The organism is Prevotella sp. HUN102, assembly GCF_000688375.1.
In the GTDB taxonomy this organism is placed as follows: domain Bacteria; phylum Bacteroidota; class Bacteroidia; order Bacteroidales; family Bacteroidaceae; genus Prevotella.
On sequence record NZ_JIAF01000004.1, the window covers coordinates 171,836 to 402,521 of the forward strand.

Consider the following 230,686-nt stretch of genomic DNA (forward strand, 5'->3'; position numbering starts at 1 on the left):
ACATACATATACTGAACACTCTTCGATTTCGTTTCCGTGCGGCTCGCATTAAGGTCGATCTTCAAGTCGCGAATCGGCTCGAGCGTGATGCGCAGCTGCAAATCTTCCGTCTTATTGGTGGTGGCAGGCGTAGCTACGCTGTCGTTCATCAGGAGCCAGTTGTTTTCCCTTGCCTTATCAATATAGCTGTCGCCAACCATTCCAAACGCAAAATCCAACCCCGGCGACATCGCTCCCTGACCACGCGTCTGCCCGAAAGCATCGCCAATAGTAGGCATAAAGCCCGGCAACGACATAGAATACTGGTTGCGATAGGATATGCTTGCATTGCGCACCATCATCAATCCCCGCGCTATTACCTGTGCAGTCTTGTACCATCCCTTGTCGTCGAGTGGCTCTTTCGGCGTAACGGTAACTTTCAGGCGCAGAATGGAGTCAGTCTTGTTGTAGAGTTTCACACGGTTTTCATCCAGTTTCTTCCACTTCAGTTTCACGGAATGGCCGTCTGCATCCTTCAGCGACAGATTCAGACGCTTCGTCTTCTTGGAATGGGAAACTATGATTGCCGTATCGGCAGGTATCGTAATCTCCTTTTCAAAGCTCTTTGCATTCTTGGGCAGTTCCTTTTTCTTATCCTCATCTTCCTTCTGCCCGGCGAGTGTCTGTTTGCCGAGTCTGATCTTTTCCCGTTTTTTCGCTGTCGGTCTCGTCATTGGCTTGTTGAACCGTTCGTTTGTTTTCTTCAGGAACGGAATATGATTGTAGAGACGCTCGAAGTTCAAGGTCGTGTTGATGTTGAGCATACGGTTGGTTGTAATCGTATTGCCCAACGAAGTTCCGTTCTCGAGGTTGGTTCCTCTCACCCAAGTATAGGCTGCCGTATAGTTGGCATCGGCATTCAGCCAGTCGAATATCGGAATCATATTCAGCGGCAACTGGTAGGAAAGCGTGAAGTTCTGCTGATAATCGAGTGGCGTTCCGAGGTTCTTGATGCTCGTCCACACGGAATCTTTCCACGCTTCATAGCGGTCGGCATACAAGTCCTTGTTGATTGGCGTGTAGGGTTCCTCTATTTCGGCGTGCGTGGCACTCTGGAAGTTTACATGGAGGTTGCGCGTGAAATCCCAACGGAGCGAGAAATCACGGTTCCAAAGGAACTGTTCGTTGAAAGTGAGCGGCAGCATTGAGTTCTCGGTAGACTCCATATCGCGTTCCTGCAACTCGTAGTAGTTACGGGTAAGCTCTGTATGGAATGCGATATTCTGCGGCAACCAGTTCAATTCAAAGCGTTTGAGAATGTCGAAATACTTCGACTTGCTCTTGATAAGTTTCTTGAACGGTCCCCACGACTTGTAAACGGGTGTCCAACTGTAATTCATTGCTCCGCGCCAGTTGTCCTCTGTCTCGTAAACGGTGGTCTCACCGGTTGTGCGTGTGTGGGAATGACTGTACGAGAATGAGAAGTTGGCAGGATCGTAAGGCATCGGATGCCTCTTGGTCTGAATGCCTACACGCACATTCGACAGCGAGAAGTTGGTCGTTGTGCGCTTCGTTACGGCAATAGACTCAATGGAATCGCGCTCGTGCTGACTGACAGCCGCATCGAGAGCAGCATCCAATTCCATATCGGTGTCGAGAGGATTGTATTTCGGACGACTCTCACTCTTGGTTACACTATAATATAAAGGTGCGGAAACCTTCGCCTTGTCGGGGAAGAACTTGCCCAGTTCAAGACTGGCGGTAACGGACACATCCGTGTTGCTTTCCTGTTTGCGCTCGCTCACTCCCTGCTCCAGTCCACCGAATCCGTCGGTGCTGTGGCTTGCATTCACGTCTACCGTACCGAAGTCTGACAGTTGGATGTTCAACTGTCCTCGTGCAGCCCATCCTCCTTCATTGTTGAACTCCAGCAGACGAAGCTCGTTCAGCCACACTTCGCCGCTCTTTTCTGCTCCGGAGAGGTTGCGCACACCTACAATCATCGTCTTGATTTCGCCCAGTGTCGGATTACCCATCACGCTGACACGGTTGGCAGGATTCTTTTCATCGTAAATAGAGTATTCACGATTGTAGCTTGCCGTTCCGTTTCCTCGGCCGGCATTTCGCTGTCGCTTCGCTTCCGTGAAGAGAGAAATGGGAATATCGAGCATATTCTCCACAGGCCAAACGGCTTCGCAGTCCTGTCTTGAATACGTATCATATTTACCTTCAGGTGTAAGTTTCAAAGGAATTTCATATTCGTAATAGTTGTTCTTGTAGTCAGAACCCAAACGAATGAACACCGCCAACTGATTGTCCGTGAGATTTGTCGTATTCTGCGCCAAGGCGTTCGCGTGAACGAACATCTGCAATCGTTTATACTGACGGATATCGAGCGTCGTGTTCTTGTAAACGGCCTTTGATTCCTTGTTCCCGAGGTTGGTAACGGTCATTGCCAACGCCTGTTCGTTGTTTTGAACGAGCTGTGGCTGCGTTGGATCCTGCTCACGACTGATACCGGGAGGCAATACATAGTTCACAGGTGTCTTGTCATTGTTTTCCTCTATGCTGACTGCGCTTACTGCCATTGAGCCGGATGTGGATGCGGCATTGGTAAGATTCTGCTGATAGAGACGCCATTCGCCACGTACAAGATCGAAAGTAGCAAATCGAAGAACGATAGGTTTCTCGAAATCAGTGAGGAACATACGCATAAAACGAATGCTCGTGAAGTCGTTGATAGATCCTACACGCTTCTGATATTCGGTCAATGGAATACGGAATTGGTACCAAGTGGCATTTTGTGTCTTTCCATTGCGCAGCTTCACCGAAGCAACGCGTTTGTCCACCACATAGTTTTGTCCCACTTCAAGGTCGTTCGGACGAATACTGATTTTATACTGGTAGTATTTCTCGTATTCGTTCAGCGTATAATCCTGATTGATGTCCTCCACATCAGGCGTGGTCTTGTAGGAAGTATCGTAACGCTCGTTACGATTGTCAGAATCGGGCGAGTTGCCCTGTGGATTGTTGATTCTCTTATAACGCTGAAGGATTGGTGCTTGAATGCGGTCCCAGTCCGTTCCACGGTAATAATGATAGTCGTCGTTGGCAGGGTCGGCCCATATTGAGTCGAACACGGCCTGATTGGTATGGGTTCTTGCGTAGGTAAGGAAGTCCTGATAAGACTCAAACTGCTGTTCTTCTGCGTCTGTCAAGCCGTTGAATCCCACATCCTGCAAGGCTCGGCTGCCGCTGGTTGTCGCAAATGCGTAGGTAACGGTGGTCTGAGTAGGGATGCGTCCCCACTGCGTTGTGGCCCAAGCTTGGCTTCCATCCACGGGCATACCACTCTCATAGAATTTCTTACCGTCGTGCAGCACGTCTTCCGACACTTCACCGAGATTTATATAAAAGTCGCCTCCATACGCATTTGCGTCTGCCTGATTGTTGGTATAGATGAATGGGTCGAGCATCCAGAACTCTATGTACTCTATATTGGCAGTCTCGAAGTCGTTGGTGTCCAACTTCCGCATCATACCTCCCCATCTCTGGCGTGGATTGGCAAGACGGCCGTTTATATCCAAACTTGTACTGAAGTTGTACGGGCCACGTTCGTCAGGATAATAAGCGAGATTAAGGATGGGAAGTGTCGAAGTTGAACCGTTGTAACTGCTCTGGTCGCGATTAGGGAACAGTTCGTGGACATACACTTCACGCACATAATGGTTGGAAAGTTGCTCCAAATCGCTCTTGATATGCCCCGGCGTGAGCGTACTGCTTTGACGAGTAAAGAGCGGATCAATGTTATACCACGCCAAAAGACTGCGATTGAATCCACTTGCAAGCGTTGTCTTGTCGGACGATTCGGGGAAGTCGGACGGCACACTTGAGATAATCCAGCTCGTAGGATGGCTCACGTCGATTGTGCTCTTCGTATTTTCAAAGTCATCCAGATACGAAGCATTGTCCTGAGTGCCGCTGCTCTGCCCTGCCAGCAACTGTGCAAACTCTGCCGTAAAGGATATATGTGAAGGCTGAGTGAGGTGTAGGAAAGGAAGTTTATCGAGCATATTGGTGAGCCACTGACTTTCCTTTTTCCAACTCATATTCAATCCCCACAAAGTATTGCTGATAGGTTCGGTTCCCATATTCACCTTCGTTGTCAGAGCCTGTTCCGACAGATGCATAAAAGTACCGCCAACCATAAAGTTCTTTGAGAAGTCGTATTGCCAGTTCAAACCGAACATCGTTTTCCGTTCCTGCCCGTAGTCGCTCTGACTTTCCAAAGAAACATTCACGGAAGTACCGGCATCGATGATGCTCTGATTGAGAATCGTAACCTCGCCTGCGCTGTAATCCACGCTGTAATCCGAACCTTCCGACAGAGTAACGCCACCTGCCGTAACCACCACCGACCCCTGAGGCACGTTGTATGCGCCCAAGGAAATCACATTGGCACTCGTTCCACGGAACTGTCCTGTCAAGAGATACTTATCCTTCTCTGCAATCTGCTTCGCTATCGTCTTTGTGGAATCATACAATTCGACAAACGCATACTTCTGCGCCGTAGTGGCAGGCACTCCTTTGGAAACAAGATAGTTATACATATACTCACCGAACGGTTCGGCAGCCGGAAAGAACACACGACCATTGGACACCGTGTAGCCATCCACATAGTCGAAATATCCATTGGAGTGAGCATTGTTGTTATTATCCAGACGGTCAGCCCCCAATGCCTTTATCAACGTTTGGTCCTTGACCTGCGCCTCGGGTATATAAGAAAGGTAAACACCTGCCGTATCGCTTTGGAACTTCACATCCAATCGGAACTTTTCCCTCTCAACGGTCGATGCAAGATAATAAACATTCTTCATCATCAAGTCCCAGTTGGCCTGACGAGGATTGTTGCTCGTGTTCTTCAAAGCCTTGACGAAGAGTGCTTCATTCACGTCGGTACGGTCGCTTGCAAACTCTCCCACCTGATACGTAACCCCACCATAGGTATATTCATACGCAATAGCCAGTACCTGATCGGTCTGCAAACCAGTACGCAGAGACACATAGCCCAATGCCGTGTTCACAGAATACTCAGAACTGCTGAGCAATCGGGCACTTGAGAGTTTCTCATAATCGTTTCCTCCTACCATTCCCAGCCCGTCAAGAACAGTCGCCGACTGGTCGATGTTGCGCGCCTGTGGATAGTTCTGCGCAATGGTGCTGTATTCCGTATTGGCATTGTTGCTTGGAACAGCTCCCCCACCTGCGCCCCAGAGGTCTGTACGACTCACGTTCATATTCTCGCCGAGGTCGCTCAATGCGATGATATTACGGGTATTATTCGTATTCCCACTCTTGTTCGTAACCCAGATTTCCACACGATTGATGGTAACGCCCGTAGTAAGGTTGGGCAATGTCTTCATTGCGCCATCGTATTTTGAACGGAAATAGTGGGAAAGGAAGAAGTGTCGGTTCTCCTCATAGTCGGCAGCCGACATCTCAAATGGCGTCAATTGCTTGCCGCCTTTTGAACTTACACTTTTGTTGGACGACTTTTTCTGCGAAAGAACGGTCTGCAACTTCAGCTTACCGAACTGGAAATCAGTACGGATACCAAACAGGGAAGACGCCCCCTGCACCAAGGAATTATTGGACGGGAACGACACATTGCCGCCTTCAACCAACTTTATGATTTCGTCCTCCTTACCCTCATAGCGCAGTTTTATGTTCTGGGCATCGAAATCGAAAGTAGCATCGGTGTTGTAATTGAGGTTCATATTCACCTTATCGCCCACCTTACCATTCACGTTGAGGTTGATTTTCTCGTCGAAATTCATCGTCGTCGTCTTACGGTTGCGGATAGGCAGCGAAGGATTGTCGATATTCTTCAGCGTGGCACCGAATTTTATTTCGGCAGTACCCTGCGTCTTGATGCGCACACCGCCCGGACCGAAGATTTTCTCTGCCGGACCGAGCGAGAAGTGCATATCCGTAAAGTCGAATTTCTCCTTTCCCTGACGCTCCAGTATTTCCTTGTTCTTCGACCGGTAATACTCTGCAAAGCTGCGTTTCTCGCTCCACTTACGATATTCTTCGGGAGTCATCATAATAGGTGCAGTAACGTAGGTGTCGCCTATCTTGTTACCGATGATGTATCTGTCGAGCGTATCGTTATATTCCACCGTCTGCTTCATATTCTCCGGACGGGAAAGGTCCAGCGTTCCCCGCTCCAAATCACCATAAGTAATGGGAGTAGTGCGCTGCACCTTCCAACGGGGATGCAGCAGCGAGTCGGGAATTACTTCCTCGTCAATCTCTATCTGCGGAATAACGGGCGCGGCTTTCTTTGCCGTGTCGGGAGGAGCTACCACAGACAGAAGCGTATTTCCAAGTGGAAAGACACTGGCTATACTGTTTCCCCACGCCAACAGGCTGATACCTGCAAGCAGAAGCAGAGTGGATAATATGTATTTTCGTTGTCTCAAAGTGATTCTATAAGTGATATTCAGATGAATTCGAGGGATTGCGACACAGCCGCAACATACGAAAACAAAGGAGAACCAACTATTTTATTTGTTTCAAAGCTAACTTTATAAGCTGCTCCACAGGAAGGTCGGGCTGCTCTTTCAATATCTCAACCACAACTTTCGAGGACGGTGCCGGCGAAAAACCGAGCATCGTAAGTGCGCTGATGGCCTCATCCTTGACTGCTGAATTAACGGCAGACGCTCCCGGCTGTGCGCTTACGTGCAATTCGTCGGCAATGCCGCTCTGCATTATCTTGTCCTTGAGGTCTACAATGATGCGCTGCGCCGTGCGCAAGCCGATTCCCTTTACCGTCTTGAGCATCTTCTCGTCGCCGTTTGCAATCACATTGCAGAGTTCCGCGGGAGTCAATGACGAGAGAATCATACGCGCAGTATTTGCTCCTACGCCCGAAACGGTAATGAGCAGCCGGTAGAGCGAGCGTTCCTGCTTAGTGGCAAAGCCGTAAAGCGTGTAGCTGTCGTCGCGTCCACCAGTCATAATAGCCTCGTGAACATAGAGTTTTGCAGTCTGTCTGCCCTGCACGGCAGTATATGTATTGAGCGAAATATTCAGCGCATACCCCACTCCATTGGCATCGACAACTGCCAATGTCGGCGTCAGGTCGGCCACTTCGCCCCTGATATATTCTATCATAACCTTCTTTTCTTAAAAACCCCGCACAGCACAGGGATTGTGTATATACAATTCTTTAACGCATTTCCCTCTCCTTTTATTGCATTCCAACTGAACTTAAATTCAACAAACAGGCGTTTGAAAAAGAAACACAGCACATTATCGCAATAGCGAAAGACAACAATTAATGCTGAAAAACGCATCATAATTCTTTGATATATCATAAATAACCCCTATATTTGCGCCAACGACAATCATTAAAACAGCGATTACAGTCTGAAAAATCAGACCGGAAACGTTAAATCCTAATATAAACGCCATAAAAAAGAAAGCAGATGAAACTACCGATTCTTATTATATTATGCGCCTGTACTTTTCCAATTTCGGTAAAGTCGCAGAATGATACGGTTATCGCTGCAAAGGAATTGAAAGAAGTAACGGTATCAGGGAAATTGATACGGCAAGAGGCCGACCACTATAATTGTATTCCCACGAACAAGCAGCGCAGGCATTCGCACTCGGGCTTCGACTTGGTAAGGAATATGATGATTGCCGGCGTAAACGCAGACACGGAAACTGGCAGCATACTGACACCGGGAGGTGCTGCAACGCTGTATATAAACGGTCGGGAAGCCTCTTACAGAGAGATTCAAAGTCTGAGGCCAAAGGATGTTCTACGAATAGAATACTACGATATGCCCACGGGGAAGTACGCCAAAGACAAGGCTGTGCTGAACTATGTGGTAAGGATTTACACCGAAGGAGGATACACACAGGTGGATGCTTTACAAACGCTCGGATTCCAGAAAGGGGACTACAATCTGACATCAAAGTACAGTTTCGGACATTACAACGCCAACATCTGGGCCGGTTATGGCATAGAGAATCTGAAATCGGACGCATATTCAACGGAACGCTACGGGCTGCCAACCGAAACAACAAAGCAGACAAGATACCTTAATCAGGAAGATAAAAGTGCAGCAAAACACTTTACGGCCAGCCTGAGCCGTATAACCGACAAGCAGACTTGGATGTTGCGCGCAAGCATTGAGCCCGAAAAACAAAGAAAAAACTCTCCCGAAGGCAGCACACAATACATAAAAAACGGTACTGCCGACAGTCAGCACAGTTTGTTCTTTAACCGTAACACCACCCTTAAACCTACTTTCTACGCTTATTACAACCGGTCGATTGGCAAGAATCAGAATCTGAATGCAGACTTTGATGCCTACTATGCGAGGAATAACTACCACAGAACGCTTACGGAAAACAACACTTATCAGAGTGATGTTGCTGAAGACTATTTCTACTCAAAGCTGAATGCAAACTACACCCTCTCGCTGCCGAAGCACAACAGCTTTACCGTCAGTCTGCACGAATACTTCCGCAGCTCGCAAGACAACTACGCAGGCGTTTCGCCAACTTGTCAGCACCTGCGCTCGTCAGAAACAATTCTTTTTGCAGATTACAGCAAACGATGGTCAAAGTTTATGCTTGATGCGAACCCAGGTGTCTCTTATCTCGTGTATAAGCTGCGTGGAGATGATGCCGTCAAGCATCTTGCACCACGCTTGCAGTTGTCGGCCTCGTGGATGCCCGACAAGGTGCAGCGTTTCAGAGCGTTCTTCTCGCTTGGAAACACATTCCCCACACTCAGCTCTACGAATCCGGTTGAACAGCAGATTGATCCGATTATGATCAGGAGGGGAAATCCGAATATGGACAATTCTACATTGCTTGGCCCCGGCTTTACCTATTCCGTGAATTACAAGCAGTGGGCGGCTCTCCTGTCCACTTATTATATGTATATAAGCAATGCCATCGTCAATACCTATACCATTGACGGTTCGCATATTATCAATTCCTTCAGCAGCAATGCCCGAAGCCATCAGACCTCAGCAGCACTCTCGCTCACGTGGAAGCCAAGTGAAAACTTCAACATAAAGGCAGACGGAGGCTACACTCACTATGCCGTCAGTCGTGCAGTACGTGAACGGCAGAGCAGTTGGAGACTGAATATGCAAGCCTATTACTATATCGGCGATTTCTCTTTCTCTGCCTTTTACAAGTCTCCCGTCAAATCGCTTGCGAACTTTCAGACCCACGTCAGGACTCCGTGGCAATACGGCATAACCGGGGAATGGAACCACGATAACTTTGCCATCGTCTTAGACGCTAAGAATCTCTTTATAGAGAAGAACAAGATGCGACAATCACTATCCGCAGACAACTATGATTTCACGCAAATTGCCCAATCCGACATTGAAAACTCCTATGCTTCTGTCAAATTCCTCTACACCGTGGAATACGGGAAGAAAGTGCGCCGGTCGCCACAATACACAATGAAAAAGTCAGAGAGCACTATCTTGAGGTAGCCTTCATTATTGAGTAAAGGCATCTTTTCCGTATTTTTCATTTTTCAATGCCTTCAGGGGCACACAGATAATCGACAATAACGATTGGAGATACACTCTGCTGCACGCATCCGTAAAAGCATCGCCTGTGAAATTCCTGAAGGCTTTGCCCTTTCTGTGGCAAAAACAACTTCCACGATTCCGTGATTTACAGACGAATCATAACTGTCTGAAAATCAAGCATTGCGAAATCCATTTCCAAACGTGCGAAGAATGCGTTGCAATCTTCGCAAAAACGCATTGCAATCTTGCGAAGAATGGAACGCAATCTTCGCAAGATTGGAAACCGTGTTCCTATCAGGTTGAAATGGTTATCGTCCCGACGCACCGAAACGAAGCGCGAACGCGGGATAAAAAGCAAGTCGGAACTGTCCTCTTTGCAATCGGCAGGCGCAAATACTATTTTATCAGCAAACAATCACAAACAAAACCTCTTTGAAAGCAGATTTCGTTTTAACCTTAAAAAATGTATAAATAGTATCGTCTTTCGTGCTTTTGGAGTAATTTTGCATCAGAGAAAACTGTTCAAAAACAAAACATAAAGATGATTATGAAGAAAATCAGAGCAGCCGTAGTGGGTTACGGCAACATAGGCCGATATGCAGTAGAGGCTCTTGAAACAGCAAACGACTTTGAGATAGCAGGCATCGTGCGCCGGCAGGGCGATAAGGACAAACCTCTGGAACTTACGCCATACGAGGTTGTCGATGATATAGAGAAACTGAAAGACGTGGACGTGGCTATTTTGGCTGCCCCCACACGCAGTTGTCCCGAATATGCAGAGAAGATAGTGGCTCTGGGAATCAACACCGTAGACTCTTTCGACATCCATACAGGCATTCTCGACTATCGCACCAAGCAGATGGAGCATTGCAAGAAAGCCGGAAAGGTAAGCGTTATTGCAGCAGGCTGGGACCCGGGGTCCGACTCTGTTGTGCGAATACTTCTCGAAGGACTTGCTCCGAAAGGACTTTCCTACACCAACTTCGGTCCCGGAATGTCTATGGGACACTCGGTGTGCGTCCGTGGCAAGAAAGGCGTAAAGAATGCGCTTTCCGTTACCATTCCATTGGGCGAGAGCATCCACCGCCGTATGGTCTACGTTGAACTGGAAGACGGTGCGAAACTGGAAGACGTTACGGCTGAAATCAAGGCCGACCCTTACTTCTCGCACGACGAGACTCACGTGTTTGCAGTTGCAAGCGTGGACGATGTCCGCGATATGGGGCACGGTGTGAACCTCATTCGCAAGGGACAGAGCGGCAAGACGCCTAATCAGCGTTTTGAATTCAATATGAGCATCAACAATCCGGCACTCACCTCGCAGGTACTCGTAAACTGCGCGCGTGCTACAATGCGTTTGGCTCCGGGCTGCTATACGATGCCCGAGATTCCTGTGATTGACTATCTCCCTGCTTCAAGAGAGGAAATCATCAACTCTTTGGTGTAGAACGCAGTCCGAAAGGAAATACGCCGACAAAGAAAAAACGAATATCAGGCACAAATACAAAAAAGGATTCTCGCAATGAGAATCCTTTTTCTGTTATATAACTTGCAGACTTGCTCTGAAGTCGGCAATCTGCTTAGTTTTCCTTCCAAAAAGCCGGTGTGAAAAGCACGAGAACCGTGAACAGTTCCAGACGCCCTACGAGCATCAGGAACGAACCAATCCACTTCGCAAAGTCGGGCAATTCAGCCCAAGACATCGTCGGTCCTATCTCCAAACCAAGCGTAGGCCCTACATTTCCCAAGCAGCTCAACGTGATTGTTATAGCGTTCGTATGATCGATTCCACACGCTATCATCGTGAAGGCACAGAGAAGCGTAAGGAACAGATACAGACCTATGAAGGCAAGCAGCGTAACCCGATGGCCTTGTGGAATATTCACACCATCAACTTTCATCGGAAGAACAGCATTCGGATGAAGAATCTGGCGAAATTCGTTTCTCACCACCTTTATCAGCATCACACCACGGATGCTCTTGATGCCTCCACTGGTTGAACCCGACATACCACCGAAGAACATACAGGCTGCCAGTACCACCCAAGTAACATGCGGCCACTTGGCTGCGTCGTCGCTGAACAAGCCCGTCGTGGTAATGAACGAAACCACCTGAAAGACCGAACTGCGGAAGGCGTGCTCCAAATCGTAGCTGCGCTTGAAGAACAATTCGAGCATAATGAAGATTGTGAATCCTGCTACCATTATTGAATAGAAACGGAACTCGGAATTACGGAAAAGCTGCTTAATCTTAAAGCCTGCAACTGTACCATATAATAATGTGAAATTTACGCCCGAAAGAAAGCAGAAAATGGTACATACGTATTCTTCGGCAGGCGAATGAAACGTCATAATAGAGCCGCTTTCCGTTGCAAAACCTCCTGTTGCCGTACTGGTCATAGCATAGTTGAAGGCATCGAACCAACACATTCCACAAATTTTGTAGCTCGCTATACAGGCAACGGTCAGTACAAGATAAACCATCCATATCCACTTTGCACCGGTGCTGAGGCGCGGATGCAGCTTACTTCTTATCGGTCCGGTGGCTTCCGCCGCAAACACTTTCAGCGATCCTCCTACCAGTGAGGGCAGAATGGCTATTGTGAAGAATACGATTCCCAGTCCGCCAATCCACTGTGTGAGCGAACGCCAGAACAAAATACCGTGCGGCATGTGCTCGGGAAAGTCCACAATCGTTGCACCGGTCGTGGTAAAACCCGACATTGTTTCAAAGAAAGCATCCGTGAAATTGGTTATCTCGGTACTAAGCAAGAAAGGCAAAGTGCCGAAAAGAGAGAACAGTATCCACGAAACGGCTACGACGAAGTAGGCATCGCGTCGTCCCATAGAACTTTCGGCATTCCATCCCATCAGCCGAAAGACCACTCCTCCAGCCACAGTGATAAGAATACTCCAGACGAACGGCCATATATCGGCTCCATTATACCAAATGGCAACTATCAGACAAAGGAAAAGCAGCGTCGCTTCAATCCAAAGCAGCGATCCAAGAATCTTTGAAATGATTTTCAGATTAAGCATAACAATGTATCTTGAACAAATTAATTGAAAAGCTGTTCCAACTTGTGCTTGGGAACATTATGCGAGAACACCACTACGATATCCCCTGCCTCAATCTGCGTATTACCCGAAACGAGCATACCTTCTTCGCCCCGTACAAGTCCACCAATGGTCATTCCACTCGGCAGTTTGATATCCTTGATGGGCTTTCTGGTTATCTTTGAGCCTTGAACCGGGATGAACTCGGCCACATCTGCATTGACCGACATCAGGAATTTAACGTTGTCTACGTTTGCATCCAACAGCATCTGATAGATATAACTTGCGGCAATCGCCTTCTTATTGATGATTGTACCGATGTCCAGACTCGCAGCCATACCCACATAATCGAAGTTTTCGACCGATGCAATGGTCTTTCTCACGCCCATTCGCTTGGCTGCCAGACAGGCAAGGATATTGGTTTCGGCATTCGGTGTCAGAGCAACGAAAGCCTGTGTGTTCCTGATTCCCTCTTCAATGAGCAGACTGGAGTCGCGTCCGTCGCCGTTGATGACGAGCTGATCTTCCTTAAACATACTGTTGAGATACTCACAACGGTCGGCATCGCGCTCAATAACCTTCACGTTCATATATTCAGGCATTACCTTTACAGAGCGAACGGCAGTACGACCACCACCCATTATCATTACATTCTTCACGTCCACATACTGCTCCTTGCCTACAATCTTGCGAATATATGGAATGTAATTCTTCGTAGTCATAAAGTAAGCGAGATCGTCTAACTTTAAAGTGTCGTTACCACCGGGGATAATCGTCTCGTGATGCCGCTTGATTCCGAGCACGTGGTACGGATCATCTGGACCGCTGATTTCGCGCAATGGCTTGTTGAGAATCTCACATCCTTCGCGCAATTTAATGCCAAGCATCACCAGTGCACCACCGTGAACGTCCCAACGCTGGCGCACCCACGACATCTTCAAGCCGCTGATGATATCCTTTGCCGCAAGAACTTCCGGATAAATAAGGCTGTTCACACCCAGACGCTTGAAAAACTCCTGATTTTCAGGTTCCATATATTCAGGATTGTCAATCTTGGCAACGGTTTTCTTCGTACCGAGATGATGCGCCATCGTACAAGCCGTGATGTTGTCCGTTTCCTTCGGGGTTACGGCAATGAACAAATCGGCTGTCTTTGCACCTGCATCTTTCAATGCCTTGATGCTGGTAACCTTGGCTTCCATTGTCAGGATGTCGCAATCCGTTCCAATCTTTTCCAAATTCTCTGGAATTTCATCTATCAAGATGATGTCATACTTATTGCGAGAAAGCATCTGCGCAAGATAAGTTCCGATGGCATAGGCACCGGCAATGATGATTTTCATATCCCTAATCACTTATTTGGCAGTTTTTGCCAAACTGTCTTTTATTACCTTCTCAATGCTCTTTACATCAATTCCACAGATTTCGCGCAACTGCTGAACGGTTCCCTGCTCGATAAACTTGTCGGGCAAGCCCAGACGTTTCACAGCAGGCTTATAGCCATTGTCGGACATCCATTCCATAACGGCCGAACCCAATCCACCATTGCGCACACCGTCCTCGACGGTGATAATTTCCTTGAAGTTCTCTCCCACCTCTCTCAGAATATGCTCGTCGAGCGGTTTGAGGAAACGCATATCATAATGGGCAACGCGTCCGTTGCATTTCGTATCTTCTTCCTCCAGATTTCTGATTGCCTTTTCAACATCATTGCCCACCGGACCGATGGAAAGCACAGCCACATTGCTCAAACTTGTATCGACGGCATCGCCCAGATGCTTGTCGCAGAGCTTTCTGCCCGTACCCACCTGTACTTCTTCCAGACTGCATTTCCAGTCTACAAGCACGCCGTTTCCACGTGGATAACGGATAACGAAGAAGCCCTTGCCGGGCAACTGTGCCGTGTACATCAGCCTGCGCAGCTCGTGTTCGTCCATAGGCGACGAGATTGTCGCATTCGGTATCGGTCGGAGAAAAGCCATATCAAAAGCACCGTGGTGCGTTGCTCCGTCTTCGCCTACCAATCCGGCACGGTCCAGACAAAGCACCACAGGCAGATTGAGAATCGCCGTATCGTGGATGATGTTGTCGTAGGCACGCTGCGAGAAAGCACTGTAAATGTTGCAGAAAGGCTGCAATCCGTCTTTCGCCATTCCGGCAGAGAAGGTCATAGCGTGTCCTTCGGCAATACCCACGTCGAATGTCCTGTCTGCCATTTCCTTCATCATAATGTTCATAGAACAACCTGACGGCATAGCCGGCGTAACACCTACGATACGCTCGTTCATATTGGCGAGTTCCAGCAGCGTGTGTCCGAACACATCCTGATATTTAGGTGGCTTGTTGCTGTTGTCCTGCACGAGTCGCTCGCCCGTTTCAGGGTCGAATTTTCCCGGAGCGTGCCAAACCGTGGCACTCTTTTCGGCAGGTTCGTAGCCCTTTCCCTTCACCGTATGAAGATGAAGCAGCTTCGGTCCCTTCATATCCTTCAACTGACGGAGAATGCGTACCACTTCCTTCACATCGTTTCCATCGAACGGACCGAAATAACGGATGTTCATTCCCTCGAAAAGATTCTGCTGCTGCGAGAGAGCCGACTTCAAAGCATTGTTCAATCGAAGAATGCCCTTCTTTCGTTTTTCGTTCAGGATTCCCTTGGAATCAAGCCAGTTGGAAGCCTTGAATCGGATTCTATTGTAAGTTTCGTTGGTATCGAGATTCAGCAAATACTGCTGCATACCACCCACGGCGCGATCAATGGACATATCATTGTCGTTCAGGATGATAAGGAGATCGTTGGGTTTGCCCGAAACATTGTTGAGTCCCTCGAAAGCCAACCCACCACTCATAGCTCCGTCGCCGATGATGGCAACCACGTGTCGGTCTGGATGCTTCGTCAGCTTGGCTGCAACAGCCATTCCGAGTGCTGCCGAAATGGAGTTGGAAGCGTGCCCACAAGTGAAAGTATCGTACTCGCTTTCCTCGGGCGATGGAAAAGGCATCAGTCCGTTCAGCTTTCTGTTCTCGCAGAAACGCTCCCTGCGCCCCGTCAATATCTTATGACCGTAGGCCTGATGCCCAACATCCCATACTATTCGGTCTTCAGGGGTATTGAATACATAATGGCAAGCCACGGTAATCTCCGCAGCTCCAAGACTGGAAGCAAGGTGTCCGGGATTCACGGCCACCTCTTCTATAATATCCTCTCTAAGCTCCTTGCACAATTCCGGCAGTTCGTCGATGCTCAGTTTACGAAGATCCGAAGGATATTCAATCTTGCTCAAAAGTTTGTATTTACGCTCGTTCGACATAATAATAATGTGGATAATGGTGCAAAGGTACGCTAAATAGGTTGAACCACAAAATAAAACCCTTCTAATTTAGGTGCGACAGCCCACTCTATCGGCATAAGGAAGCAATGGAAGACTGCGGCGAACATATCGCAAAACAGACCTTTATGAACTACGCTTTGTAAAGTTTGATTACTCAAAACAGGCACATATTTTTTCAGCAATCCAGAGATTGCAGGCACGTTTTCAGACGGTTGGAATGCGTTTTTCGCAGCATTGAATTGTAAACATCGGTTGATTGCGTTGCGTTCTTGCGAAGAATGCACATCATTCTTCGCAGGAATGGAAGTTAAAAATACAAGGAAAGGGGATGAAAATAAGTTCGTTTAGTCCGAATGATTGTCCTATTCGGGAAGAAATGAAAGCGATTTTAATGCACAAATCAGAAGAAACAAACACAACTCTCTGATAACCAGACGGTTTAAATAACACACGCATAATTCGCATATTTGAAAAATAAAAATATCCGACGCAAAATAATCGAATTATGGAGAGCCTTTTGTAAGGATTATTCATAAAGCACGAAACACGGATGAGGCTTAAAATGCTTCACGGTATTTGTTCTCGTCCTTGTCTTCGAGCATAGACAGATAGCTGTTGTATCTGCTTTCCGATATGTAATGCTCCTCAACTGCCTTCCGAACGGCGCATCCCGGCTCGTGGGTATGCGTACAGTTGGAGAATCTGCACTTGTCAGAGAACTTGAAGATTTCGCGAAAATAGCTCGTCAGTTCCTCCTTGTCAATGTCGAAAGTACCGAATCCCTTAATTCCCGGCGTGTCTATCAGGTAGCCTCCACTGGGCAGTTCGAGCATTTCGCTGAAGGTAGTGGTGTGCATTCCGGTTTTATGCGCATCAGAAATCTCGGCAGTCCGCAGGTTGGTTCCCAGCAATCCGTTGATAATGGTAGACTTACCCACCCCACTGTTGCCGCTCATCAGCGTAATCTTTCCAGCCAATAAAGGTTTCAGTTGTTGCAGGCTTTTTTCCTCATCGCAGCCTTCAGTAGCCTGAACTTCAACGCACTTGTAGCCTACTGTCTCGTAGAGGTGCATCACTGCCTGCTGATAATTCCGTTCTTCTTCAGACAGCAGGTCGTATTTGTTGAACACCAGCACCACGGGCACACGATAGGCCTCGGCACTTGCAAGGAATCTGTCGATGAACGTAAGCGAAGTTTCGGGATAGTTTATCGTAACAATCAGGAACGCCTGATCGAGGTTGGCGGCTATGATGTGGCTCTGTTTGGAAAGATTGGAGGCTTTTCGGATGATGTAGTTCCGACGGTCTTCTATCTCCGAGATAAAAGCAGTTCCTTCCTGATTGACAATCAACTGCACATAGTCGCCCACTGCCACCGGATTGGTGGAGCGAATTCCCTTCAATCTGAAGTTTCCCTTTATCTTGCTTTCGATGGTCCGTCCGTCATCGGTCTTTACCGTGTACCAACTACCAGTATTCTTTATTACTAAGCCGCGCATATAACCTTCTCTCCCTGTATCTTGTTCAAGACTCAGGGAAACTGAATGTAGGGTTCATATTGAGGAAAAGCTCGTCTTCCCGCTTGCACATACGAGTTTGGCATTCACAAAAACACATTACCAAACCTGTAAATGCTCCCCTCCGTTCTGCGAGGAGGGGAAGCAGGGAGAGACCGTTTTTCCTTTTATACTGTCATAATTTCCTTCTCTTTCTCTTCGAGAAGGGCATCAATTTTCTTGATATACTTGTCGTGAATCTTCTGCAAATCTTCCTCAGCATCCTTTTCCAAGTCTTCAGAAAGACCGTCCTTGATGGCTTTCTTCAGCTTGTCCTTGATGTCGGCACGGGCATTGCGAACCTCAACTTTCGTGCGCTCGCCTATCTTGTTGCTCTGTTTCACGAGATCGCGACGACGCTCTTCAGTCGGCTGTGGCAAGCTCAGACGGATGATTTCGCCGTTGTTGTCGGGAGTGATGCCTACATCAGAGTCCATAATAGCCTTTTCAATGTCGCGGATAGCCTTCTTGTCCCAAGGCTTGATGGCGATTGTGCGTGGATCCGGCACCGTTACGGAAGCCACCTGATTCAAAGGCACCATCGAACCGTAGGAACTCACGCGCACTCCATCGAGAATTGCCACGTTCGCACGGCCTGCACGAATGCGCGCCAACTGCTCATCGAGATACATCGCAGCCATTTCCATACGCTCTTCGGCTTCGCCTAATGTTGCTTTTACGTCTATCATAATTTCTTGTTATTTAAATTTAATGGTACAAAAATAGGAATTTATTTACATCCTCGCAAAAAATATATACGTTTTCTCTATATATTTGCTTTTTACCGTTGCAGTTCAAGACGCTTATCGTCAGGAAAAACACCTCACACCCATTCCTTTTCAGAGAATCTCAAAGCCCGATTATCCTGTTTTCTGCCGTGCCTTGAATAGATTTTTACCGATTAAGGAGGAATTTAACCTATTCCTATCCATTATTAAGAAATAATATATATCTTTGCATCTAACTAAGAAATTACTTATGCACTTCTTTATAACACAATAAACATAAACTATTAAAAATGAGAATGAAAATCAAACTAATCCCCACATTGGCATTCGTATTGGCAATGTCATTGTTTACAAGTTGCAGCAAAGATGACAGTACATCCCATCAGTTGGAAAGTATGAAACCTGTGGCCTTTGCAAAAGTTCAAGATGAAGTCATTTCTTCCGAGCCAACAGGAAAAGTAATTGGAAACAAGAAAGAATACAGGCAGGTAATTAAGAAGCAAATAACGCTCGATCCCATAGAATTGGTAGACGAAAGCCTTTCAGACATAATCTATCCCGGTTGTATTCTTCGTGGAGACGCCTTTATGGAAGGCGAGTATTCGCCAATTTCAATCAAGAATCCTCAAACTATCACTTTGTCAGCAACTGTCCGTGGCAAGACCTTGCCTGAAAAAAAAGAAGTGCTTCCAACTTTGCACAATGTACGTCAAGGCATTGATGAGTTGATGGAGCCGAATGCACGTGATATTAGAAAATACAATACGGCTTCGTACATTACCTATATTACCAATGACGTAACGACAAAAGAAAGTTTTAACAAGACATTCAACACCCATATAAAAACAAATAGGCTTAATGATATTATTAATGCAAATTTCATTTATGAGGCACAGAAAATATCTTCATCGGGCAAACATTATGTCTTGATAAAGATAAAACAAAAACTCTTCAACATTTCAATGGATGCAAAACATCCTGATGAATGGGGAGAGTTGGGCAAACTGGGAGAATACGAACCTTTATATGTAAGCAGCGTAGACTATGGTCGTGTTGTGCATTTGCTCATTGAGACAACGGAAAGCACCGAGGCTGTTTCAAAAATGATTAAAGAAGGTATAAAAACTGCATTTACCAACTATGGAAGTAGCCTTGAAGCAGAATACGAGAAACAGTGGAGCCGCTATTTTAAAGAGGGAAAAATACAAGTTATGGTTTCAGGTGGACCAATGGAATATGCAAGAAAGATACGTGATTACGATAGTTTTATGATGTTTATAGATATACCTAGTTCTAAATCATTGATTAAGTCTTCCGTACCTATCAGCTACCGTGTCCGTTCCGTTCGCACAAACAGGGAAATTGAAGTGCGCAATTTCTATACGGAAGAAGTGTTAGTAACTGAGAAATGAAAATAAAATTCAGATATTGACAATATCAGTAATCAGCAAAACATAAAAAATGGCGAAACAGGGATTCCTGTTTCGCCATTCATTTTTATATATCCAAATGTCAAACAACACTTCTTCTCTTTCCCCGAATCGCATATAAAAAAACTGAAAGCTCATCTATCATTTCAGACTGATAAACATACGACTTACAAGTAACCGAAAAACGCATTCCATTCTTGCGAAGAATGAAATGCGTTTTTGCGAAGATTGCCTTGCATTCTTCGCACGTTTGAAAACAGATATTTCAATCACTGATTTTCAAACACTTACAAACGAATCAAAAATTAGTGGACAGGGATACTTGAAGTTTATAATCAGATGAAATGCGAATAGGAAAATTTAATAGATTTCCTTGCTGAGAATCTGCATAGCTTCCTCCAAATACTTCGCATCGGTATCGTCAAATGCATTCAAATCCTTGCTGTCAATATCCAATACACCTATCGCCTCGCCCTTACCATTATATATAGGTACTACGATTTCGGAACGGGAAAGCGAACTGCAAGCGATGTGTCCGGGAAATTCTTCCACATCAGGAACTACCAGCGTCCTGCGCTCGGCAAAGGAAGTGCCGCATACACCTCGCCCCACAGGGATGGTAAAACAGGCAGTAGTGCCCTGAAACGGTCCGAGTTTCAATGTTCCGTCATCGGCCAACATATAAAAGCCCGTCCAAAAAAACTGCTCAAATGTATGATGCAGAGCCGAAGAAACGTTTGCCAACACGCCAACCTCGTTTGTTTCGCCCTCGATGAGCGCGGCAATTTGTTTCAACAGTAATTCGTATTTCTCTTTCTTTTCCATTCTGCAATAGTTAAAAATTCAAAGTTCAATGTGCAAAAATCTCATTGGGCAGCCTTCAGTTCAGCCTCAACCATATTCGTTAATTCCACAAATTGAGCTATACTCAACTGCTCCGGTCGCTTTGTCATTATTTCCTGTTCGTAGAATCCTTCCCTCGGCTTTGCCGAAAACATCTGTTTCAAGCTCACACGCAACATCTTGCGCCGTTGATTGAAAACCGTCTTTACCAAACGCTTGAACAGTTTTTCATCGCATCCGAGATCCGTAACCTTATTCCGGGTCATACGGATAACGGCACTCTTAACCTTCGGAGGTGGATTGAACACGTTTTCGTCTACCGTAAACAGATACTCCACATCGTACCACGCCTGAATGAGCACGGAAAGGATTCCAAAGCTCTTGTTCCCGGGTACGGCTGCCATCCGCTGAGCCACCTCACGCTGTATCATTCCCGTGCAACAAGGTATCAGCTCCTTGTAATCGAGCATCTTGAAGAATATCTGCGACGAGATATCGTATGGATAATTGCCCGTAAGCACGAACTGATTTCCCCCGAACAACTGGTTCAAATCCATTCTCAGGAAGTCTTCGCCGAGAATATTGTCCTTCAATGTCGAGAAACGCTCGTACAGATAAGCCACACTCTCGGAGTCAATCTCAACAGCCTTTACCATTCTTGGCTTTTCAACGAGATACTGTGTAAGCACACCCATACCCGGTCCTATTTCCAATACGGGAATTTCGGGGCAGGCATCCACCGTGTCGGCGATTCGTTTGGCAATATTCAAGTCGGTAAGGAAGTGCTGACCGAGATTCTTTTTGGGCCTGACTGATTTCATAATTTTTCTTTATTTGGCCACAAAGATAGCTATTTTATTTTGTTTTTAAAAGCATTTTTGTATCTTTGCTCATCAAATGGGAACGAAGAAGCTGTTCTATAATATCATAAAAATAGCACTGCCACTCTTATTGGGTGGTGGCATTCTGTATTGGATGTACCGCGACTTCGATTTCACTACGATAGAGAACATCCTTCTCCACGAGATGAACTGGACGTGGATGCTGCTTTCCCTTCCTTTCGGCATCTTGGCACAGGCCTTTCGCGGATGGCGATGGAAACAGGCTTTGGAACCTATCGGCGAGAAACCGCGCAACGCTGTCTGCGTAAACTCCATCTTTCTTTCCTATGCCGTCAGCTTGGTTATCCCACGTGTGGGCGAGTTTGCACGATGCGGCGTTCTCAGCAAATACGAGAAAATAACATTTCCCAAAGCACTTGGCACCGTTGTTACGGAAAGAGCAGTAGATACGCTCATAGTTCTCTTTATCTCTGCCCTTGCTTTCATTTCGCAAATCGGTGTATTCAGCAACTTCTTTTTGAAAACCGGAACGCGAATCGACCATATTTTCGGGATGTTTTCCACTACCGGTTGGATTGTAACAGGTATCTGCGCAATAGCGGCATTTATATTGCTCTACTTGATTCGCAAGAAACTGTCGTTCCACGACAAGGTCAAGGAAACACTATCGGGAATCTGGCAGGGAATAAGCTCTCTGAAAGGCGTGAAGAACATACCCTTGTTCATCTTTTACAGCTTTGCTATATGGATTAGCTATTTTCTTCATTTCTACCTGACCTTCTTCTGCTTCGAAGCCACAAGTCCGCTTGGCATAACCTGTGCGTTGGTTTGCTTCGTGGTAGGCTCTGTTGCCGTCATCGTTCCCACGCCAAACGGCGCAGGTCCTTGGCATTTCGCCGTGAAGACAATGCTCATATTATATGGTGTAGTGGATGTTCAGGCACTCTACTTCGTGCTGATAGTCCACACTATTCAGACCCTGCTGGTGGTTCTCTTGGGCATCTATGCGTGGATAGCACTTACATTTACCCGAACTGCAAAAGCAAGGCTCGACGAATAAACAACATCAATCAAAATACTAACCCTTAAAAATACAAGACTATGAGTGAAATTAGAAATCTCAGTCCAGAACTTCTCTGGCGCAACTTCGACGATTTAACACAAATTCCACGTCCGTCAGGACACATGGAAAAGGTACAGGCATTCCTGCTCGACTTTGCAAAGAAGGTAAACGTGGAGGCCTTTGTCGATGAAGCCGGCAACGTTGTGATGCGCAAGCCTGCCACTCCCGGCTATGAGAACCGTAAGGGCGTTATCCTTCAGGCTCACATGGATATGGTTCCACAGAAGAGTCCAGACAGTCCTCATAATTTTGAAACTGATCCTATCGTTACTCACATCAAGGACGGATGGGTATATGCAAACAATACCACCCTCGGTGCCGACGACGGTATCGGCGTTGCTGCCATTATGGCCGTTATGGAAGACAAGACTTTGAAGCACGGACCTATTGAGGGACTCATCACACGCGACGAGGAAAACGGTATGTTCGGTGCCAACGACCTTCCAAAGGGCGAACTCTTCGGCGACATTCTCCTCAATCTCGACTCTGAATCGTGGGGCAAATTTGCCATTGGCTCTGCCGGTGGTATCGACGTTACAACGGTTAAGGAGTACAAGGGCGTAGCCAATGATCAGGAAGTGGCTGTCCGCCTCACGCTGAAGGGATTCCGCGGTGGTCATTCCGGACTGGAAATCCACGAAGGCCGTGCCAACGCGAACAAGGAAATGGTTCGCTTCGTTCGCAAGGCTACAGAAGAACTCGGCGTTCGTCTGGCATCTTGGAATGGCGGTAATATGCGCAATGCCATCCCGTTCAAGGCTGAAACCGTGCTTGCCCTGCCTGCTGCAAAGGTTGATGCACTCAAGGCTATGGTGGAAGAACAGCGTCAGCTCCTCGAAAGCGAGTTCAGAACCATCGAAAGCAACATCGAGTTCTACGTTGAAGAGTCTGAGAAACCTGTTGAACTCGTTCCTGCCGACGTTCAGGATACGCTCATCAAGGCTATCTACGCCTGCCACAACGGCATCGTTCGTATGATTCCTGTATATCCAACGGTTGTTGAAACATCTTCAAACCTCGCCATCATCAACATTGATGCAAACAAGTGCAGCATCAAGATTCTTGCACGTTCTTCACGCGAGGATATGAAAGACTACGTTGCCAATCAGCTCAAGAGCTGTTTCGACCTTGCAGGCTTCACAACAACGTTCAGCGCAAGCTATGTTGGCTGGGATCCAAACCCAGACAGTGAAATCCTCAATCTCTTGAAGAGAGTGTATAAGGAACTCAATGGCGAGGAAGTTGTCGTACAGGTAGACCACGCCGGCCTTGAATGCTCAATCATCCTCGGCAAGTATCCCCACCTCGATGTGGTAAGTCTCGGCCCGACTATCCGTAGTCCGCACACAGCTACCGAACGTTTCGAGATTGCCACCGCGCAGCCATTCTGGGATTTGCTCGTAAAGGCATTGGAGGAAATCCCTGCTAAGTAAGCACAAGTAATTCAAATTACTGAAAAATCATTATCCGTTGCTTTGGGTTTACCCATCAGCAACGGATTCTTTTTGCTCCCAATAAAACATCCATAAGTAGAGAAAGTATATCAAACTCTCTGAATAATCTTTACAAAAGCCTCTCCATAATTCCATTATTTTGAGCCGAATGTTTTTAATTTTCAAATAAGCGAATTATGAGTGTGCAATTTTAAGATACTAAACATCAGCCAGATACAAACCCCAGCAGCCCTTTGTGCATTTAAACATCGCCTAAACCCTCCTAAACAGAACAATAATTCAAACCAAACGAACATATTTTACGCTTATTTCCCTACCTTTTCAGCTTTTGTTCTTGCAACAAATAGAATACATTCTTCGCAAAAACGCAACGCAACCGACCGATGTTTGCAATTCAATGCTGCGAAAAACGCATTCCAACCGTCTGAAAACGTGCCTGCAATCTCTGGATTGCTGAAAAAAAATGTACGCTTTTTTATGAACTATTTTTACAAAAGGAAATCACTATGCGACTGCACATTCCTATTTTCTTCCACATCTTGTATTTAGCAATATAATAGCGTTTTAAGGTAATTTGCAAAATAAAATGAATTTATTTTGCGCTTCAAGCGTTTTGCACTATCTTTGCATTCTTAGTTAAAAGAGAGGAGGTAGATAGCCTAAAAACACCGTGTACAAACTGCAAACGGCGTATGGAAACGGCTTCAAAGACAATCTCTCTGCTCATTAAAAAAAGAATAAATTTAATTTCAAATAATGGACGAAACAAAAAAATTAGTAGAAACTATCATTCAAGGTATTCAGGATAAAAAGGGACATGGCATAGTTATTGCTAACCTTTCAGGGATCGACGGCACTATCTGTCGCTATTTCGTTATATGTCACGGCAATTCCCCACAACAGGTGGAGGCTATTGCAGAATCGGTGAGCGACTATGTTCGCGAACATCGTGGCGAAAAGCCCGTAAACTGTGCAGGGCTTGGCAACAACCAATGGGTGGCAATAGACTTTGTAGACGTGCTTGTTCACATCTTCGTCCCCGAAACGCGCGAGTTCTACGACTTGGAGCACCTCTGGGAAGATGCAGAACTGACGGAGATAGCCGATTTGGATTAGCAATCCACGCTGCCGGTCAGCAGTTCCAACTATCAATTTAAACGTATTTATATGGACAATCAGAATCCGAACAACAAACCAAAGATGCCAAAATTCAATATGAATTGGCTATATGTGCTGGCGATAGCCTTTGCGCTCATCTTCTTTACGACGGGCGGCGCAGAGAGTGTATTTGCCGGTGGTGGTCAGAAGCCGAAGGACTACACTACCTTCCAGACATATATTGAAAAAGGCTATGCCACACGTGTTGTTATCAATAAGACCGAGAGCACGCTGAAGATGTTCGTTAAACCCGAGCATATCCGTGAAATCTTCAAGCAAGGCCCTGAACAGGTTGGCAAAGAACCCTACATCACTGTGGAATTTGGCTCGGTAGACAATCTCGAAAGCTACCTTACAACGGCTCAGACCAACAAGAAAATCACGGGTTACAGCTATGAGAATAAAAACGAAAGTGGATTCTTAGACATTATCAGCTACATACTTCCGTGGGTACTCATCATCGGTTTCTGGGTATTCATCACGCGCCGGATGGGCGGTGGAGGCGGTGCCGGTGGCGGAGTGTTCAGCGTTGGCAAGTCAAAGGCGAAGCTCTATGAGAAGGCCGGAGAGCTCGGCATTACTTTCAAAGACGTTGCAGGTCAGGAAGGTGCGAAACAAGAGGTTCAGGAGATTGTAGAGTTCCTGAAGAATCCGAAGAAATATACCGAGCTCGGTGGCAAGATTCCAAAGGGAGCATTGCTCGTTGGACCTCCGGGAACTGGCAAGACGCTGCTTGCGAAGGCCGTAGCAGGCGAAGCTGGCGCACCATTCTTCTCAATGAGTGGTTCGGACTTCGTTGAAATGTTCGTCGGAGTAGGTGCGAGCCGTGTCCGCGACGTCTTCCGACAGGCAAAAGAGAAGTCGCCCTGTATTATTTTCATCGACGAAATAGATGCCGTCGGACGTGCCCGTTCCAAGAACCCTTCGATGGGCGGCAACGACGAGCGTGAGAACACGCTGAACGCATTGCTTACCGAAATGGATGGTTTCGGTACCAACAGCGGCGTTATCGTATTGGCAGCCACCAACCGTGTGGATATGCTCGACAAGGCTCTGCTCCGTGCAGGCCGTTTCGACCGTCAGATTCACGTGGATTTGCCTGATTTGCCTGAGCGAAAGGCTATCTTCCAAGTGCATCTCCGTCCGTTGAAACTCGATGAGAATCTCGATATAGACCTTTTGGCACGTCAGACGCCCGGTTTCTCCGGTGCCGACATCGCTAATGTATGCAACGAGGCTGCCCTCATTGCAGCCCGACACAATAAAGATGTGGTAGGAAAGCAGGATTTCCTTGATGCCGTTGATCGTATAATCGGTGGTTTGGAGAAGAAAACAAAAATTATGACGGCTGACGAAAAGCGCACAATAGCCCTTCACGAAGCAGGCCACGCCACGATAAGTTGGTTCTGCGAACACGCAAACCCACTGATAAAGGTAAGCATCGTGCCACGTGGTCAGGCTCTCGGTGCAGCGTGGTATTTGCCGGAGGAACGTCCGATTACGACCAAGGAGCAGATGCTCGACGAAATGTGCTCGCTACTCGGTGGACGCGCTGCCGAAGAATTGTTCACAGGTCACATCTCAACAGGGGCGATGAACGACCTTGAGCGTGCCACAAAGAGTGCTTTCGGTATGATAGCCTACGCAGGTATGAGCGAAAGACTGCCCAATATCTGCTACTACAACAACAACGATGCAGGATTCCAAAAACCTTATTCTGAAACGACGGCACAGGCTATCGACGAGGAGGTGCTGAAAATGGTAAACGGACAGTATGCCCGTGCAAAGCAGATTCTTACCGAACATAAGGAAGGACACAACCGTTTGGCACAGCTCCTCATCGACCGTGAAGTCATTATGGTGGAAGATGTAGAGGAAATTTTCGGCAAGCGTCCTTGGGTCAGCCGTACACAGGAGCTGATGGAGGCTCAGGAAAATGCTCAACTGAAGCTGGAAGATATGCCGGAAAGCGTGAAACAGGCACAAGCCGAGCACGAAGCATTGCTGAAAGCTGCCGAAGAGGGAGAAAAGGCAACAGAAACTGTAATTGAAAAAGATAATTCTTCAGAAGAAAATGACAGATAAACAGAAGAATCTAATTACCCGTTCCATCACAGGAGTGCTGTTCGTAGCCTTGATGGTAGCAGGATTTTTAGCACCACACTATATGGTGGTGCTTTTTGCAATTATTACCGGTATGACCATTTGGGAATACAGTGGATTGGTTTCCGGGATAAAGGGCGTAAGCGTAAACAGTTTTATCTCCACGGTAGCAGGTGTTTACTTCTTCGTGGCAGTAGCAGGGCTGCGTCTTAATATGGTGGAAGGATTCAGCGTATTCGTGCCTTACATCCTGACAATCATCTATCTGATTATATCGGAACTCTATTTGCAGAATGAAAATCCCATCAACAACTGGGCTTACACAATGTTTGGGCAGATGTATATTGCGCTTCCATTCTCTATGATCAACGTTCTGGCATTTGAGACGGCAGGCAGTGGTCAGCCCACATTCAATTGGATTCTTCCCCTCAGTGTGTTCATTTTCCTTTGGACCAACGACACCGGTGCCTATTGCACAGGTTCTCTGTTCGGAAAACATAAACTCTTCCCACGCATCAGCCCCGCAAAGAGTTGGGAAGGTAGCATAGGGGGCGGCATTCTCGTGATTATCGTGGCCGGAATTATCGGACATTTGATCGGCACCGAAGGTACTCCTAACGCTATGGGCATCGTGGAATGGATAGGGCTGGGCGTTGTCGTGGCTGTTTTCGGCACTTGGGGCGACCTCGTGGAAAGTCTTTTCAAGCGCACGCTCGGTATCAAGGACAGTGGAAACATCCTTCCCGGACACGGAGGTATGCTTGATCGCTTTGATTCGGCATTGATGGCGATTCCGGCAGCCGTGGTTTATCTTTACATTTTGGCACTTGTAAACCACTAATCCTCCTCCATATTAAATAAGGATAGCCAAAGAACGATACACGTTCTTGGATAAAATGAAATGAATTTAGGTCAGAATTGCCTGCAAATGTGTAACAGATGCGAGCTTTTTCTGACCTAAATTCATTTATATCATCTATGTTTTGATTTCCAATTAACCTCAAACAGAATGAAAATCAAATCAGACTTACGAATTAAGAATATAGGCGTTCATTCTATATATTCCTACTGATATTCAGTTTCATCAGCCACATTGCTAACTCCTAACGACGTTTCAAGAGGAGTTTCATCAGCAACAGGCTCTGAATTACGGTTTGAAAGCAAATCAACCATAATGGCAGCGGCATTGTCAGGTGCAATCAAATGTCCCAATCTTGCTCTTACCATCTCATAATTGCGCAACATCGTTTCTCGTCCTTCCTTTCCCGGCAGAATTTTGAAGAGTTCGTTGGCAATATTGTAAACCTTGAATCGGTCGGCAAGAAGCTCCTGCACAATTTCCTTGTCGGCTATGAGGTTTACAAGCGAAATATACTTAACCTTTATAATATGGTTGAATGCGAAACGAATCAAGCGTGGTAATGGGGTCTCATAACACACTACTTGAGGAACATTGAACAATGCCGTCTCCAACGTAGCCGTTCCACTCGTTACTAAAGCGACAGTTGCGTGCGAAAGAAGTTTGTATGTTTCATTTTTTACTATCTTCGCACCTTTACTATCGAGATATTCCGAATAATAAGAATCTGGAATAGAAGGTGCTCCTGCGACCACCATCTGATAGTCTTCAAAGTGCTTTGCAGCTTCAAGCATTGCCGGCAGATTGTCTTTAATCTCTTGTTTTCTGCTGCCTGCAAGAATGGCAATGATCGGCTTGTCGGAAAGTCCGTTTCTCTCACAAAATTCAGCCTTTGATTCCGTATATTGCTGTCTGAACGTGTCTACTTCCTCAGCCGTTGGATTGCCTACGTAGTGAATTTTGTAGTTATGCTTCTTCTCATAGAAAGGTATTTCAAAGGGGAGAATGGAGAACATTTCGTTCACATCACGCTTGATGGAACGGATGCGCCACTCTTTCCACGCCCATATCTTAGGAGAGATATAATAGTAAACAGGTATTTTCGTGTTCTTATGCACGAACTTTGCGATACTGAGATTGAATCCCGGATAATCAACAAGGATAACAACGTCAGGTTTCCACTTCACAATATCCTCCTTGCACATCCTCATATTCCTGAAGATGGTAGGAAGATGGAGCAATACTGGCACAAAGCCCATATACGCAAGTTCCTTATAATGACGAACCCTTTCGCCACCAACTTCACGCATCAGGTCTCCTCCGAAGAATCTGAATTGTGCATTTGCATCGTATTTCTTCAGCGACATCATCAAACGTGATGCGTGAAGGTCGCCAGATGCTTCGCCAACTATAAGATAATATTTCATTGTATAAATCTCCCTATTCCCTCTTTCGGAGAGGATTTTTCAGCATAATATCAGCTATTCCAATCTGTCATTTTATTTAACAAATCATAATCTGTAACATCTATTCGCGTAGGAGTTATAGAAACATAGCCATTTGCCAGTGCAAACTGGTCTGTATCAGGCGCAGAAGGCTCATTATTCACATATTCTCCTACCATCCAATAATATTCAAAACCTCTTGGATGCTCGCAGTGAACAACCTCATTTACCCAGCTTCCATACCCCATTCGGCACATCTTGATGCCTTTAATCTGTTCCGTCTTTGGGAAATTCACGTTCAGGCATACCCCTTTCGGCAGTCCTTCGTTCAAAACCCGCTTGACAATTTTTCTTACATAATCTCGTAAATAAGACAAATCTGCGTGCGTATCATAGTCGCAGCTTGAAAATGCTATCGAAGGAATGTTCTTCAGACAGCCTTCACGAGCTATTCCCATCGTGCCACTATAATGATTATTGACCGATGAATTATCTCCGTGATTGATACCTCCGAGCACCAAGTCGGGCATTCTGCCGTCCAAAAGTTGGCTTATGGCAATCTTCACGCAATCAACCGGTGTGCCTGTACACGACCAAACCGTGCAATCAGGGATATTATGGCGTTGCTTCAACAGCAGATGGTCGGTTGCAGAAAAGGCACAAGAGAAGCCTGAACGGGCTGACTCAGGAGCACAAACTACGATTTCTGCAAAATCAGAAAGGAAAGACACAAGCGTTTTGATGCCATTTGCGTGGTAGCCGTCGTCGTTTGAAATAAGTATTAAGGGTCGTTTTGAATCCATAAATATTGTTTTCTTTTGATTGCAAATGTACGAAAAAAGGTTCAGATATAATTCAATGTCTTTTAAAAAAGGTTCAGTAATAGCTTTTATCTCATATAAAATGTGTAACTTTGCCGTCTAAACAAGTTAGGATAAACAGAAAAATGGGAAAAATTATCGCATTGGCAAATCAGAAAGGTGGTGTAGGCAAAACCACTTCCACCATCAATCTGGCTGCATCTTTGGCTACATTGGAAAAGAGTGTGCTCGTTATTGATGCCGACCCACAGGCAAACGCATCCAGCGGGTTGGGCGTTGATATCAAGGAGGTGGACTGTTCGCTCTACGAGTGCATCATCAATCACGCCGATATTCGCGATGCCATCTATACAACAGACATAGACGGACTGGACATTGTTCCCAGCCACATCGACCTTGTTGGTGCGGAAATCGAGATGTTGCAGGTAAAAGACCGTGAGAATGTAGTAACAAATCTCCTCGCTCCCATCAAGAACGATTACGATTATATCCTCATCGACTGCAGTCCTTCGCTCGGACTGATCACGGTCAATGCCCTCACCGCAGCCGACTCTGTGATTATCCCGGTTCAGTGCGAATACTTTGCACTCGAAGGAATCAGCAAATTGCTCAACACAATCAAGATTATCAAGAGCAAACTGAACACGAAGCTCGAGATTGAAGGCTTCCTTCTCACGATGTATGACAGCCGTCTCCGCCTTGCTCGTCAGATTTACGACGAAGTAAAGCGACACTTTCAGGAGTTGGTTTTCAAGACAGTTATCCAACGCAACGTGAAACTTTCCGAAAGTCCCAGCCACGGTCTGCCGGTAATTCTCTATGATGCAGACTCGACCGGTGCAAAAAATCACTTGTCACTGGCAAAGGAAATCATCGAGAAAAACAAGAAAGGCTAAACAGCCATAGATACAAACCTTATCAAATAACTTAAAAAGTCAAAATGGCAGTACAAAAGAAATACAACCGGAATGCAAAGACCAATGCCCTCGGCCGTGGTCTCGACGCATTGATTTCAACTGATTCAGTTAGCACGCAGGGAAGTTCGACCATCAATGAAGTGGCTATCGAACAGATTGAGGCGACCCCTAATCAGCCACGCCGCGAATTTGACCAAGTGGCATTGGAGGAATTGGCTAACAGCATCAAGCAGTTGGGACTCGTACAGCCTATTACGCTGCGCCAGATTGACGAACACAAATTCCAAATCATCGCCGGTGAGCGTCGTTGGAGGGCTTCGCAGTTAGCTGGTCTTACGGCCATTCCCGCCTATATCCGTACCATCAAGGATGAAAACGTGATGGAATTGGCACTCGTTGAGAACATTCAGCGCGAAGACCTCAACGCCATTGAAATAGCATTGGCCTACGAACATTTGCAGGAAAAGAGCGGAATGACACAGGAAAAGGTGGCAGAGCGCGTCGGAAAAAGCCGTGCTGCCGTTGCCAACTACCTCCGTCTGCTGAAACTCCCTGCAATGGTGCAGATGGCATTGCAGAAAAAAGAAATAGATATGGGGCACGCCCGTGCGCTCCTCTCGCTCGACAGCCCTTCCTTGCAACTGAAACTCTTCCGCGAAATTCAGAAGAACGGATACAGCGTAAGAAAGGTTGAGGAGCTTTGTCAGCAACTGAAGAACGGCGAGGACATACAAACAGCCAAGAAGAAACTTGCAAGCAAGTCAAAATTGCCCGAAGAATTTAACATTCTCAAGAAAAGATTGTCCGACTTCTTCGACACAAAGGTTCAGATGAGCTTCAATGCCAACGGCAAAGGTAAGATAAGCATTCCGTTTGCATCCGAAGAACAACTGGAACACATTATTGCAATGATGGATAAAATGAAATAAAAAGTGTTGAAAACAAAGCCCCTATTCGTGAACAAAATCAACGCAATGCTCCATAAATGGTCGTTGGCAGCCATACTTGCAACAGCAAGTTTCGCCAACGTTCAGGCTCAGGTAAACAACGATGAGCCTATGAAGGTTATATATCCGGAAGACAGTATGGAAGTTACCGTACAGGAATTGCCTCTGAACAAAAAGAAGGATGGAAAACGGGTGTGGCTCGACAAAGAAGCAAAGTTGAACAAGAAACTTGCCAAAGACAGTGCCAAGATAGCACGCGACTGGACGAAATGGAAGCCAAACCCGAAAAAAGCATTGTGGCTTGCCATCGTTCTGCCCGGCGCAGGACAAATATACAACCGCAAATATTGGAAACTTCCCATCTTCTATGGCGGCATTACCGGCTGCATCTACGCAATGACGTGGAACAATCAGATGTACCGCGACTATTCACAGGCCTATATTGACATTCTGGACAACGATCCAAACACACAAAGTTATAACGATTTCCTGCATCTGGGAACCACCATTACAGATTCAAACAAAGAATACTATCAGAACCTTTTCAAGAAACGCAAGGACCGTTATCGCCGTTGGCGCGACCTCAGCATCTTTGCAACAATCGGCATTTACGCATTGTCCGTAATAGATGCCTACGTAGATGCGTCGCTCTCCGACTTCGATATATCAGACGAACTTTCGCTGCATATTGCACCGAAGGTCATTAACGACAATTCAATCACAGGTGCCCGCAATCCACTCAAGAGTGCGGCACTGGGCATAGGGTGCAGTCTTAATTTCTAAAACTGCTCCCACGATTGCCAACGCATACTAAGGATGATTCACATACGACAAACAATCACAGCCATTCTGCTGGCAGCAGCAACCTGCGCGACACAGGCTCAATACCAGACCATAACGGACAGCAATGGCAAGAAAATGGAGATTTATATCCCCATTGCTGAAGAAGAGGACACAAAGGACGAGGTTATATTCACCGACGATAAGTTCTATCAGCAGCAAGGCAACTACGGTTATTTCAAAGACTATGCAGCTTCGGAAACCGAGACCGATGCCATCAGCAGGCAGATAAAGCGACTTCCCGGCTCAATGCCAATGACCTACAATGAGGAAGTAAAGAAATATATAGACAGATACGTGAAGGCCGGACGCAAATCAACAAGCTGCCTCTTGGCACGTGCAAAATATTACAATCACTTCTTTGAAGAAGCATTGCGCACTTACGGTCTGCCTTTAGAACTGAAACACCTCCCCGTCATCGAATCGGGACTTGACCCAAACGCCACTTCACGAGTAGGCGCAGCCGGACTCTGGCAGTTTATGACCGTTACCGGACGGGAATACGACCTCTGCATCAACAGCTATATCGACGAACGTCGCGATCCGGTAAAATCTTCCGATGCCGCTGCCCGGCTTCTGAGCGACCTTTACCGCCGGTTCGGCGACTGGAACCTTGCACTGGCAGCTTACAACTGCGGATCAGGACGAGTACAGAACGCCATTGAACGAGCAGGCGGCAACAATGACTTTTGGGAAATCTACCAATATCTGCCCAAAGAAACCCGCGGATACGTTCCCGCCTTCATCGCTGCCAACTACGTGATGACCTATTCAGGCGATTACGACATCTATCCCGAGCCCACCGGGCTGCCACAGAAGCCGGGAAAGGTACAGATAACAAAGGATGTATCCTTCGCAAAGGTGGCAAATCTGCTGAATATGGAAGTAGATGAGCTGAAAAAGCTCAATCCACAGTTCCGTCAAGGCATTATCAAGGTAACCAACGGAAACGCAACCCTGCTGCTTCCGTCCGAACAGGTGGCACGCTTCAACAGTTGTTCGCCATTACTTTACGAAGACCCACAGCCGACCGACAATACACAGCCAAGTATGGCTGCCAACACTAACAACCTTCCACAACAGGAACTTACGCAGATAAACACTGCCTACTAACATAGATTATTGACCTTTTATTATAGTGAGGAAGAACAAAATGGACAAGGAAATGGATAAACACGAGATGAGCGAGGCCGAGAGAGAAACAATGGTCGATGAAGCCTTCCAGCATCTTGTAGACACTTATCTGGCGTCGCGCCACAGAAAGAAAGTCGATATCATCACAAAGGCTTTCAACTTTGCGAGGCAGGCTCACAAGGGCGTGCGCCGTCTTTCCGGCGAACCTTATATAATGCACCCTATTGCCGTTGCACAGATTGCCTGCGAGGAGATAGGATTAGGCTCTACAAGCATCTGTTCGGCACTTCTGCACGACGTTGTCGAGGATACCGACTACACCGTCGAGGACATTTCCAACATCTTCGGACCCAAGATAGCTCAGATTGTGGACGGACTGACCAAGATTTCAGACGCCATCTTCGGTGGACAAGCCTCTGCACAGGCAGAGAATTTCAAGAAACTTCTGCTTACAATGAGCGACGACATCCGTGTTATCCTCATCAAGATATGCGACCGTCTGCACAATATGCGAACGCTCCAGTCGCAACCGGCCAACAAGCAGTACAAGATAGCCGGAGAAACACTCTACATCTACGCTCCTCTTGCCAACCGTCTGGGACTGAACAAAATCAAGACCGAACTGGAAAACCTAAGTTTCCGATACGAACATCCCGACACTTTCAAGGCCATCGAGGAGAAACTGGCATCCACACAGGAACAGCGCGATACGCTTTTCGACGCATTTACTGCGCCAATCCGTGCCGAGCTCGACCGAATGGGCATAGACTACGAGCTGAAAGCGCGCGTGAAAAGCCCCTACTCCATCTGGAACAAGATGCAGAACAAGCACGTTCCCTTTGAAGAAATCTACGATATTCTCGCCGTCCGCATCATTTTCAAGCCCAAAACACGCAAGGGTGAAGTTAATGAGTGCTTCAATATCTATGTAGCCATCAGCAAACTCTACAAAGCGCACCCCGACCGACTGCGCGACTGGCTCAACCATCCGAAAGCCAACGGCTATCAGGCACTCCACGTAACGCTGATGTCCAAGCAAGGCAGATGGATAGAGGTGCAGATACGTTCCGACCGTATGGACGAAATAGCCGAACAAGGCTTTGCCGCTCACTGGAAATACAAGGAAGGAGAAGGAGAAATCGCCGAAGACGAAAACGACTTGAACGACTGGCTCCACACCATCAAGGAAATACTCGACGACCCACAACCCGACGCTATGGATTTCCTCGATGCCATCAAGCTCAACCTCTTCGCATCGGAAATATTCGTCTTCACGCCGAAAGGCGAAATCAAGACCTTGCCGGCAAACTGCACGGCACTCGACTTCGCATTCCAACTCCACACCTTCCTCGGAAGCCACTGCATCGGTGCAAAGGTAAACCATAAGCTCGTGCCATTGAGCCATAAGCTGCAAAGCGGCGATCAGGTGGAAATCCTCACGTCGAAGTCGCAACGCGTAGACGCATCGTGGGTAAACTTCGTTTCAACTGCCAAGGCAAAGAGCAAGATTCAGGCTATTCTCAGACGGGAGAGCCGTGAAATCCAGAAACGAGGCGAAGAGCAACTCGAAAAATGGCTGAAGAGCAACGACTTTGAAATGACAACTTCCGTTCTCGACAAGCTGTGCGAACTCCACGAAACCAAGCGGCACGCCAACCTTTTCGAAGCAATCGGCGACAAGACCATCATCCTAGGCGATACCGACCTTGCCGAATTGCACGGAAAGCGCAAGAAACAGAAAAACAGTTACACCTCTTCGTGGCGCAAATACGTCCCATTCCTGAAACGAAATTCGCAAAAGGACGACAATGCCACGGCACAGACTCAGGACGACAACGGATTGATTGTCGTGGACGACAGCCTCAACAAGAAGAAACCTATCTTCGTGAGCGAGAACAACATCAACCGATACATCTTCCCTCCGTGCTGCCATCCTATTCCGGGCGACGATGCGCTGGGCTTCATCGACAACAAGAACCACATCGAAATCCACAAGCGTGCCTGTCCGGTTGCCGCAAAGCTGAAGGCAAGTTTCGGCGGACGCATTCTCGATGCCAAGTGGGATATGCACCGACACCTCTTCTTCGATGCCACAATCGAGATACAGGGTATCGACCGTCAGGGGATGCTTCTCGACGTTTCCAAGGTAATTTCCGACAAACTCGGCGTAAGTATGCAGAAGATTACCATTGCCACCGATAAAGGAATCTTTGAAGGCCGCATAGAACTGCGCGTCCACGACCGTGAAGATGTAAGCATCATCATCAGAAATCTCAAGGAAATAGAAGATATGCAAAGCGTACAGGAAATAATGTAACCCTATGCTTTGATCCCCCAACAACATTCAACTACGAGGATATACTCGCCTACGGGCCTGTATATCCTCGTAGTTTTCTCTTATTCCCTCCATTACTTCTCATTTCAAAATAAAATTTGTGTTTGCAGCAAAAGACTATCTTTTTCTCTGTTATTCCTTCATTGCCAAAACAAACGTAAACATCTGAAAATCAATGAATATCATTCCCTATTTCATTCTTGCGAAGATTGCATTCCATTCTTGCGAAGATTGCAACGCATTTGTGCGAAGATCGCACGCCATTCTTCGGTCGTTTGGAAATCGTGTTTATTATCTCCCCATAATAAGAGATGTTTTGTTGAATCCAGACAATGCTGTTTGGAAGGGAAATGAGCAAAAAACATAGGGATTTTGACAATGTGCAGGAAGATGATTCGCTCAATGGAGCATTACGTATAATAATAAGGTGGAATGACAACTTTTAAAGGTTTTCTGAATTTTTCTTACAGATAAATATATTTTTAGACGACTTTTCACAAATAATGTCGTAAAAAATTGTTAGTTTAGTAAAAATTTTATATCTTTGCTCCATTAGATGTAATATTAAAAGCAAACCTAAAAACACAAATTATGATGCAGATTAAAACATTTTCGCGGAAAGTTATGTGGATTTGTTTGCTCTTCGCTTTGTTCGGAGCAGGGAATGTGCAAGCCCAAGGGATTGACTTCACTGTGCTGAACGATGACGATCCAAAGCAATCATTATCACAGACGGAAGGGTATAAAAACGCCCTGAGAGTAGAGAAGACTTGGAATGCTGTTTCTTCCGACAAGAAACTTGCTTATTGGGATGGAACTTATGCAGACGAGTCGTTCAAGTTGAACATAATGACGCTGAATCTATCGAAAACAACTGACACTTTTAAAGCCTATCTTGTTTCTCCTGCGCTAAGTCTGAAAGCAATCGGAGGCAAGAAACTCAATTATGGATGGAAGTTGGGTTCGCCAAAAGGCACTTGCAAGATGTCTGTCATTCTGATAGACAAGCAGGGTAATGAGCTTGGCAAGATTGATGAAATTTCGACTACCGAGCACAGTTCTGAATTTACAAAGCGCACGGCTTCCATCCCAACAGTAGATGCAGAAAAAGGCTTTATAGCTTTTGTTTGTGAAGGCGAAAAAGCCAATCGTGGATATTTTGAGGTTCAGAATATTGAAACCGGCGAAGCAACGGCTTCTCCAACACTTGAAGTAGACCAAACTGCACTTGATTTTGGCTCTTTGAAAGTTGGTCAAGAGTCAGAAAAACAGGTTATCAATGTAACCATCGAAAACTATAACGGTGGCAGCATCAAGCCAATACTTGAGGGCGACGCTTATGATTTTTCAGTAGAAACAGAGACACCTGAAGGCTTGACACAAAAAGGTGGTAAAATAACCGTTGCATTCAAACCTACTGCCAAAGGTAAAAAGAATGCTGCTATTAAGATTATTGTAGGTGATCAGACACAGACTGTTACGCTCTCTGGCGAAGCTATTGAAGAGGTTGAGGAAGAAAAGCCACAAGTGGAACTGTTGGAAGACGGCTTCTTCTGGGAATTTAAGAAAAATATGCCTACATATTGGGAAGCCGTTGGGGCAAGAGTGAAAAAACTTACCGAGTCTGACACTTACCGAAATGACGGTGGTTTTGCCGTTGGAATCATTACCGAAGGACAAAAGGGCTATCTGCGCCAGATTATTGACCTGAAGAAAGCAGGCAAGGAAGTTACGGCAGGCGATGAAGTGGAATGTACGATGAAGTATAAGACAGTTGCAAGCCCTGACGGAAAAGCAACTTTGCGCCTCGCAATGCGTTGGACCGATGATGCCGGCACGCTCATCGAATGTGCTGAAAAGAATTTCGTAGACAATCCTAATATTTTCTTCGGTAAGATGTTGGCGTGGGGCGACCTGAAATTCCGTACAACTTGTCCGGATGGCGCAACAAAGCTCGAATTTAAAGTTGAGGTTTTGGAAAATTGTGAAGTCGCTTTCGACGAATTTACAGCTGAACGCATCCCTCAAAGCTATGCACAGGCACACCCACTCGTAGCCATTCTCCCGCAAGTTACCACAATTTACGGTAGAGTTGGCGTGCCGGCAGTATATGACATCGCCATTCAGTCAAGAAATATGGCAGCGGCAAAGCCTAACTTTAGTGGCGGCGGCGCAACAGTTCTCGCAGACAAGGTATTGAAACTTGATATAGAAGAACTTCCGACCAATAGTTCTATCGCAAGCAAACTTACCGTAACACCTACAAAGAAAGGTGCCTACACGGCAAGCAACGCTTTCAGCGTATCGTTTGCAGGCGGCGATCCGGCATTGTCAAGTGGTTTGACCCTGATCAGCTACTTTATGGATAAGGACAACAAGCCTACCTTGAAGTTGGGCGAAGGCGTTCAGGTGCGCGAAATGCGTGCTGACAAGGGCAAGACCGACAGTCAGTCGTTCACGTTTACTGTTGAACACGAAATCACCGACGTGTACGTGAAGATTGAGCAAGACCCTCTCCACGCTTATTTCAAGAACACAAAGTCTGGTTACTATTATTACAGTTCCAAGAGCGAAAAGATTATCGGCACTCCGGAAATCAATATTACGTTCACTCCATTGGAAGCCGGTACGTTCAAAGCCAAGGTTTTGGTAACTACTATCTGCGGCGAGACATTGGAAATCCCACTTGTTGGTGTCTGCGAAGAAGCTAATACAGCTATCAGAACAGAGAAATTCTCCGAAGCTCCTAAGGGCGATGCCCGCTTCGATGGCCGTAAGGAGTGGGAAGGATTTGGCAGTTACGACCTCGGTTGGTGGCACATCGACGGCAAATGGAATGCTGCAAGCGATGTTACTTTAAGCAAATCGGGCGAGCTGTACTTTGACGAACTGCTCGAGAACGGTTTGATTACGATGAAGATGAGTCCGAAGGAATCGGCTGCAAAATGTATCGCTGAATACTCACTTGACGGTGGAGGACACTGGAAATCACTGGAAGCTGCCGACAGCGAAGGCGAGTTTAAGGTAAACACTATCCGTCCGACGCTGATTCGTTTCGTGAACAAGAGCGACAACGATATTAAGGTAAATATGGTAGCGTTCAATCCGAACCCGGTAGAGAAGCGTCAGAATCTGGATAAAATAGAAGATGCTATCTTCATCAATGCCGATGCCGAGCCTTTGGCAAAACTGGATGAGAACTTTGACAACCGTCGCCATACCCGCATTCTCAGCATTCCGGGTTGGCAGAACTTTGCTACAATGGGGGACATTCCTTTCAGAATCTGGCATCAAAAGGCCGACCTTGAAGTAAGCTCTCCTGTTGAGAGCGAAGGTGCATACATTACATTCTTCAAGTGGGGACAGGAAGATGAGCGTTTCCACGAAGCATGGTTGATTTCTCCAACACTCTCCTATCAAAAGGCAGCAAGCAAGATTCTCACTTTCCGTACACGCTTCTCGGGCTTGAGTATGGAACAGCGCAAGCAGAGTTTTGATGCTTATATCATTACAGAAAACGGAGGTCAGGCACAGGTTTACTATTTAGACCTGCGCAAGTACGCTCCATTCGGCGTTGTGATAGAAGAGAATGAAAAAGAATGGCTGGACTATCGCATAGACCTTGAGGCATTGCGCAGCGAGTTCCCTATTGAAGACAAGTTCCACATTGCTTTCACACAGTGGGCTGAACACGGCGGTAACTTCTCCAATCTCGTTTGGATGGTAGACAATGTAACATTCGGCCGTACCGACCTGCCAAAGATTACTGTTGATAAGGAGTTCTTCAGTTTCCCATTCCGTAAAGATGTAGAGACGGAAGAAATGTCGTTCAACATTACAACGGAGAATGCGAATTATCCTGTCAGCGTAACGTTGGTTCCGGGAAGAATGAAGAGCTATTTCAAACTGAAGACACCCGGCAAGTTGCTTTCCACCGGTGGTACTGCAACATTCACGTACAAGGCAAGTGACGATAGCCAGCGCGCGGCAGCATACTTGATTCAAACTCCCGGAGCTGAGCCTGTAATGGTCAAGTTGCTTGCTACATTCATTACCGGCATCGACGGTGTGAATGCGGGAAATGGCAGTTTGCAGCCCGTTGTTACCGAAAATGGAATTGCTATGGGTGGCCAATACAAGAGCTACCATCTCTATAATGCAGCCGGACAGTTGCTGAAACAAGGTGGCTATGAGCCTACTATCAGCATTACTGGCTTGCAGCGGGGTATTGTTGTTTTGAAGGTTATTACCGATGAAGGTGTGAAAACTTTCAAACTTTCCAACAAGTAAACGCCAACAAAGCATTTGTGTTTCTTCAGGCAAAACCAATAAACCTAAGAAACCAAATGCTCCAATAGATTACATACTAAGAACTCTGCCAACGTCTTCGTTGGCAGAGTTTTTTATATCCTTACATTCCTCCTACAAGAAGAAAGGGACAGCCACTTGATTTTGCATAAAAGATATAGGAGGAATTATGAATTTACTTGACAAATGCCTCGAAAAACAGCCCCATTTTCTGAACGGGAATAAAATTATTTTCAAATATGCGATTTTTGACCAATGTTTATAAACATTTGACCAGCAAATGATTATCAGCAACTGGTCAAGTATGAAGGCATATTCTCACAGGTATTCTTCGCAGAAACGCACGCAAAAACGATGCAAACGCCTTGTTTTTCGCTATCATTCTTCGCAAGATGAGTTTGCAAACGTGCGAAGATTGCATTCCGTTCTTCGCAGACCTGCATTCCATTCTTCGCACGTTTAGAGAATGGACTTCGCAAATCTGCTTTTTAATTATCGAAATACTGACTTGCAAACGCTGGATTGAGAATTTTCAGAGAGCGTTTTTCGGTAATGAATATTTACAGATTTGCTACTCCGGATATTCAAAACTAATGTTGAGGACTTGCTTTCCTGTTATCCGTTTCCACGTCTGAATCCATACAAAAAAGCAAGGGCTGAATCGCAATGATTCAGCCCTTGCCTCATTATACCGTCAATATCCGTTCACACCAATCCGTCAATCTTCGCCTTCAGTTCCTTCAACTGGTCTCTGACCGAAATGAGACTTTCAAGCACCTTTTGACTTTTTTCCACACCGCTACGGTTTTCCTGCAACATTTTTCTTGCTGCCGCAATCTTGAATCCGCGCACCTTCACGAGGTTGTAGATTACCTTTATCTGCTCAATATCCTTTTCGGTGTACTGGCGCACTCGGTTGCCTGTCGTCTTCGGACGGAGATGTGGAAACTCGGTTTCCCAGTATCTGAGCAAACTCTCCGACACATTGATTTCCTGTGCCACTTCCTTGATGGAATAATACAGTTTACGTGAATTTTCTGCCATAGCGTAATATGTGTTCAGCTGACAAGGAAAAACGGTGGGTTAATGGGCAAACAGATTATCATTGAGAAACCAATCTCTGCACTTGCACCCTGATGATTCGTCAATTTTAATCCTCCTGAACCTGCATCCTTGTCTGCTATCTGTCAATCATTTATCAATTCATTTGCAAAAATAGTGAAAAGTCAGTATCTTTGCAATACTTTTGAATGAATTTTTAAAAATAAGAACAAATAAGATGATGACAGCTAACGAAATCCGCGACTCATACAAGAAATTCTTTGAGTCGAAAGGACACGTCATCGTACCGTCCGCTCCAATGGTTATCAAGGACGACCCTACGCTGATGTTTACAAATGCTGGTATGAACCAGTGGAAAGATATTATTCTCGGAACGAAAGAACCTGCCCCGCGCCGCCGTGCCGATTCGCAGAAGTGTCTGCGTGTAAGCGGCAAGCACAACGATTTGGAAGAGGTGGGGCACGACACGTATCACCACACGATGTTTGAAATGCTCGGCAACTGGAGCTTTGGCGATTACTTCAAGGAAGAAGCTATCGACTATGCTTGGGAGTATCTCGTCGATGTGCTGAAATTAGACCCTGCCGACCTCTACGTTACCGTTTTTGAAGGAAGTCCCGAGGAAAACATTTCACGCGATGATGAGGCTGCGAGCTGTTGGCTGAAGCACTTGCCTGAAGACCATATTATCAACGGAAACAAGCACGACAACTTCTGGGAAATGGGCGATACGGGTCCTTGCGGGCCTTGCTCGGAGATACACGTAGACTCCCGCAGCGCAGAAGACAAGGCTAAAAAGCCCGGCCGTGAGCTTGTGAATATGGGCGACCCGCAGGTTATCGAGATTTGGAATATCGTCTTTATGCAGTTCAATCGCAAGTCCGACGGTTCGCTCGAGCCTTTGGCTATGAACGTAATTGACACCGGTATGGGCTTTGAACGCTTGGTGCGTATGCTTCAGAAGAAGAACTCCAACTACGACACAGACATTTTCCAGCCTGTCATCAAGGAAATGGAACGCTTGTGTGGAAAGAAGTATGGCTTTACCACCCCGTCCGGAAAGAATGGCGAGGCTGCGAACGAACAGGAAAAGATTGACATAGCGATGCGCGTGGTTGCCGACCACATGCGTGCCGTGGCTTTCTCTATTGCCGACGGACAACTGCCGGGCAATGCGAAGGCAGGCTATGTAATCCGCCGCATTCTCCGCCGTGCCGTTCGCTACGCATATACCTTCCTCGGTCAGAAGGAAGCGTTTATCTTCAAGCTCCTTACCGTGTTCATCCACGAAATGGGCGGCGCATATCCCGAACTTCCGGCACAGCGCGAACTCATTGCCCGTGTTATCAAGGAAGAGGAAGACTCTTTCCTCCGCACATTGGAAAAGGGAATCAATCTCCTTACCAACGCTATGGACGAAATGAAAAAGCAGGGTAAGACCGAACTCGACGGCAAGGAGGCTTTCCGTTTGTTCGACACCTACGGTTTCCCTCTCGACCTGACGGAACTCATCTGCCGTGAGAATGGGTTCACGGTAGACGAAAAGCAGTTCGATGAGGAAATGGAACAGCAGAAAGCCCGTGCGCGCAATGCTGCCGCTGTTGAGAATGGCGACTGGGTGGTCTTGAAGGAAGGGGAACAGGAATTCGTTGGCTACGACTATACGGAATACGAATGCAGCATTCTCCGCTATCGAAAGGTTACGCAGAAGAAGAGCAGTTTCTACGAACTGGTGCTCAACCACACTCCGTTCTATGGAGAAATGGGTGGACAGGTCGGCGATCAGGGCGTGCTCGTCAGCGAGGACGAAACCGTTGATATCATCGATACGAAGCGTGAGAACAACCAGAGCATTCACATCGTGAAGGAATTGCCGAAGAATGTTGAGGCAGACTTTATGGCTTGCGTCGATACCGACAAGCGGGATGCGTCGGCTGCCAACCACTCTGCAACTCACTTGCTCGACTATGCTTTGAAGCAGGTGCTCGGCGAACACGCAGAGCAGAAGGGTTCTTACGTCAGTCCTGATACATTGCGCTTTGACTTCTCTCACTTCCAAAAGGTTACTGATGAGGAACTACGTCAGGTTGAACGCTTGGTGAACGATATGATCCGTCAGGACATAAAGCGCGAGGAACATCGTGAGACTCCGATTGAGGAGGCAAAGAAGATGGGTGCCGTTGCACTCTTCGGCGAGAAATACGGCGACAAGGTGCGCGTGATCAGCTTCGGTCCGAGCTGTGAGTTCTGTGGTGGTATTCACGCAACATCAACCGGCCGTATCGGTTTCTTCAAAATCGTGAGCGAGAGCAGCGTTGCAGCAGGTGTCCGCCGTATTGAGGCTATGACCGGACAGAACTGTGAGGAGGCTATCTACGCATTGGAAGACACCTTGCGCGACCTGAAAGCTATGTTCAACAACGCTAAGGATTTAAAGGGTGTCATCGCAAAATACATAGAGGAACACGACAGTATGAAGAAGGAAATGGAAAGTTTCCGTCAGCAGGCTGCCGACCGTGCTGCAAAGAGTCTGGCAGAGCGGGTTCAGGTGGTCAATGGCATCAATGTTGTGAAGGCAGTTCTCCCCGTTGAACCGGCTTCCGCAAAGGATATAGTCTTCAAGGTTCGTGAGGCAATCCCTGAAAAGCTCGTCTGCGTGCTCGGCTCTGTATATGAAAACCGTCCGTTGCTTTCCATTATGCTCAGCGACGATATGGTGAAAGAGCACAATATGAACGCTGGACAGATTATCCGCGAAGCTGCAAAGCTCATCAAGGGCGGCGGCGGTGGTCAGCCACATTACGCTCAGGCAGGTGGTAAAGACGCAGATGGCGTCAATGCTGCTGTTGAGAAAGTGATTGAGTTGGCTAATCTTTAAGGGATAAATCCAATATTTTCTTAATGGAGATACTTACGGTAAATGAGATTTTACAACAAAAATTCCCGGGCAATTTATTATTGCTCGGGAATTTTACTATATATTTAATTTGAACTTTTGCGGAATTAAGGAATGTAAACTTTCTTTGCAGTGTTTCCTTTCTTTATGATGTATAAGCCCTTTGCAAGGTTTACATTGCTTTCAACACCTTTATATATCAATTGACCGGAGATATTATAGACTGCAACATTGTTGGTTTGTGCTTCTTCTATGGTTTCAATTCCATCAACAATATCGCTTGCATCGTTGCCTACTACCCAGAGACAGGAGAAACTGATGCGATTCGGAATTTTGTTTATCATCGTAGCCTTACCCGTGTTGATGTCTACTTCGTACAAAGCTGTGTCGTATTTGCCGTTCTTACGCCATTCCTTGTCGGGCAATGGGCCAACAGAGCCCCACGCATTTACACCCATACCATTGTTCACAAAACCATTCCAATACATTTTGCCGGTCTTGTAATCGAAGCAGGCAGCCTGACGCTTGAATTGTGATTGAACACCTGAATGCTCGAAAATGCTCACTTCCGTGTTTTCTCCGTCTCCGTTCACAACCGTTTTGGTAAGCATCAAGCCTGTGTTTCGGTCAAATTCTGTCAGATTGCCCCCTGCTGTCATTGCAAACAGACGACCTTCAGGATTGCAGGCCAGCGTTACAAAGTTTTCGTAATAGAGTCCCGGCGTGATTTGCGTCATCTTCATAGTCTCCAAATCAATGGTACCAATGGCATAACCGGCATCGGTCGTGAGTCCTTCCTGTTTGTCTTCCGGATCTATATCTTCATCAGAACCGGGTAAATCAGCATCGGTAATGTAGAAAAGTCCATACACCTTGCCGTCAATAGGGTTGTATGACATACCCCTTGACTCCAAATTAGCTGATTTCGGGAAGACCTGTTCTGAAAGTTTTTCGCCCGTTTCTGCATTCCATTTGCGGACAATAAATTCCATTTCGCCGGAATCATCATTCTTCTGATGGCTGAAAACCGTGTAAACGTTGCCTTTCACATATACCGAACCAGAGTTTCCATATAACAAATTATCGTAATGAACCAGTTCAGAAGTTATCTTTTGGTCTTCCATTCCCATTTTCCACAAACCTACGTCACCGGTAAAAATAGCCTTGCCTTGTTCTTTGTCGTAGCCCACATAGACGCTTTTGCTTGTTTCTCCATCGTCGTAGCGCATATTGTTCTTTACGCCTCTTAATTCCAGCGTCTGTGCATCAAGAGTTGTAGGAAGGCTCATCAGTGCCAATAAGCCTGCTGCCAAAAATGTAATGTTCTTTTTCATAATGTTATACTGTTTAGATTGTTGTTTTAAATACCGTTCAAAGCCGAATGGAATGATTGATAGCATTTGCTTTCAAACGACAAAGCAAAGTTAGAAACTAAAAAACATATTGCTGAACTTTTCTTCCTTGCGTATGTCTTATTTTGCTAAAATAGAACATAATAGCGATGAAATCGCCCATTTTGCGTTATTATGACAGGTAAAAAACGAGAAAAATGTCTTCAGCCAAGCATCATCAGCATCTTTGCATCCGTTCTTTTTCCACCTTAAAAGTTTGTTTTATACCGATTAAATTGCTATTTTTGCAACAATGATGAAGCTGTTCTTGCAGCTTTCGCAGACAACAAAAACACAGAACGGATTGGAAACAAAACATATAAAAACAATTATTCTAATGATTTTCTTGTTTGCTTGCAGCGCATTATCTGCACAGGCAAACAGAAAAGAAGCCTTTAAAGCCTATTGTACCACCCTCACAAGCAAACAGCTTCTGGAGATGGGGCGTGCGTATGCAGCCAGTAAGACATCTGTCGATAGTGCCGTCGTTTGCTATTCTGTACTCGCTGACAGGGCTGACAACAATAAATTGGAGCAAGATGAAGAAGAATTTGTAATTAAAGGTATAAACAATTTGGGCTTGCTTCATTTTGGCCCGATCTTCGATTATCAGAAGGCTTACATCTATTTGGTAAAAGCACAGGAGCTGGCCAACCGGTTTCAGCGAAACGATTTAGTGCTGCGCATAAATTTAAACCTGTACAGCCTGAATGTAACGAGCGACATACTGCGAAACGGATGCAAAATAACAACACCGATATTAGATATATGCAAGACATCGTTCAACAAGGCTTTGCAAAGTAAAGACTATATTGCCTATTCGCAAGTTTTGTGCGATATGTCGAGTCTTGCCATAATAAGCGGCAATACGCAATATATCAACAGCGAAGTGGAAAAGCAGTTTTCGCAGGGCAATCATACAGACGCTGCCATCTGCCGATATATGGAAAACCTGTGCAAAGGACTGCTGGCATACAACAGAAGCAACTATGTGGAAGCTTTAAACAACTTTCTTCTCCTCGAAAAATTCAAAGAAGATGAAATGCCGAACGAAGGGCTGCTGACTGCCTACATACTTTTGTCTAAAGCCTACCACCATATAGACAATCACGATGCAGAAGAGAACTATATGCTGAAAGCCATAGATAAGGCTAATGCAGAAAGCAATAAACTAATGCTCACGGTGCTTTACAACGAACTGTATTCATTCTATCTTCACGGAAAAGCCGACAAGGCAGCAGCTTCAAAGTACAGAATGCTGTATCTTGAAGCAAAAGATTTTCTGCTTTATAATAGTAAGGTGGAGAAGATGAACGATAAAATGTTTCAATCGAAACTAAACGAAGCTACCTACAACGTAAACATGCTGCACAGCAAGGGAGAACAAAAGAGCAAACTTATTATATTCCTTTTGCTTGCCATCACTGCGATAACGATACTGTCGGGATGGATATTTGTGCGTTTACGCAGACTGAAACGGAAACATTTGCAGCTTTATGAGCAAAGCCTGAAATTGCTTGCAAACGAACAAGGCTTTATAGAGCGTAAAGAATTGCCGAACATAGAAAGCGAACTTGAGGAGCCAGTTGTTGATAGTAAAACAAATGAGAGCAGCAAATATACAAAAAGCAGCGAAGAGCTTGCACAGATTTATCAAAAGTTGGTGGACATAATGAATCATTCCACAGCTATTTTCGATACAGACTTCTGCATTCAAACCCTTGCAACAATGGCCGGCGAGCGTCAATGGCTGGTTTCCCAAGCCATAAATCAGAACTTTGGCAACAATTTTAAAGCCTTCCTGAATAGCTATCGCATAAAAGAGGCCTGTCGCCGTCTCAACGATGTGGAGCAGTATCAAAACTATACCATTGAGGCTATTGCGGAAGGGCTTGGCTTTAAAAGCCGTTCCTACTTCGTTACGCTGTTCAAGAATACAATCGGCATTGCACCTTCAAATTATCAGAAGATAGCAAAGGAGAAAGCATTGACCGTAGAGAAACAGTTGTAGCCTGAAAGTTTGATAATCAAAGAGAAACGCCGGACTGATAAGGATTTCTGTTTGGCGTTCTAATCCACCGGCGACATCTTGCCAATCAGCTCGTCAAAAACTTCTTTAGAGACTTTACGCCCTCTAAAACTACGGACACGTGGCATATTCTGAAAGAAAGAGTCGCTGGAGGTGTACCAAGAATGGGAGGCAAGATTGGGAATGCGGGAGAGCGACAAGGATAGTTTACGGGCAAAAGAAGGATTGACGGATGAAAGATAGCGGGTGCCGTCTTTCATTTCAAGCGCAAGAACAAGATAGGCAGACAACTTTGGCGGTGCCGTTGTCTCCATTCCCATTGTCTTTGCAGAGATGCTCAGATGCCGACCGTACTTCCTGTTAATCTCTGACATCATCTTTCTGAACACCAAACCGTGCGAAGAAGTATCCTTGATACCCATAAACACAATATAATAATGTATCATCTCGTGGATCATTACATCATCAATTTCTGCTTGCGACAGATTATAATAGGTGGAAACAGAGATAGTGAAGTCATACAACTTCGTCTTCATCCAACTCTTCCTGCGCTTATACGCTATCTGTCCGAGGTGTGTGCGAGCCTTGGAGAGCTTCAATACGGGCAAGGGCAGCTTTCCTTCAAACATCAGCGCATTGTATTTGCTGAATGCCTGTTGCAGATAATCTATCGTTATTTCCATCATTGAGTTATGAACAAGACTTATGCCAAACTTATTGTTCGCACACAACAGAAAAAACTCTCGCAACTCAGAAGGATGATTTGCGAGAGTTTTTCCTATCTATACCAGTGTTTAAAGATGGAAATTATATCCCAATGTTATCATAAACGAACTGTTCTTGTAGTTTCCCTCATCATCCTGCTGCTTATTGATTTTGGAAACACCCCATAAATAGCGTGCATCCAATTCTATGTTCTTGTAGGAGTAAGACACGCCTATTGGAACAGAGAAAGCCACATTCTTTGTATCGTCTACATCTATCTCCGGTTTGCTGTGCGTAATCACGCCATCCACACCTGCCTCCAACTCTGTTTCAATCTTGGCATTCAGCAAAATATCGCACTGAACACCCAATTTCACAGTCAGACCGTCCCAAACGTGAGCCTGAAGAAGCACCGGAACACTCAGAAAGTCCAACTTTGTTTTCTGAAAGCGGTAATACAGATATTGCTCATAGTCTTTCCTGTTGAAATCTATATCGCCCACAGTACCCATTTGAGTTATTTCATCTGTCATTTTATATGGAATAAACTCATCTTGGTTGAATGTTGCAAATTTGTTGCCATACAGCAATGCCATATTGGTCTTTGCACCCTGCTGAGTGTAAAAAGCACCTAAGGAAAGCCCCAAAACATCGTTGAACCTGTATTCAACGTCGGCACCTATGCCCAGACCTGTCTTTGATTCGTAGAGCGATTTGTAATCGGAACCTGCCAAATCTGAAACCATCACTCCCACGCGTGGCGTTATCGTGAATCTGCCCGTTGTCTGAGCACTCGCAAGCAATGGCAGAACAAGCATTGCTGCAAAACAAATCAATTTTCTCATAGGCGTATCAGTTTATTATGATTGCAAAGTTATGAAATATAAACGACAATGCAAAGCAAAAGCAAACAAATCTTTTCGTTCATTCTTCCACCTGCTGCTTGGGCCAATTTACCAAATAAAGATGCTCCGTGGCACGTGTGAAAGCCGTGTAAAGCCAATGAATGTAGTCGGGAGTGAGCATCTCATCGGTCATATATCCCTGATCCAGATAGATGTGCGCCCATTGTCCGCCCTGTGCCTTGTGGCACGTTACGGCATAGCCGAACTTTATCTGCATTGCATTGTAGTAATCATCCTCTCTCAACTGCTTCATCCTGTCGGCCTTCAAGGGCACATCGGCATAATCCTCCATCACGCTGTTGAAAAGCTGCTCGTTCTGTTCGTGTGTAAGTGCCGGTGCTTCGGCTGTCAGCGTGTCCAAAACCACCACCGTGTCCAGTTCCGTCCTGTCGTAATCGGGAAATTCCAGCGTGACATCGGCGAATCGGAATCCATAGAGTTCACGGAAGTTTCGGACACGGCGAACAATGGCACGGTCGCCATTGGCAATAAATCCCCCTTCGATTCCTCCCACGAAAGAGGATGCTTTGCCTGCCGTTGTCCCGCTGTTTTGCAATTCTCGGTTTCCATCGTTGGCTTTCCCTGCATCGGAAGATGTGGGAGTTGCCGTGTATTTGTTCTTTACCACCATCAGCATATCGCCCGTAGTGAGTTCCTCCTCCCTTCCCAACACCGTGTTCCGAATGCCCTGATTGAAGATGTTTGCACGCTTGTTGGAACGGGTAATGACCATTGTCTCGTCCATTCCCACGGCAGAATAGCTCGAGGCAAGGCTCTCTATGAGTTCATCGCCCGGTACGATGGAAATGTCTGCAAAGCCCTTAAGGCGAATCCTCGGCAACTGCGTAGCCTCATCGTGGGTTATCATCTCGCGAATCATCGTGGCATTCCACAGAATACCCGAATCACAGCTCTGACGGAGTACTTCATCCAAGTCGCACTCGTAGACTCGAAGACCGTAGGAACGGAGCACATCGCCGCGCAAGGCAGGACTTTCCTCCTCTCCAACTGGTGGCAGCTGCGCCTTGTCGCCTATCAGGAGCATACGGCAGTTGCTGCCCTCATACACATATTGTATAAGGTCGTCGAGCAGCCGTCCACTCCCGAAAGCCGTAGTGCCCGAAGAAAGGCTCACCATAGACGCTTCGTCCACCACGAACAGCATATCCCGATACATATTCCTGTTGAGATTGAACTGCCCGTCGGCACCATTGAAAGCCTTTTCTCGGTAGATTCTCCGGTGAATGGTCGATGCCGGCAAACCGGCATTCAGCGAAAACACCTTGGCGGCACGACCCGTGGGAGCCAACAGCATCACCTTCATTCGCAATCGCTGCACCGTCCGCACGATGGCACCTGCCAACGAGGTCTTGCCCGTACCGGCACTGCCTCGCAGAATCATCACGGCACGGTCGTCCCTGTCGGTAAGAAAGGCTGCAAACGTCTGTAAAGCCTTCGACTGGGCGACTGTGGGAGCAAACCTGAACTCCTGCAAAACCTGATAGATTAGTTCGTCTTGAATCATTTCCGAGTGATAAACGCCTGTTGGAAGGATTATGTTTATAATATATTGATAATGCAGCTGCCGCACGTCTTGTCGATTTCTCAGCTCATTGTCAGTATTCAATCCGTGAGAAACCAACAGCATTGCAATGCACAACTTCCTTGCAAAGTTCCGAAAAATCCTCGGAATCAGCAAATAATATATGAAAATCAAACATCGTGCAAACGAAATATTCCTTGCTGCATACATTATTTGGATTGCCAATCGGGCATAATGAAACTGTGCAGATCCACGTTCGACGATGAGTTTTCAAATGTATGAAAATCAAATGATTGAAACCTTACATCCAAACGTGCGAAGATTGTACTGCATTCTTGCGAAGAATGCAACGCGTTTGTGCGAAGAATGAATTGCATTCTTCGCAAGAATGGAATGAAACATTTTACAAACTGATATTCAATAACTTATAAGACTTTCAAAATTATCAGATGGTAGAACTTGGAAAAAGAAATATCAGGATAAAACGGAGATATAAAAAAGAGAGAACCACGCTTTGTGATTCTCTCTCCGTCTGTGCAAATAAAATGTTTATTTGTTAGCTTTGGCTGCAATGGCTTCTCTGATGAGTCCTTCTATTTCTTCTGTCAGTTCGGGATTGTCCTTCAGCATCGTCTTGGTGGCGTCGCGCCCCTGTGCGAGTTTCGTGCCGTTGTAGCTGAACCAACTGCCACTCTTCTGAATGATATTGTATTCAACACCGAGATCGAGGATTTCGCCAATCTTTGAGATGCCTTCTCCGAAAGTGATTTCAAACTCAACCTTACGGAATGGAGGTGCCACTTTGTTCTTCACAACCTTCACACGCACCTGATTACCTATGACGTTGTCGCCGTCCTTGATTGACGTAACGCGACGGATATCAAGACGTACTGAGCTGTAGAACTTCAGGGCGTTACCACCGGTCGTTGTTTCAGGATTGCCGAACATCACGCCGATTTTCTCGCGCAGCTGATTGATGAAGATGCAGCAGGTGTTTGTCTTGGCAATGGTTGAAGTCAGCTTGCGCAAGGCCTGACTCATCAGACGCGCCTGAAGTCCCACCACGTTGTCGCCCATATCGCCTTCGATTTCCTTCTTTGGCGTAAGGGCTGCCACGGAGTCTACCACCAGAATATCGATTGCCGAGGAGCGAATCAACTGATCGGCAATTTCCAACGCCTGTTCGCCGTTGTCGGGTTGTGAAATCCAGAGGTTGTCTACATCCACGCCCAGTTTCTGCGCATAGAATCGGTCGAAGGCGTGCTCTGCATCGATGAATGCGGCAATGCCGCCTGCTTTCTGTGCTTCGGCTATGGCGTGGATAGCCAGCGTGGTCTTACCGGAACTTTCCGGTCCGTAGATTTCTATGATTCTTCCACGCGGATAACCGCCTACGCCGAGTGCAAGGTCGAGCTGAATACTGCCCGACGGTATCACTTCCACATTTTCTATCTGCTCGTCGCCCATTCTCATAATGGAGCCCTTGCCGAAATCTTTTTCTATCTTGGACATTGCAGCCTGCAAGGCTTTCAATTTCCCTTCGTTTGTTTCTGCCATTTTATTTTCTTTGTTGTTTTATTCGTCTTCAGGAATCTCCAAATCCTCTTCTTGGAACACTCCGCTTTCATCCCGATAATAAGCCGTTCCGTATGGAGCGTTGAGCAATGGTATGATTTCCATATCGTAGTTGGCGATGGTGTTGAGATTGTAAATCTCCATATTATCGGGATTGTCAAGATATTCATCATCTTCTTCGCCTTCAAAGAAACGCCATCCACTATCAGGCACGTCCTCGTCAGGTTCTTCCCGATACATATAACCAACCTTGCAGCCATCAACGGTAATCCTGTCTGTTGCAAAACAGCCGTCAGCCTCTTCCCAGTCGGGAAGCAAATCCTTGATATCTTCCGGTTTCAACTTGAATTTCTTTTGTGCCATTGCCTATTTATCGATGATAAAATGAGGTTATTAATTTTAGGTTGGTTCCTGTAAATCCACTCAATGTTTCAAGAACGACTTGACGGAACCCACCTTTTATTTATTCTTCGTCTTGCGCTTGGGATAAGGGAGCACGGCTTCCAATGCCTTTACCACATCTACGGCGTGCTGTTGCTTTGACACGTCGAGCACATAATGTTCCTTTGCTCCCTCATACGGGCAGCCACATTCGGCTTCGTTCATCAGATGTTCAATCGCTTGATGCTTCTTTACATAAGCAATATCATCACAGACAATGACAACCGGTTTGTCATTGGCATAAATCATATAGTCGCCGAACATTTTCCGGTAACGTACTTCGCCGACTGATGCAATCTGCTGACAAATGAAGTCTATGAATTCTAATCTGCAAGCCATTTGTGTTGCTGCTGCGCTGTTACAATTCCAAATCTCCGCCGAACACCTCGTGCCAAGGCAATCCGTGCTTGTTGAGTTCTTCCATAAATGGATCCGGGTCGAAATCCTCTACGTTCCATACGCCCGGCTTGCGCCAAAGTCCCTTGAAGAACATCATCGCACCGATCATTGCCGGCACACCGGTAGTATAGCTCACGCCCTGCATACCTGTTTCGTTATACGCTTCCTGATGCTTGCAGTTATTATAAACATAGTAGGTCTGCTCCTTGCCGTCCTTGATGCCACGGATACGGCAGCCGATGGAAGTTTCGCCATCGTAGTTTTCGCCGAGATCCTGTGGATTTGGCAGCACAGCCTTGAGGAACTGCAACGGCACAATCTTCACTTTTGCAGTCTTTCCGCTGCCATCTGCCAATGGTGCCTCGTATTCAATCTCGTCGATACGGCTCATACCGAGGTTCTGAATGCAGTCAAGATAAGTCAGATACTGCTGACCGAATGTCATCCAGAAGCGCGCACGCTTGATGGTCGGGTAATTCTTAACCAGTGATTCCAGTTCTTCGTGGTGCATCAGATATGAATCTCGGGGACCGATATTCGGATAAGTCAAGTCCTGATGCACAGCCAACGGCTCTGTTTCAATCCACTTGCCATCCTCATAATACAGTCCCTTCTGGGTAATTTCACGAATATTGATTTCAGGATTGAAGTTCGTGGCGAAAGCCTTGTGATGATTACCGGCATTGCAGTCTACAATATCCAGATAATGGATTTCATCGAAATGGTGCTTGGCTGCGTATGCCGTGTAAGCCTGTGAAACACCCGGGTCGAAACCACAGCCGAGAATGGCAGTCAGACCGGCCTTCTCGAACTTTTCCTTGTATGCCCACTGCCAACTGTATTCAAAGTGAGCCTCATCCTTCGGTTCGTAATTGGCCGTATCAAGATAATTGCAGCCACAGGCCAGACAAGCCTCCATAATAGTAAGGTCCTGATAGGGCAAAGCGAGGTTGATAACCAATTCAGGCTTGAATGCGTTGAACAACTCTTTCAACTGCTCCACATCGTCGGCATCTACCTGTGCCGTCTTGATGTCGGCCTTGTATCCCTTATCGTGAATAGCCTTTACCAACTCGTCGCACTTTTCCTTGCGACGGCTTGCAATCATAAACTCTGTAAATACGTCCTGATTCTGAACGATTTTGAATGCTGCAACGGTAGCTACGCCACCTGCACCAATCATCAAAACTTTTCCCATAGTTACTTTATTCTTTTTTATCTTATTCTATTTTCTATCTCATCGCCCCTGATTCCCATCGCATTCATAATCGAATATCCGAGAATCTGCTGCTTGAAGTTGCCGCCTTCCATAGGCTGCATTGCAAACATCGTGATGTGCTTTTCCTCATCATCAACGTCGCGAAGGGCATTGCGAAGCGTGCCGTAGATGTTTCCGTCTTCTGCATTCGGAACAATCATAATGCGGCGCACCTCCTTGTGGCTAAGTACAATCCTCAGGAAATCGAGCAGCACTTCGTCCTTTGCAGTTACCTCGCCTCCCGTAGCAATGGTGTTGATAATGAACTCGCCGAGCTTTTCATCCCTGAACGCCTGTTTGTCGAGTTCGCTCTCAAAGTTTGAAGGCACGAAATTATCGAATGCCTTCTTGTTCCTGTCGTGCAAAATCACTACCTGTGTTTCGTGACTGCCCGGCTTCATACGGCCGTCAAGGGCTATGTTCACTATCCACTGACTCAAGTCTGCCTGTGGGATTCTCCTGTTCAGCATCCTTTCAAAGTTCACGATAAGGTTGAACGCCACGCCGTCGATGTAATCCCCATCCACGATGATGACACTCCCGCTCATTTTTATGTTCTGCGAATCTTGTAAATTCATAGCTACAAAGATACATCAAAACAGGGGAAGAACAAAATTATTAATTCATAATTATTCTTACCTCAAAGAAGAAAGCCTATAAAGCCCTCTGTCAGATTATCCTTTTCGACTATCCTCCTGAACATTAAAATTGATTTCCTTTTCCTTGCAAACCCGTTCACTTGTTTCCTCGTCCACTTGTCTTCTCGTCCACTTGTCTTCTCGTCCACTTGTCTTCTCGTCCACTTGTCTTCTTGTCCACTTGTCTTCTTGTCCACTTGTTTTCTTGTCTCCTTGTCCACTTTAAAATAAGGTATATACATTTCTCCAAAAAGGTATATACGTTTCGACCAAAAGGTATATACCTTTTTTTCACGCCCAAAGTACATTTTGCAATATATTGATAATCAGCATATTGTAAAAGTACTGAAAAATGCTTTGTGCCGGACTTCGGTAAGCAGTCGGCTGCAAATAGCCCTGTAAAGAAAATAATAATACTGAAGAGGCGTTTATTTTAAAACTACAATAATATAATATCGCTATGAGAGGAATTTTATTATCGGTGCTGATGCTGCTCGCGATCAATGCTGCCGGACAAACAGTTAGAAGCGTGGAGATTCATAACGCCGTGGTAGAACAGAGTAAAAAGTACAGAAACGGCAACAAATATCAAAAAGACTTTCTGCTTTTCACCGATGCCTTGCGCACCACCCACCCTGCCTTCTGCAAGCAACTTTCGGATCCGTTCAGCATAGACAGTATGGAAAGCGTGGGCTACAAGCAACTGAAGCGATGCAAGGACGAGCAGGATTTTAAACTCTATCTGCAACGCCAGATTTCAATCCTCCACGACGGGCATTCGAGCATCAACCTGAACCTGTCCACGCCCAACGACCTTTATTATATGTTCAACCTGAGCTATACCGGCGACGGATATATATTGAGAGGCGTGGATAAGGATTTCAAGGATGCGCTCGGGAAGAAAGTAGAAAAAATCAACGGCGTCAGCGCAGAAGATTTCATCCGTCAGTTCTCCCAATATATCAGCGGCGACAATGAAGTGGCACTGCGGGGCACGATTATGGGTTCACAACTGCAAAACCATTTCTCATTAGTAAAACATCTGCCCTGCAACCGTCCCGACTCACTTCTTGCACTGACTATGAGCGACGGCTCTGTGGTAAAGTTGCGTCCCATCGTTCCCGACAGGTCAAGGATGGAAGTTCTGAAACCTGCCGGCGACACTTCGACCTCCGTCCACGTCCGCGAAAGGCACAATGTTCCTTTCTTCTACAAGATTGACGACGACCACGGCATTGCCTATCTGCAATTCAATGCGTGCGAAGACCGATACACACAAAACTGGATGATGGAGCAGCGGGGAATAAAACTCACGGAAGAGCAGCAGCAAATGCTGAACTCCATTCCTTTTTTCCACGAGACCTTGCGCAAGATGTTCTCGGAAATAGAAAACAGGAAAATCAAGACGCTCGTTATCGACGTGAGACAAAACGGCGGCGGCAACAGTCTGCTGTGTACGGAACTGATGAGCTGGCTCTATCCTGTGGTCAGAAAAGGCATCTCCAATCCCGATTATATGACGGTATCTTCCAACATTCGTTTTTCTCCCCTGTATGAACTGTTCTACCCTGAATATTCCAAGCAGACGGAAGATTTGTGCCGTCAGCAGAATGGGGGCGCAATAGATTATGCAACGCTTTACGACAGCCGGCTGAGACCATTTGACACAGAAAAAGCCAATGCCGACAGCAATGACGGCATCGACAAATCCATATTCCATCTGCTCAACTGCAATGAAGACAGTATATTCAAAGGCAACGTGATATTCATACAGGATGAACATACATTCAGTAGTGCCGCTATGCTTGTCTTGGAAGCAAGCGACAACCATATCGGGCAGGTCATCGGAGGAGAGAGCTGCTACAACACGTCCAATTACGGCGACATCCTTATATGGCAACTGCCAAATACCAAAGTCGAGGGTACCATTTCCCATAAAATGTTTCTGCGTCCCGACATCAGCCGACTGAAAGAGAAACACTTCGCTCCCCACAAAATCATCATTCCGACTATGGCAGACTTGCTTTCGGGCAATGACCCTTGTTGGGAATGGATTGTCAGGCACTACAAAAAATAGTCCCACGGCAAATGGCAGATGAACTTATGTCGCACATTTCGTAAGTGGCTGAAAATCAAACTACAAATATTCCAATTCCAAACGTGCGAAGAATGCAGTCCATTCTTCGCACGTTTGCATTGTATTCTTGCGAAGAATGGAACGCATTCTTCGGTCAGTTGCAAATCGGGTATTCATCGGTCGGCGGCAACAGTCGTTCTGCTGAACCGATGATGCTGTTTTTTCACACCATCTTTCTTTTATCCTCCGGCTTACAATGGATATTCATCGAAAGCATAGAGTACGGTGGAGAGATAGCGTTCGCCGGTATCGGGAAGCATAACAACGATGCGCTTGCCCTTGTTCTCAGGACGCTTGGCAATCTCCACAGCCGCAAAGACAGCGGCACCCGACGATATTCCCACGAGAAGACCCTCCTGTTGGGCAAGCTCCCGACCGAAAAGGACAGCCTGATCGTTTTCCACTTGGAACACTTCATCTATCACCTTGCCGTCATAGGTCTTCGGAATGAAGCCTGCACCGATGCCCTGAATCTTGTGAGCACCACTCTCTCCACCACTCAATACGGGCGAAGAAGAAGGTTCTACGGCGATAATCTTCACTTCGGGATTCTTTTCCTTGAGGTATTTTCCGATACCGCTGACCGTGCCGCCCGTGCCGACGCCTGCCACGAAGATGTCTACCTGTCCGTCGGTGTCGCGCCAGATTTCCGGACCTGTGGTCAGATAGTGCTTCTCCGGGTTGGCTTCGTTCTCGAACTGTTGCAGGATGATGCTTCCGGGAATGGAATCGCGCAGTTCCTCGGCAGTCTTGATAGCCCCTTTCATTCCGTCCCGTCCGTCCGTCAGCTTCACGGTGGCACCGTAGGCCTTTACCAGATTGCGACGTTCAATGCTCATAGTCTCGGGCATTGTGAGGATGAGCTTGTAGCCCTTCACGGCTGCAACGAGTGCAAGCCCCACACCGGTGTTTCCACTCGTTGGCTCAATGATGGTTGCGCCCGGCTTCAGAAGTTCCCGTTTCTCCGCATCTTCAATCATCGCGAAAGCCACACGGTCCTTCACGCTGCCGCCGGGATTGAAATATTCCACCTTTGCAATGATGGGCGTGTCGAGTCCTTTCTCTTCCGAGAATTTGTTGAGTGCGAGCAACGGCGTGTTGCCGATAAGCTCCGTGAGTTTGTTTGCTATATTTGCCATAATGATAAATACCCACCTCCAACTCCCCAAAGAGGGAAAGTCGGACACGTAAAGCGGGATTTCTGTTTGATGTATTATACTTCTGTTATTTCATTTCTCTGAACTTTCACCTAAGTCTATCGACCGTCGGGTCTTGTTTACGGTTGCAAAGATACGGAGAATCCTTGTGGCGGACAATACTCCTTTTGTGCTATATTGCCTACCACGATTATGGTATTTGAGTTAAAAAGACAGAAAAATGTAGGGAATTGAGAGTAAATAAGTATATTTGTAGGAAATAAAGCAGCCCGAATCTCTTTCCGGGACAAAGGGAATGCCTTTGCAGACAAACAGGCTGGAAGTGCATTGACGTGTGTCGGGCAATGTCTTTTACCTTCTTTATATTACCTTTTACGTTTCAACGCTATGCAGAAATATGCCGATTACATAGAAGAGATTGAGATTGATTCCCTCTGGGGTGGCAAGAAACACATCAGATGGACGTTGGACCGACAGGTGAATATCCTGAGCGGTATCAACGGCGTGGGCAAGAGCACCATCCTGAACAAGGTGGTCAAGGGGCTGACGCAGGGAGGAGAGTTCCCCAGCCATTTGCTCAAGGGCGTGCATCTGAAGGTTTATCCGGAGGATGCGAAATGGATCAGGTTCGACATTATCCGTTCCTTCGACCGTCCGCTGATGAATATGGAGAGCATCAGCAAGGTGGACCTGAACCTTGCCACCGAGTTGGACTGGCAGCTTTTTCAGCTCCAGCGCAAGTATCTGGACTATCAGGTGAATATCGGCAACCGGATTATCGAGGTGCTCCAAAGCGGCGATGCCGATGCAGCCGGCAAAGCACAGGCCATTTCGGCACCAAAGAAACGCTTTCAGGACATCGTGGACGAACTGTTTGCCGAAACCGGCAAGCAGATTGTGCGCTCGGAAAACGAGATATGCTTCTCGCAGATTGGCGAGACTCTGTATCCATATCAGCTCTCGAGCGGCGAAAAACAGATGCTCGCCATACTGCTGACGGTGCTCGTGGAAGACAATCAGCAGTACGTACTCTTTATGGACGAACCCGAAGTGAGCCTGCACGTGGACTGGCAGAAACGGCTGATAGACCTGATTCTCGACCTGAACCCGAACGTTCAGATTATTCTCACCACGCACAGCCCTGCCGTCATAATGAACGGATGGATGGACAAGGTAACGGAGGTAACGGAAATTACCGAGGACTAATACAGAAGAAGGAGGAAACGTATGGGAAAAGGTCTCAAGGACAATCTGTCGTCAGACTATATTCAGGCATCCAACCGTCTGAACGGTCGCAAGGCACGCACAAGGATTGTGGCTTACGTGGAATCGTACGACGATATTTTCTTCTGGCGAACGGTGCTCACGGGATTCGAGAACGACCAACGCTATTTTGAAGTGATGCTGCCCTCACGGCAGAATCTCACGCGGGGAAAGAAGTCGGTGCTGATGAATCTCATATCGAAAAAGGTGGGCGAGAATATGATTGCCTGTGTGGATGCCGACTACGACTACCTGCTTCAGGACACGACACAGGTTTCGCACGAGGTAAACCACAATCCCTTCGTATTCCACACCTACGCCTATGCCATCGAAAACCTGCAATGCTATGCGCCGAGTCTGCACGACGTAACGGTGGCAGTAACGCTGAACGACCAGAGCATATTCGACTTTGAGGAATATCTCAGGCAGTTCAGCGAGGCCGTCTTCCCTCTCTTCGTGTGGAGCATCTGGTTCTACCGGAATAACATATACGGAAAGTTCACGATTACGGACTTCAACAAAGTGATAGATGTAGGTCATTTCACATTTGAAAGGGCTTACGCCAACATTCAGAACGTAAGGCGGAAGGTGGCAAGAAGGATACAGCAGTTCCACCGCGATTATCCCGATGCCAAGGAAAGCTACCTGAAAGTAAAGGACGACATCCGTGCACTGGGCGTAACGCCACAGACCACCTATCTCTACATTCAGGGCCATCATCTGTTCGATACCGTCGTAGTGCCCGCATTGAAGAAGACCTGCGACAAGCTGATTCGCGACCGTGAAATGGAAATCAGCCGAAATGCCGTACACGCCGTGCAGCGCAGAAACGAACTTTCCAGTTACGGACACAGCACCGAAGAGATTATTCCAATGCTCCGCCGACACGTCGGCTATATCAACTCCGAGCCGTTCCGCCGACTGCAAGAGGATTTGAGGCTGTTTTTGGATAAAGAAGGAGAGGATAAAGGAGTGAAAGGGAGTTAAGAAGTTAAGACAGATATACATTCTATATGGACTTCTGACTTCGAGTGATTGGAGAGTGTAAGTTAAACTGTGTCAGGGTTCAATAGCATTTTTTTTAACACGTTTGTTTTATAATGTCAAACGAAGGGCTTGCCACCGGGCACTTACGCACTGGCAAGCCGATGTTTGGTAAGGATGGTGCTTTGGCGTCGATATTGGAGCCATATTAAATATCGCCCTTGAGGAGGAGATGGATGCTTACCTGCAGAGAATCCCGTGTGGACTGTAATCACCGCAATGGCAGATAGCAGACAGGATTATCGGCATATATACCTTTGGCACGAGCATACAGGAAATCAGCCGAGTAAAATTAAAAAATACTCGACTGATTTCTATTAATAGTATTATAGTACTGTAAAGTAATTGAGAATTGGCTATAACGCTTTATTATATCTATTGTATTCTGTCCATTCCATTTTTGGGAAGAAATTGCGTAGGTTCTCCTTGGTAATCTCAATATAATGGGATTCATTTGACCCCATAAAAATATACTCTATCTGATATGGAAAAACTATAATGCCCTTCTGCAATGTGTTTAAAATACTGCTTGAAACTCTTTTATAACTTTTTCCTTCTTCAAAAGGCCCTGTGCAAGATAAAATATTAGCTTTTATGTATTCCTTACCATCCTCTTGTATTCCATAATCATTACCGGAAATAACATCGCCAACTTTATTAACAACGTAATAATGAATATTGATATATTTTAAACTCTTACCAGATGTATTGGTAAATTTCAATTCAATTCCTTTATTTCCCCGATTCATTCCAAATGGTTCATTTTTATATAATTTGAACCGAGAAACTTCTATCTGACTATATGCTGCCATTCCAAATAAGCAGGCTATACACAAACAAGTTAATTTCTTCATATAAATTAATTAATAGATTATAACACTAAAAGTCCAGGATATAGGTGGGTAAGACAATAAAAAACGTGGACTAATAACTTCGCCTACGCTTCTGAGGTATCGCCAAACACCATAGCACCATAAACGAGTAAAAGCCCACGCCGATTGGCATGAGCATTAACTTTTACTCTTGGTGCTTTGATAATTTTGGCGATTTTCAGAAGCAAGAATTCGAGCTAACGCTTTTTATCTAATGTCTCTTATTTCTTTATTTTTTCATCCGCTATATTTTTTATTTTGCTGCAAATTTACAAAAAATATTAAATATGACCTGTTTTAATATCCTAATATTATCGGACTTTAGACAAATTCATTGATTTTTTGCCTCGCAACAGAATATAAGGAATACAAAAGCAGATGCAAGGAGCAGTAAACCTTGCATTATAATATTGCAGAAGTTATAAATGAAATAGCCAATGTCCTCTTTGAGGAAATCAAAAACAAGTTGGAAACAATTTACAGGTAATCGAAGAAGCTGACAGAAAAGGAAAATACAAGTTGATGTCAAGTGTCTTAACCATACTGAACGAGTGGTAGAAGCAGAAAAAGCATCCATAAGCAACTGAAGATTCCAAATCGAAGTGCAAAAAAGAGTAGCCCTCGCCGAGAGATGCAGACAACCTCTCGCTACGCTTCGAGAACGTCTGCATCTCTCGGCGAGGAAAAAGCAACAACCGACAATACAAATTAAAAAAGGGAGACCGAAGTCTCCCCAGGATTAACTAACTTTGTATTGTAAATGTATCATCAATTAATCTCGGAGCAAAGGTCGCAAATTTTCGCCTTACTTCAAAAGAAAATCGCAAGAAAAGAAATTGCCGCCATCGTCGGCATCAGTCAGGCAACACTCTCACGTGAAATCAAACGCAACAGCACGCCCTCGGGAAAGTATATCTGGACGAAGGCGCACGACATGGCCATGGAGCGCAGGAGGCGAACGGTGAGCAACTCCAGGCTCTCCGACGAATTGGTCTGGAGAATCAAGGAATATATCGTTAATGACCAATGGTCTCCAAGACAAATATCGGGGTATCTGCGTGTGAATGATGGGATAAGGGTGTCCCATCAGTCCATCTACAACATCATCCACGATGACCCGACAGGGAAACTTGCCGGGCACACAAGACACAAGATGAAATACAGGCATCACCCAAAGGGGGGCATCTTCCTGTCAAGGACAGGGTGAGCATCCATGAGAGAAACAAGGAAGTGGACGGGAAGAGATTTGGAGACTTTGAGATGGACCTGATCGTCGACCCTGCCCAGCGCGCCATACTCACACTGGTGGAGAAACCCACCAATATGTTGCTTATGCAGAAACTGCCATTTGGGAAGCAGTCGAAGCCTCTGGCAAAAGCAGTCAGGAGACTGCTGCTGCCATACAAGGACAGACTGAAGACCATTACCACTGACAACGGACCTGAGTTTGCCGCACATAAGGATATCACGAAATGGTTGGGCGTGCCTGTGTACTTTGCAGATCCATATTGTTCATGGCAAAAGGGAGCCATTGAGAATACAAACAAGTTAATCAGGCAATATATCCCTAAAAAGGATTCCTTTGAGAACTATACGGACAAGAGGATTATGGCCATACAGAAGATATTGAATGAAAGACCAAGGGAAAAATTAAACTTTTCCACACCAAAGTGCGAGTTCTTCAAACATGTGTTGTAATTTTGCACTTGCTGGTTGACTCTACACAACTCTTACTCCCCAATCCACTATCTACGAAAAGTCTCAAATAATTTGGATTTTGGCAAAAATTGATGTAACTTTGCATCCGAAATGCGCCTGTGGCGGAATTGGTAGACGCGCTAGACTTAGGATCTAGTGTCTCACGACGTGCAGGTTCGAGTCCTGTTAGGCGCACTTCATAAATTAAAAATAAATTGGTTACATCTTGATTTTTAGCTTTTAGCCATTTATTATTATTCTGCTTTTTAGACTTAGGCTAGATTTAGATTCCAATAGCGCATCTTACAAGTAAAAAAGCAGCACCATTACAGCAAATGTATTTAACCCTGTGCTTTAAAGTAGTCTAACAGCTATGACAAAGGAAAGCATATAGAAATAAAAAATGCTGTCTTCTTACGATGACAGCATTTCTTTATGTATTAAAATATTCGTTTAGAATTCGGCATTCTTTGGTGTACGTGCGAATGGAATCACGTCGCGAATGTTCTGCATACCTGTTACGAAAAGGATGAGACGCTCGAAACCAAGACCGAAACCACCGTGAGGGCAAGTTCCGTACTTGCGGGTATCGAGATACCAGTCGTAAACTTCTTCCTTCATTCCACGTGCCTTGATTTCACCCAACAGTTTCTCGTAACTCTCTTCACGAACAGAACCGCCGATGATTTCACCAATACGCGGGAAGAGAACGTCTGTCCCCTGCATTGTCTTGCCATCGGCATTCTTCTTCATATAGAACGACTTGATTTCGCTTGGATAGTCGGTCATAATAACCGGACGTTTGAAGTGTTCTTCTACAAGATAACGCTCGTGCTCGCTGCTGAGATCCATTCCCCATTCAGCAACAGGGAATTCAAACTTGTAGCCGTCCGCCTGTGCTTTCTTGAGGATTTCAAAGCCTTCGGTGTAGGTCAGGCGAACGAATGTTTCCTTCAATACGCCCTCCAGACGGGCGATGAGTTCCTTGTCAATCATCTGATTGAGGAATTCAAGGTCGTCCTTACACTTTTCGAGTGCCCAACGAACACAATACTTGATGAAATCTTCTTCAAGATCCATCAGTTCCTGTTGGTCGATAAACGCTACTTCAGGCTCGACCATCCAGAACTCAGCCAAATGGCGAGGAGTGTTTGAATTCTCGGCACGGAAAGTTGGACCGAAAGTATAAATGGCACCGAGTGCCGTTGCACCCAATTCGCCTTCCAACTGGCCGGATACTGTAAGATGTGTCTTCTTTCCGAAGAAGTCTGCACTGTAATCAGTTTCCTTAGATTGCGCAACACGGTCGAGGTCGAGCGTTGTCACTTGGAACATATTTCCTGCACCTTCGGCATCGCTTCCTGTAATCAGCGGAGTATGGAAATAGTAGAATCCGTGCTCGTGGAAATACTGATGGATAGCCATTGCCATATTGTGGCGAATACGGAATACAGCACCGAAAGTATTGGTACGCAAACGCATATGACCGTATTTGCGCATATATTCGAAGCTCTGTCCCTTCTTCTGCATAGGATAATCGCTTGGACACAGGCCATAGATTTCTATTTCCTTGCACTGAATTTCGGAGGTTTGTCCCTTGCCCTGACTTTCAACGAGAATACCGGTTACGCTGATGCAGGCACCGGTAGTGATGCTCTTCAGCTCTTCTGCATCCATTGAAGATGGGTCTACAACAACCTGAATGTTTTTGATAGTAGAACCGTCGTTCAAAGCAATGAAATCGACAGCCTTACTGCTGCGATGGGAGCGAACCCAACCGCGAACGTTGATATCTTTTCCAAAGTCGGTGCAACTCAATGCATCGACGACTTTTGTTCTTTTCATTCGTAAAATGTTTAGCCTTGCCGAGCATTCTCCGAAAGAAGAATGCCCGTTTGGCATCATTATTATATATTTGTCTTCAACACATCATCCTTTATCCAAAAGGATTTTTTAGTGATAAATACTTATTCAAATGCACCCATACGCAGCATATCAACTTCCTGTTCGGTAAGGAAACGCCAATCGCCGCGACGGAGATTCTTCTTTGTAAGTCCTGCAAACTGAACACGGTCGAGTTTCACGACACGATAACCGAGGCTCTCGAAAATACGGCGAACGATACGGTTCTTACCACTGTGGATTTCAATGCCCACCTGTGTTTGGTCGCGCTCGTCTGCATATTCGATTGCATCAGCCTTGATTTCGCCATCTTCCAGTTCGATACCATCAGAAATTTGCTGAAGAGTTTGTGGTGTAACCGGCTTATCGAGGAATACGTGGTAAACTTTCTTCTTCAGGAACTTAGGATGAGTGAGTTTGCTGGCAAGGTCGCCATCATTTGTAAGAAGAAGTACACCAGTAGTGTTACGGTCGAGACGCCCCACCGGATAAATACGCTCCGGACAAGCATTCTTCACGAGATCCATAACGGTCTTGCGCTGCTGAGGATCATCGCTCGTTGTTACATAGTCTTTCGGCTTGTTCAAGAGCACATAAACCTTCTTTTCCAAAGATACGATTTCGTCCTTGAACTTAACCTCATCGCCACGCAACACCTTTGTTCCGAGTTCTGTTACAACTTCACCATTTACGGTTACAACTCCAGACTGGATAAATTCATCAGCCTCGCGGCGTGAGCATACACCTGCATTAGATAAATATTTATTGAGACGAAGTGGTTCATTCGGGTCAATGTTCTCTTCCTTGTATTCTATCCGCTTCTTCAGAGAATACTTTGCATTGGGATCATAGTCGGCACTGTGCTGACGATAACCACCCTGTTGTCCGTAACCACCACGGTTGTTATTATATCCACCACGATTGTTGTAGCCACCACCACGATTATTATTATAGCCGCCGCGACTCTGATAACCACCACCTTGACGATTGTTGTTGTAGCCACCACGGCTCTGATAGCCTCCATTCTGTCGGTTGTTGTTGTAACCACCACGGTTCTGATAGCCATTAGACTGGTACCCCCCCCCTTCGCCATCATTGTTGTAGCGAGGGCGATAGCCTTGCTGTGGACGAGACTGGTAACCAGTTTCCTTATTACGGTTCTGGTAACCTCCTTCTTCGCTATCATTATTGTTGTAGCGTGGACGATAGCCCTGCTGTGGACGTGCCTGATAGCCGCCCTGACGGTTGTTGTAACCACCCTGACGAGACTGGTAGCCTCCCTCTTCGCCATCATTATTGTTGTAGCGTGGACGATAGCCCTGCTGTGGACGTGCCTGATAGCCGCCCTGACGATTGTTGTAACCACCCTGACGAGGTTGATAACCATTGTTTCCATAGCTGTTTGTGCGTGGGCGATAACCACCTTGTGAACGCTCTCCATTGCCATTGCCTTGAAGACCTGCCCCGAATCCTTCCGGACGGAATCCACCTTCGCTGCCACTGTCGCTGCCATAAGCACGCTGCGACTGAATACGAGGACGTTGTGTGCGTCCTGTACTACGATAATCTCTCTGATAATCGCTCTGTCCAACAGGCGAGTAGCCTTCACGGTTAATCTCGTTTTGGTCAGACTGACCTTCTTTGTTTTCTAAATCTTCTGCCATAGTTGTAATTCTTTTAATTTAATCATTAGCCTCACGGCCTAATAATAGCGTTTTTTATTTTACTCTTATATTATAATATAATCTATTTAAATCAGATTTTCCCTCTTTGACTTTAAGTCTTGACCTCGATTAAAGCCCTGTATAGTTTTGTGGAGTGATTGCCATCAGTTCATCCTTAACGGCATCGCTCACCTGAAGTGTCTGTATAAAAGCGTGAATGCTCTCAGCCGTCATCTTTTCATTCGTGCGCGTCAGGGCTTTCAAGGCTTCGTATGGATTAGGATATGCCTCACGACGAAGGATGGTTTGAATAGCTTCTGCCACTACTGCCCAAGTATTCTCCAAGTCTTCATTTAATTTTTCCTGATTGAGAATCAGCTTGCGCAAGCCTTTCAATGTGCTTTGAATGGCGATGATTCCGTGTCCGAAAGGCACTCCTACATTGCGCAGGACGGTTGAGTCCGTCAGGTCTCGCTGCAATCTGCTAACCGGTAACTTCTGTGCAAGGAACTGAAGTATTGCATTTGCAATGCCAAGATTTCCTTCGCTATTCTCAAAATCAATCGGATTCACCTTGTGCGGCATTGCGCTTGAGCCTACTTCGCCCTTCTTGATCTTCTGCTTGAAATATTCCATTGAGATATACATCCAGAAATCGCGGTCAAGGTCGATAATGATAGTATTGATTCGGCGAATCGCATCAAAGATGGAACCAAGATGATCGTAGTTGCTTATCTGCGTGGTCCACTGCTCACGCTGCAGCCCAAGCTTTTCACTCACGAATTTATTGCCAAATGCCTTCCAATCATATTCAGGATAAGCCACGTGATGGGCATTGAAATTACCCGTTGCACCACCAAACTTTGCCGTAACCTTGCAAGCCCTCAACGTATCCAACTGTTCTTGCAAACGATATACGAATACTTCAATTTCCTTGCCCAAACGTGTCGGCGAAGCTGGCTGACCGTGGGTTTTAGCCAACATTGGCACTTCTTTCCACTCATTTGCATATTCCTGCAACTGCGCAATCAGCTCTTCAACCTGTGGAAAATAAACCTCGTTTAATGCTTCCAAGATTGATAAAGGAACACTTGTATTGTTGATATCCTGTGAAGTAAGTCCGAAATGAATAAACTCTTTATAAGCATCCAAACCATCAATTTTATCAAATTCCTCTTTGATAAAATATTCAATGGCCTTCACATCGTGATTGGTAATCTTTTCAATGTCTTTCACTCGTTGGGCTTCAACCTCAGTCATATTGCGATAAATACCACGCAACTGCTCAAAAAGACTTTTATCGAAACTTGCTAATTGCGGCAAGGGTAATTCGCATAAGGAGATAAAATATTCTATCTCTACACGTAAACGGTATTTAATCAGTGCAAATTCGGAAAAATAGCGAGCCAGACTATCGGCTTTGCCTCTGTAGCGGCCATCAACTGGCGACACGGCTGTCAGTACATCGAGAACCATAAACTATAATATATATTATTCAACTGCAAATTTAAGCATTAAAATCCATAACGTCGCAAACAAAACAGATAATATTTTGTAAATTCAACGCACGGAAACGTATATAAAACTAAAAAACCTCACAACCATCGTTGCAAGGTAACTCTTCCACGTTGTGCGTGGGCGTTGACGGATTCGAACCGCCGACCCTCTGCTTGTAAGGCAGATGCTCTAAACCAGCTGAGCTAAACGCCCTCTTAAAATATCCCTGCAACCCCTAAAGGCTACAGGGAAACACCCCTTAGTGGGCGTTGACGGATTCGAACCGCCGACCCTCTGCTTGTAAGGCAGATGCTCTAAACCAGCTGAGCTAAACGCCCTTACTTTTCGTAAGCGATTGCAAAGGTAAATATAAATTATCTAACTACCAAATTTTATATCATTTTTTTACACAAAAAAGTGCTTGCCTTGGGGCAAGCACTTTGTATTATTCCTTATTATTAGGATTATTCTGTAATCTGAACAGTAGCGCGACGGTCGAAAGAGATTGGGGACAAAATTGTTACACCACCCTTACCAACAGTTGTAATCTTGCTGTCAGATACACCCATCTTAACGAGTTCGCCTGCAACAGTCTTAGCACGCTCTTCAGACAACCACTGGTTGTGGTCAGCAGAACCTGTTGATGCATCAGCATAACCAGTAACGAGAAGGTTGTTGTTATTTTCAACAGCATACTTTGCAAGTGCCTGTACATTTACGAGATCTTTCTGAGATGCAATGTTTGTCTTATTGAGATTGAAGAATACAGAAACAGGAGTTGCAATCAACTGCTTAACAGACTCTGAAACTGTTTCAACTGGCTTTTGGTTTGCAAGTTCATTGCGAAGACGAGCATTTTCAGCTTCAGCGTCACGAAGACGAGCATTCAAAGCATCGAGAGCAGACTGATGCTGTGCATTGATGGCATCTACATCAGGAACTGGATCCCAATCGTTCTTACCCAAGTTGAAGTTAAGACCGAGTTCTACGTACAAGTTGTTATCGTGAGAAACCCAACCACGGTCTCCGTACCCCTGATCGTAACCATCGACATCACCTTCGTAACGGTTGTAACCAGCTTCTGCATAAACGCGAACAACATCGCTCAAACGCCAAGATGACTGAACACCGGCACTAAGCCCCATACCATAGAAGTTATGGCTCATAGAACGGCCAACACCACCACCGACGAACGGAATAACGTTCCAAACACGATTCTTGTTGTAACCAAAGATCAAATTGCTAACGTTGAACATAATGTGTTCCTGGAGGATCCAATACTTGTTGCCATTGTCAAGTTTTGACGCATTAGTATCAGTAGCACCAACTCGCTTGCCCCAAATACCCTGAATCTTAGTACGAAGACCGAGGCCTGGAGTAAACCACTTACCTACTGCAAGACCCACACCTGGATTGCCGCGGAAACTCTTAAATGGACTGTTCTTTGCATCACGTCCGTGTTCCTGACCAGAATACCAAGCATTCCATTCTGCACCTACCTGTACAAACCAGTTGCTCCAGAATGAATTAGTAGCTACACTGTGCTTCTTTACAGGTACATAATCCTGAGCAAAGCCAGATACAGAAACGCCAGCTATTGCCAATACCATTAATAATTTTTTCATAACTTTTATTTATTAAACAATCAAATTTCTACTAGTAATTAGTAAGTTTACTTTTTTGAATTTGTGCACAAAGTTAATAATTATTTTTTAATCGCATCTATTTTATTTTAAAAAAAGTGATTTTCTACCTTAAAAAAGGAGAAAAATGATATAAATTAACTTCAAAGCTCATTGTTTGGATTAATTTTACGAAATACTGACAACAAAAATCGTATATGCAGCCGTGCTTCGCAGGCAGCAATTACCCAATATGCAAGTCCTAATCTGGAGAGATTCGGTAAGTAGCTGAAATTCAATGTATAAAACGCCCATTTTCAAACGTGCGAAGATTGCATTCCATTCTTCGCACGTTTGCAACGCATTTTTACGAAGAATGTTCGCCATTTTTCGGTTACTTGTAAATCGTGGTTTTTCCTGCTCGTAACAACAGCCTCGAATCAGGTAGATTGATCAATGTACAATGTGCCAAATCTACAATCAATCTATCAAAAATCAGGAAAATAAACCCTCTATTTTATTCTGTTCCATAATTGCAATTATCGGCTTACCATCCGGCGTATAATTGACATTATCACAACTGAACAGACCATTTACCACAGCTTCCATTTCTTCGTTGTTCAATACCTGACCTTGTGGAATCGCAGCATTGCGAGCAAGGCTCAGTGCCAAAGACTTGTCCAACTCTTCACTTATATGCAAATCGCCTTCTTTCACGGATGCGACCATCTCGTTGATCAACGACACGACATTCAATCCTTCGATTCCCGAAGGAACACCATTGATGGAATAGCTCCCACCACCAAGGTTTTCCATTTCAAATCCCATCTTCTGCATTTCCGGCAAAATCCTTTGAATCGTCAATTCGTCTGCAACGGGAAACTGTATCATTTCGGGGAAGAGCATCTTTTGCGTATGCGCCTTCTTGTCTACCATCATACGGATATATTCTTCGTATAAAATCCTGATATGCGCCCGATGCTGATCGATGATCATCAAGCCCGATTTCACGGCAGTCATTATATAACATCCCTTATATTGGTAGTGTGCAGGGGATTTCTCTTCGATGACGGAGTTGGAATGCTTGGCCGATTCTGAAGATTCAAAGATAATCGCCTCTTCTTTCGGCGCAGCATCAATAAAGGATTCGGTATCTTGCGAGTCTGTCAGACCTGCATACAAATGCTCCCATTCGTTAGACAAAGAATTTTCCCGGTGTTTTGTTTCCTTAAAAGGATTATACTGTGGATTATAATTTACCTTTGGGGAGGAAGAGATTGCATTCGGACTGAACACGGGAATGTCAGGCCGACCTTCTGTATCGAAGTCTATCGACGGAATATCGTTGAATTTCCCAATAGACTCTTTCACGCCAGCCATCAGAATCTGCCAGACAGCCTGCTCGTTCTCGAATTTAATCTCGGTTTTCGTAGGATGGATATTCACATCTATATTTTCAGCCGGAACTTCAAAATAGAGAAAATAAGGCACCTGTTCGCCAACAGGCAGCAAACGGTCGAAAGCATTCATTACCGCCTTGTTGAAATAAGGATGTTTCATAAAGCGTCCGTTCACGAAAAAATACTGCAAAGGACTCTTTTTCTTCGCTGCTTCGGGCTTTCCAACATAGCCATATATCTTGCAGAGCGTGGTGTTTACCTCAACGGTCAGCAAATCCTGATTCAGTCTTTTGCCAAAAACTTCAACTACTCTTTGGCGCAAGCCACAAGCACGCAGGTTGAACAGTTCAACACCATTGCTGTGCAGCGTGAACGAAATATCGGGATAAACCAATACTATTCGCTCGAATGCAGTGATGATATTATTCAGTTCCGTTGTATTCGATTTCAGAAATTTTCTGCGTGCAGGCACATTGAAGAAGAGATTCTCTATCTTGAAATTGCTTCCAATCGGACAAGAACACGCTTCCTGTGAAACAAATCTGCTTCCTGAAATTGTCAGCAGACTGCCTATCTCCTCGCCTTCCTGACGCGTCCTCAATTCTATTTGAGCCACGGCAGCAATAGATGCCAGAGCTTCGCCACGGAAGCCCATCGTATGCAGTGCAAACAAATCATCGGCTTTTCGTATCTTGGAAGTAGCGTGGCGTTCAAACGACAGTCGGGCATCGGTCTCCGACATACCCTTACCGTCGTCAATCACTTGAATGGAAGTTCTGCCTGCATCAACTACTAATACATTGATAGTCTTGGCACCGGCATCCACGGCATTCTCCACCAGTTCCTTTACAACAGAGGCTGGACGCTGAATCACTTCGCCTGCTGCTATCTGGTTGGCAACGCTATCGGGTAAAAGTTGAATTATATCACTCATCGCATATTACATTAGTTCAAGGAAAAGGAAAATCACGCTCAAAAGAAAAAGGATTCCTACACCTATTATATATAGGGGAGTATTCCCCAGTTGGTTTCTTCTCTTCCTCTCGAAGCGAATGCTTGGCTGATAATCATCAGCATTTGGAGTTTCCTTTACGTTTCCCTGTTTTATTTCCTTTTCTATTCTTTCTTTCATTTTCCCGAGACGTTCTTTCCGTTCATCCACAAACATATATTCGTGATGAAATCGTCTCGGTTTCAGTTGCCAGAAAAAGTTCATCTTCCGTATATTATCGTATGTTTCCACCCTGCAAAGGAGGTTTTGGCGCAGTAATTGGCTCGGGTTCGTTTTCGTCCTTACGACCTACACGCCTGAATATGTCGTTCTTGTCCTTTGGACGAATGTCGGCAAACCATTTGAATCCCGAAAGTTTCAGCTTGTCGGCCGGCACCTGCGTCATTGGATACATTGTTCCGTTCACTTTTGGCATCCATATCTTTTCCAGTTTTCTTTCAGGCGACATATATATGCGCATCGTATCAGTCTCCGTATAGTTCAAACTCGTTATCGTACTGTCCTTTTCGTCAATCGGATAATACACAATATAAACATCATCAATCGCTTCGGCCTTGCGCATTTTTCCTTCTATGAAAAACGCATTCATCCGTTTTGAATAGATTTGATTGTAATGCTGTTCATTGTCTACTTCCTCTATCGACGACGCATTGCCGAAAACATACGCTTCGCGAATGGTGGAATCATTCATATAAACCTTGATGGAATCGCCTATCAACTGCCGATTGCCATTCCATACCACGGGCTTCTCATACATTGTCAGGCAAGAATCCTTCGTGTTTGCAACCATAAAGCCACATACTGCCTGTACGTCTGTGCGGTAAGCCCGCACATTGTTGATGCCAAATATCTTCCGATATACGTTTGGCGTATTAAGATTGAAAGCCTTCATACTCAACGTGTCAGCGTGCAGAAACAAAGTGTCTTTCTCTGAAAACTCCTTTACAACCGGGCCGGGATTACCTCCAAAAGCCTTTGCTGCTGAATCTGTATAATGGATATACTCCCCCTGGAAAGAGTGTTTGTTCTTATAATCAATGTAATGCACGTCGCCTTGTCCTTCTCCCACGTGTGTCTTACTGTTGTAAGTCAGGTTTTCACCCGTGATGACACGCTGCTTCAAGTCGTCAACGATTTTCACTTTGCCGTGCCCTTCGCTATGACCGGTCTGAGAATTGTAGACAACGCTCTCTCCCGTAATCGTTCGCTTTTCCTTATGGTCTACAATCTTTACCTTTCCATATCCTTCGGCGTTTCCGGTAGCACTATTGTAGGTAATGTTATCGCCTTCGACATCTCTTTCGGGAGAAGTAATCGTGGAGCGTCCCCGCAATTCCATATAATCGGTCTTGCTGTTGTATATGCCGTCGTTCGTATGAACCACTTCCCCCTTGGCAGTCCTGATAGTGGATTTTCCCAATACGTGGAAAATTCCGGTATCGGTATTGCCGTGCGCTGTCGGCGTATTGATACGGTACTTGGGTGTACGGATAAATACATCGCCATAGAAGTTAGACTCCTTTGTCTCCGTATTGTAATCTCCCCGGTCGGCAACGATCGTATTGCCATCGTAAATCAACGTGCCTCTTCCACCGAAAAAACTTGCCATTTTCGAGGTCATACTGTAATCCAAGCTATCACAACGAAGCGATTTTCCCGGTTGCTTGACGTTTACATTCTCTCTTGCGTACACCATCTGAGACATACCGTCATAATGAATACGCGAACAGGTCAGACGCGTGCCGTCCTTACGATTGATTTTCACGTGTCCGAACGCCTTGAAAGAACTTTGCTTGTCGTTGAGATACGCACTATCGCAGAGCAGCGTCATATCCTTGTAACGGAACTTCACGTTACCCTTTGCCACCTGTATGTCGGGCATCTCAAATTGATTATGACGCAACACATCGGCGTGGTCTACATAGATTTTCTCTCCTTTCTTTTCAGCCTTCTTATCATCCGTCTTCTGGGCCGAAACAGGCAGAGCCACACTTAGCCCAAACAGGCATAGAATCATCAATGTAAAGATTCTATGCCCGCAAGTATTTGATTTTAATGTCTTCTTCAATATCATCTTACCCAACCTTCGTATTCAAAATCTCCATTCCTGTAACGGGGATTCATTCTCACATAGGTTTCCTTTACCTTCTTTACCACCCAGTCGTGAATAATTTCCTGACGACGCTGTGCCGTTACTATATTCTTCATTTCCTGAAAGTCTTCGGTAATGGTGGCACGGTGCTCATCCACTCTGCTCTTGAGCTTCACTATTGCACACACCGTCTTGCCCTTTGCATTCACCATTTGGAACGGTTCCGACACATCACCAACCTGCATTCCCTCCACTGCTCTTGCAATTTCTGTCGGCAAATCTTTCATATTGAACTTCGATGTACGGGAATTTGCAGAAGAGTTTGCCATCAATCCGTGATTGTTCTTTGTGTCCTTGTCGTCTGAAAGATAGCCTGCTGCCTCATCAAAGGTAAACTTCCCTGCCTTGATGTCGTTTCCGATAGAGTCCAGACGCTCCTTGGCAGCTACAACAGACTCTTCCGAAACTTTCGGCTTCAGCAGAATATGCCGACAGTTTATTTTGTCTCCACGGCGGTCTATCAACTGGATAATATGATAGCCGAACTCACTTTCCACCACTTTCGACAAACGTTTAGGATCGGTAAGATTGAAAGCTGCGGCCGCAAAAGCCGGATCCAGCATACCGCGTCCCATATATCCGAGTTCACCTCCCAATCGGGCAGAACCGGGGTCCTCTGAATAAAAGCGTGCCAGAGCCTCAAAAGAAGTCTCCCCTTTCGTAACTCGGTCTGTATATTCGCGAAGCTGGGTCTTGATTCTATTTACCTCCTCCTGTTCTACTCGTGGTGTCTGGGTAATAATCTGCACTTCAACGGTAGTCGGTATCATAGGAATACTGTCTACGGGCAGTTTCTTGAAATATTCGCGCACTTCTGCCGGAGATACTTTCACGTCGCTGACCAATGATTCCTGCATCCTCTGAACGAGCTGACGATTCCTGAAATCATCGCGAAGGTCCTGACGAATCTGTGCAAGACTCTTACGCTGATATTGCTCCAGCTTTTCCTTGCTTCCAATCTGAGGCAATGATATCCAATAGTTGATCTGCTGTTCCACGCCTTGCGACACTTCTGTTTCAGTAACTTCAATACTGTCGAGCGCAGCCTGATGCAGAAAAAGTTTCTGTACGGCTATCTGTTCCAGAATGGTTGTTTCAGGATTACCTTTCCACTGAACGCCTTCTGCCTCACCCTGAAGTTTCATTACCTCCACTTCAGATTTCAAGATAGGCTCATCGCCAACCACCCAGAGCACTTCATCAACAATGCTTGATGGATTAATATCGGCTTTCTTTGCTGAATCGGCAGCAGCCAATGAAGACGTTCCTGAAATCATACCCATCGGCAAACCGGTCATCGTGATGGCTGTACCGGCAAGCAGAAGAGCAACGCTATATTTCTTTATATTCATAAAATATCGTTTTAGTGTTTGTTTACCGTTGCAAGCACTTCACGGTTCACAACTACATTGTATTTCTTGCGCAATTCGCCTACCCATTCCTTCTCAAGTGCTTCCTGATAGTCGGATGTAACCAATCCACGCACATCGTCCATTTCCTGCGGGGCCTTTAAAAACTTACCGAAAACGGCATCGATAGGATAATCCTTCAAAGTTTTCTGCTCAACGTTCTTCTTGAATACTTCCTTGTCTACAAGCGCATTGTCGCCTGCCTTGAAGATGCCTTTCTCAACACGGATTCTGATAATGCTGTCGTTATTGAAAGTCTTGCGCAGCTTATCGCTCCATTCAGCAAACGGAATTCCTTTCACGCAGTCTTTCACAGCCTTTACGTCTGCCTGATCTTTCACGTGATAGGCAATGCCCTTGAAACGAGGTTCAGCCCACGCATACTTCTTCTTGTTCTTCTTGAAATATGCCTGAAGACCTGCTTCGTCCTTTGATGCCTTTTCCCAAACTGCACGATTGCTTATCTCAAAGAGCAGCAGTCCGTCGTGGTATTCGCGGACAAGGTTCTTCAAGTCTGGATCCTTTGCTTCCAACTCTGCAAGTTTCTGTTCCAACAACTGCTCCGGTGTCAGTCCACCTTCAGAGGCGGCAGACAGTTCCTGCAACTTCTGATCGATAATCTGCTCGCGTATGCCGCGCACTTCTATAAACTGATGGATGTCAGCTTTCAGAGAATCGTATGGCTGCAAACTTTCCTTAGCCGTCAATTTTATGATATGATAGCCGAAAGGAGAGAGTACGGGACGGCTGATTTCGCCTGCTTTCATTGCAAACAAGGTGTTTTCAAACTCGGGCACCGTCTGTCCCTTTGAAATCAAAGGCAGTTCGCCGCCATTTTTAGCTGAACCCGGGTCGCCGGAGAACTTTCTTGCAAGTTCAGCAAAGTCTCCACCTTTCTTTATTACATTATAAAGCGAATCGGCACGGTTCTTTACAGCTTCCTGTTCTGCCGAACTTGCTTTCTGATTCAGAGCCAACAGAATGTGTGAGCAACGCATCAAACCGCCACTTCCATCGATACGCTGCTTTGTTTCCTTGTATATTTTCCGTGCCTCAGCCTCAACGTCGCTGTCGTCAATCATTGCCGGACGAATCTGCTGGTCGCGATAAGTAAGAAATTCCTGCTTGAAAGATGTCAAGGTGTCAAGCCTTGCATCCATTGCAGCCTGAACTTTCAACTTATAGTTCACGAATAAATCAACATACTCATCAACGCTTTTCTTGTCGATTACTCCCTCTGCATTATTCTTGTTGTAAGAATATTCAAATTCAGAACGGGTAACAGGTTTCCCATTGATGGTCATAACCGTAGGGTCGTTTTGCGCAAAGGCCATAGTGCTGCTTAGCAAGATAGCTGTAAATATAGCTTTAGCTCTCATATTCAAGTTTCTTCTTTGGTCTGCTTTCGTTTCAAAAACAGGCTTTTTGTATTTCTTTATTAATAGATAACCCCCAACTCTCCCCTGTATAGCGGGCAGAGCCGGAGACCTTTTGACTTATTTCTTATTCCGGACGGGAATAGTTCGGTGCTTCGCTGGTAATTGAAATGTCGTGTGGATGACTTTCCATAACACCCGCGTTGGTTATACGTGTGAACTTTGCACCGTGCAGTCTCTCGATAGATGCGGCACCACAGTAGCCCATACCCGAACGCAAGCCACCAACCAACTGGTAGATTACTTCCTGAACCGTTCCCTTGTAAGGCACACGACCGGCAATTCCTTCGGGAACCAACTTCTTGTTGTCGTTTACGTCGCCTTGGAAGTAACGGTCGCGCGAACCATTCTTCTGCTCCATAGCCTCCAAAGAGCCCATACCTCGGTAACTCTTGAACTTACGGCCGTTGAAGATGATAGTGTCGCCGGGAGATTCCTCCGTACCGGCAACCAACGAACCTATCATCACGCTGCTGCCTCCGGCTGCCAATGCCTTTACCACATCGCCTGAATAGCGCAAACCACCATCGGCAATCAACGGCACGCCTGTGTCCTTCAATGCAGAGTAAACATCGTAAATTGCGCTCAGCTGAGGAACACCGACACCGGCAACGACACGAGTGGTACAGATAGACCCCGGACCGATACCCACCTTAACAGCGTCGGCACCATTCTCAACAAGGAACTTTGCAGCATCGCCCGTCGCAATGTTTCCCACTACAACGTCAAGTCCCGGGAATGCCGTCTTCACATCGCGCAGCTTTCCGATAACTCCCTGTGAGTGTCCGTGAGCCGTATCAATTACGATAGCGTCCACACCGGCCTCTACCAATGCCTGTGCACGCTCCATCGTGTCGGCAGTAACACCGACACCGGCAGCCACGCGCAGACGTCCCTTGCTGTCCTTGCAGGCCATTGGCTTGTCCTTGGCCTTTGTTATATCCTTGTAGGTAATCAAGCCTATCAGATGATTGTCATTGTCTACCACCGGCAATTTCTCAATTTTGTTTTCCTGAAGAATCTGCGCCGCCGCACTCAGGTCTGTCTGAACGTGCGTAGTAACGAGATTCTCACCTGTCATCACCTCATCGATGGTCTTGTCCAGACGACGCTCGAAACGCAGGTCGCGATTGGTAACGATACCTACAAGATGATTGTCCTCATCCACAACAGGAATACCACCGATATGATATTCGGCCATCATAGCCAATGCGTCCTGTACCGTGCGTCCCTTACGGATGGTTACCGGATCGTAAATCATTCCGTTTTCCGCACGCTTCACGATTGCCACCTGACGAGCCTGATCCTCAATGCTCATATTCTTGTGAATCACACCGATACCACCTTCGCGGGCAATGGCTATCGCCATAGAACTTTCCGTAACTGTGTCCATCGCCGCCGTAACGAATGGGATGTTAAGTTCAATGTTACGAGAGAACTTGGTTTGCAACTCTACTCCCTTTGGGAGCACTTCGGAATAAGCAGGGATTAAAAGGACGTCGTCGTAGGTCAATCCGTCCATCACGATTTTATCTGCAACAAATGATGACATAGTACTTTAAGAAATTTATTGCGTGCAAATTTAGTAATAATAAATCACATACAGATTGATTTTCAAGAAATTCTATTGCGATATTAAAAGTATTTAACGGCAATGCTCTTTTTCCTTACAATTCTCAACGGAAAATCTTCGATACATTATTATGCCTAATCCGGGAATATATGTCTGATTAAGTCTACAACCAAGAGTTTAGATTATTTGCGAAATCAGCTAAATCTGCGTGAGTCTCATTCTTCCGCAAATTCCACAAATTGTATGAATTTAGTTTCGGCATTCCATTGCAAGAGGGTTTGACTGTTTCCGACTGTGAATTTTCTTTACAAAACGGCTTTCATAATGCGCTTATTTTGAAGAAAATATTTTTCATTTTCAAATATGCGAGTTATGAGCGTGCAGCTACAACATCATATATATCAGAAACTTATCCCTACGCAACAGATTTCTGTGCAATAAACCACCTCCAAAAAGTTCACATTCGGAACAATAAAACAGAATAAAAGACTATGTTTTTGCATTGATTCATCGCATATCTGCCTGTCATTCTTGCGACAATCGGCTGACGTTCTTCGCAAGAACGGCAGACAATCATCGTATGTTTGGATGCCAACTCTCGCAAAAATCGTTTTCAAGCGTCTGAATATGCTTCGGAAATCTCCAGATTGAAGAAACCAAAACAGGCTTTTTCGGGTAATAATCTCTTACATATCTTAACTCGAGTATTACCTATATGAATAAAAAAACTGCGTTGTCTGCGAAATCCGTGAGCTTGCTTTCTCACGGATATTCGCAGACAACGCAGGATATATCTTGCATTGCTGACAAGATGTCTTGCCTTAATTCGCCATTTCCGACAGGAATTTCACACGCACCAGTCGGATGTCTTCTTCGGAATAATCGCCGTCGAAGAAGTCTACTGCCGTATCAAGGTCGTCGGTTTCGCTGTCCATAAAGTAATCGTAGATTTCGTTTATCTTGTCTTCATCGTAGATGTCTTCGAGGAAGTAGTCGATATTGAGCTTCGTTCCGCTGTTCACGATTTCCTCAATCTTTGAAAGCAGATCGTCAAATTCGAGTCCCTCTGCGATTGCCAAATCGTCCAGTGGCAATTTGCGGTCGATTCCCTGAATGATTTTTACTTTCTGCATAGACTTCTTGGCAACGGTGCGCACACGGAGTTCTTCGGGACGTTCAATTCCCTTTTCCTCACAATACTGCTTTATCAGCTTGCAAAATTCAGCACCGTAGCGTTTTGCCTTGCCGGCACCCACGCCCTGAATGTTCTGCAATTCCTGTTCGTTGATGGGATACATCACTGCCATCTGCTCCAGAGAGGGGTCTTGAAAGATTACATAAGGAGGGATTTCCTGCTTGTGAGCCATCTTCTTGCGCAAATCCTTCAACATAGCAAAGAGTTCCGGATCGAGTACGGACGTGCCGCCAGACATTTCCTCCTCTTCCTCATCGGCCTTGAAGTCGGTATCCATCACTATCATAAACGACGACGGATTCTTGATGAACCGTTTTCCGGCAGCCGTCAATTTAATCAGTCCGTAGTTCTCTACATCTTTCTTCAGCAGTCCCTCGAGCAGGGCCTGACGGATAACGGGATTCCAAATCTTCGGATTCTCGTCTTCGCCCAAGCCAAATTCCTCCAGCAGGTCGTGCTTGTGGTCCTTAATGTCGTCGGTGCCCCGGCCTTTGATGAAGTTCACAACATACTCCTGACGGAAGTTTTCCTTCAGTGCCTTTACTGCCTTCAGCACGATAAGCAAGGCCTGTTCGCCTTCAATTTTCGTTTTCGGGTGCAGACAGTTATCGCACATTTCGCAATTACACTTCTGATATTCCTCGCCGAAATAGTGCAGCAGCAGCTTACGGCGACAGACAGACGATTCGGCATAAGCCTCCGTTTCCTGCAGAAGCTGACGGCCGATGTCCTGTTCCGCCACCGGTTTGCCCTCCATAAACTTCTCCAGTTTCTTGAGGTCGTTGCGGGAATAGAACACGATGCAGACACCTTCTTCGCCGTCTCTTCCTGCGCGTCCGGTTTCCTGATAGTAACCTTCGAGGCTCTTCGGTATGTCGTAGTGGATTACGAATCGCACATCGGGCTTGTCGATACCCATTCCGAAGGCGATGGTAGCCACAATCACGTCGATTTCTTCCATCAGGAAGTCGTCCTGTGTCTTTGAGCGTGTCTCCGAATCAAGCCCTGCGTGGTAAGGTGAGGCCTTTATATCATTCGCCATCAAAACAGCGGCAAGTTCTTCAACCTTCTTTCTTGACAGACAATAGATAATGCCGCTCTTGCCCGCATTCTGCTTGATGAATTTGATAATCTGCCTGTTGGTGTCGTCTTCGCTTTTCTTCGGGCGCACCTCGTAATAGAGGTTGGGGCGGTTGAATGAGCTTTTGAACTCGCTGCAACCATCTATTCCGAGGCTTTTCACAATATCCGTGCGCACCTTATCGGTGGCAGTTGCCGTCAAGGCAATAATCGGTGCCTTGCCAATCTGCTCGATAGCCTGACGCATCTTTCGGTATTCAGGACGGAAATCGTGCCCCCATTCCGAAATGCAATGGGCTTCGTCGATGGCGTAGAAACTGATGTTTACCGACTGGAAAAACTCTATGCTCTCTTCCTTGTTCAACGACTCGGGTGCTACATACAGCAATTTGGTCTTGCCGGAAAGAATGTCTTTCTTGGTTTGGTCAATCTCCGACTTCTTCAGCGTAGAGTTAAGGTAATGCGCCACTCCGTCATCTTCGCTCATTCCGTTGATGACATCCACCTGATTCTTCATCAGTGCAATCAATGGCGACACCACAATGGCCGTTCCCTCCATCAGCAGCGAAGGGAGCTGATAGCAAAGGCTCTTGCCACCACCCGTAGGCATCAGCACAAATGCGTCGTTGCCTTCCAGCAAGTTCCGGATAATAGCTTCCTGTGCGCCCTTGAATTTGTCAAAGCCGAAATAGTGTTTTAGTTTTTCTGTAAGATTAACCTGCGTCATTGTCAATAGCTTAGCGTATTCTTTTCATTTTATGGTATTGTCAGGATAGGACGGAGCATCTGCGAATCAGTATTCGCTGCCCTGCAAATGCTCCGATATGCCTTAACCCTGCTCCAGTTGCTGGAGATGGGCTTTGTCGAGTTGCTGACGAGCATAGTCGGCAGTAACTTCAAAGTTCTTCACACTGCGTGATGGAATCTCAAACATTGTGTCCATCATCACGGCTTCCACGATTGATCGAAGCCCACGGGCACCCAGTTTATACTCCACTCCTTTATCAACGATATAGTCCAATGCCTCTTCGGTAAATGTCAGTGCAATGCCGTCCATATCGAAGAGCTTCACATACTGCTTGATGATAGAGTTCTTCGGCTCTACCAATATCCTGCGCAATGCGTCGCGGTCCAACGGATTCAGATAAGTGAGCACCGGCAGACGACCTATGATTTCGGGAATGAGGCCGAAAGACTTCAGGTCTTGAGGGAGCACATACTTCATCAGATCCTTTTTGTCGATTTTCGCTACATTCTGAACGGAGTTGTATCCCACCACGTGTGTGTTCAACCGTTGCGCTATCTTGCGCTCGATACCGTCGAAAGCTCCACCACAGATAAAGAGGATGTTCTTTGTATCTAGGTGGATATAATCCTGATCGGGATGCTTGCGCCCACCTTTTGGCGGTACGTTTACCATCGTTCCTTCGAGCAATTTCAACAACCCCTGCTGAACGCCCTCGCCACTCACGTCTCGCGTGATGCTCGGATTGTCGCTCTTGCGTGCAATCTTGTCGATTTCGTCGATGAAAACAATGCCACGCTCGGCAGCGGCAACGTCGTATTCAGCCACTTGCAGCAAGCGGGAGAGAATGCTTTCCACGTCTTCGCCCACATAGCCGGCTTCGGTAAACACCGTTGCATCCACGATGGTAAACGGAACGTTGAGGAGTTTGGCAATGGTACGCGCCAAAAGCGTCTTACCGGTACCGGTAGAGCCCACCATTATGATGTTGCTCTTTTCTATTTCCACGCCGTCATCAGTGGTTTCCTGCTGCAAACGCTTGTAGTGGTTGTACACCGACACGGAGAGATAGCGTTTTGCTTCGTCCTGTCCGATGATATATTGGTCGAGATATTCCTTGATTTCCTTTGGTTTCGGCACTTTCTTCATATCGAAATCGGCCGTCTCGCTCTTGGTACTCTCGAGCACGCCCGATTCCATTACGATATTGTAGGCCTGCTTTGAGCATTCCTCGCAGATATACCCATTAAGACCTGTTATCAGGAGCTTTACGTCCTTTTCGCTTCTACCACAAAAACTGCATTTATTTTGGGGCATTCCTTACTTCTTTTTTGAATATACGTTGTCTATCATACCGTACTCCTTCGCCTCATCGGCAGTCATCCAGTAGTTACGGTCGCTGTCGTTCCACACCTTCTCGTAGCTTTGATGAGAGTGTTCGCTGATGATGGTGTAAAGTTCTTTCTTGAATTTCTGAATTTCCTTTGCTTCAATCTCGATATCGGAAGCCTGACCCTGAACGCCACCGAGTGGCTGATGAATCATCACACGGCTGTGCTTCAATGCCGAACGCTTGCCTTCCGCACCGGCAACGAGCAGCACCGCACCCATCGAAGCTGCCATACCCGTACAGATAGTAGCAACGTCGGAAGATATAAACTGCATTGTATCATAGATTCCGAGGCCTGCCGTCACGCTGCCACCGGGAGAATTGATGTAGATTGATATGTCCTTGCCCGGATCAACGGAGTCCAGATAGAGCAACTGTGCCTGAAGGGTGTTCGCCGTGTAATCATCAATCTGTGTGCCGAGAAAGATGATACGGTCCATCATCAGGCGCGAGAAAACGTCCATCTGAGTTACGTTTAGCTGGCGTTCTTCCAAAATGTATGGGTTCAGATATTGATTCTGTGCGCTCACAATGTCGTCGAGCACCATTCCGTTAATACCCAAATGCTTGGTAGCATATTTTCTAAAATCGTTCATTTATTTTCCTTTCTTATATAATTGATTAGACAAACAAGAGGCTTTTACCCCTTATATAATTTGCCTTTAATACAAAGATTATGCCATTAGAGACTATTATCCAAAGTATATGATAACACAAAGATACTCAAAAAAACAGTAATCTTCCAACAATTAAGCAACTTTTTTTGCAAAACTTTACGATACGGATGAGTGTTCGGGTGGCAAATGCAGAACATTAATACAAAAGAAGAATGTCAAAACCATCTGGGATTCATCTTATATCATACGCCATAAGCATTATACTATTAAGGTACAGGCATTGCTTTATCCTGACACACACGCTGCAAGACAAACCGAAAGAGCCTTAACACGCCAAGCCGTGAAGATACTGTAACGAAAAAGCGACAAAGAAGTTGCCTTCCTTGCCGCTTTCCTTATATCATTTCTTAACCTGCGAATATTACTCGCCGCTCAAGAGCTTGTTAAATTCGTCGATTGTAACAGTCTTGTTGTTCAACTTAACGATGCCCTTCAACGCAGCAGAGAGCTTGCGGTCGAGCGCAGCCTCAACGAATGAGTCGATATTCTCGCGCTTCTTGAGGATTTCCTCCGCATAGTTGTTCAGGTATTCATCGGGAACATTGTTCATACCGTACTGAGCAAACTGTGCACGAGCCATCAGGATTGCGCTCTCGCGAACGTCTGCATCCTCAACCTTGATGCCGTTAGCCACTGCCAACTGCTCCTTGATGAGGTGCCAAGTGAGTTCCTTAACGCTCTGCTCATAGTTCTTGTCTACAAATTCCTGCCCCTTATCCTGATTGTTAGCCAGCATAATGCGCTTCAGGATAGCGTCTGGGAACTGGAGTTCGCCCACCTTTTTCTCAGCGTAAGCACGAACATCCTGAATGAATTTATAGTTGGAATCGCCCTCAAGCTGACCCTTCAGACCCTCTGCAATAGTATCACGGAACTGCTTTTCGTCCTTGATGTCTGCTTCGGCACCATAGATGCTGTCCCAAAGTTCCTTGTTGTTGTCTGCGTTTACGAAACGAGAGATTTCTGTAATCTGATAAGAGAAATCGCCTTCGTGCTGAGCCACTTCCTCGCGCTTGATTTTCAGCAATGAAGAAACCTCTGCATCGTTTTCAGGATATGCCTTGCGAGGATTGAATGTGATGATGTCGCCGAGCTTAGCACCGTCGAACAGCTTCTTCTGGTCTTCCACCTTGATGTACTGTGGCATCAAGACTGCTGCCTCTACCGTAATGCCACCTTCAAGTGTATTGCCGTTTGCATCGAGTTCACGGAGGTCTCCCTTGAGCATATCGCGCTTTTCAGGATCAAACTCTTCAGCCTTGTCGTAGTGTCCTGCACGGCTGGCGAACATATCCACCTGCTGATCGATGAGCTTATCATCAACTGCGATTTCATAATAGTCAATCTTGTCCTTATTGGTCAATTCAATCTTGAACTCCGGAGCAACGGCAATGTCGAACTTGAACACGTAAGGAGCAGGCTTTTCCAAATCAACAGCTTCCTGTGATTCGCTGCCCATTGGCTGACCCAGCATCTGAATCTTGTTGTCAGCAATATATTTCTGGAGATTCTCGCCCAAAATCTTATTGATAGCATCCATCTTTACCTGTGGACCTACCTGACGCTTGATCATACCCATTGGCACCTGACCTGGACGGAAGCCGGGAATGTTAGCACGCTTACGATAGTCCTTGAGAGCCTTCTCAACCTCTTCCTTAAAATCAGCTTCTTCTACCGTGATGGTCATAAGACCGTTGATTTTGTCGGGATTTTCAAATGAAATGTTCATCTTTATTTATTATATTGTTTATTGTTATTTATCAAAAAGTACGAGCGTTTTCGCTATAAATCGTATGTATATAGCGACTTCGAGGCGCAAAGGTACTCAAAATTCTGCATAACTGCATAATATATAAGGAGAAAAAAAATATTTTTAAGAATTATAGCAACCGAAAAACGGGTTTCTCCAAATGCAGCAGCAGTATTTGCCCGTTTTCTGTTCGTCTCGGTTATCTCAACCACAAAAACCCCAACAAGCATTCTGCTCATTGGGGTTCGATTACTTTTTATATCTAAAACATCAAGAAAGACCTTCTATTACGCCATTCACTACATTGATTCGTTCGGCCTGCGGACTCTTCGGGAGTCCCGGCATACGCATAATGCTGCCTGCAACGGCTACAATCATTTCAGCACCGGCACTGATTACGAAGTCGCGGATGGTAATATCGAAGTCGGTTGGCATACCGTAAGCCTTCGGATCTTCCGAGAATGAATACTGCGTCTTTGCAATACAAACCGGGAAATGCTCCAGCCCCAACTCCTTGATGCTTGCCAACTTGGCCTTTGCGGCCGGCTTCAGAATGATTCCCTTAGCACCATAGATAATCTTTGCCACCTTCTCCACCTTTGTTTCGATAGGCTCGTTCTCCTCGTACATAAACTTCAGAGGCTTTGAAGGATTCTTCTCGATAGTATCAACTACAAGACGTGCCAAGTCTTCAGCACCCTTTCCACCTTCGCCGAACGCCGAATTCAGGGCAAAGCCTACGCCACGCTTCTCGCAATGCTCCTTAACGATAGCCAGTTCTTCTTCGGTATCGGTTGCAAAACGGTTCATACAAACGACAACCGTCTGGCCGAATGCCTCCATATTGTCAATGTGCTTATCGAGATTAGCCAATCCCGCACGCACGCCTTCGGTGTTTGGCAGCTTGATTTCCTTCTCGTCCACACCTCCGTGCATCTTCAATGCCTGAGCCGTGGCAACAAGAACCGTCAGCGCAGGCGACAATCCGGCCTTTCGGCACTTGATGTCCATAAACTTCTCAGCACCCAAATCGGCGCCGAAGCCCGCCTCCGTGATGCAGTAGTCGCTGAAGTTCATTGCCATCTTCGTGGCGAGAATACTGTTGCAGCCGTGTGCAATGTTTGCAAACGGACCTCCGTGGATGAACGCCGGCGTATTCTCAATAGTCTGAACAAGGTTCGGATTGATGGCATCGTGCAGAAGAGCAACGATAGAACCCGTTACGCCGAGTTGTTTCAAGTAGAGAGGCTTGCCCTCAAGCGTGATGCCGAGAATGATGTTGTCCAGACGGCGATGCAAATCTTCCTCGTCCTTTGACAGACAGAGGATAGCCATAATCTCGGAAGCCGGGGTAATATCGAAGCCACCTTCCGTGAGCAATCCGTCAGTACGTGCTCCCAAACCCGTGATGACGTTTCGGAGATTACGGTCGTTCACGTCGAGCACACGACGCCACAGGATTTCCTTCATACCGAAGCCTTCGTTCTGATGCTGATAGATATAGTTGTCCAGCAGGGCTGCAATCATATTGTTGGCAGAAGTGATGGCGTGGAAATCGCCCGTGAAGTGGAGGTTGATTTTCTCCATCGGCAATACCTGCGCATATCCGCCACCGGCTGCTCCACCCTTCATTCCGAAGCAAGGACCGAGCGATGGCTCTCTCAATGCAGGGATAGCGTTCTTGCCGATGCGCTGCATACCGAGTGCCAGACCTACGCTTACGGTGGTCTTGCCGTTGCCTGCCTTCGTAGGAGTAATGGCTGTAACGAGAATCAGCTTCGATTTCTTCACTCTTTCCTCGTCAATCAGTGTGTAAGGTACCTTTGCTATGTGTTTACCATACGGCTCAAGAGCTTCTGTTGGTACGTTTGCTTTCTTTGCAATACTTTCAATTAATTCTAACTTCGCTTCGTGAGCGATTTCAAAATCTGTCTTCATTATGCTTGATTTGGATTAACATTATTAGATTAATACGCCGTAAAATTAACCCATTTATTCTCAAAATACAAATTTTTTGAAAGAAAAAAATCAAAAATTGCACACTTTTATAACAATGTGAATATGCTTTGACACATAGAGTTTACAATTTGAGTTGCTAAAAGATGCAATGAAAGAAAAATCCGTTGATACTTTCCTGTAGTGAAAGAAAACCTGAGTTCGAGATAAACCAACAAGTATCTTTCTCAAAAATCTCACGGAATCACAGATATTTTTAATCCGAATTCAGATAGAATCAGGATAATTGTGTTGTGTGTTTCTCTGTTGGAGGAGATAAATTTATGAAATTCAGAAAGCCTATATAACTTAACAAACAATCTCACTCATAAGTAACTGATAATCAAATAATAACACATTCATTACCAAACGTGCGAAGATTGCGTTCCATTCTTCGCAAAAACGCATTTTATTCTTGCGAAGAATGGAACGCAATCTTCGGTTAATTGGAAACTGTGTTTCCATCAGCCTGAAACGGGTATTGCTCTGCTGAATGGAAACGACGCTAAACGCCTACATATCTTCGGCTGCTTCCTGTGCCCTCTTGCGCTCGTCGAGTAGCTGAAAGTCTTTCTTCTGGAGCACAAAGTCCGTACCGAGATATTTTTCCTTCACGGTCTTGTTGGCTGCCAGTTCCTCGGGCGTACCCTTGAACAGGATGCGTCCCTCGAAAAGCAGGTAGGCACGGTCGGTGATGTTCAGCGTCTCGTGTACGTTGTGGTCGGTAATGAGAATACCGATGTTGCGGAATTTCAGCCTCCATACGATGTGCTGAATGTCCTCAACGGCAATAGGGTCCACGCCGGCAAACGGCTCATCGAGCATAATGAACTTAGGGTCGATGGCAAGGCAACGGGCTATCTCGCAGCGGCGGCGTTCTCCTCCGGAAAGACGGTCGCCGAGATTCTTGCGCACCTTCTCCAGACGGAACTCGCGGATAAGGCTTTCCATCTTCTCCACACGTTCCCGCGCATTGAGTTTCGTCATTTCGAGCACACTCATAATATTGTCCTCAACGCTCATCTTCCGGAAAACACTCGCTTCCTGAGGCAGATAACCTATGCCGGCTTTCGCACGCTTATAGACCGGATAGTTCGTGATTTCCTGATCATCGATGAACACGTGGCCGTCGTTCGGCACCACAAGTCCCGTGGTCATATAGAAAGAGGTGGTCTTGCCGGCACCATTGGGTCCCAGCAAACCTACGATTTCGCCCTGACGCACGTTGATGCTCACGCCATTCGCCACCGTGCGCTTTCCGTATCGCTTCACGAGGCCTTCAGTACGAAGAACACTGCTCTTCTCTTCTTCGGGAGCAACTGTTATGTTTTCTGTTTCAGACATTGCTTGATGATTTTTAATGGAGGCTGACGCTGCGAGCGTTGGGTTGCAAGGCTGCTTGCCGGGAGTGGCAAACTGGGCAGTCCGCAATCGGTCTTCTCCCTCTTGTCCCTGTCCTCACGTATCCTTGCCAACTTACCAACCCGCATCCCTGCCGAATTGTCGCCTTGTTTATCTCATCAACCCTCCAACTCTTTCCAATGCTGCAAAAGTAGTAAAATAAACGCTAATAACGTGGAGATATGCTAAAACTATTGAATATATTGCAGTTTTTTAGTGGATTTTGGTTACTTTTGCATCTACAATTAATAAAGATTTCAAAATGCTTATACTCAATTGGCTGTCCACTTTCGGCAAGTATCTGCTCCTGATGGGACGCACTTTCAGCCGACCGGAGCGTTTTCGTATGTTCCTGAAGCGATACGTTAAGGAAATGTCGCAGTTGGGTGTCGATTCCATCGGCATCGTTCTCCTCATCTCTTTCTTCATAGGAGCCGTCATCTGCATTCAGATCAAGCTGAATGTGCAGAGCCCTTGGATGCCGCACTGGGTGTCGGGCTACGTTACGCGAGAGATTATGCTGCTCGAATTTTCATCGAGCATTATGTGTCTGATTCTCTCCGGAAAGGTAGGCTCAAACATTGCATCCGAACTTGGCACTATGCGCGTAACGCAACAGATAGACGCTTTGGAGATTATGGGCATCAATTCCGCAAGCTACCTCATCCTACCAAAGATTATCGGGCTTATCACGATTATGCCGTTCCTCGTTATCTTCTCGGCAGCCACGGGCGTTGTCGGTGCGTATGCCACGGCTTATCTGGGACATATCATCACGCCTGCCGACCTGACATCGGGCATTCAGCACTCCTTCAATCCGTGGTTTATGTATATGAGCATCATCAAGGGGCTGTTCTTCGCCTTCATCATCGCGAGCGTATCGTCCTATTTCGGCTATACCGTGAAGGGTGGTTCCGTAGAAGTGGGCAAATCATCGACCGATGCCGTGGTCAGCTCAAGCGTATTGATATTGTTCAGCGACGTGTTCCTGACGCAGATGCTGAGTTGAGCGCCCATATCCCAATAACCATTCCATCAGGAACTAACGGAATTACCGCACAAATGTCCCAATCGTACATTTGTCTTAACTCCCCTTCACTCCTTTAACTCCCTTTCACTCCTAACAATAAACATGATCGAAGTAAAACATCTCTATAAATCTTTCGGAGAAAAAGAAGTTCTCCACGACATCAACACCGTTTTTGAAGACGGCAAAACCAATCTCATCATCGGACAAAGCGGTGCGGGAAAGACCGTGCTGATGCAGAATCTCGTAGGACTTCTCGACCCGACAAGTGGCGAAGTGCTCTACGATGAGCGTAATTTTGTGAATATGAGCAAGAAGGAAAAAATTCTGATGCGCCGTGAAATGGGAATGATTTTTCAGGGTTCAGCCCTCTTCGACTCGCTTACCGTACTTGAAAACGTTCGGTTCCCTCTTGATATGTTCTCGAATATGACGCTCAACGAGCGACAGAAACAGGCTATGAAATGTCTGGAAAGAGTGAACCTCAAGGGTGCTGAAGACAAATATCCGGGCGAAATATCCGGTGGTATGCAGAAGCGTGTGGCGATTGCGCGTGCCGTAGTGATGAATCCCAAGTATCTTTTCTGCGACGAGCCGAACTCCGGACTCGACCCCAAGACTTCGCTCGTCATCGACCAACTGCTCTCAGACATCACAAAGGAATTCAACATTACCACCATCATCAACACGCACGATATGAACTCGGTAATGGGAATCGGAGAAAACATCATCTTCATCAGCGACGGACGAAAGGAATGGCAGGGCAACAAGGACTCCGTAATTTCGTCGAACAACAAGAAACTCAACGACCTCGTATTCGCTTCCGACCTGTTCAAGAAAGTGAAGGCTGCCGAAATGGAAGGCTAGAGCCAAACGCTCATCGCCTACACACACCTATCTTGCCCCCTTAACAGCCAATTCACGCCAATGCCTCTCAGGAAACATTGGCGTGAATTGTATATCTATACTTCGCTTTGGCATAGCTGAACGATTCCACTAACCAAGATACTTACAAGCAAATCTTATCTTCCCATCATATAATTGCAGCCTTAACTGCGTGCCATTTCTTCAATATAGAAAGTGGTTTTCTCGTGGTCTTGCTCTCTTAGCAACTTGTTTGCCCCTGTTCCTTTTGTAAATTCCCTTTACCAAAAATCGGCTTCTGAAAATTTTCAATATAGGAATTAGAAGGGAGTATTTTGAGACTTATGACCTTGATTTTTAATGATTGCTATTCGTTTCTCCGAAGACCATTTTGCAATCGTACGAAGAACGCAATGCAACTTTGCGAAGAATGCACGACAATCTTCGCAAGAATGGAACGAAAACTTACGAGATTTAACGCTTTTAAAATGTTCATTTCATCATATTTATTGCTCATTATGAGAACTTTTCATCCTACAAGGCATTGGCTTTATTGGGAGTGAGAGAATAATACACTATTAATCAGTAAGTTACAAAAACGCTCATAATTCGCGTATTTGAAAAAAATAAATTCTTGCTCCGAAATATTGAAGCTATGAAAGGGCTTTTGTAAAAATCATTCATAGTTTTCCCAGTTCAGATTATTCTCAAATCCATAACTCTCTCAAAACAAAGCAAGCCACACACTCACAGATGAATGTGTGGCTTGCATTTATATTCGGTTCCTCATCGGAACATCGGTTATCGCATATACCATATTCCTTTTTTCTTCAGCATCGGCACAATTACCTGTTCGGAGGTGGAATCGGCGAAGTGGAGAACGAGGAACACGCTTGCAGTACTGTCTTTTTCGGAGAGCTGCGTGTTGCTGATAGTGATGGAATCAACGCCCTTGTGCGCTTCCTTCTGTTTGTCCATAAACTGCTTGTAGTTCGACAGCATTTGCTTCTTGTAGTCTTCGGGAATACGGTCGGGCATATTCACTCCTTCCAGAAAGTGTTCTGTCTTCCCGGATATCAAATCCTGATAATAGAGTTTGGCTGCATTTGCTGCCAATGTGCCCTGATCGAGCTCAGCATCCTTTCCGTTACAGGACACAAGCATTGCGATTGACAAGATTACGTATAATATATGCTTCACGACGATTGCTCCCAGGTTACTTCTGACGGATGAAAACATTGATGGGACAACCATTCAAATCCCAGTGTGCACGAATCTGATTCTCGAGGAAACGGCGATACTGCTCACGGATGTATTGCGGCAGGTTGGCATAAAACACGAAAGACGGAATCTGGGTGTTGGGCAACTGCGAGCAATACTTAATCTTTATGTACTTACCCTTTACAGATGGAGGGGGCGTTGCTTCGATAATAGGGAGCATCACTTCGTTCAGCTTGGTAGTGCCGATGTGCATCTTACGGTTCGTATATACCTGTTTGGCTATCTCAAGTACCTTGAAGATGCGCTGCTTTGTGAGTGCTGAAGCGAAAATAATGGGGAAGTCTACAAACGGTGCCATACGCTTACGGATGGCTTCTTCGAAGGTCTTGATAACCTTCTGGTCTTTGTCTTCAACCAAATCCCACTTGTTTACCACCACAACGAGGCTCTTGTTGTTGCGCTGAATCAACTGGAAGATGTTCATATCCTGTGCCTCGATACCACGTGTGGCGTCAATCATCAGGATACATACGTCGGAGTTCTCGATGCTGCGGATGGAACGCATCACGGAATAGAACTCAAGGTCTTCCGTTACCTTGTTCTTGCGGCGGATACCTGCCGTATCGACAAGATAGAAGTCGAAACCGAACTTCGTATAACGTGTGTAGATACTATCGCGCGTTGTGCCTGCTATCTCGGTAACGATGTTTCGGTCCTCGCCGATAAAGGCGTTGATGAGACTCGACTTACCGGCATTAGGACGGCCCACAACGGCAAAACGCGGGATTTCTTCCTCCAGTTCTTCCTCGGGAAGGTCTTGCATACGCTCGAGAAGCAGGTCGAGCAGGTCGCCTGTTCCACCACCTGTCTGCGCACTGATACATACTGGGTCGCCCAAACCGAGACGATAAAATTCGGCTGCCTGATAATACTCGCCACTATTATCTACCTTGTTTGCCACAAGGATTACGGGGAGCTTTGAACGACGCAGAATCTGCGCCACGTCTTCATCCCAATCCGTGATGCCGGTATCATTATCGACAAGGAAAAGCACGAAGTCGGCTTCTTCCGTTGCCACCAATACCTGACGGCGGATGGCGTCCTCGAAAATATCATCGGAATTAACAACCCATCCTCCGGTATCGACTACTGAAAATTCGCGGCCATTCCACTGGCACTTGCCATACTGTCGGTCGCGTGTCGTACCTGCCGTGTCGCTCACAATAGCGCGACGGCTTTGGGTCAGACGATTAAAAAGCGTAGATTTACCCACATTCGGGCGTCCTACAATAGCTACTAAATTTGCCATATCACTTTATGAAGTTAAAGAAGTTAAGGAAGTTAAGGGAGTTAAAGGAAGAGAGGGGATCAAAGAAGTTAAGGAAGTTAAGAGGAGACAGAGGACAATACCTGCTTCTCCATAAACATACCTTCACCTTCAACAAACCATCTTCCGTATATCCTAAAGACCTTTACTTCATCGCATGATTATTTATTATACCATTACAATAGGAGTTCAAGAACCTACTTGTCTCCTCTACGGATTCCTGTAAAAGTTCTGTCTCGCCATCATATAAATATTCCAAATCGCGGGAAAGGAGTATGTAATTTCTACATTCCTCCAAACTCCCTTGAGAGATGTTGAAGAACCGGAGTTTATCAGCCTTGCTCAGCTTCTTGTAGCCTTCAGCAATATTTGCAGATATGGACACGGCTGCCCTCTGAAATTGAGAGGACAAGCCATAACGCTCAAAGTCTGGGAAATATCTTGTAACTTTATAGACAAGGAGGACAAAAGCATGCGCCTTCTGCCACGCGATAATATTCTCAAAGCTATATGTCATACGCTCTAAATTTTATAATCGTCTAATCTACATCAAAAAGACTATTGTCCTTTAACTTCCTTAACTCCTCTCTTACTTCTCTTACTCCTTACCACCCAAAAAGAAAATTACTCTGGATTATAACCGAAGTTGCTAAGTTCTTTCTGTGAGTTTCTCCAATCTTTATCAACTTTTACAAAGGTTTCAAGGAATATCTTTTTGCCGAAGAATGTCTCCAGACTCTTTCGCGCTTCCGTGGAAACTTTCTTCAGAGCCTGCCCCTGATGGCCGATGATGATGCCTTTCTGACTGCTCCGTTCCACATAGATTACAACACCGATATGTATCTGCCTGTCATCCTCCTTGAAACGTTCCACCACCACTTCCACCGAATAAGGCACTTCCTTGTCGTAATACCGGAGAATCTTTTCGCGGATTATCTCGGTAACGAAGAACTTTGCCGGCTTGTCCGTCAGTTGGTCTTTGTCGAAATAAGCCGGACTTTCGGGCAGAAGTTCCTGAATGCGTTTCATCAGTACTTCGGTTCCGAACTTGTTCTTGGCTGAAATCGGGAGAATTTCGGCCTTCGGCAGCAGTTCGTGCCACTTCTCCACCAACTGCACGAGTGCGTTCTGGTCGCTTTCGTCGATTTTGTTGATCAGCAGAATAACCGGAATCGACATCTTTGCCACCTTTTCCAGAAAATCAGCGTTTTTCTCCGGATTCTCAATAACATCCGTTACGTAGAGCAGAATATCGGCGTCAGCCAAGGCAGACTCGGAAAAATGAAGCATCATTTCCTGCATCTTATAGTTCGGCTTCAGCACGCCGGGAGTGTCGGAGAACACTATCTGCATATCATCAGTATTCACGATACCCATAATACGATGACGAGTGGTCTGTGCCTTAAACGTAGCAATACTGATTTTCTCGCCAACGAGTTGATTCATCAGCGTACTCTTTCCAACATTTGGATTACCAACGATGTTTACAAATCCGGCTTTATGCATTCTTTTCTCTGGAAGTTATATGGAAGTAATGGTTTTTAAAGTAAAAAAACGCACCTATCTTTATTTTCAAAGAAAGATGCGTTATGAGGATTAATACTTAGAGTTTTATTTCTTTGCCACCGCAGAAGCTCCGTCGTATGCCCATTTACAGAATGAAGCACCGTGAACGAAACCTGCTCCAAATGCCGTGAAGATTACGTTGTCGCCCTTCTTCAGGTTGGCTTCGTAGTCCCACATAGCGAGAGGAATCGTGGCGGCACTTGTGTTGCCGTAATGCTCGATGTTGATAAGCACCTTCTCGAGTTGCAACTCAGCACGCTTTGCCACAGCCTCAATGATGCGAAGATTTGCCTCGTGAGGCACAACCCAGTTCACGTCGTCGTGCGTAAGGTTGTTCATCTTCATAATCTCAGCTACGTCGTTCGCCATACTCGTTACCGCATAGCGGAATACCGTGCGACCTTCCTGATAGAGATAATGCAGACCACGGTCTACGGTAAAGTGGGATGCGGGACAAACAGATCCACCCGCCTTCATGTGAAGGAACGGCAGTCCGACACCGTCGGTACGGAGGAACGAGTTCTGAACGCCCACATTCTCTTCCGTAGTAGCCTCTATCAGCACAGCACCGGCACCGTCTCCGAAGAGAACGCAGGTCTGACGGTCTGTATAGTCTACGAGCGACGACATCTTGTCTGCTCCGATGACGATAATCTTCTTGTAGCGTCCACTCTGAATCATTGTGGCAGCAACGTCTACGGAATAGAGAAATCCACAGCAGGCTGCCTCAAAGTCGAAACCAAACGCATTCTTCAACCCCAGTTTACCGATAACGATAGAAGCAGTTGAAGGAAATTTATAATCTGGAGTAGTTGTAGTGACGATAAGCGCATCGATCGTATCAGGGTCAACGCCAGTCTTCTGTATCAACTGCTTTGCCGCCTTGCGAGCCATATAGCTGGTACCGAGGCCTTCTTCCGTAAGAATACGGCGTTCCTTGATACCCACACGCTCCATAATCCACTCATCACTGGTATCAACCATACGCGACAACTCCTCGTTGTTGAGGATATAGTCGGGCACGTATCCGCCTATACCGGTAATGATTGCGTTTATCTTCTCCATTTGATTTATTCTACGGTCTCCTTAACGATAGCAACCTTACCACGATACTGTCCGCAAGTTGGGCAAACAGTGTGATAAACGTAGTAAGATCCACAGTTAGGGCAAAGTGCCAATGTAGGAGCTACTGCCTTATCGTGAGTTCTTCTCTTGAGTGTACGAGTCTTTGACTGTCTTCTTTTAGGATGTGCCATAATTCTTTTAAACTTTTAATATTTTATTCTTTTAATTTTAATAGAGCTTCCCAGCGCGGATCCATAGCAGCCTCTTCTCCCTCACCGCTTCGGGCGGCAGAGTGCTCTTCGAGAGCTCGTATCATAGCAGAGTTGCATTTTCCAGGTGCATGCACATGCTTGATAGGGATTGCGAGCACTATAAATTCATAGATGAGCCACGTAACATCGAGTATTCCTTCGTTCTCGGCCACCGTTACGCATTCATCGTCTCCGTCTGAGTATTCAATTCCAAACTTAGCATCGAGACGCTGTTCGGTCTCAATCTCCTGCTCCATCGCATCGAGACAAAGGTCGCACGGCACAACAACCGTCCCTTTTTCTCTGAAAGTGAGCGTGAAGAAGTCATTTCCCGTGCGAACAATATCGAGCGATACGTGCACGTTTCCCTCACTCACCTCGGGAGCATTAACTTCCTTAAAGTAAGCATTATCAAGGTTGAACTCAAAGCTCGTCAAGCCTTCTTCCAACCCCTTCAAATCGATTTTAAGGGTTTCCAAGTCCATAATCGGGTTGCAAAGTTACGAATAATTTTCTGATAATTAGCAAATTAAAAGTAAAAAAGTTATATCTCCCTAATTGTTAAGATAACATAAAGGTTCTTTTGACGAACCGTATTCCTCTGCTTCCTCTGCTTTTTCACTCCTGACAGATATATAAATTAAGGTGTAAAAAAACAAACAAAACAACAGACCGACTGCAAACAGACGCTTTTCGTATGACATCAATTTCTATTACCCATCTGCTTATAATTATACAGTAAAATGAACAAGAAATAATTGAAACGCAAACGTGCGAAGATTGTCCGCTAATCTTCGCACGTTTGAGCTGCGTTTTTGCGAAGAATGGAGCGCATTCTTCGCAAAAACAGCAGTTAAAACATAAATAACTATATATCAATCACTTATAAGTTGATATTAATCTCGTATAATTGTATAATTATACCAAGGTATTATGAATGTTATATCAAGATTTTCAAGCAGCTTTCAGCATCGTTCCGGCTCTTGCTCATTTCCGACAACGGAATTGCAATAGGCGAAAAAGCACCACAAAAGAGATTCGGCTATTTCTTCAGTTCTATTCTGAACGTGGTGCCTTTTCCCACCTCCGTGCTCTTTACGAATATTCTCCCGTCGTGATATTCCTCCACAATGCGCTTTGCCAGACTCAATCCCAGTCCCCAACCACGGCTTTTCGTGGTGAATCCGGGACGGAACACATTTCCGATATCTTTCTTTCTGATGCCCTTGCCCGTGTCGCTTACCTCCACGATAGCCTTCGTTTCTGTTTCCTCCACCCGTAAACGAATCTCGCCTGCCTCGCCTCCCATAGCATCAACGGCATTCTTGCACAGATTTTCTATTACCCACTCAAACAGCGAGGCGTTCATCTTCACGATGATGTCATTCTCGGGAAACTCCTTCTTCATCAGAATCTTCTTTGAAGTTCTGCGGTCCATATAGTCTATAACGTGGTCGAGCACCTCATTCAGACTTGAGGGAACCGGCTCGGGAAGCGAACCAATCTTCGAGAATCGGTCGGCTATGAGCTGCAGTCGCCTTACGTCCTTGTCCATCTCGGGCAGAAGGTCGTCATCGGGATAGGTTTCCTTCAGAATCGTCGTCCACGCCATCAGCGACGATATCGGAGTTCCTAATTGATGCGCCGTCTCCTTGCTCAAGCCCACCCATACTTTGTTTTGCTCCGCCCGCTTGGATGTGAGCAGCGCAAAGATGGCTACAACCACAAACAGCATCACGACGCCCAACTGCACGTAAGGATAGAGTGCCAGACGCTTCAGCATCAGCGAATCGTCATAGCACACCTCAATATAGTCTCTGCTGCCCGAAGCGAGCGTAATCCGTATGCTGCGCCCCGAAGACTGAAGCTGCTTTGCCATCTGCGATATATATTTCAGGCTGTCTTCATAGGTTTCTGCACCGATTTTTACATTTCGGAAATCCGTTACCTCCATTCCGTTGTCCAAAACGATAACCGGAATCGTATTGTTTTCGTTCAACACCTTCAGCACCAAAGACAAATCGGTATGCTCATCGGCTTGGCTCAACGACTTCATAGCCTCTGCCCAAACCTCCATTCTCGTCCTCTCCTCCCGTGCCAGATCCTTGGTAAGAATACTGGATACGACCAACGACGCCACGGCAATAATTATTGCCGCCACGACCAAGAGAATCTTTACCTGCCGTATTTTATCCGTCCACTGCATAACTTTCATACTAACGCCGCAAAAGCACGATTATTGTTTCAGCACTTTGTTTGCCCGTTGCCATTTGCAAGTTAATGTCTCTCTAAAATCAGGTAGGAAGAAAGCAATCGTTTTCTTCCTACTTTCATTTTCTGCCCACAATATATGTCTTACGAGCTATTCGCCTTCGTTTAGGAATAACAGATCCACTTCTCAACAAGCTATCTTATACGCCGGCTTCTTTATACACTTTTTTATTTATACAAGACTCTGGCTTATATGTTCTTATATGACGGTAATGCACAGGGCTTATTGCCTGACAGGAAAATATCTCATATATTCTTTGAAATATCTATAATTATTCCCTATCTTTGCATCAACGGCAATAATTACGGCTGCACTAACAGTTTAAAAACTCAGATTGCAAACATTAAAATCTTAATATATTCAAAAACAACTATTGACAGACAAATGAAAAAGATTCTATTTTTCAGCGCATTCGCGCTTTGTGTCGGTATGGCTTCTTGCTCCGACGACGACGATTTGGCACCATCAGCAGGCATTGCAACCAGCAATGGCGGCACAGAAGTAATGCAGTTCGACACACTCACACTTGCTGCCGACGTGAAAAACGTGGCTACCGAAGAAGCCAACAACTATGTTTGGAAAGTGAACGGAACAGAGGTTGGACGTGGAAAAACCTATAAATTTGTGCAGGCAAAAACCGGTACATACGAATTGGAACTGACCGTTACGGATGATGCCGCCGCTACTCCACTCACAACAAAGCAGAAACTCACGGTTACGGGCCGTTTCGGAGAGGGTGCTTTCCTGTTGAATGAAGGCAACTTCGGCAATGAAACCGGTACACTGACCTATATTGACGGAAAGAAAGGAGTAGTGATAGACAGTGCCTATTACAGAGTAAACGGAACTTTGCTCGGAAATGTTTGCCAGAATCTCTTCATTGCCAACGACAAGATGTATATCATCTCGCAGAACGGCGCAAAGAATGGTGGCGAAGGACTGCTTACCATTGCCAATGCAAAGACGCTGGAGAAAATCAGCGTGCTGTCTCCTAAGGAACTGGATGGCAAAATGCCTACACACGTTGCAGTTATCGGCAATAATATCTATGTTCGTGCCAATAACGGAATCCACCTCATTGACAAAAACAATGCTGTCAGCCTCATCGAAGGTACTGAACAGGCGAAAAACTCACCAATGGCTGTTATCGGAAACAAACTGTATGCACAGACAAATGGCAATCAGATTCTCGTAATCGAGGGCAAAGCCGTAGCTTCAACCATCGAAGTTGCAGGTGCAGTCTCAGGAATCGTAAAGGCTCAGGACGGCAACCTTTGGGTTTCAACATTGAACCCCAACACTATCGCAAAGATTAATGCAAGCGACAATAAGCTGATGGATTCCCACGCACTCAAGCAGAACATCACTGCTGGTTGGGGTGCTATTGCAGGCTTCTCCGCAAAGGGTACAAACATCTACTTCTGCGATGCTAGCGACTACGCTAATTCTACAAAAATCTTCAAGCACGACTTTGCTGCAAACACTACAACGGAAATTGGCGAAGTGGCTAAGATCATCACGGATTCAAAGATGTTCTACAACAGTCTGGCCATTGATCCGGAAACGGAAGAGATTTATTTCGCATCCCTGAAAGGTTGGGGACCAGACTATAAGGTAAACAACACTACCATCTTCACATTGAACGGAAATTCAATAGCGAAGAAATACAACTTCGAGGGTGTGAACTCGTTCCCGGCAGGTATCTATTTCGTTGCAAATTTCAAGTAGCCGAAATTCTGAACAACAAAAACAGACGGAGCTATCAGACTTTCTGATTGCTCCGTTTTTCGTATTAAAAAAACATAAACTGCGAACGTCGTATTATACTTTTTGCTACCTTTGCAGCCTAATCAGTAACAATATAACAAACAGAAGGATAATGATAAAGAAACAGTTAGCTGTATGTGCAGCAGTTGCCTTGTTGGCAACAGGACTTGCTTTCGCTTCCGTGGAGCAAGACAAGGTGATGTATAAGCAGGCAGACGGTACCTATGTTGTAAACACTACCAGCTTGGCTTCCAACGTTCGTGGGTTCAAGGGCACTACTCCTTTGGAAGTCTACATCAAGAACAATAAAGTGGTAAAGGTGGTTGCGCTGAAGAATAGGGAAACACCCAAATACTTCTCTATGATAACCTCAAAGATGCTTCCTAAGTATGCAGGTCTGAAGGTTGGAAAGACTGCATCCGTAGACGGAGTTACTGGTGCCACTTTCTCGTCAAAGGCAGTAAAGACCAACGTAGAGGCAGCAGTCAACTACTACAAGAAGCATAAGTAGTATTTAAAGGGATGAGTAGACAAGGGGACAAGTTTACGAGGAGACAAGTTTGTCGGCTAACAAAGAGACGAACTGACGAGGGAATAAGGAATTTTGTTCAGAAATATCCTTGTTGCAGTATTTTTTAACTCCTAAATTCAAATCCCTCTATACAAGATTCAGGGGCTGGAGCAATGAAATAATAGAGTGATAAGAATATTGCCAAATCGAAGAGTTGTCCTTTAATTCCCTTAACCTCCTTAAACTTCCTTAACTCCCAATATGCCCAAACGACGATTGCCGTTCTTATACTTCGGCAATCGTCGTTCTTATACTTTGGTTATCCGCCATTCTTAAAGAACAGCCGATAATCTTGTAAACTCGTCTCCTTGTTTACTCGCCTCTTTGTCAACAGACAACTCTTCCTACCAAATCTGCGCGCGCTGCTTCTTAGGAATAAAGAGCTTTGCACCCTTCTTTATCTTGAACGCATCGTACCAAGAGTCGATATGAGGAAGAGCTGCATTCACACGAGCCTCGCTTGGAGAGTGAGGGTCTACGGTCATAACATACTCAAGATACTCCGGACGGACATTGCACGCCCATACACGAGCCCAAGAAAGGAAGAAACGCTGTTCGGGTGTGAAACCGTCCATAACCTTCAGCGGGTTCTTCTTCATACTGTTCTGCAAAGCACGGAATGCGATGTTCAGACCGCCGTTGTCGCCGATGTTCTCGCCCAATGTGAGCTTTCCGTTCACGAACTTGCCCGGGAGAATCTCCAGCTTGCCGAAGTAGTTTTCCAATACCTTCGTGCGAAGTTCATAGTTCTTCTTGTCGGCAGCCGTCCACCAGTCGCGCTGATTACCAGTCTTGTCGAACTGTGAACCCTGATCGTCGAATCCGTGGCTCATCTCGTGTCCGATTACCGCACCGATACCACCGTAGTTCACGGCATCATCGGCATTCGGATCGAAGAATGGAGGCTGAAGGATGGCGGCAGGGAAGCAGATTTCGTTCGTTGTAGGATTATAGTAAGCATTGATAGTCTGAGGAGTCATACCCCATTCTGTCTTGTCTACGGGCTTGTTTACCTTTCGGCCGATATAGTCCATTGTCATAAACTCGCTCACGCGCTGCATATTCTCGTACAATGAGAGCTTCTCGTCAATCTGAAGTCCGCTGTAATCCTTCCACTTGTCGGGATAGCCAATCTTCACGATGAAGTTGTTGAGCTTGTCGAGTGCCTGCGCCTTGGTCTCCGCGCTCATCCAAGCGTTTTCGGTAATGCTCTGTCCGAGTGCTTCCTGAAGGTTCTTTACCAACTGAACCATACGCTGCTTGCTGCTCTCTGGGAAATACTTCTCTACGTAGAGCTTGCCGACTGCTTCGCCGAACACGCCACTTACCGTGCCAACGGCGCGCTTCCATCGTGGACGGTCCTGCTGAACACCGTTCATCACGCTGCTCAACTTGAAGGCTGCGGCACGGAAATCGTCGCTCAGCTGACCTGTTGCACCAGAGATTACCTTCACTTCTGCATAGGCTTTCAGGTCGTCGAGAGATGTTTCTGCGAGAATCTTCTCTACTTCGTGGATAGGCTCAGGCTGTCCGAGGTCCACTTCCTTGAACATTGGGAATCCGTTCTGAAGGAACACGTTGCCCCAGTCGATGCCCGGGAACTCGCTAACGAGCTGATTGTAGCTCATTTTGTGATAGTTGGCATTGATGTCTCTCAGCTTCACCTGATCGTAGCTTGCCTTTGCAATACGTGTTTCGATTGCCATCACTGCCTGCATCTTCTTTTCAGCCGTTGCCTGATCGTTGCCCACCATTGAGAAGAGCTGCTTCATAAAGTTTTTGTAGGCCTCGCGAATCTTCACGGTCTGCTCGTCGTTATTCAGATAGTAGTCGCGCGTGCCAAGGCCGAGACCGCCCTGTCCGACAGAAACAATGTTCATATCGGCATTGCGCATATCTGCTCCGACGCCGATGCCGAACATCATCGTGCTTTCGCCCATACGGTCGAGCTGCGAGGTTACGATCTGGTATTCGCGAACGTTTCTGATGGCTGCAATCTTGTCGAGCGTAGGCTTGATGGGTGCCCATCCCTCCTTGTTCAGACGGACGCTGTCCATCATCATATTGTAGAGACTGCCGAGCTTCTGGCCGAGCGTTCCCTTTTCCTGTGGATTATTTGCGTATTCGAGAATCAGGTTCTGAATACGGAGCTGATTCTGTTCGTGCAGGTCGGTGAATGCACCGTTCTCCGTGTGTTCTGCATCAAGAGGATGCGTTTTCATCCATCCACCTGCCGCATAGCGGTAGAAATCCTTTCCCGGATCAATGCTGGTGTCCATATTCGCCTTGTCGATACCGGAAGAGAGGGTTTGTGCTCCAACAGAAAGTGAAGCAAGCAGCATTGCTGCCAATAGTGTTCTCTTTTTCATTTTTCTGTGTTTAAAATTATTGTGTTTTGAATGTTATTTCATAATCGAGTGCAATGTTATAAATAAAAATCTATAATTGCAAGAAAATTGAGGAGAAAGTGGATTATTGGGGGGAGTTAAGGAAGAGAATGGGGAGTTAAAGGAGTTAAAGGAGTTAAAGGAGTTAAAGGAGTTAAAGGGAGTTAAAGGACAATAGCTCGAATGACAAACTTATATTTCACATTTCCCTTTTCCCATTCCATTTTTCCCTTTTTCCATTTCCCTTTTCCCATTCCACATTTCCCATTCCACGCGCCTCTTTTTCTATCGTTTCAGAACTCGGAAATGAAGGATTCGCAGAAAGGAATAATAGGCGGGAGGAAAAAGGTACGTACTTTCCGATGAAAAAGTACGTACTTTCTCAGTGAAAAGTACGTACTTTTTGAGCAAAAGGTACGTACTTTTTTGAGGATAGATAGGGCTTCTTTTAGAAAAACTTTGTAAGTCATTACTTATCAAAAAGTTAGCAAAGAAAGAAACGAGGGACGAGAGAACGAGTTTACAAGCAAGTTCCCTCGTCTTAAAATGATTGCAGCGTCGCTTTACCATTATACTCTTGGACAGACGAAAGTAACTTACTTGTCTACTCGTCTCCTCGTTCACTTGTCCACTCGTCACTCCGTCTCCTTCCCCCGCTCGTATTCCTTCACTACTTCCTCTATCTCTATATCCAGCAGACGCATCTGTCGGAACAGCTCGGGAAGCATATCGTGCATAAACTCCTTCTTCCGCTGCGAAAGGATGTTCTTTTTGGCATCGGGAGAAACGAAATAGCCCAGTCCCCGCTTGTTGTAGATGATTTCCTCGCGCGCCAGAAGCTCGTAGGCTTTCACTGCCGTGTTCGTGTTTACCTCCAGCATCACGGCGTATTCGCGCACCGAGGGTATCCGGTCGTCGGCCTTATATGTTCCCGCAATAATCTCGTCGCAGAGGCGGTCGGCCATCTGTTCGTATATTGCCTTGTTGTTGTTGAAATTCATAAGCGCAAAAGTCTAAATGTTCCACCACTTGTTGTTCACAGTCTGCAGTCTCGTGTAGATGCGATAGGCGAAATAATAGGACAGCAGTATTATCGCCAGATTGATTCCCACGAGCAACGCCGTAGAGAAATGTCCTTCGGGCATATAGAACTCATAGCTCGTCTGGGTGTAGATGAAGTAGGCGAAGAGCATCATAGCCACAGCAAAGAGCGTAAAGGACAGGATGAGGAATATAGAGGTCTTCAGCCACGCCGCCTTGTTGAAGAATGCGCCGCCCAGTACATAGAGCGCATTAACGGTCCAAGATATCAGCAGAAACCTGAACAGGACAGGCGCGGGGAAAGACAGGGAGCCGGTATTGCAGATAACTTTGAGCATCGACACGTGTGCTCCCTTGTGGATGAGCATACAGAAGGCCTGCTGCAAGAGGTCGCCTAGAGCGAAGGCTCCCAACAGAACGAGCACGAAAGCAAGCGTTGAGCCCAACAGGCGAGCCGTGAACTTCTCGAGATTCGTTCCCGGAAGCGTCAGTTCGGCTATCCTTTCCTGCTTGTTTTTCAAGTCGCTGATGAAGAATGAGCCACAGAGCAGGAGGAACAATTTGGCGAAATTGTCGAGCAATCCTGCCATCGACACGAACTGTGCCGCGAGCAATTCCTCGCCTATCTCGCCCCAATGGAACGGAGCGCAGCTGAATATCGTCAGTAAAAGGAAGAACGCCAATGCTGCGAAAAAGATCTTCAGATAGTCTTTTCTGCGAACTATATACAGTCTTCGGCACACTTGGCCAAATCTTTTTAAATCGAAACTTTCCATAAGATGTCTGTTTTTAATGTATGGATGTAATTGTTATTTTTCTGAATGTTGCCGTTGTAAGTTCCTTTAGGAGGAGTCTTACTTCGTTCTTACCGTATTATCCTCGATAGAAGAGTTCCCATTGTTCGATGTGCGTGGGGCAAGGCGTGTCGTGCCCGTGAGTTCCACGCTGGAATTGCCCTTCAGGCTCACTTCCACCTCGCCTGCATCCTTGAAGTTTGCATCAAGGTCGGCATTGCCCGTAATGTCGAAAACACCTTTCTCCACGGTCAGCCCCTCAAAGTCGCTCGAAGCGTTGCCTGTGATAGCGAAGCCCAGATACTTCGCTTTCAGGTTCTCCACGTCTATATCGGCGTTGCCCATAATGCTCATCATCAGACTGTCGCTCTGCATATTGCTCATTTCAATGTCCGAATTGCCATACTGCTTCAGTCCGGAAATCGAAGGCATATATACATCTATCTTCGTACCGACTCCATCGTTCGTGAAAATGAGCTTCACGTCTTCCAGTCCCCTGTACTCATCTTCGCTCACATAGAGCGTATTGTCCTTCACGGCCACCTTGACTCTGCTCAGCAGCTTCTCCAATCCGGTAATCTTTACGGCGAAGGTGTCGCTCTGGTGTATGATTATGCTGACATTGCCCTGCACGTCAATGTTTTCAAACGACGATACTTTCACTTCCTTGGTCATCGTCTTTCCGTAATCTGCCCTCTTTCTGAGGCAAGACGTGAATACCAATCCACTAATGAGAACCGACAGGCATACCTTGAATGCCATAGATAAAATATGTTTCATTGCTTTATTCTTTTTTTGTTCTCCCTCTGTCTGCCGCTTTTTCCCTGTCCGATGGAACCCGGTCTGCCGACCGTTGGTTCCAAGGGAGGGATGCGCGTCCTTGTTATATGGCTTCAGCAAGGTGCGGCTTTAAAAGAGAGCATTCTTTGTTTTTAAATCTGTTTCCTTATTGCTCCTGTTCAATCCTCGGGCGCGTTTCCTTCCGCCGGAGCTGGCCGGATTTAGAGTCTGCCCATCGTTGCGGCATTGAAGAGCAGTTCGAGATTGACGGTGGTCGCAGCACTGTCTGCCTTTCGGCGCGCCACGACGGCATTTCCCTGCAAGGAGGGTTCGGCGTAGAGCACCGACTCGTCCATTTCGTCTGCATTGCGGTAGCCGAACTCATATTTCTCCGTGAGCTCTTCTATGGAGGAATCCACCAGCACTTCCGACCCGTTGAGAATGAGCACGTGGTCCAGAAGCTGCTCCACATCGTGAACCTGATGCGTGGAGATAATCAAAGATGAGTCGTCTGCAAGGTTTCCGGCAACCACCTTTCTGAAAAGTGCCTTTGAGGGAATGTCGAGTCCGTTCGTCGGTTCGTCCATCAGGAGGAGCTGGCAGCACGAAGCCATTGCGAAACTCATATACACCTTCTTCTTCTGTCCCATAGAGAGTTCCTTGAAGTTGATGTCTGTGGGCATTTCAAACTCGTTGAGGCACTTGTCCAGAATCTCTTCGCTGAACTGTGGATAGAAATCCTTGTGAATCCTGACGTACTGTCTCAGCGTGAGATTGGGCAGATTATATTCCTCGGGCACGATGTACAGTTCGCGAAGCATTTCAGGACGGCGCATCTTGCTCTCCACTCCGTTTACCGTTACCGTTCCTCTCTTCGGGCGGAGGAGTCCTGAAATGAGGTAGAGCATCGTACTCTTGCCTGTTCCGTTCTTTCCCAACAAGCCGTAGATACGGTTGTCGCTGAACTTGAGGTTGAAGCCTTCGAAGACTTTCTTCTTGCTTCCGGGATAATTGAAATCCAAATTCTTAATCTCTATCATAACCTTTTATATATTCTTGTTATTGATGTTTGTTTAAAATAACTTGTTGTTTTTCGCAACGATCAATTGCTTTTTGCTGCCGAAATCGTTGTTGCTGTGATGATTATATTCATAATATGAAAGTTTAAAAGGTTTTATTTTTAATAATGTTATAGTGCAATGCTTTAATAGTACACTGCAAAGATATATAGTTATTACGTTGTTTGCAAACTTTTGAGCAACTTTTTTTCAAAAAAAGACAATTTTCTCCGTTTTTCCCCTCGTTTTATTCATTTCCACCTTAATATATAGGCAGGCGGGGGATAAACGGACAGATGCACGCAACAAAAGTATGGTATTACAAGTAACCGAAGAATGGAAAACAATCTTCGCAAAAACGCAACGCATTCTTCGCAAGATTGCGCTGCATTCTTCGCAAGAATGGAAAGCGAATTTCTGTCTACTGATTTTCAGCTACTTACAGATTGCTAAACAAGCAACATAGAAAGGCAATACTTCAATGGCTGAAAAGGTTGCCATCCACTCTGTAAACGACACAGAAGGACATAAAAAGTCTGCGCTGCAAAAGCATTGAATGCTTTCGGCAACGCAGACACCGGTATCTGGAAAAAGGAGTTGCTATTTTGTTTCCTATTTGTTCTTCTGAATGAAATGCTTGATTATAAAATAGAGAACCACCAAAGCTACGATGCCCAGAATGGCATATTTAATGTAATCGTTGTATTCTTCTATCTTCACGCCCAACTGTTCCTTCGGCACAACTGAATGGAGATACCATCCGAGACCTGCCAAAACACAGTTCCACAAACCGGAGCCAATGGTGGTGTAGAGCAGAAACTTTCCGAAATTCATCTTTGCCAAACCTGCCGGAATGGAGATTATCTGTCGGATACCGGGTATCAAACGTCCCGTGAGGGTGGCTATAACGCCGTGGTCGTAGAAGTATTTTTCGGCCTTTTCCACCTTCTCCTGATTGAGCAGACACATACGGCCGAACTTGCTGTTGGCAAACTTATACATCACGGGACGTCCCAAGTAATAGGCTGCGACGTAGTTCGTGGACGAACCTGCTACTGCGCCGAGTGTGGCTATGGCGATAACGTAAAACACGTTCAGGTCGCCTGCCGCCGCATTGTAGGCTGCCGGTGCAACAATCAGCTCAGAAGGGAAAGGGATAACCGTTCCCTCAATATACATTCCGAGGAAGATGGTCCAGTAATTAAGCGTATCCAGCAAGGATGAAAACAAATTCATAGTCTATTCTTAATTTATAATTTGATACTAAAATCTATACCTCCACCGGCTCGGGCTGGTGCTCTCCGATGTTCTTCATCCAACTGCCGCGATAGATTCTGATGAGGAACATTATGCCGCGGAAGGTCAGTTCCACCGCCATTGCAAACCATACGCCGGGCAAGCCGTACTGTGTTGAGAGCAACCAAGCGAGGGTAAGGCGCACGCACCACATAGAACCCAGATTGATGAGCGATGGCTTGAATGTGTCTCCGGCACCCACGCAAACGCTGTAAGCCACGATGGACGCGGCAAAGAACGGTTCGGCAAAGGCTTCGATGCGCAGCACCTGAATGCCCAACGCACGGATTTCCTCTACCGGCGAGAGCATTCCGATCATTTCGGGCGCAAAGATATACATCACAACGCCCATCAGTGCCATAACTGCCATACCGAGGATGATGGTTATATGCGCAAAGCTGCGGCAGAGTTCCTTTCGCTTAGCTCCCACGCTCTGTCCTACCAGCGTGGTGGCAGCTTCGCCGATTCCATAGCCGGGCATATAGCAGAGACTTTCAGCCGTAACGGCGAACGAATTGGCGGCGATGGCAAAGTTTCCGAGTGGTGCGACAATCATTGTAGAGATTACCTGCGCACCATTCATCAGCAGATACTGTAAAGCCATCGGTGCACCGATTTTCACGGCGTGGACAATGTAGTCCCACACCCACACGAATTTCTTCGTATCGAGCTTCCAAGCAAGGATGGGACTCCTGAAAATGGCATAATAAACCAACGGTATGGCTGCTGCGGCATACGCCAAGAGCGTTCCCATAGCTGCTCCTTTTACACCCAGTCCGAATCCGAACATTTCAAATTCCAACCCAAACACGCTTATCATACGCGTCGGGAATATCAGAATGAAGTTGAAAATGACGTCGAAGACACACATCATCACGGCTATGAAACTCGGATGACGCATATCGCCGGACACTTTCAGCATTGCCGACGAAAGGTATTCCATCAGATGAATAGGGACTGCAAAGGAAAAAATAAGGAAATAGATGGAGGCGTCCTGCTGAATGTCTGCACCGCCACCCAGCCAACGCGGGAGTGGACTGGCAATCAATCCGGCAACGGCCATCAGAACAAGGCTGAAGCCCAAGCCGAAAATATAGCCGTGCCGCATCACGGAGCGTGCCTTTTCAAAGTCGTTGGCACCGATAAAATGCGCCACCTGTACCGAAAATCCCATACCTCCGGCAGCCACCAATGAGGCAAAGAGCCATGTTGCCGGCTCAACGAGTCCGATGGATGCCGATGCCTCGGCTCCCAACGAGCCTACCATCGACGCATCAATATAGAACATCAGCACAGATGTTACCTGTGCGAGGATAGACGGAATACTCAATTGCACGATGAGATTCAACTTCTCACCTGTCGTCATCGGCTCATTGCCTCTGATCTTCGCTAAAAGTGCGTCGGTTACAGTCTTGCTGAATAACATAGGGTGTCTCCATCCCGTCCCCTTTCAAAGCAAAAGGGTGCGTAAGTGTTTAGTTTTTAAAAGTCTCTCCTCCTTATCACTGCGCTAAATAAAGGAAGAATATGCAATGGAACAATGTTTTCTGATTCATCAACCTGCATCCACGCTGCACATTGCAATCCCCATTCTGACAGGGAGGAGGGACAAATGTCTTTAATTCGGCATTTTCTTGCCTGCCCGGCGATAAGAATGCAGACGCACATCAAATATCAGATTGGAATAAGCGGGAATCTTATCTAATGCCGATGCGCCATAACCCAACTGATAAGGGATGTAAACCGTCCAGTGATCGCCGATGTGCATCTTCTGTATCGCAGTAGAAAAGCCGTCGCCCGATACGGGATTGCTTTCCGAAGCTACGCCGCCAAGAGTTATTTTTCTCGGTCGTGAAGTCTGGGGATTGTAGGTTTCGCTTCCCCAGCTTGCGTCGAACACAAGTCCGGAGGTGTAGGTTACCGATGGAATCAAGCGTCCCTGATAATGCACGAATGCAGTATCGGTGTATAAGGGCGTGCCGGAGCCTGTGCCGTTCTCCAATTTATGTACGATGACATACTGGTCGGGGGAATAGACTGGTGCCTTTCCGTCGCTGCCTTGCTGGTTCTGATAGGAATAATTCAGGATGATTTCCCACGAATTATCGCCTGCTGCGATTTTCCGTTGCGTCTCATTGTAGAGGTTTTTCCAATATGTGTCGTTCTTAGACTGCCAGCCTGAGAACTCTTCCGTTGCTGCATCGTCTTCCGAACAGGAAGCGAACAGGCCTGCACTGAGTATCATTCCAAGCATCAATGTGCCTGAAAGGAACAACCGTTGCAGGTTGGTTGTGATTTTATTGATTGTGTACATAACTGATAGTTTTCAGAAGTGATGAGGAAGTCGATGGTCAGTTTTACTGAAGTAGACTTGTTTCGTTCGTTGAACTTACAGAAAAACTGTCTCGGCATCACGGAAGGAATATTCCCAACAACATCAAGTTGCACGGCTGTTTCCGAATCTCGAGACTTCAAACTCCCCTCAACTTCCTTTTACTTCTAAATTATTTATCCAGCTTCTTCAGGAGAGAAGTAATGGAAACACGGTCTTCTATGATTTCACGGAGCTTTGAAACCGGCACACGTTCCTGAACCATTGTGTCGCGGTAACGCAGGGTTACGGTGTTGTCGGTCAGTGTATCGCCATCTACTGTTACACAGAAAGGAGTACCGATTGCATCCTGACGGCGGTAACGCTTGCCGATGGAATCCTTTGCCTCGATGGTTGTGTTGAAATGGAACTTCAGATCGTTCACTATTTCCTGTGCCTTTTCGGGGAGACCGTCCTTGTTTACCAATGGAAGAACGGCACACTTGACCGGTGCCAATGGTTCGGGGAGCTTCAATACAACACGGCTTGAACCGTTTTCCAACTCTTCTTCCATATAACTGTGGCACATCACGGTAAGGAACATACGGTCCACACCGATGGAGGTCTCGACAACGAACGGAGTATAGCTCTCATTGCGCTCCGGATCGAAGTATTTCACCTGACGGCCGGAGTATTTCTCGTGCTGCGAAAGGTCGAAGTCGGTGCGCGAGTGAATGCCTTCCACTTCCTTGAAACCAAACGGCATGTGGAACTCAATATCGGTAGCGGCGTTCGCATAGTGCGCCAATTTCTCGTGGTCGTGGTAGCGGTAGTTATCATTGCCCATACCGAGAGCCTGATGCCAAGCCAAACGGTACTTCTTCCAATAGTTGAACCACTCCATTTCCGTGCCCGGCTGGCAGAAGAACTGCATTTCCATCTGCTCAAATTCGCGCATACGGAACACGAACTGGCGCGCAACAATCTCGTTACGGAAAGCCTTTCCAATCTGCGCGATACCGAAAGGCAGCTTCATACGACCGGTCTTCTGCACGTTGAGGAAGTTTACGAAGATGCCCTGTGCCGTTTCAGGACGGAGGTAAATCTTGCTTGCAGACTCGGCAGATGCGCCCATTTCGGTGGAGAACATCAGGTTGAACTGACGCACGTCGGTCCAGTTCTTCGTGCCGCTGATAGGGTCTACGATGCCTTCATCGAGAATAATCTGCTTCAATCCTTCGAGGTCTGATGCCTCCATAGCTGCCGCAAAGCGAGCGTGGAGTTCGTCGTATTTCTTCTTGTTCTCGAGAACGCGCGGATTTGTTTCACGGAACTTAGCCTCATCAAAAGCATCGCCGAATTTCTTCGCAGCCTTAGCCACTTCCTTATCCATCTTTTCCTCGTACTTGCCGAGTTGGTCTTCAATCAGCACGTCGGCACGGTAACGCTTCTTTGAATCGCGGTTGTCAATCAAAGGATCGTTGAAAGCATCAACGTGGCCGCTGGCTTTCCAGATTGTAGGATGCATAAATATTGATGAATCGATGCCAACTATATTGTTGTGCAACAATACCATTGACTGCCACCAATACTGTTTGATGTTATTCTTGAGTTCCACACCGTTCTGACCATAGTCATAAACGGCTGCGAGTCCGTCATAAATATCACTACTTGGGAAGACGAAGCCATATTCCTTACAATGACTTACAATCTTTTTGAATACATCCTCTTGTGCCATAATATGTTTTATTAATCCTTATTATTCGAAAATTTGGCACAAAGTTACTGTTTTTTAGTGGAATATGGATAGTAAAAATAGTGAAAGTTTACGAAATGAACACTATGCAAAACTTTATCCGTCGCCCCGCAGCCTCACTCTTCTGAAATACGAAAGAGCTATCCGTTGCTTGAGAATGGGCTGTCTGCGCACGCACATACCGAATAAAATGAAAAAGACGCCGGGTAATTTCGAGACGGCTCGGCATCTTTTCGGCAAAAAATCGGACATATTGGTCTTATAAGTATAAAATAATACCTGTACATTAATCTACCTATCTTCGTTTTTATAAATTGCTGGAAATCAAAGGATAATACAGCCATTCCCAATTTTACGAAGAATGAATTGCATTCTTCGCACAAACGCGTTGCAATCTTGCGAAGAATGAATTGCGTTTATGCGAAGATTGCAACGCAATTCTGCGATGGAGATATTTTGACGATATTTCGTTTTGAAAACATTTTACACTTTTCAGCCTTTCGCCTGACTTGCTTTGGCGATACTTAGATGTAGGTATTTTGCTGTTTCGGACATTCTATTTTCTTTGTTTTGAAGTATGGTTAGAAGTTTATTCTATATCTTTGCAGGGAGTTAATCACAATGAACAATTTATATTTATTCTAAAAATGAAAGTTATGAAAAAGACTTTACTGCTCTTCCTTGCCACCATTGGCTTGGGTTTGGGAACGAATGCCGCATCCGTTCGCGTATCAACAGAAAACCTGTCGGGCAATCCGATGAGGGAAAAATCCGATACTCCCGAAGGATTGATACTGACGGCTCCCGATGGCGAGACTAAAACCTATTATATGGATCTGCTCACTCACGATGAGGCTGTGGGATTTATCGGCGATTATCATAATAAAGTGAAAATTACTTTCTGCGAAAACGGAGAGGTTTATGTGCCCAATGCCGTCTATCGCAACACCATCAAGGGGCTGATGCGTGGACAGCTCAACGCCGAGAAAGACACGATTACTTTCAGCAATAATATGATTGTGGGATGGGGACCCAACCAGAAGAAATATTATTACGTGAAACTTACCGACAACGGTGGTCATATCATTGCACGGGATAATTTCAAGATGGCCATTGACAAGGCTACGGGAAAAATAACCTGTGCTGACGGGAACCTCTATCTCTCACTCTTCTTTGGCGACGACGTGGCACAAACCTATGGCATCGGAGCCAATTTTGCCTATACTCCTGTGGAATATGTGGACAACCGTTTGGATTCCTACAACTTCTTCTATGCTGATTCAGAAGATGACAAAGCCACTCACGAAGTGAAGGTAAAAGGCTATTTTGAAGGCGAAGACTTCTATATTAAAGGAATGAATCCGAAATATCCTAATGCGTGGATGAAAGGTGTGCTGAAAGAAAACAAGACCGTTCAGTTTCTATCACGACAGATGGCAAATCTCTTGAAGACGGATGATCCGATAGTGATGCTTGCCACATCGCCGAAGGACAACGACGGCTTCAATATCCACGCAGGTTTTGAGTTGGAAATCAGTGCCGACAAGACCACGCTGACAGGACTGAACGACGGAAATATATTTATGTCGAACGTAGCCATTGATGAAGATTTGAACAAGACCTTGCTTAGAAGCTACAAGATTTTCACGCTCAAGCTCAGTCCGTTATCGCCGGCTACGCCGAAAGCTCCCGAATTTCAGAAATATTCTTCAGACGAACAGGAGTTTACCTTCATTCTGCCGTCTGAAGGAACGGACGGAACGAAGCTTGATGCCGACTTTATGACTTACCGGATATTCGTGAACGGCGAACCTTACACCTTTAAGAAGAGCCTTTATCCGCGATTGAGAAACGATGAAGACTTATCGGTTATTCCGTTCATATTCGATGATTACAACACCATCAGCAAGAGTGGCTACAAGCGTTATGTATATTTCAAGGGCTTGGATGCCAATACTGAAACGCTTGCCGTGGAAGCAACTTATAGTGTAAAGGGTGAGAGCCATACATCGGATAGGCTTGTCTACAACCTGAAGACTGGAGAACACGGAGTGGTTACTGGTATCAGCACGCCCGAAAGTTCGGAAAAACCGAAATCAATAACCTATTACGATCTGTCGGGAAGGAAGCTCTCAGGGCAGGAAAAGGGCATTTGCATCAAAGTAATAACTTATGAGAACGGAAGATCTAAGGTTTCTAAGGTAATGCTGTAATTGAGTGCCTTTACATTCTTTCTTTTATTATTTCCAGCAAATGAGGAAGAATGGAAAGATAAGTGTATAAACAAAGTGGGGAATATCACTCTTGATATTCCCCGTTTTCTTATGTTATGATTTCGTTTCCTCTTTCAGGAGTATTGGAATAGGTTGGTTGAGGACGTGTCTCAGCGTTCCATCAACATAGATTCCTCCTTCGGCAATCTGCATTTGCAGTTTCTTTTCTTTTGCGAAGTTGCCGTAAGAGTTGAGGCTGTTCACATAGAATACAACCAAGACTTCGTGTGTCTTGTCATCATAATTGAGCGTGTACTTCTGCGTTTTAGGATTGATGAGGAATACTAACGGGTTTACGGTGTAGAAACCGAATCTGCAATCAAGGTCTTGTGCAGGAGCTTTCTCCAACGCTTCCTTCAAGTTGGGTTCGGTGATGTTGCTTGCAAGCACCTTTGTTGGGAAGTTCTTGATTACGAGCACGCTGTCGTTGCTGATTTTCCACGAAGTATCGAGCGTGTCAAGCGCAGACTTGAAAGACGACAGCGTCTTGGGATAAACCAGTTTTCCGGTGTAGTTGCCTTTGATGCTGTTGTAAGCAACTTTCACTTCTTCGGCAGTTGGAGGCTGAATGGTGGGAGCCAGGTCGTCCTTGCTGTTGCAGGAAACTAAGCTGACTGCTGCTATGCAGCATAGAATCAGTGTGAGTAGTTTGGTTTTCTTCATTGTCTTCTGTTTAAAGTTTCTACTTATTAAAACGCAATGAAGTTGAAAATCTTGCTCAATTTGAGTAAAAAAGTTAATAGAGAGTCGCTTTTTCCTCTTGAAAACAAATTATTCCCTATATTTGCAAGTGCAAAAACTGGAACAGATACATTATTATATTAAGGTATGGGAAAGTCAAGAATGAAAACTTATTTCGTGGCGATTGCCGTTGTGTTTCTCGTCATTGCCTGTACGGGGAACAGGGAAGCACAGGTTAAGTATAGCGTGGCGCACAATTATTTCTTCAACAATGATGCTGAAATCCCCACGGCATTGAAGATTACTTCACGATCGGATTTTGAGCGTTATTTCGGAGAATCGGCAGTAATGGGAAAGGATGGAGAGCCTACGAAGATTGATTTCTCGCGCCAGTTTGTCATCGCAAAGATGCTGCCGGAGACTGATCGGGCAACGGAACTTGTGCCAACAGGAATTGCTAAACGCGGCAAAACGCTCCGACTGCGCTACACTTTGAAGCAGGGAGAAAAGCAAACTTGGAGCAGCATTCCACTCTTTATTCTCATTCTCGACAAAAAATACGAGCAGTTTGAAGTGGTGGAATCTGCAAAATAACTTCCCGAAACGGACAAAAGGACGGCAAAAACGATGTAAAAAGCCTCCATTTTGTCCGTTTCTTTCATATTGCAACCATTCTTTCGTTAAAATTCCGATTTCATTTGGAAGTTATTCAAAATTTTATATATCTTTGCAGCGTAAACCTAACAATATGAAAGCATATGAAAACAACACTCAAATTAACAGACCAAAAAGGAATGGTACAGGCATTTGAAGACAATGAGCAAGTTGGCGAATTGACTTTTTTGCTTAAAGAGAGAGTAATCGTTATCGACCATACACACACTTTCAAGGGGCACGAAGGCAAGGGAGTTGCCGAAGCACTCACACTTTCGGCAGTTGAATATGCCAAAGGAAACAGAAGAAAGATTGTGCCAGAATGCTCATACGCGTACACCTATCTGATGCGCCACCACGAATTGGCAGGCGTGCTTGATGAGCAGGTTTTCGAATAATCGAAGATTGAGTTGTTTCCCACGGTGGAGCAATCGGTTTTTGGAACACGGAATTTTGCAAGCTGAGCAGAGAGAGGATTGCCGAATCGCCCTTTTGGGGAAGATTTTTTGAATACGTATCGGGCAGATTTAAGAAAAACGGTCTGATAATTTCCAAATCAAGCTAACCGGAATAGCCTGCAAGAAGCTGGGCTTGGGGCTTGCTGAAAAGAAAAACTTAAATATAATATAGAATAAATTTATGAATAAAAGAACTTGGATGGCCTGTGGACTGTTGAGTCTTGCACTTGCTGCGCAGGCACAAACAAAAGGCGGTGGCATTGATGCACAGATGATGCAGAAGATAACAGCCGGACATTCATCTTCAAGCAATCGCGCCATCTCTAATGCTATTGCAACAAACTCTATCGATGACCTCGCAAAGAATTTCAAGAATGCAGGTGCCATTGATACGCGTTTCAGTGTTGAAACTCCAAAACAGAACATTCAGAATCAGAAAAGTTCGGGTCGCTGCTGGCTCTTCTCTGGCTTGAACGTGCTGCGTTCAAACTTTGCCCGTCAGCACAAAGACCGTATGCCTGTTGAGTTTTCTCACGTATATCTCAGCTTCCACGACCAGTTGGAGAAGTCGAACCTGATGCTTCAGGGCGTTATCGACAATGCCAACAAGCCTATGGAAGCCCCTATCGTGTCGTTCTTCTTCAAGAATCCGATTGGCGACGGTGGTACTTTCTGTGGTGTTTCTGACCTTGTGGACAAGTATGGACTGGTGCCAATGGAGGTAATGCCTGAGACCTATTCGGCAGAAAATACCTCCCGTATGGCTCGTATTATCTCATCTAAGCTGCGCGAATACGGCCTGGAACTCCGCAAGATGGTGGCAGGCAAGAAGTCGGCATCGGCTATCAAGGCACGCAAGACCGAAATGTTGGGCGACATCTACAACATTCTCGTACTCTCTCTGGGCGAGCCTGTAAAGACATTCGAATATGCTTTCAAGGACAAGGATGGCAAGCAGATAGGCAAGCCTAAGACTTATACCCCGCAGTCTTTCCGTGACGAAGTGGTAGGTCGCAAGCTGACAGGCAGCTTTATTATGGCAATGAACGACCCACGCCGCGAATACTACAAGACTTACGAAGTGGAATACGACCGTCATACCTACGACGGACAGAACTGGAAGTACATCAACCTGCCGATGGAAGACATCGCAAAGATGGCTATCGCCTCGCTGAAGGATTCCACAAAGATGTATTCCAGCTACGATGTGGGCAAGCAGTTGGACCGCAAACGTGGCTATCTCGACTTGAACAACTACGATTACGGCACGCTCTTCGGCACATCGTTCCCAATGAACAAGGCTGAACGCATCTCCACATTCGACAGTGGTTCCACCCACGCTATGACGCTGACAGCAGTTGATCTCGATGAAAACGGTCAGCCGAAGAAGTGGAAGGTGGAGAACAGCTGGGGACCGGACAACGGCCATCACGGCTGTCTGATTATGTCAAACGACTGGTTCAACGAATATTCCTTCCGTCTCGTGGTAGACAAGAAATACGTTCCTGAAAACATTCTGAAGGCAGAACAGCAGAAGCCTATTATGCTTATGCCGGACGATCCATTGTTTCAGGAAGACAGATAATAGAAATAATTGATAGATTTTTGAATAAATTGAAAGAGACCATCCTCCATTCTGTATAGAAGGAGGTAGTCTTTTTCTTGTTTAGGGATATGGTTTGTAATGCAAAAATTGCCTATATGCAAAATCAGTAAATGAATGTAAGCAATCGTATTCATAAGGAAATTGCTTTATTTCCTTGCCACTTCAACTCTACCTTTCTGTTGTTTTCTTTGCAATTTACAAGACAATATACTTGCAAATTTGTTAGTTTCTATCCCTGTTTTGATGCGTTCAAATTTAATACAAATTAAAGCGATTTGTAAGTAACCGAAGATTGCATTCCATTCTTCGCAAGATTTGCATGCAATGGTGTGTATTTCGCTTTCTTGAATAAATATGCAGGGAGATAGAATAAAAAAAGGTGCAACATATTGGAATGTTGCACCTTGAATATATAGGCATCACTTGTGAACTGTTTTCCTCGTTCCTTTTTTATCCATTACTTGATGATGACCTTCTTACCCTTGTGGATGTAGACTCCACCCTTCGTGGGCTTCATAATGCGGATACCACCGAGTGTGTAGTATGGTTCGTTGTCTTGAGCTTCCGTTGCCTTCACGTCTGCGATGCCGGTTGCACTCTTATTTACCGTTACGGTTCCGGCTGCATAGCTGAAGGAGTAGTTCTTGGCTACGGCGTTGCTTGCATAGACGGTATAGAGACCCGGTGTGGCGAACGATGTTACTACGTTGCCGTCCTTGTCCTTAATAGTGAAGGTGGGCTCTTGTGTAAGCGTGCAGGTGGTTTCGCCATTCTTGAGTCCGCTCAACTGATAGGTTGGCGTGTAGGCGTCGCCAAGATTGATCTGCTTACTGTCTACGGTAAGTGTAACTTCGGCTTTTGTTATGACGAGTGTACCCTTGAAGAGCTGCAACATATCGGACTGGATAGTGCCGCGGGCGATGTTGATGTCGTATTCGCCTACTTCTGCCGTTGCATCAGCAGCGCAGGAGAGGAGAGGGTCGCCCACGAAGTCGTCGCCCTCGAAGCGATAGCCGAACTCAGGATTCTCTTCGCCATAGACGCGTGTGGCAGTGCTCACGTAGATATCGGTTCCGAATGGGATGATGTTGTCGTAGTCCACGAAGAACTCCTTCCATTGTTCGGCAGCCTTGTAGGTGTCTTCCGTGTGGAAAGGCACGTAGAGTTTGGTAATGGACTTGTTGATGTCGGCAAACACCTGTTCGCCCAATGCACAAGGATTCTTGCCATAGACACGGATGCTGTTGAAAGCATAGCTGCCTTCGAATGCGTTATGTCCGATGGATTCAACGGTTGCAGGGATGGTAACGTCGGTAATGCGCTGGCAGCCGGAGATGGCATAAGGATGAATCTTCTTGACTTTGGCGTCTACCGTGAACTTTTTAGCCACGAGTGGCAGCACTTCGATGAGTTCCGTTCCGTCCTTGGAATAGATGATGTTGTCCTTCAGGGTGTATTCCTTGTCGGTTCCTTCAGGAATAATGATTTCCTGCAAGCTGTTGAGTCTGCCGAAAGCACCGTCGCCAATCTTGGTAACGGATGTAGGAAGAACCAGTTTTTTGAGGCTCTGGCATCCGAAGAAGGCACGTTCGGGAATCTCGTTGTTGGCAGTTGTGAGGCTGTTTGCACCATCAACGAGGTATGGGTCGCCACCTGCAACGATGCCGGCATCCTTCAAGTCGAGGGTTTCAAGTGCGCCGTTGGTGGATTCGCCTTGCTCATTGCGGCCGGTAAGGCTGCGCAAATACTTGATGTCTGATGAGTTGAGCGCACCCTTTACGGTAAGATTCTGGAGCGTTTCGATGTTCACGCTTGCCATCTGTGCCTGAAGATTGCCCGGAGCGGTAACGGTAATGGTTTCGTTCTTGTCTCTTGCCGGACGGTTGGGGGCAATGCCGATAATCATACTCTGGCTTTCAGAGAACTGATAGCTGCCCGGATTCAGGAGATTGAAGTCGTAGTAACCGTTGTCTTCGCCGTTCCACCCCCAGTTTATATATACTTTTCCTTCCTCGTTGTAGCCGCAGAGTACGAAGGCGTGGCCGCCGTTGGTGGGTTTCTTGTCGCTTGCCCCCACGAAGATGGCACGACGGGAGTTGATTTCGTTGAAAATCATATCCATCCATTCGGCGTCTTTGCCGATGTAGTCCATACGATAGAGGAGCTTCATCGTTTCCGGATAACCGAAGTGTTCCTTCAATCCTGTGTATGCAGAACCGATTACGGCACCGGAAACGTCGGCGGCATAGCTCATATTGGCAGCAAAACCACAGTCGCGCATCAGTGTTGCTACTGCCGTTGCCTCTTCGTCGCTGTATGCACCTCTCTTATATACGGTGCGCATATCGTTCCATTTGTAGTGGCTCTGTGTGAAGTCTACGGAGAAATCCTTGTTGGAACCGTCGGGTTGCTTCACGGTCAGCGTCTTGGAGCCGCGTCCTGTATCGGGGAATTTGTTGTAATAGAGAATCTGTGCCATTGCTGTGGCAACGCAGCCGGTTACGGCCCTGTTGTCGTCTGCGCCATAGTTCTGTCCCGGTGTGCTGCCACTCTTTGCGGCAGTAGGGCAGAGATTGTTGTAAGGAGCCTGCTGTCCCCATCGTGTGGTAACGAATCCTTCCACTTTCTGCTGATATTTGTTGGGATTCGGCTTGATGACTTTCAGTTCCTGATTTCTTGAAACGATGGTTCTCACCGCGCTTTCAGCAGCCTGAAGATACCACTTGAAGTTTTCGTTGGTGCTGTTTTCTGTGAACGGAGTTTCCGAATAGCCTATGATTTCGGGTACGAGGTCGTCGTTGCTGACAATGGCGTAGCCTGCATTGGGAACACCCACAATGGTCAAGGCCTCGGTTTCTTTCAGAACCTCGAGTTTTTTGCCCACCAATGCGCGTGCCTTGTGTGTTGTGAAATTTGCCTTCAGGGTGCGTTGTGCCGCCAACATAATGGCAGACTTGCTTCTTGGAGCTGCATATCCCGGAGCTGACAGGGCAAGAACCATTGCCAGACAAGCAGCTTTTCGTATTGTATTATACATAGTATTCATCTGTTTGATGTTGTGATAGCTGGGCAAAGTGAGCATTTCAGCCCACCTTGCCGCTGCTGTTTATTTATTGATTATAACCTTCTTGCCGTTGATGATGTAGACGCCGCGCTTCAAACTGTTGAGGTTTGCAGCATTCTTCAATACCTGAACGCCGTCAAGCGTGTAGACATTGTAAGAAACTGCATCGGATGTTTCGATACCACGGACGTCTGTAACCACGTTCACGTCTACCGGTTCAGACTCCATTCCACCGGCATATACCGCCGTAACGCTGTACTTGTGCGAGCCGTCTGCCTTAGGCTGGTCGCTGAATTTCACGTCTTCCGTATTGCCGATGAGGATTCCGTCGCGGTAAATGTTGTATGAAATCGGTGTATTACCCTTTATGAAAGTAATGTCGTCGATCATAAACATTGTGGTGGTTTTGTTCGGACTGTTCTGACGGATGGCGAAGAAACGGGCACCTTCTGGCAGGTCTACCGTTACTTCCGTCCACTGTCCGGTATTGACTATATGAGTATCGCCAATCTTTGCGAATTTCTTGATGTCCGTAGGATCAACGTCCTTAGAGTAACGAACCTCGAATGTTTCGGCATAAGAACCTGTGTTCTTTACCCAGAAACTGATAGTTTGCGCCTTACCCGGCAATGCTGGGCTTATCATCCAGTTGTCGGCGTTCATTGGAACCGGCTTTGAAAGATCGGCAACCTGCATAAACGACATTGCAAACTTTTCTCCGGAGTGTGCCGGTACGTGGTTCTTGAACTTGAAGTAAGGATAGTCGTTAGGCTTAGCCACGATGAAGGCGAACTGCTCTCTGTTGTGTGGGAATGCAAAGTTTGTTCCGTCGAGAGACACGTTGTAGCCCTTGTCGGCATCGATGAAGGTCCATTCTCCCATAGTTGTCGCCCACGGGTCATAGCTTTCAAAGTCTTCCGTTACGGTAGGAGTGGCAATCTGTGGCTCTTCCCAAGCGAGATTAACGGTTGGTTGTTGCCCGTAGAGGTAACGTTGGTAGGTTTAGGCATATTTGCCTCGGCAAACTTGACGGCTGCCTCACTGACGTTGTTCTTCTTTTCTATATCGCCTGCTGCAACGACTTCTGCTTTTACGTCGAGTTGCGTACCTGCGTCGTTCAGAGAGGTCTGATAGGAAACCGGAAGCAGCTCATAGTTCATCGTGTTGAGCGACTTTGTAAGTGCAATCTGCTCGATTTCGTTGCCATTTACAGAAATCCTGACGATGGTGTTTGCATCGAGTGTGTTCTTGCCTAAGTTGGTTACTTTCGCCTTGAAACTCATCTTGTGTCCCTTGTTTACGGTCTTCGGAGCCATCAGTTCAACGGATGCGTCTACCGGAAGTGGATCAACGAAGTGAATATTGTCTACATAGATAGGATTTTCAGGCTGAGCAGCCGTTGCTTCACCGAGGATTGTGAAACTGATGTAGTTCACTTTCGTCAGTTCTTTCGGAATATCGATAGTGGCTCTTGTCCAATTTTCAGCATTTGTGATAGTGCTGAAGTCCTTGATATCCAATCGCTGTGCACTGCCGTTCATTGGTTGTGCCACGATTACCATCTTGCGCTTTGCATTTGGTGCACACTTATAGTCGAAGATAAGCTGTGGCTTGACTGCACCACGGAGGCTTACTTTGCCCAACATAATCATTGAACTGCCGGCCTGTGCAGGATTGAAGTACAGGCAACCGTTGTCGCCGTCAGATGCTTCGCCCTTCAGCATTGTCCAAGATTCATTGTTTTCTGTTGGAACAGCTGCCATAAACAGGCCTTCGTCCGAACCATCAACGAAACTTCTGTGATGAGGCATCTGATAAGGCTTGCCAACGAGCATCGACTTGATTCTCATATCGCCGCTTCCGGAAGCATTTTTGGATGTTACTGCCCAGTAGGCGATATATTGTTTACCCTCGTAGGTCTTGAAATCCTCTATCGTAAATTCTGTAACGCCCTTTTCGGTCTGACCGATTTCTTCGATTTCTGAAGCGGATTTAACCTCATATACCGTGTACCAAATGCCGGCAGGATTGAGCACTCCACCTTCTGCTGCCTTCGGAGCATCCCAAGACAACTTGATGGAATTTAATTGGTCGGTAGATGCAATGTTAGCAATCGGCCCCGGCTTGTCCTGTCCCACCTTGATGGTAATGACGCTCTTCTGTCCAACGCCGTTTTCATTGTAAGCATAGATGGCATAAGTGTTTTCTCCGTGTTCAGCTTCTGTATCCTGAACGGTGCATACCTGTCCCGGAGCAACTGGAGAAACGGTGGCAACGGTACGTTCGCCACACATTACGACAACCTTTTCGAGTGTCGTGATGGTCTCCCCCTTGCGGTTCTTTGTAGGAGCCGTGAAAGTGATGGAAGCCTGATCCAAACCACTCGGTTCAGTTTCTCCCGTCAGGTTGGTAACGGAATCCGGTGCGGTTGGCAATGGACCGTATTCTACTCTGAAGTTATCGACAGCTACAAAGAAAGAACCTGCTTCTGACACAGAGTGGAAACCGAAGTTATAATTGCCGTCAGCGTCGGCAACGATTTCTTTCTCGTAGCTTGTTACGGTGTTCGTCTTACCTGTGTAAGTGGTTACGGGCATCAGTTCCTTCGTGAGGAGATTTTCGTTGTCATTTGCTTCCATTCCCCATTTCACTTCCAGTTTCTCCTCGAAACCGGCAGGAGTGGTAACGTCGTATTTCACGAAGTATGTATAACCTTCCTTCAAATGGATAGGAGGAGATATCAGCCAACTGTCGCTTTTACCCTTAAGGCTGCTGCTGCACTTCATATAATGTTTGTCAGCATCCCATTCCCAAGGATTGTAGCTGCCAGAAACTCTGTTGATTTTGATGTAAGGATTAGAGCTTGCCTCGGTATCGAACGTTTCATTATAATTAGGTTCGTAAGCCTTGCCGAAATAGAACTCTTCAGTATTGTCGTTTTTACCTTCAACATTACCGTTCACGGTCTGCACGATGTAGTAATAATTGCTAAATTCGCCTGCCGGAATATCTTCTTCAAAGGTCAGGGCAGTCTGCTTTGGACTGACTTTAGTGAGTTGCCCGTTCTGCATTCTGTACACATTGTAGGTAACGCTGCCTACGTAACCATTGTGCAGAGCCTCTGTTGAGGCCGTCCAAGTGAGCTTTATGTGCGAATTTCCATTGCCGCTTCTTGTCATTGTAAGATTTCCCGGAGCTGCCATTTCATCGTGTCCAATCCACTGATTCTCTAAGTACTTCGCACCTTCGCCTTCAGCATTGGCTGCAACAATCTTGAAGTTGTACATTCCGTCTTTGGGAACGGTAACGTTGGCTTCGGCATTTGCTCCCGGCATTACCGTGCCTTCAGCCACTTTTTGATCGTTTGCATAAACGGTATAAGTCAGAGCTGTCGCCGACAATGGATTGCCGCCATAGGTCAAGGTAGGAGCAGTGAACTTAACCTTGCCACTCAATGAGCCGTTCGCAAAGTCATAAACGACGTTTGTTACCTTCGCAGGCGCACCCTCGGCAGCTTCAGCAGCAGGGATAGCCATACCTACAATAGCGTTTGGAAGCGCACCGACTTCTGTTGCAGCACCAGTTGAAAGGTTTACGATGTAAAGCCTTGAAACCATATTGGCGTCTGTTGCCGCCCAATAAAATTCTCCTGATGCGGGATCTATCTCTCCAGTCTGCTCATAATATTGATTATTGGCTGTCATAACGGTAACACCGGTTGCACCAACAAGTGCTTCACTACCATTATTGGTGTCAATCTTATATAAGTTTCCGTCCGTAGCTACACCGTATGCAAAGCCGTCCTTGCCATAGCCCAGTGCCACATAACGGTTTGTACTGGCCTTGATAGCGGTACGAGTCTGTGCTGCATAGTCGATGAATCCCCACTCCAGAGCTTTCATATCCTCGGTGAAGAACTGTCCGAACACCTTTGCCGATGCGGGATCCTTTGCTGTTTCCGTAGCCAAGAGATACTTATCGAATATCATTTTCGGTTCGTCCGTAGCAAGTTCCCAGGTATCGGTGTTGTATTCATAGAGGTCCATCATCTTGAAACCTGCCAATTCTGACACTTTCATACCATAGTATTTGTTGCCTATGAGCGCACTGCCGCCATTGAACTTCGTGTCAAAGCCCAATTCATCTTTAAGAGTTGTGAAACTTATGGTGGCAGACGGTGTGAAAGAAACCATCTTGCCGTAATCCTCATCCACGTAGCTGCCCCAAAGCTCGGCCTTTACTGCTGTTAGGATAGGAGATTTCTGTACTGACGGTATCAGTACAGGAAGCGAAGCTGGCATTGTGGCGTTTTTCTTCGTTATCATCTGGTTGAATAACGAATAATCCACTGTACGGTCTGCCTGATGTTTTGAAATCCTTTTCTGAATCTCGTGCTTGTGAGCCAGTTGTTTCTCCAGTTTTGTCTGCGCCAAAGCAGGCATTGCAGAGCAAACGGCAATCAAGCAAGCACAAAAATAGGTAATTCTTTTCATGACATTTTGATTTAGTTAACTATTAATCTCTATATTATTTAGGTTTTCTCTTTCCGAGAGATTTGTATGCAGAGTTTATAGCTTTGGTATGCTTTGCTTTGCTGAAAATAGATATTAAATTCAGATGGATGCAAATTTAATAATAAATTTTATATTCTTGCAAATTATATGCAGAAATATTTTGGGATAAGTGAAAAGTTTAATCAAAAATGCGGTTATTTTAAATAAATAGATTGTTTTTGCGTTATATAGTTACGAATAATACTATTTTGAGGATAATGGATTTTAGATGATTTCAAATTGAAAATGTTTGTATTCTATAAAATAATATTTTTGCTTTTATTAAATGATGTCTCTGTCTTTTTTGTTGTGTGGTATTCTATTATTACTCTTGTCTGTAATAGGGCAGGTCGCTTTTCCATCCGTATAAACATACGTATATGCAATTTATTTTCTTATTTTGTAAATAATTGATATTCAGTATTTTATAAATTAACTTTGTTTGTGCGAAGATTACACGGCAATCTTCGCACAAATGGATTGCATTTATCGCACAAACGGAAGCCGTTTTTCGCACGATTGAAAAGCAATGGTGCATATACCGTTTTCTTGAATAAGAATACATAGGATTATGGGTAAGCCGAAAAGGGAACAAGAGGACAGAGGACAAAGATATTTATTGGTTTATCAACGTGCGTGCAAACTCTATAATAGTGTCTTTGCCACGTAGGAAATCTGTATCGGTAAGGTCGATTTTATGGTCTGGTTCGATGCCGAACTCCGTCAGCACCTTGTTTCTGTCGTACATAGGGCACGCCGAGAAACGGATGCTCCAACCATTGGGAAGCTCGCTTGAGAAGGGCAGGCCGGAACCACCACCGGTACGGTCGCCGACTGTCTTGACATTGGGGCAGCACTTCATATATTTCACAAATTCATTGGCTGCCGAATAGACGCTCCTGTTCGTGAGAACCACGACCGGTTTCTGCCAACGCACACCCTTTCCCGGCTTCAATATCTGTTCTTTCATAGCCGAAAAGTCGTTGTGCCCTTTGCCGTTCTTGTGCTGCATATAGCCAACGAGCAGATTTTCGTTCGTGAACCGGGCGGCAAGCTCCTCGGCATTGTTCAGCGAGCCACCGCCATTGTTCCTTATATCTATGATGATAGCCTTGCAGGGTTGGAAATAGAGGAGAATGTCGTCGAGGTTTCCCGCGCCTATTCCGTTCTGGAAACTGGCGCAGCGCAGATAACCGATGTTGTCGTCGAAGATGGTATAGCCCATACCGCTCGCAATGAGATAATCCGTTTTCAGGTATTTGCGTTCCAAAGAGTCGGAAAAGTTCTGCTTGTAGTTGTCCTTCCACGCCCAATAGCGCGCCGTATTAAAAGAGGTATAGAGATTCACGTGCCCGTCTTTCAGTTCAGAAAGCATCTTTGCCATTACTTCAAACTGCTGACTTTCGGTCATCGAGCCGTTGAACTGCTTGGCATAGCGTTCGCGTACCTCATTCCAGTCCACATCTTTCTGCTCGAAAAAGCAATAGTGTTCGTCGAGAATCTCCCAGAGAGCCTCGAAATTGCCCTGTGGATTGTCGGCGTATTCGTCGTTGGTTACGCAGGAACCGAGGTTGAATACGGCCAATAGTGCTGCTACTGCCGTCAGAATATGATTTATTCCGTGCTTGATTTTACTGCCCATTATGGAAGAATCTTAGTGATAGAAAACTTTCTTACGATGCCCACAACGAAGAGATTGCTCCAAGTATGGTATTTCAGACCGTTCACTTTTGCCTGTTGGAAGTCGCCGAGATAGCCCAAGCGCACGGTTGTGTGCCTGATCCTGAAGTCGAAGGTAAGCATCTGGCGGAGTGATGGCGCAGAGCCGATGGTTGTCGGTACTATGTTGTGGTCGTAGTCTCCTTTTGAGAAAATCTCGTAATAGCTTTGTCCGAAGTTTGGCGCATACATTAACCCCACGAGAGGGAGCTGCATTTCGTATCTGATTTGGAAAGGACGGTTCCACAGTCTGAACCGATAGGCAGCCGTTGCATTGGGTGCGAGGTTCAGGTTCACGTAAGCCTGCGCCGGATTGTTGCCGTTTCGGGTGTTGTAAAGGAAGCCGATGTTTGCATCCGCGCCACCACCGGCTTTCAGCATCAGTCTTCCGTTGCCCAGTTGCCATTCTCCCAGTTCGTACTGCACGTTGTACTGGAAGTTGTAAAGTCCCCCGATCTCTCTGTTGTTCTCTGCACGGTTGCGCGTGAGCGAGAGATGCGCCTGATGTATCAGTTCGCGGGAAATCTTAGAGCCGTTCTCGCGCACCGAGTGCGAGACGTATCGAAGTTCGCTGCCCCTGTATTCGCCGGGGGAAAGGTAGGTGTCGAGCTGATTGATGCTTCCGATGCCCACCATCTGCGCATTCGTTATCACTTTTCCGGTTCGCAGAGTGTCCTGTGCATAGGCTTGCTGGACAAGGACTGACAGAAAAGCACAAGAGAACAGGCAGGCAAAGATTTTCGTCCGCTTGTTCTCTTTTCTTCTTTCCGGCGTATCAACTCTTTTCTTTGTCCACTCGCCGGCCGTTGAATTTGTCCACCGTCTATTCATCAGGGAAGAGATTTAGTTGTCCGGTCATTTCGTCTATTACCTGCTGTTGACTCTTTCCCGCATCCGGGTCGAGGTTTTCCCCTCCCGTTTCAGGATTGTCGGCAGTTCCCTCCTCGTCGTCGTCCTCTGCATTTTCAGGTTCAGGGAAACGGATTGGTTCGAGTTCTTCAATCCTGTCCACCTTCCAAGTGGTGAGACGTTTGCCTTTAGCCTTGAATCCTTTCACGCCGACAAACTGCTCAGCGTCTATTTCTTCCGAGCCACGTGCAGCGTCGTCGCCTCCATAGGTTACTTCTATTCGTGGATAAACTTGATCGGTAAGTATCACGAGCTTTGAGTTGGCATTGTCGCCCATCACGTTCTGATGCCGCTTCGAGTTCTCCATCTGGAAACGTTTCAGGTATGGATAGCCCTGATTGTCGGCATCGTAGACCACGGCTGTCCAAACCTTGTCGGCATCGTACTTCTCAATTCGCCATATATTGTCCTCGTAGTGGTTGGAGGGGTCGAAGTTTGAGGTGTAGTATTCGCCGTTGTCGAGGATGATGAGGATGCTGTCCTTGTCGTTGAACTCGCCCAACAGACGGCCTTGTTCCTCATAATTGATGCGATTCACGTCCGGATCAAACCAAACCTTGCGGCCACCGAGCGTAGAACGGCCGTGGCTCTTCAGGGATATGCGATGAATAGGCTCCTTCGTGAGGATATTGCCTTTGGAACTTCGTCCCTTGATGAGCACTTGCGAGAAGTTGCGCTCCATAAATATGTTCTGCCGCTTCTTCTCCGGGGCTACTTCGAGCGTAATCTTGATGATTTCGGCCTCTCCGTTAGGATTGGCTGTGAAGTAAACGATGCGCGAACCCGGCTTACCCTGCGTAACGTCGTAGTCCCTGTCGCGTGTCAGGGTGGTGATGTTGAATCGCTTGATGAAGTAATGCCCGTCCTTTCCGTCGCGGTAGACGGTGTTGTAGATGGTGCGCTTGTCGTTTTTCTTGAACACTTGCAAGTGAAGGATGTTCTTGCCCACGAACACCTTGTCGGCAATCTTCGTAACCTTGTATTTTCCGTCCTTGTAGAAGATAATCACATCGTCGAGATCCGAACAGTTCTGCACGAACTCAGCCTTCTTGAGTCCCGTTCCGATGAAGCCGCCCTGACGGTCGATGTAGAGTTTTTCATTGGCATCCACCACCTTTGCAGCGATGATGGTGTCGAAACTCTTTATCTCCGTTCTGCGTGGGAAGTCCTTTCCGTATTTCTCCTTCAGGTGCGTGAACCATTCTATCGTTACGCGAACCATCTGGCTGAGGTCTTTTTCTATCTCGGCAATCTCTGCCTTGATTTTCTGAATCAGTTCGTCGGCCTTGTCCTTATTAAACTTCAGGATACGCTGCATCTTTATTTCCAGCAGACGGATAATGTCCTGACGCGTAACTTCGCGGATAAACGTGGGCTTGTGAGGCTCAAGTTTGGAATCAACGAACTCAACAACCTCGTCCATATTCTTTGAAGTCTCGAATTTCTTTTCCTTATAGATGCGTTCCTCTATGAAGATTCGTTCAAGGGAATTGTAGAAAAGCTGTTCCTCCAGCTCTCCCTTGCGAATCTCCAACTCTTTCCGGAGCAGTGCTTTCGTGTGTTCTGCCGAATGGCGGAGCACATCGGAAACAGTGAGGAACTGCGGCTTCTGGTCGGCAATCACACAACAGTTTGGCGAAATGTTGATTTCGCAGTCCGTGAACGCATAGAGTGCGTCCATCGTCTTGTCGCTCGATGTTCCCGGAGTGAGATGCAGGAGGATTTCAACCTCCGATGCCGTCATATCCTCCACTTTTCTGATTTTCAGTTTCCCTTTCTCAACGGCTCTCGTTATAGATTCCTGTAAGGTGCTTGCAGTTTTTGAGAATGGGATTTCGCGAATGACGAGCGTCTTGCTGTCTACTTTCTCCACCTTGGCACGCACCTTCACCGTGCCGCCGCGCTGCCCGTCGTTGTATTTTGAAATATCTATGCTGCCGCCCGTAGGAAAATCGGGATACAACTGGAACTCCTCGCCCTTGAGATATTTGATGGCTGCCTCGCAAATCTCGTTCATATTGTGGGGCAGAATCTTCGACGACAATCCTACGGCAATGCCTTCGCCTCCCTGAGCAAGCAGCAGCGGGAACTTTACGGGCAGCGTAACCGGTTCCTTGTTTCTGCCATCGTATGACAACTGCCATTCGGTGGTCTTGGGGTTGAAGACCGTTTCAAGTGCAAACTTCGACAGTCGCGACTCAATATAGCGCGGTGCGGCGGCACGGTCGCCTGTGAGGATATTGCCCCAGTTTCCCTGCGTGTCTATCAGCAGGTCCTTCTGCCCCATCTGCACGAGCGCGTCGGCTATGGAAGCATCGCCGTGAGGATGGAACTGCATCGTATGCCCCACGATGTTCGCCACTTTGTTGTAGCGTCCGTCGTCCATTCTTTTCATAGAATGGAGAATGCGCCGCTGCACGGGCTTCAGTCCGTCCTCGATATGCGGCACGGCACGTTCGAGAATCACGTAGCTGGCATAGTCTAAAAACCAGTTCTTATACATTCCCGAAAGATGTCGCACTGCCGAGGCGTCGAATCTGTCGGCAGGTTTGTAGTCGGAATGTGCTTCTGAATCCGTTTCTTCCTCGTCGGCTATCACGTTTTCAGCATATTCGTTGATGTCGTCCAACTTTTCTTCTTCGTTAGGGTCTTTTATTTTGTCGTCGTCCATAGGTTGATCGGAGTCTTTATTTTAAGCGTCAAAGTTACGAAAAAAACTGCGAATTGCCAAAAAATAGCCTGTGTTCGTCGCAATTATTCCTTGTTTCGTCCGTTGTCTGCCTATTCCCCGTGAAGGTTTTGCCCTTGTTCTGTACTCGTATCCACAGAGTTTGAGTGTTGAGAAAAATATTTACATGTGGCTTGTTTCCGAATAAAAACTCTATGTTTGGTAAACGGTTGATTTACAAGTGTTTGCAATATATCGTCATTTGCATTGCAATCTTCGCACAAACGCAGCACGTTTATAAAATACTGAATTTCAATTATTTACAAAACAAACAAAGAACTCGCATATACGCATATTTATACGAACCTATACCTGAAGTTTTTCGTCTGTCAATCTACAATCTGTTTCCGTATCAACCCAATTTCAAACTCCTTCTCACTCCACCACTCTTCACTTTTCGTATTATATTACTAAAAGTGGTATAAAATTCTGCATCCACAAAATTACATTCAAAAAAATAAGTTGCAATTCTCCTTTTTTTGTTTTCTTTGCAAGACAGAATTGATGAAGATTGTCTTTAAGCAGACAACTCCTTTCGCAAACAACAGAACATAACCAATGTTTCAAAAAAATATGATAAAATATTTTGATATGTGCCCAATATATCTTAATTTTGCAAATATGAGCAGATGGATATTCTTCCGTCTGTTCCGTATGAGCAAAACTTGCAAACGAGGTTATCGACCTGGTTAAATCTGGAAAATTTCAACAGGGGTGTCCATAATCGAGTTTAGGCAGGTTCTGTGCTCCCATTCTTATATGAGAGTATGGCCTGTTTTTACTTCATTCAGACCCTATGATTATTTCCAAAACCTTACCGGATGAATAGAGCTAAAGTGGGCTATGTTCCCTTTTCCTTTTATTCGTACCTCAGAATCTTATAAACTTTAAATCCATTATTATGGCATTATTGAAAATCACCGTGAAAATGACAAAGCACTCTGCCGGAATGGTAATAGAACCCGGTATGAGTGTTCAGCTTGCAACAATGCTGCCCAATCCTATTACCAATCAGCAGGAAAGCGAAAAGGTAAACACCCTTTTCAAAAACAACTATGGTGTTGATTTGAAGAAGATGGGAGCATTGAATCCTGCATATTTGAAAGTGGAAAAAATATAAAATAAAATACTATGTCTACGTCTATCAGTTTATACGAGTTGCTTAATAATGTTATTCACTAGTGTCCACTAAAAATGGACGAGTTTAAAAATTAAATAAATTAGGTTTACCTGAACCACTTCGGTCTTTGTCATTTTTGAATATAGTTTTGTCGAAGAGATCTCTGAGATTTGTTGTGTCTGTAAGTGACATGCTGAGGATTTGCAGCACCTCATAAGTGCTTCTATCCAATCGCATATCATATTGCACAATGGCAACGAGGCAGTAGGCACAGATGGCGGAGTAAATCTGTATTCTGACAGCATTCTCAGTTGTTCCCCAAAATTTCTTGATTTTGAGGTGCTGCTTGAGCCACTTGAAGAAAAGCTCTATCTGCCAACGATTCTTGTAGAGGTCCGGAAACCTGCAGTGCGGTCAGTTCCATTGCGTTAGTCAGGAACATGAACTCACGGCCTTGCTCCTCATCGAAGAATCGTACAAGCCTAAGATGTTCTGGATAGCCTTTCTGACTGCCATAGATGGTCAGCTCTATCTCAGCATCTGTCATTATTCCCCGGGCAGCCTGCGTCTCCACTTGATGCACTTGTACTGCAAATTGGTCTTGGCCCTGACAACGAAGAACGACTCTGCACGATGTATGCGATAGAGCTCATTGAAGTTGTTGTAGCCAGGGTCAAAGATGTGGTAAGCACCAGTCTCAATGGGGATTTCCCCCATCGCCTTGGAGCCATGCACTGATGCTGTGGTGATATGAAAGAAGGCGGGAATCTGAGTCTCCAGGTCATATAGGGTATGTATCTTGATACCGCCCTTATGCTTGCGGAACTTGGCACACCAAAACACATTCAGGCATAGCGAGATGGTCGTGGAATCGAAAGCATAGACATTACCGTCAAGTTTGAAGATATTCGCAGCCCGTTTGCGCCTGGCCTTACTCACAAGGTAGTAGGCATACTGCTCGAAGATGCGACAGGCACGATTTGTATTGGCTTTAGCCAGATTACTTCTGGTCACGTGCTTGCCAAGTCCGAGATGATAGCACTTCTGGTAATGTGCCTCTATGGCGACAATCAAGTCTCGCATGCTCTCACGATTGCTCAACTGGCCAAACATGAGTGTAAGGAGCTGGTTCCAACATGTGAAGTGCTTCACATAGCGGTTACCGCCATACTTATCAACGATGTGACGAAACTTGTCTGAATCCATAAAAGCGACCAATTGGGAGAAAACGTATTGGGGCTTATTCATATGCAGTCATCTGTTTGGACTGCAAAGATACAAAATCAAATCGTCGCACCTTGAAAATCTCTGTAACTAACTATATTTCAAATATTTCAAAGAACGCTTAGCGATTTTTAGTGGACGGCAATGAGATAAATTAAAAGATGATTGGGATAATTATACTACATACACAGAATATAAAGATAGAAAGTATATCCTGATAGTTCCTGACAGGAAGATAGGTGGCTGCTTTGATACTGATATCAAAGTGTTTAGAAATTCCAATATACCTTCCTGCATCAAGTTCTATGATGGCTTGCCTTTAACAAACGAATTGTATATGGGACACCCTTTCAATCCGGAGGTTTACGTTCCATTTGAACAGGCGGAAGAATTTCTTTTCCTTGATAAAGTGCAGGAGTTCTGTTATATACTGCAATGTTTAGGTGCAGAAGAAATAACCATAACCTCTGTGAAGGGTAAAAAGGTGGAAGAAATGAATTCTTCTCAGGACTCTCTTAATATAGAGGGGAAAGCTTGGTTTGTTAAGGGAGAATTTGAGAAAAAAGACTCTTCTGTAAAAAACTTTAATTCAACCTCTGCCGATCAGTACGAAGTAAGGTATATGTATGACCCTATGGATTTGCCTTTTGTCCCCAATGATATCGTATGGTATCAGAATCAACCCAAATGGCAACGTTTAGCACAGAGCCGTATACAGGGAAACACTTTAGAGTATAGTGAAAGTTTATCTACTAAAGACAGCCGTTTTACGTCAAGTTCTGAGAAAAATGAAATCAGAGGAAAACTCAAAGTATTGAAGATGAAAATATCGGGTTCTAAAGAATCTGATATTGAGAAGCAATTAAAAGAAGAAACAGAAACAGAATGGCGAATTAGCGTAAAATTCCGATCAAAGAAATATTTGGTTTCAGATTCAAATATTTCTTTACCCACGACAGCACTGAAAGCCGTTTCTTCATTGACAGACAATGAGCAGAAATTATTGAATGAGATAAAATCTTGCTTGGAGGATGATGGCATTATTGATTCTAATGAAGAAAAGTATTTAGAGAAGTTCCGTGAACGTTTAGGTATTTCTTCTGAGCGTGCTAAAGAATTGAGAAACTCAGTGGAAAAGTCTGTTTTGTCGTCCGACGAAGAGGAGTATGCGCTTGCTTATATAGAGTTATTGGAAAATGGGCGTTTGCCTCAATCATCTGAAAAAATAGTTATGCGTTATAGGAAATTGTATAATATTAGCGACGAGCGAGCAAAGTTTATAGAAAGATTTGCTCTGGAATAAGTCCCGAAATTTATAATTGTGTAAGCTCCATTTTTGTTCTTTATTTTTAGCAAATACGGAGATAATAAAAATATGGAGCTTGCACATTTTTTATATAGACCTTTACCTGATGTCTTATACCTTTGAGTTCGGGATAACCCCGAACTCATATATTTATATATTATTTTCTCCAAACCTTTAAAAAGGAAAAGAATATGTATGATTTAAATTAAATCGCAAAAGTAAATAATCTATATAATGCTTTTTATATTTCATATAAATACGTATATTTGCAGAAGAAATATAAAAACTTCAATTATATGGCAATCAGTATCAGACTGCAACAGAGTAAATTCAAGGAAGAGAATCGTGGTGGGAAGTGGCACGCACGAGTAGTGAGCAGTGGGGTTACGACAACGGAAGACCTCGCGGCATCCATTCAGGAGAATACCACCTTCACACGTGGCGAGGTTACGGGCATCATTATGGCACTTGTAGACGAAATCAGTTACAGCCTGAGCCTCGGCAACACGGTGGTGCTCGATGGGTTGGGGCGTTTCCACCTCACGGTTGAGAGCGACCCGGTGGAAAATCGCAAGGATTTCGACATCAAGAAAAACGTGAAAGGCGTGAAGTGCAAGTTTCTGCCAGCCAGCCGTCGCGACCCTCACACCCGTAAAAGCACACAGGACTTTGCTTCGGGTGTACAGATTGTATGGGCTGATCCGGAAGACGAGGAATAATCTGTCAAGGAGAAAAGGGACGAGAAGACAGGAGAACAAGGAATTTGAATGATAAGGGAAAGAGAGGATAAAAAGACGAGAAAGCAAGGAGATTTCTTAACTTGCTCGCCATTCGGCAATTTTTCAGAACAAAGAAATTTATAGATTAACTATTCTCTTTGTTCACTCCTTCACCATTAAAACTTCTTTCCTTGTTCATTCATCTACTTGTAAACTCGTCCTCTCGCTCACTTCCTTACTTTACATTCCCCACCTTAATGAGATATTCCGCAATCTGAACAGCGTTCAGCGCAGCACCCTTGCGAATCTGGTCGCCGGTGAGCCAAAGTGTGTTGCCGTTATCGTCGGCCAAGTCTTTTCTTACACGGCCAACATAAATGTTGTCGTGTCCGGAACTCTCGAGCGGCATAGGATAAACATAGTTATGCGGATCGTCTACAAGCGTTACGCCCGGAGCTGCTTCGAGTGCCTTGCGGATATCTCCTACAGCCAAAGGCCTCTCTGTTTCAAACCACACGGATTCGGAATGACTGCGGAGCGATGAAACACGCACACAGGTGGCACTTGTACGCACGTCGGAGTGCATAATCTTCTGCGTTTCGTAGAACATCTTCATTTCCTCTTTCGTATAGTCGGTTTCGGTCATCTTGTCGATTTGAGGAATCACGTTGTAAGCCAACTGATGAGGGAACTTTTCGATAGTCTTTACCTCCCCCTCTTCTATCAACTCCTTATACTGCTGCTGCAACTCCTCCATCGCCACAGCACCTGCACCGGACGCACTCTGATAGCTGCTCACGCGAATTTTACGGATATGGCTCAGCTTCTCGATAGGATTGAGCACCACCACCATCATAATAGTCGTGCAGTTTGGATTTGCAATGATGCCGCGCGGACGGTTCAACGCATCCTCCGCATTGATTTCCGGCACCACCAACGGCACATCCTTGTCCATTCGGAACTGGCTGGAATTGTCGATCATCACACAGCCGTACTTAGTTATGGTTTCAGCAAACTCTGCCGAAGTGCCGCCTCCCGCGCTTGTAAATGCTATATCAATGTCTTTGAAATCATCGTTATGCTGAAGTAGTTTAACTTCTAATTCCTTACCCCTGAATACATATTTACTGCCAGCCGAACGGCTTGAACCGAACAGAACAAGTTCGTCCATCGGGAAATTTCTCTCTTCCAGAATGCGGAGGAACTCCTGTCCTACTGCTCCGCTGGCTCCAACTATTGCTACTTTCATAAGTTGTCTTTGCTTTATTAAAAGATTTATGCTGCAAAATTACAAAAAAAAACGATTGGATGAATTAATTTTCCAAAATACTGATAATGGGAATTTGCACCTGCCTCTGTTTTTCATTGGGCTGCAACCCAAAGACGTATAACACGCAAGCTTCACTTGCGATGTAAACACTTGATAATCAATGGACAATTTATCTCTTTCCAATCGTGCGAAGAATGCGGTGCAATCTTCGCAAAAACGCATTGCAATCGTGCGAAGAATGGAATCCAATCTTCGGTCATTTGAAAATGAACGAGGGGAAAGAGAGAACAAGGAGACAAAGAGACGAGGAAACAAGGGACAAGGAAACGGGGGATGAAAGGGACAAGAATGCAAGGAAATTACTTGGCATATTCAGGAAAATAAAAGCGCGGCAATCCTGCATTCTTATGATTCTGAATAAAATTAATTCGGCTGATAGATAAAAAACTGTCGGCTCTCAGCCCACAAGCCACAACTTTTTGCTATCTTTGCATAATCAAAATACGTTCTTTAAGAGATATCAATGTTCAATTTAGCACAATATTTCCCAATTACTGATCCAACGTTGATATTCTTCGTTGTGCTCCTGATGATTCTGCTGTCGCCGATTATTATGGGACGTCTGCGCATTCCACACATCATCGGAATGGTGCTGGCAGGCGTGCTCGTGGGCGAATACGGGCTGAACATCCTGAAGCGCGATGCCTCCTTCGAGCTTTTCGGCAGCGTGGGTCTCTATTACATTATGTTTCTTGCCGGACTGGAAATGGATATGGAGGGACTGAAGAAGAACAAGGTAAGAATATCTATGTTTGGCGTGCTTACGTTTGCCGTGCCGTTCGTGCTTACCTATTTTATGGCTGTCTGTCTGTTGGGGCATTCCTCTATGTCGGCATTGCTGCTGAGCTGCATAATGTCGTCGAACACGCTGATAGCCTATCCTATCGTGGGGCGATACGGGCTGACGCAGCATCCCAGTTCCACGCTCAGCGTTGGGGCAACGATGATTTCGCTGCTGCTCTCCCTGATAGGGATGGCAATGATAGTAAATTCCTTCGGAGGTGGCAGCGGCGGTGCTTTCTGGGTGTGGTTTCTGCTGAAGTTCGCCCTTTACATCTCGGGGCTCATCTGGATGCTGCCCAGAATCACGCGATGGTTTCTCAGACGGTATTCAGACGCCGTGATGCAGTTCATCTTTGTGCTGGCAATGCTGTTCCTTTCGGCTGCCCTCTCCGATGCAATAGGCCTTGAAGGCATTTTCGGGGCATTCTTCTCGGGCTTGATTCTGAACCGTTTCATTCCGAGATTCTCCCCTCTGATGAGTCGGATAGAATTTACGGGCAACGCATTGTTCATCCCGTATTTCCTTATCGGTGTGGGAATGCTCATCAATGTGCGCCTGCTTTTTGAAGGCACGCACATCCTCTGGGTGGTGCTCTGCATTGTCTTTTTCGGTACGTTCGGCAAGGGGATCGCGGCTTACTTGATGGGCTTTCTGCTGCGGCTGCCAAGAGTTATGTCGGATATGATTTTCGGACTCACGAGTGCGCACGCTGCCGGTGCCATTGCAATGGTAATGGTGGGACTGAAACTGGAGGTTGCGCCGGGGCAATACCTCTTCGACGATGTTGTGCTCAACGGTATCGTGATGATGATTCTCTTCACGTGCATCATCTCAACGCTCGTAACCGAAAACGCAGCACAGCGCATACGACTGATGAAGAAGGAAGAGCCGGAAATGGTAAAGACCGACAGCGACGAGAAGATTCTCATACCGGTGAAATATCCCGAATATGCCGACAGCCTTCTCTCATTGGCAATGCTGATGCGCAACAGGAAACTGAAGCGCGAAATAGTAGCACTGAACGTTGTCTACGACGATGTGAACATAGCAGCCAATCAGGAGGAAGGCAGAAGACTGCTGGACCATCTTCAGCAACACGCCAGTGCTGCCGACGTGCCTTTGGAGACTCAAGTGCGAATTGCTGCCAATATTGCCAATGGAATCAAGCACGCCTTCAAGGAGTTTCAGGCATCGGAAATCATTATGGGACTGCACGGCCGTCAGGAACTGACCAAGGGATTCTGGGGAGAATTTACGCAGAGCCTTTACAACGGACTGAGCCGGCAAATCATCATCACGCGCATCACGCAGCCTTTGAACACCATCCGAAGGATTCAGGTGGCAGTTCCTTCGCGCGCAGAATTTGAACCGGGTTTCTACCGTTGGCTGGAACGCCTCTCACGACTGGCAGCCAATCTTGAATGCCGCATTGTTTTCCACGGCAGACAGGACACGCTGCAACTGCTCAACGGCTATGTGCGCAACCGGCATCCCAAAGTAAGGGCGGAATATAAGGAAATGGAGCATTGGAATGAAGTGCCGAAACTTGCCGCGCAGGTAAACGAGGACCATCTTTTCGTATTGATTACTGCACGCAAAGGCACCATTTCGTATAAATCGGCAATGGAACGTCTGCCACAGGAGGTAAACCGATTCTTCAAGGGCAAGACCATTATGATGATATTCCCCGACCAGTACGGCGACCGTATGGACGGAATGACATTCGCACAGTCGCAGCACACCGAGGAACGGAGTGCCTACGAGGTGTTCCTCAGTTGGTTTCACAGTAAATTCAGATAAATTATGATAGATATCAAAGGTATAACAAAGAGCTTCGGATCGCTTCAGGTGCTCAAGGGTATCGACCTGCATATCAATAAAGGCGAAGTTGTCAGCATCGTCGGGCCGTCAGGTGCAGGCAAAACCACATTGCTCCAGATTCTCGGAACATTGGATAAGGCAGACAGCGGTTCGGTAATCGTTGATGGCATTGATACCGGAAAACTCTCAAGAAACAAGCTCAGCGAGTTTCGCAACCGTCATCTCGGTTTCGTTTTTCAGTTCCATCAGCTTCTTCCGGAATTCACGGCGATTGAGAACATTATGATTCCGGCTAACATCGCCGGAATAAAAACGAAGGAGGCAAAAGCCCGGGCTGAAGAATTGCTGGAATTTATGGGACTCAGCGACCGTGCCGACCACAAGCCTAATGAACTGTCGGGCGGCGAGAAACAGCGCGTTGCCGTGGCACGTGCCCTGATCAATAATCCTGCCGTGATTCTTGCCGACGAACCTTCTGGCAGTCTCGATTCCAAGAATAAGGAGGAGTTGCACAAGCTCTTCTTCGAGTTGAGAGACAAGTTCGGTCAGACCTTCGTTATCGTAACACACGATGAAACGCTGGCAACGCTGACAGACAGGACGATACACCTGAAAGACGGACTGATTCAGAACGAACAGAAAGCCGAGAACCAGTAAACCTCTCCACAATAAAATATCTCATTATAACCAATATGTCGAAAATAAAGATAGGTGCCTACAACACCCTAACTGTACTTAAAGTAGCATTGCGCGAAGGCAATGGCGATCCGTTCGGTCTTTACCTTGACGGTGGTCGCGAAGGCGAGATTCTAATGCCGGAAAAATATGTCCCGGAAGGAATTTCCATCGGCGACGAAGTGAATGTATTCGTGTATCTCGATCAGGAAGAACGTCCTATCGCAACAACGGAAAAGCCTTTTGCGCAGGTTGGCGATTTTGCATATCTGGAATGTGCGTGGGTAAACGAATACGGTGCATTCCTCAATTGGGGACTGACCAAAGATCTCTTCTGTCCGTTCCGCGAACAGAAGAAGCGTATGCAGATAGGCGATTCCTACATCGTGCATATCCATCTCGACGAAGAAACCTATCGACTGGTTGCATCGGCAAAGATTGAACATTATTTTGATGAGGACTATCCCCGCTACAAGACCGGTCAGGAAGTGGACTTGCTGATTTGGCAAAAGACCGACCTCGGATTCAAGGTTATCGTGGATAACAAGTATCCCGGGCTTATATATGATGATCAGGTGTTCCACTATATTCACACAGGCGACCGTATGAAAGGCTACATAGCAACCGTGCGCCCTGACGGAAAAATAGACTGTACGCTGCAGCCTGTCGGATACAAGCACGCAGAAGACTTTGCAGAAACGCTGTTGCAGTATCTCAAGGACAACGACGGCGTGTGCGACCTTGGCGACAAGAGCGATGCAGAAGACATCAAACGCCGTTTTCAAGTGTCGAAGAAAGTCTACAAGAAAGCTGTCGGCGACCTCTACAAGCGTCATCTTATCACGATAGAACCATTGGCAATCAAGTTGGTCTGACCGGGAGGTGCAGCACAAAATAAGTAAGAATGTAAATGAATTTACTTCTGAACTCGTAATTTTTAAAAAACTTCTAAACTTAAAAACTGGGCTATTTGTAAACTTGTCTACTTGTTCACTTGTCAGCTCGTCAGCTTGTCTACTTGTTCACTCGTCAGCTTGTCCACTTACCCCTTACCTATGCAAAATCAATTTTCAAGAACCGAACTTTTATTGGGCAGCCCTGCCCTCGAGACATTGAAAAACAGCCACGTAATCGTGTTTGGTGTTGGTGGCGTTGGTGGCTATGTAGTGGAAGTGTTGGCACGAAGTGGCGTGGGCAGCATAGATATTGTGGACGACGACCTTGTTGCACTATCCAATATCAACCGGCAGATTATCGCAACGCACAGTTCACTCAGCAAACCGAAAGTAGACATTGCCGAAGCAAGAATCAAGGACATCAATCCCGATTGCAAAGTACGCAAGTTCCAGACGTTCTATCTTCCCGAAACAGCCTCACAATTCGATTTCTCCACCTACGATTATGTGGTGGACTGCATTGATACCGTGGTGGCTAAAATAGACATCATCACACGTTGCCACAATCTCAACGTCCCTTTTATCAGCAGTATGGGTGCAGCTTTCAAACTGGATGCCACGCAATTCTGCGTAACCGACCTGTTCAAGACCATCAACGACCCTCTTGCAAAGGTGCTGCGAAAGAAACTTCGCAAGACCAATGTGCGCAACGTCAAGGTGGTATATAGTCCGGAAGAGCCACTCACAAGCCTCCATCCCTCTTCCTCTTACGAACAGGATACACAGCCAGCCGAAGAACCGACCGGCATTGCCCACACAAAACGGCTCACTCCCGCTTCGAATGCGTGGGTTCCAGCTACTGCCGGATTGATAGCAGGCGGCGAAGTAATCAAGGATCTTTGCATCAAAGCCAATACAATGCGCATAGAATAATGCCTCAGCTTTAGGAGAAATTGGCGAGTGTAGAGTCAACCAGCAAGTGCAAAATTACAACACATGTTTGAAGAACTCGCACTTTGGTGTGGAAAAGTTTAGTTTTTCCCTTGGTCTTTCATTCAATATCTTCTGTATGGCCATAATCCTCTTGTCCGTATAGTTCTCAAAGGAATCCTTTTTAGGTATATATTGTCTGATTAACTTGTTTGTATTCTCAATGGCTCCCTTTTGCCATGGACAATATGGATCTGCAAAGTACACAGGCACGCCCAACCATTTCGTGATATCCTTATGTGCGGCAAACTCAGGTCCGTTGTCAGTGGTAATGGTCTTCAGTCTGTCCTTGTATGGCAGCAGCAGTCTCCTGACTGCTTTTGCCAGAGGTTTCGACTGCTTCCCAAATGGCAGTTTCTGCATAAGCAACATATTGGTGGATTTCTCCACCAGTGTGAGTATGGCCCTTTGGGCAGGGTCGACGTTCAGGTCCATCTCAAAGTCTCCAAATCTCTTCCCGTCCACTTCCTTGCTTCTCTCATGGATGCTCACCCTGTCCTTGACAGGAAGATGCCCACCCTTGGGGTGATGCCTGTATTTCATCTGATGTCTTGTGTGCCCGGCAAGTTTCCCTGTCGGGTCATTGTGGATGATGTTGTAGATGGACTGATGGGACACCCTTATCCCCTCATTCACACGCAGATACCCTGATATTTGTCTTGGAGACCATTGGTCATTAACGATATATTCCTTGATTCTCCAGACCAATTCGTCGGAGAGTCTGGAGTTGCTCACCGTTCGCCTCCTGCGCTGCATGGCCATGTCGTGCGCCTTCGTCCAGATATACTTTCCCGAGGGCGTGCTGTTGCGTTTGATTTCACGTGAGAGTGTTGCCTGACTGATGCCGACGATGGCGGCAATTTCTTTTCTTGCGGTTTTCTTTTGAAGTAAGGCGAAAATTTGCGACCTTTGCTCCGAGATTAATTGATGATACATTTACAATACAAAGTTAGTTAATCTTGGGGAGACTTCGGTCTCCCTTTTTTAATTTGTATTGCCGGTTGTTGCTTTTTCCTCGCCGAGAGATGCAGACAACCTCTCGCTACGCTTCGAGAACGTCTGCATCTCTCGGCGAGGGCTACTCTTTTTTGCACTTCGATTTGGAATCTTCACGAGAATACAAACTGCTGTATATGTATTCTGACGTATATGTACGTCTTAGAAAGTAATCAACATCTTCCTGAACGCTTCTCAAATGGTTATAAATTCAATTCCAGCAACAGGCAATGAGTCCGTAGCGACAATATCATATGTTTGTCTTTTCTGTCTTTTTATATTTATAACGTGAGTTAGATGAATTTAGGATAAATTAAGCTGTGTGCCTAATGTCTATTACGCCTGAAACTGAAAGAGTCTGTACCTGTCGTTTGTCCACTTACAAGGCAAAGTAGATGGCAATGGAAAAGGAAATAACAGGACTATGCTACTAAAGGGAATAACTCCGTTACGACGACAATCGCAACGGAGTTACGACAAATACACCAACTCCGTTACAGCAAAAGCACTATAACAACTACGATACAAACAGAAAAATCACGTGCTCTTTTCCTTTTTGTTATAATTCTAAGAGTAATCATTAGCGTGAGTGTAGTCTTCAATTCGAAGTGCAGTATGATAATCTATCAAATGCATCTCTTATCAACAATTACAACACTAGTTCAAGGAAGTTCATCCTTCTTTCGTTTCGCAGAAAAGATATGACCACGGTACGGAATTCTTCCCGACATCATTGATTGACACAGATGTAGAATGCTGCTTCTGCAAATTCTTACTGTCAGATGATCGAGAATCAGGATCACCACGAGGTTAATGATTTTTCAGGAATGTATACTGCTGCCGGTTACAAGATGGTGGGTGTGGTAGAAGACACCAAGGTGTAGAGCGATGCAAGCAACCATCTCTTTGCTTTCAGCAATAGCAAAGGCAAGTTCCTCAAGATAAAGGAAACCGGCAACACGATGCCTTACTTCAGTGCCTACCTGAAGCTCAACGGCTCCAATCAGGCCAAGGAATTCTCATTCCGTTTTGACGACGAGACTGCCGTAACAGGCATTGAGAATATCAACGCTGCGAAGGAGACAGACGACAATGCGCCTTACTACAACCTGAACGGTATGAGAGTGGAGAATCCCGTGAAAGGCGTGTATATCCACAACGGAAAGAAAGTAATCATTAAATAAAAAAGATACTGACAATGAAGAAAAAAGAATATATGCAGCCCATAGTTTCAATAGTCGCCATAAAGGGCGATGCACTGATGGGCGATGAATGGTGGAGCGTAGGAGTGGATACGGAAGAGGAAATCGAGGATGATGATATCGGTGCCAAGCAGGGCAACCTTTCCTCTGACAACTGGGGCAACACTGGCTACACTCCTTGGGACGATTGATATTACAACAAAGCCGCATTCCACATCTGTGGAGTGCGGCATTTTCATTTGACATAGGAAGGTGCTTTCTTCCGATGGCTGTTCAATCTTTGAGAGCGGTATATATAGATTACGACGAAATATACTTCCGTGAGGCACGACTTATACTTTAGTCATCGCTAACATTTAGATTTCCGATGACCTTTCATCGCTGTGAAATGAATAAATTAACGTGAGTTCGACGAATTCAGAATAAAGCAAGCTGTGTGTCCAATGTCCTTTGTACATTGATACACGGCTTCTTTGGAAACAGGCAATAGGCAGCGATGGCCCCCAATAAATTGACGATAAAATTGTCAAAGGACCGATGCCTGGAGTGCTCTACCTGTGCAATGTTCTTGAGCTCATCATTTACCGTTTCTATGATAGCCCTCTTTCTGAGCAGCAGTTTATCCGAAATACAAAATATTTCCGTAACTTTGTCTTCGGTGAACATAGCTATTTTTGTTTGTAATTCTTTGTATTTCAACACTATAAAGTTACAACAAATTTCACTAATCACCAAATTTACAAAGACTTATAATTCGTCGAACTCACGTTAAATTACCACTACTGCCCCATAACTGAAAAGATTTTATTACTCGTTAATTTTTAGGCGCAAGATTTGTTGAGAAACAGGACTTGCGCTATATTCTTTCAATCAGAAGAGAGATTTCGTTATTCGATTAGAGCTACGGAGTAACATTCTTATAAATATGTTCAGCCACAGTTTTGCTCCCTTTGGGTTCAGACTTATCAGAAATTCAAATATTAATTGGAAAGAAGGAATCTGTTGCTACTGTGTTTTTCTCTTTGAATGCAGATGGTATCCTCAACAGACAGACTTAATCTAATGTCCATCCTCCAAGTTCCTCTTCCTTCGCCAGCCCTTCGTTTCCTCCGACCGTTGTTTCATCCGTAATCGGCAAAGAATCTCCCGACAAGGAACCCAATAACGGCTCGCCCCACACACTCACGATACTAATGACCGGCGCAGTATAATTATTCGCCTTCATTCCAATCATCCGATATATATCACACATCTTACCTTTGGACACTCTTTCTTCCATTTCTGATAACGATTCCTTTATACTCCCTGCTTACTCTTTGTCCTGAAAGATTATAGACTGGTGTTTCGGTAAAGCTCTCCAAATCATTGACTATATCTATGAATGTCGTGTTCTCTTCGGGGCGGAGGACAATGAAGTTTCTGGTACTGCTCCCAGCGTCAAGACTGATATACGCAGTATTGTCTCTCAGCGAATCATTGATCCTTACCTTGCGAAATCCGACCACTCCATTTACCATTGATAGTACATATTGTGTGCCATCTGCCTTGATATCTCGACCAGCAGTAGGCTGCAATAGGTTTCCTGTTGGAATTTCTCCGGAAGTCCCAGCCACGTTTATATTATAGTTTCCCTTGGGGGCTTTTATCAGAACACCCGTATTGCCAGCAACTACGCCTCCAATCTCGGAAAGATATGCCGAGTTTCCATCCTGACGTACAACATAATAGGCCTTCAGTCCGTCAATGTTTCCAAAATCCAGTGGATATGCAGAGGAGATGGTTGCATAACCGGCATCTGTTACCCTAAGAGGAACCGTGGAAGGCATCGCAGGATTCTCAGAATATGTAATCCGTATTTTCTGAATCTGGACTGCGCCTCCACTCCCATCTACCGTGAAGACAACTTTCCTTGACTCTCCTTTCCATATTTTTTTCTTTCCGTCAATCTTACCTTGCTGGCCTTTTTTTAATATCGGACTCTTGTTCGTTTTCGTATAAAATGCAATTTCCCTGATATTCACTGCCGACTCTACCGTGAGGAAATTATGAAAGTATATGTTCAACGATTTTGTAGACGCATAATATCTGGAGACAAAGGTTCCTTCACCAATAGTATCAACTACTAAGCTACAATATTTTCCCTGTATATGGGTTATTTCTTCTTCATTCGCATATCCGTTTTGAGAAAAGACTATCTCCTCTGTAAATGGCTGTGCTGACGCCAGACTTGCTGTCAGAAACAACATCAAAATGATTGCATTACGCAAATGTTTTTTCATATGTAATAACTTCCTAGAACAAAAAAAAACTGAAAATCTGAATTTCAGAATAAGTCAAGAAGAAAAATTCCATAAAAACAACATCAGCTACTGGCCGAACACAGGATTTCCATCCGTGCTTTCCACCACGCCGAGCCTTCTTCCATCAAATGCCGCTTCCCCAATCCGGCAGCACTCCACGGAACAGGAACGGCATACGGGTGGAGGAAGCGGAACAGGAACGGCACACATACAAACAAAAAAAGAGTCCCCCGAACTTTCGCTCAAGAGACTCCTAAAAGAAGGCGGCCACCTACTCTCCCGCATTGCATCGCAGTACCATCGGCGCAGCCGGGCTTAACTTCTCTGTTCGGAATGGGAAGAGGTGGAACCCCGGCGCAATAACCACCTGATAAGTTTTATCGGACCACCATCCCCGCTCACTCTGGGGAGGAACCGTAAGGGCGACTATCGCCACAAGCAAAACAAAGGAAAGACGCCGCAAAGAATCCTCTCTCACTTCCGGACCACACGGGGAAACCCGAACCGGAATACAGCTCAAAGCATAAACCAACAAGCGAAAGCTTCGGGCAATTAGTAGCGCTCGGCTTTGACGTCGCCGTCTTTACACCTGCGCCCTATCAACGTCATCGTCTATGACGACCCTCAAATAGGAGCTCTAATCTTGCGGAAGGCTTCGCACTTAGATGCTTTCAGCGCTTATCCATACCAGACTCAGATACCCGGCGGTGCACCTGGCGGCACAACCGGCAAACCGGAGGTCTGTCCACCACGGTCCTCTCGTACTAGTGGCGGCACCACGCAAAACTCCAACGCCCACGATAGATAGAGACCGAACTGTCTCACGACGTTCTGAACCCAGCTCGCGTGCCACTTTAATGGGCGAACAGCCCAACCCTTGGGACCTTCTCCAGCCCCAGGATGTGACGAGCCGACATCGAGGTGCCAAACCACCCCGTCGATATGAGCTCTTGGGGGGGATCAGCCTGTTATCCCCGGAGTACCTTTTATCCTTTGAGCGATGCAGTTTCCATACACTTGCACCGGATCACTATGCCCCAGTTTCCTGCCTGCTCGGCATGTCTGCCTCCCAGTCAAGCGCCCTTATGCCATTGCACTCTGTAAGGCCGGTTACCAATCGGCCCGAGGGCACCTTTGGAAGCCTCCGTTACGCTTTTGGAGGCGACCACCCCAGTCAAACTACCCGCCAAGCAGTGTCCGCACAAATCGCGCGTTAGACCTCAGACAGCCAAAGGGCCGTATTTCAAGGATGGCTCCACCGATGCTGGCGCACCCGCTTCGAAGCCTCCGGCCTATCCTACACATCGGATGACCGAGGTCAGTGCTAAGCTGTAGTAAAGGTTCACGGGGTCTTTTCGTCCCATCGCGGGTAATCGGCATCTTCACCGATACTACAATTTCACTGAGCTCATGGTTGAGACAGCGTCCAGATCATTACACCATTCGTGCAGGTCGGAACTTACCCGACAAGGAATTTCGCTACCTTAGGACCGTTATAGTTACGGCCGCCGTTTACCGGGGCTTCAATTCAAGCCTTCGGATCGCTCCTGAGCTCTCCTCTTAACCTTCCGGCACCGGGCAGGTGTCAGGCTGTATACGTCATCTCTCGAGTTTGCACAGCCCTGTGTTTTTGTTAAACAGTTGCCTGGACCTATTCTCTGCGCCTCCCTGAGCTAACAGGGAGGACCCCTTATCCCGAAGTTACGGGGTCAGTTTGCCTAGTTCCTTAACCATGAATCTCTCAACGCCTGAGTATGTTCTACCCGACCACGTGTGTCCGTTTGCGGTACGGGTTGCGTGAACATGAGCTTAGCGGATTTTCTCGGGAGTATGGTTACCTCTGCTGTCGGACCCTCCCGGGGGAGGCTCCGTACTGTCGGGGTTCGTCTCGGGATGCGGATTTGCCTGCACCCCTCACGGACTACGCCCTTCAACGCCCTATTCCGTCAGGGCGCGAGAGTGTCACTGCTCCGTCTCCACGTCGCTGAACACGCAAGTCACGGAATGTTAACCGTGTCTGCCATCGCCATCGCCGTTCGGCTGAGACTTAGGACCCGACTGACCCCGGGCTGATTGGCATCGCCCGGGAAACCTCGGTCTTGCGGCGGGGGGGAATCTCACCCCCCTTGTCGTTACTTATACCTACATTTGCTTTTCCATGCGCTCCAGGATAGGTCACCCGCACCATTCGGCGCACATGGAATGCTCCCCTACCGATACTTTTTATATACAATGCTATCCCGCGTCTTCGGTATCCGGCTTATACCCGATTATTATCCACGCCCGGACCCTCGACTAGTGAGCTGTTACGCACTCTTTGAATGAATGGCTGCTTCCAAGCCAACATCCTAGCTGTCACCGGGACCAGACTTCGTTAGACTAACTCAGCACGGAATTTCGGGACCTTAGACGGCGGTCAGGATTCTTCTCCTCTCGGGGACGGACCTTAGCACCCGCCCCCTTACTGCGCGACTCCAGTCCGTGAGCATTCGGAGTTCGTCAGGTCTCGATAGGCGGTGAAGCCCTCTCGACCTATCGGTCGCTCTACCTCTCACGGAGAACATCGCACGCGGCACCTAAATGCCTTTCGGGGAGTACGAGCTATCTCCAAGTTTGATTGGCCTTTCACTCCTACACTCACCTCATCGGGAAGCTTTTCAACGCTTATCCGTTCGGTCCTCCATCCCGTGTTACCGGGACTTCAACCTGGGCAAGTGTAGATCACTTGGTTTCGCGTCTACCCCATCTGACTAAACGCCCTCTTCAGGCTCGCTTTCACTGCGGCTACGGGGCTGAGCCCCTCAACCTCGCCAGACATGGTAACTCGTAGGTTCATTATGCAAAAGGCACGCCGTCACACGCAGGGCGTGCTCCGACCGCTTGTAGGCGGATGGTTTCAGGAACTGTTTCACTCCCCTCGCCGGGGTGCTTTTCACCTTTCCCTCACGGTACTCGTACACTATCGGTCTCACGGGAGTATTTAGCCTTGCCGGATGGTCCCGGCGGATTCACACAGGATTTCACGTGTCCCGCGCTACTCAGGATACCGCTACGCTCCCTCGGGCTTCGAGTACAGGCCTGTCACCTTGTACCGGGATTCTTTCCAGAATCTTCCTCTCGCCTCCGGGATGCGACCCCGCGGTCCTACAACCCCCGCAGCGCGTCGCCACGCCGCGGGTTTGGGCTGCTCCCCGTTCGCTCGCCACTACTGGGGGAATCATTGAATTATTTTCTTTTCCTGCAGGTACTAAGATGTTTCAGTTCCCTGCGTTGGCCTCCCGGCAGCAGCCGGGATGGCATCCCTCCAGGATGCCGGGTTGTCCCATTCGGAAATCCCGGGATCAAAGGTCATTTGCACCTACCCCGGGCTTGTCGCAGCTTATCACGTCCTTCATCGCCTCCGTGAGCCTAGGCATCCGCCATCCGCCCTTATATACTTTCTGCTCGACTCGGCTCCAAAAAAGGAGCGAGTAGCTCATACTTTCAGCTGTATCTAGAAATCATTTGCGCACACACTCCACAAAGGAGCGCGCACTTTCGTCTTTACTTTACAGTTTGCTTGTGTCAATATGTCAAAGATCGTGCATTCCCGCAAACGCCAGAGGCGCGGGGAACGGAAGTGAAGACGGAGGGCTCGAACCTCGGACGGCGGGCCTAGAACCCGGATCTCCAGAGTCAATACAGAGCGAGGCGCAGCACAAGAAGGGAAATGAACCCACCAATGAATACCAAACGCAACTTCCGAACAGGAAAACTTCCCCGGAAAAGGCACCCTCTCCAGAAAGGAGGTGTTCCAGCCGCACCTTCCGGTACGGCTACCTTGTTACGACTTAGCCCCAATCACCAGTTTTGCCCTAGGCCGCTCCTGGACGGTTACGGACTTCAGGCACCCCCGGCTTTCATGGCTTGACGGGCGGTGTGTACAAGGCCCGGGAACGTATTCACCGCGCCATGGCTGATGCGCGATTACTAGCGAATCCAGCTTCGTGGGGTCGGGTTGCAGACCCCAGTCCGAACTGGGACCGGCTTTGAGGATTGGATGGAGCTCGCGCGCCACCGACTTTCTGTACCGGCCATTGTAACACGTGTGTAGCCCCGGACGTAAGGGCCGTGCTGATTTGACGTCATCCCCACCTTCCTCGCACCTTGCGGCGGCAGTGTCCCCAGAGTGCCCGGCATAACCCGATGGCAACTGGGGAGAGGGGTTGCGCTCGTTATGGCACTTAAGCCGACACCTCACGGCACGAGCTGACGACAACCATGCAGCACCTTCACAGATGCCCCGAGGGGCGTCACCATCTCTGGATCCTTCATCTGCAATTCAAGCCCGGGTAAGGTTCCTCGCGTATCATCGAATTAAACCACATGTTCCTCCGCTTGTGCGGGCCCCCGTCAATTCCTTTGAGTTTCACCGTTGCCGGCGTACTCCCCAGGTGGGATGCTTAACGCTTTCGCTTGGCCGCCGGAGCAAAACACCGACAGCGGGCATCCATCGTTTACCGTGCGGACTACCAGGGTATCTAATCCTGTTCGATACCCGCACCTTCGAGCTTTAGCGTCAGTCGCACTCCCGTAAGCTGCCTTCGCGATCGGAGTTCCTCATGATATCTAAGCATTTCACCGCTACACCATGAATTCCGCCTACGTTGCGTGCACTCAAGCCAGCCAGTTCGCGCTGCAGTGCGGATGTTGAGCATCCGCATTTCACAACACGCTTGACAGGCCGCCTACACTCCCTTTAAACCCAATAAATCCGGATAACGCCCGGACCTTCCGTATTACCGCGGCTGCTGGCACGGAATTAGCCGGTCCTTATTCATGCGGTACCTGCAATAAGCCACGCGTGGCCCACTTTATCCCCGCATAAAAGCAGTTTACAACCCATAGGGCCGTCTTCCTGCACGCTACTTGGCTGGTTCAGGCTCCCGCCCATTGACCAATATTCCTCACTGCTGCCTCCCGTAGGAGTTAGGACCGTGTCTCAGTTCCTATGTGGGGGACCTTCCTCTCAGAACCCCTACTGATCGTTGCCTTGGTGGGCCGTTACCCCGCCAACGAGCTAATCAGACGCATCCCCATCCCGGTCCGATCAATCTTTAGTTCCCGTCAGATGCCCTCAGGGAACCCCATGCGGTATTAGTCCGTCTTTCGACGGGTTATCCCGCAGGCCGGGGCAGGTTGGATACGCGTTACTCACCCGTGCGCCGGTCGACGTCCGAAGGATGCAAGCACCCAACGCCGTTTCCCCTCGACTTGCATGTGTTAAGCCTGTAGCTAGCGTTCATCCTGAGCCAGGATCAAACTCTCCACTGTAAAAATATGTGTACCGGCGGAATCCTACCGAAGTGAAAACAACGGGAAGGATGCGCCGAGCTGTCTCTGTTCCAGAATGCCTATCCTATAATGAAAGTATCAAGTCCAAAAGTACCTGTTCGATATGTTCGGTGTGATGTGTAATGGGAAATGGGAAATGTGTGATGGGAAATATGAAATTTCGCAAGGACACAGAACCACAAGACCACAGGGCACACACACCGGAATTGATAAGGTTCGTTTCTTATACCCGTCCGCTAAAAAAGCGGACGCTTCTTGTACTACTACTCTGTATTATGTAAATCTATTCAAAGAACTCTTTCTTAATGCGCTCAACTGAAACTGCTGAAAGGCTCATTTCTGAAAAGCGATTGCAAAGATACGCAAAACTTCAATACGCACCAAACAAATCAAGATTATTTTTTCAAAAAATGTGATTTTTACGCATATTGATTGATATAAATCAATGTTATTTGGTCTTACACATTATATAATATATAAGAGCGAAACAAAATCTAAAAAGAGAATATAAAACAAGTCGCCCCCGAAAGCTATGCTCAGAGGCGACTCTTTTTAAGTATCCTTTTTTATGTTTTATTTAAAAATCTTGTGGCGAGAGGCTTTTTATCTGCGAATTATCTTGCGCACAGTACCGTCTGCCATACGCACGATGTTCAGTCCCCGCTGCATTTCGTTCTGACGTCTGCCGTCCAAAGTATAAATATCCTTCACTTCCGTTGCATTTTCTGCCGCCACTACGGCAATTCCATCGGCAGTCTTGCGTGTGAAATAACCAGTATCGGGGTTAGCCATAGAAACATCTGTTTCATCTTCGTTATACGCTACTGCTCCCACGAGTTTTTTGCTGGCTTTGAACATTTGGTCTGATTTTTCGCATTTCCACGTATCATTACAATAGATGGTGGTAAGTTCCGAACAAAAACCAAACATTCCTTCCATAATTGCAACATTCTTTGTGTCAAAGTTAGAAACATCGAGTGAAGTCAGAGACGAACAGCCATAGAACATACCGGACATATCTGTAACATTCTTCGTGTCAAAGTTAGAAACATTAAGCGAGGTTAGAGCGTCGCAATTGTAGAACATACAATTCAGATCTGTAACATTCTTTGTGTCGAAGCGAGAAAGATCAAGCGAGATCAGAGATTTGCAACCACCAAACATAAAATTCATATCGGTTACTTCTGAAGTATTGAGATTCTCTATACTTTCTATCTTCTCCAGTTTTTTACAGCCAACAAACCAAAAAGCAGTGGACTTCGGACGATAATCTTTAAACGATGCGTCGAACACCGCCAAAGTAGTTACGCTATTGAAGCCATTATCGACTACAACCCAAGCAGGATATGGAATGGGATCATCTTCGATTTTTACGGTTTCATCTATCCCATACACTTTCCCCGTGCGCGAGGCTTTCTGCATATCATAATAGAAAGTCAAGGTTGAGCCGTCTGCCACAACATAGGCTTCCTTGCCTTGCGCCATCGCTACAGAAGGAAAGACGAGCATCGCCACCAACAAGGCGACGAAAACGAAGAGTAAATTTTTCTTTTTCATACATTTTAAAATTAAATTGTTAATAAATATATTAAGTTAATTCTCTAACTATGAACAACAGCACTTCGATGTGTTTCGGCAACAGCCAAAACAGACAGGCTCTGCCCACATTCCATAAGTTTGAGAAATGTGAGCAGAGCCTAAGTTTACGACCTCAATTAAACCGTGTTCAGAAACAGCCTCTAAAGCCTCTCGGGAAGCCGACGCAAGCCCCCCCCCGGAGACGGAAAGAGAGCGCGACAGAGCGCAGCTAAAAGGTCTCTGTGTCGATATTTTGATGCAACGCAAGAGTCTCCTTGCCATACGGTCGATTGTTTATTTCAGTTATACTGTTCGACTGCCGCAGACAGCAGCGATAAATCTGTTTCTAATATTCGCTTTCAAAGATAATGCTTTTTTCTGAACACGACAAAGAATAAGGCTATAAAAGTTGCATTTACTATATTTTTCCCTCAATCAGTTCCACTAAATAAGTGATGAAAATAATGTGGAAACGAGAGACTAATCAGAGAAGATTGCAAGTATGCGAAGAATGCGTTCCATTCTTCGCACGTTTGCATTGCATTCTTGCGAAGATTGCAATGCATTCTTCGCACGTTTGGAAGCCGCACGTTTACCCTTTGATTTCCAACTACTTACAAACAAGGATTATTCAACACATTACAAGCTCTGAAATGCTTCCTCAAAACATCATCGCAGCGTAGCAAGCATATTCCTCCCGAGGCTCGTTTTCAGCATATTCCTTGCAAATTTCGGGGATTTTTCGGAACTTTGCAGCAAATCTGTAAGCAGAACCGACCGGAATATCCACAGGCGAGGCAAGCGGAAATGCCCAAGAGCCAACGCGCGCACCACTCCAAGCTATTCCCATTCTGCGAAATCAAGACACACAAAGAGCTTTAGAATAAATTGCAAAAAACGAAAAAGTTATGGCAAAACAAGCGTATGTAAAGAAAAACCTTGAATGGTTGGTAGAAAAGGCAAAGGAGGATGGCGTGCTGCCACTCCCGAAAGGCATATATTATAAGGTAATAAAATCGGGCAGCGGAGAGGGTGCTTCGCCTTCACGGCGCAGCATCATCACGGTCCACTACACCGGCAGAACCATCAACGGAAAGAAATTCGACAGCAGCAGAGGCGGCACGCCACTGGCAATCCGGCTGAACGAACTCATCGAGGGATGGCAGACAGCACTTCAGCAAATGCACAACGGCGATGTATGGGAGATTTATCTGCCGGCGGAAATGGGCTACGGAAAGTTCTCGCAACCAGGAATCCCCGGTGGTTCTACGCTGATTTTCGAGATAGAACTCATTGCCATAGGCTGACAAGAGAGTCGGAGATTGTATGGAAAAAGGCGTAAATATTGCAGCAAATGATTTTGAACACCTACTTAATAAAACCAAAAGATGCAAAAAAGGATTGCTAAATTTGGTTGTATCAGCGCATTCTGCTATATTTGCAAAACATAATATGGCATACGATTTGCATTTAAAATGCTATCGGAACAAGTGCCTGATTGAGCAAGATGCGCATATATAATAATGTGTAATTCCGAAAGAAGGCACACAACAAGCATAAAGACAAACAACAAAATAAGAAAATTATGGATTTCAACAACTATTCAAACTTCACCAACGACCGCAGCCGCGAGTTGGAACTAGCACACGCATTTCCTATGCTTATGCGCAAGGTATATGTATGGATGACGATGGCACTGGCCATTACGGGCATCGTGGCCTACGGAGTAAGCACATCTGCTTCAATGGCATCAATGCTCTATACAAGTTCTGCGCCACTGCTCATTGCCTGTCTGGCAGAATTGGGCATCGTGTTCTATCTGTCCTCGCGCATCTACAAGCTGTCCCTTACTGCCGCTACGGGCTGGTTCATAGCCTTTTCCGTAATAAACGGAATCACGATGGGATGGATTTTCCTCGCATATTCCATCGCCTCCATTGCAAAGACCTTCTTCATTACTGCCGGCACCTTCGGCGCAATGGCCATCGTGGGCAGCACAACAAAGAAGGATCTGACAAAGATGGGCGGTATCCTGATGATGGCACTGATCGGGCTTATCATTGCAAGTCTGGTAAATCTGTTCCTCAAGAGCGGCACAATGGACTACATTGTCAGCGCAATCGGCGTGCTTGTGTTTACCGGCCTTACGGCTTGGGATGCGCAGACCATCAAGCGTCAGTTGATGATGGCACCCGATGCAGGCGAATCGGCACAGAAGATAGCACTTCTCGGTTCGCTCAGTCTCTACCTGGACTTCATCAACCTCTTCCTCTACTTGCTGCGTTTCTTCGGCAGCAGCAGAGATTAAGCACAGAAGCACCTCATTTTAGGAATAAAAGAACGAAAGGATGCAGACTCTTTGGGTTTGCATCCTTTTTCTATTGCATTGCCATCAACCCACGGATTGCCTACAACCGGCACACGGGCATTCCACAAAATTAATATCATTTCTAAATATTTAAACTGATTTTATTTGCAAACAATCAAAAATTTGTATAGATTTGCATTACCAATAGTATAATTATTCAACTTATGAAAGTTAAGACAAACAGGCTCGAGACCCTGAAAATGCTTATCTCCAGTATGGAACTAAGCTCGCAGGAAGAAGTGCTCAAAGCCTTGGAAAAAGAAGGTTTCAAGCTCACACAGGCTACGCTCAGCCGCGACTTGAAACAACTCAAAGTGGCAAAGGCTGCATCGATGAATGGCAAATACGTTTATGTATTGCCCAACGAGACGATGTACAAGCGAATAAGTGCCCCGAGAAGAGCTTCGGATATGCTTCAGCGCAGCGGCTATCTGTCTATCCGTTTCTCCGGACAACTGGCAGTTATGAAGACACGGCCGGGCTATGCGAGCGCAATTGCCTACGATTTGGACAACAGCGACATTCCCGAGATACTGGGTTCGATAGCCGGCGACGACACCATCTTCCTCGCAACGAAGGAAGGTTGCACGAGAGAAGAAATCATCATCTCGCTCTCCTACATCATTCCGGAAATAGGAGACATAACGGACAGCGAGTAAACCGTCGGCAAGGGTAACGCAGAGGCAGCCAAAAGAGCAGAGAGCCTCGCCGCTGCTCCCCACTCCATTGCCTTCCTATTTCCGTATCCACGAGAAAGGACAGCGAAAACGGTATGGCTCTGAACAGAGAACAGACCATCAATCAACAATAAAAGAAATACAGATTATGAGTTTTGATCCTAAGAGAAGACTATTATTGTCGCGCAATGATGTGAAGATTGCCGGCGTTTGTGGCGGTATTGCAGAGTATTTAGAGATAGACCCGACCATCGTGCGTGTTGTCTACACTGCGCTGACACTCTTCAGTGCTGCATTTCCGGGCATAATTCTCTATATCCTCCTTATGCTCATCATACCCAAAGCGCAATAATAACATAACCGGACAGTACAGGAATAACGTATGAAAATATCAGTTATCGGAGCAGGCTCAATGGGTGGCGCATTTGCCGAGGGTCTGTTGAAAGGAAGTATATTCGCACCTGAAGACATAACCGTGGCGAATCCACACGAAGACAAGCTGCACCGCTTTGCCGAAATGGGTGCAAGCATTACTACAAGCAACGTTGCCGCGGCGATGGATGCCGACATTATCGCCATAGTCGTAAAGCCTTGGCTGGTGGAAGAGGTGCTGAAGGAAATCAAGCCCGTGTTCAATCCGGAGAAACAAATGCTCATCAATATGGCTGCGTCCGTCAAGAGTGCGCAGATTATCGACTGGATGGGCGGCGACGGCCTTTCCCTGTTTCAGGTAATGCCCAATATTTCCATTGCCCTGAAGGAATCTATGACGCTCATTGCGCCCATCGGAGCCTCATCCGACCAGACAAGTACCGTCAAGGAGATTTTCGACGACCTCGGACAAAGCCTCATTACGGACGAAACTCACTTCGCTGCCGGCACAACGCTCGCAAGCTGTGGCATCGCCTACGCTTTGCGCTATATTCGTGCAGCATCGGAAGGTGGCGTGGAAATAGGTTTCAAAGCCGACCTCTCAAAGGAAATCGTACTCCAGACGCTGAAGGGTGCCGTGGCGTTGCTGCAGGAAAGCGGCGAGCATCCCGAAGCAATGATAGACAGAGTTACCACCCCGGGAGGACTTACCATCAGAGGACTGAACGAAATGGAGCACGCAGGCTTCACGTCGGCAGTCATCAGAGGACTGAAAGCTGCGTTGTAAATTTCTGTCAAACACTTCATCTCCTTTCAGATTCTTCCGAACAGAACTGTTTTCGCCTCTGCATTCAAAGGCAAAAAGGCGCATCAAGTTTCCTTGATGCGCCTTTTTATTATCGGTACGAGATCTGTCAAACGCCCGTTCACTATGTCCCGAACGTAGTGTACTACCAGCAGGCTCGCTGTTTGAAAAGCCAATGATTAGCAAAGCAGATGTACATAATCAAAGAAGATTTCTCATTGTTTTCTCCTTGTGGGCTTATAAAATGAATAAGTTCCAACTGATATAAGAATAGCTAAAATACAATTATCTATACTAAAAATTTCACTCCAAACAATAGTATGAGGTGGAAACACTAACTCAACAATAATAGCCATAAAGAATAAGGCTACGGAAGTTAGTAATAAATCAAGTATGAAATCTATGAGAAATCGTATCATAATAAGAATATTTTTTCAGTTTTAAAATTTAGTTTGTAAAGATGCGACAAAGTTATGCAAAAAAAGGATAAGACTAAAATAAATATTGTTTTTTTTTAATACTTTAACAAAAGAGAGATAATATTTACTTTTCAAGATTTGATGATGTATTCAATGTGAGATTAATAACTCTCCAAAACTGAATTATCTTTGCAAAACAGGGAACGGTACAGACAGGCACGATTCTCCGAAGCATTCCTTTCCTGACAGAAAACGAAAAACTCTACTTCAAATTGAGAACAAAAAATCATCCGGTACGGCTATTTAAATGTTTTAAAATAGACAATAGAACGTTTTTGTTCCAAAAATATTTGGAGACTTGGAACAAAATCGTTACCTTTGCATTGTTCATTTAAAACAAGCGATCTATGAAGTATTCTGAATTTTACAAGTTGATTGAACAGCATGGCTGGACAATCAAGGGAGGAAAAAGGCACTACAAATATGTGCATCCTGACTTCCCTTACTCAATTCCAGTAGGTCGGCATAAGACACAGGAAATTCCGAAAGGAACTTTGAATGCTATGTTGAAAGCTGCCGGGTTGAAAGACTAAAGAGCTTCTATGAAAGCTTCCCACTCCTTCGGGAGTGGGTTTTAAGTGAACGTCTTTGATAAGAGGTAAATTAAAAAGATATGAAGAAAATTGTTGCAATTATAGAAAAAGGCGAAGATGGCGGTTATAGCATCTATGCAGCCAATGACCTTCCACTCTTTGCAAGTGGAATGACAGAGCAGGAAGCAAAAGACGAATTCAGCAATTTCGTTCAGGAACAGGCTGAATATATGAAAGAGAGAACAGGAGAATATCCCGTATGGTATAATGTGGATGGAAATGAAATAGAGTACCACTATGATATGTCTGCTTTCTTCCTTGCCTTTCCGTTTATTAATGTTTCAGAACTTGCCAAGAGTATTGGCATTAATCCCTCGCTAATGCGCAAGTACAAAAACGGATTAGCAAAAGCCAGTCCAAAGCAGAAAGACCTAATTCAGCAAAAGTTCGATGATATTATAAATAGGTTGAGTCTTGTAAGATTCTAAAATCCTATCGCTTTTAAATGAACACCTGAGCCTCTTGACATTTCATCTGTCAAGAGGTTTTTATTGCGTAACATATATTTTATTACGTTATTTAAAATAAATTTAGTATCTTTGGCTCATAATCTATTAGTATAAACATTAACTAAAGATTTTTTATGAAATCAGCTTATGCTGTAGATTTATTAGACTCATTAAAAATCGGGAGTAAAGTTAAAATGAAGGTTGCTAACCTTGAAGAATATACAACGAGAACCATATCCTCTGAAGAGATAAATAACATTATCAAGACATATCAATATTATAAAGAATTGGGAGGAGAAATTGAATCCCCTGATATTCCAATCAATCAAGATAATTAAAAATATTGCGCCACACAAAAAGTAGGAAAAAGGTGGAGATTATGCATATAGCTTTAATATTCTGAATAGAAAGAATCTCTTGTCTGCCCCTCTCTGAGGTTTGCTCTAAACTGTTTAATTTTAGCTTTGAAGGTTCACTCGCATTAGAGGATTCGTTTTAATAGAAGTTCAATATGTCCTCATAGTGTTCATAGAAAGTTGTAGCAATCACATTGAAAGAGTGAAATCCAGCTTCTTCGACCTTATTGCACCATTTAGCCATGCATAGTCTGGCAGCATCCTTAACAGTATTCTTTGCAAATATCATCCACAAGGAACGAGATAGGCTGTAGTTGCTTTTAGTCTAGGGTGTATCTCAAACACAGGGGTTCGCCGATTTTTCGCCGACTTCAACACCCCCGACAAAGCAAAAGGAACTGAATATCAGCTCCTTTTGTTCCTATAAGTCGGGATGAGGCGACTCGAACGCCCGACCCCTACGTCCCGAACGTAGTGCGCTACCAACTGCGCTACATCCCGATACATTGCCCTTGAAAAGCAAATCGACTGCAAAGTTAAAGAAAAAAACTAAAAACATTGCATTTTTTCCCGAAAATTATCAGTCAGGTAAAAAGAAAGAATGTTGCATTTATAAGAATATTGCATAAAAAATATGTAAATTTGCAGCACGTAATACGACTACACACCTCTCAAAGAAAATAAAAACAGACGATGAAGGCTAAATTAATCGGACTATTTCGCAAAATAATCACTCCTATCAGAAAGGAACTTGCATTCTTTCTATTTACCGTGATGCTGACAGGCTATCCTATCATTCTCGACTTCATTGCCAACCTGCCCTTATTCGGCTCCATCATCCGGCTATCGAGATATATAGGTATGAACTTATTCATAGCCTATCTGCTTACCATCATTGTCCATATCTTCCGTTCAAGGATAGTGAAAATCGTTTTCTATGCACTACTGTCCACGCTGGCACTCACAGATATTTTCCTCAGACTGGCTTTCGGGCAGCAGTTCTCTCCCACCGTCATCCTGTTGTTGGGCGAAACAAACCATCACGAGTCGGCAGAATTTATCAACACTTTCATCCTCGGGCAACACGGTATCATCATCCTACTGATTCTCTGCTGCATCATTAGCGGCATCATCCTACTGGAAAGAAGGGCTGAAAGCATAATAAAAAGCATCAGTAAACGGCATATTTCTGTAAAAATCATCGGTTCTCTCCTCTTTGCCTATCTGCTGATTGCAGGTGGATGGAAAGCGAGAATATACTACACGCTACTGAGCAATCCGACGAGGATGGAGTTGGAGGAATGGGCCACATCGAACAGGAGTGGAGCGTGTACAGACCTTATTACCTGTGCCGCCTACTCATTTGTAGGCGCAAACAGCCTCTGCAACGACATCAAGATAGCCAAACAGACTTCTCAAAAGGTCTGCGACACTACTGCAAGGGTAGAGGAAGATTCCACGCTCACCATTGTCTACGTGCTCGGAGAATCGTTTATCAAGTATCACTCTTCGCTCTACGGCTATGCCAACGACACCAACCCACGACTGAAACAGGAGCAGAACGCAGGCAACCTGTACGTGTTCAACGATGTGGTAACGCCCTACAACCGTACTTCCTTCACGATGAAAAACACATTCAGCTGCAACAGTCAGGCAGCAAACGAGCACTGGGCGGACTTTCCTCTCTTCCCGACTATCTTCAAGCAAGCCGGATACAAGGTGTTCTTCTGGGACATTCAGAAGACATACGATGAAAAGGAGATGTATTCCATCTCCATCAATTCGCTCCTCTACGACAAAAAGATGAAGCGGCTCACGTATTCCGAACTGTCAAGCAGGCGGCCATTCGCCTACGACGGAGACCTCGTGGTGGATTTCTTCTCGAAAGACAGAACGCCCTCTGGGCGAAATCTCGTGATGTTCCATCTCATCGGTCAGCACGTTGATGCCGACAAACGATATCCACACACGGCAGAATTTGCAAGATTCAAGCCCAAAGACATACGGAGAAACGAGGACTACATTACCGAAAGAATGAAACAGGAGATTGCACACTACGACAATGCAACGCTATACAACGACTACGTGCTCTCGGAAATCATCCATCATTACCGAAACAAGAACTGCATTCTCGTGTATTATTCCGACCACGGCGAGGAAATCTACGACTACCGTCCGTCGCTTGGCAGAAAACTTACGCCAATGTGTGCGAACCTGCTGAAGTATCAGTTCGACATTCCCTTTATGATTTGGTGTTCAGATACCTACAAACAACGGCATCCCCGCACGATAAAGCGTATCTCGGCTGCCCTGAACAAGCCCTTTACCATCGACCACGCAGCACACCTGATGCTTTCGCTCGGCGGCATTCACACCCCATACTACCGAAAACAACTTGACATACTGGGTCCGGATTACAATCCCGGACGCAGAATCGTAAATGACAACATTGACTATGATAAGGCAAGATGGGAATAAATCTCTCTTGCAAGCCGCTTCTTTCTAAGATTCGGTGTACTTCATTAATAAATATAAAAGAGCTTTGAGTCTCCGGTGCGTGAGTGTCGGAGACTTTTTTATTATTCTCTTGCGTATTTTTTATATTCTGAAAGAACAACAATTCGCTTTTCGACTGTAAATTTTAATTACTCAAAATCGCACATATTTTTTCTACAATCTGGAGATTCTCAAAGGAGATTTTGATAATTGGAATACCATTTTCGGAGTACTGCACTTCAATTATATGAAGATGACGATGCGTTCTTGCGAAGATTGCCATCCGATTGTCGTAAGAATGGGAGAGGTAAGTGCGAAGAAAAACACAGAAAACAAGGCTTATAAGTCCGTTTTATAGTTCTGTTTGCGAACCAATCGGAGATAATTATATGCACAAATCAGGCCTTTACACTATATGCTATTGAAAAATAGAGTCTTATAGTTGCACAGGCAAAACTCGCGTATTTGAGAATAAAAAATATTTTGTTCAGAATAATCGAATTATGGAGAGCGTTTTGTCAAGATAATTTACAAACAAAACATTCAAATTCGGAATAAAACAAACAAGTGTACAAATCAACGAGTTCGCAAGCAGGCTTGTGCGTTTATCTTACTATTGCAGTCTTACTCTGCAAAATTATTTTCTCGAACAAAAAAGCTGCCTACTTGTAAACTCGCCAATCTGTTGTTTTGTAGCTGATGAGTTCGGGACGCTGCCCGAACTCAGGTTTATACATATCAATATTGCTACTAATCTTAACTATCTGCTTCTCTGAGCGTTCTCCTTTGACGGAAGCGTGCTTAGAGCAGTTCGGGCAGTTCAAACAACTTCGTGCCGTTGCTGCCTTTTATTAATATGTAATGATTCTTGGGTTGAGCTTTCCGAATCTCTGCCTTAACCTCTTCCACATCCTTGAATTTACGGAAATCGGTGTCAGTCTTTGCAAAGTTGTCGCCCACGAGCCATACATCCGTAATGCCGGCAGCCTTGACAGCGTCTGCCACCTTCTGATGCTCTGCGTCCGTAACATCGCCCAGTTCGCGCATATCGCCGAGAATCGCCATTTTGTTCTCCACATTCATCAGACGGAAGTTCTCAATAGCGGCAGCCATACTGGAAGGATTGGCATTGTAGGCATCCACCACCAGTTTGTTGCTTGCCGTTTCCGTGAGCTGCGAACGGTTGTTGCTCGGAACGTAGTTCTCCAATGCGTGGCAGATTTGCTGTGGTGCAACACCGAAATGCAAGCCTATGGCAATGGCAGCAAGCATATTATCGAGATTGTAAGAGCCTACAAGATGGGTAAGCACTTCTTTCCATTCGCCTCCATTCTCGTGCCAACGGAAACGGAGGAAGGGCGCACAGTCCACTACTTCGCCCTGAATGTTTGCCGTTTCGTCCTGTCCGTAGGAAATGATACGGTCGAACTCCCGCTGTTCTGCCATTTCGGCAAGATCGGAATTACTTTCGTTCAGGAAAAGCAGGCTGCCGTGAGCCTTCATATAGTCGTAGAGTTCGCCCTTGGTGCGCTTTACACCCTCGAAACTGCCGAAGCCCTGCAAATGGGCACGGCCTACATTGGTTATGAGTCCACAGGTAGGCTCAACATAAGCAGCGAGCTTTTCGATGTCGCCTTCGTGCGAAGCTCCCATCTCTATCACGGCAATCTCGTGTTCCGGACGGATACGGAGCAACGTCCGGGGCACGCCCACATCGTTGTTGAAGTTGCCTTCGGTATGGAGAACATTGTATTTTTCGGCCAGAACTGCCGAAATCAGCTCCTTGGAAGTGGTTTTTCCGTTCGTACCCGTAATGCCGATAACCGGAATCAGAAACCGACGACGGTGCTCACGTGCCAGTTCCTTATACGTGATGAGTGCATCATCAACAAGAATCAGCCTTTCGTTCCCCTCTTCGGCATACTCTTTCTCATCGATAACGGCATAACTGCACCCTTTCTCCAAGGCTGCCTTAGCGAATTTGTTGCCATCGAACGATGCACCTTTCAGCGCGATGAAAATACTTCCTTCGGGACAATTACGGCTGTCGGTAGTAACAACCGGATGCGCTTCGTACAACTTATATAATTCTTGAATATCCATTGCGTGCTGTTTAAGTTACTTGCAAAGGTAGTGCAAAACCGAGATATGTCAAAACTCTTGCTGCTTTATTTACAGGAATCATCTAAATTCACTATACATTACAAAAGCATAGCACAAAGACAGGCAAAAGGGAAAAAGAAAAACAAGGAAAACCGAGCAGCGACCGAAACGTATCAAATTGTCAGAACATCCGTTCTTCATTCTTTTGAAACTGAGAAAAAACTATTCGGAAACGGGTGTTTTTTCTTCGTTCTTGCTTGCATTTCTCAAAGGGAATTTGTATTTTTGTCCCCATTAACAGACGATATTGTTTTTATTGACACTACTGACACCACGTGAATGTTGCTAATACCAAAACAAAAATAGCAAAACTATCATTCGTCAGCATTCTCAAGGACGCACGGAGGCAAGGCTCTCAGACCGAAATTCCAACGTCCACGCCGATTTGAGAGAGTGCAAGCCCTCAATTATCGACTAAAAAACTAATATCTGCAAAATAAGGATGGAAAGGCAAAGAACTGACATTGAACCTGAAGGTTTCGGATAAAGACCTGATGTGTATGTAAGTTTTATAAGCCATTCACAATAAGAAAGTTTTTTATTAACTAATTATATTTACTATGAAAGTCTATGAATATCAGGCAAAGGATATCTTTGCTGCTTATGGTATGGCGACACAGAGAGGTTTCATCTGCCGTACACCGGAGGAAGCCGTTGAAGCGTGGCGTAAGCTCGGAGTTGAGTTAGCTGTCGTTAAGGCACAGGTTCACACTGGTGGCCGTGGTAAGGCAGGTGGTGTGAAACTTGCTAAAACCGAAGAAGAAGTTAAACAGCGTGCTACCGACATTCTCGGTATGGACATCAAGGGATTTACCGTTGACCGAGTGCTCGTTTGCGAAGCTGTCGATATTGCTTCAGAGTTCTATGTAAGTATCGTTATCGACCGTAAGACAAAAGGTGTCATTATGATGCTTTGCCGCGAAGGTGGCGTTGATATCGAGACAGTTGCGAAGGAAACTCCTGAAAAGATTGTCAAGATTCCTATCGACCCACTGGTTGGTATGCCTGATTACCTCGCCCGCGAAGCTGCATTCAAGCTGTTCGACGATATGAAGTATGTGAAGCAGGCTGCTCCTATCCTTCAGAAGCTCTACAAGCTCTTCATCGAAAAGGATGCGTCATTGGCAGAAATCAACCCCCTCGTAATCACAGAACAGGGACAGGTTATGGCTATCGACGCTAAGATGACATTCGACAACAATGCCCTCTTCCGCCATCCGGATATCTTTGAGATGTTTGAACCAACTGAAGAAGAGAAGAAGGAGCAGGACGCTAAGGACAAGGGATTCAGCTACGTGAACCTCGGTGGCGAAATCGGCTGTATGGTAAACGGTGCCGGTTTGGCTATGGCTACAATGGATATGATCAAGCTCTATGGCGGCAATCCTGCAAACTTCCTCGATATCGGTGGCAGCTCTAATCCGACAAAGATTGTTGAAGCAATGAAGCTGTTGCTTTCAGACGAGAATGTAAAGGTGGTTCTCATCAATATCTTCGGCGGTATCACTCGTTGCGACGACGTGGCAAAGGGATTGATTGAAGCATTCAAGCTCATCGATACCGATATGCCTATCGTTATCCGTCTGACAGGTACCAACGAGGCTGAAGGCCGCGAACTCCTGAAGGGCACCAAGTTCAACGTTGCCCACACGATGGGCGAGGCCGGCAAGATGGCTGTTGAATTGTGCAACTCAGTAAAATAATAACCGAATAGTCGTACTAAATAAAAACAAAACAAAATGAGTATATTAATCAACAAAGATACACGACTGATCGTTCAAGGTATTACTGGTCGTGATGGAGGTTTCCACGCAAAGAAGATGAAGGAATATGGTACTAACGTTGTAGGCGGTACCTCTCCGGGCAAGGCAGGTCAGGAAGTTGAGGGCATTCCTGTGTTCAACACCGTGAAGGATGCCGTTGCTGCTACCAATGCCAACACATCTGTAATCTTCGTTCCTGCCGCATTCGCAAAGGATGCTATGCTCGAAGCTGCCGACGGAGGCATCAAACTCATCATTTGCATCACTGAAGGTGTTCCTACACTCGACGTTGTTGAGGCATACAGATACATCCGCGAAAAGGGTGCAAACCTTATCGGCCCGAACTGCCCGGGTCTGATTTCTCCGGAAGAGAGTATGGTGGGTATTATGCCTACAAACATCTTCAAGAAGGGGCACACCGGCGTTATCAGCCGTAGTGGTACATTGACCTACGAGGTTGTGGCAAACCTCACGGCAGCCGGTATGGGACAGACAACGGCTATCGGTGTAGGTGGCGACCCTATCGTAGGACTTTACTTCCAAGACCTGCTCGAAATGTTCGAGAACGATCCAGAGACCGACAGCATTGCACTCATCGGCGAAATCGGCGGCGATGCCGAAGAGCGTGCGGCAGAATACATCAAGGCACATTTGACAAAGCCTGTCGTAGCATTCATTTCCGGACGCGAAGCTCCGAAGGGCAAGCAGATGGGACACGCCGGCGCAATCATTTCAAGTGGCTCGGGTACGGCGGCAGAGAAGGTGGCGGCATTCGAGGCAGCAGGCATTCCGGTAGCGCGCGAAACCAGTGAAATCCCTGCATTGCTGCAAGGACTTATGAAGAAGTAGCAGATTGAGGATTTGCGAAGCCGGCGGTCTTATCAGACAATGCAGCCGGCAGCAATCATCCTCAAACTAACTATTTTTAACCCCTTTCGTTTTGGATTCTCAAATATAAGGGCTACCTTTGCAGCAGAATTTAGAAACAAAGGAAATAAAAGGATATGGAATTCCGACATTATTACAGATGTCGGGATTCTATCTTTTTTATATCCGTTGAAAAACGTATTAATAAAAACAGATTATTATGTCTTATATGTCACAAGAGGGCTACGACCAGCTCGTGGCCGAATTGCAGCGTTTGGAGTCGGTAGAACGTCCCAAGGCATCGGCAGCCATCGCGGAAGCCGTTGATAAGGGCGACCTTAGCGAGAACTCGGAGTACGATGCGGCAAAAGAGGCACAGAGACACCTCGAAGCTAAGATTACCGAAATGAAGATGACCATTGCTCAGGCAAAGATCGTCGATGTTTCACGCTTGAGCGACGAAGCTGTCCAGATTATGTCTACTGTTGAAATGACCAACGTTTCAACCGGTGCAAAAATGAAGTACACCATCGTGAGCGAAACGGAAGCCAACCTGAAGCAGGGAAAGATTTCCATTCACACTCCCATTGCACAAGGGTTGCTCAATAAAAAGGTGGGAGAAGAAGTGGAGATTACAATTCCTCGTGGTACGATTAAACTTCGCATCGACAAGATTTCAATCAACCTATAAACTCAACAAGGGATGATGAAAGGATGAAGTGAAAGAACGAAGCAGCCGTTACAGCTCTCCGAGACGCAATCGGCAACCATTCGGCTTTTGCCTCATAACTTTCCCATTCCCACAACTTCTCCAAATCCTATGACAATATTCTCGAAAATAGCAGCTGGAGAAATTCCAAGCTACAAGTGTGCCGAGAACGACAAGTTCTATGCCTTCCTTGACATCAATCCTGTCGGCAAGGCTCATACATTGGTTATCCCTCGCAGGGAAGTAGACTATATCTTTGATATGGCAGACGACGAACTGGCTGAGTTTGCCGTATTTGCAAAGAAAGTAGCCCGTGCCATCAAATCGGAATTTCCGTGCAAGAAAGTTGCCCAAATCGTTTTAGGACTGGAAGTAAACCACGCTCACATCCACCTCATACCAATGAACAGTGAAGCTGATGTTGATTTCAAGAAGAAACTTGAAATTTCAGCAGAAGAACAGCAGAAGATTGCAGCCAGAATCTTTGCCGCATTCCAAAAGCTCGGCTGACATTGCGATTGACTTTTAAAAAGAAAATACGCTTGGCTCTTAAAAGAAAGCCTGTTTAGACCGAAAACAAATCTCTTCAATGGCGCAGCCCCATACAATTTCCAACAGGGCAGCCTCCATACAAACACAACAAGGCGAAGAACTCATACTGCGTTCTTTGCCTTATTGTTTTCCGTCCCGAAGATAAAAGAAACAACTATAAATATCTGAGTTCGGGACAAAATAGCAAGTCTCTCTCACAGATGCCACGGATTCACAGATTTTCTCCCACTCTTCCGAACACAGAGAAGGCAAAGCCTTCAAGGAACGCACAGATGCCTGACGGAAAACGATTGGGAATTTATTAGGAATTTATTAGACATTTATTGGGCATTTATTCTGCAATGCACCTGCCAATAAGGAAATCCGTGTCATCCCTGAAGGCTCTGCCTTCTCTGTGGCGAAAATAAACATCTGTGATTCTGTGGCATCCGTGAGAGAAACTTTTTCCATCTCCCATTTCACATCTCCCATTTCTCATCTCCCATTTCCCATCCCTCATCTCCCATTTCCCATTTCAAAACAACAGCGCAAGCTCCGTCCTCACGACGAAACTTGCGCCTAATATAAAATAGAGAGTAAAAATGTATTATTCCATATCCCTCTTACGGATTGTTGTCTTCTTCACTGCTCCCGCTGCCCTGCTGCGCAGCCTTCTCCCTCATCGTCTCGTAGGCCGTCTCGCGTAGCGCGCTCTTCAGTTCCACGCCGGGCGTGAACGTCAGGCGGGGCTTGATGGTCTCGGTGTTGAAATCCTTCTCGGTTTCGGCACCCTTGCTCGACAGCGTGAGGCGCATCGTGCCGAACTCGCCCAGCTGCACGCTGAAGCCGTCGCGCAGATAGGCGGGCAGACAGTCGGTGAAATTGGCAAGCACGTTCTCGATGTCGCCGCGCGTGAGCGACGACCGTCCTGCAATGTCGCGTGCAATGTCGCGCAGCGTCTTCCGTCCCGCGTTCACAGGACTGGCATAAACCTTTTCCTCAGTCTTCTTCTGAGGATTCTTCCGTTTGATCAGTTTTACTTTCATAATCGATTTGTTTTAGGTTAAAAAATAAAAGATAGTTACAAGGAGACCAGTAGACGAGGTTACAAGGAGATTTGTTCTGCAACTTGACAGGTTCAGAGGTTCGGAAGTTGAAAAGTACACGGATTCACAAGTCAGTTCCCTCATCTCTTTGTCCACTCGTTTCCTTGTGTCCTTGTTTCCTTATTCACTTGTAAACTCGCTTCCTCGTCCACTTGTTCACTCGTCTACTCGTAAACTTCCCCCTCGTCCCCTGAATTTTTCTCCTGTATATAAATATTTTTCTATACGCTTCCTCGAAAATTTCTAACCGTATAGAATTTTACGGGGAACCGTATGTAAATTGTTTACCGTTCGTTTCAATTATAGAAACCATGAAGGACCTGCAACATATCCCCAACGTCGCGAATCACAGTCTATGCCTACCCATTGATTATCGAAATGTAAACAAAAAGCAGCAGGTCCTTCGTGCTCTTTATCCTTATCAAATGGGTATACGAGAACTGTTGAAGACCAATAGACTCCGTAATATGCAGAATCTTTAAGTTTAAGTTTTCCATCGCTATAATATCCCATAGCTGGCAAAAAGAAATACTCGTTTACATTAGCAGGTGGATTCTGGATAGGTTTCATTCTCCAATACGTGTTCCTTTCTTCCCAGATGGTAGAAACTGCGGGAGACTGGTTCACCTCTGCTCCACTGTCATTCCAACCTTTATAATGATTACGATAGTCTATTCCTGCATATTGCGAATTATTGAAATTAGAAATGTATTGCTTTTTCTTAAACCACATACCTCCTTTATAGAGATGTTTGAGATGAGACCATAATTTATTGCCATCCCAATGAGGATTACCTTTCCAGACATACCAAATTAATTCATTGACATTTTGTGTATATTGAAATGCACGTGTTGCATTAGTAGACACCCAATTTTCACTATAAAAACGAGGATCGCCTGATGTTCGAGGATAGTTATTGCTTAATCCATTATGTACATAAGGCTGTGAGGTTTCATAATATTTCCAATAGTTGTATCCTATTTGGGGATCCCACATATAATATTCCGTATTTTGATAGATTTGGATATCAGACGTCAGATTTGCCGTGATGTCATAAACTTTGTTTGCCAGATATTCCTTGCTCGAGAGCTGTTTTGTGATGGTAGCCTCTATCTCCGTTGCAGGGTCTTTTATAGTATATTCCACCGTCAGTCTGTGCGTTCCGGGAGCGATGACCATATAGGCAGATTTGCTGACATCGCCTTTGACAGAACTTATTGGGAAGCCGGGAGTAGCTACAAGCCTTTGTTGATTGGTATGCGTGTCCCAAGGACCAGGAACACTACTGCTTCCACCCTTAGTTGTAAGAGTAATTATATTTGAATTTCCATTGCCTGAAAGTCCGTTGAAGTTGAGAGTATAACTGCCTGCTATGTTGTTGTCTGACTTCACTACCACTTGGGTAAGATATACATTTTTCGCAAGTCCTGCATTCTCGATACGCGGCATCAGGCAGAGATAGGCAGCTTTGTGGTCAAGACTGAATTTAAAGCGTCCACCGTTGCGTATTGCTGTGGCTGTTCCACAGTCGCCCGACGTTCCGAAGTGGCGGGTGCTGTTGGGCTTGTCCTGTGTCTGGCTGCCCTTAATAGTTACGTTGGTTCCACTGCTGCTGTTCTCGCCAGTATAATAAACCCTGTAACTGTTTCCTGAATAATTGCCAGGTACGTAGAAACGCGCTGAAGGCTGCGATGCCGTGATACTGCTTTTTGTACTTGCTGTTCGGCTGCTTCCATCCTCCACCCATATCTTGTCGCCTGTTTCCCACATAAAGTTGCCACCACCCAGATATTGATGGTCTCGCATTGAAGTACGTGTCATCTGTGAGCTATATGGAACCGTACTATCAGATTCCATACAGAATGCTGTACAACCGTCGAGTATATCAAAACTGGTATCAGTATTTTTTACTTCATTTGTGTCTGCTGCCGTGTCGTCATTGGCACAACTTGCCATAAACGTGAATGTGGCAAAGACAGAGAGCAGATATAAAATTATCTTATTTTTCATCATTGTTGTTTGAATTTTGTTTAAAACTATTGTGAGGCTTTGCTAAAGAATTGATTTATCGTGCTCTGACTCCTCTTCCCATTCGTCTTCCAAGAAGCCTTGCTTGGCATCTCCTGAACTTCCTCCTGGTTCTGCCGGATTATGTCTACCCTCTATTGATGCCGTCAGCAGATAGCCGTTGTTAGTCACTTGATATATCCCTATCTTGGGAGAGAGATATATTTTTTGAACCTTTGATTTTTTTTTCATTTTCTCTTGTTTTAATTTAATGAATATTCGTTGTTATTGATTGATTGAAAATTGAATAATCTGCATAAAAAAACGAACAAAGGGAACTTCATAAAAGCCCTTTGTTTACAGGTGTTACACGGCTGTCCTCGCGCGCGTGGAATAAAATGTATTTGAGGAAGTAGTCCGCCAGTGGTGCGACTATGAGAGAGAGAGAGAGAGAGAGAGAGAGAGAGAGAGAGAGAGAGTAACAAATTATTTGAAACTGCCAAATAATCCGTCATCTTTTTAGCGGCATTTTTCATACAAGAATCCACAGAAAAACCTTCGTTTCCCTGTGCCGTGCATATACCTTTTATATATAAGGAAAAATGCTGATGATAGCCGTTATGCTCTAATTCGTTCACTTAGTGATAGTTAATAATCGGGTGCAAAGATATACATTCTTTTTCATACAACCAAGAAAAGCCTGATTATTTTTCTTTTTCCATCAAGTATAGAAAAGTTTCTGACGAAACTTTTCTATACAAATTCCTCGCCCTTTTTCAATCTCACTTCATTCACATACTTCCTTATCAGTGCCGACGAATTTTCTTTCTTGCATATCAGCAGTACATTATCCTTTTCGGCAACGATGAATCCCTCTAAACCGTCGATAACTGCCAAGCGACCGTTATTTAATCTGATGATATTATTTTTGGAATTTTCAATCAGGACATCAGAATTGACAATGACGTTATCGCCATCGCCCCTGCTCTTCACTTCATAAATTCCGTGCCACGTACCGAGGTCTGCCCAACCGAAGTCGCATTTCATCACATATACATTGTCCGATTTCTCAAGCACTCCGTAGTCGATTGAGAGATTCGGATAGGATGGGAAATGCTGATTCACGAACGCAGTTTCTTCCTCTATCGTAAAGTTTTTCACACTTTCGTCGAAATTGCGGAACACAACAGGCAGGCATTCTTTCAGGCAAGCCGTAAGACACTGCACATTGGCAAGGAAAAGTCCCGTATTCCAGTACCATTCCCTGCTTTCAACAAACATATTGGCAAATTTCTCATCTGGTTTCTCCGTGAAAGCCTTTACCTTGAATATCTCATCCGTACCGGAATATTCCCCTTCCTGAATATATCCATAGCCAACTTCAGGACGAGTCGGGCGAACGCCCATCGTCAGCAAATGGTTGTTCTGTGCCACAAATTCCAATCCTTCAAGTATGTTTCGTTGAAAAGTCTCACTGTTCAGGATGCTCTGATCCGAAGGTGAAACCACAATATTAGCCTTTGGATTCAGTTTTCCAATTCTGTGGGTAGCCCACGCCACACTCGGCGCAGTATTTCTGTGAATGGGTTCAGCCATAATGTTATCATCAGGCACTTCGGGCAATTGCTCGCGAACCAAGTCGAGATATTCCTTACTCGTGTTGATAAAAATATTCTCTTGAGGAATGAATCTTAGGAAACGGTCGTAAGTTTGCTGCAACTGCGTGCGCCCTTCGCTGAAGAAATCCACAAACTGCTTAGGAAACTTTTCCTTGCTCACAGGCCAAAGGCGACGTCCTTTTCCACCTGCAAGAATCACACAATAGTTATTGCTGTTTTTAGTCATTATCATAGTCTCGTTAGACTTATTAAATTAACATTCCAAAGTTACCTTTTTATATCAACGAACCCAAATGTTTTAAGAAATAAATAACTATTTTGTGAATATTTTTATGCAGCTTATTATCTCCTCCCTTATCTCGCCTCAGGCCTCTTCATTTCCCATATTCCGTCTATACTTCCATCCACAGCCAATATTAATAATCGCATTCGTAGAGTCAACCAGCAAGTGCAAAATTACAAAACGTGTTTGAAGAACTGCAAGTTCCAAAACTTCTCTCCTCTATATCAAAATTCCATTCAAGCAGCATTCCATCACTCTTCCCTGCCTATAAATTTGAAGATTCCAAATCGAAGTGCAAAAAAGAGTAGCCCTCGCCGAGAGATGCAGACGTTCTCGAAGCGTAGCGAGAGGTTGTCTGCATCTCTCGCCGAGGAAAAAGCAACAACCGGCAATACAAATTAAAAAAGGGAGACCGAAGTCTCCCCAGGATTAACTAACTTTGTATTGTTTATGTACCATCAATTAATCTCGGAGCAAAGGTCGCAAATTTTCGCCTTACTTCAAAAGAAAACCGCAAGAAAAGAAATTGCCGCCATCGTCGGCATCAGTCAGGCAACACTCTCACGTGAAATCAAACGCAACAGCACGCCCTCGGGAAAGTATATCTGGACGAAGGCGCACGACATGGCCATGGAGCGCAGGAGGCGAACGGTGAGCAACTCCAGGCTCTCCGACGAATTGGTCTGGAGAATCAAGGAATATATCGTTAATGACCAATGGTCTCCAAGACAAATATCAGGGTATCTGCGTGTGAATGAGGGGATAAAGGTGTCCCATCAGTCCATCTACAACATCATCCACAATGACCCTACAGGGAAACTTGCCGGGCACACAAGACATCAGATGAAATACAGGCATCACCCCAAGGGTGGGCATCTTCCTGTCAAGGACAGGGTGAGCATCCATGAGAGAAGCAAGGAAGTGGACGGGAAGAGATTTGGAGACTTTGAGATGGACCTGATCGTCGACCCTGCCCAAAGGGCCATACTCACACTGGTGGAGAAATCCACCAATATGTTGCTTATGCAGAAACTGCCATTTGGGAAGCAGTCGAAACCTCTGGCAAAAGCAGTCAGGAGACTGCTGCTGCCATACAAGGACAGACTGAAGACCATTACCACTGACAACGGACCTGAGTTTGCCGCACATAAGGATATCACGAAATGGTTGGGCGTGCCTGTGTACTTTGCAGATCCATATTGTCCATGGCAAAAGGGAGCCATTGAGAATACAAACAAGTTAATCAGACAATATATACCTAAAAAGGATTCCTTTGAGAACTATACGAACAAGAGGATTATGGCCATACAGAAGAAATTGAATGAAAGACCAAGGGAAAAACTAAACTTTTCCACACCAAAGTGCGAGTTCTTCAAACATGTGTTGTAATTTTGCACTTGCTGGTTGACTCTACAAATTCCACTTATACTCCCCTTGACACACATTTTTTCCGTAAAAAATTTGCGTTCTTCAGATTTTCTCTATACCTTTGCAACGCTTTAGTAAAAGGCTATTGCCCAGATGGCGGAATAGGTAGACGCGCTGGTCTCAAACACCAGTGGAGCAATCCATCCCGGTTCGAGCCCGGGTCTGGGTACTATAAATCCCTTGTAAATCGTTGATTTGCAAGGGATTTTTATTTTTCAACATGTACTAAAAGTGTACTATGTAACAATACAATAAGAAAAGTGTACTTTTATAGTTTTTCGCCACTCAGATTTATAGTTAATTAACAATAACCTTTCCCTTTTATTCTGTTTCTTTCCCTTTCTTAGCGTTTTCTCCAACGAATGCCCTATCTTTGCAAGCAGTACTCATCTTAGAAATTGCAAACTGGAATATGACAGTCTAAAGATACAGTTTGACAATATTCAACGAATATTAAGCTACTGCATCACTCAAACCTACAATGTGTTCATTGGAAATATTCTGAGAAAGAAGAGTTGTATTAGCAATATACAACTCAAAGAGATTTGGCAAAAAGAATATATCCGAATAACTGATGAACTTTCTTCTATTTATCTGAATTATCCTGCCCTTGCATGTGTAGAGAAATACTACACAGATGATAACTTTCTGTGGGAAAGCACTTTCTTTGAATCACTGACCAAAGAACAAAAACAGAAATATACCTCCTTCTCTGTTTCTTCATTTGAATATGCGAAGTACATTGAGAGACACACCACATATAATAATATCCTACCGATGTTCTCGTACCTTATTAATGCAATTCTGTATGAACGGTATGCAAAATATCTCACAGGAGAAATAGAACAAATTGAATTAACAGAGGCACAAACCACTTTGGCTTGCTCTACGGCTTAATAAAGATGAAACACCATTTCAAAATGACATTCCAATACATTTGTTATTAAGCTCTATACTAAAAGTTGAAAATCTCTGAAAATCTTATAAATTCCGCAAAAAAGAGTGTGTAATTGTTTTTTTAAAAGTAGTTTTACACTAAAATATTAAGAATCATGACACCAAGAGAATTTGAGCACAAAGTTTCAGATTATTATAAGCAACAAGGCTATAAAACAATTATTACACCTTATTCAGGTGATTGGGGGATTGATGTTATTGCCTCAAGGGGGAAAGATAAATTAGCCATTCAAGTGAAGATGTATGGAGGCTCATCCAGAAAAATAACACGCCTGCAAATGATGCAACTATATGGAGCTATGGCATATAAAGATTGTACACGAGCTGTAATGGTAACTGATGGAGATTACATGCCAGATGCTATAGATGTAGCCATAAAATTGGGCATAGAAGCAATTTACTTAAAAGATAATTCTATGCAACTGCTCAAAGAGCAGAACTCTAAAAGTGCTATAGAAAATGAGACTACAGTAAAGGGACTAATGGCGTTTGACGAGATGTGGGAAAAATACATTATGCCATTAAAAGGCAAGACGCTGAAGACTAAAAACAGAGAGAACAAAATCGTCAATGTCGACTGGGGCGGTATCGTTAGGAGCACCTCTAAAGGTAATCGTGGTAAAATAGAAATTGAAGACATTAAAATGGCTTATAGCCTGCTAGAAAAAAACGGTATTGTTGAACGAAGCCTAATAAATCAATTTGTAAAACGTTGTTCTTCCGGAATAATATTATTGCTATCTCAAGTACCATTTATTGGCGTTAAAAAGAATCCTACCATACAACTTTATGTCAAAGAGAACTATGAATGATATTACCCAAATATTAAAAAATGATGGCTTCAAGGGATTTATTTCTGTGGGAAACCTTATGCAAAGTCATAAAATAATTCCCGCACATAGTGGAGTATATATCCTCTTACGCTTAAAAGATTCTGAACCTGAATTTCTTGAACGAGGAACCGGTGGCTTCTTCAAGCGGAAAAACCCGAAGAATCCAAATGTTTCTGTTGCAGAACTGAAAGATAACTGGATTTCAAATGCTGCGATTGTTTATATTGGAAAGGGCACATCTTTGAAGACTCGGCTTGGAAGTTACCTTCGCTTTGGAGAGGGAAAATTTGCTACTCATTGGGGTGGCCGATACATTTGGCAGTTGAAAGATTCACGTGAACTAGTCGTATGTTGGAAAACCATGGATGAAGATCCACGTGTAGTTGAAGAAAGAATGATAGCTAAGTTCAAGAAAGAACATGGTGGCAGACGACCTTTTGCGAACTTGAAAGACTAAACAGACTATGAAGAAACTCAACAAAGATTTTTTGCATGGTCTATTTACGAGTATCATCATACTGGGTATGATTTATGGCTGCAACATCTATTTTTCATTGCAGGAGCGCAAACAAAGAAAAGAATGGCATAAGCAGAAAGATAAACGTAGAGAAAAAATGAAGAAATATCGTGAAGCTTTGCAAAAACAGCGTGATAGTATAAGAGTTAGTAAGAGTATGATGAGGAATTTGTTGATCGCTCAACTGGAGATTTTGAGTTATATGAATAAGCCTTATTGATGATTCTTCTTTGCTCCACATCAACGACGAGTGATGAGGGTGTATCATAATTGATATTCCCTCTTCATATTATTAATAGTACATCTAAAAAAGAAGCAATAAGTTATTCTGTAAATTCCTAGAAACCAGCTTTATCCGGCCCTACTCTACAAAGGTACTTACCACGCATAGATTTGATATTACGCATAATTGTACTACTATTCAACCCAGCAATAGAAGCCATTTCTTCCTCTGTAATATAAGGATTTGCAGCCATCAACTGTAAAACAAAGATACCGTTCGCTATAAGCTTATCACTTTGTTTGACAGCTTTTTCTATTATTCTACCAAAAGAAATACCACATCACGGTAAAACTCACCACAGAGGATTACTACACGCTCAAAGGCAAAGCCAAGAACGCAGGAATATCCATGAGTGAGTTTGTAAGAAAAGTTCTTGAGAAAGGAAATGTCATAGAACGGCTGACCATAGAGCAGGCAGACTTCATTCGCAAGTTGTGTGGCATGGCAAACAATCTCAACCAGTTGGCACATCGTGCCAATGCGGAAGGGTTTCATGCCATTGCTCCTTTCCACAAAATCGTCATTGGCAAGATTGACGAAATCCTAAACCTGATACGAAGATGATAGCCAAGATAATGAAAGGTTCGGGCTTCAAGGGTGTCATCAGCTACATCCTTGACCCGAAGAAAGGAGTGGAGCTTTATAGACTGTTCCGGAGTGAGAACAGACAGCATAAGCCATCTTGTCCAAAGTTTCATCGACCAAACGGAACTGAATCCACGAGTAAGTAAGGTTGTCGGACATATTTCCCTGAGTTTCTCCGCTCAGGATTCTCCCAAACTCAGCAATGAATGGATGACGAAAGTGGCGCGTGAGTATATGGAGAAGATGAGGATAAAAGATACACAGTATATTATCGGTCGCCATTTTGACAAGGGACATTCGTATGTTCATATCGCTTTCAATCGGATAGATAATAATGGCAAGACCATTTCTGACCGTAACGACAGATTCAGGAGTGAGAAGTTTTGTAAGGAACTGACCGCCAAATATGGTTTGTATTTCGCCGGTGGCCAGGAGAATGTCAAGGAACACCGCTTGAAAGAACCCGATAAGACAAAATATGAAATCTATCAGGCATTGAAAGCAGAAATAGCTCAGTGTAGGGATTGGAAAGAGCTTCTTATTCACTTGAAAGAACAAGATATTGATGTCCGTCTCAAGTACAAAGGCAACTCGCAAGAAGTTCAGGGTATTATCTTCAAAAAGAACGGTTATCATTTCAATGGTTCTAAGATGGACAGGAGTTTCAGTTATTCCAAGATTGACTTTGCCCTTCAACAGAACAATAGGGAACACGAGCAACAGATGCGAGGAACGACAAACCTTATCTCTAATGTTGCAGATGCCACAAGCGAAATAGCCAACGAACTCATAGAAGGAGGATTGGGATTGTTCCAGACTCATGGCCCAGTCCTTGTGGAGGTTTACAATACACTCGACAAAAAGAAGAAAAAGAAAAAACGTAAAATACATTTATAATTATGGCAGACAATAATACATTTGTCCTCTTTGAGGAAATCAAGAACAAGCTGGAGACAATTTACAGGGAACTGAAAGAGCTGAAAGAAAAGGAGAACAACTCTTCCCCTTTCCCTGTCCCCTCTACATCTGTACGACATGACAACCAGCAGGAACAGGAATTGCTCTATCAGTACAAGCTGCGGACAAAAGTCATTCTCAACAAGTACATTGATGTGCAAAAGTGCATCAAGGACGAGGAGGCTAAATCCATAGACAAATTGGTGGCAAGTGTCTTGACCATGCTGCACGAGTGGCAGGAGCAGAAAGAGCATCCACAACCGCAGGAACCGATTCACAGGCACAGCTTTGATATCAAGTCCTCGAAAGTCTTTACCTATGTGGTTGCAGTGTCTATCCTTTGTCTTGTTTCTTTGGTCGGTAACTACTTCCTATGGCAAAGCAAACAACAATACAAGGATGATGCCTTGAAATTCCGTATCATCAGAGTGTGGAGAGGTTGCAGCCCAAAGGAAATCCTATGGCTCAATGATGTGTTTGACATTCATCGAAATGAAAAGGTAATCAAGTTAATTAAGGAAAAAGTCAATGGTTACGATATGGATTTGAAACAAAAGGTAGATAGTTTGATGCAAATGAAATTGAAATAACCCTATATGAAGCAAGCCCAACCAAGCGAGAATTTTGGTTGGGCTTGTACGCTACATCTTAATCTATGATTTCCCAAAAGCCACCATTATCTGGTCCAACACGACGGAGGTACTTGTTACGCATATATTCGATGTTACGCATGATAGAGGTGGCACTAATTCCTACGGCAGCAGCAAGTTCAATCTTAGTAATATAAGGATTTTCAGCCATTAATTGCAAGATGGTTATACGATTTGATGTTAATTTATTACCATTTTCTAATGCTTTGGCTACAACTTTCTCCACTATTACCTTTCGGTTATCAGTCCCTCTATCAGATACCTTTGGCTGTTCATCAGTAACCTTCTCAGATACCTTTAGGTGTTTATCAGTCACCTTATCCGTATTTTCTTTCACAGACTTCTCTTGCTCCACCACAACCTTCGGCACTGTAATTTTCAAAATAAAATCATCTAGATGGAAAGATAGATGCGGTGTACCATTAGCTTCCAACTCTCCGCACACACGATCTACACCTTCTCCAAATTCTTTTACAAAATCGTATGCCTTAAGAAATTGAGCAATTTTGGGATTACGAGAGAAGTGGGTATATCGGATATTTTCAGGCTTAACAGTACCAGGTAATCTTCCAGGCGACTCAAAAACAATGCGATTGTCAAGCATCTTAATTTGTATTTCCGTACCCTTGATATTGTAGGCACGATGGCAACAAGCATTGACAACCATCTCTTGAATTACAAACTTTGGGTAATCCCTATTGGTTACAAACTGCCCATGCTATCCAAGAAATGTATGCTCCTTTACTTGAGTTTCAAGATAAGCAATCGTGGCTTTCACTTGGTCAAGTATCGTTCCCTCAAAGGTTACATCCTTGATGACATTCATCTCTGTACCCACTCGTTCCTCTGTTCCTTTATAGTGGATGAAGCGAGTGCGCCCACGAGGAAAGAACTTTTGAGGATATTTACCAAACAACAGAATACAAGCCACACTAACTTGCTCCTCTCCCTTTGCATTGGTAGTTATGAAACTATTATTCTCATGTAGATATTGCTTTGCCGATTTAGTATAGCCAATCAATTCTGTATATCTTTCAACAGCAGCCATATCAATGTCATCAGCCGTAGCACCATACACAGCCGTATCTTCATAGTAGCGTTCTCCCTTATCGTACATCAACTGTATGCGTTCTTCAAAAGACAACTTCCTACTTTTGTCGCCAACACGCATAAAAGCTTCATCGGCTTGATTGACATATAATTCAAAACTTGCAGGAATGTGCATCAATAAAATATGATTTTCGTTTCCATCTTTATCCGTGTATGGCAACAATTCGCTAGTAATAGTCACGGAAGTATTACAGAAGTCCAAAAGCACACGAAGCAACTCATTAAGTTTCTCTGTATATTGATCCACACCTCCTACCTTTCTCGTCTTATCAGACGCACCTATGGCAATTACACCACTATCAGCATTGGCAAATGCGACGACTGGAATAGCCAACGCCTTGAGGTTAATCAGAAGCTTTTGCAGTCAAACTTCTGATTTTCTTTACGAGTCTGTTTTTCTACTATTGCCATATCTGTTTTACTTTAAAGACCATCTATAAGATCTGAAACCTTATCTTTATTTTTAATTATATCCTTTATCTTTTTTATTTCGTCAAGGCATCTGTTGTAATCTAAATAAGCATTACCTTCATTATGCCCAGCTCCTAAATAATAATTATAGCATTTAAAGCAATCAAGACTAGAGTCTCCTGTGTTCATATCTATCTCAATAACAATATTCATTTCTAAATCAAGACTTTGAGGATTATTTACATCTTTATAGTCATTAAACAAATATGGCAATCGTTTATTTAATAACAATAATATTTTCTTTTTTGGATTAAAATATTGAGCGATGCAGATATCATCTGAAGTAAAATGAGTCATGGTATTCATTCTACCATGTAAAATTTCCTCAGTCCTATCCTTTGTATATTTAAAAGGATCTTTTCTTTCCTCGTTCCCAATCCGCAAAATACAGACATCTCTCATATATAAATGTCCAATTCTTTCTTGAATAGATTTTTCTCTAATAACTGAAGATGAATAGAATGTTCTTTGGTAAAAAGAAACAAAGTCTTCACATAAAGGATAGAGAATATTCTTTTGAAATCCCCAGTTGTCAACATCATAATATAAGTCCAACAAATTCAAATACCTGTCAATATTATCACTATTGTACAATGTCTTTAAAATTGTATCTTGGCTTGATTTAGAATCCTTAAATATAAACTGGGCAGCAAAATATTCTTGCAAAGATTTATGAACCCATTTGAGATACTGACCGTCCTTACAGAATAGAGGAACAGAGGTCAATATATCCTGCAGATAGTCGGAAGATGTAAAATTCAAGTCAGGACAAGCTTGCTTGGCTTCATCAATTATATGAAGTAAAGCATCTTTTTCAAATTCAATTTTTTGGAACTTTAGGCATTTAAAGCCAACATAACGTAAAATACGTTCAAAATCATCAATGTCTAATTTGGAAGCTTTATCATGGACATAGTGGTCTCCTTTAGATAAATCATGAGAATCAAAATAAGCATCATAAACTTGGCGATAAAATATGTGTTTTTTTAGTGGGATAGTTTGTTTATAGTCAAATGCAGCAAAAAGTAATGATACTAATAATGGATTTCTTAGAAATTCATTTATCATTTCATATTTCCCAGATTTAAGTTCATCTATTAATAATTTAGAAGTGTCTCCTTGTTTGTCATATTTGCGAAGTAGTTCATAAGCTTCCTTTTTATTTAATGGACTAATAAAAAATCTTTGAAAATCACCAAAACTAGTTAGAGCTTGTTCTGGTCTAGATGAAGATTCCAAATCGAAGTGCAAAAAAGAGTAGCCCTCGCCGAGAGATGCAGACGTTCTCGAAGCGTAGCGAGAGGTTGTCTGCATCTCTCGGCGAGGAAAAAGCAACAACCGGCAATACAAATTAAAAAAGGGAGACCGAAGTCTCCCCAGGATTAACTAACTTTGTATTGTTCATGTACCATCAATTAATCTCGGAGCAAAGGTCGCAAATTTTCGCCTTACTTCAAAAGAAAACCGCAAGAAAAGATATTGCCGCCATCGTCGGCATCAGTCAGGCAACACTCTCACGTGAACTCAAACGCAACAGCACGCCCTCGGGAAAGTATATCTGGACGAAGGCGCACGACATGGCCATGCAGCGCAGAGAGAGAACGGGGACGAACTCCAAGCTCTCCGACGAATTGGTCTGGAGAATCAAGGAACATATCGTTAATGACCAATGGTCTCCAAGACAAATATCGGGGTATCTGCGTGTGACTGATGGGATAAGGGTGTCCCATCAGTCCATCTACAACATCATCCACAATGACCCTACAGGGAAACTTGCCGGGCACACAAGACATCAGATGAAATACAGGCATCACCCCAAGGGTGGGCATCTTCCTGTCAAGGACAGGGTGCGCATCCATGAGAGAAGCAAGGAAGTGGACGGGAAGAGATTTTGAGACTTTGAGATGGACCTGATTGTCGACCCTGCCCAAAGGGCCATACTCACACTGGTGGAGAAATCCACCAATATGTTGCTTATGCAGAAACTGCCATTTGGGAACCAGTCGAAGCCTCTGGCAAAAGCAGTCAGGAGACTGCTGCTGCCATACAAGGACAGACTGAAGACCATTACCACTGACAACGGACCTGAGTTTGCCACACATAAGGATATCACGAAATGGTTGGGCGTGCCTGTGTACTTTGCAGATCCATATTGTTCATGGCAAAAGGGAGCCATTGAGAATACAAACAAGTTAATCAGGCAATATATCCCTAAAAAGGATTCCTTTGAGAACTATACGGACAAGAGGATTATGGCCATACAGAAGAAATTGAATGAAAGACCAAGGGAAAAATTAAACTTTTCCACACCAAAGTGCGAGTTCTTCAAACATGTGTTGTAATTTTGCACTTGCTGGTTGACTCTACATAGAGGTCATAATAAAAACATTATTCCCAGCTTTAGATATAAAATCTTGTATATCAGATGTTACGGCAGTTCTATTATCTAATGATATTTCATCGTATCCATCAAAAAAGAATATAAAGCCACCGCTCTCTATAAATTCTAGTAATAGTTGGGGACTAAATTCTTTAGCTAAAGAATTTACTTGTTCCTGTATTTCTATTAGGATCGTCTTATCTTTAGACAACCTTCTCATTTCGATATAAATTGGTATACCATATCCACTTTCAATTACGTCCCAAAAAAGCCGTTTCGTTAAAGTAGATTTCCCCATTCCTGCCGTATCTGTTATTAATATACGGCTATATACAGTCATCATATCTTGTGGATAACTCTCAACCCTGTATGAATTTATTCTTTTGGGCTGGTTATCTTCGACAATTGTTAATGGTTGATATAAATCTTTTAACAACCTTTGTTCATTTCTAAAAACAAGTGTATTTAGAATGCTATACTTTTTATATGTTCTGTATAGATATTCTTCGAAGTGTTCACCTCTAGGAATTAGTAACTTATTATACTCTATCTTACATCTCTCTGCAAAATCTTTTATTTTGGGAGTAACAACATTTTTGATTAAACTATCAATCGCTGGTTTTGCGAAAGTCATTAAAGTTACTTCGGGTATCATACTCATTTAGTATTTAAAGATTTTAATTATATATTACAAAGGTACATATAAATCATCATATTGAAATATAGTTTCCGAATATTTTTTCACAGAAGCATACTTTCTGTTTAATCACTATCTTACCTGTTTTGAGCAAACTGAATGTTTCTTTTCTACTGAGATAATACTCCAAATATAGACTCATCAGACCATCATACAGCATATTTTGCTATATTTTTGGGGAGGCTCTTTGCATTGTTTTTTTATTTTGCCATAATTGATAACTATATACCTAAATATATATCAAATCGAGTAAAATTATTTGAGCTTGTTTTTTAGAAAAGAGAATACTGAGCATTCCGAGAAATCGGGAGTTTACTTGGTAGAAATCCTATTGTTTCAGCATTGTATTTTCAGTAGATAAAAAGAAGATTTGCAAGTAACCGAAGAATACAAAACATTCTTCGCAAAAACGGAGGGCATTCTTGCGAAGAATGGAATGCAATCTTCGCACGTTTGGAAATGTATAAATAGATAACTGATTTTCAAACGTTTACAAGAGAAAGAAGAAGCAAAGGGATTTGCAGAACAGGCTAATGGAAAATGGATAAGGAAAGAATGGATGGATTAACGCCTTTTAACGCATCCGAGCATATAAAATATGATTTTAATCGTATCTTTGTACGCAGATAGACTTTCGGATTGACCGAAAAAGGGGTGCCGCCTTATTGGGTGAGCTGAGATTATACCCGTATAACCTGACGCAGGTAATGCTGCCGTAGGGAGTGCGAAGAGAGAATTTGCGTTTATCTGTCCGTTTATTGGTGTGTTTCCCCTATGGTTTGGCTATTCTGAAAGTGGCGTTTGTTACTTTGAGGATTTATGAAACACTATGTAAAGACTTTGACGATAGCCGGTTCCGACAGCGGAGGAGGCGCGGGAATACAAGCCGATATAAAAACAATGTCGGCTTTGGGCTGCTATGCCTCATCGGTTGTTACGGCTGTTACGGCGCAAAACACGCAACAGGTGTACTGCATTCAGAACATCGAGGCGAAGGTTGTAGAGGCGCAACTGCACGCCGTGCTTACCGATCTGCGCCCCGATGCCATTAAAATTGGTATGACGGGGAGTGCCGAAAATATGGTAAGCATCGCCAAAATCTTATCAGAAGCGAGAAAGATTCCGTTGATTATAGACCCTGTTATGGTTGCAACCTCGGGCAACCGACTGATGGACGACGGCGCAATCGACACGTTCGCAGAGCATCTTTTACCCATCGCCACATTGCTTACCCCCAACATTCCCGAGGCTGAAGCGTTGGCCGGAATGCGCATAACATCGGAAGCCGACGCCGACAAGGCTGCAAAGGCGATTCTAAATCGTGGATGCAGAGCCTTATTAATAAAAGGTGGACACGTAGAGGGAAAGACGAAAAGCGACAGACTGTACTTTGCCGACAACCGAGAGCCTATGGTTTTCAATGCCGAAACGATTGTCTCACGCAACACGCACGGCACAGGCTGCACACTTTCGTCGGCAATCTGCGCTTTCACGGCACGAGGACTGCCCACAGAAGAGGCCGTGGCAAGAGCAAAGCACTATGTGTCTGACGCCATAAGAATGGGGGCTGACGTGGAGATTGGCAGTGGACACGGAGCCGTAAACCACTTTTATAATCCTGAAAAACTCATCAAACTATGACGAACATACAGTTTATTACGCACGAAAACGAAAGGTTCGACTACGTAGAAGGAACTGAACTGGCACTCCGCAGCGGGTGCAAGTGGGTGCAGCTCCGAATGAAGAATGCTTCCGATGAGGAATTTCTGAGCATCGGACACGAAATTTCACGGCTTTGTCGCAGCCATCACGCAACGTTTCTGCTCGACGACCGTGTGCATCTCGTCAATAAACTCAATGCCGACGGCGTGCATCTCGGCAAAAACGATATGCCTCCCAATGAAGCAAGAGCGATACTCGGCAACGACAAAATCATCGGCGGGACGGCCAATACCTTTGCCGACATTCAGAAACTGGCAGCCCACGGCGTGGATTACATAGGCTGCGGCCCTTTCAGATACACCACTACGAAGCAGAATCTCGCTCCCCTGCTCGGCTTGGAGGGCTACGAGACATTGCTAAGCCAGATGAAGGAAGCCCGAATACAGCTCCCGCTCATTGCCATCGGAGGCATTCGGCACGACGACATACCCGATTTATTGAAAACAGGAATAAATGGAATTGCCATCAGCGGAGCCGTATTGAACGCCGAGAATCCCGAAGAAGAAATGAAAAAACTAATCAATATATAAAGCATTATGAAGAACGACATCAAGATTTCTTATCCCGATTCGGAGAAAATCTACCTGAAAGGCACGATATATCCGAATCTTCGTGTAGGAATGCGACGCATTAATCTGACGCCAACCGTAACCAACGAAAACGGAAAGCGCATTGAAAAGCCCAACGACCCTGTTATCGTCTACGACACAAGCGGCCCATACAGCGACCCGAACGTGGAAATAGACTTGCAGAAAGGACTGCCCAAACTGCGCCAAGCGTGGATAGAAAACCGCAAAGGCACGCAGATGTATTACGCCAAGAAGGGCATCATAACCGAAGAAATGGAGTACGTTGCCATCCGCGAGAATATGAACTGCGAGGCCTTAGGCATCAAAACGCACATCACTCCCGAGTTTGTCCGCGAGGAAGTGGCAGCCGGTCGTGCCGTAATCCCTGCCAACATCAACCACCCCGAGAGCGAGCCGATGATTATCGGAACCAATTTCTGCGTGAAGATAAACACCAATATCGGCAACTCGCACGAGAACTCAAGCATTGAGGAGGAGGTGGAAAAAGCCGTGTGGAGCTGCAAATGGGGCGGCGACACCGTGATGGACTTATCGACGGGAACCAACATTCACGAAACAAGAGAGTGGATTCTGCGCAACTGCCCCGTACCCGTCGGCACCGTTCCGATGTATCAGGCCTTCGAGAAGGTAAACGGAAAGGCCGAAGACCTCACTTGGGAAATCTTTCGCGATACGCTTATCGAGCAATGCGAGCAGGGTGTTGATTACTTCACGATACATTGTGGCATACGCCTGAAGAACGTTCCTCTTGCCAACGGACGCCTTACGGGAATGGTCAGCCGTGGCGGCAGCATCATCTCAAAGTGGTGTCAGGTACACAATGAGGAGAGCTTCCTTTACAGCCACTTCGACGACATCTGCGACATCTGCGCCAAATACGACGTGGCTATATCGTTGGGCGACGGCCTCCGTCCCGGTTCCACCTACGATGCCAACGATGCCGCACAGTTTGCAGAGCTTGACACAATGGGCGAGCTCGTGGAACGTGCTTGGGAAAAGAACGTACAGGCATTCATAGAAGGCCCCGGACACGTGCCGATGCACAAGATTCGTGAGAATATGGACCGGCAGATTGAGAAGTGCCACGGCGCACCTTTCTACACCTTAGGCCCTCTCGTAACCGACATTGCACCTGCCTACGACCACATCACGAGTGCCATCGGTGCGGCAATGATAAGCTGGTACGGCACGGCGATGATCTGCTATGTTACTCCGAAAGAGCATCTCGCCCTGCCAGACAAGGACGACGTGCGCGAAGGCGTGATTACCTACAAGATTGCCGCCCACGCCGCCGACTTGGCAAAGGGGCATCCCGGTGCCGCCGTAAGAGACAACGCACTCAGCAAGGCACGCTACGAGTTCCGGTGGAAAGACCAGTTCAACCTTGCGCTCGACCCGGAAAAGGCACTCGAATACTGGAAGACATCGAACAAGGTGGGCGGAAAATACTGCACAATGTGCGGCCCGAATTTCTGCGCAATGCGCATCAGCCAGACCTTGGACGGCTGCGGCTGTGAGGAAGAAACCAAATAGAAACAACCAAAAACAACAATATTATGATAGAAAAGAAAGTATCAAAGGGAATTATCAGTACCTATTTTGCAAAGATGGAAAAGTGCCTCGAACTCGATGTTGCCATCGTCGGAGGCGGCCCTTCGGGCATTGCCGCTGCCTACTATATGGCAAAAGCCGGGCTGAACGTGGCACTCTTCGACCGCAAGCTCTCCCCCGGCGGCGGAATGTGGGGCGGCGCGATGATGTTCAATCAACTGGTCGTACAGGAGGAAGCCGTGAGCATTCTCAAGGATTTCGACATCAACTACGAGCCATACGAAGACGGCCTGTACACTGCCGACTCGGTGGAAAGCACCTCTGCCCTGCTCTATAAGGCGACGCACGCCGGCACAACGATTTTCAATTGCTACTCGGTGGAAGACGTGGTGTTCAAGAACAACGTCGTGAGTGGTGTGGTAGTGAACTGGACGCCCGTGCTTCGCGAAGGACTGCACGTAGATCCGTTGAACATTATGGCAAAGTTTGTGATAGACGGAACGGGCCACGACAGCGAAATGTGCCGGGTGGTGGCACGCAAGAACGGTATCAAGCTCAACACGTCCACAGGCGACGTGATTGGCGAACGCTCGCTCGACGTGGCGGAGGGCGAACGCCAAGTGGTGGAAGGAACGAAGGAAATCTATCCCGGACTCTATGTCTGCGGTATGGCTTCGTCAGCCGTTGGCGGCACGCCTCGTATGGGTCCCATCTTCGGTGGTATGCTCCTTTCAGGCAAGAAGGTAGCAGAAGCCATCATCAGTCGATTGAAAGAGAAGGGTTGAGGAGGAGACGAGGAGAGAACAAGGGGACGAGGGAACGAGAGGACAAGGGAACAAGGAGATTTGCAACTTCATCATTTACCTTGAGTTCGAGATAAATCCGAATACAGCTACATAAGGTTACGATAAGTATAATTTGCCTATCCTGTGATTTTACTCTCTCACAGATATCCACGGATTCACAGATTTTCTCCCACTCTTCCGAACACAGAGAAGGCAGAGCCTTCAAGGATGACACAGATTTCCTTATTGGCAGGTGCATTGCAGAATAAATGCCCAATAAATTCTCAATCGTTTTCCGTCAGGTATCTGTGCGTTCCTTGAAGGCTCTGCCTTCTCTGTGGCGAAAATAAACATCTGTGATTCTGTGGCATCCGTGAGAGATACTTTTCACATTTCCCATCTTCCATTTCCCATCCCCCATTTCCCATCTTCCATTTCCCATCCCCCATCCCCCATTTCAAAAAAAGCGGCGCAAGTCCCGTCATCCCGACGAGGCTTGCGCCTGATATAAAAATTAGAGAGTAAAAGCGTTAATGTATATCCCCCTTACGGGTTTTCTTCTTCCCCGCTGCCGCTGCCCTGCTGCGCAGTCTTCTCCCGTATCGTCTCGTAGGCAGTCTCGCGCAGCGCGGCTTTCAGCTCCACGCCCGGCGTGAATGTCAGGCGGGGCTTGATGGTCTCGGTGTTGAAATCCTTCTCGGTTTCGGCACCCTTGCTCGACAGCGTGAGGCGCACCGTCCCGAACTCGCCCAGCTGCACGCTGAAGCCGTCGCGCAGATAGGCGGGCAGACAGTCGGTGAAATTGGCAAGCACGTTCTCGATGTCGCCGCGCGTGAGCGACGACCGTCCTGCAATGTCGCGTGCAATGTCGCGCAGCGTCTTCCGTCCCGCGTTCACAGGACTGGCATAAACCTTTTCCTCAGTCTTCTTCTGAGGATTTTTCCGTTTGATCAGTTTTACTTTCATAATCGATTTATTTTAGGTTAAAAAATAAAAGATAGTTACAAGGAAGGAAGTTTACGAGGAGACCAGTAGACGAGTTTACAAGGAGGTTTGTTCTGCAACTTGACAGGTTCAGGGGTTCGGAAGTTGAAAAGTACACGGATTCACAAGTCAGTTCCCTCATCTCCTCGTTTCCTTGTTTCCTTGTTTCCTTGTAAACTCGTAGACTTGCTTCCTCGTCCACTCGTCCACTTGTTCACTCGTAAACTTGCCCCCTTGTAAACTTACTTCCTCGTCCACTTGTAAACTTGTCTCCTCGTTCACTCAAATTTCCAACCGTATATAAATATTTTTCTATACGCTTTCCCGAAAATTTCTATACGGTTGGAAAATTACGGCTAACCGTATGCAAATTTTCCACCGTTCGTTTTCACGTTTTTGAAGGTTCAGGAAGCAGAGGAAGGCAGTGCCCCTGCAAGGAACAAATCCTTGCCGGGCACCGCCTCTCGGCCTGTCAGTCTTTCCAGAGATTCTGTCCTTCGGAAGTTCCAAAAGGTTCGTCCTCCTCATCCAAGAGGAATCCCTCCTTGGCATCGATGGGCTTATTCGGGTCGTATTCGCCTTCCACGCCGGGACTGGCAGTTATCATCACGTCTTCCAGTTTCAGGCGCGCCAGCTCTGTCCTAGGCTGCACATATATTTTCTTTTCCATTTGTTTCCTTTCTTTCTAATTCGGTTACTTACTTAATGATTACCTTCTTGCCGTTTCGGATGTAGACGCCGTGCCTTGGGTTGTCCACACGCTGACCGTTGAGGTTGTAATACACATTGTCCTCCTTCCGTGCGCCAGTTTCCACAACAGTCTCAATGCCGGTCGCAGACCCCTCCGCATCGTCAAACACCAGCATCACTTTCGCACCGGCAGGCAATGTGCCCGGCTTCATATACGCCTTGTGTACGGAGAAACTGCCGATGTCCGCCGTTGCCTTGCGGAACACGCCGCCCTGCATCACATACACGGGCTCCGTGGCAGACGCCTCCACTCTTTCATTGCGCACCGTGATTCCGTGCATAATGTTGTCCGAAATATTGTAAGTCCGATTGTCCTGCTCGCCGATGGTGTAATAGAAATCAGCAGGAGTGCTTTCCTTGTCGAGCACTTTGAGCAGCACGCCCGTGTAGGCAGGCACGTAGCCATAGTTGCCGTTTACGCCGCCCTTCACGTCGATACTCCACATCTTCACGTGATACGTGCTCGTGCCGTAGTCGCCACCACCGGGCAGAATGTTCGAGCCGGCCACGAAGGCAGCTACCTTCGTATTATGGTTCGTGGCGAAATAGTCGGAGAAGTCCGTATCGAACTCACGGGCGAACGTGCCGTATTTCTTGGCTATCTTCACGTCGGGAATCCTGTAGTCTATCTGGTTGGCATATTTTGCCCAAGCGGCCTTATAGCCGGCCTCCGCACTCTTCTTGACGAAGACCTTGGCCTGTGGGCTAAACTCGTTGTAGTTGGTGCCCGTCTCATCGAGTTCAAATCTCACGGTGCTGAGCATGTCGCCCGTGGGGGTGGTACCGATGAAGAACACGTGCTCCACCGTCGAGGCGGATGTAGCAAGGTCGTTGACGAACGCGCGCGCGCCGATGTACTTCACGTTGTCCTTTACGACAACCTCCTTCACCTTGTCGTTCGCCTTGCCTTGGAAGAGATAGTCGCCCACGAGCGACACGGCGTAACTTGTTGTACCGTTCTTCGCCGTGGTCGGGACGACGTAGGTGTAGTCGGTCGTGGTGGTGGAGAGCAAGTCTGCATCGGTGGGCGAAACGGGGATGTACTCTCCGTCCCCATCGATGAACGAGGGGCTGATGCTCTTAAACTGCTTGTAGAATGTCTCACCCTTGTATTGGTCCAGAAGCGACTTCCTCACGTGGATGTCAATGTTGTCAAACATTTTGGGAGCCTGCGAGCCATCGTCAAAGGCCATGTCGTTCTGCCCCTGTACAATATCCACCGGCTTGATCATCTGGTCGCACAGGAACGTGACGGTATGCAGGTTTTTGCAGAGGCCAAAGGCTCGCTTGCCTATCTTTGTCACCTTGTTGGGTATGGTAACGTTCTTCAGCGCCAAACATTCGTAGAACGAGTATTCGCCAATGGTGGTGATGGACGGGGGAAGCAGCGTGAACTTGTCGTTGGCCTTGCCCGGGGGGAAGAGCACGAGGGTTTGTTTGTCCTTGGTCAGTAGGATGCCGTCGAGGCTCGAATATTTGTTGTTGCCCTTGTCCACCTTGATGTCGGTCAGTTTGTCGCAGAACTTGAACGCCTCGGGCGACACGTGGGTGGTGATGGCGGGGACGTTGACCTCGGTGAGCACCTTGCAGTTGCGGAACGCCTCACGATCTATGCTCGACACCCTCTTGGGTATGTCGATGGAGGTGAGGCCGCAGTCGGCGAAAGCACCCGCGCCGAACGCCACGATGTCAGCGTCGAGGGCAAAGGTCACTTGAGACATGCTGCTGCAACCGCTGAAAGCGTTTCTACCTATTGTCGTTACGTTCTTAGGAAAATTGAAAGTCTTCAATTTGGTACAGTTGGCAAAGGCGTTGGTGCCTATCTCCGTCAAGTCACAACTACCCAAGAAATTAAATGAGACCAAAGCAGTATTAGTCATGAAAGCATAGGGGATAATGGTCCGTAATTTTGAATTCTTAGGGATATTAATCGTTTCCAATGCTGAGCATGCATAAAAATCATGTTGAATTTCTGTAAGAGATTCTGGCAAAGTAATTTCTTTCAAAAGTTTACAATTCATAAAAATATAATCTTCTGTCTTTTGTAACGAAGAAGGAGATTCGAACTCGACCTTTGTAAGATTAATCATTTCACGAAATGCTTGCAATCCTATTTGCGAGATGTTTTTAGGGATTGTAAGGTTTTGGATAAACTTAGCATAACGAAATGCCGAAGTTGCTATTCTTGTTACATCGCTGGGAATATTGTACGTAACAGAAGGTTTTGCTGGAGGATAGAAATAAAGTGTGTGTTTATCCTTAGAAAAAACAACACCGTCTTCTACCATTAAACTTGGACTATCAAGAGCAACCTGATACTTTTCTATCGATGGACATTCGAGGATTGCTCCTTCCATATTCCGATCTACTTCCAAATTTTTAGGTAACATAATCGTATTAATCCCTTGACATGCAGTAACAGAGCCGTAATTGAGCTTATTAACTTGATTAAAGTCTATTGACTTAAGGAATGTATTTAAATATATTCCGTATCTGGCAACAGATAAAATGCCATCAGGTATTTTATAGTCTTTTGTAGGTTTTGCTCTGGGATATAAAACAAGTTGCTTGTCTTGAAACAGAACCCCCTCTATAACTTTGAAATCGGTAGTTCCACCTGGGGCAATTTCAAACTCCTCTATTGTTTTCGTAGGAGTTATGGTTGGATAACCATTTAAATCAATAGAAGTCAAGTTCTTTGGGAATATTATTTTTTTTAGCCCTACCACATTTAGAAAGGCATTATTCCATATATGTTTGACTTTTTCGTCAACTTTATAGGTAGCATCATTCAATGTCACTTTTGAAGGAACCCAATACAATTCCGTCATGTCTTTGGAATAAAGTGCTCCTTGAGAGTCCGAACAAAAATGCTTATTACTGGGGTCTACAATGCACTTGGGTGATGTTTTTAATCTCCATCCTCCACCCTTTGTTATTGCTTCTACATTCTTTGGTATATAGAGACTTTCTAATTGGGCATTACCAAAGAAAGCGTCTCGGATAATCTTTATAGTTTCGGGGAGTCTTACAGATGTTATATTAGAACAGCCGTAAACTTCACTTCCGCTTACCTCTACAACGGTAAAAGTAACATCTTTGTTATCGAATACTTTGTCAGGTATCACGAGTTCTCCTGTCTTAGAATTATCGCAACCTAAAAAACCGAGTGTGTTTGCAGATGCAGAAACTACTTTATAAATTAAGCCTTCAAATTTGACAATCTGTCCATCAGTATAGGCAAACAGACGTGTCGGAATCGTCAGTATTGCCAATAGCATAATTAAAAATGTTTTTCTCATTTCTTTTTTATGTTTTTAAAATTATTAATTCTTTATTTGTTCTGATAAAATACAATTATTTTTGCCTTATTTCAAATGATGAGTTTTCGTAAAAGCACGTAAATGTACAAGCAAAGGAAACTCTGGAAAGTCCTTTGCCTATTGGAATTGCACGAGGTGTCTCGCGCGCGTAAGATAATGTGTATTGGGGAAGAGGGTACGCCGGTGGCGCGACTATATGAGAGAGAGAGAGAGAGAGAGAGAGAGAGAGAGTAACAAATTATTTGAAACTGCCAAATAATCCGTCATCTTTTTAGCGGCATTTTTCATACAAGAATCCACAGAAAAACCGTCGTTTTCCTGTGCCGTGCATATACCTTTATTATATAAGGAAAAATGCTGATGATAGCCGTTATGCTCTAATTCGTTCACTTAGTGATAGTTAATAATCGGGTGCAAAAATATACATTATTTTCGATATGGGCAAGGATTTCGCAGAATATCTATCGTAAGGGCGGAGAAATCAGCATCAGCATCAAAAGAAACAAAGACAAAACAAGAAAATCGGGCGTTCAAAATGAAACGCGTGTTTTCATTTCTAAGATAATATATGTACTTTTGCATTCAGCATAAAATGGTATTAAAATTAAAAACTGGAAAATGCGCTTCATAGTTATTACCGAACCACAATTTACCGATAACGAGGCTGCCATCATTGCGCGTCTCTTGCATTGGGGTGCAGACCTCGTGCATATCCGGAAGCCCGAAGCGGCTGCCAAAGATGTTGAGAGCCTCATCAAAGCCATTCCGACGGAACTGCACAATCGGCTTGTGCTGCACGACAACTTCGGACTTTCGGCACACTTTACCTTGCACGGCTTGCACCTGAATCGCCGAAGCAACGTGCTGCCCGATGGTTTCCAAGGCTGCGTTTCACGCTCTTGCCACACGCTTGAAGAGATGGAACGCTATAAGCCGACGTGCGATTATGTCTTTCTCAGTCCTATTTTCAACAGTATTTCCAAGCAAGGATATGCCTCAACATTCGCCCCACAAACGCTCCTTGAGGCGAAGGAACAGGGCATTATCGACGAAAAAGTGTTTGCTTTAGGGGGCATAACTGCCGACAAAATCGAAGCAACAAAACGCTACGGCTTTGGCGGAGCAGCCCTCTTGGGCGACGTTTGGAACAGAACGGGCGATGAAAACTTCGAGGTCTATATTAAGGATATAGTCCGGCTCTGCCATTATCAATAATCCGGCTTGCGAATGTCTTCGGCAGCCATCACAGAATCTTCTTCAAAAGCCTCGTATCGCTTTATGCTATTGTCTTGCAGAAAAATTCTGTTGAGCGTAAATGCCAGCGACTCAAGGGTGCTTTCCCTGCACGACGGCTTCAGTTCGCATTCCCAAATCGTGATTGAGTGCCAACCCATCGAGGCGAGGTTTTGACACACTTCACGGTCGCGCTCCTTGTTTCGCTTTATCTTGTTGGTCCAGAAACTTACGTTTGTCTTCGGAATCCTGTAATAGCTGCAACCCTCGTGTCCGTGCCAGAAACATCCGTTCACGAAGATGCAGGTTCTGTATTTCCTCATCACAATGTCGGGCTTGCCCGGCAATCGGGGATGATTCAGCCGATAACGGTAGCCACGACTCCACAACCATTTGCGCACCACCATTTCGGGCTTCGTGTCCTTACTGTGGATGGCAGCCATATTTGCGTGGCGTTGCTGTGGCGTATGCGTGTCGGTCATATATTCTCCCTTTATTCTTCTATTAAATAATTGGTAGACGATGTGTGCAAAGGTAAGCATTATCCGCCAAAGAATCCCTTAACAGGCTGATAAATGTATTGGATTTCAGGATAAATTGACGGGAGACAAGCCAATAAACAATTTCGTTTTTCCTTTCATCAGATTGCGATTCGGAAAGACGCAATGAGGAAAGTGTATCTTATCCTGTAAGTTATTGAAAATCAACAGATAAATTTTTAATTTCCATTCTTGCGAAGAATGCGACGCAATCTTCGTAAGAATGCAATGCAGATGACCGAAGATTGCACGGCATTCTTCGGTCATTTGCAAAACGTGTATTCGCCAGTCTCGAAATGACAGCATTAATAGGGGTTTCCATTTTATTTGATTACCTTTGCAGCCGAACATAAAACAAAGAACGGAGACGCCGCCGTCTTCAAAACATTCGCTATATGCAAAGGGACAGAACATTGGATATTGTGAAGGCAATCGGAATATTCCTCGTGGTCTTAGGCCACGCTGCTTGCCCCAGTACATACGTAAATCATTTTATATATTCGTGCCACATGCCACTGTTCTTTATGGCAAGCGGCTATTTTTTCAACCCCAAATATATCCACAGCAAGCGGGAGTTTACCATTAAGAAAGTGAAAGACATCTATGTTCCATTTCTGAAATGGAGTCTGCTTTTTCTGCTCCTTCACAATCTTTTTCTGCATCTCGGCGTGTTGAGCACGCAGTTCGGCAATTCCGGTGGTGGCGTTTCCAAGTATTATTCTTGGCACACTATGTACGTTTACGCCAAGAATATTCTGCTGAAGATGTCCGGCTACGAGCCTTTTCTGCTCGGCGGCTACTGGTTTATGCGTGCGCTGTTCGTCAGTTCCATCGTGTTCTGTCTCGGAACGTGGCTGATGAATCTGATAACGAGGGATTCAAAACGAGCAATCGTCGCCGTTACGCTTCTTGCCTTTGCGGGAGGATACGCAGTTATGCAGCATAAGATTCCGGGATTTCCGCAAGGAGGCTACCGGGACGTAATGGCAATAATGTTTATCGGACTGGGCTATCAGCTGCGAAACAATCTGAACACTCTGTTGAAGAAGAACCTTTTCCTTTACATCAGTCTGCTGATTCTCATTCCCGTCTGCATCTGGGGCACGAGTATGGCGATAAATCCGAAGCTGAGAGACTGGCTGATGATTCCTTTCTCGGGTATCGCCGGGTTTATTCTGATATACAGGCTGAGCGCATTCATCAACAAACACGACAACCGTTTCACGGAGTTTCTGTCCTTCACGGGGCAAAACACGCTCTATGTGCTTACCTTCCACTTCCTGATGTTCAAACCGGCATCACTCTTGAAAACCTATATCTATGACCTTCCCCTTGGAATGGTGGGATGCCACGGCGTTATCTGGATGCAGAACGATTATTTCTGGATCGTCTACACCGTTTCGTCGCTGCTGCTCTCGCTCGCAATGGCAAGGATTTGCCGCATAAAGCTCGTGCCGATTATCAGGAAGTACTGGCCTCAACACTAAACATAGGGATTAGGATAAACGCAAAGCGTGCGCACTTCGAAGGAAGCACGCACGCATATCAAGCATTAAGGATTCTGTTTCAAGTTAGGATTCGCATTGATTTCCTTAATAGGAAGTCTGTGAATGAACTTGTCGTTGTCGGTTGCGATAGTGAACACGGCTGACGGATCGTGGTTCGTGTCAGGAACGTTACGGTTGATATCCAGCTTCCAACGCTTCATATCAAACCAGTTTGTGCCTTCAGCCCAGAGTTCTATTCTGCGCTGGAAACGAACTTCCTCCCTCAAAGCATCCTGTGTGTCAGGAGCAACGAAAGCCGGATTGCGTTTCTTTGCAAACTCTGTCAGCTTCGTCTGCGCCTCACCCAACTTGTTCTGCTCAATCAAAGCCTCGATTTCCAACAGAATTGGGTCCTGAACACGGATGAAACAATAGTCCTGTTCCATTCCGGCATCGCCTGCAACGAACTTGAGCTGGTCGTAGTTCTCCATATCCTCAAGCGTCATTTCCGGATTATGAGAGACTGCAAGCATCTGCTTTGCCACATCAGGATAGTCCGTCAGATTGACCCACAGCTTCCGGCGTGAGTCTGTTGCAGGGATTTTGTTGTAGAGCGCATTGTGAATAAGTTTCTTTGCACCTCCGGGCGCATAGCCACGAGCAAGGAACTGATCCATGTGGCTCCAGTAAGAAGCCCACAAAGTGGAGTTCTGAGCATTGATATCGTAAGCCCAAAGCATATCGCCCTGTCCCATATCCCAACTGCGGCCGGGTTCGGAAACCACATCAACACCACCTTCCTGAGCTATCTTTGCATACTTCTCCACGTTCGCCCAGTCTTCCATGTGCGCATAAGCCTTTGCCAGATAAGCAGCAGCCACGCTGCGGTCCACATCGGTATGAGTGCCCGTAACCGAACAATGCTCAGCAGCGAATGCAAGGTCCTGAACTATCTGTGCGTAAACATCCTTCACAGCAGCACGAGGAAGGTTGGCATCGGTAGATTTCAGTGCCAATGGAACGCCGAGCGCATCCTCGTGTCCCTTGTATGTGTGCTGATAGAAGTTTACCAAGTGGAAGTAGGCAATGCCTCGAAGGGCGAGTGCCTCTCCCTTTGACGCCAACACTTCAGGGTCGTTGGACTCCTTGGCAAAGTATGTTTCCAAGTGCAGATTCACCTTTGCGATGATGTCATAGAACTGTCCCCAAGTAGACCTCGTGCGTCTGTAATTCTCCATTCTGTTATCCAAGAGATAATCGAACTGGAACCAGTTGAACTGATGGTAGGCAATGTCCTCACACATCATATCCGTTGCGATTTGGAAAGCCTTCAGTCCGAAGTCGTCGTGGCTTGAATAATACTCCTGATACACGGCATATATCTTTGCGATGGCAGCTTTTGCCACTTTCGGCTGCGTTGCCGGATCGCCAATCAGTTCGTCGTGTCTTTCCTGAGTGGTGTACTCTGTTACTTCAGGGTCAAGATTACAGCCTGCAAAACCACAGGTAAGGGCCAACGCAGCTGCAAGTTTTATATATTTCTTCATAACTGTCTGTTTTAAATTGTTCATAAAAACATTCTACAAATTGAGGCTGAGACCAAATGAGAGTGTACGAACGGCACTGTTCACACTTACGTCCTGCGTACCGTTCAGGGACACACGTGGGTCGAGCCCCTTTCTCTTTGTCCACAAGCCAAGGTTGTCGGCTGCGAAGTAAACGCGGAGATTCTGAATGCCTATCTTGCTCAAGAGCGTTCTTGGCAATGTATAGCCGAGCGTCAAGTTGTTCAATGAGAGGTAAGAACCGTCGATAAGGAAACGATCTGAAGCCTGTGTGAGGAACTGAACAGAACTCTGAAGACGAGGAACGTCGGTTACTGTGTTTTCAGGCAACCATCTGTTCAGAATATCCTTGTGCCAGTTTGTACCCGGAGTACCGGAGGACATCAACTCCTGATAGTTCTGGTCGTAAACCTTACCGCCTATTCTGTATGCAAACTGCATAGAGAAGTCGAATCCGTAAGCTGCCGCATTGACATAGAAACCACCGGAAAGTTTCGGCAAAGCAGAACCAACGAACTGTCTGCTCTTTAAGTTTGAATCGTAACCGTCGCCTGCAACCTTCACGAAATCATTCTCCTTTTCGCTCCATACATAGTACATCTGGTCGCCATTCTCAGGATTGACACCTGCTGATTTAACCATATAATAGTCGTAGATACCACCGCCTTCTTTCATAATGCGATAGCCGGAAGCGATGCCGTCTTCCTTGAATTGCTCCGGAAGTTTGGTTATCTTGTTCTTGTAAGTAATACCATTGACACCTACGTTTACGTTGATGTTCTTGTTGTTGTAGACATTGGAAGAGAGATTGAACTCAAAACCGGTGTTCACCATATTACCGAAGTTCACAGGTTCTGTATCGAATCCGGTCGTTGATGAGATAGGCAGGTTGAAAAGCATATCAGACGTGCGGCGGGTGAAGAAGTCGAACTCACCGGCCAATGCGCCTCTCCAAAGTGAAAACTCGAGACCTACGTCGAGGTTGTTGTTCTTTTCCCAAGTAATGTTCTTCGTTCCCTTGTAGGTAGGACCGTAAACGCTTTCCGTACCTGTGGAAGAAATAGAATAAAGGTTCGTGTATGGAGTGTAAGCACGCAGCGTTGTTCCCGGCAAATAGAGGTAATCATTACCCTGCACACCGTAGCTGACACGTAGTTTCAGGTTCTGAATGGCCTGAACGTCCTTCAGGAACGCTTCCTGATTGATACGCCAAGACGCTCCCAGGCTCCAGAATGTACCCCAACGGTGGTCGGGATGGAAGATAGAAGAGCCATCGCGACGCAAAGATGCCGATGCGTAATACTTGTCGAGATAGTCTGCCGTGAGCTGTCCGAAGAAACCTTCCACCTTATATTCTCTGCCGAAAGAGTTCAAACTTGAGATAGTGGCAGCCGAGATAAACTCTGCCAATGTGGGATCGAGCAGCGATTTCTTCTCGCCGGAGAAGAAATTGGTCTTTTCCTGATAGTTTTCGTGTCCGAGCATTGCGTGCAGTGTCCAGTCGTTGAAAGTCTTGTCCCAAGTAAGAATCTGATTCCAGTTCAAAGACCAACTCTGATTGGACTCCTTGAAAAGGATACCACCGTAAGCCTGACCGTCGCCAACGAGCGGATTCTTCATATCCGTGTAACGCCACCAGTTGCCGTTGAATGTAGCCGTTGTGCTGAACTTCAAGTCGAATGGCAGTTTAACGTCGATGCGTGCATTCTGTGTGAGATAGTAGTTCACGTTCTTCTGAACGTTGAGAAGGTTCTGCTTGATGAGGTTCATACCACCGGCATACATACGGCTCTGAGAATCGTCGTACACCATCTCGCCCTTATCGTCGCGAACGATCATTCCATTGTTATCGTGCTTGTAGATAGGATAGATGGGGGCAATCATACGGCTCCACATAAACGTGTTGCTGAAGTTTCTGCCTTCGTCTGATGCGTTGCGCGCATTGGTCTTTGCCAACTGTGAAGAAGCAGAAATGCGCATCCAGTCTGTGATTTCAGAATCATAAGACAAACGGGTGGTGATACGCTCGAAGCCTGTGTTCATATTGAAACCACGGTCGTTGAGATAGCCCAGTGAGAAGTAAACCTTGGACTTGTCTGTTCCCTTGGTAATACTGATATTGTATTCTTCGCGGGTCTTAGGCTCATAGAGCGTTCCCAGCCAGTCGTTGAAGTTGGCTGCATCCTCGTAACGGATGGGGGCATTCGTCAGATTTCCGTTAGGATCCACCACCTGATTGTCAGGAGTATTATAAATATTATATCCCAACTTGCCAATCAGGTTTTCACTTGCCCACTGTCCCGGGTTAGCCGCCGGATTTTCGGAATAGGTAACAGCGTGCTTCAAAGATTCCCAAGTAAGCTTATAGTACAGTCCCGGGTCTGTAATGATGTCGTATTCGGGCACACCGCGCCTGTTTGTACCTATGCGGGCGTCGAAAGCAACCTGTACTCTTCCCTTTTCGCCGCTCTTTGTCGTAATCAATACAACACCGTTGGCACCACGAGCACCATACAGAGCGGCGGAAGCAGCATCCTTGAGCACGTTGATACTCTCAATGTCCTTCGTATTGATGGCATTGATTTCGCCATTATAGGGAGCACCGTCCAGAATGATGAGAGGTGCGCTGGAAGCGTTCAGAGAACCGATACCACGGATACGCAACGTTGTTCCCTGACCTGCACGGCCTGACGGACTCGTTACCGACAAACCTGCCACCATACCCTCCAAAGCCTTTGAGGCATCGGCAGCCTGAACCTTCTCAAGTTTCTTTGAATCAACGTTGGTTGCCGAACCGGTAAACGTGGATTTCTTTGCCGTACCGTAAGCAACGACCATCACTTCGTCCAGAGCACTGTTTTCCGGATCCAGTTTAACCACCATATTCTTGGTAGCTTTCAAGGTTTTTGCAACCATTCCGACGTAGGAAATAGTAATGCGTCCGTCCTTTGGAACACTGATAGAGAACTTTCCATCAATGTCGGTTATTGCACCGTCCGTAGTTCCCACTACGATTACGGATGCTCCAATGATAGGCTGCCCGTCGTCTGATGATACGACAGTACCACTACACTCTGTCTGTGCAAGCGCAACTCCCAAACTTTAGGAAGAAACACGCAAGAAACATTGTTAGTCTTCTTTTCATAAGATTTAGAATTAGTGAATAAATTGAAAGCCTTCTTCAGTCTCCTGACATTTTGTCAGTTTTATCAAGATATTAAAGTCAACTTTGCTGTATACATAGATTAACTAAATGCAAACATAGTTAAATAAATTGCAATTTCAAATAAAACACAGTTAATTTTTTAATTTATTAACAACAATCAAACAAAAAACAGGAAATTACCTTATATTTTGACATAAAAATTACTGCAAAACATAACAATCTGATTTTGCTTTTAACGGAATGACAGGAAGAGAGAAATAAAAATATTCCATTGATTTACTGATTTTATTTATTTTTCTATACATTTTTACATTTCCATACACTTTCCTTTATCTCGTCAGAAATATTCCGCTACCAATCCAGTAAATGATGATCATTTCAGGCGCATAGATATATGATTTCCAAACGTGCGAAGAATGCAGTGCAATCTTCGCACGTTTGCATTCCATTTTTGCGAAGATTGAACTGCATTCTTCGCAAGATTGAAAACGGACAAAATTACCACTGATTATCAAACAGTTACAAACCAACCCCAAGCAGGCATCAATATATCCTGATCAAGCTAATGCCATCAATTGAAATGCGTCGGGCAATCATCAATTATAGGTAATTTTCCAAGTTTAACATTGCTTTAAGAGAGGGTTTCAGATATTTTTCCTACATTTGCCTTTACTAAACAAACATCTAAAATACGGTATTATGAAAGAAACAAAAGAGAAGATGAGCAGTCTGCCATCGGAATGCACTACAATCATTGTGGGAAAAGATATGACCTGCGACGGCTCTATGCTCGTGGCCCGTTCGGAAGACTGGGACGCAATGGAGGCGAAGAACTACGAGATTTACGAAGATACCAAAAACGGCGCACGCGAATATGTGGCCAAGGACAGCCCGTTCCGTTGTGAACTTCCTGCCGAAGCATTGGGTTACAGTGCGCTGGCTCCGTTCAATCTGCCTAATCATTGGGGCAGCGCGGGATTCAATACGGCAGGCGTCGGTATGAGTGCAACGGAGAGTATCTTCAGCAGCGACAAGGTACTGGAGTTTGACCCATTGGTTGAGAACGGTGTTGGCGAGAATGCCGTATTCAATATAGTGCTGCCGTACATCAGGACTGCAAAAGAAGGTGTCGAGAGACTGGGAATGCTCATTGAGAAACACGGCATTGCCGAAGGCTTCGGCATCGGATTTGTAGACAACAAGGAGATTTGGTATCTCGAAACAGCGTGCGGCCATCGTTGGCTGGCTTGCCGTATGCCGAGCGACAAGTATTTCGTAACGGGCAATCAGAGCCGTTTCCGTGAATACAATCCCAACGACAGGGAAAACTTCCTCGCATCTGCCGACTTGCTTGAATTTGCCGAGAAGAACGGTCTGTGGAATCCGAAGGAGGAGGAATTTGATTTCCACAAGGCTTATATCCGCGACATAAAACTGGATACCACCTACAACTATCCTCGCGTATGGGGATTGCAGCAGATGTTCTCTCCAAGCATCGAGAACGACGTTACGAAGAATACTTTCCCAGTATTTGCAAAGGCTGAAAAGCCCATCAGCATCACGGATATGCGCCGTGCATTCCGTTTCCACTACGACAACACAGAGCACGACCCCTATCTCAACAGCAATCCGAAAGAGCCATACCGTCCGGTTTCTATCTTCCGTACAACGCAGACCCACATTCTTCAGGTGCGTCCGGAGCTTCCGCAGGCCATCGGTTGCTGCAACTACGTAGCGATGGGAATGGCTGATCTGGGGCTGTTCCTCCCTCTCTATCAGGGCATCACCTCTTATCCTGAAGCCTACACGAAGGGCAACGACAAGGCGAGCGTGGATTCCGCTTACTGGAAGTTCCGCAAGGTAATGACGTTAGGAATGGTGAACTACAACAAATATGCACCTATTATAAAGGAGGCGTATCTGAAGTTTGAGGCGGAAACCGACCAACGTCAGCGCGAAATGGAGGAGGAATATCTGCGCATCTACAAGACGCAGCCTCTGCGTGCAAAGGATATGCTTCAGGAGTTTTCCGACCGTATTCTCACAAAAGGTATCGAACTTGCAGACCGTTTGCAGGAAGAACTCTTCACGGAACTGACGAAGGACATTCAGGCAGAATACCTATTCCACGGAGCATAAGCGAAGACTGCACACGAAGAGAAACAAAAAAGTCCGGCCAAATCGTTTGGTCGGACTTTTGTTTGTCTATTTCAAGGAGACGAGGAGACAAGAGGATGAGGAGACAAATAAATGAATTGACGAGGGAACAAAAGTACAAATGGACAAGTAGATTCGCTCATTCGGCGGTAATCCACTTGCCAACCTGTCGCCTTGTTTCCTCGTCAATCAGTATCTATGAGTTCGGGAATTTCCCGAACTCAAGTTATTGCATTATCAATCTTATCCCAACAGCTTCTTGCTCAACTTGTCGAGCATATCCACAGTCATTGCGTTGAGGTCGAACTTAGGATTCCAACCCCATTCTGCACGTGCGCAAGAGTCGTCGAGACTGTCTGGCCAGCTGTCTGCAATGCCTTGCTTCAATGGATCCACATCGTATTCCATCTCGAAGTTTGGCTTGTGCTTCTTGATTTCATTGAAAATCTGCTCTGGGTCGAAGCTCATTGCCGTTACGTTGAAACCATTGTGATGAATCAACTTTTCAGGGTCTGCCTCCATCAGGTTGATACAAGCCTGCATAGCATCAGGCATATACATCATATCCATACGGGTGCCCTTTGCAATAGGACAAACGAACTTCTCGCCCTTTACTGCTGAATAGAAAATATCCACAGCATAGTCGGTAGTTCCGCCACCCGGAGGTGTAAGGTAAGAAATAAGACCCGGGAAACGAACGGAGCGTGTGTCCACGCCGTACTTCTTCTGATAGTAGTCGCTCAGAAGCTCTGTCGTAACCTTTGATACGCCATAGATTGTTCCCGGACGCTGAACGGTGTCCTGTGGAGTCATTTCGTGTGGAGTGCTTGTACCGAAAGAGCCGATAGAACTTGGTGTGAACACTGCGCATTTGTTCTCGCGTGCCACTTCAAGAACGTTCCAAAGACCGTCGATACCGATTTTCCAAGCGAGCTTCGGCTTGTTTTCCGCAACAACAGAAAGCAATGCTGCAAGGTTGTAGATAGTATCGATGTTGTGCTTCTTCACAACCTCTGCAATCATTTCAGGATTGGTAACGTCGCATTCCGCCGCCGGACCGCCTTCCTTTAATTCGCCCGTTGGCTCGCAGCCTTTGATATAACCTGCTACTACGTTGTCGCTTCCACAATGTTTTCTCAACTCTCTGGTCAGCTCAGAACCGATTTGTCCAGTAGAGCCAATTACTAATACATTTTTCATATTATTATAGATGATTTGGATTACTCTGGACAAAGTTAAATACTTTTTTGTTTAATTTATAAAATAAAAGTATTAATCTTTATAAAAAAAAATGGTTATGGAAAAAATAATCGCATAAGATGTCCAATTTCTCAAAAAATATGAGTTACTTTGTCAGAGTAAATTTTAAAATCTAGTGTTATGTATGGAAAAATGAAACAACATCTCTGCGACACACTCGCAGAAATCAAGGAAGCCGGTCTCTACAAAGAGGAAAGAATCATCGAAGGACCTCAGCAGGCTGCCATCAATGTGAAGGGCAAGGAAGTGCTTAACTTCTGCGCAAACAACTATCTCGGCCTTTCCAATCATCCTCGCCTCATCGAAGGTGCAAAGAAGATGATGGACACACGTGGCTTCGGTATGTCGTCGGTGCGCTTCATCTGTGGCACACAGGACAGCCACAAGGAACTGGAAGCAGCTATTTCAGACTATTTCAAGACTGAGGACACAATTCTTTATGCGGCTTGCTTCGATGCAAACGGTGGTGTTTTCGAACCTTTATTTACTGATCAGGATGCCATTATCTCTGATGCGCTCAACCACGCTTCAATCATCGACGGTGTACGTCTCTGCAAGGCAAAGCGTTATCGCTATGCAAACGCCGATATGGCCGAATTGGAGAAGTGCCTTCAGGAGGCTCAGGCACAGCGTTTCCGCATCATCGTTACCGATGGCGTGTTCTCTATGGACGGCAACGTGGCTCCTATCGACAAGATTTGCGACCTCGCTGAAAAGTATGACGCACTCGTTATGGTGGACGAATCGCACTCTGCCGGCGTAGTCGGTGCTACCGGACACGGCGTAAGCGAACTCTGCAACACCTACGACCGCGTGGATATCTACACAGGTACGCTCGGAAAGGCGTTCGGCGGTGCTCTCGGAGGATTCACCACGGGTAGAAAGGAAATCATCGACCTGCTTCGTCAGCGCAGCCGCCCTTATCTTTTCTCCAATTCTTTGGCTCCAAGCATTATCGGTGCTACGCTCGAAGTGTTCAAGATGCTGAAGGAAAGCAACGAACTGCACGATAAGCTCGTTGAAAACGTGAACTATTTCCGCGACAAGATGATGGCAGCAGGCTTCGACATCAAGCCTACACAGAGTGCTATCTGCGCCGTTATGCTCTACGATGCAAAGCTTTCTCAGGACTATGCAAAGCGTATGCTCGACGAAGGAATCTACGTTACGGGATTCTACTATCCGGTAGTTCCGAAGGAACAGGCACGTATTCGTGTTCAGCTTTCAGCCGGTCATAACCGCGAACACCTCGACAAGGCTATCGCAGCATTCATCAAGGTGGGCAAGGAACTCGGTGTTTTGAAATAAGCACCACACGATAAGTTTGAACTTATCAGATACACATATAAATAAAGAATGGGAACAGCTTCACGAAAGTTGCTCCCATTCTTTTTTCTGTTCGGTCTGATGCGACCCTTTGTAAACACCTGAAATTCAATGGTTATGCTTTCCGTTTCCATTCTTGCGAAGAATGCGTTCCAATCTTCGCAAGAATGGAAAGCAAATGACCGAAGAATGCAGTGCATTCTTCGGTCATTTGCAAAACGTGTATTCAACCACTTGAAACTATCAGGATTTGGGATAAATCTGAACATAGAAATTTATCTTCCCAACACGGACTACAAGCATTTCTCGAGCGCATCCAAATCCTCTGCACGCGTTGCCCAACTGGTAACGAACCGGCAGACGGTCTCGGTGTCGGAATAAGGTTCCCACCGGGAGAAGAGGACGGTATTGCCGAGACGTTCCATCAATGTGTTGTCGAGAACCACGAACTGCTGATTGGTGGGTGAGTCGAGAACGAAACGATAACCCTTGTTCCTGAAGATTGTCTTCAGCCGATTCGCCATTTCAATGGCGTGGCGGGAGATACGGAAATAGAGATTATCGCTGAACAGAGCATCGAACTGCGCACCTATCAGTCTGCCCTTTGCCATCAGTGCGCCGTGCCGTTTCACGATTGTGAAGAAGTGTTTGGGAGCCTTCCTGTTCGCAAACACTACGGCTTCGCCGCACAATGCCCCGACTTTCGTGCCTCCGATGTAGAACACATCGCAATGGGCTGCCAGCCACTTGAGGTCGAACCCGCATTCCTCCGACATCAGACCGTAGCCCAGACGCGCACCATCGACGAACAAGGGCAGTTCAAATCGCCGGCACACCTTATATATATAGTCCAGTTCGGCGCGCGAATAGAGCGTGCCAAGCTCTGTGGGGAAAGTGATATACACCATTCCCGGCTGCGCGCAATGGTCTTTGTTCTCGTCTGCCGTGAAGTTCTCCATAAACTTTTCCAGTTCTTCGGGCGCAATCTTGCCATCGTGCGACGGCAACGCTATCACTTTGTGGCCCGAAGCCTCGACGGCCGTGGCCTCGTGAACATTGATATGGCCTGTTTCGGCACTTATCACAGCCTCGTAAGACTGCAATACGCCGTCTATGACAGTGGCATTTGTCTGCGTTCCGCCCGACAGAAAGAAGATGTCGGCATCGGGAAAACCACACGCTTCACGAATCTTTTGGCGTGCGCACTCGCTGAAACGGTCGAATCCGTAGCCGGGTGTTTGCTCGTCGTTCGTTTCCAAGAGGTATCGGAGCACGTCAGGATGGGCACCATTATTATAATCGCTTTCAAATGATAACATATATTGAGGAATTTATAAGGGATAAGGTTACGGGAGAACAAGGAAGGGGAGTTTGCAGGGGATAAGGTTACAAGGGGACGAGTAAACAAGTTTACAAGGATGAATGAGGAAACAAGAGGGCAAGAGGGATTGAATCACAGCGTTAAGGCACAGCGAATGACTTTATCACTTCGCCCTCATAGGTGTTCATTCGCAGTTGGAGAATGTCGCCTTGTCGGAATCCGGCAATGGGAATACTCACATAAAGTTTTGTCGTATAGTATTCGGGAACGCCATTCTGCCGATGGTGCAGACGGAGATAATGGGTTTGCACGCCATTTTCTGTCTTCACGGAATCGCATACCACACCCAATGACTGCAATTTCGTGTCGCCCTCCACCTTACCGGTCTTCAATCCCAAGCCCAGATTCAGGTATTTCCTGTTCTTGCTCAGCCAAGCTGCATTGAATTTCACAGGGTCTTCCACCACTTCCACGGCATCGGCAGACTTGATATCCATTACTAAAACCTTGGAAATAGCTATGGGCGACACCGTTTCTCCTTTCTTGTTATAATAAAGCAGTGCACGGTACGTGGAATCGGGCGTAGTTGCCCAGTCAGCCGACAATGGAGAAGCGAGCTGCAAGGCTTCTCCGTCGTCGGTCAGAGCCGAAACAAACCGTGAATCGGCATTCGTATTCGCCTCAACAAAATCCGTTCGGAGATAGGATAAGCCGGAATCGCCCGATTCGTAAGGATTGTTCTCACAGGCTGCAAGTGCTGCAAGAACGAGATAGAACAACAGTCGTTTAAGCATTCGCCTTGATATAGTTTATTGCAGGGTTGGCATACATCGTCAGCATACGCTCACGCAGGAATGCCTCGTCCTTGTTTTCCAAATCAATCTTCGCCATCTGCCCGTCGAGATACTGCTCAAATCTTGCCTTTTCTTCTGCCGTATATTTATCAGCAAAGTCGGAAGTTCCTTTCAAGAAATCGAGCGCAACGTAGTTGTTGGCATAGAGATGATAATTCTTATGAATCTCTTTGTCGATGTGTTCTGCGATAATCCTGTATATTTCCGTCTTCGGAGTTTCAGAATCGATGCCCGAAAGGAAGTCGTCGATGCAGGGGGCAGCGCAGTAATGCACGTGTCCCTTGTAGCCCATAATGCCGGTTTGCATACTGATGATGTCGTCCTGTGGACCTTTCCGGAACACTTCCATATCACGACGCTGCTGATATTCCTTTGCCTTGAGGAAATCGCAGGGGTCGTATTCGTAGGAAATAGCCGTAGGAACGATGTGGAGTTTCTGAAGTTTTTCGATAAGTGAGCCTTCGCCGCCCATTGTCATCATCTTCAGAATAGCCTCGGCAGTACGGTCATTGGAGTCTTTCGCACGTCCTTCGCGCTGCGCTATCCAGATGTTTTCCTTCTTTTCGCTGATGGCAAAGTGCATATATTCGGACAATGTTTTGCTGGCTTGCAGCATCTGTCGCATCGGCAGGCCGCGAAGCACGATGAAACTCTTGTTCAGACGGACAATATCCTTTACCCACGGCAGCTTCAGGAGATTGTCGCCAATGGCTATTTCGCAGGTAGTATTGAATTTGTTGTCTATCAGCAGCACGTCGAGCATAGCCGAATCGAGCACAATGTCGCGGTGATTGCTCACAAAGGTGTAATTGGAATTTCTGTCCAATGAGGGCGCATCCAACTCGAAACCATTGCCGGATTTCTTCATAATGTTATGAACAATGCCATAGAAGAATGTCTTTTGGAAGTCGAGCAGCGTCTTGCAGGAGTACATTTGCTGCTTGAGAGCCTCGAGAGGAGCATCCGGAAAGACGGCTTTCACCACTTGAAGAAACTGTTGGTCGGCAAGCAGACGCTCATAAACCAAAGGCAATTCCTCTGGAACAAAAGGACGGATTTCGTCGAATTTTCCTGGTATAATCATATCAGTATGTTTTAAAAATCAACTCAGTATGTTTTAAAAGCCAACAAGGGAACAGGCTAACGAGCTGACAAGGAATCATTTCCTCGTTCACTTGTCATCTTGTTCCCTTGTCAAACAAATCTATTTCTTAGAACCCGTTCACAACGATTTCTGCCATTCTTTAGAACTGATTCTCTACGATTTCGCTCAAAACCTCCTTGATGTCAAGGCCTGCTGCGCGAACCTGCTGAGGAATGAAGCTCGTTACGGTCATACCCGGCGTGGTATTCACTTCCAGCATATTGATAACATCGTTGCCATCCTTATCCTTCGTGATGATATAATCAATTCGGATAATGCCGTTGGCGTGGAGAATATCGTAGATACGACTGGTTTCGGCTGCCACTTTCTTGGCTGTTTCAGGGTCGATGCGCGCCGGAGTGATTTCCTCAACCTGTCCATTGTACTTCGCATTATAGTCGAAGAACTCGTTGCTCGTTACAACTTCCGTTGCAGGGAACACCACAGCCTTTTCCTTTGTCTTGTAAACACCCTGTGAAATTTCCACACCGTCGAGATAACCTTCAATCATCACTTCGTCGCTCTCCATAAAGGCAACACGCAAAGCCGGTGCTATCTGGTCGGCATTCTTCACTTTTGACACGCCGAAACTACTGCCGTCGGCAGCAGGTTTCACGAAACAAGGCATTCCCAATCGTGCCTCGATTTCCTTTTCATCGTACGCATCGCCGCGACGGAGCAGTATGCTGTCGGGAACATTCACATTGAAGCTGCGCAGATAACGGTTCAGCACGTACTTGTCGAAGGTCAGTGCCTCAACCAATACGCCGCTTGTGGAATACGGAAGATGGATGAGTTCAAAATATCCCTGCATCACGCCGTTCTCTCCGGGCTGTCCGTGGATAGTGATGTAAGCGTAATCGAACAACACCAACTTGCCATCCTTGCGGAATGAGAAGTCGTTTTTGTCGATAGGCACGGTGGTTCCGTCTTCAAGATTGACGTTCCAGTCGGTTCCTTTCACATCAACCACATATATATTGTAACGCTCTTTGTCAAAGAAAGACACGAGTCCTTGAGCCGAACGCAGCGAAACGCCGTGTTCAGAAGAGTCGCCACCACAAACAATGGCGATAGTTCGCTTGTTATTTTCCATCTCTTTATTTTATAACTTTATCTGTTCTGCGCCCAAGGCTCATTACAGCATATCTTGTTTACCGTTGATATAGTTTCTCCATTTCTCGATTACCGAACCCAAATCTTCGGGCAGTTCGCTCGTGAAGTCCATCTGCTCCTTCGTAGTGGGATGAACAAAGCCGAGCGTTTTGGCGTGGAGTGCCTGACGATTGCATATCTTCAGACAGTTCTGAATGTATGCCTTGTAGGTGCTTGAGCGTTGTCCGCGCAGGATTTCCGTTCCACCGTATCGCTCATCGCCGAACAGAGGATGGCCGATGTGCTTCAAATGCGCACGAATCTGATGTGTACGGCCAGTCTCGAGAATACATTCTATCAAGGTGGTATAGCCGAACCGCTCCAAAACCTTGTAGTGCGTTACGGCACTCTTGCCGATTCCAGATTCCGGAGGAAAGACTGCCATACGCAGACGGTCCTTCGGATCGCGCCCGATATTGCCTTCAATCCGTCCTTCATCTTCATTGAAGTTGCCCCATACAAGGGCATTGTAGCTGCGATGCGTGGTTTTGTTGAAGAATTGCTTTCCGAGAATGCTCTTTGCTTCGGGCGTTTTTGCAATGAGCAGCAAGCCACTCGTATCTTTGTCAATGCGATGAACAAGCCCCACTTCTGGGTCGTTTGCATCGAAAGATTCCAAATCTTTCAGGTGCCAAGCAACAGCATTGATGAGCGTACCGTGGAAATTGCCTGCCCCGGGATGCACAACGAGACCTGCCGGCTTGTTGATAACCATCAGAGCATCGTCTTCATAGACCACGTCCAAGGGAATATCCTCTGCTTCTATCGTATTGTCGTGCTTCGGACGGTCGAGCATCAGCGTGATGATATCCTCCGGACGCACCTTGTAATTGCTCTTTACGGGCGTGCCGTTCACGTGGATGAATCCGGCGTCAGCAGCTTTCTGAATGCGGTTGCGACTGGAGTGCTGCATACGCTCGAACAAGAATTTGTCGATACGCACGGAATCCTGTCCTTTATCCACCTCTACACGAAAATGCTCGTACAGCCCACCTCCATCGGCTGCCTCTTCGGCCAATGGACCATCATCCAATATATCGTCTTCAAAGAGTTCTTCCTCGTCAATCATATTTATTCTGTGGGTTTAGGTACTGCCGGTGCCGACGGAACCGGTGCTTTAGGCGAAGGAGATGAAGGCGCAGGCTGAGGTTCACGGCCGCTTCCTTGTGGAATTTCATTGCCAAACTCATCCACCGGAACTTCCACCATTTCGTACTCATATTCGTCTTCCGGCTCTTCCACCTCAATCTCTTCGTATTCAAATTCAGGATACAACGATGTGGTACCGCTGACATCGCGCGTACCGTCGCCAACCTGCAATACGACGAACGCATCCAACGGAACACGGTCTCCGGCCTGTACGTGGCGGCCATTCACAAGAAGACCGTAAATCCAGTCTTTCTCTCCCGGAATGTATTCAGCCTCTCCAACCTTGAAACCCATCGAAAGCAACTGCGCCCGGGCTTCACGGAGCGAACTGTTATCTATCAAGTCCGGCAATGGCAGCGTAGGAGCACTGGCAGCATTGATGGTTACGTAGATAACACGAGTGGACTTCACACGCTTACCTCCGACGGGAGTCTGTTCAAGAATACAGTCAGGAGGAAGTTCCTTTACATAGCCGGTATCGGCAACTTCGATGGTAAGCCCCACCTTTTCCATAATATCCAGCGCATCATCATACTGTTTGTGTATGACGTTCGGCACCACAATCGACTCGCCATTGTGCGTGTAATAATCGATTCCGTGCCTTACGCCCAACGACAACAATACCACAAGGATAATCATTGCAAGGACATTGCCCCAGAGATAGGTGCTGAAGAAATTATGGAAGAAACTTTTCGACGTCATCTAACCTTAATAAATGTAACTTTCATTATTTGGGCAAAGGTAAAGAAAAAAACGGAAAGAAGCAAAGATTATTCTCTACTTCTTTCCGTTTTCAGTTCAATTCTCTGCAAGCGGCGGATTACTTACCGTGGTGCTCGTCAGATACTGTTAATTTCTTACGACCTTTAGCGCGACGGGCTGCCAATACGCGACGGCCGTCCTTTGTTGCCATTCTTTCGCGGAAACCGTGCTTGTTCACGCGACGACGGTTGTGAGGCTGAAATGTTCTTTTCATTGTTCTATGCTTATTTTATTGTTATTATGCAATTTAAGAAGCAACGGAATTTAATTAGCCGTTACGGGCTGCAAAATTACTTAATCTTTTTGAAATAACCAAGAAAACATTGATTTTTAGGTAAATAATTTATGTTTTTACTATATTTTGCTTAACTTTGCAGCGCAAAAACAATGCGTTTAGCAATAAATAAATAACAAATTATATATAAGCAAATTATGATTAATTCACAGGAAATCAAAATCGGAACTTGTATCCGTCTTGATGGAAAGATTTGGACTTGCATCGACTTCCAGCACAGAAAGCCGGGCAAGGGTAATACTGTAATGATTACCAAGTTGAAGAATGTATCCGACGGCCGTGTATTGGAGCGTACATTCCAAGTTGGCTTCAAGTTGGAGGATGTCCGCGTTGAGCGTCGCCCATACCAGTACCTCTATCAGGATGCAACTGGATATATCTTTATGAATCAGGAGACTTTCGAGCAAATTCCTATCCCTGTTCATCAGATTACAGGTGCTGAATATATGAAGGAAAGCGACATCGTGGAAGTTGTTACAGACACATCAGACGGCACTATCCTTTCTGCTGAAATGCCTGTAAAGACCACGCTGACCATCACTCACAGCGAGCCGGGTGTGAAGGGCAACACCGCAACCAACGCCACAAAGCCTGCTACACTCGAGACCGGTGCCGTGGTGCGCGTTCCATTGTTCATCAATGAAGGCGAAACAATTCAGATCGACACACGCGACGGTAGCTACCTCGGGCGTGTGAACGGATAATAGAAACGAAAAGGTGAAAAGAGCTATGTGAAATGTTTTGGAGCTGCCAAAGCAACACATTCTCTCTTCACCTTTTTGCTATTTACAAGCCTTACCACAAATAGTGGACAAGGAAACAAGAAGACGAGGAGACAAGGAAACAAGGAAACCATTTCTCCCCACCCTCCGTTTTCACGTTTCACATCTTCCATTTCACATCTCACGTTTCCCATTTCACATCCCCCATCCCACGTTTCACATCTCCTATCTCCCATCTCCCATTATTAAAATATGAAGTACAGCATCATCGTACCGGTTTACAATCGTCCAGACGAAGTGGACGAACTACTGGAAAGCCTTCTGACACAAGAAGAGAAGGATTTCGAGGTTATCATTGTAGAAGATGGTTCACAGAAGCCCTGCAAGGAAGTCTGCGACAAATATACGGGACGCCTCGACCTTCATTATTTTATGAAGCCCAATTCGGGTCCGGGACAGAGCCGAAACTATGGTGCTGAACGTGCAAGGGGAGAATACCTGCTCATACTCGACTCGGACGTAGTGCTGCCAAACGACTATCTGAAGGCTATTTCCGACGAATTGGAAAGAGAACCCGCCGATGCTTTCGGCGGTCCCGACAGTGCCCACGACTCGTTTACCGACACACAGAAAGCCATTTCCTACTCTATGACCTCCTTCTTTACCACGGGAGGTATTCGCGGAGGCAAGAAGAAGCTCGACAAGTTCTATCCCCGTTCCTTCAATATGGGCATCCGCCGCGATGTATATGCAGAGCTGGGAGGATTCTCCAAGATGCGCTTCGGCGAAGACATAGATTTCTCCATCCGTATCTTCAAGGCCGGAAAACGCTGCCGCCTGTTTCCCGAAGCGTGGGTATGGCACAAACGGCGCACCGACTTCAGAAAATTCTGGCGACAGGTATATAACAGCGGCATCGCGCGCGTGAACCTATATAAGAAATATCCCGAATCGCTGAAGCTCGTCCATCTGCTCCCTACGGTCTTCACGCTCGGCGTGGCATTCCTCTTGCTCGTCTCGCTCGTCGGCATCATCATTGGAAACTGCTGGATTATCTTCACGCCGCTCCTATTGCTCTTCGCCTACTACTACCTCAACGTATGTTACAGTTGGTACTATTTCCACAATTTCAAGGCCAATCTGCTCTCCGGCATCGCCGCCTATGTGCAGCTCACGGGCTATGGCTGCGGATTCATAGAGGCTTGGTGGAAACGCTGCATAAAGGGACAGGACGAGTTTACGGCCTACGAAAAGAATTTCTATAAATAACACCTGTTTTTCAAACGTGCGAAGAATGTATTCCATTCTTCGCACGTTTGCATTGCATTCTTGCGAAGATTGCACTGCATTCTTCGCACGTTTGGAATCCAACCTTTTAACCACTGATTTTCAAATAGTTACAAACCATACTTTTTCCTACTTCTGCAATCAAGACACACAACAAGAAACATTCTCACGCTGACGCTTTATTTCCACGTAATTGCTTGCAGATATCGAAGATTTTTCGGAACTTTGCAGAGAAACGGATGAATACGGAGAAACCGTTCTCTTTCATCCGCCAAGAATTACTGAACCTTAAATTATGGCTTTATCTATTACCGACTGGGCAGAAGAAGACCGGCCACGCGAGAAACTCGTGAGACTCGGGGCTGATGCACTGAGCAACGCAGAACTTTTAGGAATACTTATCGGTTCGGGCTCCACAAAGGAGAGTGCCGTAGACCTGATGAAACGAGTGCTGAACGATTGCGACAACAACCTCAACACGCTCGGCAAACTTACCATCCACGACCTTGAGCAGTACAACGGACTCGGCCCTGCAAAGGCTATCACGATTCTTGCTGCCTGCGAACTGGGCAAACGCCGACAAGCTGCCACTGCGATGGAATGCGAGGATTTGGGTTCTGCTACCTCCATCTACAATTTTATGCACCCGAAGATGCAGGATCTGGACGTGGAAGAAGCGTGGATACTGCTGATGAACCAGAACTACAAGCTCATCGAAGCGAAAAGAATATCGCACGGAGGCATCACGGAAACTGCCGTGGACGTGCGCGTGATTATGAAGGAGGCTTTACTGAAAAACGCCACCGTGCTTGCGCTCTGCCATAATCATCCGAGCAACAACAACCGACCGAGTGGCGATGACGACCGGCTCACGCAACGCATAAAGAACGCCTGCGAATTTATGCGCATCTTCTTTCTCGACCACATCATCATTACCGACGGCGCATACTATTCCTATCGAGAGGAAGGAAAGATATAAAGAACACCTGATGCGTTCGATTCAATCCGAACACATCAGATGTAAGGGAACAGGGTTTCGGACGTAAGTGAACAAGGGGACAAGTGAACGGGTTTACAAGCAGATTACTTAAGTGGATGCAGGGAAACAAACGGAAAGTGAGGCTTGAAATAACTAGATTTTAAATCGATTTGCTAATCTCCTTGCTCTCTTGTCTCCCCTCTCCTTATTCCTCATTCCCCTGCTTCCTTGTCCACTCGTCCACTCGTATCCTTGTTTACTTACAAACCTCAAATCCCAAAAATCATTCATCTTTTTCCATCTTCTTTGCATTGATTTCCAATAATATAAAATATAATCATTATCTTTGCAATAGAGGAAGCCTCTTTTTGCGGCAAGCAAGGCACACTATCGGCTGATAACCAATGAGCGCAACTGACGTAAGGGAGGCATAACAACAAAAAAGAACGATAAAAATGACACAAGAAGAAAAAACAAAGATAGAAGAAAACATCGTAGACGTGCTGAAAACGGTTTACGACCCTGAGATTCCCGTAAACATCTACGACCTCGGTATGATTTATAAAATCGACCTTCAGGACGACGGTATGCTCGAAATGGATATGACCTTCACGTCGCCATCCTGCCCTGCTGCCGATTTCATTTTTGAAGACGTGCGCACCAAGGTTGAAAGCGTTACGGGCGTTACGGGTTCCAACATCAATCTCGTTTTCGAACCGGTTTGGGACCAAAGTATGATGACGGAAGAAGCACGGGTTGAACTCGGATTTGAATAAGGAACGCCCGAGTAAGGCAATCCATTCCATACATACTATGAGCGAGCTGCTCGCTCAACATTCACCCCTCAACATTCAAAATATGAAGAACGTATATTTTCTTTCGGATGCGCACCTCGGCTCTCTCGCCATCAAGCACAGGCGAACACAGGAGCGAAGGCTCGTGAGATTCCTCGACAGCATCAAGCACAAGGCTGCCGCAATCTACCTTCTCGGAGATATGTTCGACTTTTGGAACGAATACCGATACGTAGTTCCAAAGGGATTCACGCGTTTTCTCGGCAAGATTTCCGAACTGACGGATATGGGCGTCGAGGTTCATTACTTCATCGGCAATCACGACATTTGGACTTACGGCTATCTGGAAGAAGAATGCGGGGTGATTCTGCACCGCAAGGACATTACCACCGAGATTTACGACAAGGTGTTCTATCTCGCACACGGCGACGGGCTGGGCGACCCCGACCCTATGTTCCGTATGCTCAGAAAGGTGTTCCACAACCGGGGGTGCCAAAAACTCCTCAACTTTTTCCATCCTTGGTGGGGAATGCAACTGGGCTTGAACTGGGCAAAGAAGAGCCGAATGAAGCGGGAAGACGGAAAAGAGACGCCATTCCTCGGCGAAGACAAGGAATACCTCGTTCTCTACACCAAGGAATATATGAAAACGCATCCTAATGTAGACTACTACATCTACGGACATCGCCATATCGCACTCGACCTTACGCTTTCCCGCAAAGCCCGAATGCTCATTCTGGGCGATTGGATTTGGCAGTTTACCTACGTCGTATTCGACGGAGAGCATCTGTTTATGGAACAATACGTGGAAGGCGAAAGTAAACCATAATTGTTAAATAACTATCAAAACGACACGATTTTTACAAAATTAATTGAAGAAAATCATTTAATTGCAGAAATAATTTGGCAGAAATAATTATAAATTGTATTTTTGTATTGTAATTAGTATAGTTTAAAGTATTCACGTTTAAATAACGAATATTGCGGTATTCAATCTCAATAGAATAGGAAATTAGGACTAAACAGTCAAATTCATCATTTAGAATAAAACTCAGGTTTGTAGATTAAGTTTAATGAAAAAGGCGATTGTCGAGACGACAATCGCCTTTTGATTTTGCAAGTACTGCGCTTTCACTCCTGTTTTTCCTAAAATTGCCTTACACATCAGCAGAAGTTCCGGCTTATCTATCAATTTTTCTGAAACATATTTGCAAACAAACGCAGTTCCGGACAGCAAAAAAGGTTGGCAAGGAAATCTCGCCAACCTTATTATATTAAATAACCGGACAAGTGACTTTCAATCGCCAGCCATCCATTCAGAGCTTACTTCTTAGCTTCCTGAACCAATTCCATTGTGTCGCGGGCAATTACAATCTCCTCGTCCGTAGGAATAAGAACCACCTTTACCCTTGAATCGTCGGCAGAGATAACCTTCTCTACGCTGCGGCAGTTATTCTTCTCCGCATCCATCTTAATGCCGAGGAATTCCAAACCAGTGCAGGAATCCATACGAAGACCGGTCTGATTCTCGCCAACACCTGCTGTCCAGATGATCATATCAACGCCACCCATTGCGGCTGCATAGGCACCAATGTACTTCTTGATGCGATAGGTGTACATCTTTATTGCGAGGATAGCACGCTCATCGCCTGCCGCCTCGGCTGCTTCAATCTCACGCATATCAGAGCTGATGCCTGTAATACCGAGCACACCACTCTCCTTGTTCAGATAATCTGCCATTTCCTGTGGAGTCTTACCGAGCTTTTCCATCATAAACGTTACGGCAGACGCGTCGATATCGCCGCAACGTGAACCCATCATCATACCTGCCAAAGGAGTCAATCCCATTGAAGTATCGATTACTTTACCGTCCTTGATGGCTGCCATAGAAGCACCGTTACCGATGTGGCAAGTGATAATCTTCTGGCTCTTGTAGTCTACACCCAGAAATTCGCAGGCACGCTTGGAAACATAACGGTGGCTGGTGCCGTGGAAACCATAGCGGCGCACGTGATACTTCTCGTACATCTCGTAAGGCACAGCGTAGAGATAAGCGTAATCGGGCATTGTGCTGTGGAAAGCATTGTCGAATACCGTAACCTGCGGAGTGTTTGGCATCAGGGCATCTACGGCCTTCAAGCCACGGAGATGTCCGAGATTGTGAACCGGAGCAAGGTCGATCAGGCTCTCAATACCGTCTTCCACTTCCTTAGTTACGATGCAGCTCTTCTCAAACAAGTCGCCACCCTGCACAACACGGTGTCCTACGGCATCGATTTCGTCGAGACTCTTCAGCGCACCATACTTCGGATCCATCAGGAGTTCGAACACAAACTTAACACCTTCCTTATGGTCGGGCATATCGTGCTTCACAACTTCCTTGCTTCCGTCAGGCAATGTTACCTTTACGAATGCCTCATCAAGACCAACACGCTCAGCACCACCTTGTGCCAACACGCTTTCGTCGGTCATATCGTACAATTTGTACTTAATAGAACTACTACCACAGTTCAATACCAATACTTTCATATCTATTCCTTTATTATTTTATTTTTAAATCTGCACACTCTCCCTGCCTCTCCTCCTTCCCTCCTTTTCAACAGGAAAGGGGAAGAATCGGAGGCTCTTATGCCTTTGCGTCCTGTGCCTGACAAGCTGTAATAGCCACCATATAATATATATCGTCTACCGAACAACCACGGGAAAGGTCGTTTACCGGACGGGCAATACCCTGAAGAATAGGGCCGATAGCCGTAGCACCACCGAGACGCTGCACCAGTTTGTAGCCGATATTGCCCACCTCGAGATTAGGAACTACCAACACGTTTGCCTTACCGGCGATGTCAGAACCCGGTGCTTTCTTGGCAGCCGTTGCAGGATCGAGCGCAGCATCAGCCTGCAATTCGCCATCAACCTTCAATTCAGGGAATCTCTCCTTGGCAATCTTCGTAGCCTCAACCACCTTGTCGATGATGTAAACACTCTTACCCGTTTCCTTATCTATGGCATCCTGAGCCGAACCCTTCGTGGAGAAGCTCAGCATAGCCACGTGAGGATCCTGAAAACCTGCCACACTCTTGGCCGTTTCCGCCGTGGTGTAGGCTATCTGTGCGAGCTGCTCGGCTGTTGGATTCGGCGTTACGGCTACGTCGCCCATCACTACGATACCATTCTCGCCATACTGCTGTTCGTGGGTCAATACCAACATCGCACCGCTCACGCAAGTGATACCCGGAGCACACTTGATAATCTGCAATGCAGGGCGAAGCGTGTCGCCGGTTGTTGAAAGCGCACCTGAAATCTGACCGTCAGCACCTTCCGTCTTGATGATCATACAACCCAGATAAAGGTTGTTCTTCACCAATTCGCGTGCCTTTTCAATAGTCATACCTTTCTTCTGACGAAGTTCGGTCAGCTTTTCAGCATACTCCTCACTACGTGGATTGTTTTCAGGATCCACGATAGTAGCTTTTCCAATGTTCTTTAATCCCCAACCTTCAGCAAGCTTCTTGATGTTGTCCGGATTTCCAATGAGAATTAGTTCTGCAATGTCGTCGGCTAATACTTTGTCAGCGGCTTTGAGAGTTCTCTCTTCCTCAGCTTCAGGAAGTACGATTCGTTGCCTGTTCGCCTTAGCACGTGCAACTATTTGCTCCAATAAATCCATAGTTTTATTTTAAAGTTTTAATTGTTAGATGTCCATTTTGCGATGCAAAGATAGCAAAATAGCATTATAACACCAAACTTGCCACAGTTTTTTACACCTAAATTAATAGTATATCAATAATCAAATCGCTGAAATGTAAAATCTTTTTTGGATAAATCCGATATTCAAAAAAGATTTTACGTAAACTAATCTGTATTTTCCTTTAGAATCTTGTTCAGTTGTTTTCTCCATTCACGCCCATCATACCAGCCACAGCCAACACACGTTCCATTATATTCCTGACCACCTTCATACCAAAAATCAATACCAAATAAAGGAGGACGAATATTATCTTTCTTGCAAACAGCACATGCGCGGTCTTTCAAAAGATTATGCTCACGGGTCAGAAGTTGATAGTGTTCCTTGATTTCTTCATCAGAAAGCGTGTTTGCATCCACGTCTTTATCCAATCTTGTCCACGGCTCTTTGTGGTCAATCTCTGCAACCGACGTTATTCCACCATCCGTAAAGGCATCTTTATTTTCGAGCAACTGGAGGATTCTTTCTCTTGTTTTCGGTTTTATGGTAATTCTATCCTTTTGTTGGAATATTGGTTCAGCACTCAACAGCTTATAATGGGGCGTAATTTGCCCACATTGCTCGCAGTATTGATTTTTCGCCCACCGTCCTTGTATGGGTTCTTCAAACCTATATCCTTTTTTCTTGCATTCACGGAATTGTGCAGCAGGCTGACTTGAGTTTGAGGCTGCACAAGTGGAGCAGCACCATTCGTTCAGATGTTCCTTGAAGTAGGCAAGCATTTCATCGGTTTTAGTCATCGCTATAAATCTTTAAACAGTTCGCTAATATTTATTTTCAATGCAGTTGCAATCTTATCGATATTAGTAATCGTGATATTCTTTTCCCCACGTTCAATCATACCAATATAAGTTCTGTGAACTCCTACGAGTGCCGCAAACTTTTCTTGCGAAAAACCGGCAGCCTTTCGCAAATCTCTTACACGTTCACCAAACGAAATTAATAAACCATTCATTTTATTATTGCTTATTATAGTATGCAAAGTTAAATATTTCCCTAACATCAATCAACATACTATAATTAGCATTTTATTCCTATTCAGCCATTAAACAATAGAAAAACACACCATATATAAATATCAACAAAGAAAAGAAACAGGAATAACCATAATATCTTTTCTGCTGAAAATTATATGAGTATTTTTTTATAACTTTGCAAAAACTCTCCAATCTTGTAGCAAATACAGGCAAAAAGGACTGTTTACGGAGTCTCGGACAGCACATAAGATGCACGGCTTCTATTCAGATAATCAATAAGTTATCCATATTTCAGGTATGAATGTCGAATCTTCATTGCTCATTCCTGCACAATGGACAACATCAGACACTTATGAGCAGCATTGCAAAGAAAGAAAATATAGAGGAAAAGAATTTCTATACCATTCTGGAGGTTTCAAAATTACTGAAACTTTCACAGAAATCCATTCGCCGATACATTGCATCGGGCGAACTCGACTCCATTAAAAGCAACACTTCCTACAAGATTCCGAAAGATGCTTTAGATACATTCATCAACCGTGAAAAGGAAAACAAAAAGGTTACATACAATCTTTTTGGAGAAGCCGAATATGAAGAAAAGAAACCGATAAAGGCTGTTAAACGCACAGACCTTGTAAACTGGCAAGACATCAGTTCATCATGGACCGACACAAAATCCTCGGAAATGACCTTCGTGGATTGTTTCTGTGGTGCGGGAGGACTTAGCAAAGGACTCGAAATGGCAGGGTTGCAAGGCATTTGTGGTCTCGACTGGTTCAAGGAAGCCAGAATGACTTATCGCCGAAACTTCCATCATCCGTTCGTATTGGGAGATATTACCACAGAGGAAGCGAAAAATGAATTTTATTCCACCGTGGAACAACAGCTGAACGGCAGAAAGCTCAGCTTAGTGGCAGGCGGGTTTCCCTGTCAAGGCTTCAGTATGGCTGGCAACAGAATTGTGGACGACCCGAGAAATTCGCTTTACAGAGAATTGCTGGAAGTAGTGAGGAACCTCAACCCCGACTATGTACTGTGCGAAAATGTGAAGGGGCTGCGCAGTATGCTCGGAGGAAAGGTGGAAGAGAAAATCCTTTCAGACTTCAAGGAAATCGGTTACGAAATGCACGTAACCACACTATGCGCTGCCGACTACTATGTGCCGCAAAAGCGTGAACGTGTTATCTTCATCGGAAACAAGATTGGAAAGAAAATTTATTACCCGAAACCGATACTCACACCCGACAAATACGTTACCACCGGACAAGCCATTGAAGACCTTATGACGTTGCCGTCTACACCGGAATTCAATCACGTGCCTACACGACATCGTCCCGACATGGCTGAAAGAATGGCTGCGCTGCCCGAAGGACAGAGTCTCTACAAGGGTTATTCGGACGCATGGAAGAAATGTCCGTGGAACGAGGCTTCGTGTACCATCAAAGAGAATCACGGTGGCGTGAACATCCACCCGAAACTGCCGAGAGTTTTGACTGCAAGAGAGATGGCACGATTGCAGTCTTTCCCTGATGATTTCATTTTTGAAGGCACGAAAAACAAACAGTTGATACAAATTGGGAATGCCGTACCGCCATTGTTGGCAAAAGCCATTGGCTTGGCTATTCGTTATTCAATGGAAGACGACTCGCTGCATTCGTGAATTTTATTTACAAAACATGCTCCATAATTCGATTATTTTGGAGAAAAGATTTTTATTTTTCAAATATTGCCGTATTTCGTGTGCAATAATAAGCTGTTGAAATTCAGAAAAATGTATTTGTTTTATTGATATATGTGCATAAATGTGCGATAGATTTATTCCCAAATAGAAGAATTTATCCGAAATAACAATCAGCTTTTTATGACTTTTATTGCAAATCGGTCTTGCATTCTTGCGAAGTATGTTTTTCATTCTTCGCAGAAACGCACGGCAATCTTCGCACATTTGCATTTCGTTCTTCGCAGGATTGCTCGGCAATGCTCCAAAAAGTGCGTTACGAATGGCTGATTATGCCTTTGTAATTTCTATATTGAAGAAAAATAATGTGCTTTTTTGCGTAATTATTTATTACAAATGGTGCGATGTATGCCACAGAGAATGTGATGCTTGGGATTATGAAAAGAAAGAGAAATCCTCTGCCATACAACCGGATGAATTGATTCTCTTTCTGACAATCGATTCGGTCTTGAACTTGATACAAAAGAAGTCGGCTCATCGAAATAACCACGATGAGCCGACTTTCCGTATTAAGATGTTGAGCTATCAACAGATGTAATGACTATCGACAGCCCTTGCTATGAAAACTTATCTCATTATCTTGATGGCAATACTTCCCTGACGCACAATGATAACTTTGTTTACAGGCAAGGCTATTGCAGCCGAACCATCTGCATCGGCATATCCGTTGTGGAGGAGCTTACCGGAAAGGTCGTATATCTGATAGCTGTCCCCGGCAATAAGACCATTCACAACAACGTTTTCACCGTTTCTTACAACGTTTAAAGCCGATGTTTCAACCTTGTCGATGCCACTTGTGCTCACGAACACAGCTGCCAAAACGCCGTATTGGGCAATCTTGAAAGTGTTGTCTGCCACCTCTGCTCCGTCCAAGAGTATCTTGTCGAGCTTATAGCCGTTAATCGGAGAGGCCTCAACCTTGACTTTCTTACCTTTCTTTATAGGTGTCCATTCTGCCACGCGGGCACCGTCTACGGTTGTTGATATGCTGCCCGACTCATTCGGTTCGAAGCGCAAGCGAACAGTTTCGCAACCTGTGCCGTCGCCCGTAAAGTTGGTTGTCCAGTTCTTTCCCTCTATCAATGTGTTGTCGCAAGCAGCAGCACCTTCGTTTTTATCCATACGGAGGGCTGCATTGTCGTCGGCAGTTCTTTTGGGAAGCGTATATAAAAGGTCGTTGATAGAGCAGGCGTCAAACAGATTCTTGTCCAAATCCACCGATGCAACGAGTGGATTGTTCGACAAGTCAAGTGCCGAAAGTTTATTGCCCGATAAATCGAGCGTCTTCAGTTGTGGAAGCATAGACACGTCAATGCGCGAAATTCCTGTATTCTCAAGGTCGAGCCATCTGAGCGATGGGGTTGAAGTAAAGTCGGGCAAAGATGTAAAGGCATTGTCGCTCGCCGTGAGAATGAGGAGTTTTGGGTTCTGAGTGAGGTCAAGCTCCGTAAGTCCCATAGCCACGCAGGTGAGCACGTCGAGCTTTGGATTCATAGAAGTACGCAATTCGCCCACCTTGTTATAGCTGCCATAGAACTCCTCAAGTTCGGGAAGATTGCTAATGTCGATAGCGGTAAGACGGTTGTCGGTAAGCCAAAGCTCGCGCAGTTTAGGAAGTTTGGTCAGGTCTACGGCTATAATCTTATTACGGCTGAGATTCAAAACCTCCAGATGGTCGTTCTTGCCCAAGGCGGCACTGACGAATTGATTGTTTGAAGCATTGAGCGTTGAAAGTTCGCCATAGATTTTTACCGTCTCGCCCGGGCTTACATCGAGCGAAACAGCACTTGCAACCTTGTTTCCAAGCGTATATTCCCGTTTTCCATAACCATCTTCGATGTGGATAACCTGATTTTCCTCAATGCCTTTCAGCTCGAGATTTACAAACAGCTCTTCCTCTTCGCCATCTTCATCTTTCTCCAAGACGATGTTCGGATCTATTCTGAACGAGAAGTTGGGAGCTTCCTCTACGGTATTCCCGTTGGGTTCGGGGTCGCCGTTCTTCACGCAATGGATCATACCCGACCAACCCGGCTTGTTTGAAAAGCAATAGAAAGCCACGGACACCGCACCGTCGGGAGATTTCGATGTGATGACGACGGGCTTTGTGGTGGGATTACCCTTAATCGTTGTGTTGGGAGTTATGTCTTTAGGCCAACCGTATTCGTATTCGCCGTCTTCATTGGGTTCGTTGTTGAGCACGATCAGTCCGTCATACACACGAAGTTCATCGTATGGGTCGATGTCAATGTCGTCTATTACAATCGTGATGTGCGAATCAGAGTTCAGAGGCTTCAGCCGGAACATCGTGTAAACCATATTTCCACGCATTCCGTTGTCCGGGCCTCCCGCATCATAGTATTCTTTCGGTCTTCCCTGCTCGATGCTGTATTCATAATACGGTCCATCGCTTCCCGGTTGATAGATTCTTCCACTACTTTGAGCCTGTACTGTTGCAAATGCACATACAAGAAGTACGAGAGTTAAAATCTTTTTCTTCATAGGTCTGATTGTTTATTAGTTTATAATACAATAAGTGTTCTGTCAGGTATTCGGCAGAAACAATACTGATTTAAAACATACCCAAACGCAAATATACGAATTTATTTACAAAAACAAAAATAAAACGAACAAATGATAACAAGCAACATATTATAACGGACGCTTTACAACATTGCATTATCTGTACTTTGGCATTACCTTTCTTGCTTGTGTGAAACCGAAAACTAAGCAGAAAATTTTAAAAAATCGCCTTAAAGCAGTAGCTGCTTTAAGGCGATTTTCATTTATTTGTCTGTGGAAGGAGTGGCTCAACTGCCTTCGGGCATAATTTCCTTCACAAGAATGCTTTCCAACTGCTCGGCTGAGAGGCGCAGTTGGAACTGTCCCTTGATGGCAACGGCTATGCGTCCGGTTTCTTCCGAAACCACGATGGCAACGGCATCAGAGTCTTGCGAGATTCCCATTGCGGCACGATGGCGCAGCCCTAATTCCTTGGGAATGTCCTGATTGTGGCTCACAGGGAGAATGCAACCCGCTGCACGGATGCGCTGATGGGAGATAATCATAGCACCGTCGTGGAGCGGCGAGTTCTTGAAGAAGATGTTTTCCACCAGTCGCTGACTGATGTTTGCATCGATTTGCTCGCCCGATTCTATGACATCCTGAAGGCTTACGGCACGCTCCATTACGATAAGGGCACCCACTTTCTGCCGTCCCATACTCATACAAGCCATAACGAGGGGCATAATAGACTCCCGGTCTATCTCGTTTTTCTTCTTGTCGCCCAGAAACAGCTTCACAAGGTTCTTCACTTTCTCGTGTGCTCCAAGATTGTAGAGGAAATGTCGGATTTCCTCTTGAAACAAGACGATGATGCCGATGACACCCACCGAGACGAGCTTATCCATAATACTGCCCAGCAGACGCATTTCCAACACCTGACTCACGATGAGCCAAATCACTACAAAGACCATAATGCCGACAAAGACATTCAGTGATCTTGATTCCTTCATCACGCGATACAGATAGTAGAGCATCAGAGCTACGAACACTATATCGATGATATCCTTAATGCCAAATTCAAAAAACATAAGCAAGCAACCGTTCTCCTGTCTCCTCTCCACAAGGGAGGGGCGTGGCACATACCTGACTTTTATACAGGAGGCTGGCGATTATTTTATTTTAATTATTAGTTTTTGTCTGTCGCAGAGGACTGTCCGTGCGCTCATTCCTCGGGATAATGAATGGGGAATTGAGGCTATTCGGCTATCGATTGGAGGTCTTCTCATAGATGCTGAGAGCCTCAACTGCCTGCTTCACATCGTGTACCCGCAGGATGCTTGCCCCTTTCATCAGCGAGATTGTGTTGAGAACGGTGGTGCCGTTGAGGCTCTCCTGCGGAGTGATGCCGAGCAACTGGTGTATCATTCGCTTACGGCTGATGCCCACAAGGATTGGAAGTCCGAGCACGTGCAGCTTTTCCATTTCGCTCAGGAGTGCATAATTGCCTTCAATGGGTTCTTTTCCGAATCCGAAACCGGGGTCGAAGATAATGTCTTTCTGTCCCAATGCGCGCAGTTCCTGTATCTTGCGTGCCGAATTAATCAGCATATCGTGGAGATTTGCAGCCTTCGACATCAGGATATAGGGCACTCCCAGTTCGGCAACCGTCCGAAACATATCCGGATCGCTTCCCTCTTCCACATCGTTTATGATGTCTGCCCCGAACTCTTCTACGGTTCTTCGGGCAATGGAGGCACGGAAAGTGTCTATGGAGATGACGGCATCGGGCTGGGCATCACGGATTATGGGCAGTGCCATTGCCAAGCGTTCCATCTCTTCTGCTTCGCTCGCCACCTCGCCTCCAGGGCGGGTTGAACACGCACCCACGTCGATAATACGCCCTCCTTCGGCAATAATCTGATTGGCACGGTTGCGTATAGCCTCCTCGGTCTGCACACGGCTGTCGGCAAAGAAAGAGTCGGGCGTAACGTTGAGAATGCCCATTACGCAAGGTTTGCTCAGGTTCATAAGTCTTCCCCGCACGTTAATCGTGTAGTTTACGGGTTGTATTTTCTGTGAAAAACTCATATTCTCCATATAGCCACAAAGTTAATGTAAATCATTTAGAATACAAAAAAAAGGCTTTCTTTTTCGTTTTTTTTCTGCTTCGGGCGTTGTCTTGTAGAGTCAACCAGCAAGTGCAAAATTACAACACATGTTTGAAGAACTCGCACTTTGGTGTGGAAAAGTTTAGTTTTTCCCTTGGTCTTTCATTCAATTTCTTCTGTATGGCCATAATCCTCTTGTCCGTATAGTTCTCAAAGGAATCCTTTTTAGGTATATATTGCCTGATTAACTTGTTTGTATTCTCAATGGCTCCCTTTTGCCATGGACAATATGGATCTGCAAAGTACACAGGCACGCCCAACCATTTCGTGATATCCTTATGTGCGGCAAACTCAGGTCCGTTGTCAGTGGTAATGGTCTTCAGTCTGTCCTTGTATGGCAGCAGCAGTCTCCTGACTGCTTTTGCCAGAGGCTTCGACTGCTTCCCAAATGGCAGTTTCCGCATAAGCAACATATTGGTGGATTTCTCCACCAGTGTGAGTATGGCCCTTTGGGCAGGGTCGACGATCAGGTCCATCTCAAAGTCTCCAAATCTCTTCCCGTCCACTTCCTTGCTTCTCTCATGGATGCTCACCCTGTCCTTGACAGGAAGATGCCCACCCTTGGGGTGATGCCTGTATTTCATCTGATGTCTTGTGTGCCCGGCAAGTTTCCCTGTCGGGTCATCGTGGATGATGTTGTAGATGGACTGATGGGACACCCTTATCCCCTCATTCACACGCAGATACCCCGATATTTGTCTTGGAGACCATTGGTCATTAACGATATATTCCTTGATTCTCCAGACCAATTCGTCGGAGAGCCTGGAGTTGCTCACCGTTCGCCTCCTGCGCTCCATGGCCATGTCGTGCGCCTTCGTCCAGATATACTTTCCCGAGGGCGTGCTGTTGCGTTTGATTTCACGTGAGAGTGTTGCCTGACTGATGCCGACGATGGCGGCAATTTCTTTTCTTGCGGTTTTCTTTTGAAGTAAGGCGAAAATTTGCGACCTTTGCTCCGAGATTAATTGATGGTACATAAACAATACAAAGTTAGTTAATCTTGGGGAGACTTCGGTCTCCCTTTTTTAATTTGTATTGCCGGTTGTTGCTTTTTCCTCGGCGAGAGATGCAGACAACCTCTCGCTACGCTTCGAGAACGTCTGCATCTCTCGGCGAGGGCTACTCTTTTTTGCACTTCGATTTGGAATCTTCAGTCTGTGGATTTTCCGTGGGATAGAAATATGCAGTTGCGAATATTGCAATCGCCTCTTTAAGGGTCTATTATATATAAGGTATAGGTTTGTTCCACTCCGTCCTTTTGGAGATTTCCCATCACGAATAGGGAAAATCCTACCACGTTGTAGGAAAAACACTTTCAGCACATCGGAGGTTTGTCGTACTTTTGCATCAGAAACAACAAGACAGAGCTACACTTACGATAAGACTCGAAAGAATACTAACGAATAAAGGACACGATTATGAAGCGACTGCTAATGACAATGCTTGTGGCTATAACCGTTGCAATCGGCGCCAAAGCGATAGGATTTGAAGACGCTCGACGGGAAGCGCGATACTTGACAGACAAGATGGCTTATGAATTAGGACTGTCTCGGAGCGAATACGAAAGGATATATCGCATCAATCTCGACTACCTTACAAGGGTAAACGGATATGACGACCTCTATGCCACGCACTGGAATGCAAGAAACTCAGCCTTACAGGTGGTGCTGACAGGAAGACGTTGGAATGCGTATATTGGACGAAATTACTTCTATCGACCACTTTCGTGGAGAAATGGAACGTTCGTTTACAATGTCTACTCACGTTATCCGAGACGCTATGTAGTACGCAGGGCAGCTCCATTACCGCCTCCAAGAATTTACAGATACCGAGGTCCGGGATACGAAAGGAAAGGACACGGATATCATCGCCACTACGGCCACAGAAGAAGATAATAGGATTTGATTTGAAATAGCCTTTCAAATGATTAAGATTCAAATATAATAAGGTGCTCAATAGGATTAGTCGAAGGTAAAAAAGATTGCAGGAACAACAGGAAAAGACAACAATGCAGAGAGACAATATTAGGTTATTAAGGCAGAACAATAAGGGTTATAATACAGTAAGATTTAGAATTTGAGTATATAGAACTTTGCCACTTAGCCACTTTTAACACTATATATGCGTTTCGGTATTCACATTGCCGTGAACGACAAGAGGGACAAAC

176 protein-coding genes, 5 tRNA genes, 3 rRNA genes, 8 pseudogenes and 1 riboswitch (1 of these 193 only partly in view) are annotated in these 230,686 nt (G+C 45.7%); of the genes and pseudogenes, 79 read left to right on the forward strand and 113 right to left on the reverse strand.

Features of this window, described 5'->3' with window-relative positions:
- Window positions 1-6,464: the 5' portion of a cell surface protein SprA gene (gene sprA, locus P150_RS0105505; protein ID WP_028896814.1), read on the reverse strand. It extends 1,105 nt beyond the left edge of the window; 6,464 of the gene's 7,569 nt are visible here — the first part of the coding sequence; the start codon lies at window positions 6,462-6,464; its stop codon lies beyond the left edge, outside the window.
- A 79-nt stretch (window positions 6,465-6,543) separates the two neighbouring features.
- Window positions 6,544-7,161, reverse strand: coding sequence for a Holliday junction branch migration protein RuvA (gene ruvA / locus P150_RS0105510; RefSeq protein WP_028896815.1), 618 nt, complete (start codon window positions 7,159-7,161; stop codon window positions 6,544-6,546).
- Window positions 7,162-7,475: 314 nt separating this feature from the next.
- On the opposite strand from ruvA, the gene P150_RS0105520 reads away from it, so the two are divergent.
- Together P150_RS0105520 and P150_RS0105530 are read left to right on the forward strand one after the other, a co-directional pair.
- Window positions 7,476-9,515, forward strand: a complete 2,040-nt coding sequence (locus P150_RS0105520; protein ID WP_028896817.1) for an outer membrane beta-barrel protein — start codon at window positions 7,476-7,478, stop codon at window positions 9,513-9,515.
- A 589-nt stretch (window positions 9,516-10,104) separates the two neighbouring features.
- Window positions 10,105-11,004, forward strand: a complete 900-nt coding sequence (locus P150_RS0105530; RefSeq protein WP_028896819.1) for a diaminopimelate dehydrogenase — start codon at window positions 10,105-10,107, stop codon at window positions 11,002-11,004.
- A gap of 133 nt (window positions 11,005-11,137) precedes the next feature.
- Here the strand turns inward: P150_RS0105530 and P150_RS0105535 are convergent, their stop codons facing one another.
- The 5 genes from P150_RS0105535 to frr form a co-directional block, all read right to left on the reverse strand.
- Window positions 11,138-12,595, reverse strand: coding sequence for a TrkH family potassium uptake protein (locus P150_RS0105535; RefSeq protein ID WP_028896820.1), 1,458 nt, complete (start codon window positions 12,593-12,595; stop codon window positions 11,138-11,140).
- Between the two features lie 20 nt (window positions 12,596-12,615).
- Window positions 12,616-13,956, reverse strand: coding sequence for a Trk system potassium transporter TrkA (gene trkA, locus P150_RS0105540; RefSeq protein ID WP_028896821.1), 1,341 nt, complete (start codon window positions 13,954-13,956; stop codon window positions 12,616-12,618).
- Between the two features lie 12 nt (window positions 13,957-13,968).
- On the reverse strand, window positions 13,969-15,924 hold the full coding sequence (gene dxs, locus P150_RS0105545) for a 1-deoxy-D-xylulose-5-phosphate synthase (protein WP_028896822.1): 1,956 nt from the start codon (window positions 15,922-15,924) through the stop codon (window positions 13,969-13,971).
- Window positions 15,925-16,502: 578 nt separating this feature from the next.
- Window positions 16,503-17,444, reverse strand: a complete 942-nt coding sequence (gene rsgA / locus P150_RS0105555) for a ribosome small subunit-dependent GTPase A (RefSeq protein ID WP_028896824.1) — start codon at window positions 17,442-17,444, stop codon at window positions 16,503-16,505.
- Window positions 17,445-17,629: 185 nt separating this feature from the next.
- Window positions 17,630-18,190, reverse strand: a complete 561-nt coding sequence (frr, locus tag P150_RS0105560; protein ID WP_028896825.1) for a ribosome recycling factor — start codon at window positions 18,188-18,190, stop codon at window positions 17,630-17,632.
- A gap of 335 nt (window positions 18,191-18,525) precedes the next feature.
- Between frr and P150_RS0105565 the strand changes: the two genes are divergently transcribed.
- On the forward strand, window positions 18,526-19,641 hold the full coding sequence (locus tag P150_RS0105565) for a thiol-activated cytolysin family protein (RefSeq protein WP_231477579.1): 1,116 nt from the start codon (window positions 18,526-18,528) through the stop codon (window positions 19,639-19,641).
- A gap of 378 nt (window positions 19,642-20,019) precedes the next feature.
- Here the strand turns inward: P150_RS0105565 and P150_RS0105575 are convergent, their stop codons facing one another.
- Both P150_RS0105575 and rsmA read right to left on the reverse strand, forming a co-directional pair.
- Window positions 20,020-20,484, reverse strand: a complete 465-nt coding sequence (locus P150_RS0105575; protein WP_028896827.1) for a GAF domain-containing protein — start codon at window positions 20,482-20,484, stop codon at window positions 20,020-20,022.
- Window positions 20,485-20,525: 41 nt separating this feature from the next.
- A complete protein-coding gene (gene rsmA / locus P150_RS0105580; protein WP_028896828.1) occupies window positions 20,526-21,323 on the reverse strand; it encodes a 16S rRNA (adenine(1518)-N(6)/adenine(1519)-N(6))-dimethyltransferase RsmA in 798 nt (265 codons plus the stop codon).
- Window positions 21,324-21,399: 76 nt separating this feature from the next.
- On the opposite strand from rsmA, the gene P150_RS0105585 reads away from it, so the two are divergent.
- From P150_RS0105585 to P150_RS0105605, 5 genes are all read left to right on the forward strand, one after another.
- Window positions 21,400-22,404, forward strand: coding sequence for a lysylphosphatidylglycerol synthase transmembrane domain-containing protein (locus tag P150_RS0105585; RefSeq protein ID WP_028896829.1), 1,005 nt, complete (start codon window positions 21,400-21,402; stop codon window positions 22,402-22,404).
- Between the two features lie 41 nt (window positions 22,405-22,445).
- On the forward strand, window positions 22,446-23,900 hold the full coding sequence (locus tag P150_RS0105590; protein WP_028896830.1) for an aminoacyl-histidine dipeptidase: 1,455 nt from the start codon (window positions 22,446-22,448) through the stop codon (window positions 23,898-23,900).
- Between the two features lie 777 nt (window positions 23,901-24,677).
- On the forward strand, window positions 24,678-25,037 hold the full coding sequence (rsfS, locus tag P150_RS0105595; RefSeq protein WP_028896831.1) for a ribosome silencing factor: 360 nt from the start codon (window positions 24,678-24,680) through the stop codon (window positions 25,035-25,037).
- A 51-nt stretch (window positions 25,038-25,088) separates the two neighbouring features.
- Window positions 25,089-27,164, forward strand: coding sequence for an ATP-dependent zinc metalloprotease FtsH (ftsH, locus tag P150_RS0105600; protein ID WP_028896832.1), 2,076 nt, complete (start codon window positions 25,089-25,091; stop codon window positions 27,162-27,164).
- On the forward strand, window positions 27,154-28,023 hold the full coding sequence (locus P150_RS0105605) for a phosphatidate cytidylyltransferase (protein WP_028896833.1): 870 nt from the start codon (window positions 27,154-27,156) through the stop codon (window positions 28,021-28,023). The genes ftsH and P150_RS0105605 overlap by 11 nt, the downstream gene beginning before the upstream one ends.
- A 224-nt stretch (window positions 28,024-28,247) precedes the next feature.
- On the opposite strand, the gene lpxB is transcribed toward P150_RS0105605, so the two are convergent.
- Together lpxB and surE are read right to left on the reverse strand one after the other, a co-directional pair.
- Window positions 28,248-29,468: a lipid-A-disaccharide synthase gene (lpxB, locus tag P150_RS16055; RefSeq protein ID WP_051617567.1), complete on the reverse strand. Its 1,221-nt coding sequence runs from the start codon at window positions 29,466-29,468 to the stop codon at window positions 28,248-28,250.
- A gap of 50 nt (window positions 29,469-29,518) precedes the next feature.
- On the reverse strand, window positions 29,519-30,289 hold the full coding sequence (gene surE, locus P150_RS0105615) for a 5'/3'-nucleotidase SurE (protein WP_028896834.1): 771 nt from the start codon (window positions 30,287-30,289) through the stop codon (window positions 29,519-29,521).
- Window positions 30,290-30,432: 143 nt separating this feature from the next.
- Here surE and P150_RS0105620 point away from each other — a divergent pair, with 143 nt between their 5' ends.
- From P150_RS0105620 to P150_RS0105650, 6 genes are all read left to right on the forward strand, one after another.
- Window positions 30,433-31,203, forward strand: a complete 771-nt coding sequence (locus tag P150_RS0105620; protein WP_028896835.1) for a ParA family protein — start codon at window positions 30,433-30,435, stop codon at window positions 31,201-31,203.
- 44 nt (window positions 31,204-31,247) lie between these two features.
- Window positions 31,248-32,153, forward strand: a complete 906-nt coding sequence (locus P150_RS0105625) for a ParB/RepB/Spo0J family partition protein (protein ID WP_028896836.1) — start codon at window positions 31,248-31,250, stop codon at window positions 32,151-32,153.
- Between the two features lie 45 nt (window positions 32,154-32,198).
- Window positions 32,199-32,954 (forward strand): DUF5683 domain-containing protein, encoded by a 756-nt coding sequence (locus P150_RS0105630; protein ID WP_036932284.1) that lies wholly within the window; start codon window positions 32,199-32,201, stop codon window positions 32,952-32,954.
- 33 nt (window positions 32,955-32,987) lie between these two features.
- Complete coding sequence (locus P150_RS16060) at window positions 32,988-34,124, forward strand: lytic transglycosylase domain-containing protein (RefSeq protein ID WP_051617568.1); 1,137 nt, start codon at window positions 32,988-32,990, stop codon at window positions 34,122-34,124.
- A 40-nt stretch (window positions 34,125-34,164) separates the two neighbouring features.
- On the forward strand, window positions 34,165-36,462 hold the full coding sequence (locus P150_RS0105640) for a bifunctional (p)ppGpp synthetase/guanosine-3',5'-bis(diphosphate) 3'-pyrophosphohydrolase (RefSeq protein ID WP_028896838.1): 2,298 nt from the start codon (window positions 34,165-34,167) through the stop codon (window positions 36,460-36,462).
- 609 nt (window positions 36,463-37,071) lie between these two features.
- Window positions 37,072-40,770: a choice-of-anchor J domain-containing protein gene (locus tag P150_RS0105650; RefSeq protein ID WP_028896840.1), complete on the forward strand. Its 3,699-nt coding sequence runs from the start codon at window positions 37,072-37,074 to the stop codon at window positions 40,768-40,770.
- 723 nt (window positions 40,771-41,493) lie between these two features.
- Here P150_RS0105650 and P150_RS0105665 read toward each other — a convergent pair.
- Window positions 41,494-41,832, reverse strand: coding sequence for a MerR family transcriptional regulator (locus P150_RS0105665; RefSeq protein ID WP_028896841.1), 339 nt, complete (start codon window positions 41,830-41,832; stop codon window positions 41,494-41,496).
- A gap of 235 nt (window positions 41,833-42,067) precedes the next feature.
- Here P150_RS0105665 and alaS point away from each other — a divergent pair, with 235 nt between their 5' ends.
- Complete coding sequence (gene alaS / locus P150_RS0105670; protein WP_028896842.1) at window positions 42,068-44,728, forward strand: alanine--tRNA ligase; 2,661 nt, start codon at window positions 42,068-42,070, stop codon at window positions 44,726-44,728.
- 125 nt (window positions 44,729-44,853) lie between these two features.
- Here alaS and P150_RS0105675 read toward each other — a convergent pair whose 3' ends face one another.
- Window positions 44,854-46,080, reverse strand: coding sequence for a T9SS type A sorting domain-containing protein (locus P150_RS0105675; protein ID WP_028896843.1), 1,227 nt, complete (start codon window positions 46,078-46,080; stop codon window positions 44,854-44,856).
- A gap of 394 nt (window positions 46,081-46,474) precedes the next feature.
- Between P150_RS0105675 and P150_RS0105680 the strand changes: the two genes are divergently transcribed.
- The gene (locus tag P150_RS0105680) at window positions 46,475-48,148 is read left to right on the forward strand and encodes an AraC family transcriptional regulator (protein WP_197018053.1); all 1,674 of its coding nucleotides are present in this window, start codon (window positions 46,475-46,477) and stop codon (window positions 48,146-48,148) included.
- A gap of 59 nt (window positions 48,149-48,207) precedes the next feature.
- Here the strand turns inward: P150_RS0105680 and P150_RS0105685 are convergent, their stop codons facing one another.
- The 9 genes from P150_RS0105685 to P150_RS17515 all read right to left on the reverse strand — a co-directional run bounded on the left by P150_RS0105685 (window position 48,208) and on the right by P150_RS17515 (window position 55,827).
- Window positions 48,208-48,852, reverse strand: coding sequence for a SprT-like domain-containing protein (locus P150_RS0105685; protein ID WP_369793307.1), 645 nt, complete (start codon window positions 48,850-48,852; stop codon window positions 48,208-48,210).
- A 108-nt stretch (window positions 48,853-48,960) separates the two neighbouring features.
- Window positions 48,961-49,716, reverse strand: coding sequence for an outer membrane beta-barrel protein (locus P150_RS0105690; RefSeq protein WP_028896846.1), 756 nt, complete (start codon window positions 49,714-49,716; stop codon window positions 48,961-48,963).
- Window positions 49,717-49,795: 79 nt separating this feature from the next.
- The gene (locus P150_RS0105695; RefSeq protein WP_028896847.1) at window positions 49,796-51,301 is read right to left on the reverse strand and encodes an ATP-dependent RecD-like DNA helicase; all 1,506 of its coding nucleotides are present in this window, start codon (window positions 51,299-51,301) and stop codon (window positions 49,796-49,798) included.
- Window positions 51,302-51,868: 567 nt separating this feature from the next.
- Window positions 51,869-52,876, reverse strand: coding sequence for a recombinase RecA (recA, locus tag P150_RS0105705; protein WP_028896848.1), 1,008 nt, complete (start codon window positions 52,874-52,876; stop codon window positions 51,869-51,871).
- Between the two features lie 18 nt (window positions 52,877-52,894).
- Entirely contained in the window at window positions 52,895-53,257 is a 363-nt protein-coding gene (locus P150_RS16065) for a DUF2185 domain-containing protein (protein ID WP_051617570.1), read from the reverse strand.
- A gap of 96 nt (window positions 53,258-53,353) precedes the next feature.
- Complete coding sequence (locus P150_RS0105715) at window positions 53,354-53,674, reverse strand: TfoX/Sxy family protein (protein ID WP_028896849.1); 321 nt, start codon at window positions 53,672-53,674, stop codon at window positions 53,354-53,356.
- Window positions 53,675-53,693: 19 nt separating this feature from the next.
- On the reverse strand, window positions 53,694-54,932 hold the full coding sequence (locus tag P150_RS0105720) for a saccharopine dehydrogenase family protein (protein WP_028896850.1): 1,239 nt from the start codon (window positions 54,930-54,932) through the stop codon (window positions 53,694-53,696).
- A gap of 17 nt (window positions 54,933-54,949) precedes the next feature.
- On the reverse strand, window positions 54,950-55,570 hold the full coding sequence (locus P150_RS0105725) for a DUF6621 family protein (RefSeq protein ID WP_028896851.1): 621 nt from the start codon (window positions 55,568-55,570) through the stop codon (window positions 54,950-54,952).
- 62 nt (window positions 55,571-55,632) lie between these two features.
- Window positions 55,633-55,827, reverse strand: coding sequence for a hypothetical protein (locus tag P150_RS17515; protein WP_155952948.1), 195 nt, complete (start codon window positions 55,825-55,827; stop codon window positions 55,633-55,635).
- A 263-nt stretch (window positions 55,828-56,090) separates the two neighbouring features.
- Between P150_RS17515 and P150_RS0105735 the strand changes: the two genes are divergently transcribed.
- The gene (locus P150_RS0105735; RefSeq protein WP_081819283.1) at window positions 56,091-57,707 is read left to right on the forward strand and encodes a S41 family peptidase; all 1,617 of its coding nucleotides are present in this window, start codon (window positions 56,091-56,093) and stop codon (window positions 57,705-57,707) included.
- Window positions 57,708-57,958: 251 nt separating this feature from the next.
- On the opposite strand, the gene cysK is transcribed toward P150_RS0105735, so the two are convergent.
- Window positions 57,959-58,906: a cysteine synthase A gene (cysK, locus tag P150_RS0105745; protein ID WP_028896854.1), complete on the reverse strand. Its 948-nt coding sequence runs from the start codon at window positions 58,904-58,906 to the stop codon at window positions 57,959-57,961.
- Between the two features lie 405 nt (window positions 58,907-59,311).
- On the opposite strand from cysK, the gene P150_RS0105750 reads away from it, so the two are divergent.
- Window positions 59,312-60,130 (forward strand): AAA family ATPase, encoded by an 819-nt coding sequence (locus P150_RS0105750; protein WP_028896855.1) that lies wholly within the window; start codon window positions 59,312-59,314, stop codon window positions 60,128-60,130.
- Window positions 60,131-60,151: 21 nt separating this feature from the next.
- Window positions 60,152-61,174 carry a DUF4435 domain-containing protein gene (locus P150_RS0105755; protein WP_028896856.1) on the forward strand — a complete coding sequence of 341 codons (1,023 nt, stop codon included), beginning with the start codon at window positions 60,152-60,154 and terminating at the stop codon, window positions 61,172-61,174.
- 413 nt (window positions 61,175-61,587) lie between these two features.
- Here P150_RS0105755 and P150_RS0105760 read toward each other — a convergent pair whose 3' ends face one another.
- Window positions 61,588-62,085 carry a hypothetical protein gene (locus P150_RS0105760; protein WP_155952949.1) on the reverse strand — a complete coding sequence of 166 codons (498 nt, stop codon included), beginning with the start codon at window positions 62,083-62,085 and terminating at the stop codon, window positions 61,588-61,590.
- A 778-nt stretch (window positions 62,086-62,863) separates the two neighbouring features.
- Between P150_RS0105760 and P150_RS16070 the strand changes: the two are divergent.
- Both P150_RS16070 and P150_RS0105770 read left to right on the forward strand, forming a co-directional pair.
- Window positions 62,864-63,801 (forward strand): annotated as a pseudogene (locus P150_RS16070) (IS30 family transposase).
- Between the two features lie 113 nt (window positions 63,802-63,914).
- Window positions 63,915-63,996 (forward strand) — tRNA-Leu (locus P150_RS0105770).
- A 258-nt stretch (window positions 63,997-64,254) separates the two neighbouring features.
- Here the strand turns inward: P150_RS0105770 and asnS are convergent.
- The 19 genes from asnS to P150_RS17520 form a co-directional block, all read right to left on the reverse strand.
- The gene (gene asnS, locus P150_RS0105775; RefSeq protein ID WP_028896858.1) at window positions 64,255-65,646 is read right to left on the reverse strand and encodes an asparagine--tRNA ligase; all 1,392 of its coding nucleotides are present in this window, start codon (window positions 65,644-65,646) and stop codon (window positions 64,255-64,257) included.
- Between the two features lie 122 nt (window positions 65,647-65,768).
- Window positions 65,769-67,367: a pseudouridine synthase gene (locus P150_RS0105780; protein WP_028896859.1), complete on the reverse strand. Its 1,599-nt coding sequence runs from the start codon at window positions 67,365-67,367 to the stop codon at window positions 65,769-65,771.
- 129 nt (window positions 67,368-67,496) lie between these two features.
- On the reverse strand, window positions 67,497-68,843 hold the full coding sequence (gene purB / locus P150_RS0105785; RefSeq protein ID WP_028896860.1) for an adenylosuccinate lyase: 1,347 nt from the start codon (window positions 68,841-68,843) through the stop codon (window positions 67,497-67,499).
- A gap of 159 nt (window positions 68,844-69,002) precedes the next feature.
- Window positions 69,003-69,077 (reverse strand) — tRNA-Val (locus P150_RS0105790).
- A 50-nt stretch (window positions 69,078-69,127) separates the two neighbouring features.
- Window positions 69,128-69,202, reverse strand: a tRNA-Val gene (locus P150_RS0105795).
- 126 nt (window positions 69,203-69,328) lie between these two features.
- Window positions 69,329-70,489: an OmpA family protein gene (locus P150_RS0105800; protein ID WP_028896861.1), complete on the reverse strand. Its 1,161-nt coding sequence runs from the start codon at window positions 70,487-70,489 to the stop codon at window positions 69,329-69,331.
- Window positions 70,490-70,981: 492 nt separating this feature from the next.
- Entirely contained in the window at window positions 70,982-72,820 is a 1,839-nt protein-coding gene (gene mutL, locus P150_RS0105805) for a DNA mismatch repair endonuclease MutL (protein WP_028896862.1), read from the reverse strand.
- A gap of 6 nt (window positions 72,821-72,826) precedes the next feature.
- A complete protein-coding gene (locus P150_RS0105810) occupies window positions 72,827-73,018 on the reverse strand; it encodes a hypothetical protein (RefSeq protein ID WP_155952950.1) in 192 nt (63 codons plus the stop codon).
- A 94-nt stretch (window positions 73,019-73,112) separates the two neighbouring features.
- Window positions 73,113-74,972: an OstA-like protein gene (locus P150_RS16075; protein ID WP_051617571.1), complete on the reverse strand. Its 1,860-nt coding sequence runs from the start codon at window positions 74,970-74,972 to the stop codon at window positions 73,113-73,115.
- Entirely contained in the window at window positions 74,969-76,402 is a 1,434-nt protein-coding gene (locus P150_RS0105820; protein ID WP_028896864.1) for a peptidylprolyl isomerase, read from the reverse strand. Before P150_RS0105820 ends, P150_RS16075 begins: the two co-directional genes overlap by 4 nt.
- An 11-nt stretch (window positions 76,403-76,413) precedes the next feature.
- The gene (locus tag P150_RS0105825; protein WP_036932086.1) at window positions 76,414-77,838 is read right to left on the reverse strand and encodes a peptidylprolyl isomerase; all 1,425 of its coding nucleotides are present in this window, start codon (window positions 77,836-77,838) and stop codon (window positions 76,414-76,416) included.
- Between the two features lie 124 nt (window positions 77,839-77,962).
- Window positions 77,963-79,447: an IMP dehydrogenase gene (gene guaB / locus P150_RS0105830; protein WP_028896866.1), complete on the reverse strand. Its 1,485-nt coding sequence runs from the start codon at window positions 79,445-79,447 to the stop codon at window positions 77,963-77,965.
- A gap of 842 nt (window positions 79,448-80,289) precedes the next feature.
- Window positions 80,290-82,470, reverse strand: coding sequence for a DNA helicase RecQ (recQ, locus tag P150_RS0105835; protein ID WP_028896867.1), 2,181 nt, complete (start codon window positions 82,468-82,470; stop codon window positions 80,290-80,292).
- Between the two features lie 102 nt (window positions 82,471-82,572).
- Entirely contained in the window at window positions 82,573-83,805 is a 1,233-nt protein-coding gene (gene clpX / locus P150_RS0105840; protein ID WP_028896868.1) for an ATP-dependent Clp protease ATP-binding subunit ClpX, read from the reverse strand.
- 3 nt (window positions 83,806-83,808) lie between these two features.
- Window positions 83,809-84,474 carry an ATP-dependent Clp endopeptidase proteolytic subunit ClpP gene (gene clpP / locus P150_RS0105845; RefSeq protein WP_028896869.1) on the reverse strand — a complete coding sequence of 222 codons (666 nt, stop codon included), beginning with the start codon at window positions 84,472-84,474 and terminating at the stop codon, window positions 83,809-83,811.
- 442 nt (window positions 84,475-84,916) lie between these two features.
- A complete protein-coding gene (tig, locus tag P150_RS0105850) occupies window positions 84,917-86,284 on the reverse strand; it encodes a trigger factor (RefSeq protein WP_028896870.1) in 1,368 nt (455 codons plus the stop codon).
- 291 nt (window positions 86,285-86,575) lie between these two features.
- The gene (locus P150_RS0105860; protein ID WP_028896872.1) at window positions 86,576-88,243 is read right to left on the reverse strand and encodes a formate--tetrahydrofolate ligase; all 1,668 of its coding nucleotides are present in this window, start codon (window positions 88,241-88,243) and stop codon (window positions 86,576-86,578) included.
- A 570-nt stretch (window positions 88,244-88,813) separates the two neighbouring features.
- A complete protein-coding gene (gene lptB, locus P150_RS0105865) occupies window positions 88,814-89,644 on the reverse strand; it encodes an LPS export ABC transporter ATP-binding protein (RefSeq protein ID WP_028896873.1) in 831 nt (276 codons plus the stop codon).
- Complete coding sequence (locus P150_RS17520; RefSeq protein ID WP_155952951.1) at window positions 89,623-89,790, reverse strand: hypothetical protein; 168 nt, start codon at window positions 89,788-89,790, stop codon at window positions 89,623-89,625. The genes lptB and P150_RS17520 overlap by 22 nt, the downstream gene beginning before the upstream one ends.
- Window positions 89,791-89,963: 173 nt before the next feature.
- Between P150_RS17520 and P150_RS0105870 the strand changes: the two genes are divergently transcribed.
- Both P150_RS0105870 and P150_RS0105875 read left to right on the forward strand, forming a co-directional pair.
- The gene (locus P150_RS0105870; RefSeq protein ID WP_028896874.1) at window positions 89,964-90,710 is read left to right on the forward strand and encodes an ABC transporter permease; all 747 of its coding nucleotides are present in this window, start codon (window positions 89,964-89,966) and stop codon (window positions 90,708-90,710) included.
- 123 nt (window positions 90,711-90,833) lie between these two features.
- Complete coding sequence (locus tag P150_RS0105875) at window positions 90,834-91,595, forward strand: ABC transporter ATP-binding protein (RefSeq protein WP_028896875.1); 762 nt, start codon at window positions 90,834-90,836, stop codon at window positions 91,593-91,595.
- 798 nt (window positions 91,596-92,393) lie between these two features.
- On the opposite strand, the gene P150_RS0105880 is transcribed toward P150_RS0105875, so the two are convergent.
- Entirely contained in the window at window positions 92,394-92,792 is a 399-nt protein-coding gene (locus tag P150_RS0105880) for a hypothetical protein (protein WP_028896876.1), read from the reverse strand.
- 16 nt (window positions 92,793-92,808) lie between these two features.
- Window positions 92,809-94,122 carry a ribosome biogenesis GTPase Der gene (der, locus tag P150_RS0105885; RefSeq protein ID WP_028896877.1) on the reverse strand — a complete coding sequence of 438 codons (1,314 nt, stop codon included), beginning with the start codon at window positions 94,120-94,122 and terminating at the stop codon, window positions 92,809-92,811.
- A gap of 8 nt (window positions 94,123-94,130) precedes the next feature.
- On the opposite strand from der, the gene P150_RS17525 reads away from it, so the two are divergent.
- Window positions 94,131-94,301: a hypothetical protein gene (locus P150_RS17525; RefSeq protein ID WP_155952952.1), complete on the forward strand. Its 171-nt coding sequence runs from the start codon at window positions 94,131-94,133 to the stop codon at window positions 94,299-94,301.
- Here P150_RS17525 and P150_RS0105895 read toward each other — a convergent pair.
- The 6 genes from P150_RS0105895 to P150_RS0105915 form a co-directional block, all read right to left on the reverse strand.
- Window positions 94,286-94,657 (reverse strand): four helix bundle protein, encoded by a 372-nt coding sequence (locus P150_RS0105895; RefSeq protein ID WP_028896878.1) that lies wholly within the window; start codon window positions 94,655-94,657, stop codon window positions 94,286-94,288. The genes P150_RS17525 and P150_RS0105895 overlap by 16 nt on opposite strands.
- 107 nt (window positions 94,658-94,764) lie before the next feature.
- A complete protein-coding gene (era, locus tag P150_RS0105900; RefSeq protein WP_028896879.1) occupies window positions 94,765-95,646 on the reverse strand; it encodes a GTPase Era in 882 nt (293 codons plus the stop codon).
- Window positions 95,647-95,751: 105 nt separating this feature from the next.
- The gene (locus tag P150_RS0105905; protein WP_028896880.1) at window positions 95,752-96,771 is read right to left on the reverse strand and encodes a beta-ketoacyl-ACP synthase III; all 1,020 of its coding nucleotides are present in this window, start codon (window positions 96,769-96,771) and stop codon (window positions 95,752-95,754) included.
- A 5-nt stretch (window positions 96,772-96,776) separates the two neighbouring features.
- Entirely contained in the window at window positions 96,777-96,962 is a 186-nt protein-coding gene (rpmF, locus tag P150_RS17060; RefSeq protein WP_081819285.1) for a 50S ribosomal protein L32, read from the reverse strand.
- 23 nt (window positions 96,963-96,985) lie between these two features.
- The gene (locus P150_RS0105910; RefSeq protein ID WP_028896881.1) at window positions 96,986-97,507 is read right to left on the reverse strand and encodes a DUF177 domain-containing protein; all 522 of its coding nucleotides are present in this window, start codon (window positions 97,505-97,507) and stop codon (window positions 96,986-96,988) included.
- 557 nt (window positions 97,508-98,064) lie between these two features.
- Entirely contained in the window at window positions 98,065-99,228 is a 1,164-nt protein-coding gene (locus P150_RS0105915; RefSeq protein ID WP_028896882.1) for a PAS domain-containing sensor histidine kinase, read from the reverse strand.
- A 450-nt stretch (window positions 99,229-99,678) separates the two neighbouring features.
- On the opposite strand from P150_RS0105915, the gene P150_RS0105920 reads away from it, so the two are divergent.
- On the forward strand, window positions 99,679-101,022 hold the full coding sequence (locus tag P150_RS0105920) for a DUF5074 domain-containing protein (protein WP_028896883.1): 1,344 nt from the start codon (window positions 99,679-99,681) through the stop codon (window positions 101,020-101,022).
- Window positions 101,023-101,173: 151 nt separating this feature from the next.
- The gene (locus tag P150_RS0105925) at window positions 101,174-101,572 is read left to right on the forward strand and encodes an FMN-binding protein (protein WP_028896884.1); all 399 of its coding nucleotides are present in this window, start codon (window positions 101,174-101,176) and stop codon (window positions 101,570-101,572) included.
- A 404-nt stretch (window positions 101,573-101,976) separates the two neighbouring features.
- Here P150_RS0105925 and P150_RS0105930 read toward each other — a convergent pair whose 3' ends face one another.
- From P150_RS0105930 to P150_RS0105955, 5 genes are all read right to left on the reverse strand, one after another.
- Window positions 101,977-104,001, reverse strand: coding sequence for a M13 family metallopeptidase (locus P150_RS0105930; protein ID WP_028896885.1), 2,025 nt, complete (start codon window positions 103,999-104,001; stop codon window positions 101,977-101,979).
- 653 nt (window positions 104,002-104,654) lie between these two features.
- Complete coding sequence (locus tag P150_RS0105940; protein WP_028896886.1) at window positions 104,655-105,020, reverse strand: GntR family transcriptional regulator; 366 nt, start codon at window positions 105,018-105,020, stop codon at window positions 104,655-104,657.
- 12 nt (window positions 105,021-105,032) lie between these two features.
- Window positions 105,033-105,836 carry a hypothetical protein gene (locus P150_RS0105945; protein WP_028896887.1) on the reverse strand — a complete coding sequence of 268 codons (804 nt, stop codon included), beginning with the start codon at window positions 105,834-105,836 and terminating at the stop codon, window positions 105,033-105,035.
- 78 nt (window positions 105,837-105,914) lie between these two features.
- Window positions 105,915-106,634 (reverse strand): GIN domain-containing protein, encoded by a 720-nt coding sequence (locus tag P150_RS0105950; RefSeq protein ID WP_155952954.1) that lies wholly within the window; start codon window positions 106,632-106,634, stop codon window positions 105,915-105,917.
- A 221-nt stretch (window positions 106,635-106,855) separates the two neighbouring features.
- Window positions 106,856-107,674 (reverse strand): ATP-binding cassette domain-containing protein, encoded by an 819-nt coding sequence (locus tag P150_RS0105955; protein WP_028896889.1) that lies wholly within the window; start codon window positions 107,672-107,674, stop codon window positions 106,856-106,858.
- A gap of 331 nt (window positions 107,675-108,005) precedes the next feature.
- On the opposite strand from P150_RS0105955, the gene P150_RS17530 reads away from it, so the two are divergent.
- Entirely contained in the window at window positions 108,006-108,158 is a 153-nt protein-coding gene (locus tag P150_RS17530) for a hypothetical protein (RefSeq protein ID WP_155952955.1), read from the forward strand.
- 146 nt (window positions 108,159-108,304) lie between these two features.
- Here P150_RS17530 and P150_RS0105960 read toward each other — a convergent pair whose 3' ends face one another.
- The 4 genes from P150_RS0105960 to P150_RS0105975 all read right to left on the reverse strand — a co-directional run bounded on the left by P150_RS0105960 (window position 108,305) and on the right by P150_RS0105975 (window position 113,037).
- Complete coding sequence (locus P150_RS0105960) at window positions 108,305-108,928, reverse strand: DedA family protein (protein ID WP_028896890.1); 624 nt, start codon at window positions 108,926-108,928, stop codon at window positions 108,305-108,307.
- A gap of 34 nt (window positions 108,929-108,962) precedes the next feature.
- On the reverse strand, window positions 108,963-110,414 hold the full coding sequence (locus P150_RS0105965) for an MATE family efflux transporter (RefSeq protein WP_028896891.1): 1,452 nt from the start codon (window positions 110,412-110,414) through the stop codon (window positions 108,963-108,965).
- A 192-nt stretch (window positions 110,415-110,606) separates the two neighbouring features.
- On the reverse strand, window positions 110,607-111,302 hold the full coding sequence (locus P150_RS0105970) for an FKBP-type peptidyl-prolyl cis-trans isomerase (protein ID WP_028896892.1): 696 nt from the start codon (window positions 111,300-111,302) through the stop codon (window positions 110,607-110,609).
- 190 nt (window positions 111,303-111,492) lie between these two features.
- The gene (locus P150_RS0105975; protein ID WP_028896893.1) at window positions 111,493-113,037 is read right to left on the reverse strand and encodes a glycine--tRNA ligase; all 1,545 of its coding nucleotides are present in this window, start codon (window positions 113,035-113,037) and stop codon (window positions 111,493-111,495) included.
- Window positions 113,038-113,101: 64 nt separating this feature from the next.
- Here P150_RS0105975 and P150_RS17535 point away from each other — a divergent pair, with 64 nt between their 5' ends.
- Together P150_RS17535 and P150_RS0105980 are read left to right on the forward strand one after the other, a co-directional pair.
- Window positions 113,102-113,320, forward strand: a complete 219-nt coding sequence (locus P150_RS17535) for a hypothetical protein (RefSeq protein ID WP_155952956.1) — start codon at window positions 113,102-113,104, stop codon at window positions 113,318-113,320.
- A 391-nt stretch (window positions 113,321-113,711) separates the two neighbouring features.
- Complete coding sequence (locus tag P150_RS0105980; RefSeq protein ID WP_028896894.1) at window positions 113,712-115,268, forward strand: hypothetical protein; 1,557 nt, start codon at window positions 113,712-113,714, stop codon at window positions 115,266-115,268.
- A 114-nt stretch (window positions 115,269-115,382) separates the two neighbouring features.
- Here P150_RS0105980 and P150_RS0105985 read toward each other — a convergent pair whose 3' ends face one another.
- On the reverse strand, window positions 115,383-115,991 hold the full coding sequence (locus P150_RS0105985) for a DUF4840 domain-containing protein (protein ID WP_028896895.1): 609 nt from the start codon (window positions 115,989-115,991) through the stop codon (window positions 115,383-115,385).
- Window positions 115,992-116,156: 165 nt separating this feature from the next.
- On the opposite strand from P150_RS0105985, the gene P150_RS0105990 reads away from it, so the two are divergent.
- From P150_RS0105990 to P150_RS0106000, 3 genes are all read left to right on the forward strand, one after another.
- On the forward strand, window positions 116,157-116,603 hold the full coding sequence (locus P150_RS0105990) for a hypothetical protein (protein ID WP_028896896.1): 447 nt from the start codon (window positions 116,157-116,159) through the stop codon (window positions 116,601-116,603).
- Between the two features lie 164 nt (window positions 116,604-116,767).
- A complete protein-coding gene (locus P150_RS0105995; protein ID WP_028896897.1) occupies window positions 116,768-117,061 on the forward strand; it encodes a GNAT family N-acetyltransferase in 294 nt (97 codons plus the stop codon).
- 241 nt (window positions 117,062-117,302) lie between these two features.
- Window positions 117,303-118,706 (forward strand): aminopeptidase C, encoded by a 1,404-nt coding sequence (locus P150_RS0106000; RefSeq protein ID WP_028896898.1) that lies wholly within the window; start codon window positions 117,303-117,305, stop codon window positions 118,704-118,706.
- A 478-nt stretch (window positions 118,707-119,184) separates the two neighbouring features.
- On the opposite strand, the gene P150_RS0106005 is transcribed toward P150_RS0106000, so the two are convergent.
- From P150_RS0106005 to P150_RS0106030, 6 genes are all read right to left on the reverse strand, one after another.
- Complete coding sequence (locus P150_RS0106005) at window positions 119,185-121,764, reverse strand: C10 family peptidase (protein ID WP_028896899.1); 2,580 nt, start codon at window positions 121,762-121,764, stop codon at window positions 119,185-119,187.
- A 69-nt stretch (window positions 121,765-121,833) separates the two neighbouring features.
- Window positions 121,834-122,673: a choice-of-anchor J domain-containing protein gene (locus P150_RS0106010; RefSeq protein WP_028896900.1), complete on the reverse strand. Its 840-nt coding sequence runs from the start codon at window positions 122,671-122,673 to the stop codon at window positions 121,834-121,836.
- Between the two features lie 38 nt (window positions 122,674-122,711).
- Window positions 122,712-126,284 (reverse strand): choice-of-anchor J domain-containing protein, encoded by a 3,573-nt coding sequence (locus tag P150_RS0106015; RefSeq protein WP_155952957.1) that lies wholly within the window; start codon window positions 126,282-126,284, stop codon window positions 122,712-122,714.
- A gap of 676 nt (window positions 126,285-126,960) precedes the next feature.
- Window positions 126,961-127,986: a S41 family peptidase gene (locus P150_RS0106020; RefSeq protein ID WP_051617574.1), complete on the reverse strand. Its 1,026-nt coding sequence runs from the start codon at window positions 127,984-127,986 to the stop codon at window positions 126,961-126,963.
- Window positions 127,986-128,894, reverse strand: coding sequence for a DUF3316 domain-containing protein (locus P150_RS0106025; protein WP_081819288.1), 909 nt, complete (start codon window positions 128,892-128,894; stop codon window positions 127,986-127,988). Before P150_RS0106025 ends, P150_RS0106020 begins: the two co-directional genes overlap by 1 nt.
- Window positions 128,887-131,643 (reverse strand): DNA gyrase/topoisomerase IV subunit A, encoded by a 2,757-nt coding sequence (locus P150_RS0106030; protein ID WP_051617575.1) that lies wholly within the window; start codon window positions 131,641-131,643, stop codon window positions 128,887-128,889. The genes P150_RS0106025 and P150_RS0106030 overlap by 8 nt, the downstream gene beginning before the upstream one ends.
- Before the next feature lie 958 nt (window positions 131,644-132,601).
- Here P150_RS0106030 and P150_RS0106040 point away from each other — a divergent pair.
- Window positions 132,602-132,820 carry a DUF6140 family protein gene (locus P150_RS0106040; protein ID WP_028896906.1) on the forward strand — a complete coding sequence of 73 codons (219 nt, stop codon included), beginning with the start codon at window positions 132,602-132,604 and terminating at the stop codon, window positions 132,818-132,820.
- Window positions 132,821-132,904: 84 nt separating this feature from the next.
- On the opposite strand, the gene P150_RS17970 is transcribed toward P150_RS0106040, so the two are convergent.
- The 3 genes from P150_RS17970 to P150_RS17980 are packed head-to-tail and all read right to left on the reverse strand — an operon-like array spanning window position 132,905 to window position 134,068.
- Window positions 132,905-133,192 (reverse strand): hypothetical protein, encoded by a 288-nt coding sequence (locus P150_RS17970; RefSeq protein WP_231477625.1) that lies wholly within the window; start codon window positions 133,190-133,192, stop codon window positions 132,905-132,907.
- The gene (locus P150_RS17975; protein WP_231477580.1) at window positions 133,128-133,367 is read right to left on the reverse strand and encodes a hypothetical protein; all 240 of its coding nucleotides are present in this window, start codon (window positions 133,365-133,367) and stop codon (window positions 133,128-133,130) included. Before P150_RS17975 ends, P150_RS17970 begins: the two co-directional genes overlap by 65 nt.
- On the reverse strand, window positions 133,367-134,068 hold the full coding sequence (locus P150_RS17980; protein ID WP_231477581.1) for an IS4 family transposase: 702 nt from the start codon (window positions 134,066-134,068) through the stop codon (window positions 133,367-133,369). Before P150_RS17980 ends, P150_RS17975 begins: the two co-directional genes overlap by 1 nt.
- A gap of 313 nt (window positions 134,069-134,381) precedes the next feature.
- Between P150_RS17980 and P150_RS0106050 the strand changes: the two genes are divergently transcribed.
- Together P150_RS0106050 and P150_RS0106055 are read left to right on the forward strand one after the other, a co-directional pair.
- The gene (locus tag P150_RS0106050) at window positions 134,382-135,347 is read left to right on the forward strand and encodes a hypothetical protein (protein WP_028896907.1); all 966 of its coding nucleotides are present in this window, start codon (window positions 134,382-134,384) and stop codon (window positions 135,345-135,347) included.
- Window positions 135,348-135,646: 299 nt separating this feature from the next.
- Window positions 135,647-136,069: an HU family DNA-binding protein gene (locus P150_RS0106055; protein WP_028896908.1), complete on the forward strand. Its 423-nt coding sequence runs from the start codon at window positions 135,647-135,649 to the stop codon at window positions 136,067-136,069.
- A gap of 235 nt (window positions 136,070-136,304) precedes the next feature.
- Here the strand turns inward: P150_RS0106055 and P150_RS0106060 are convergent, their stop codons facing one another.
- The gene (locus P150_RS0106060) at window positions 136,305-137,318 is read right to left on the reverse strand and encodes an aspartate-semialdehyde dehydrogenase (RefSeq protein WP_028896909.1); all 1,014 of its coding nucleotides are present in this window, start codon (window positions 137,316-137,318) and stop codon (window positions 136,305-136,307) included.
- Between the two features lie 544 nt (window positions 137,319-137,862).
- On the opposite strand from P150_RS0106060, the gene P150_RS0106075 reads away from it, so the two are divergent.
- The 4 genes from P150_RS0106075 to P150_RS0106090 all read left to right on the forward strand — a co-directional run bounded on the left by P150_RS0106075 (window position 137,863) and on the right by P150_RS0106090 (window position 142,508).
- Entirely contained in the window at window positions 137,863-139,983 is a 2,121-nt protein-coding gene (locus P150_RS0106075; RefSeq protein ID WP_028896911.1) for a cation:proton antiporter, read from the forward strand.
- Window positions 139,984-139,986: 3 nt separating this feature from the next.
- The gene (locus P150_RS0106080) at window positions 139,987-140,661 is read left to right on the forward strand and encodes an ABC transporter ATP-binding protein (protein WP_028896912.1); all 675 of its coding nucleotides are present in this window, start codon (window positions 139,987-139,989) and stop codon (window positions 140,659-140,661) included.
- Window positions 140,662-140,696: 35 nt separating this feature from the next.
- Window positions 140,697-141,554 carry a S1 RNA-binding domain-containing protein gene (locus tag P150_RS0106085; RefSeq protein ID WP_028896913.1) on the forward strand — a complete coding sequence of 286 codons (858 nt, stop codon included), beginning with the start codon at window positions 140,697-140,699 and terminating at the stop codon, window positions 141,552-141,554.
- A gap of 180 nt (window positions 141,555-141,734) precedes the next feature.
- Window positions 141,735-142,508 (forward strand): ThiF family adenylyltransferase, encoded by a 774-nt coding sequence (locus P150_RS0106090; protein WP_028896914.1) that lies wholly within the window; start codon window positions 141,735-141,737, stop codon window positions 142,506-142,508.
- Between the two features lie 54 nt (window positions 142,509-142,562).
- Here P150_RS0106090 and P150_RS0106095 read toward each other — a convergent pair whose 3' ends face one another.
- The gene (locus tag P150_RS0106095) at window positions 142,563-143,501 is read right to left on the reverse strand and encodes an IS30 family transposase (protein ID WP_028896915.1); all 939 of its coding nucleotides are present in this window, start codon (window positions 143,499-143,501) and stop codon (window positions 142,563-142,565) included.
- Window positions 143,502-144,523: 1,022 nt separating this feature from the next.
- Here P150_RS0106095 and P150_RS0106105 point away from each other — a divergent pair.
- Together P150_RS0106105 and P150_RS0106110 are read left to right on the forward strand one after the other, a co-directional pair.
- Window positions 144,524-144,745 carry a hypothetical protein gene (locus P150_RS0106105; protein ID WP_028896916.1) on the forward strand — a complete coding sequence of 74 codons (222 nt, stop codon included), beginning with the start codon at window positions 144,524-144,526 and terminating at the stop codon, window positions 144,743-144,745.
- Between the two features lie 14 nt (window positions 144,746-144,759).
- A complete protein-coding gene (locus P150_RS0106110) occupies window positions 144,760-144,954 on the forward strand; it encodes a hypothetical protein (protein ID WP_028896917.1) in 195 nt (64 codons plus the stop codon).
- 226 nt (window positions 144,955-145,180) lie between these two features.
- On the opposite strand, the gene P150_RS0106115 is transcribed toward P150_RS0106110, so the two are convergent.
- The 8 genes from P150_RS0106115 to P150_RS0106150 all read right to left on the reverse strand — a co-directional run bounded on the left by P150_RS0106115 (window position 145,181) and on the right by P150_RS0106150 (window position 154,825).
- Entirely contained in the window at window positions 145,181-145,495 is a 315-nt protein-coding gene (locus P150_RS0106115) for a transposase (protein ID WP_369793309.1), read from the reverse strand.
- Window positions 145,496-145,817: 322 nt separating this feature from the next.
- Complete coding sequence (locus tag P150_RS0106120) at window positions 145,818-146,015, reverse strand: hypothetical protein (protein ID WP_036932093.1); 198 nt, start codon at window positions 146,013-146,015, stop codon at window positions 145,818-145,820.
- A 1-nt stretch (window position 146,016) separates the two neighbouring features.
- Window positions 146,017-147,042, reverse strand: a complete 1,026-nt coding sequence (locus P150_RS0106125; protein ID WP_028896920.1) for a hypothetical protein — start codon at window positions 147,040-147,042, stop codon at window positions 146,017-146,019.
- A 279-nt stretch (window positions 147,043-147,321) separates the two neighbouring features.
- Window positions 147,322-147,434 (reverse strand): 5S ribosomal RNA (gene rrf, locus P150_RS0106130).
- A 161-nt stretch (window positions 147,435-147,595) separates the two neighbouring features.
- Window positions 147,596-150,508 (reverse strand): 23S ribosomal RNA (locus tag P150_RS0106135).
- 336 nt (window positions 150,509-150,844) lie between these two features.
- Window positions 150,845-152,376: ribosomal RNA gene (locus tag P150_RS0106140) — 16S ribosomal RNA — on the reverse strand.
- Together the 16S, 23S and 5S rRNA genes form the textbook arrangement of a ribosomal RNA operon.
- Before the next feature lie 624 nt (window positions 152,377-153,000).
- Window positions 153,001-153,954 carry a BspA family leucine-rich repeat surface protein gene (locus tag P150_RS0106145; protein WP_028896921.1) on the reverse strand — a complete coding sequence of 318 codons (954 nt, stop codon included), beginning with the start codon at window positions 153,952-153,954 and terminating at the stop codon, window positions 153,001-153,003.
- A 682-nt stretch (window positions 153,955-154,636) separates the two neighbouring features.
- On the reverse strand, window positions 154,637-154,825 hold the full coding sequence (locus P150_RS0106150) for a hypothetical protein (protein ID WP_028896922.1): 189 nt from the start codon (window positions 154,823-154,825) through the stop codon (window positions 154,637-154,639).
- Window positions 154,826-154,883: 58 nt separating this feature from the next.
- Here P150_RS0106150 and P150_RS0106155 point away from each other — a divergent pair, with 58 nt between their 5' ends.
- The 8 genes from P150_RS0106155 (at window position 154,884) to P150_RS0106200 (ending at window position 160,056) form a co-directional block, all read left to right on the forward strand.
- Window positions 154,884-155,282, forward strand: a complete 399-nt coding sequence (locus P150_RS0106155; RefSeq protein WP_028896923.1) for an FKBP-type peptidyl-prolyl cis-trans isomerase — start codon at window positions 154,884-154,886, stop codon at window positions 155,280-155,282.
- A gap of 278 nt (window positions 155,283-155,560) precedes the next feature.
- Window positions 155,561-156,283, forward strand: coding sequence for a Bax inhibitor-1/YccA family protein (locus tag P150_RS0106165; RefSeq protein ID WP_028896925.1), 723 nt, complete (start codon window positions 155,561-155,563; stop codon window positions 156,281-156,283).
- Between the two features lie 224 nt (window positions 156,284-156,507).
- Window positions 156,508-157,002, forward strand: a complete 495-nt coding sequence (locus tag P150_RS0106175; RefSeq protein WP_028896926.1) for an arginine repressor — start codon at window positions 156,508-156,510, stop codon at window positions 157,000-157,002.
- A 166-nt stretch (window positions 157,003-157,168) separates the two neighbouring features.
- On the forward strand, window positions 157,169-157,372 hold the full coding sequence (locus tag P150_RS0106180) for a PspC domain-containing protein (RefSeq protein WP_028896927.1): 204 nt from the start codon (window positions 157,169-157,171) through the stop codon (window positions 157,370-157,372).
- 30 nt (window positions 157,373-157,402) lie between these two features.
- Window positions 157,403-158,179 carry a pyrroline-5-carboxylate reductase gene (gene proC / locus P150_RS0106185; protein WP_028896928.1) on the forward strand — a complete coding sequence of 259 codons (777 nt, stop codon included), beginning with the start codon at window positions 157,403-157,405 and terminating at the stop codon, window positions 158,177-158,179.
- An 844-nt stretch (window positions 158,180-159,023) separates the two neighbouring features.
- A complete protein-coding gene (locus P150_RS0106190; protein WP_028896929.1) occupies window positions 159,024-159,209 on the forward strand; it encodes a type II toxin-antitoxin system HicA family toxin in 186 nt (61 codons plus the stop codon).
- 80 nt (window positions 159,210-159,289) lie between these two features.
- Window positions 159,290-159,697, forward strand: a complete 408-nt coding sequence (locus P150_RS0106195) for a hypothetical protein (protein WP_028896930.1) — start codon at window positions 159,290-159,292, stop codon at window positions 159,695-159,697.
- A 155-nt stretch (window positions 159,698-159,852) separates the two neighbouring features.
- On the forward strand, window positions 159,853-160,056 hold the full coding sequence (locus P150_RS0106200; protein WP_028896931.1) for a hypothetical protein: 204 nt from the start codon (window positions 159,853-159,855) through the stop codon (window positions 160,054-160,056).
- Between the two features lie 39 nt (window positions 160,057-160,095).
- Here P150_RS0106200 and P150_RS17065 read toward each other — a convergent pair.
- A pseudogene (locus P150_RS17065) lies at window positions 160,096-160,396 on the reverse strand (transposase); the annotation flags it as partial.
- 106 nt (window positions 160,397-160,502) lie between these two features.
- Window positions 160,503-160,575, reverse strand: a tRNA-Pro gene (locus tag P150_RS0106210).
- 192 nt (window positions 160,576-160,767) lie between these two features.
- Here P150_RS0106210 and P150_RS0106215 point away from each other — a divergent pair.
- Entirely contained in the window at window positions 160,768-162,552 is a 1,785-nt protein-coding gene (locus P150_RS0106215) for a phosphoethanolamine transferase (RefSeq protein WP_081819289.1), read from the forward strand.
- 819 nt (window positions 162,553-163,371) lie between these two features.
- Here P150_RS0106215 and murF read toward each other — a convergent pair.
- A complete protein-coding gene (gene murF / locus P150_RS0106220) occupies window positions 163,372-164,673 on the reverse strand; it encodes a UDP-N-acetylmuramoyl-tripeptide--D-alanyl-D-alanine ligase (RefSeq protein WP_028896933.1) in 1,302 nt (433 codons plus the stop codon).
- A 620-nt stretch (window positions 164,674-165,293) separates the two neighbouring features.
- On the opposite strand from murF, the gene sucC reads away from it, so the two are divergent.
- The 4 genes from sucC to P150_RS0106245 all read left to right on the forward strand — a co-directional run bounded on the left by sucC (window position 165,294) and on the right by P150_RS0106245 (window position 168,582).
- Entirely contained in the window at window positions 165,294-166,436 is a 1,143-nt protein-coding gene (sucC, locus tag P150_RS0106230) for an ADP-forming succinate--CoA ligase subunit beta (RefSeq protein WP_028896935.1), read from the forward strand.
- 36 nt (window positions 166,437-166,472) lie between these two features.
- Window positions 166,473-167,345, forward strand: coding sequence for a succinate--CoA ligase subunit alpha (sucD, locus tag P150_RS0106235; protein WP_028896936.1), 873 nt, complete (start codon window positions 166,473-166,475; stop codon window positions 167,343-167,345).
- Between the two features lie 238 nt (window positions 167,346-167,583).
- The gene (greA, locus tag P150_RS0106240) at window positions 167,584-168,054 is read left to right on the forward strand and encodes a transcription elongation factor GreA (protein WP_028896937.1); all 471 of its coding nucleotides are present in this window, start codon (window positions 167,584-167,586) and stop codon (window positions 168,052-168,054) included.
- 129 nt (window positions 168,055-168,183) lie between these two features.
- Window positions 168,184-168,582 (forward strand): HIT family protein, encoded by a 399-nt coding sequence (locus P150_RS0106245; RefSeq protein WP_028896938.1) that lies wholly within the window; start codon window positions 168,184-168,186, stop codon window positions 168,580-168,582.
- A 644-nt stretch (window positions 168,583-169,226) separates the two neighbouring features.
- On the opposite strand, the gene P150_RS0106250 is transcribed toward P150_RS0106245, so the two are convergent.
- From P150_RS0106250 to P150_RS0106265, 4 genes are all read right to left on the reverse strand, one after another.
- A complete protein-coding gene (locus P150_RS0106250; RefSeq protein WP_028896939.1) occupies window positions 169,227-169,649 on the reverse strand; it encodes an HU family DNA-binding protein in 423 nt (140 codons plus the stop codon).
- Between the two features lie 360 nt (window positions 169,650-170,009).
- Window positions 170,010-171,722 carry a hypothetical protein gene (locus tag P150_RS16090; RefSeq protein ID WP_036932097.1) on the reverse strand — a complete coding sequence of 571 codons (1,713 nt, stop codon included), beginning with the start codon at window positions 171,720-171,722 and terminating at the stop codon, window positions 170,010-170,012.
- Window positions 171,723-171,761: 39 nt separating this feature from the next.
- On the reverse strand, window positions 171,762-171,968 hold the full coding sequence (locus P150_RS0106260; protein WP_028896940.1) for a hypothetical protein: 207 nt from the start codon (window positions 171,966-171,968) through the stop codon (window positions 171,762-171,764).
- Window positions 171,969-172,469: 501 nt separating this feature from the next.
- Window positions 172,470-173,561: a mannose-1-phosphate guanylyltransferase gene (locus P150_RS0106265; protein ID WP_028896941.1), complete on the reverse strand. Its 1,092-nt coding sequence runs from the start codon at window positions 173,559-173,561 to the stop codon at window positions 172,470-172,472.
- Between the two features lie 507 nt (window positions 173,562-174,068).
- Between P150_RS0106265 and P150_RS0106270 the strand changes: the two genes are divergently transcribed.
- The 9 genes and pseudogenes from P150_RS0106270 to P150_RS0106315 all read left to right on the forward strand — a co-directional run bounded on the left by P150_RS0106270 (window position 174,069) and on the right by P150_RS0106315 (window position 179,768).
- Entirely contained in the window at window positions 174,069-175,007 is a 939-nt protein-coding gene (locus tag P150_RS0106270) for an IS30 family transposase (RefSeq protein ID WP_028896942.1), read from the forward strand.
- Window positions 175,008-175,133: 126 nt separating this feature from the next.
- Window positions 175,134-175,215: transfer RNA gene (locus P150_RS0106275), tRNA-Leu, on the forward strand.
- 236 nt (window positions 175,216-175,451) lie between these two features.
- Window positions 175,452-175,937 (forward strand): annotated as a pseudogene (locus P150_RS17985) (hypothetical protein); the annotation flags it as partial.
- Window positions 175,938-176,098: 161 nt separating this feature from the next.
- Complete coding sequence (locus P150_RS0106285) at window positions 176,099-176,815, forward strand: restriction endonuclease (protein WP_028896943.1); 717 nt, start codon at window positions 176,099-176,101, stop codon at window positions 176,813-176,815.
- Window positions 176,808-177,293 (forward strand): hypothetical protein, encoded by a 486-nt coding sequence (locus P150_RS0106290; RefSeq protein WP_028896944.1) that lies wholly within the window; start codon window positions 176,808-176,810, stop codon window positions 177,291-177,293. The genes P150_RS0106285 and P150_RS0106290 overlap by 8 nt, the downstream gene beginning before the upstream one ends.
- A gap of 7 nt (window positions 177,294-177,300) precedes the next feature.
- Window positions 177,301-177,573: a hypothetical protein gene (locus tag P150_RS0106295; protein ID WP_028896945.1), complete on the forward strand. Its 273-nt coding sequence runs from the start codon at window positions 177,301-177,303 to the stop codon at window positions 177,571-177,573.
- Window positions 177,574-177,900: 327 nt separating this feature from the next.
- Window positions 177,901-178,200, forward strand: a pseudogene (mobC, locus tag P150_RS16100) (plasmid mobilization relaxosome protein MobC); the annotation flags it as partial.
- Window positions 178,197-179,118 (forward strand): annotated as a pseudogene (locus P150_RS16105) (relaxase/mobilization nuclease domain-containing protein). The pseudogenes mobC and P150_RS16105, both read left to right, overlap by 4 nt.
- Before the next feature lie 2 nt (window positions 179,119-179,120).
- Window positions 179,121-179,768, forward strand: coding sequence for a hypothetical protein (locus P150_RS0106315; RefSeq protein WP_028896946.1), 648 nt, complete (start codon window positions 179,121-179,123; stop codon window positions 179,766-179,768).
- A gap of 58 nt (window positions 179,769-179,826) precedes the next feature.
- Here the strand turns inward: P150_RS0106315 and P150_RS16110 are convergent.
- Together P150_RS16110 and P150_RS16115 are read right to left on the reverse strand one after the other, a co-directional pair.
- Window positions 179,827-181,349 (reverse strand): annotated as a pseudogene (locus P150_RS16110) (ATP-binding protein).
- Window positions 181,350-181,361: 12 nt separating this feature from the next.
- Window positions 181,362-182,648, reverse strand: coding sequence for an NACHT domain-containing NTPase (locus P150_RS16115; RefSeq protein WP_155952959.1), 1,287 nt, complete (start codon window positions 182,646-182,648; stop codon window positions 181,362-181,364).
- Window positions 182,649-182,812: 164 nt separating this feature from the next.
- On the opposite strand from P150_RS16115, the pseudogene P150_RS16120 reads away from it, so the two are divergent.
- A pseudogene (locus P150_RS16120) lies at window positions 182,813-183,751 on the forward strand (IS30 family transposase).
- A 21-nt stretch (window positions 183,752-183,772) separates the two neighbouring features.
- Here P150_RS16120 and P150_RS0106335 read toward each other — a convergent pair.
- Window positions 183,773-184,444 (reverse strand): NACHT domain-containing NTPase, encoded by a 672-nt coding sequence (locus tag P150_RS0106335; RefSeq protein ID WP_155952960.1) that lies wholly within the window; start codon window positions 184,442-184,444, stop codon window positions 183,773-183,775.
- A 681-nt stretch (window positions 184,445-185,125) separates the two neighbouring features.
- A riboswitch (TPP riboswitch) is annotated at window positions 185,126-185,225 on the forward strand.
- An 80-nt stretch (window positions 185,226-185,305) separates the two neighbouring features.
- Between P150_RS0106335 and thiD the strand changes: the two genes are divergently transcribed.
- Genes thiD through P150_RS0106355 form a run of 4 tightly spaced genes read left to right on the forward strand, consistent with a single transcriptional unit; the run spans window position 185,306 to window position 189,134 of the window.
- On the forward strand, window positions 185,306-186,127 hold the full coding sequence (thiD, locus tag P150_RS0106340; protein WP_028896948.1) for a bifunctional hydroxymethylpyrimidine kinase/phosphomethylpyrimidine kinase: 822 nt from the start codon (window positions 185,306-185,308) through the stop codon (window positions 186,125-186,127).
- Window positions 186,124-186,738 (forward strand): thiamine phosphate synthase, encoded by a 615-nt coding sequence (locus P150_RS0106345; RefSeq protein ID WP_028896949.1) that lies wholly within the window; start codon window positions 186,124-186,126, stop codon window positions 186,736-186,738. The genes thiD and P150_RS0106345 overlap by 4 nt, the downstream gene beginning before the upstream one ends.
- Before the next feature lie 6 nt (window positions 186,739-186,744).
- Window positions 186,745-188,331, forward strand: coding sequence for a phosphomethylpyrimidine synthase ThiC (gene thiC, locus P150_RS0106350; RefSeq protein ID WP_028896950.1), 1,587 nt, complete (start codon window positions 186,745-186,747; stop codon window positions 188,329-188,331).
- A gap of 23 nt (window positions 188,332-188,354) precedes the next feature.
- Window positions 188,355-189,134 carry a sulfide-dependent adenosine diphosphate thiazole synthase gene (locus P150_RS0106355; RefSeq protein ID WP_028896951.1) on the forward strand — a complete coding sequence of 260 codons (780 nt, stop codon included), beginning with the start codon at window positions 188,355-188,357 and terminating at the stop codon, window positions 189,132-189,134.
- A 546-nt stretch (window positions 189,135-189,680) separates the two neighbouring features.
- On the opposite strand, the gene P150_RS0106365 is transcribed toward P150_RS0106355, so the two are convergent.
- The 4 genes and pseudogenes from P150_RS0106365 to P150_RS18185 all read right to left on the reverse strand — a co-directional run.
- Window positions 189,681-190,100: an HU family DNA-binding protein gene (locus tag P150_RS0106365; protein WP_028896953.1), complete on the reverse strand. Its 420-nt coding sequence runs from the start codon at window positions 190,098-190,100 to the stop codon at window positions 189,681-189,683.
- Between the two features lie 490 nt (window positions 190,101-190,590).
- Window positions 190,591-190,788, reverse strand: a complete 198-nt coding sequence (locus P150_RS0106375) for a hypothetical protein (RefSeq protein ID WP_028896954.1) — start codon at window positions 190,786-190,788, stop codon at window positions 190,591-190,593.
- Window positions 190,789-190,816: 28 nt separating this feature from the next.
- Window positions 190,817-192,733: a leucine-rich repeat domain-containing protein gene (locus P150_RS18180; RefSeq protein ID WP_369793333.1), complete on the reverse strand. Its 1,917-nt coding sequence runs from the start codon at window positions 192,731-192,733 to the stop codon at window positions 190,817-190,819.
- Between the two features lie 12 nt (window positions 192,734-192,745).
- Window positions 192,746-194,170, reverse strand: a pseudogene (locus P150_RS18185) (leucine-rich repeat protein); the annotation flags it as partial.
- Between the two features lie 639 nt (window positions 194,171-194,809).
- Between P150_RS18185 and P150_RS0106385 the strand changes: the two are divergent.
- Window positions 194,810-195,406, forward strand: a complete 597-nt coding sequence (locus tag P150_RS0106385; RefSeq protein ID WP_028896956.1) for a thiamine phosphate synthase — start codon at window positions 194,810-194,812, stop codon at window positions 195,404-195,406.
- On the opposite strand, the gene P150_RS0106390 is transcribed toward P150_RS0106385, so the two are convergent.
- Window positions 195,400-195,906, reverse strand: a complete 507-nt coding sequence (locus P150_RS0106390; protein ID WP_028896957.1) for a very short patch repair endonuclease — start codon at window positions 195,904-195,906, stop codon at window positions 195,400-195,402. The genes P150_RS0106385 and P150_RS0106390 overlap by 7 nt on opposite strands.
- Window positions 195,907-196,358: 452 nt before the next feature.
- Here P150_RS0106390 and P150_RS0106400 point away from each other — a divergent pair, with 452 nt between their 5' ends.
- Complete coding sequence (locus P150_RS0106400; protein WP_081819291.1) at window positions 196,359-197,450, forward strand: acyltransferase family protein; 1,092 nt, start codon at window positions 196,359-196,361, stop codon at window positions 197,448-197,450.
- 65 nt (window positions 197,451-197,515) lie between these two features.
- Here P150_RS0106400 and P150_RS0106405 read toward each other — a convergent pair whose 3' ends face one another.
- The gene (locus tag P150_RS0106405; protein ID WP_028896960.1) at window positions 197,516-198,997 is read right to left on the reverse strand and encodes a RagB/SusD family nutrient uptake outer membrane protein; all 1,482 of its coding nucleotides are present in this window, start codon (window positions 198,995-198,997) and stop codon (window positions 197,516-197,518) included.
- Window positions 198,998-199,030: 33 nt separating this feature from the next.
- Window positions 199,031-202,114, reverse strand: coding sequence for a TonB-dependent receptor (locus P150_RS16125; RefSeq protein WP_051617579.1), 3,084 nt, complete (start codon window positions 202,112-202,114; stop codon window positions 199,031-199,033).
- Window positions 202,115-202,880: 766 nt separating this feature from the next.
- Here P150_RS16125 and P150_RS0106420 point away from each other — a divergent pair.
- Window positions 202,881-204,320: a C69 family dipeptidase gene (locus P150_RS0106420; RefSeq protein ID WP_028896961.1), complete on the forward strand. Its 1,440-nt coding sequence runs from the start codon at window positions 202,881-202,883 to the stop codon at window positions 204,318-204,320.
- Window positions 204,321-204,581: 261 nt separating this feature from the next.
- Here the strand turns inward: P150_RS0106420 and P150_RS0106425 are convergent, their stop codons facing one another.
- Complete coding sequence (locus P150_RS0106425) at window positions 204,582-205,538, reverse strand: NAD-dependent epimerase/dehydratase family protein (protein ID WP_028896962.1); 957 nt, start codon at window positions 205,536-205,538, stop codon at window positions 204,582-204,584.
- Between the two features lie 180 nt (window positions 205,539-205,718).
- Here P150_RS0106425 and kbl point away from each other — a divergent pair, with 180 nt between their 5' ends.
- Entirely contained in the window at window positions 205,719-206,906 is a 1,188-nt protein-coding gene (gene kbl / locus P150_RS0106430) for a glycine C-acetyltransferase (RefSeq protein WP_028896963.1), read from the forward strand.
- A gap of 311 nt (window positions 206,907-207,217) precedes the next feature.
- On the opposite strand, the gene P150_RS0106440 is transcribed toward kbl, so the two are convergent.
- The 7 genes from P150_RS0106440 to rpmH all read right to left on the reverse strand — a co-directional run bounded on the left by P150_RS0106440 (window position 207,218) and on the right by rpmH (window position 213,523).
- Window positions 207,218-208,243: a low specificity L-threonine aldolase gene (locus tag P150_RS0106440; RefSeq protein WP_028896964.1), complete on the reverse strand. Its 1,026-nt coding sequence runs from the start codon at window positions 208,241-208,243 to the stop codon at window positions 207,218-207,220.
- A 142-nt stretch (window positions 208,244-208,385) separates the two neighbouring features.
- A complete protein-coding gene (locus tag P150_RS0106445) occupies window positions 208,386-209,039 on the reverse strand; it encodes a NigD-like C-terminal domain-containing protein (protein WP_028896965.1) in 654 nt (217 codons plus the stop codon).
- The gene (locus P150_RS0106450) at window positions 209,032-210,183 is read right to left on the reverse strand and encodes a 1-acyl-sn-glycerol-3-phosphate acyltransferase (RefSeq protein WP_028896966.1); all 1,152 of its coding nucleotides are present in this window, start codon (window positions 210,181-210,183) and stop codon (window positions 209,032-209,034) included. The genes P150_RS0106445 and P150_RS0106450 overlap by 8 nt, the downstream gene beginning before the upstream one ends.
- Before the next feature lie 160 nt (window positions 210,184-210,343).
- On the reverse strand, window positions 210,344-211,339 hold the full coding sequence (locus tag P150_RS0106455) for a D-alanine--D-alanine ligase (RefSeq protein ID WP_028896967.1): 996 nt from the start codon (window positions 211,337-211,339) through the stop codon (window positions 210,344-210,346).
- A gap of 42 nt (window positions 211,340-211,381) precedes the next feature.
- Window positions 211,382-212,467: an RluA family pseudouridine synthase gene (locus P150_RS0106460; protein WP_028896968.1), complete on the reverse strand. Its 1,086-nt coding sequence runs from the start codon at window positions 212,465-212,467 to the stop codon at window positions 211,382-211,384.
- Between the two features lie 2 nt (window positions 212,468-212,469).
- Window positions 212,470-213,249, reverse strand: a complete 780-nt coding sequence (locus P150_RS0106465) for a PASTA domain-containing protein (RefSeq protein ID WP_028896969.1) — start codon at window positions 213,247-213,249, stop codon at window positions 212,470-212,472.
- Window positions 213,250-213,367: 118 nt separating this feature from the next.
- On the reverse strand, window positions 213,368-213,523 hold the full coding sequence (rpmH, locus tag P150_RS0106470; RefSeq protein ID WP_004354441.1) for a 50S ribosomal protein L34: 156 nt from the start codon (window positions 213,521-213,523) through the stop codon (window positions 213,368-213,370).
- A gap of 218 nt (window positions 213,524-213,741) precedes the next feature.
- Here rpmH and efp point away from each other — a divergent pair, with 218 nt between their 5' ends.
- From efp to P150_RS0106500, 5 genes are all read left to right on the forward strand, one after another.
- Window positions 213,742-214,308 carry an elongation factor P gene (gene efp, locus P150_RS0106475; RefSeq protein WP_028896970.1) on the forward strand — a complete coding sequence of 189 codons (567 nt, stop codon included), beginning with the start codon at window positions 213,742-213,744 and terminating at the stop codon, window positions 214,306-214,308.
- 270 nt (window positions 214,309-214,578) lie between these two features.
- Window positions 214,579-215,595 (forward strand): glycosyltransferase family 2 protein, encoded by a 1,017-nt coding sequence (locus P150_RS0106480; RefSeq protein WP_028896971.1) that lies wholly within the window; start codon window positions 214,579-214,581, stop codon window positions 215,593-215,595.
- A 313-nt stretch (window positions 215,596-215,908) separates the two neighbouring features.
- Entirely contained in the window at window positions 215,909-216,592 is a 684-nt protein-coding gene (radC, locus tag P150_RS0106485) for a DNA repair protein RadC (RefSeq protein ID WP_028896972.1), read from the forward strand.
- A gap of 455 nt (window positions 216,593-217,047) precedes the next feature.
- Window positions 217,048-217,368, forward strand: a complete 321-nt coding sequence (locus tag P150_RS0106495; RefSeq protein ID WP_028896973.1) for a metal-sulfur cluster assembly factor — start codon at window positions 217,048-217,050, stop codon at window positions 217,366-217,368.
- Window positions 217,369-217,450: 82 nt separating this feature from the next.
- A complete protein-coding gene (locus tag P150_RS0106500) occupies window positions 217,451-218,215 on the forward strand; it encodes a UDP-2,3-diacylglucosamine diphosphatase (RefSeq protein WP_028896974.1) in 765 nt (254 codons plus the stop codon).
- A 494-nt stretch (window positions 218,216-218,709) separates the two neighbouring features.
- Here the strand turns inward: P150_RS0106500 and P150_RS0106510 are convergent, their stop codons facing one another.
- The 4 genes from P150_RS0106510 to P150_RS0106525 form a co-directional block, all read right to left on the reverse strand.
- Window positions 218,710-219,915: an acetate/propionate family kinase gene (locus P150_RS0106510; protein ID WP_028896975.1), complete on the reverse strand. Its 1,206-nt coding sequence runs from the start codon at window positions 219,913-219,915 to the stop codon at window positions 218,710-218,712.
- A 97-nt stretch (window positions 219,916-220,012) separates the two neighbouring features.
- A complete protein-coding gene (gene pta / locus P150_RS0106515; protein WP_028896976.1) occupies window positions 220,013-221,053 on the reverse strand; it encodes a phosphate acetyltransferase in 1,041 nt (346 codons plus the stop codon).
- Window positions 221,054-221,238: 185 nt separating this feature from the next.
- Entirely contained in the window at window positions 221,239-221,871 is a 633-nt protein-coding gene (locus P150_RS16870; RefSeq protein WP_028896977.1) for a hypothetical protein, read from the reverse strand.
- 2 nt (window positions 221,872-221,873) lie between these two features.
- Complete coding sequence (locus tag P150_RS0106525) at window positions 221,874-222,086, reverse strand: helix-turn-helix domain-containing protein (RefSeq protein ID WP_028896978.1); 213 nt, start codon at window positions 222,084-222,086, stop codon at window positions 221,874-221,876.
- A gap of 374 nt (window positions 222,087-222,460) precedes the next feature.
- On the opposite strand from P150_RS0106525, the gene P150_RS0106530 reads away from it, so the two are divergent.
- Window positions 222,461-223,768, forward strand: a complete 1,308-nt coding sequence (locus P150_RS0106530) for a DNA cytosine methyltransferase (RefSeq protein ID WP_081819293.1) — start codon at window positions 222,461-222,463, stop codon at window positions 223,766-223,768.
- A 645-nt stretch (window positions 223,769-224,413) separates the two neighbouring features.
- On the opposite strand, the gene P150_RS0106545 is transcribed toward P150_RS0106530, so the two are convergent.
- The 4 genes from P150_RS0106545 to P150_RS0106560 all read right to left on the reverse strand — a co-directional run bounded on the left by P150_RS0106545 (window position 224,414) and on the right by P150_RS0106560 (window position 229,496).
- The gene (locus tag P150_RS0106545) at window positions 224,414-226,348 is read right to left on the reverse strand and encodes a leucine-rich repeat domain-containing protein (protein WP_028896982.1); all 1,935 of its coding nucleotides are present in this window, start codon (window positions 226,346-226,348) and stop codon (window positions 224,414-224,416) included.
- Window positions 226,349-226,656: 308 nt separating this feature from the next.
- Window positions 226,657-227,439 carry a diadenylate cyclase CdaA gene (gene cdaA / locus P150_RS0106550; RefSeq protein WP_028896983.1) on the reverse strand — a complete coding sequence of 261 codons (783 nt, stop codon included), beginning with the start codon at window positions 227,437-227,439 and terminating at the stop codon, window positions 226,657-226,659.
- Window positions 227,440-227,614: 175 nt separating this feature from the next.
- Complete coding sequence (gene folP / locus P150_RS0106555) at window positions 227,615-228,448, reverse strand: dihydropteroate synthase (protein ID WP_028896984.1); 834 nt, start codon at window positions 228,446-228,448, stop codon at window positions 227,615-227,617.
- Window positions 228,449-228,557: 109 nt separating this feature from the next.
- Entirely contained in the window at window positions 228,558-229,496 is a 939-nt protein-coding gene (locus tag P150_RS0106560) for an IS30 family transposase (protein WP_028896985.1), read from the reverse strand.
- Between the two features lie 441 nt (window positions 229,497-229,937).
- Here P150_RS0106560 and P150_RS0106565 point away from each other — a divergent pair, with 441 nt between their 5' ends.
- A complete protein-coding gene (locus P150_RS0106565; protein WP_028896986.1) occupies window positions 229,938-230,414 on the forward strand; it encodes a hypothetical protein in 477 nt (158 codons plus the stop codon).
- Window positions 230,415-230,686: the final 272 nt, after the last annotated feature.

Bases quoted from the DNA above. Each gene is read 5' to 3' on its own strand.
- ruvA (WP_028896815.1), bottom strand. From the start codon at position 7,161: ATGATAGAATATATCAGGGGCGAAGTGGCCGACCTGACGCCGACATTG.
- P150_RS0105520 (WP_028896817.1), top strand. From the start codon at position 7,476: ATGAAACTACCGATTCTTATTATATTATGCGCCTGTACTTTTCCAATT.
- P150_RS0105530 (WP_028896819.1), top strand. From the start codon at position 10,105: ATGAAGAAAATCAGAGCAGCCGTAGTGGGTTACGGCAACATAGGCCGA.
- P150_RS0105535 (WP_028896820.1), bottom strand. From the start codon at position 12,595: ATGCTTAATCTGAAAATCATTTCAAAGATTCTTGGATCGCTGCTTTGG.
- trkA (WP_028896821.1), bottom strand. From the start codon at position 13,956: ATGAAAATCATCATTGCCGGTGCCTATGCCATCGGAACTTATCTTGCG.
- dxs (WP_028896822.1), bottom strand. From the start codon at position 15,924: ATGTCGAACGAGCGTAAATACAAACTTTTGAGCAAGATTGAATATCCT.
- rsgA (WP_028896824.1), bottom strand. From the start codon at position 17,444: ATGCGCGGCTTAGTAATAAAGAATACTGGTAGTTGGTACACGGTAAAG.
- frr (WP_028896825.1), bottom strand. From the start codon at position 18,190: ATGATAGACGTAAAAGCAACATTAGGCGAAGCCGAAGAGCGTATGGAA.
- P150_RS0105565 (WP_231477579.1), top strand. From the start codon at position 18,526: ATGAAAATCAAACTAATCCCCACATTGGCATTCGTATTGGCAATGTCA.
- P150_RS0105575 (WP_028896827.1), bottom strand. From the start codon at position 20,484: ATGGAAAAGAAAGAGAAATACGAATTACTGTTGAAACAAATTGCCGCG.
- rsmA (WP_028896828.1), bottom strand. From the start codon at position 21,323: ATGAAATCAGTCAGGCCCAAAAAGAATCTCGGTCAGCACTTCCTTACC.
- P150_RS0105585 (WP_028896829.1), top strand. From the start codon at position 21,400: ATGGGAACGAAGAAGCTGTTCTATAATATCATAAAAATAGCACTGCCA.
- P150_RS0105590 (WP_028896830.1), top strand. From the start codon at position 22,446: ATGAGTGAAATTAGAAATCTCAGTCCAGAACTTCTCTGGCGCAACTTC.
- rsfS (WP_028896831.1), top strand. From the start codon at position 24,678: ATGGACGAAACAAAAAAATTAGTAGAAACTATCATTCAAGGTATTCAG.
- ftsH (WP_028896832.1), top strand. From the start codon at position 25,089: ATGGACAATCAGAATCCGAACAACAAACCAAAGATGCCAAAATTCAAT.
- P150_RS0105605 (WP_028896833.1), top strand. From the start codon at position 27,154: ATGACAGATAAACAGAAGAATCTAATTACCCGTTCCATCACAGGAGTG.
- lpxB (WP_051617567.1), bottom strand. From the start codon at position 29,468: ATGAAATATTATCTTATAGTTGGCGAAGCATCTGGCGACCTTCACGCA.
- surE (WP_028896834.1), bottom strand. From the start codon at position 30,289: ATGGATTCAAAACGACCCTTAATACTTATTTCAAACGACGACGGCTAC.
- P150_RS0105620 (WP_028896835.1), top strand. From the start codon at position 30,433: ATGGGAAAAATTATCGCATTGGCAAATCAGAAAGGTGGTGTAGGCAAA.
- P150_RS0105625 (WP_028896836.1), top strand. From the start codon at position 31,248: ATGGCAGTACAAAAGAAATACAACCGGAATGCAAAGACCAATGCCCTC.
- P150_RS0105630 (WP_036932284.1), top strand. From the start codon at position 32,199: ATGCTCCATAAATGGTCGTTGGCAGCCATACTTGCAACAGCAAGTTTC.
- P150_RS16060 (WP_051617568.1), top strand. From the start codon at position 32,988: ATGATTCACATACGACAAACAATCACAGCCATTCTGCTGGCAGCAGCA.
- P150_RS0105640 (WP_028896838.1), top strand. From the start codon at position 34,165: ATGGACAAGGAAATGGATAAACACGAGATGAGCGAGGCCGAGAGAGAA.
- P150_RS0105650 (WP_028896840.1), top strand. From the start codon at position 37,072: ATGATGCAGATTAAAACATTTTCGCGGAAAGTTATGTGGATTTGTTTG.
- P150_RS0105665 (WP_028896841.1), bottom strand. From the start codon at position 41,832: ATGGCAGAAAATTCACGTAAACTGTATTATTCCATCAAGGAAGTGGCA.
- alaS (WP_028896842.1), top strand. From the start codon at position 42,068: ATGATGACAGCTAACGAAATCCGCGACTCATACAAGAAATTCTTTGAG.
- P150_RS0105675 (WP_028896843.1), bottom strand. From the start codon at position 46,080: ATGAAAAAGAACATTACATTTTTGGCAGCAGGCTTATTGGCACTGATG.
- P150_RS0105680 (WP_197018053.1), top strand. From the start codon at position 46,475: ATGATTTTCTTGTTTGCTTGCAGCGCATTATCTGCACAGGCAAACAGA.
- P150_RS0105685 (WP_369793307.1), bottom strand. From the start codon at position 48,852: ATGATGGAAATAACGATAGATTATCTGCAACAGGCATTCAGCAAATAC.
- P150_RS0105690 (WP_028896846.1), bottom strand. From the start codon at position 49,716: ATGAGAAAATTGATTTGTTTTGCAGCAATGCTTGTTCTGCCATTGCTT.
- P150_RS0105695 (WP_028896847.1), bottom strand. From the start codon at position 51,301: ATGATTCAAGACGAACTAATCTATCAGGTTTTGCAGGAGTTCAGGTTT.
- recA (WP_028896848.1), bottom strand. From the start codon at position 52,876: ATGGCAGAAACAAACGAAGGGAAATTGAAAGCCTTGCAGGCTGCAATG.
- P150_RS16065 (WP_051617570.1), bottom strand. From the start codon at position 53,257: ATGGCACAAAAGAAATTCAAGTTGAAACCGGAAGATATCAAGGATTTG.
- P150_RS0105715 (WP_028896849.1), bottom strand. From the start codon at position 53,674: ATGGCTTGCAGATTAGAATTCATAGACTTCATTTGTCAGCAGATTGCA.
- P150_RS0105720 (WP_028896850.1), bottom strand. From the start codon at position 54,932: ATGGGAAAAGTTTTGATGATTGGTGCAGGTGGCGTAGCTACCGTTGCA.
- P150_RS0105725 (WP_028896851.1), bottom strand. From the start codon at position 55,570: ATGAATTTACAAGATTCGCAGAACATAAAAATGAGCGGGAGTGTCATC.
- P150_RS0105735 (WP_081819283.1), top strand. From the start codon at position 56,091: ATGAGAGGAATTTTATTATCGGTGCTGATGCTGCTCGCGATCAATGCT.
- cysK (WP_028896854.1), bottom strand. From the start codon at position 58,906: ATGGCAAATATAGCAAACAAACTCACGGAGCTTATCGGCAACACGCCG.
- P150_RS0105750 (WP_028896855.1), top strand. From the start codon at position 59,312: ATGCAGAAATATGCCGATTACATAGAAGAGATTGAGATTGATTCCCTC.
- P150_RS0105755 (WP_028896856.1), top strand. From the start codon at position 60,152: ATGGGAAAAGGTCTCAAGGACAATCTGTCGTCAGACTATATTCAGGCA.
- P150_RS0105760 (WP_155952949.1), bottom strand. From the start codon at position 62,085: ATGAAGAAATTAACTTGTTTGTGTATAGCCTGCTTATTTGGAATGGCA.
- asnS (WP_028896858.1), bottom strand. From the start codon at position 65,646: ATGAAAAGAACAAAAGTCGTCGATGCATTGAGTTGCACCGACTTTGGA.
- P150_RS0105780 (WP_028896859.1), bottom strand. From the start codon at position 67,367: ATGGCAGAAGATTTAGAAAACAAAGAAGGTCAGTCTGACCAAAACGAG.
- purB (WP_028896860.1), bottom strand. From the start codon at position 68,843: ATGGTTCTCGATGTACTGACAGCCGTGTCGCCAGTTGATGGCCGCTAC.
- P150_RS0105800 (WP_028896861.1), bottom strand. From the start codon at position 70,489: ATGAAAAAATTATTAATGGTATTGGCAATAGCTGGCGTTTCTGTATCT.
- mutL (WP_028896862.1), bottom strand. From the start codon at position 72,820: ATGAGTGATATAATTCAACTTTTACCCGATAGCGTTGCCAACCAGATA.
- P150_RS0105810 (WP_155952950.1), bottom strand. From the start codon at position 73,018: ATGAAAGAAAGAATAGAAAAGGAAATAAAACAGGGAAACGTAAAGGAA.
- P150_RS16075 (WP_051617571.1), bottom strand. From the start codon at position 74,972: ATGATATTGAAGAAGACATTAAAATCAAATACTTGCGGGCATAGAATC.
- P150_RS0105820 (WP_028896864.1), bottom strand. From the start codon at position 76,402: ATGAATATAAAGAAATATAGCGTTGCTCTTCTGCTTGCCGGTACAGCC.
- P150_RS0105825 (WP_036932086.1), bottom strand. From the start codon at position 77,838: ATGAGAGCTAAAGCTATATTTACAGCTATCTTGCTAAGCAGCACTATG.
- guaB (WP_028896866.1), bottom strand. From the start codon at position 79,447: ATGTCATCATTTGTTGCAGATAAAATCGTGATGGACGGATTGACCTAC.
- recQ (WP_028896867.1), bottom strand. From the start codon at position 82,470: ATGACGCAGGTTAATCTTACAGAAAAACTAAAACACTATTTCGGCTTT.
- clpX (WP_028896868.1), bottom strand. From the start codon at position 83,805: ATGCCCCAAAATAAATGCAGTTTTTGTGGTAGAAGCGAAAAGGACGTA.
- clpP (WP_028896869.1), bottom strand. From the start codon at position 84,474: ATGAACGATTTTAGAAAATATGCTACCAAGCATTTGGGTATTAACGGA.
- tig (WP_028896870.1), bottom strand. From the start codon at position 86,284: ATGAACATTTCATTTGAAAATCCCGACAAAATCAACGGTCTTATGACC.
- P150_RS0105860 (WP_028896872.1), bottom strand. From the start codon at position 88,243: ATGAAGACAGATTTTGAAATCGCTCACGAAGCGAAGTTAGAATTAATT.
- lptB (WP_028896873.1), bottom strand. From the start codon at position 89,644: ATGTCTGAAACAGAAAACATAACAGTTGCTCCCGAAGAAGAGAAGAGC.
- P150_RS17520 (WP_155952951.1), bottom strand. From the start codon at position 89,790: ATGCGGGTTGGTAAGTTGGCAAGGATACGTGAGGACAGGGACAAGAGG.
- P150_RS0105870 (WP_028896874.1), top strand. From the start codon at position 89,964: ATGCTTATACTCAATTGGCTGTCCACTTTCGGCAAGTATCTGCTCCTG.
- P150_RS0105875 (WP_028896875.1), top strand. From the start codon at position 90,834: ATGATCGAAGTAAAACATCTCTATAAATCTTTCGGAGAAAAAGAAGTT.
- der (WP_028896877.1), bottom strand. From the start codon at position 94,122: ATGGCAAATTTAGTAGCTATTGTAGGACGCCCGAATGTGGGTAAATCT.
- P150_RS17525 (WP_155952952.1), top strand. From the start codon at position 94,131: ATGAAGTTAAAGAAGTTAAGGAAGTTAAGGGAGTTAAAGGAAGAGAGG.
- P150_RS0105895 (WP_028896878.1), bottom strand. From the start codon at position 94,657: ATGACATATAGCTTTGAGAATATTATCGCGTGGCAGAAGGCGCATGCT.
- era (WP_028896879.1), bottom strand. From the start codon at position 95,646: ATGCATAAAGCCGGATTTGTAAACATCGTTGGTAATCCAAATGTTGGA.
- P150_RS0105905 (WP_028896880.1), bottom strand. From the start codon at position 96,771: ATGGAGAAGATAAACGCAATCATTACCGGTATAGGCGGATACGTGCCC.
- rpmF (WP_081819285.1), bottom strand. From the start codon at position 96,962: ATGGCACATCCTAAAAGAAGACAGTCAAAGACTCGTACACTCAAGAGA.
- P150_RS0105910 (WP_028896881.1), bottom strand. From the start codon at position 97,507: ATGGACTTGGAAACCCTTAAAATCGATTTGAAGGGGTTGGAAGAAGGC.
- P150_RS0105915 (WP_028896882.1), bottom strand. From the start codon at position 99,228: ATGCAGTGGACGGATAAAATACGGCAGGTAAAGATTCTCTTGGTCGTG.
- P150_RS0105920 (WP_028896883.1), top strand. From the start codon at position 99,679: ATGAAAAAGATTCTATTTTTCAGCGCATTCGCGCTTTGTGTCGGTATG.
- P150_RS0105925 (WP_028896884.1), top strand. From the start codon at position 101,174: ATGATAAAGAAACAGTTAGCTGTATGTGCAGCAGTTGCCTTGTTGGCA.
- P150_RS0105930 (WP_028896885.1), bottom strand. From the start codon at position 104,001: ATGAAAAAGAGAACACTATTGGCAGCAATGCTGCTTGCTTCACTTTCT.
- P150_RS0105940 (WP_028896886.1), bottom strand. From the start codon at position 105,020: ATGAATTTCAACAACAACAAGGCAATATACGAACAGATGGCCGACCGC.
- P150_RS0105945 (WP_028896887.1), bottom strand. From the start codon at position 105,836: ATGGAAAGTTTCGATTTAAAAAGATTTGGCCAAGTGTGCCGAAGACTG.
- P150_RS0105950 (WP_155952954.1), bottom strand. From the start codon at position 106,634: ATGAAACATATTTTATCTATGGCATTCAAGGTATGCCTGTCGGTTCTC.
- P150_RS0105955 (WP_028896889.1), bottom strand. From the start codon at position 107,674: ATGATAGAGATTAAGAATTTGGATTTCAATTATCCCGGAAGCAAGAAG.
- P150_RS17530 (WP_155952955.1), top strand. From the start codon at position 108,006: ATGGTATTACAAGTAACCGAAGAATGGAAAACAATCTTCGCAAAAACG.
- P150_RS0105960 (WP_028896890.1), bottom strand. From the start codon at position 108,928: ATGAATTTGTTTTCATCCTTGCTGGATACGCTTAATTACTGGACCATC.
- P150_RS0105965 (WP_028896891.1), bottom strand. From the start codon at position 110,414: ATGTTATTCAGCAAGACTGTAACCGACGCACTTTTAGCGAAGATCAGA.
- P150_RS0105970 (WP_028896892.1), bottom strand. From the start codon at position 111,302: ATGTACACAATCAATAAAATCACAACCAACCTGCAACGGTTGTTCCTT.
- P150_RS0105975 (WP_028896893.1), bottom strand. From the start codon at position 113,037: ATGGCACAAGAGGATGTATTCAAAAAGATTGTAAGTCATTGTAAGGAA.
- P150_RS17535 (WP_155952956.1), top strand. From the start codon at position 113,102: ATGGATAGTAAAAATAGTGAAAGTTTACGAAATGAACACTATGCAAAA.
- P150_RS0105980 (WP_028896894.1), top strand. From the start codon at position 113,712: ATGAAAAAGACTTTACTGCTCTTCCTTGCCACCATTGGCTTGGGTTTG.
- P150_RS0105985 (WP_028896895.1), bottom strand. From the start codon at position 115,991: ATGAAGAAAACCAAACTACTCACACTGATTCTATGCTGCATAGCAGCA.
- P150_RS0105990 (WP_028896896.1), top strand. From the start codon at position 116,157: ATGGGAAAGTCAAGAATGAAAACTTATTTCGTGGCGATTGCCGTTGTG.
- P150_RS0105995 (WP_028896897.1), top strand. From the start codon at position 116,768: ATGAAAACAACACTCAAATTAACAGACCAAAAAGGAATGGTACAGGCA.
- P150_RS0106000 (WP_028896898.1), top strand. From the start codon at position 117,303: ATGAATAAAAGAACTTGGATGGCCTGTGGACTGTTGAGTCTTGCACTT.
- P150_RS0106005 (WP_028896899.1), bottom strand. From the start codon at position 121,764: ATGTATAATACAATACGAAAAGCTGCTTGTCTGGCAATGGTTCTTGCC.
- P150_RS0106010 (WP_028896900.1), bottom strand. From the start codon at position 122,673: ATGGGAGAATGGACCTTCATCGATGCCGACAAGGGCTACAACGTGTCT.
- P150_RS0106015 (WP_155952957.1), bottom strand. From the start codon at position 126,284: ATGAAAAGAATTACCTATTTTTGTGCTTGCTTGATTGCCGTTTGCTCT.
- P150_RS0106020 (WP_051617574.1), bottom strand. From the start codon at position 127,986: ATGGGCAGTAAAATCAAGCACGGAATAAATCATATTCTGACGGCAGTA.
- P150_RS0106025 (WP_081819288.1), bottom strand. From the start codon at position 128,894: ATGAATAGACGGTGGACAAATTCAACGGCCGGCGAGTGGACAAAGAAA.
- P150_RS0106030 (WP_051617575.1), bottom strand. From the start codon at position 131,643: ATGGACGACGACAAAATAAAAGACCCTAACGAAGAAGAAAAGTTGGAC.
- P150_RS0106040 (WP_028896906.1), top strand. From the start codon at position 132,602: ATGGCATTATTGAAAATCACCGTGAAAATGACAAAGCACTCTGCCGGA.
- P150_RS17975 (WP_231477580.1), bottom strand. From the start codon at position 133,367: ATGACAGATGCTGAGATAGAGCTGACCATCTATGGCAGTCAGAAAGGC.
- P150_RS17980 (WP_231477581.1), bottom strand. From the start codon at position 134,068: ATGAATAAGCCCCAATACGTTTTCTCCCAATTGGTCGCTTTTATGGAT.
- P150_RS0106050 (WP_028896907.1), top strand. From the start codon at position 134,382: ATGGGACACCCTTTCAATCCGGAGGTTTACGTTCCATTTGAACAGGCG.
- P150_RS0106055 (WP_028896908.1), top strand. From the start codon at position 135,647: ATGGCAATCAGTATCAGACTGCAACAGAGTAAATTCAAGGAAGAGAAT.
- P150_RS0106060 (WP_028896909.1), bottom strand. From the start codon at position 137,318: ATGAAAGTAGCAATAGTTGGAGCCAGCGGAGCAGTAGGACAGGAGTTC.
- P150_RS0106075 (WP_028896911.1), top strand. From the start codon at position 137,863: ATGTTCAATTTAGCACAATATTTCCCAATTACTGATCCAACGTTGATA.
- P150_RS0106080 (WP_028896912.1), top strand. From the start codon at position 139,987: ATGATAGATATCAAAGGTATAACAAAGAGCTTCGGATCGCTTCAGGTG.
- P150_RS0106085 (WP_028896913.1), top strand. From the start codon at position 140,697: ATGTCGAAAATAAAGATAGGTGCCTACAACACCCTAACTGTACTTAAA.
- P150_RS0106090 (WP_028896914.1), top strand. From the start codon at position 141,735: ATGCAAAATCAATTTTCAAGAACCGAACTTTTATTGGGCAGCCCTGCC.
- P150_RS0106095 (WP_028896915.1), bottom strand. From the start codon at position 143,501: ATGTATCATCAATTAATCTCGGAGCAAAGGTCGCAAATTTTCGCCTTA.
- P150_RS0106105 (WP_028896916.1), top strand. From the start codon at position 144,524: ATGCCTTACTTCAGTGCCTACCTGAAGCTCAACGGCTCCAATCAGGCC.
- P150_RS0106110 (WP_028896917.1), top strand. From the start codon at position 144,760: ATGAAGAAAAAAGAATATATGCAGCCCATAGTTTCAATAGTCGCCATA.
- P150_RS0106120 (WP_036932093.1), bottom strand. From the start codon at position 146,015: ATGTGTGATATATATCGGATGATTGGAATGAAGGCGAATAATTATACT.
- P150_RS0106125 (WP_028896920.1), bottom strand. From the start codon at position 147,042: ATGAAAAAACATTTGCGTAATGCAATCATTTTGATGTTGTTTCTGACA.
- P150_RS0106145 (WP_028896921.1), bottom strand. From the start codon at position 153,954: ATGAAAAAGAAAAATTTACTCTTCGTTTTCGTCGCCTTGTTGGTGGCG.
- P150_RS0106150 (WP_028896922.1), bottom strand. From the start codon at position 154,825: ATGGGAATAGCTTGGAGTGGTGCGCGCGTTGGCTCTTGGGCATTTCCG.
- P150_RS0106155 (WP_028896923.1), top strand. From the start codon at position 154,884: ATGGCAAAACAAGCGTATGTAAAGAAAAACCTTGAATGGTTGGTAGAA.
- P150_RS0106165 (WP_028896925.1), top strand. From the start codon at position 155,561: ATGGATTTCAACAACTATTCAAACTTCACCAACGACCGCAGCCGCGAG.
- P150_RS0106175 (WP_028896926.1), top strand. From the start codon at position 156,508: ATGAAAGTTAAGACAAACAGGCTCGAGACCCTGAAAATGCTTATCTCC.
- P150_RS0106180 (WP_028896927.1), top strand. From the start codon at position 157,169: ATGAGTTTTGATCCTAAGAGAAGACTATTATTGTCGCGCAATGATGTG.
- proC (WP_028896928.1), top strand. From the start codon at position 157,403: ATGAAAATATCAGTTATCGGAGCAGGCTCAATGGGTGGCGCATTTGCC.
- P150_RS0106190 (WP_028896929.1), top strand. From the start codon at position 159,024: ATGAAGTATTCTGAATTTTACAAGTTGATTGAACAGCATGGCTGGACA.
- P150_RS0106195 (WP_028896930.1), top strand. From the start codon at position 159,290: ATGAAGAAAATTGTTGCAATTATAGAAAAAGGCGAAGATGGCGGTTAT.
- P150_RS0106200 (WP_028896931.1), top strand. From the start codon at position 159,853: ATGAAATCAGCTTATGCTGTAGATTTATTAGACTCATTAAAAATCGGG.
- P150_RS0106215 (WP_081819289.1), top strand. From the start codon at position 160,768: ATGAAGGCTAAATTAATCGGACTATTTCGCAAAATAATCACTCCTATC.
- murF (WP_028896933.1), bottom strand. From the start codon at position 164,673: ATGGATATTCAAGAATTATATAAGTTGTACGAAGCGCATCCGGTTGTT.
- sucC (WP_028896935.1), top strand. From the start codon at position 165,294: ATGAAAGTCTATGAATATCAGGCAAAGGATATCTTTGCTGCTTATGGT.
- sucD (WP_028896936.1), top strand. From the start codon at position 166,473: ATGAGTATATTAATCAACAAAGATACACGACTGATCGTTCAAGGTATT.
- greA (WP_028896937.1), top strand. From the start codon at position 167,584: ATGTCTTATATGTCACAAGAGGGCTACGACCAGCTCGTGGCCGAATTG.
- P150_RS0106245 (WP_028896938.1), top strand. From the start codon at position 168,184: ATGACAATATTCTCGAAAATAGCAGCTGGAGAAATTCCAAGCTACAAG.
- P150_RS0106250 (WP_028896939.1), bottom strand. From the start codon at position 169,649: ATGAAAGTAAAACTGATCAAACGGAAGAATCCTCAGAAGAAGACTGAG.
- P150_RS16090 (WP_036932097.1), bottom strand. From the start codon at position 171,722: ATGATGAAAAATAAGATAATTTTATATCTGCTCTCTGTCTTTGCCACA.
- P150_RS0106260 (WP_028896940.1), bottom strand. From the start codon at position 171,968: ATGAAAAAAAAATCAAAGGTTCAAAAAATATATCTCTCTCCCAAGATA.
- P150_RS0106265 (WP_028896941.1), bottom strand. From the start codon at position 173,561: ATGACTAAAAACAGCAATAACTATTGTGTGATTCTTGCAGGTGGAAAA.
- P150_RS0106270 (WP_028896942.1), top strand. From the start codon at position 174,069: ATGTACCATCAATTAATCTCGGAGCAAAGGTCGCAAATTTTCGCCTTA.
- P150_RS0106285 (WP_028896943.1), top strand. From the start codon at position 176,099: ATGACACCAAGAGAATTTGAGCACAAAGTTTCAGATTATTATAAGCAA.
- P150_RS0106290 (WP_028896944.1), top strand. From the start codon at position 176,808: ATGAATGATATTACCCAAATATTAAAAAATGATGGCTTCAAGGGATTT.
- P150_RS0106295 (WP_028896945.1), top strand. From the start codon at position 177,301: ATGAAGAAACTCAACAAAGATTTTTTGCATGGTCTATTTACGAGTATC.
- P150_RS0106315 (WP_028896946.1), top strand. From the start codon at position 179,121: ATGGCAGACAATAATACATTTGTCCTCTTTGAGGAAATCAAGAACAAG.
- P150_RS0106335 (WP_155952960.1), bottom strand. From the start codon at position 184,444: ATGATACCCGAAGTAACTTTAATGACTTTCGCAAAACCAGCGATTGAT.
- thiD (WP_028896948.1), top strand. From the start codon at position 185,306: ATGAAACACTATGTAAAGACTTTGACGATAGCCGGTTCCGACAGCGGA.
- P150_RS0106345 (WP_028896949.1), top strand. From the start codon at position 186,124: ATGACGAACATACAGTTTATTACGCACGAAAACGAAAGGTTCGACTAC.
- thiC (WP_028896950.1), top strand. From the start codon at position 186,745: ATGAAGAACGACATCAAGATTTCTTATCCCGATTCGGAGAAAATCTAC.
- P150_RS0106355 (WP_028896951.1), top strand. From the start codon at position 188,355: ATGATAGAAAAGAAAGTATCAAAGGGAATTATCAGTACCTATTTTGCA.
- P150_RS0106365 (WP_028896953.1), bottom strand. From the start codon at position 190,100: ATGAAAGTAAAACTGATCAAACGGAAAAATCCTCAGAAGAAGACTGAG.
- P150_RS0106375 (WP_028896954.1), bottom strand. From the start codon at position 190,788: ATGGAAAAGAAAATATATGTGCAGCCTAGGACAGAGCTGGCGCGCCTG.
- P150_RS0106385 (WP_028896956.1), top strand. From the start codon at position 194,810: ATGCGCTTCATAGTTATTACCGAACCACAATTTACCGATAACGAGGCT.
- P150_RS0106390 (WP_028896957.1), bottom strand. From the start codon at position 195,906: ATGACCGACACGCATACGCCACAGCAACGCCACGCAAATATGGCTGCC.
- P150_RS0106400 (WP_081819291.1), top strand. From the start codon at position 196,359: ATGCAAAGGGACAGAACATTGGATATTGTGAAGGCAATCGGAATATTC.
- P150_RS0106405 (WP_028896960.1), bottom strand. From the start codon at position 198,997: ATGAAGAAATATATAAAACTTGCAGCTGCGTTGGCCCTTACCTGTGGT.
- P150_RS0106420 (WP_028896961.1), top strand. From the start codon at position 202,881: ATGAAAGAAACAAAAGAGAAGATGAGCAGTCTGCCATCGGAATGCACT.
- P150_RS0106425 (WP_028896962.1), bottom strand. From the start codon at position 205,538: ATGAAAAATGTATTAGTAATTGGCTCTACTGGACAAATCGGTTCTGAG.
- kbl (WP_028896963.1), top strand. From the start codon at position 205,719: ATGTATGGAAAAATGAAACAACATCTCTGCGACACACTCGCAGAAATC.
- P150_RS0106440 (WP_028896964.1), bottom strand. From the start codon at position 208,243: ATGTTATCATTTGAAAGCGATTATAATAATGGTGCCCATCCTGACGTG.
- P150_RS0106445 (WP_028896965.1), bottom strand. From the start codon at position 209,039: ATGCTTAAACGACTGTTGTTCTATCTCGTTCTTGCAGCACTTGCAGCC.
- P150_RS0106450 (WP_028896966.1), bottom strand. From the start codon at position 210,183: ATGATTATACCAGGAAAATTCGACGAAATCCGTCCTTTTGTTCCAGAG.
- P150_RS0106455 (WP_028896967.1), bottom strand. From the start codon at position 211,339: ATGGAAAATAACAAGCGAACTATCGCCATTGTTTGTGGTGGCGACTCT.
- P150_RS0106460 (WP_028896968.1), bottom strand. From the start codon at position 212,467: ATGATTGACGAGGAAGAACTCTTTGAAGACGATATATTGGATGATGGT.
- P150_RS0106465 (WP_028896969.1), bottom strand. From the start codon at position 213,249: ATGACGTCGAAAAGTTTCTTCCATAATTTCTTCAGCACCTATCTCTGG.
- rpmH (WP_004354441.1), bottom strand. From the start codon at position 213,523: ATGAAAAGAACATTTCAGCCTCACAACCGTCGTCGCGTGAACAAGCAC.
- efp (WP_028896970.1), top strand. From the start codon at position 213,742: ATGATTAATTCACAGGAAATCAAAATCGGAACTTGTATCCGTCTTGAT.
- P150_RS0106480 (WP_028896971.1), top strand. From the start codon at position 214,579: ATGAAGTACAGCATCATCGTACCGGTTTACAATCGTCCAGACGAAGTG.
- radC (WP_028896972.1), top strand. From the start codon at position 215,909: ATGGCTTTATCTATTACCGACTGGGCAGAAGAAGACCGGCCACGCGAG.
- P150_RS0106495 (WP_028896973.1), top strand. From the start codon at position 217,048: ATGACACAAGAAGAAAAAACAAAGATAGAAGAAAACATCGTAGACGTG.
- P150_RS0106500 (WP_028896974.1), top strand. From the start codon at position 217,451: ATGAAGAACGTATATTTTCTTTCGGATGCGCACCTCGGCTCTCTCGCC.
- P150_RS0106510 (WP_028896975.1), bottom strand. From the start codon at position 219,915: ATGAAAGTATTGGTATTGAACTGTGGTAGTAGTTCTATTAAGTACAAA.
- pta (WP_028896976.1), bottom strand. From the start codon at position 221,053: ATGGATTTATTGGAGCAAATAGTTGCACGTGCTAAGGCGAACAGGCAA.
- P150_RS16870 (WP_028896977.1), bottom strand. From the start codon at position 221,871: ATGACTAAAACCGATGAAATGCTTGCCTACTTCAAGGAACATCTGAAC.
- P150_RS0106525 (WP_028896978.1), bottom strand. From the start codon at position 222,086: ATGAATGGTTTATTAATTTCGTTTGGTGAACGTGTAAGAGATTTGCGA.
- P150_RS0106530 (WP_081819293.1), top strand. From the start codon at position 222,461: ATGAGCAGCATTGCAAAGAAAGAAAATATAGAGGAAAAGAATTTCTAT.
- P150_RS0106545 (WP_028896982.1), bottom strand. From the start codon at position 226,348: ATGAAGAAAAAGATTTTAACTCTCGTACTTCTTGTATGTGCATTTGCA.
- cdaA (WP_028896983.1), bottom strand. From the start codon at position 227,439: ATGTTTTTTGAATTTGGCATTAAGGATATCATCGATATAGTGTTCGTA.
- folP (WP_028896984.1), bottom strand. From the start codon at position 228,448: ATGGAGAATATGAGTTTTTCACAGAAAATACAACCCGTAAACTACACG.
- P150_RS0106560 (WP_028896985.1), bottom strand. From the start codon at position 229,496: ATGTACCATCAATTAATCTCGGAGCAAAGGTCGCAAATTTTCGCCTTA.
- P150_RS0106565 (WP_028896986.1), top strand. From the start codon at position 229,938: ATGAAGCGACTGCTAATGACAATGCTTGTGGCTATAACCGTTGCAATC.